The sequence below is a fragment of the Dyadobacter sp. CY323 genome (genome assembly GCF_021390245.1).
Taxonomy (GTDB): Bacteria; Bacteroidota; Bacteroidia; order Cytophagales; family Spirosomataceae; genus Dyadobacter.
On the sequence record NZ_JAJUXH010000010.1, the window covers coordinates 115,343 to 321,331 of the forward strand.

Annotated in this window: 173 protein-coding genes, 1 tRNA gene and 1 riboswitch (1 of these 175 running past the window's edge); of the genes, 80 read left to right on the forward strand and 94 right to left on the reverse strand. The window is 44.5% G+C overall.

The genetic code is table 11. The features are described 5' to 3' along the window. Together LZG72_RS15865 and LZG72_RS15870 are read right to left on the reverse strand one after the other, a co-directional pair. Positions 1–422: the 5' portion of a DUF255 domain-containing protein gene (locus LZG72_RS15865; protein ID WP_233874295.1), read on the reverse strand. Its footprint begins 133 nt before the window's first position; 422 of the gene's 555 nt are visible here — the first part of the coding sequence; its start codon is at positions 420–422; its stop codon lies off the left edge, out of view. A gap of 88 nt (positions 423–510) precedes the next feature. Then, on the reverse strand, positions 511–1,428 hold the full coding sequence (locus LZG72_RS15870; protein ID WP_233874297.1) for a DMT family transporter: 918 nt from the start codon (positions 1,426–1,428) through the stop codon (positions 511–513). A 60-nt stretch (positions 1,429–1,488) separates the two neighbouring features. Further along, positions 1,489–1,691, forward strand: a riboswitch (cobalamin riboswitch). Positions 1,692–1,759: 68 nt separating this feature from the next. Here LZG72_RS15870 and LZG72_RS15875 point away from each other — a divergent pair. Both LZG72_RS15875 and LZG72_RS15880 read left to right on the forward strand, forming a co-directional pair. Further along, a complete protein-coding gene (locus LZG72_RS15875; protein ID WP_233874300.1) occupies positions 1,760–3,679 on the forward strand; it encodes a TonB-dependent siderophore receptor in 1,920 nt (639 codons plus the stop codon). A 12-nt stretch (positions 3,680–3,691) separates the two neighbouring features. Continuing rightward, the gene (locus tag LZG72_RS15880) at positions 3,692–4,774 is read left to right on the forward strand and encodes a YncE family protein (protein WP_233874303.1); all 1,083 of its coding nucleotides are present in this window, start codon (positions 3,692–3,694) and stop codon (positions 4,772–4,774) included. Between the two features lie 69 nt (positions 4,775–4,843). On the opposite strand, the gene LZG72_RS15885 is transcribed toward LZG72_RS15880, so the two are convergent. The 5 genes from LZG72_RS15885 to LZG72_RS15905 all read right to left on the reverse strand — a co-directional run bounded on the left by LZG72_RS15885 (position 4,844) and on the right by LZG72_RS15905 (position 12,827). Continuing rightward, positions 4,844–5,584 (reverse strand): M48 family metallopeptidase, encoded by a 741-nt coding sequence (locus LZG72_RS15885; protein ID WP_233874306.1) that lies wholly within the window; start codon positions 5,582–5,584, stop codon positions 4,844–4,846. Positions 5,585–5,653: 69 nt separating this feature from the next. Then, positions 5,654–6,991, reverse strand: a complete 1,338-nt coding sequence (locus tag LZG72_RS15890) for a DEAD/DEAH box helicase (RefSeq protein WP_233874309.1) — start codon at positions 6,989–6,991, stop codon at positions 5,654–5,656. 37 nt (positions 6,992–7,028) lie between these two features. Next, positions 7,029–8,024, reverse strand: a complete 996-nt coding sequence (fbp, locus tag LZG72_RS15895) for a class 1 fructose-bisphosphatase (RefSeq protein WP_233874312.1) — start codon at positions 8,022–8,024, stop codon at positions 7,029–7,031. 261 nt (positions 8,025–8,285) lie between these two features. Continuing rightward, positions 8,286–10,937, reverse strand: a complete 2,652-nt coding sequence (locus tag LZG72_RS15900; RefSeq protein WP_233874315.1) for a valine--tRNA ligase — start codon at positions 10,935–10,937, stop codon at positions 8,286–8,288. A gap of 84 nt (positions 10,938–11,021) precedes the next feature. After that, positions 11,022–12,827 carry a sensor histidine kinase KdpD gene (locus tag LZG72_RS15905; protein ID WP_233874318.1) on the reverse strand — a complete coding sequence of 602 codons (1,806 nt, stop codon included), beginning with the start codon at positions 12,825–12,827 and terminating at the stop codon, positions 11,022–11,024. Between the two features lie 171 nt (positions 12,828–12,998). On the opposite strand from LZG72_RS15905, the gene LZG72_RS15910 reads away from it, so the two are divergent. From LZG72_RS15910 to LZG72_RS15980, 15 genes are all read left to right on the forward strand, one after another. After that, positions 12,999–13,808: a T9SS type A sorting domain-containing protein gene (locus tag LZG72_RS15910; protein WP_233874321.1), complete on the forward strand. Its 810-nt coding sequence runs from the start codon at positions 12,999–13,001 to the stop codon at positions 13,806–13,808. A 153-nt stretch (positions 13,809–13,961) separates the two neighbouring features. Further along, entirely contained in the window at positions 13,962–14,531 is a 570-nt protein-coding gene (locus LZG72_RS15915; protein ID WP_233874324.1) for an adenylate kinase, read from the forward strand. Between the two features lie 36 nt (positions 14,532–14,567). After that, positions 14,568–15,575, forward strand: coding sequence for a GTPase ObgE (gene obgE / locus LZG72_RS15920; protein WP_233874327.1), 1,008 nt, complete (start codon positions 14,568–14,570; stop codon positions 15,573–15,575). Between the two features lie 95 nt (positions 15,576–15,670). Beyond that, the gene (locus tag LZG72_RS15925) at positions 15,671–18,841 is read left to right on the forward strand and encodes a T9SS type A sorting domain-containing protein (protein ID WP_233874330.1); all 3,171 of its coding nucleotides are present in this window, start codon (positions 15,671–15,673) and stop codon (positions 18,839–18,841) included. A gap of 154 nt (positions 18,842–18,995) precedes the next feature. Then, the gene (locus tag LZG72_RS15930) at positions 18,996–21,164 is read left to right on the forward strand and encodes a sialate O-acetylesterase (protein ID WP_233874333.1); all 2,169 of its coding nucleotides are present in this window, start codon (positions 18,996–18,998) and stop codon (positions 21,162–21,164) included. Positions 21,165–21,359: 195 nt separating this feature from the next. Continuing rightward, positions 21,360–21,734: an NADH-quinone oxidoreductase subunit A gene (locus tag LZG72_RS15935; RefSeq protein WP_233874337.1), complete on the forward strand. Its 375-nt coding sequence runs from the start codon at positions 21,360–21,362 to the stop codon at positions 21,732–21,734. A gap of 27 nt (positions 21,735–21,761) precedes the next feature. Further along, complete coding sequence (locus LZG72_RS15940) at positions 21,762–22,304, forward strand: NADH-quinone oxidoreductase subunit B (protein WP_233874340.1); 543 nt, start codon at positions 21,762–21,764, stop codon at positions 22,302–22,304. 5 nt (positions 22,305–22,309) lie between these two features. After that, positions 22,310–22,810, forward strand: coding sequence for an NADH-quinone oxidoreductase subunit C (locus LZG72_RS15945; protein WP_233874343.1), 501 nt, complete (start codon positions 22,310–22,312; stop codon positions 22,808–22,810). 17 nt (positions 22,811–22,827) lie between these two features. After that, positions 22,828–24,054: an NADH dehydrogenase (quinone) subunit D gene (gene nuoD / locus LZG72_RS15950; protein ID WP_233874346.1), complete on the forward strand. Its 1,227-nt coding sequence runs from the start codon at positions 22,828–22,830 to the stop codon at positions 24,052–24,054. 27 nt (positions 24,055–24,081) lie between these two features. Beyond that, entirely contained in the window at positions 24,082–24,579 is a 498-nt protein-coding gene (gene nuoE, locus LZG72_RS15955; protein WP_233874349.1) for an NAD(P)H-dependent oxidoreductase subunit E, read from the forward strand. A 30-nt stretch (positions 24,580–24,609) separates the two neighbouring features. Further along, positions 24,610–25,950: an NADH-quinone oxidoreductase subunit NuoF gene (gene nuoF, locus LZG72_RS15960; RefSeq protein WP_233874352.1), complete on the forward strand. Its 1,341-nt coding sequence runs from the start codon at positions 24,610–24,612 to the stop codon at positions 25,948–25,950. 29 nt (positions 25,951–25,979) lie between these two features. Next, positions 25,980–27,095, forward strand: a complete 1,116-nt coding sequence (locus tag LZG72_RS15965; protein ID WP_233874355.1) for a 2Fe-2S iron-sulfur cluster-binding protein — start codon at positions 25,980–25,982, stop codon at positions 27,093–27,095. A 36-nt stretch (positions 27,096–27,131) separates the two neighbouring features. Continuing rightward, the gene (gene nuoH / locus LZG72_RS15970; protein WP_233874358.1) at positions 27,132–28,211 is read left to right on the forward strand and encodes an NADH-quinone oxidoreductase subunit NuoH; all 1,080 of its coding nucleotides are present in this window, start codon (positions 27,132–27,134) and stop codon (positions 28,209–28,211) included. 21 nt (positions 28,212–28,232) lie between these two features. Then, on the forward strand, positions 28,233–28,826 hold the full coding sequence (locus LZG72_RS15975; RefSeq protein ID WP_233874361.1) for an NADH-quinone oxidoreductase subunit I: 594 nt from the start codon (positions 28,233–28,235) through the stop codon (positions 28,824–28,826). Between the two features lie 36 nt (positions 28,827–28,862). Beyond that, the gene (locus tag LZG72_RS15980) at positions 28,863–29,381 is read left to right on the forward strand and encodes an NADH-quinone oxidoreductase subunit J (protein ID WP_233874364.1); all 519 of its coding nucleotides are present in this window, start codon (positions 28,863–28,865) and stop codon (positions 29,379–29,381) included. 80 nt (positions 29,382–29,461) lie between these two features. On the opposite strand, the gene gcvP is transcribed toward LZG72_RS15980, so the two are convergent. The 3 genes from gcvP to LZG72_RS15995 form a co-directional block, all read right to left on the reverse strand. Then, positions 29,462–32,356 (reverse strand): aminomethyl-transferring glycine dehydrogenase, encoded by a 2,895-nt coding sequence (gene gcvP, locus LZG72_RS15985; RefSeq protein ID WP_233874367.1) that lies wholly within the window; start codon positions 32,354–32,356, stop codon positions 29,462–29,464. A gap of 132 nt (positions 32,357–32,488) precedes the next feature. Continuing rightward, positions 32,489–32,695: a hypothetical protein gene (locus LZG72_RS15990; RefSeq protein ID WP_233874370.1), complete on the reverse strand. Its 207-nt coding sequence runs from the start codon at positions 32,693–32,695 to the stop codon at positions 32,489–32,491. 95 nt (positions 32,696–32,790) lie between these two features. Continuing rightward, a complete protein-coding gene (locus LZG72_RS15995; RefSeq protein WP_233874373.1) occupies positions 32,791–34,047 on the reverse strand; it encodes a metallophosphoesterase in 1,257 nt (418 codons plus the stop codon). Positions 34,048–34,216: 169 nt separating this feature from the next. Between LZG72_RS15995 and LZG72_RS16000 the strand changes: the two genes are divergently transcribed. After that, the gene (locus LZG72_RS16000) at positions 34,217–34,438 is read left to right on the forward strand and encodes a hypothetical protein (RefSeq protein ID WP_233874376.1); all 222 of its coding nucleotides are present in this window, start codon (positions 34,217–34,219) and stop codon (positions 34,436–34,438) included. 20 nt (positions 34,439–34,458) lie between these two features. On the opposite strand, the gene LZG72_RS16005 is transcribed toward LZG72_RS16000, so the two are convergent. Beyond that, a complete protein-coding gene (locus tag LZG72_RS16005) occupies positions 34,459–35,019 on the reverse strand; it encodes a YqgE/AlgH family protein (protein ID WP_233874378.1) in 561 nt (186 codons plus the stop codon). Positions 35,020–35,164: 145 nt separating this feature from the next. Here LZG72_RS16005 and LZG72_RS16010 point away from each other — a divergent pair, with 145 nt between their 5' ends. Further along, the gene (locus LZG72_RS16010) at positions 35,165–35,686 is read left to right on the forward strand and encodes a gamma carbonic anhydrase family protein (RefSeq protein ID WP_233874381.1); all 522 of its coding nucleotides are present in this window, start codon (positions 35,165–35,167) and stop codon (positions 35,684–35,686) included. Positions 35,687–36,104: 418 nt separating this feature from the next. On the opposite strand, the gene LZG72_RS16015 is transcribed toward LZG72_RS16010, so the two are convergent. The 5 genes from LZG72_RS16015 to LZG72_RS16035 form a co-directional block, all read right to left on the reverse strand. Beyond that, positions 36,105–36,701 carry a hypothetical protein gene (locus LZG72_RS16015; RefSeq protein ID WP_233874384.1) on the reverse strand — a complete coding sequence of 199 codons (597 nt, stop codon included), beginning with the start codon at positions 36,699–36,701 and terminating at the stop codon, positions 36,105–36,107. Between the two features lie 84 nt (positions 36,702–36,785). Further along, entirely contained in the window at positions 36,786–37,292 is a 507-nt protein-coding gene (locus tag LZG72_RS16020; RefSeq protein WP_233874387.1) for a hypothetical protein, read from the reverse strand. 51 nt (positions 37,293–37,343) lie between these two features. Next, on the reverse strand, positions 37,344–37,934 hold the full coding sequence (locus LZG72_RS16025; RefSeq protein WP_233874390.1) for a hypothetical protein: 591 nt from the start codon (positions 37,932–37,934) through the stop codon (positions 37,344–37,346). Between the two features lie 3 nt (positions 37,935–37,937). Continuing rightward, positions 37,938–38,672: a T9SS type A sorting domain-containing protein gene (locus LZG72_RS16030; protein ID WP_233874393.1), complete on the reverse strand. Its 735-nt coding sequence runs from the start codon at positions 38,670–38,672 to the stop codon at positions 37,938–37,940. Then, complete coding sequence (locus LZG72_RS16035; protein ID WP_233874396.1) at positions 38,608–39,783, reverse strand: zinc-dependent metalloprotease; 1,176 nt, start codon at positions 39,781–39,783, stop codon at positions 38,608–38,610. Before LZG72_RS16035 ends, LZG72_RS16030 begins: the two co-directional genes overlap by 65 nt. A 250-nt stretch (positions 39,784–40,033) precedes the next feature. Between LZG72_RS16035 and LZG72_RS16040 the strand changes: the two genes are divergently transcribed. Continuing rightward, positions 40,034–40,378: a helix-turn-helix domain-containing protein gene (locus LZG72_RS16040; RefSeq protein WP_233874399.1), complete on the forward strand. Its 345-nt coding sequence runs from the start codon at positions 40,034–40,036 to the stop codon at positions 40,376–40,378. Here the strand turns inward: LZG72_RS16040 and LZG72_RS16045 are convergent. After that, positions 40,375–41,004, reverse strand: coding sequence for a DedA family protein (locus LZG72_RS16045; RefSeq protein ID WP_233874402.1), 630 nt, complete (start codon positions 41,002–41,004; stop codon positions 40,375–40,377). The genes LZG72_RS16040 and LZG72_RS16045 overlap by 4 nt on opposite strands. Before the next feature lie 40 nt (positions 41,005–41,044). Further along, complete coding sequence (locus tag LZG72_RS16050) at positions 41,045–42,934, reverse strand: ABC-F family ATP-binding cassette domain-containing protein (protein WP_233874406.1); 1,890 nt, start codon at positions 42,932–42,934, stop codon at positions 41,045–41,047. Between the two features lie 139 nt (positions 42,935–43,073). On the opposite strand from LZG72_RS16050, the gene LZG72_RS16055 reads away from it, so the two are divergent. Next, complete coding sequence (locus tag LZG72_RS16055; RefSeq protein ID WP_233874409.1) at positions 43,074–44,060, forward strand: formylglycine-generating enzyme family protein; 987 nt, start codon at positions 43,074–43,076, stop codon at positions 44,058–44,060. Positions 44,061–44,087: 27 nt separating this feature from the next. Then, a complete protein-coding gene (locus tag LZG72_RS16060) occupies positions 44,088–45,431 on the forward strand; it encodes a Gfo/Idh/MocA family protein (RefSeq protein WP_233874412.1) in 1,344 nt (447 codons plus the stop codon). A gap of 366 nt (positions 45,432–45,797) precedes the next feature. On the opposite strand, the gene aroC is transcribed toward LZG72_RS16060, so the two are convergent. After that, entirely contained in the window at positions 45,798–46,877 is a 1,080-nt protein-coding gene (gene aroC, locus LZG72_RS16065) for a chorismate synthase (RefSeq protein ID WP_233874415.1), read from the reverse strand. Between the two features lie 6 nt (positions 46,878–46,883). Continuing rightward, on the reverse strand, positions 46,884–48,284 hold the full coding sequence (locus LZG72_RS16070; protein ID WP_233874418.1) for a BatD family protein: 1,401 nt from the start codon (positions 48,282–48,284) through the stop codon (positions 46,884–46,886). A gap of 105 nt (positions 48,285–48,389) precedes the next feature. Between LZG72_RS16070 and LZG72_RS16075 the strand changes: the two genes are divergently transcribed. Further along, complete coding sequence (locus LZG72_RS16075; protein ID WP_233874421.1) at positions 48,390–48,593, forward strand: hypothetical protein; 204 nt, start codon at positions 48,390–48,392, stop codon at positions 48,591–48,593. An 82-nt stretch (positions 48,594–48,675) separates the two neighbouring features. On the opposite strand, the gene LZG72_RS16080 is transcribed toward LZG72_RS16075, so the two are convergent. The 6 genes from LZG72_RS16080 to LZG72_RS16105 form a co-directional block, all read right to left on the reverse strand. Next, positions 48,676–50,439 (reverse strand): tetratricopeptide repeat protein, encoded by a 1,764-nt coding sequence (locus LZG72_RS16080; RefSeq protein WP_233874424.1) that lies wholly within the window; start codon positions 50,437–50,439, stop codon positions 48,676–48,678. A 75-nt stretch (positions 50,440–50,514) separates the two neighbouring features. Further along, entirely contained in the window at positions 50,515–51,462 is a 948-nt protein-coding gene (locus LZG72_RS16085; protein ID WP_233874427.1) for a substrate-binding domain-containing protein, read from the reverse strand. Positions 51,463–51,683: 221 nt separating this feature from the next. Further along, the gene (locus tag LZG72_RS16090) at positions 51,684–52,508 is read right to left on the reverse strand and encodes an energy transducer TonB (RefSeq protein ID WP_233874430.1); all 825 of its coding nucleotides are present in this window, start codon (positions 52,506–52,508) and stop codon (positions 51,684–51,686) included. Positions 52,509–52,535: 27 nt separating this feature from the next. Next, positions 52,536–53,114: a biopolymer transporter ExbD gene (locus LZG72_RS16095; protein ID WP_233874433.1), complete on the reverse strand. Its 579-nt coding sequence runs from the start codon at positions 53,112–53,114 to the stop codon at positions 52,536–52,538. Between the two features lie 34 nt (positions 53,115–53,148). Then, a complete protein-coding gene (locus tag LZG72_RS16100) occupies positions 53,149–53,763 on the reverse strand; it encodes a biopolymer transporter ExbD (RefSeq protein WP_233874436.1) in 615 nt (204 codons plus the stop codon). 61 nt (positions 53,764–53,824) lie between these two features. Beyond that, positions 53,825–54,664, reverse strand: coding sequence for a MotA/TolQ/ExbB proton channel family protein (locus tag LZG72_RS16105; RefSeq protein WP_233874439.1), 840 nt, complete (start codon positions 54,662–54,664; stop codon positions 53,825–53,827). A 623-nt stretch (positions 54,665–55,287) separates the two neighbouring features. Here LZG72_RS16105 and gatC point away from each other — a divergent pair. Then, complete coding sequence (gene gatC / locus LZG72_RS16110; RefSeq protein ID WP_233874442.1) at positions 55,288–55,575, forward strand: Asp-tRNA(Asn)/Glu-tRNA(Gln) amidotransferase subunit GatC; 288 nt, start codon at positions 55,288–55,290, stop codon at positions 55,573–55,575. A 24-nt stretch (positions 55,576–55,599) separates the two neighbouring features. Here gatC and LZG72_RS16115 read toward each other — a convergent pair whose 3' ends face one another. From LZG72_RS16115 to ruvX, 3 genes are read right to left on the reverse strand one after another with little or no spacing between them, the layout of a single operon-like run. Continuing rightward, positions 55,600–56,379, reverse strand: coding sequence for an amidohydrolase (locus LZG72_RS16115; protein WP_233874445.1), 780 nt, complete (start codon positions 56,377–56,379; stop codon positions 55,600–55,602). Between the two features lie 42 nt (positions 56,380–56,421). After that, positions 56,422–57,003 (reverse strand): peptide deformylase, encoded by a 582-nt coding sequence (gene def, locus LZG72_RS16120; RefSeq protein ID WP_233874448.1) that lies wholly within the window; start codon positions 57,001–57,003, stop codon positions 56,422–56,424. Between the two features lie 44 nt (positions 57,004–57,047). Next, positions 57,048–57,461, reverse strand: a complete 414-nt coding sequence (ruvX, locus tag LZG72_RS16125; RefSeq protein ID WP_233874450.1) for a Holliday junction resolvase RuvX — start codon at positions 57,459–57,461, stop codon at positions 57,048–57,050. Between the two features lie 121 nt (positions 57,462–57,582). On the opposite strand from ruvX, the gene recJ reads away from it, so the two are divergent. Continuing rightward, on the forward strand, positions 57,583–59,295 hold the full coding sequence (gene recJ, locus LZG72_RS16130) for a single-stranded-DNA-specific exonuclease RecJ (RefSeq protein ID WP_233874453.1): 1,713 nt from the start codon (positions 57,583–57,585) through the stop codon (positions 59,293–59,295). Between the two features lie 30 nt (positions 59,296–59,325). Further along, complete coding sequence (lptB, locus tag LZG72_RS16135) at positions 59,326–60,057, forward strand: LPS export ABC transporter ATP-binding protein (protein WP_233874471.1); 732 nt, start codon at positions 59,326–59,328, stop codon at positions 60,055–60,057. A 345-nt stretch (positions 60,058–60,402) separates the two neighbouring features. Here the strand turns inward: lptB and LZG72_RS16140 are convergent, their stop codons facing one another. Together LZG72_RS16140 and recO are read right to left on the reverse strand one after the other, a co-directional pair. Continuing rightward, positions 60,403–61,122: a hypothetical protein gene (locus LZG72_RS16140; RefSeq protein WP_233874474.1), complete on the reverse strand. Its 720-nt coding sequence runs from the start codon at positions 61,120–61,122 to the stop codon at positions 60,403–60,405. A gap of 89 nt (positions 61,123–61,211) precedes the next feature. Next, positions 61,212–61,907 (reverse strand): DNA repair protein RecO, encoded by a 696-nt coding sequence (gene recO / locus LZG72_RS16145; RefSeq protein ID WP_233874477.1) that lies wholly within the window; start codon positions 61,905–61,907, stop codon positions 61,212–61,214. A 253-nt stretch (positions 61,908–62,160) separates the two neighbouring features. On the opposite strand from recO, the gene LZG72_RS16150 reads away from it, so the two are divergent. After that, entirely contained in the window at positions 62,161–64,053 is a 1,893-nt protein-coding gene (locus tag LZG72_RS16150; protein ID WP_233874480.1) for an amidophosphoribosyltransferase, read from the forward strand. A gap of 140 nt (positions 64,054–64,193) precedes the next feature. Then, positions 64,194–64,709, forward strand: coding sequence for a DUF6265 family protein (locus LZG72_RS16155; protein WP_233874483.1), 516 nt, complete (start codon positions 64,194–64,196; stop codon positions 64,707–64,709). A gap of 70 nt (positions 64,710–64,779) precedes the next feature. Here the strand turns inward: LZG72_RS16155 and LZG72_RS16160 are convergent, their stop codons facing one another. The 4 genes from LZG72_RS16160 to LZG72_RS16175 all read right to left on the reverse strand — a co-directional run bounded on the left by LZG72_RS16160 (position 64,780) and on the right by LZG72_RS16175 (position 69,637). After that, positions 64,780–66,960, reverse strand: coding sequence for a DPP IV N-terminal domain-containing protein (locus LZG72_RS16160; RefSeq protein WP_233874486.1), 2,181 nt, complete (start codon positions 66,958–66,960; stop codon positions 64,780–64,782). Positions 66,961–67,012: 52 nt separating this feature from the next. Further along, a complete protein-coding gene (locus LZG72_RS16165; protein WP_233874489.1) occupies positions 67,013–67,198 on the reverse strand; it encodes an Arc family DNA-binding protein in 186 nt (61 codons plus the stop codon). A gap of 1 nt (position 67,199) precedes the next feature. After that, positions 67,200–68,063, reverse strand: a complete 864-nt coding sequence (locus tag LZG72_RS16170; protein ID WP_233874492.1) for an SPFH domain-containing protein — start codon at positions 68,061–68,063, stop codon at positions 67,200–67,202. A 125-nt stretch (positions 68,064–68,188) separates the two neighbouring features. Then, entirely contained in the window at positions 68,189–69,637 is a 1,449-nt protein-coding gene (locus LZG72_RS16175; protein WP_233874508.1) for an energy transducer TonB, read from the reverse strand. Positions 69,638–69,809: 172 nt separating this feature from the next. On the opposite strand from LZG72_RS16175, the gene LZG72_RS16180 reads away from it, so the two are divergent. Together LZG72_RS16180 and LZG72_RS16185 are read left to right on the forward strand one after the other, a co-directional pair. Next, entirely contained in the window at positions 69,810–70,673 is an 864-nt protein-coding gene (locus tag LZG72_RS16180) for a UDP-2,3-diacylglucosamine diphosphatase (protein WP_233874511.1), read from the forward strand. A 1-nt stretch (position 70,674) separates the two neighbouring features. Then, entirely contained in the window at positions 70,675–71,805 is a 1,131-nt protein-coding gene (locus LZG72_RS16185) for a glycosyltransferase family protein (RefSeq protein ID WP_233874514.1), read from the forward strand. On the opposite strand, the gene LZG72_RS16190 is transcribed toward LZG72_RS16185, so the two are convergent. The 6 genes from LZG72_RS16190 to LZG72_RS16215 form a co-directional block, all read right to left on the reverse strand. After that, a complete protein-coding gene (locus LZG72_RS16190) occupies positions 71,789–72,247 on the reverse strand; it encodes an META domain-containing protein (RefSeq protein ID WP_233874515.1) in 459 nt (152 codons plus the stop codon). The genes LZG72_RS16185 and LZG72_RS16190 overlap by 17 nt on opposite strands. A 5-nt stretch (positions 72,248–72,252) precedes the next feature. Then, on the reverse strand, positions 72,253–72,837 hold the full coding sequence (locus tag LZG72_RS16195) for a hypothetical protein (protein ID WP_233874520.1): 585 nt from the start codon (positions 72,835–72,837) through the stop codon (positions 72,253–72,255). A gap of 1 nt (position 72,838) precedes the next feature. Beyond that, positions 72,839–74,146 carry an LVIVD repeat-containing protein gene (locus tag LZG72_RS16200; protein ID WP_233874522.1) on the reverse strand — a complete coding sequence of 436 codons (1,308 nt, stop codon included), beginning with the start codon at positions 74,144–74,146 and terminating at the stop codon, positions 72,839–72,841. Positions 74,147–74,329: 183 nt separating this feature from the next. After that, positions 74,330–75,562 (reverse strand): serpin family protein, encoded by a 1,233-nt coding sequence (locus LZG72_RS16205; RefSeq protein WP_233874524.1) that lies wholly within the window; start codon positions 75,560–75,562, stop codon positions 74,330–74,332. Between the two features lie 71 nt (positions 75,563–75,633). Further along, positions 75,634–77,160 carry an MSCRAMM family adhesin SdrC gene (locus tag LZG72_RS16210; protein ID WP_233874527.1) on the reverse strand — a complete coding sequence of 509 codons (1,527 nt, stop codon included), beginning with the start codon at positions 77,158–77,160 and terminating at the stop codon, positions 75,634–75,636. Next, positions 77,132–77,701: an RNA polymerase sigma factor gene (locus LZG72_RS16215; RefSeq protein WP_233874529.1), complete on the reverse strand. Its 570-nt coding sequence runs from the start codon at positions 77,699–77,701 to the stop codon at positions 77,132–77,134. Before LZG72_RS16215 ends, LZG72_RS16210 begins: the two co-directional genes overlap by 29 nt. A 257-nt stretch (positions 77,702–77,958) precedes the next feature. On the opposite strand from LZG72_RS16215, the gene LZG72_RS16220 reads away from it, so the two are divergent. Further along, positions 77,959–78,255 (forward strand): muconolactone Delta-isomerase family protein, encoded by a 297-nt coding sequence (locus LZG72_RS16220; protein WP_233874532.1) that lies wholly within the window; start codon positions 77,959–77,961, stop codon positions 78,253–78,255. Between the two features lie 58 nt (positions 78,256–78,313). Here the strand turns inward: LZG72_RS16220 and LZG72_RS16225 are convergent, their stop codons facing one another. Next, complete coding sequence (locus LZG72_RS16225; protein ID WP_233874535.1) at positions 78,314–78,799, reverse strand: GAF domain-containing protein; 486 nt, start codon at positions 78,797–78,799, stop codon at positions 78,314–78,316. 158 nt (positions 78,800–78,957) lie between these two features. On the opposite strand from LZG72_RS16225, the gene purU reads away from it, so the two are divergent. Then, positions 78,958–79,767, forward strand: a complete 810-nt coding sequence (gene purU, locus LZG72_RS16230; RefSeq protein WP_233875063.1) for a formyltetrahydrofolate deformylase — start codon at positions 78,958–78,960, stop codon at positions 79,765–79,767. 140 nt (positions 79,768–79,907) lie between these two features. Here the strand turns inward: purU and LZG72_RS16235 are convergent, their stop codons facing one another. The 13 genes from LZG72_RS16235 to ilvD all read right to left on the reverse strand — a co-directional run bounded on the left by LZG72_RS16235 (position 79,908) and on the right by ilvD (position 94,128). Beyond that, positions 79,908–81,062, reverse strand: coding sequence for a 2-isopropylmalate synthase (locus tag LZG72_RS16235; RefSeq protein WP_233874538.1), 1,155 nt, complete (start codon positions 81,060–81,062; stop codon positions 79,908–79,910). A gap of 260 nt (positions 81,063–81,322) precedes the next feature. Then, the gene (leuB, locus tag LZG72_RS16240; RefSeq protein ID WP_233874541.1) at positions 81,323–82,393 is read right to left on the reverse strand and encodes a 3-isopropylmalate dehydrogenase; all 1,071 of its coding nucleotides are present in this window, start codon (positions 82,391–82,393) and stop codon (positions 81,323–81,325) included. Positions 82,394–82,441: 48 nt separating this feature from the next. After that, on the reverse strand, positions 82,442–84,013 hold the full coding sequence (locus tag LZG72_RS16245) for an alpha-isopropylmalate synthase regulatory domain-containing protein (RefSeq protein ID WP_233874544.1): 1,572 nt from the start codon (positions 84,011–84,013) through the stop codon (positions 82,442–82,444). A gap of 81 nt (positions 84,014–84,094) precedes the next feature. Then, positions 84,095–84,691 (reverse strand): 3-isopropylmalate dehydratase small subunit, encoded by a 597-nt coding sequence (gene leuD, locus LZG72_RS16250; protein WP_233874547.1) that lies wholly within the window; start codon positions 84,689–84,691, stop codon positions 84,095–84,097. A gap of 42 nt (positions 84,692–84,733) precedes the next feature. Beyond that, a complete protein-coding gene (gene leuC / locus LZG72_RS16255; RefSeq protein ID WP_233874549.1) occupies positions 84,734–86,137 on the reverse strand; it encodes a 3-isopropylmalate dehydratase large subunit in 1,404 nt (467 codons plus the stop codon). A gap of 181 nt (positions 86,138–86,318) precedes the next feature. Beyond that, positions 86,319–86,456, reverse strand: a complete 138-nt coding sequence (locus LZG72_RS16260; RefSeq protein WP_233874552.1) for a hypothetical protein — start codon at positions 86,454–86,456, stop codon at positions 86,319–86,321. Then, positions 86,449–86,736, reverse strand: coding sequence for a nucleotidyltransferase family protein (locus LZG72_RS16265; RefSeq protein ID WP_255701041.1), 288 nt, complete (start codon positions 86,734–86,736; stop codon positions 86,449–86,451). Before LZG72_RS16265 ends, LZG72_RS16260 begins: the two co-directional genes overlap by 8 nt. 51 nt (positions 86,737–86,787) lie before the next feature. Further along, positions 86,788–87,636 carry a response regulator transcription factor gene (locus tag LZG72_RS16270; protein ID WP_233874559.1) on the reverse strand — a complete coding sequence of 283 codons (849 nt, stop codon included), beginning with the start codon at positions 87,634–87,636 and terminating at the stop codon, positions 86,788–86,790. Positions 87,637–87,638: 2 nt separating this feature from the next. After that, on the reverse strand, positions 87,639–88,895 hold the full coding sequence (gene ilvA / locus LZG72_RS16275) for a threonine ammonia-lyase IlvA (RefSeq protein WP_233874573.1): 1,257 nt from the start codon (positions 88,893–88,895) through the stop codon (positions 87,639–87,641). An 83-nt stretch (positions 88,896–88,978) separates the two neighbouring features. Then, on the reverse strand, positions 88,979–90,025 hold the full coding sequence (gene ilvC / locus LZG72_RS16280) for a ketol-acid reductoisomerase (RefSeq protein ID WP_233874575.1): 1,047 nt from the start codon (positions 90,023–90,025) through the stop codon (positions 88,979–88,981). A gap of 57 nt (positions 90,026–90,082) precedes the next feature. Continuing rightward, a complete protein-coding gene (gene ilvN, locus LZG72_RS16285; protein WP_233874578.1) occupies positions 90,083–90,616 on the reverse strand; it encodes an acetolactate synthase small subunit in 534 nt (177 codons plus the stop codon). An 18-nt stretch (positions 90,617–90,634) separates the two neighbouring features. Next, the gene (gene ilvB / locus LZG72_RS16290) at positions 90,635–92,395 is read right to left on the reverse strand and encodes a biosynthetic-type acetolactate synthase large subunit (protein WP_233874580.1); all 1,761 of its coding nucleotides are present in this window, start codon (positions 92,393–92,395) and stop codon (positions 90,635–90,637) included. Positions 92,396–92,445: 50 nt separating this feature from the next. Further along, positions 92,446–94,128: a dihydroxy-acid dehydratase gene (gene ilvD / locus LZG72_RS16295; RefSeq protein ID WP_233874582.1), complete on the reverse strand. Its 1,683-nt coding sequence runs from the start codon at positions 94,126–94,128 to the stop codon at positions 92,446–92,448. A 224-nt stretch (positions 94,129–94,352) separates the two neighbouring features. On the opposite strand from ilvD, the gene murQ reads away from it, so the two are divergent. Continuing rightward, on the forward strand, positions 94,353–95,156 hold the full coding sequence (gene murQ / locus LZG72_RS16300; protein ID WP_233874596.1) for an N-acetylmuramic acid 6-phosphate etherase: 804 nt from the start codon (positions 94,353–94,355) through the stop codon (positions 95,154–95,156). 67 nt (positions 95,157–95,223) lie between these two features. Here the strand turns inward: murQ and LZG72_RS16305 are convergent, their stop codons facing one another. Continuing rightward, positions 95,224–96,015, reverse strand: a complete 792-nt coding sequence (locus LZG72_RS16305; RefSeq protein WP_233874599.1) for an NIPSNAP family protein — start codon at positions 96,013–96,015, stop codon at positions 95,224–95,226. A 72-nt stretch (positions 96,016–96,087) separates the two neighbouring features. Further along, entirely contained in the window at positions 96,088–97,119 is a 1,032-nt protein-coding gene (locus LZG72_RS16310; RefSeq protein WP_233874602.1) for a type IX secretion system membrane protein PorP/SprF, read from the reverse strand. Positions 97,120–97,458: 339 nt separating this feature from the next. Between LZG72_RS16310 and LZG72_RS16315 the strand changes: the two genes are divergently transcribed. The 3 genes from LZG72_RS16315 to LZG72_RS16325 all read left to right on the forward strand — a co-directional run bounded on the left by LZG72_RS16315 (position 97,459) and on the right by LZG72_RS16325 (position 101,822). Continuing rightward, complete coding sequence (locus LZG72_RS16315; protein ID WP_233874612.1) at positions 97,459–100,221, forward strand: PKD domain-containing protein; 2,763 nt, start codon at positions 97,459–97,461, stop codon at positions 100,219–100,221. 63 nt (positions 100,222–100,284) lie between these two features. Beyond that, complete coding sequence (gene ruvB, locus LZG72_RS16320; RefSeq protein WP_233874615.1) at positions 100,285–101,310, forward strand: Holliday junction branch migration DNA helicase RuvB; 1,026 nt, start codon at positions 100,285–100,287, stop codon at positions 101,308–101,310. Positions 101,311–101,396: 86 nt separating this feature from the next. Then, positions 101,397–101,822 (forward strand): (deoxy)nucleoside triphosphate pyrophosphohydrolase, encoded by a 426-nt coding sequence (locus LZG72_RS16325; RefSeq protein WP_233874619.1) that lies wholly within the window; start codon positions 101,397–101,399, stop codon positions 101,820–101,822. Here LZG72_RS16325 and LZG72_RS16330 read toward each other — a convergent pair. Beyond that, a complete protein-coding gene (locus LZG72_RS16330) occupies positions 101,805–103,166 on the reverse strand; it encodes a dihydroorotase (protein ID WP_233874621.1) in 1,362 nt (453 codons plus the stop codon). The two genes, LZG72_RS16325 and LZG72_RS16330, sit on opposite strands and share 18 nt — an antisense overlap. Positions 103,167–103,236: 70 nt before the next feature. Between LZG72_RS16330 and LZG72_RS16335 the strand changes: the two genes are divergently transcribed. Next, positions 103,237–103,929, forward strand: a complete 693-nt coding sequence (locus LZG72_RS16335; RefSeq protein WP_233874623.1) for a ComF family protein — start codon at positions 103,237–103,239, stop codon at positions 103,927–103,929. A 51-nt stretch (positions 103,930–103,980) separates the two neighbouring features. Here the strand turns inward: LZG72_RS16335 and gldJ are convergent, their stop codons facing one another. Continuing rightward, positions 103,981–105,240, reverse strand: a complete 1,260-nt coding sequence (gene gldJ / locus LZG72_RS16340) for a gliding motility lipoprotein GldJ (protein ID WP_233874633.1) — start codon at positions 105,238–105,240, stop codon at positions 103,981–103,983. A gap of 103 nt (positions 105,241–105,343) precedes the next feature. Next, positions 105,344–108,697, reverse strand: coding sequence for a transcription-repair coupling factor (gene mfd, locus LZG72_RS16345; protein ID WP_233874636.1), 3,354 nt, complete (start codon positions 108,695–108,697; stop codon positions 105,344–105,346). 194 nt (positions 108,698–108,891) lie between these two features. On the opposite strand from mfd, the gene pnuC reads away from it, so the two are divergent. After that, the gene (pnuC, locus tag LZG72_RS16350) at positions 108,892–109,509 is read left to right on the forward strand and encodes a nicotinamide riboside transporter PnuC (RefSeq protein ID WP_233874639.1); all 618 of its coding nucleotides are present in this window, start codon (positions 108,892–108,894) and stop codon (positions 109,507–109,509) included. Positions 109,510–109,605: 96 nt separating this feature from the next. Here pnuC and LZG72_RS16355 read toward each other — a convergent pair whose 3' ends face one another. From LZG72_RS16355 to LZG72_RS16395, 9 genes are all read right to left on the reverse strand, one after another. Continuing rightward, positions 109,606–110,049 carry a barstar family protein gene (locus LZG72_RS16355; RefSeq protein WP_233874642.1) on the reverse strand — a complete coding sequence of 148 codons (444 nt, stop codon included), beginning with the start codon at positions 110,047–110,049 and terminating at the stop codon, positions 109,606–109,608. Between the two features lie 2 nt (positions 110,050–110,051). Further along, the gene (locus tag LZG72_RS16360; RefSeq protein ID WP_233874645.1) at positions 110,052–110,978 is read right to left on the reverse strand and encodes a sugar phosphate isomerase/epimerase; all 927 of its coding nucleotides are present in this window, start codon (positions 110,976–110,978) and stop codon (positions 110,052–110,054) included. 34 nt (positions 110,979–111,012) lie between these two features. Beyond that, the gene (locus LZG72_RS16365) at positions 111,013–112,509 is read right to left on the reverse strand and encodes a c-type cytochrome domain-containing protein (RefSeq protein ID WP_233874649.1); all 1,497 of its coding nucleotides are present in this window, start codon (positions 112,507–112,509) and stop codon (positions 111,013–111,015) included. 44 nt (positions 112,510–112,553) lie between these two features. Beyond that, positions 112,554–112,874, reverse strand: coding sequence for an L-rhamnose mutarotase (locus LZG72_RS16370; RefSeq protein ID WP_233874652.1), 321 nt, complete (start codon positions 112,872–112,874; stop codon positions 112,554–112,556). Positions 112,875–112,887: 13 nt separating this feature from the next. After that, a complete protein-coding gene (locus LZG72_RS16375; RefSeq protein ID WP_233874655.1) occupies positions 112,888–114,363 on the reverse strand; it encodes a DUF1501 domain-containing protein in 1,476 nt (491 codons plus the stop codon). A 218-nt stretch (positions 114,364–114,581) separates the two neighbouring features. Next, a complete protein-coding gene (locus LZG72_RS16380; RefSeq protein ID WP_233874662.1) occupies positions 114,582–117,335 on the reverse strand; it encodes a DUF1553 domain-containing protein in 2,754 nt (917 codons plus the stop codon). Between the two features lie 28 nt (positions 117,336–117,363). Next, the gene (locus LZG72_RS16385; RefSeq protein WP_233874671.1) at positions 117,364–120,270 is read right to left on the reverse strand and encodes a PVC-type heme-binding CxxCH protein; all 2,907 of its coding nucleotides are present in this window, start codon (positions 120,268–120,270) and stop codon (positions 117,364–117,366) included. 1 nt (position 120,271) lies between these two features. After that, positions 120,272–121,138 (reverse strand): sugar phosphate isomerase/epimerase, encoded by an 867-nt coding sequence (locus LZG72_RS16390; RefSeq protein ID WP_233874684.1) that lies wholly within the window; start codon positions 121,136–121,138, stop codon positions 120,272–120,274. Positions 121,139–121,217: 79 nt separating this feature from the next. Further along, positions 121,218–121,577 (reverse strand): YraN family protein, encoded by a 360-nt coding sequence (locus tag LZG72_RS16395; protein ID WP_233874687.1) that lies wholly within the window; start codon positions 121,575–121,577, stop codon positions 121,218–121,220. A gap of 160 nt (positions 121,578–121,737) precedes the next feature. On the opposite strand from LZG72_RS16395, the gene lipB reads away from it, so the two are divergent. From lipB to LZG72_RS16450, 11 genes are all read left to right on the forward strand, one after another. Further along, positions 121,738–122,463, forward strand: coding sequence for a lipoyl(octanoyl) transferase LipB (lipB, locus tag LZG72_RS16400; RefSeq protein WP_233874689.1), 726 nt, complete (start codon positions 121,738–121,740; stop codon positions 122,461–122,463). Further along, positions 122,463–122,876, forward strand: coding sequence for a hypothetical protein (locus tag LZG72_RS16405; protein WP_233874693.1), 414 nt, complete (start codon positions 122,463–122,465; stop codon positions 122,874–122,876). Before lipB ends, LZG72_RS16405 begins: the two co-directional genes overlap by 1 nt. A gap of 273 nt (positions 122,877–123,149) precedes the next feature. After that, complete coding sequence (locus tag LZG72_RS16410; protein WP_233874696.1) at positions 123,150–123,929, forward strand: 3'-5' exonuclease; 780 nt, start codon at positions 123,150–123,152, stop codon at positions 123,927–123,929. An 11-nt stretch (positions 123,930–123,940) separates the two neighbouring features. After that, positions 123,941–126,310: a ribonuclease R gene (gene rnr, locus LZG72_RS16415; RefSeq protein ID WP_233874706.1), complete on the forward strand. Its 2,370-nt coding sequence runs from the start codon at positions 123,941–123,943 to the stop codon at positions 126,308–126,310. Between the two features lie 55 nt (positions 126,311–126,365). Further along, positions 126,366–126,737 (forward strand): GxxExxY protein, encoded by a 372-nt coding sequence (locus LZG72_RS16420; protein ID WP_233874709.1) that lies wholly within the window; start codon positions 126,366–126,368, stop codon positions 126,735–126,737. 80 nt (positions 126,738–126,817) lie between these two features. Beyond that, positions 126,818–127,711 (forward strand): DUF1080 domain-containing protein, encoded by an 894-nt coding sequence (locus LZG72_RS16425; protein ID WP_233874724.1) that lies wholly within the window; start codon positions 126,818–126,820, stop codon positions 127,709–127,711. 84 nt (positions 127,712–127,795) lie between these two features. Continuing rightward, on the forward strand, positions 127,796–128,803 hold the full coding sequence (locus tag LZG72_RS16430) for a phytanoyl-CoA dioxygenase family protein (protein ID WP_233874727.1): 1,008 nt from the start codon (positions 127,796–127,798) through the stop codon (positions 128,801–128,803). 107 nt (positions 128,804–128,910) lie between these two features. Continuing rightward, positions 128,911–130,563 carry a gliding motility-associated ABC transporter substrate-binding protein GldG gene (gene gldG / locus LZG72_RS16435; protein ID WP_233874730.1) on the forward strand — a complete coding sequence of 551 codons (1,653 nt, stop codon included), beginning with the start codon at positions 128,911–128,913 and terminating at the stop codon, positions 130,561–130,563. A 106-nt stretch (positions 130,564–130,669) separates the two neighbouring features. Beyond that, positions 130,670–131,794: a DNA polymerase III subunit beta gene (gene dnaN, locus LZG72_RS16440; RefSeq protein WP_233874733.1), complete on the forward strand. Its 1,125-nt coding sequence runs from the start codon at positions 130,670–130,672 to the stop codon at positions 131,792–131,794. 186 nt (positions 131,795–131,980) lie between these two features. Further along, complete coding sequence (locus LZG72_RS16445; protein ID WP_233874736.1) at positions 131,981–132,355, forward strand: BlaI/MecI/CopY family transcriptional regulator; 375 nt, start codon at positions 131,981–131,983, stop codon at positions 132,353–132,355. Positions 132,356–132,357: 2 nt separating this feature from the next. Further along, positions 132,358–134,223: a M56 family metallopeptidase gene (locus LZG72_RS16450; RefSeq protein ID WP_233874739.1), complete on the forward strand. Its 1,866-nt coding sequence runs from the start codon at positions 132,358–132,360 to the stop codon at positions 134,221–134,223. A 63-nt stretch (positions 134,224–134,286) separates the two neighbouring features. On the opposite strand, the gene LZG72_RS16455 is transcribed toward LZG72_RS16450, so the two are convergent. Next, positions 134,287–135,351 carry a ferredoxin--NADP reductase gene (locus LZG72_RS16455; RefSeq protein ID WP_233874742.1) on the reverse strand — a complete coding sequence of 355 codons (1,065 nt, stop codon included), beginning with the start codon at positions 135,349–135,351 and terminating at the stop codon, positions 134,287–134,289. 95 nt (positions 135,352–135,446) lie between these two features. Further along, positions 135,447–136,676 carry a pyridoxal phosphate-dependent aminotransferase gene (locus LZG72_RS16460; RefSeq protein WP_233874745.1) on the reverse strand — a complete coding sequence of 410 codons (1,230 nt, stop codon included), beginning with the start codon at positions 136,674–136,676 and terminating at the stop codon, positions 135,447–135,449. 181 nt (positions 136,677–136,857) lie between these two features. Between LZG72_RS16460 and LZG72_RS16465 the strand changes: the two genes are divergently transcribed. Further along, positions 136,858–138,384 (forward strand): RtcB family protein, encoded by a 1,527-nt coding sequence (locus tag LZG72_RS16465; protein WP_233874751.1) that lies wholly within the window; start codon positions 136,858–136,860, stop codon positions 138,382–138,384. A 9-nt stretch (positions 138,385–138,393) separates the two neighbouring features. Here the strand turns inward: LZG72_RS16465 and LZG72_RS16470 are convergent, their stop codons facing one another. Together LZG72_RS16470 and LZG72_RS16475 are read right to left on the reverse strand one after the other, a co-directional pair. Beyond that, positions 138,394–139,557 carry a hypothetical protein gene (locus tag LZG72_RS16470; RefSeq protein WP_233874754.1) on the reverse strand — a complete coding sequence of 388 codons (1,164 nt, stop codon included), beginning with the start codon at positions 139,555–139,557 and terminating at the stop codon, positions 138,394–138,396. A gap of 196 nt (positions 139,558–139,753) precedes the next feature. Next, entirely contained in the window at positions 139,754–140,965 is a 1,212-nt protein-coding gene (locus LZG72_RS16475; RefSeq protein ID WP_233874757.1) for an NADP-dependent isocitrate dehydrogenase, read from the reverse strand. Between the two features lie 229 nt (positions 140,966–141,194). Here LZG72_RS16475 and LZG72_RS16480 point away from each other — a divergent pair, with 229 nt between their 5' ends. The 3 genes from LZG72_RS16480 (at position 141,195) to LZG72_RS16490 (ending at position 143,583) form a co-directional block, all read left to right on the forward strand. Beyond that, positions 141,195–141,905: a hypothetical protein gene (locus tag LZG72_RS16480; RefSeq protein WP_233874758.1), complete on the forward strand. Its 711-nt coding sequence runs from the start codon at positions 141,195–141,197 to the stop codon at positions 141,903–141,905. Positions 141,906–141,908: 3 nt separating this feature from the next. Further along, positions 141,909–142,490: a 5-formyltetrahydrofolate cyclo-ligase gene (locus LZG72_RS16485; protein WP_233874761.1), complete on the forward strand. Its 582-nt coding sequence runs from the start codon at positions 141,909–141,911 to the stop codon at positions 142,488–142,490. Positions 142,491–142,572: 82 nt separating this feature from the next. Further along, the gene (locus LZG72_RS16490) at positions 142,573–143,583 is read left to right on the forward strand and encodes an aspartate-semialdehyde dehydrogenase (RefSeq protein ID WP_233874764.1); all 1,011 of its coding nucleotides are present in this window, start codon (positions 142,573–142,575) and stop codon (positions 143,581–143,583) included. A gap of 156 nt (positions 143,584–143,739) precedes the next feature. Here the strand turns inward: LZG72_RS16490 and LZG72_RS16495 are convergent, their stop codons facing one another. Beyond that, the gene (locus tag LZG72_RS16495) at positions 143,740–144,957 is read right to left on the reverse strand and encodes an NADH-quinone oxidoreductase subunit D (RefSeq protein ID WP_233874767.1); all 1,218 of its coding nucleotides are present in this window, start codon (positions 144,955–144,957) and stop codon (positions 143,740–143,742) included. Positions 144,958–144,959: 2 nt separating this feature from the next. Then, positions 144,960–146,528: a family 10 glycosylhydrolase gene (locus LZG72_RS16500; protein WP_233874769.1), complete on the reverse strand. Its 1,569-nt coding sequence runs from the start codon at positions 146,526–146,528 to the stop codon at positions 144,960–144,962. A gap of 329 nt (positions 146,529–146,857) precedes the next feature. On the opposite strand from LZG72_RS16500, the gene LZG72_RS16505 reads away from it, so the two are divergent. Further along, on the forward strand, positions 146,858–148,672 hold the full coding sequence (locus LZG72_RS16505) for a glycogen synthase (protein ID WP_233874772.1): 1,815 nt from the start codon (positions 146,858–146,860) through the stop codon (positions 148,670–148,672). 52 nt (positions 148,673–148,724) lie between these two features. Here the strand turns inward: LZG72_RS16505 and LZG72_RS16510 are convergent, their stop codons facing one another. Continuing rightward, a complete protein-coding gene (locus LZG72_RS16510; RefSeq protein ID WP_233874775.1) occupies positions 148,725–149,888 on the reverse strand; it encodes an ATP-binding protein in 1,164 nt (387 codons plus the stop codon). Between the two features lie 151 nt (positions 149,889–150,039). On the opposite strand from LZG72_RS16510, the gene prmA reads away from it, so the two are divergent. The 4 genes from prmA to LZG72_RS16530 all read left to right on the forward strand — a co-directional run bounded on the left by prmA (position 150,040) and on the right by LZG72_RS16530 (position 157,909). Further along, the gene (prmA, locus tag LZG72_RS16515) at positions 150,040–150,873 is read left to right on the forward strand and encodes a 50S ribosomal protein L11 methyltransferase (protein WP_233874798.1); all 834 of its coding nucleotides are present in this window, start codon (positions 150,040–150,042) and stop codon (positions 150,871–150,873) included. 70 nt (positions 150,874–150,943) lie between these two features. Continuing rightward, complete coding sequence (locus LZG72_RS16520; RefSeq protein ID WP_233874800.1) at positions 150,944–155,635, forward strand: hypothetical protein; 4,692 nt, start codon at positions 150,944–150,946, stop codon at positions 155,633–155,635. Between the two features lie 153 nt (positions 155,636–155,788). Then, positions 155,789–156,448 (forward strand): glycerol-3-phosphate 1-O-acyltransferase PlsY, encoded by a 660-nt coding sequence (plsY, locus tag LZG72_RS16525; protein WP_233874816.1) that lies wholly within the window; start codon positions 155,789–155,791, stop codon positions 156,446–156,448. Positions 156,449–156,547: 99 nt separating this feature from the next. Beyond that, entirely contained in the window at positions 156,548–157,909 is a 1,362-nt protein-coding gene (locus LZG72_RS16530; protein WP_233874825.1) for a dipeptidase, read from the forward strand. Positions 157,910–157,965: 56 nt separating this feature from the next. On the opposite strand, the gene LZG72_RS16535 is transcribed toward LZG72_RS16530, so the two are convergent. Next, positions 157,966–159,180: a lipopolysaccharide assembly protein LapB gene (locus LZG72_RS16535; RefSeq protein WP_233874828.1), complete on the reverse strand. Its 1,215-nt coding sequence runs from the start codon at positions 159,178–159,180 to the stop codon at positions 157,966–157,968. 110 nt (positions 159,181–159,290) lie between these two features. Between LZG72_RS16535 and hpt the strand changes: the two genes are divergently transcribed. From hpt to LZG72_RS16550, 3 genes are all read left to right on the forward strand, one after another. Next, positions 159,291–159,818, forward strand: coding sequence for a hypoxanthine phosphoribosyltransferase (hpt, locus tag LZG72_RS16540; protein WP_233874836.1), 528 nt, complete (start codon positions 159,291–159,293; stop codon positions 159,816–159,818). Between the two features lie 39 nt (positions 159,819–159,857). After that, a complete protein-coding gene (locus LZG72_RS16545) occupies positions 159,858–161,258 on the forward strand; it encodes an MBL fold metallo-hydrolase RNA specificity domain-containing protein (RefSeq protein ID WP_233874838.1) in 1,401 nt (466 codons plus the stop codon). Between the two features lie 57 nt (positions 161,259–161,315). Further along, positions 161,316–161,399 (forward strand) — tRNA-Leu (locus LZG72_RS16550). A 68-nt stretch (positions 161,400–161,467) separates the two neighbouring features. Here the strand turns inward: LZG72_RS16550 and LZG72_RS16555 are convergent. Further along, on the reverse strand, positions 161,468–162,133 hold the full coding sequence (locus tag LZG72_RS16555) for a tetratricopeptide repeat protein (protein ID WP_233874848.1): 666 nt from the start codon (positions 162,131–162,133) through the stop codon (positions 161,468–161,470). Positions 162,134–162,195: 62 nt separating this feature from the next. Next, entirely contained in the window at positions 162,196–162,732 is a 537-nt protein-coding gene (hemJ, locus tag LZG72_RS16560) for a protoporphyrinogen oxidase HemJ (protein ID WP_233874851.1), read from the reverse strand. A 116-nt stretch (positions 162,733–162,848) separates the two neighbouring features. Here hemJ and msrA point away from each other — a divergent pair, with 116 nt between their 5' ends. Beyond that, positions 162,849–163,538: a peptide-methionine (S)-S-oxide reductase MsrA gene (gene msrA / locus LZG72_RS16565; protein ID WP_233874855.1), complete on the forward strand. Its 690-nt coding sequence runs from the start codon at positions 162,849–162,851 to the stop codon at positions 163,536–163,538. A 141-nt stretch (positions 163,539–163,679) separates the two neighbouring features. Next, positions 163,680–164,204 carry a porin family protein gene (locus tag LZG72_RS16570; protein ID WP_233874858.1) on the forward strand — a complete coding sequence of 175 codons (525 nt, stop codon included), beginning with the start codon at positions 163,680–163,682 and terminating at the stop codon, positions 164,202–164,204. Positions 164,205–164,275: 71 nt separating this feature from the next. On the opposite strand, the gene LZG72_RS16575 is transcribed toward LZG72_RS16570, so the two are convergent. From LZG72_RS16575 to LZG72_RS16610, 8 genes are all read right to left on the reverse strand, one after another. After that, a complete protein-coding gene (locus LZG72_RS16575; RefSeq protein WP_233874872.1) occupies positions 164,276–165,052 on the reverse strand; it encodes a hypothetical protein in 777 nt (258 codons plus the stop codon). Between the two features lie 57 nt (positions 165,053–165,109). Next, positions 165,110–165,844 carry a hypothetical protein gene (locus tag LZG72_RS16580; protein ID WP_233874880.1) on the reverse strand — a complete coding sequence of 245 codons (735 nt, stop codon included), beginning with the start codon at positions 165,842–165,844 and terminating at the stop codon, positions 165,110–165,112. A gap of 77 nt (positions 165,845–165,921) precedes the next feature. After that, positions 165,922–166,644: an RluA family pseudouridine synthase gene (locus LZG72_RS16585; RefSeq protein WP_233874883.1), complete on the reverse strand. Its 723-nt coding sequence runs from the start codon at positions 166,642–166,644 to the stop codon at positions 165,922–165,924. 101 nt (positions 166,645–166,745) lie between these two features. After that, complete coding sequence (locus LZG72_RS16590; RefSeq protein WP_233874887.1) at positions 166,746–167,456, reverse strand: ABC transporter ATP-binding protein; 711 nt, start codon at positions 167,454–167,456, stop codon at positions 166,746–166,748. Positions 167,457–167,502: 46 nt separating this feature from the next. Next, a complete protein-coding gene (locus LZG72_RS16595; RefSeq protein WP_233874890.1) occupies positions 167,503–167,955 on the reverse strand; it encodes a hypothetical protein in 453 nt (150 codons plus the stop codon). A gap of 41 nt (positions 167,956–167,996) precedes the next feature. Beyond that, positions 167,997–170,657, reverse strand: a complete 2,661-nt coding sequence (locus tag LZG72_RS16600) for a hypothetical protein (protein ID WP_233874893.1) — start codon at positions 170,655–170,657, stop codon at positions 167,997–167,999. 18 nt (positions 170,658–170,675) lie between these two features. Then, complete coding sequence (locus LZG72_RS16605) at positions 170,676–171,008, reverse strand: DUF5615 family PIN-like protein (protein ID WP_233874896.1); 333 nt, start codon at positions 171,006–171,008, stop codon at positions 170,676–170,678. Further along, complete coding sequence (locus LZG72_RS16610) at positions 171,009–171,242, reverse strand: DUF433 domain-containing protein (RefSeq protein WP_233874900.1); 234 nt, start codon at positions 171,240–171,242, stop codon at positions 171,009–171,011. Positions 171,243–171,506: 264 nt separating this feature from the next. Here LZG72_RS16610 and atpD point away from each other — a divergent pair, with 264 nt between their 5' ends. From atpD to LZG72_RS16670, 12 genes are all read left to right on the forward strand, one after another. After that, the gene (gene atpD, locus LZG72_RS16615) at positions 171,507–173,021 is read left to right on the forward strand and encodes a F0F1 ATP synthase subunit beta (protein ID WP_233874903.1); all 1,515 of its coding nucleotides are present in this window, start codon (positions 171,507–171,509) and stop codon (positions 173,019–173,021) included. Positions 173,022–173,097: 76 nt separating this feature from the next. Further along, positions 173,098–173,340, forward strand: a complete 243-nt coding sequence (gene atpC / locus LZG72_RS16620; RefSeq protein ID WP_233874906.1) for an ATP synthase F1 subunit epsilon — start codon at positions 173,098–173,100, stop codon at positions 173,338–173,340. Positions 173,341–173,508: 168 nt separating this feature from the next. Next, positions 173,509–174,396, forward strand: coding sequence for an ABC transporter ATP-binding protein (locus LZG72_RS16625; protein WP_233874909.1), 888 nt, complete (start codon positions 173,509–173,511; stop codon positions 174,394–174,396). A 24-nt stretch (positions 174,397–174,420) separates the two neighbouring features. Next, complete coding sequence (locus LZG72_RS16630; protein WP_233874911.1) at positions 174,421–178,068, forward strand: M1 family aminopeptidase; 3,648 nt, start codon at positions 174,421–174,423, stop codon at positions 178,066–178,068. Between the two features lie 157 nt (positions 178,069–178,225). Further along, entirely contained in the window at positions 178,226–179,560 is a 1,335-nt protein-coding gene (locus tag LZG72_RS16635) for an APC family permease (RefSeq protein WP_233874913.1), read from the forward strand. A gap of 47 nt (positions 179,561–179,607) precedes the next feature. Beyond that, positions 179,608–182,040: a TonB-dependent receptor plug domain-containing protein gene (locus tag LZG72_RS16640; RefSeq protein WP_233874923.1), complete on the forward strand. Its 2,433-nt coding sequence runs from the start codon at positions 179,608–179,610 to the stop codon at positions 182,038–182,040. 148 nt (positions 182,041–182,188) lie between these two features. Then, the gene (locus LZG72_RS16645) at positions 182,189–183,940 is read left to right on the forward strand and encodes a tetratricopeptide repeat protein (RefSeq protein ID WP_233874926.1); all 1,752 of its coding nucleotides are present in this window, start codon (positions 182,189–182,191) and stop codon (positions 183,938–183,940) included. Next, on the forward strand, positions 183,930–184,772 hold the full coding sequence (locus tag LZG72_RS16650; protein WP_233874928.1) for a DUF4292 domain-containing protein: 843 nt from the start codon (positions 183,930–183,932) through the stop codon (positions 184,770–184,772). Before LZG72_RS16645 ends, LZG72_RS16650 begins: the two co-directional genes overlap by 11 nt. Positions 184,773–184,836: 64 nt before the next feature. Continuing rightward, positions 184,837–186,177, forward strand: a complete 1,341-nt coding sequence (locus LZG72_RS16655) for a murein hydrolase activator EnvC (RefSeq protein WP_233874931.1) — start codon at positions 184,837–184,839, stop codon at positions 186,175–186,177. A gap of 140 nt (positions 186,178–186,317) precedes the next feature. Then, positions 186,318–187,136 (forward strand): 3-methyl-2-oxobutanoate hydroxymethyltransferase, encoded by an 819-nt coding sequence (gene panB, locus LZG72_RS16660; RefSeq protein WP_233874932.1) that lies wholly within the window; start codon positions 186,318–186,320, stop codon positions 187,134–187,136. A 27-nt stretch (positions 187,137–187,163) separates the two neighbouring features. Next, positions 187,164–187,895: an RluA family pseudouridine synthase gene (locus LZG72_RS16665; RefSeq protein ID WP_233874934.1), complete on the forward strand. Its 732-nt coding sequence runs from the start codon at positions 187,164–187,166 to the stop codon at positions 187,893–187,895. A gap of 5 nt (positions 187,896–187,900) precedes the next feature. Further along, entirely contained in the window at positions 187,901–188,212 is a 312-nt protein-coding gene (locus tag LZG72_RS16670) for a DUF6787 family protein (RefSeq protein ID WP_233874943.1), read from the forward strand. Here LZG72_RS16670 and LZG72_RS16675 read toward each other — a convergent pair. Genes LZG72_RS16675 through LZG72_RS16685 form a run of 3 tightly spaced genes read right to left on the reverse strand, consistent with a single transcriptional unit; the run spans position 188,209 to position 193,884 of the window. After that, positions 188,209–190,536, reverse strand: coding sequence for a CehA/McbA family metallohydrolase (locus LZG72_RS16675; RefSeq protein ID WP_233874956.1), 2,328 nt, complete (start codon positions 190,534–190,536; stop codon positions 188,209–188,211). The genes LZG72_RS16670 and LZG72_RS16675 overlap by 4 nt on opposite strands. A 1-nt stretch (position 190,537) precedes the next feature. After that, positions 190,538–191,968, reverse strand: a complete 1,431-nt coding sequence (locus LZG72_RS16680) for a DUF5723 family protein (protein WP_233874974.1) — start codon at positions 191,966–191,968, stop codon at positions 190,538–190,540. Then, positions 191,965–193,884 (reverse strand): ATP-dependent DNA helicase RecQ, encoded by a 1,920-nt coding sequence (locus tag LZG72_RS16685; protein WP_233874983.1) that lies wholly within the window; start codon positions 193,882–193,884, stop codon positions 191,965–191,967. Before LZG72_RS16685 ends, LZG72_RS16680 begins: the two co-directional genes overlap by 4 nt. Positions 193,885–194,041: 157 nt before the next feature. Between LZG72_RS16685 and LZG72_RS16690 the strand changes: the two genes are divergently transcribed. Together LZG72_RS16690 and LZG72_RS16695 are read left to right on the forward strand one after the other, a co-directional pair. Continuing rightward, the gene (locus LZG72_RS16690; protein ID WP_233874991.1) at positions 194,042–195,544 is read left to right on the forward strand and encodes a glycosyltransferase family 39 protein; all 1,503 of its coding nucleotides are present in this window, start codon (positions 194,042–194,044) and stop codon (positions 195,542–195,544) included. A gap of 85 nt (positions 195,545–195,629) precedes the next feature. Next, positions 195,630–196,904 (forward strand): D-alanyl-D-alanine carboxypeptidase/D-alanyl-D-alanine-endopeptidase, encoded by a 1,275-nt coding sequence (locus tag LZG72_RS16695; protein WP_233874994.1) that lies wholly within the window; start codon positions 195,630–195,632, stop codon positions 196,902–196,904. A 2-nt stretch (positions 196,905–196,906) separates the two neighbouring features. Here the strand turns inward: LZG72_RS16695 and LZG72_RS16700 are convergent, their stop codons facing one another. Continuing rightward, entirely contained in the window at positions 196,907–198,604 is a 1,698-nt protein-coding gene (locus tag LZG72_RS16700; protein ID WP_233874998.1) for a hypothetical protein, read from the reverse strand. 3 nt (positions 198,605–198,607) lie between these two features. After that, positions 198,608–199,585: a toxin-antitoxin system YwqK family antitoxin gene (locus LZG72_RS16705; protein WP_233875004.1), complete on the reverse strand. Its 978-nt coding sequence runs from the start codon at positions 199,583–199,585 to the stop codon at positions 198,608–198,610. A gap of 131 nt (positions 199,586–199,716) precedes the next feature. Between LZG72_RS16705 and LZG72_RS16710 the strand changes: the two genes are divergently transcribed. Together LZG72_RS16710 and LZG72_RS16715 are read left to right on the forward strand one after the other, a co-directional pair. Beyond that, complete coding sequence (locus tag LZG72_RS16710; protein WP_310590561.1) at positions 199,717–200,658, forward strand: GDP-L-fucose synthase; 942 nt, start codon at positions 199,717–199,719, stop codon at positions 200,656–200,658. A gap of 184 nt (positions 200,659–200,842) precedes the next feature. Beyond that, positions 200,843–201,316, forward strand: coding sequence for an Lrp/AsnC family transcriptional regulator (locus tag LZG72_RS16715; RefSeq protein ID WP_015813234.1), 474 nt, complete (start codon positions 200,843–200,845; stop codon positions 201,314–201,316). A gap of 81 nt (positions 201,317–201,397) precedes the next feature. Here the strand turns inward: LZG72_RS16715 and LZG72_RS16720 are convergent, their stop codons facing one another. Both LZG72_RS16720 and LZG72_RS16725 read right to left on the reverse strand, forming a co-directional pair. Next, positions 201,398–202,888: a DUF4301 family protein gene (locus tag LZG72_RS16720; protein WP_233875007.1), complete on the reverse strand. Its 1,491-nt coding sequence runs from the start codon at positions 202,886–202,888 to the stop codon at positions 201,398–201,400. Between the two features lie 87 nt (positions 202,889–202,975). Then, the gene (locus tag LZG72_RS16725) at positions 202,976–205,261 is read right to left on the reverse strand and encodes an ATP-dependent helicase (RefSeq protein ID WP_233875009.1); all 2,286 of its coding nucleotides are present in this window, start codon (positions 205,259–205,261) and stop codon (positions 202,976–202,978) included. A 206-nt stretch (positions 205,262–205,467) separates the two neighbouring features. Here LZG72_RS16725 and LZG72_RS16730 point away from each other — a divergent pair, with 206 nt between their 5' ends. Beyond that, complete coding sequence (locus tag LZG72_RS16730; RefSeq protein ID WP_409017710.1) at positions 205,468–205,806, forward strand: hypothetical protein; 339 nt, start codon at positions 205,468–205,470, stop codon at positions 205,804–205,806. The last annotated feature ends 183 nt before the right edge of the window (positions 205,807–205,989 follow it).

A 205,989-nucleotide genomic window follows, 5' to 3' on the forward strand; every position in this document is an offset into this window, starting at 1 on the left:
ATATTGAATTTGTCGTCCAGAAAAACAGTAGTAGGGTAACTCGGCTGATTATTGGTTAGCGCCAATGCAATTTCATTGATTCCACGTCCGCCCTGAGCCAGATATTTGAATTTTTTGTCCCCCAATGTAATGGCTTCTTTTTGCTCCGCATCGAGCTTTACGGCATAATATTTCTTATTAACATACTCGACAACCGCCTTATTTTTGAACGTTTCGCGGTCCATTACCTTGCACCATCCGCACCAGTCGGTATATAAATCGATCATCACTTTTCTGGGCTCTTTCTGGATTTTCGTAAAAGCTTCTTCAATCGTAAGCCATTGAATTCCTTCTGCCGGGCGGCTCTCAGAATCCGAGCGAAATCCCGTCGACACGGTCAAAATGACCAGTATCAAGAGAAATGTAGTTTTGAAAGTTTTCATCTTGTTTTGGATTACTTCAAATAAACAGAATGTATCGACAGAAAATTGCTTGGCCACGGGTTGCTTACAATGCTAAATGAATGCCAATTTATGCTTTTGTTTTGGCTAATGAAACCAGGATCCCGCCAGCGACGATCAACACCATCCCCGTAAGCATGGAAACCGAGGGCATGGCTTCGCCCATGAAAAATCCGATGAGTACCGAGAACAAAATGTTGGAATAACCGATGGCTGCCACGCGTCCCGCTTTGTCAAACGTAAATGACTGCGTGAGCATTCTCTGCCCCATTAACGCCGTTAACCCAAGTGCCAAAAATCCCGCCCATTGAAGGGAATCGTCCGGCCATTTGAAAGTCCCGATCAGAAAATCGAGGTGCTCCATTGGGTAGTACGTGCCGACCAACATCGAAACGATTGGCATTACAATACCACTTAACATAAACGAAAGAATGATAGACCGGGTGTCGTAAACCACGCCGAGCTGCCGGATCGACAGATAGGAAATTGCAGTTAATAATGCATTTCCGAGTCCCAATGCATTATCGCGGAGTGATATGGAAAGGTCGGGGCGAAAGACAAACAGAATGCCGGCGAAACCGATAAATATCGCAGTCCATTCTTTTGGGTTCAATGTTTCGCCGATCAGCAGCCAGGAAAACAAGGCAAGAAATATCGGGTACGTGTATTGATAAGTAGAAGCACGTCCCAACCCGAGCGTTTGGATCGCGTAGAAAAGCATATAAAGTGACAATGTGCCCACTACACCCCTGAAAATCAGCAATCCAAGCCTGCCACCTTCCTGCTTGACCGGCCTCCGCCAAATGCTGCTGAGCACGAAGACAACCCCAACGATATTGCGAAAAAATACCAGTTGCACAATATGAAATTCCTTGCCAAGCCACTTGGAGATCGCAGATGTGAGGGAAAAGAAGAAAGCAGCTCCCAGCATCAGGTAAATGCCTTTTTGGGAAGATTTAGATGCAAGAAAATCTGGTGTCGCAGCCAATAAATTAGATTTTGGTCAAAGATAACGCATCTGTCAAATAGTCGAAAATCAATTCAATTATCTACCTTTGCAGCGTTTGGTGCCAACCGCTGATTCAATGCAGCCATTAGGCTTAATAGGGAATTCCGTTGATCCGGAAGCTGTCCCCGCAACTGTAAGTCTGTTTCATTTGACCCGATCTTCTTAGCCACTGTTTCACGCAAACGGGAAGGCGCGGGATCAAAAGACGAGCCAGGAGACCTGCCAGAACATTCTGACTTTTCCGTTTTCGGAGGAAAAATAAAAGTCAACGACAAATCCATTCAGTTCGCAGGTGATCATTAACCGGATCTTGGTTATTCTATTTTCGATTACAACAGGCATTCTTTTGTCCGGGAAAACGTATGCGCAAAAAGACAGCATTCGTCTGGAACCGGTTATCGTTCAGGGATTTGTTCCTGTAAAATTCATGAGCGGGCTGAAAGTGCAGAAATTCGATTCGACCACATTAAGTCAGTTTAAATTCCGCAATATCTCCGATCTGCTTTCATTATATACGCCCATCGCATTTAAAAACTACGGCCCCGGACAACTGAACACTGCGTCGTTTCGGGGCACTTCATCCAATCACACGGCGGTATTATGGAATGGGCTCAACATCAATTCCCCGTCATTAGGCCAAACTGATTTTTCTACCATTCCCGTCGCAGGTTTTGATCAGCTTTCCGTTCAGTATGGTTCTGCTGCCAGCATTGTAGGCACCGATGCAGTCGGGGGAAGCATTTTACTGGGGAGTTCTCCAGTAAATGCGGGTTTTAATGCATCCGTCGGACATCAGCATGAAAGCTTTGATAATTACCAGTCACAGGTTTCGGCAAATTATGGGGTGAAACTCAATGACATCTGGAAAATTTCAGGAAAGACAAATGCATATTATGGAATGACTAATAACCACTTTCCATATTCGCAGAGAAGAGGTTACTCGATCTTACCTTCTGAAACTTTTCAAAAAGGTCTGGTTCAGGATCTGTTTTTGCAATCGAAGAATGATCAGGAATTATCGGCACATATCTGGCTGACAAACAATAAACTAACCATCGCGCCAAACGAGCTGGCCGGCCGGGAACTGACTCTCACCGAAGCCTATCGGACGATGTTACGTTACCGTTTTAAAGATCTGGCATTGCGGACTTCCTGGGTCCGGGATATCATTGATTATGCCAAAAGTGATTTCAAAAATCCCGATCATGCGGTGACCGATAAATTCTCGAACCGCATTGAAAAAGATTTTCAATGGAATATCGGAACAAATGGGAATGCCGTTCAAGTAAAAGCAGGCGCTGAATGGACTCATTTTCGGGCGAAACTTTCGGGTTATAAAAACCCTCTGATCACTGAAAACCGCGGAGATCTGTTTCTGCTAACCCGTTTTCAGGTTACACAGCGTGTGCTGCTTTCTTTGAACCTCCGGCAGGCGTTGATCACGCGTTTCAACCCGCCAGTGACACCTTCTTTCGGAGGAGAATATATATTAATTCAAAAGCACTTTTACCATTTGAAACTGAAAGGTTCGATCGCCAGAAGCTACCGGGTTCCTACTTTGAATGAACGCTACTGGAAAGAACTGGGAAATCCGGAAATCAGGCCGGAGAGTGGGTGGAACCGGGAAATCGGCCTCGATCAAACGTATCAAATCACAGCCAACCAGCATCTGACCACGTCCATTACCGGATATTATAACCGGATCAAAGATTGGACCTACTGGAATCCTGCCAGGAACTACCGCGTCGAGAATTTAAAGCAGGTTTTAGCCAAAGGCATTGAATTTCAATTGGGCTGGAAAAGTAACTATGGCGTATTGCGATCAGGTGCAAACCTGGGTTATGCATTCAATAATAGCACCCAGGAAAAGTCTTACGATGCCTATTCAGCGGAAATCGTAGGAAAACAACTGGTTTTTGTTCCCATGCATTCCGGAAATGGAAATGTGTACGTTCTGTACAAAAAGTGGAAGGTTACCGGGCAGCTTCAGGCATTCAGCAAACGGTACAGTACATTCGACAATTCCCAGTTTTTGCCAGGATACACCCTGGTAAATATGCTCACCGAAACGACTTTGAACCTGAACAGAATCAGGCTGCTGATCCAGGGCCGCGTCGACAATCTTGCTAATACTTTTTACCTGAATGTAAGGAACAATGCAATGCCGGGACGGAGCTTTGCATTAAGTTTGGTAGTGAATTACCGGTCAACGAAGAATAATTTTTATTAATAAATGAACAACATGAAAAAACAATTAACCAGAGTAGCTGCCCTAGTAGCATTCTCCCTCGTTTTCTGGTCTTGCAACCAGAGTGATCCGGCACCAAAAGGCGATTACGTAAAAGGCGTTTTTGTGCTGAATGAAGGCAATTTCTTCCAGAATAATGGCGCGATTTCGTTTTTCACCAGAGAAGAAACTACTTCGCAAGACGATATCTTTTCCAGAGTGAACGGGAAAGTGCTGGGTGGCGGCGTGCAAGGTTACGCAGTGGCTGGAGAAAAAGGTCTGATACTCGTCGATAACTCCGCCGCGGGACTGGATAAAGTTGAAATTATAAATAGCAACACTTTTCAGGATCTGACGAGCATTGGTGCGCCGGACATCGAAAACCCACGTGAGATTGTGATCGGTAACAATAATAAAGCCTATGTTTCCTGCTGGGGGGCAAACGCGGATTACAAATATACGACAGGCTACATTGCAGTAATCGATCTCGGCTCACACAAGGTTACCAAGAAAATCGCCATTACCGGCGGCCCTGAAAATCTGGTGTATAACAATGGAAAATTGTTTGTGGGTACCAATTCCGATGGCGGCGGTAAAACACTTACTGTCATTAACACTACGAGTGACGACGTCGTCAAAACCATCACAGTTCCAGGCAGCGCAACTCCCATCGGCATTGATGCGAACGGTAAGCTTTGGGCCGGTGCCGGAACCAATGCGTTGAAAATCAATGTAGATAGCTATGCTATTGAAAGTACACTTCCGATCGGTTCTGATTCCAAAAAGTCAGCCCGGAATTTTGCATTGAGTGCTGATCTTAAAAGCATCTTTTTCGTGCTTTCTTACTTTGATGCGAACTATGTCAGCCACGGCGAAACATACAAATTTGGAGTAACCGACACACAAATCAATGTAGCAACCCCATTGATCAAGCGAGTATTTAGCGGGTTATCGGTAGATCCTTCGCAGGGTTTGATCTACGCCGGAGTAACTCCTTCTTACGCACAAGCTGGATATGCAGTACGATACAGGGGCGATGGAAGTCTGGTAGATTCTATCAAAGTGGGAGTGGCGCCAACCGGCTTCTTTTTCAAATAAAATCCTTACATGCAAAAGAGCCTCTGAACGCAAATTCAGAGGCTCTTGTATGTCCCAACGGTTTTATAGCTACTTAAAAAAGCCCTGCGGATCAGGCATTTTTGCTTTTAGGAGCTCGACAAATTCGAAATTCATCTGACTCAGATCAAGGGTGCGGCCTTTGTGCAAATGTTCCCACGACTTATCCAGTTCATTGAGATTATAATGCACCAATGCCAGATTATATTGTCCCAGCGCGTAAGTTGAATCGAGTGCCATCGCGTGTTTCAGCAATTCTCCGGCTTCATCGAGTTCTTCTTTTCGGCTTGTGATCGCATATAATTTGAGATTCACGGTCGAAAGATCCACCAGCAACGGAACATTATCACCTTGCAGGTTGATGCCTCTGCTCAACATTTTCTTGGCATCCACCCAGTTTTCTCTCTGGTACGAAACTACTCCCAGGCCCCAGTAAGCCTCTACGTTTTTATCGTTCAGCAATTGCGCCAGATTGAAACGGTAGCAGGCTGTGTCCAGCGAACCTTCCTGAAGATATTCCCAGGCACGGGTTGCAAAAAAACTGCTTGCTTCGGTACGGCTCGAAAATGATTTATCGCATTCACTCAGAAACTTGATTTCTTCATCGATCTGTTCCGAGGTTTTACTGATTTCTCCGAATAATGGAAGAATCCTGCGTTCCTTTAATTCAAGCGGTTTCTTTGAGGCAACGTTCGTGTCTGAACTTGGAGCAGCGCTCGCGAGATGCGTATTTTGAGCAAAGCCCAATGCCGGTGTTAAGATAGCAAGCCAAACAACAACAAATCCTTTCATAGGTAACTTAAATAGAGAAACAGGTTTTCTATTGTCCAAGTTAAACGGTTTTATTCTAATTGTATTGCATTATTTACGTTTACTTCTTCCGGGTAAACCCCGACGCTTATGTCCTCCATTTGAAGACGTTTTGGACGGTGGTCTGTGAGAATGTTTCTTCTCATGGAATGCACCCAGAAAGGTTGGATCTTCTTTTCGTTTTTGGTTGTCAATCTCCCTCAGCATATCCTGCCGCTCGGGAATGGGCGTTGGTTCCGTCTCTACGTCTGCCGGCAGCTCAGCGCGCGGAATCGGTTTCCGGATCATATTTTCGATTTTTTTGATGTGGTATTCATCAGCAATCGTCATAAAAGTGATCGCCTCGCCCGACTGATTTGCCCGGCCCGTGCGACCGATCCGATGAACATAATCCTCATAAATCAGCGGTACGTCAAAGTTGATCACGTGGCTCACTTCCGTAATGTCAATTCCCCGCGCAACCACATCCGTCGCAACCATCACCCGCACAGATCCGGACCTGAATGCATCCATCGCATTGATCCGGGTATTCTGCCCTTTATTAGCATGTATTACTCTCAATTCATCCTCCCTGACCACTTTATCCAACAGATTCTGATGCACCAAACCTGCCACCTCGCGGCTCCTGGTAAAAATGAGAACCCGGTTGAAGGTTTCCTTATCCCTTAACAACGAGGTAAGTAAGTTAATCTTCGTCCTGAAATTGGGGACTTCGTATAAGCGTTGCGTGACCATTTCGGCCGTTGTAGCCTGCGGGGTAACTTCAATGCGGGTTGGGAATTCTAAAAATTCGTGGGATAACCTCTCTACTTTTTCGGAAAATGTTGCCGAAAAGAGCATGTTCTGTCTTTTGGTAGGAATGATCTCCAGAAGCTTCCGGATCTGCGGCATGAAACCCATATCCATCATTTTATCCGCCTCATCGAGGACCATCACATTCAGGTTTTTGACGATCACCTCTTCCTGAAAATAGAGGTCCATGAATCGGCCGGGTGTCGCCACAATAATATCAACTCCGGCACGCACATTTTCAATCTGCGTTTTTGGCCCTACCCCACCATATAAAACTACTATCCGAATATCCGTGTATTTGGCGAACTGTGTAATGGCTTCTGAAATCTGCATCGCAAGCTCGCGTGTCGGCGCCAAGATCAGTGCCCGCGGGTGCTGTCCCTGCGCGAATTTAATGCGCATGAGCAGGGGTAACGAATAAGCTGCTGTTTTGCCAGTACCGGTTTGCGCGATACCCAAAATGTCCTGTCCGGCTAATGCAAGCGGGATCGCTTGTTCCTGAATGGGTGTGGGAGTTTCGTAACCTGCTTCTTCAATTGCGTTGAGTAACTGACGGTTAAGCTTAAATTGTTCAAAGGTATTTTGCGTAGTCTGCATGCCGCAAAGGTACGAAAACTAAAACAGTAGCCGGTTATCAACCTGTAACAACGTCGTCGACGAGATCTGCTGAACCAATGTAGATCGGCGACCGCTGGTGGAACGATTGCGGAACAATGTCCAGAATGCTCCCGAACCCGTCGTGCGCCTTGCCGCCGGACTTCTCGGCTATAAATGCCAGCGGGTAGCATTCATAAAGCAGCCGCAATTTGCCTTTTGGGTCTTTGTTGGTAGATGGATACAGGTAAATGCCGCCTTTCAGCATGTTTCGGTGAAAATCGCCCACGAGCGAGCCTATGTAACGGGCACTAAAACTTTTTGACTTACATTGCTCAATATACTTTTGCACAAATTTCGGGTAGCTGTGATAATGGCCCTCATTCACCGAGTAGATTGAGCCGTGGGAAGGAGTACCTATATTTTTGTGTGATAAAATGAATTCGCCGAGCGAATGGTCGAACGTAAACCCATTCACGCCATCGCCTGTGGAATAAACGAGCATCGTCGATGAGCCGTAAATAATGTAACCTGCCGCAATCTGCTTCCGCCCGCCCTGTAAAAAGTCTGAAATGGAAGCCGGGCCATTAATGGGGGTAACACGTCGGTAAATTGAGAAAATGCTGCCAATGGAGACATTTACATCGATGTTCGAAGAGCCGTCCAGCGGATCCATGGCCACTACATATTTGCCGTGGTTGTTGCCGGTATGGATAATGTCTTCCTCTTCCTCAGAAAGAATGGCGCAAACCTCTCCTCCATTTTTTAAAGCCCGGATAAAACGGATATTGGCGATGATATCGAGCTTTTGCTGATTCTCACCCTGCACGTTCTCCGTCCCGTTCCCGCCGACAATATCGATGAGCCCGGCCCGGTTGATTTCCCGGTTAATGATCTTTCCCGCGAGTGCGATGTCCCGTAGCAACTGCGATAACTCTCCGGTTGCGTACGGAAACGCGCTTTGACTGTGCATGATAAAACGGTCGAGTGTGACGCCCACCGGCACCGCTAGCTCCTGTTCTGTTTTCGTCGCCATAGTATGAGTTTACATAATATTGGCAGGAAATTACACCCCGATTTTTCCTATTTCCAAACAGTTTGACCTAATAAAATATTTTAAAAATTAATATGACTTTATCTCCATTAAAACATTGATTAATTCTAATAATGAGCGCATTAAATTTATTTAGCTTGTACTTTTTAAATGTCATGGTGACATAAAACAGACGGATGACTAACAAAAAAAGCACAAGGTACTTCCACCCTGTGCTTAATATATGACTTGCTTTTCTGACGCTTATTTAAGCCTTGCCAGCGCCTCGGTCAAGGTTGCGATTTTCGCTTCGGCATCCGCCTGCTTCTGACGTTCCTTTTCGACGACGTCGCCTTTTGCATTCTGTACAAAACGTTCGTTCGAGAGTTTCTTTACCACCGAATCGAGGAAGCCCTGCGTGTATTCCAGTTCTTTTTGCAGATTTTCCTTTTCCGATTCAATATCCAGTTCGTCAGCCAGGTTTACAAAAAACTCATCCGATTTCACACGGAATGACGTTCCTTCTGATTCTCCGGAAACATACTGAATGCTATCTACATGGGCCAGTTTGAGGATCAATGTCTCCAGGGTTTGGTAGCGGGCCGGAGAATCCGTGCGGATTGCCAGCGGCAATGCAACTTTCGGACTGATATTTTTTGAATTGCGCAGATTCCGGATCGCCGAAACCAGCTCAAAAAGTATTTCAAAGTCATTCAGCAAAGTTTGATCAAATTCCTTTGCCTGAGGAAACTGGGCAATGCAAATGGAGTCGTTAGCCGGACGTTCGATGATGCTCTGCCAGATTTCTTCGGTTATAAAAGGCATAAACGGATGCAACAAACGCATTAACTGATCAAAGAAATCTAATGTCGAATCGTATATTTCCAGATCGATCGGCTGCTCAAAACCAGGCTTGATCATTTCCAGATATTGCGCACAGAAATCGTCCCAGATCAGTTTATAAACCGAATTCAATGCGTCCGAAATCCGGAATTTGGAGAAATGATCCTCGACTTCCGCCAATGTCTGGTTCAGTTTGCTTTCAAACCATTGAACGGCCAGTTTGGAACCTGCGGGAACCCGCAGACTTTCCCGGTTTTCGGAAACCTGGAAAGTCTTAACCAATCGAAACGCATTCCAGATCTTATTCCCAAAGTTCCTGCCCTGCTCCACCAGCTTATCGTCATACGGAAGATCATTCCCTGCCTGAGAGCTAAAAAGCATACCGGTACGAATGCTATCCGCGCCAAATTGTTCGATCAAATCAATCGGATCGGGAGAATTACCGAGCGACTTGGACATTTTACGTCCCTGTTTATCCCGCACAATACCCGTGAGATATACATTTTTGAATGGATAGGTTCCCCGATATTCATATCCCGCAATGATCATCCGCGCCACCCAGAAGAACAGGATTTCAGGAGCGGTAACCAGGTCATTGGTTGGATAATAGTAGTTTACTTCCTCATTATCCGGCTCTTTTATCCCATTAAAAACAGAAATCGGCCAGAGCCACGACGAAAACCAGGTATCCAGTACATCCGGGTCTTGCTCAATATCCTCCTCAGTTAATGCAAAAAGCTGGTACTCATGCTGCGCTTTCCGTAATGCTTCTTTTTTCGTTTTTGCAATGATGATCGTGCCGTCTTTGAGGTAGAAGGCCGGAATGCGATGTCCCCACCAAAGCTGCCGGCTAATGTTCCAATCCCGGACATTTTCCATCCAGTGACGGTACGTATTCTTGAATTTGGCAGGAATCAGCTGAACCGTATCGTTCATGACATTGTCAAATGCCGGTTTGCTGATCTTCTCCATTTTCAAAAACCATTGCTCCGAAAGTCGCGGCTCAATTACAGAATTGGTCCTCTCTGAATGTCCCACATTGGATTTGTATTCCTCTGTTTTAACCAGATTTCCTGATTCTTCGAGCAGCTTAATGATCTTTTTTCGGGCTGTAAACCGGTCTTCACCTACGAGGATCTGCGCTTTCTCATTTAAAGTACCATCCTCGTTAAGCAAATCGATTATCGGCAAATTATGCCTTTTACCAAGCTCATAATCATTGGTATCGTGGGCAGGGGTAACTTTCAGGCAGCCGGTACCAAATTCCATTTCAACATATTCATCCGCAATAATGGGAATCGCGCGATTGATTAATGGGATCAAAACCTTTTGACCGATTAAATGTTGATAACGCTCATCCCCAGGATTCACACAAATAGCCACATCCGCCATAATAGTCTCCGGCCGCGTAGTAGCAATCACCACCCCTTCCTCCATACTCCCTCCTCCATTCTCCCCAACCAACGGATATTTAAGATAAACCAATTTCTGATTTACCTCTTTCATAATTACTTCCTCATCCGATACTGTGGTCCTCGCCTGCGGGTCCCAGTTCACCATCCGGTGCCCGCGATAGATATCGCCTTTATTATACAGGTCAATAAAGACGTCGATCACCGAATCGTACAGATCCGGCTCCATGGTAAAACGCGTCCGGTCCCAGTCGCAGGAAGCTCCCAGTTTGCGCAATTGTTTCAGGATAATGCCGCCGTATTTGTGCGTCCATTCCCAGCAATATTCGAGAAATTCGTCGCGAGTAAGGTCGCGTTTACTGATGCCGCGTTCTTTTAGCATCGCCACCACCTTGGCTTCTGTAGCAATGGAGGCATGGTCCGTACCAGGCACCCAGCAGGCTTCTTTTCCTTCCATCCTGGCTTTACGGACCAGAATGTCCTGAATGGTATTATTGAGCATATGCCCCATGTGCAGCACGCCGGTGACGTTTGGAGGCGGAATCACGATCGTGTACGGTTCCTTGTCCGGATTGGGCTTCGATTGGAAGTACTTGTTGTCCAGCCAGTACGAATACCATTTATCCTCTATCTCCTGAGGGGCATATGTTTTGGAAATCATTGTGTAGTCAGAAATTTACCTTCACCTGGCGGTTTGCCATCTTAAAAAGAAGGCAAGTTATGATTTGCAGCTGAAATTTCTAAACTATACTTCCTCTTTGCCGAGCGGCAGCCAGACAATAAATGTGCTTCCTTCCCCAGGCTTGCTTGTGACCTGAACCGTGCCCGCATGCGCCTCGACCATCTTTTTGACATAACTTAATCCAAGTCCGAAGCCTTTCACATCGTGCACATTTCCAGTCGGTACGCGGTAGAATGTATCGAAAATGCGCTGCTGCTGGTCCCGGTTCATGCCAATACCTCTATCGGTAATCGAAACGGAAATACCATTGTTCTCATTCCAGGTTCGGATGCTCAGATCCAGCTTTTCCGGCGAATATTTGATCGCATTATCAACGAGGTTGTTTAGTACATTCGAAATGTGAACTTCATCCGCGAAAACAATTTCATTTTCGGCTTCAAATTCCAATGCTACCTCACCTTCCTTTTGCTCGATCTGAACACTTTGCCCATTTAATGCCTTGGTAATCAGATCATGAATGTTTGTTTCGCCCAATGTTAATTTTACGTGACCTTTGTCCAGAAGTGCCATTTGCAACACTTTTTCGACATGCGTGCCCAGCCTTTTATTTTCCTCACGTATAATGCCGAGGTAACGGTCAAGACGTGTGGTATTCTTTGTCTCTATAAATGTCGCCGAATTTTCCTGCGCCATTTCCGCCGCCAGTGCAATGGTCGAAATAGGTGTTTTAAACTCGTGCGTCATATTGTTAATGAAGTCATTCTTAATTTCCGACAGTTTTTTCTGACGTAAAATCGTAGTGACCGCCATATAAAAACAAGCCATTATAACTACGATTAAGATGCCCGAGCCACCAAACATCACGCCCATGTTGCTCAGAATGTATTTTTGCTGATCCGGAAAAAATACGTAGAGTGCGTTTTTTGCATTCACCTCCTCATTTGGAAAAAGTGACGCTTTATACGATCGTTCCTCCCAATCATTCGGTTTCAGGCTTACTGTCGAGAAAATCAGACTGTCTTCCGATTGACCTCTCACCGCGAACTCATAAGGAATCGAGACGCCATTCTGAATAAGCTCCTTTTTGAGCAGTGTATCCAGTAAAAACCGGTTAACTCGCTGTTCAATAGGTCTTTTTGTATAAATAAAATCCTTCATAACTTCTTTCAGAAGCTCCGCTTTATCCGTTTCCCCTACCGTGATCATAGCTTTGGAATTGAGCCTGCCATTCTTTGTTTTGTCAGAAATCGCCACCTTCCGATTTGCTAGACTACTTCTCACCGAATCTGTGCGCGATCTGCCATTTTCCCCATTATGAACACCTCTCAATACATTTCCGAGACGTTCTTCTTCTTCGAGTCTTCGTCGCATAAACTCATCGATCCCGGCAATTCCATACTGTTGCGCCTGGAAAAATTCTTCCATAATCCGCTGCTGATGATCGACCATCACCCTGAAATTAGGACTTAGCACGTCACTAGGAACTGCCTCAGTAATAATCTGATAATGAACTTCTTCACCATTGGGGCCAATGGCAATTTCTAGCTTCGGCTTCACGTGCACCACTTGTTCCGCTGGTGCCTGAGGTTTTTTCGGCGTTACCCTTTTCATCGGCATATTCCGCAGCTGGGCGATCCGGTCCAGCTTGCTTTTTTGCTGCTCCGTCTCGATCCGTCTTTGCAGCAGATACATCATTTCCTGCTTTTCAAGCCTGTGCACCACTTCCTGAACGGATTCAGATACTTTTTGATTGAACTGATCATTACGTATCGCGATCGCTTCACGGATCCAATACCATTGAAATCCGATCAGGCCGATCAACGCCAGGCACATTAATCCAACGATGACCTGTATTTTCCTTTTAGACATATATTTCTGTTTCAATGATGCAACGCCTCCTCCCTTTTCCCCGACATTTTAGCTGATAACAAATTTAACGTTTCGCATTCGTCGCCATTTGTTTTTAACATTATTTAACAGCGACACAAAGGCACGTTCGATAATTTTATAAATCGTTCATAATCATAACCAAATGCACCTATGAAAGCTGTTTTCCTTCAAAAATTAATGTTGCCGCTGTCACTTTCGGCTGTGTTGTTTGTCTCAAATCAGGCATCGGCGCAGGCGGATAAAAAAACAAAGCCCGGAGATAAATCAGAATCTGTTATCCGCATTCAGATAACGGAAGATGAAGGCGGGAAAACCACAAATAAAGAACGGAGTTATCGCGTGGGCGCGATGTCCGACGATGAGCGTGACAAGTTTGTGGAGAAAGTACTTGATTCACTGGGAGTTGATAAAAAGAAAAAGCAATCGATATCCATTACGGTAGATGACGGCGACACCGACATGATCGCAGCAAAAAAACGTAGAAAAGTGATCATCGACCACCGGGACGATCGGGAACCACTTGCCTATCACTGGAAAAACGACCATTCTTTTGATTTTGAATGGGATTCCGACAAGTTCCGCAGCAATCTGAGAGAATTTGAAAGAGACATCAGACCAAAAACGAAGATGCTCCTGAAAGATATGGAACATCTCGGTACACAAATGGGCGATATCTGGGAAAAGGATTTTGTAAAACCTGCGAATGTGCGCGCGCTCAGCGCTTATTCCAATAATCCCGACAACGGAATGCTGAACCTTCGTTTCAGTGTCCCCGAGAAAGGTGATGTGACAGTAACTGTTACGGATACCAAAGGCAAAGAAGTCGGCAAAAAGGAAATTAAGGACTTCGAAGGTGAGTTTGTGGGTCAGATTGAACTTAAAAAGAGCACGAAAGGCACCTTGTTTGTAACTGTTGTCCAGAATGAAGACGGCACTGTAAAGCGGGTTGTTATCCCATAATCTGACATTTTCTGTTCCTGAAAATCCCCTTATTTAGAAATAATGAGGGGATTTTTATTTTAAAAATAATGGAACAATTAGGCTGACATTTGGTAAGAATTGTAAATTTGCCAAAATCACCATCTAACTGCGACATCAATTTCCTAAGCTATTATGCTGAATCTTATACTGTTTGGCCCTCCGGGTGCGGGGAAAGGCACCCAAAGTGAAAAAATTATTGCCAAGTACAATCTGATCCATTTGTCGACAGGAGATTTGCTCCGTAATGAAATTCAGGCGGGTTCTGAACTGGGCCTGAAAGCAAAAACACTCATGGATCAGGGCATATTAGTACCGGATGAAGTGGTGATCGGGATGATTGATAATAAGCTGAAAGAACACAGAAATGCCGCCGGGTTCATTTTTGACGGGTTTCCAAGAACAGTTAAGCAATCTGAGGCACTAGATCAGCTGTTAGCTTCTTACAATGAGAGCATTACAATCATGATTGCTCTGGTCGTAGATGACAACGAATTGCTGGCGCGCCTGCTAAACCGTGGAAAAACATCGGGCAGACCAGACGATCAGAATGAAGAGCTGATCAGCAAACGCATTCAGGAGTACAACAATAAAACCAGGCCCGTAGCGGACTATTATCAGCAGCAGGGAAAATTTGTCGCAATTGACGGGATTGGTGAGATCGATTTTATTTTTGAAGAGATTACACAGGCAATATCCAGGTAATTTTTACCTGAGAATTAACTTATCGCTATACAACACATGGCTTCGTCAAATTTTATAGATTACGTTAAAATCAATGTGCGTTCCGGCGCGGGGGGAGCAGGTTCTCTCCATTTCAGGCGTGAAAAGCATGTTGAAAAAGGAGGGCCCGACGGTGGTGACGGAGGAAGAGGTGGCCACGTGATCCTGAAAGGAAACAGCCAGCTATGGACGTTGCTTCATTTGAAATACACCAAGCATATCAAGGCATTTGATGGCAAAGGCGGCGAAGGTGGACGAAGAAGTGGCTCCATCGGAAAAGACATTATCCTCGAAGTTCCGCTCGGAACAATTGCCAGAAATGCCGAAACCGGTGAACAGCTATTCGAAATAACCGAAGACGGGCAGGAAATCATTTTGCTGAAAGGCGGTCGGGGTGGAATGGGAAATGACCATTTCAAGTCGGCAACCAACCAGACACCCCAACACGCCCAACCGGGCGAGCCAGGTCTGGAAGAATGGGTGATCCTCGAACTAAAAGTACTCGCAGATGTAGGTTTGGTCGGTTTTCCCAATGCCGGTAAATCGACATTGCTTTCTGTAGTCTCGGCTGCGCGACCCGAAATTGCGGATTATCCGTTTACAACTCTGGTGCCAAATCTGGGTGTAGTATCGTACCGCGACTACAAATCTTTCGTGATGGCCGACATTCCGGGAATCATTGAAGGAGCATCTCAGGGCAAAGGATTGGGGCTCCGTTTCCTCAGACATATCGAACGAAACTCCATTTTATTATTTATGGTCCCCGCCGACAGCGAGGACATTCAAGCTGCATATCAAACCCTTCTGCAGGAGCTAAAAGTCTACAATCCTGCACTCTTAGATAAGAATCGTCTCCTCGCGATTTCAAAAATCGATGTCCTCTCTGACTCGGAACGTAGTATATTAGAAAAACAACTACCTGATAATGTTGCTAGTATATTCATTTCTGCAGTTACTCAAGAAGGAATTGAACAATTGAAAGACAAAATATGGGAGTCGATCAATTCCCCGTTTACAGTAAACTAATTTCAGTTTCCCGTAAAATAATATTTTCTTGAAACAGGCAACCATTCGGTGCATATTGTGTGTCCGAGAAGTTACGTTAAAGAATTGTACTCACTATGAAACACTATCTACCGTACTTGCTTCGGGTAGCCTTAATAATTCTCTCGACAGCGTCATTTGGACAAGTTAGCATCGATTATCCGACTGACCGCGCCGTTTTTCAACGTGATAAAAACAACTCTGCTACCCTCTATATTGCAGGGGGTTACACCAAGGTTACCGACCGGATCGAAGCAAAATTAACTGCGATCAACGGTGGTGAAAATATCGACTGGACTACTATCCAACTAAATCCATCAGGAGGTCTATATCAGGGAAGCCTGCAGGCACGCGGCGGCTGGTATCGCCTTGAGGTTCGCGCCAGGCGGGGCGGCGACGTAGTTGGCTCCACAGAAGTTTCACACGTAGGCATCGGCGAAGTTTTTATGGTCGCGGGCCAGTCGAACGGTCAGGGTTACACTGACAAGGGTGCCCAGGGCGCTCAGGATGACCGGGTAAGCTGCATTGGTTTTAATTCAACGGATGGCCCACCGATTTTTCAGGATCTGCCTTATCCATCTTTTCAACATATAGAGTCATTTTCTGACATTGCTCCCAGGGGTAAAGGCGCATGGTGCTGGGGCAAGCTGGGAGACATTCTTGCTCAGCGGCTGGGTGTTCCAATCCTGTTTTTCAATGTTGCGTGGTATGGGACATCGGCCATCGCATGGCGCCAAAGCATCAATGGTACCGGTTATTCGGTTTACACAGGGGGGCCAATCGAACCAAGCGGAATGCCCTATGGAAATATCAGGATGGTAATCCAGCGATACACTCCCATCACTGGAATGAGAGGCGTGCTGTGGATTCAGGGCGAAGCAGATAACGATTTCAATACCAGTACGGATACTTATTTCAATAGTTTGAAAACGGTAATCGAAACTTCTAGAAACGAATCCGGAAAAAATATCTCCTGGATGGTATCGCTTACTTCCTACAACAATAAAAATGGAAGTGATCAAAACATTGTGAATGGACAGCGGCGCGTGATCAATAATGTGCTGAACGTATTCGAAGGCCCAAACACAGATGCGATTCAGATCCCACGCCAGGATGGCCCCGATGGCGTCCATTTCATGAATGAGGGATTGACGCAGCTCGCCGAAGCCTGGGCGGATAAACTGAATGACGGTTATTTCAATTCATCTGACCCATATCAAGGTGTCCGGCCAATGTCCGTGAACGCATTCTGCGCCGGAAACGGAAATCTGAATCTGAGTGCGAACAATGCAGGCTTGTCGTCGGTTAGCTGGACAAACGGGCAGTCGTCCAACAGCATTCAGGTAGGGAATGGAAATTACCGGGCATATGCCCGTGACGACCGTGGCAATTACATTTTTTCTCCGGAAATCAGGATAAACGAAAATATACAACCTCCACAGCCTACGATCCGGCTCGAAGGGAGCAATCCGGTCTGTCTTGGGAATACCGCGACATTGATATCCAGCACTTCTGAAAATGTCCGGTGGAATACCGGCTCAACCAGTGATCGGCTTGATGTGACCACTGGTGGGGACTATTTTGTTTCTACCAGGAATGTATACGGTTGCGAAGCGACTTCTGAAAAGATCACGATGAAAGTTTCCAATGCGCCGTTACCCGCCACCCCAAAGGTGACTGCTTCCGGCGTGCTCACTTTTTGTGATGGGGGTGAAGTAAGTCTTACTTCCGACTCCAAGCTTACTAATATCTGGTCAAATGGAGCGAATGCGGGCAGTATTGTTGTAAAAAACTCCGGCGAATTCAAGGTACGTGCACTGGATTCGGAGGGATGCTATTCTCTCGAATCGGAAGCAGTGAATGTCAAAGTAAATCCATTGCCTGCCAGACCGATTATTGGTTTGAGTGGCGAAACGACATTTTGTGCGGGCGGAAATGTGACATTGACTTCCAGTTACGACACGGGCAATATCTGGAGCACAACTGCCACGACCAAAGCTATTTCTGTTACGGCTACGGGCAATTTTACTTTAATGCAACGCGACGCAAATGGATGTGAGTCAACCTCCGACCAGGTATCTGTAAAAGTGAATCCATTACCCCAAACTCCGGCGATCACTGCCTTGCGCCCAACTACTTTTTGTTTGCGGGATTATACCACTCTTCAGAGTAGCGAAGCTTTTTCTTATGTATGGAGCAATGGAGAGACCGGCCGGCAGATTGAAATCAGAAACTCGGGTAATTTCACTATTTCGTCAAAAGATGAAAATGGCTGCATTTCGCCCGTGTCGCCGGTAGTTGCAGTCGTGGCTAATCCATTGCCTGTCACACCAACCATAGCGGCTGATGGCCCCATTGTTTTTTGTGCGGATTTAAGTGTTAATCTTCAATCATCTACCGCAGTAGGATTTTTATGGAGTAACGGAGCATCTACGCAGACTCTGAAAGTGACTACGGCCGGCATATTTTCAGTGCAGACGATCAATGAATTTCAGTGCTATTCCGACCCGAGTAACAAAATCACAACACAAACTCTCGCATTACCCGCAGCTCCAAATGTTCGTGCATTAAGTGCGACGACCATTTGCGATGGTGATACGGTGATTTTGCAGGCTTCACAAGGAAATTCATTTTTCTGGAATAATGGTGAAGAAGGAAGTGATATTAAGGTCATAGAAGCTGGGGATTATGCTGCGCGGGTACAAGATAGCAAGGGTTGCTACTCGCCTTATTCTGCGCTAATCCCCATCGATGTAAAACCCTCTCCAAGTGCGCCCGTTATCCGTCAAACTGGTACTTATACTTTGTTGGCAGAAAATAATCTCAATTCGGGAGATCATGTCTGGAAGTTTAATGATTTGGTTTTAACTGAAAATACGGCGACCCTGAAAGCTGTCCGGAGCGGATCATATGTGGTCAACAATACAATCGTTTACAGCCCCACACTCACTTGCTACTCTGAATTTTCGGAACCATTTATGTTCAGGTTGGACCCGACCGTTCCCGGTTTTGTGGTTTACCCTAATCCAAATGCAACTGGAAAAATGACGGTGGAAACACTCCTTAATGTGATTAATGCGGAGATCCAGATTGTAGATAGTCGTGGTGTGATTCATAAAACGTTTACTGTTAAAAGGTTCGACAGTCAAAAAGTTTTCAACTTGTCCGGTTTATCGAGCGGGACCTATTTTGTCCGTATTCTTTCCGCAGGTTTTAATGCGACTCAAAAACTTCTGATTGTACAGTAAATAAACGACTGGGCACCTGTCTGATCAAAATATTGAAATGGTGATATTTTCGCAAAATAATCATTTACATTTGTAACCGTTTTGCTTTAGAAACATCCAATCGGAACCATAATCGTACAGAATATACAAAACTTTACCTGTATCAGAATTCCCAATGCGTAATAGATTTTTTCTTCCGGTAGTGGCAAAGGCGCTGCTGTTGATCGTGATGATTTCATCAACAGTATTTGCACAAATCAAAATTACTTCTCCTACCTTCCAGGCTGTATATCAACGAGATATAACCGGCCAGCGAACCCTTACCGTTACCGGGACATTTACTGTCACCATGGATAAGGTTGAAATCCGGGCGGTACCGGTAGTCCAGGGACAGGGTATACCAACGGCCTGGGAAACCTTGCAGGATGCACCAAAAGGAGGTGTTTTTTCAGGAAATATTACACTTTTCGGAGGTTGGTATACACTTGAAGTCAGGGCGATTGCGGGCGGAAAAGTAGTAGGACGTGACGTGCTTGCCCGGGTAGGTATTGGCGAAGTCTTTATCATTGCGGGCCAATCAAATGCCCAAGGTTTAAAGGGATACAACTGGGGGCCTTCAGCTCAGGATGACCGGGTTCAATATGTATCAAACTATGAAAATGATGAATTAGGGCAATACAAGGATTTATTGACTGACCCTGTTCCACCGACGTTTTCAAAGATAACAAGAGACCTGAAAACCATGTCGCCACGTGGCCAGACAGCCTGGTGCTGGGGTATATTAGGAGATCTCCTGGTAACCAAATTGAATGTTCCGGTATTATTTATAAACACCGCCTGGGAAGGAACGGCGATCGAAAACTGGTCCTACAGCGCCCAGGGATTAGCTACCGTAAACAAATATGGTAATTTCACTTATGTTCCTGGTATGCCTTATGCAAACCTGCGAATTGCTGCCAGGAATTACGGAAATCAATACGGAGTGCGGGCGATTTTGTGGATGCAGGGGGAGGCAGACGCATTATTCAAGACACCGGCTGCTTTTTACAGAGACAACCTTCAGTTTCTGATCAATAGATTAACTTCGGAGACTAACAAACGCATTACCTGGGTTATTGCAAGAACAAGCAGAACATCGCCTAATCCCCAAACTCCGTCATTTACAAACCCTGCAATCATTGCAGCACAGAACGCGGTTTTAGACACAAAATTCAATCCAACTTATCCTGGCCCGGAAACCGATCCTCTTGTCACAGATCGGGGTGATGGTACGCACTTTGTCGGTAAAAGACCTGATGATGAGGAAGGCACCGTAAATGCACTCCGGATTCTTGCAAATGCATGGAATGAAAGTCTGGATGCGAATTTCTTTTCGACTGTTCCTCCTGCGGCGCCTGCTGAAATTCCTGCGATGACAGCAGCCTGTGTAACTGCGAACAATGCGGTTACCATAACGTTACCAACCGGATACAAATCCTATGAATGGAGCAACGGATCAAAGGGCAGCTCAATTACGGTTTCCGACGCCGGTACATATCGCGCCACCGTGAAAGATGATGCTGGCAACTCAATCCTCACTTCGGTAGTGGTTCTTGACAATGGTGCAAAACCGGTTCAGCCGAGCATTTTGCAACAAGGTCAGCAGCAGGCCTGCGCCGATTCATCATTTCAGTTTTCGGTTGCGGAAGGCAATGACATTTACAGCTGGTATAAACAAGGTTCAAACTCCATTATTGCTACCGGCCCAACCGCGAAAATCGCAGAGAGTGGAAACTATTTTGTGAAATCACAGAACGTATTTGGATGTGTTTCCGAAAATTCAGCCAACTCTTCACTGGTTATCCGGCCAAAAATTTCCAAGCCGGTCATTGAAGCATCGGGACCTTTCAGCATTACCGCCAAAATCTCAGAAACGGGGCTCAATGAGCAGTTTTTATGGAGACGGCCGGGGACCGAGTCAGATACTACGGCCAATATTGTGAAAATTCTCAAAACAGGTAACTACTCTACGAAAGCCAAGGTAAATTTCACAATTGGAGATAACAATGTGCTGACATGCTATTCGGATACAACTTCGCAGGAATTTAAGACCATTGAACAAAACGATGTGGTTATCTACCCAAATCCAAGTCAGGATAGTTATGTTTACATCGAGTCCCGTGACAACATTTCAAATGCGGTTATAACGCTTTTTGACATCTACGGACGTGTTGTGAAGTCCACGCCACCTCAAATGCTTGATAGCCGCCTGCGAATCAGTGTCGGGCATTTGCCAACCGGCAAATACATTATCCGCGTTACGGGGCAGGGACAGAGCCTTACGAAGCAAATTATCATCCGATAACTAATTTTTCTTTGTTTGTTTACAAATAAGCCCCGGGAGACCGGGGCTTATTTAGTATGATCCTAATTAAACAAAAGAAAAAGTAAAGAATTTGATTGATAAATTTGCAAAGGCTAATTTTGAGATATAGGAAAACAGTACCCTTTATACATTTTGACAAGCCTGACGACCTGAGATTATCATAGCGTTCTTTCAATGAAAAACACATATCTTCCTTCCGATTACCTACCTATTTTAGTTCAATTTCTACTTGCTGCGGCTTTCATTGGCGGAACGATGATCGTAACGCATTTGATTGGGCCAAGCCGGAAGAGCAAATTAAAGGATGACCCATTTGAATGCGGCATCGAATCGGTGGGTGATGCCCGGACACCAATTTCCGTTAAGTACTTTTTAGTTGCAATCCTGTTCGTTCTTTTTGACGTTGAAGTGATATTTATGTATCCCTGGGCTGTAAACTTTAAAGGCCTCGGAATGTTTGGGTTCATTGAGATGTTATTGTTTATGGCGCTCCTGTTATCCGGTTTTTATTATGTCATCCGCAAGGGTGTATTGAACTGGGAAGAGTAAGCCACAAACCTTGAATTGGGAAAAATTATGAAAGAAGTAACGATTGTGGAGGCTCCGCAAGGACATAGCGGATCTGGTTTTTTTGCAACTTCATTTGACGAGGCCATCGGACTGGCACGCAGCTATTCACTTTGGCCTTTGCCTTTTGCCACCTCTTGTTGCGGAATTGAATTTATGGCAACCATGGGTGCGCATTATGATATTTCACGCTTTGGGTCTGAACGTCCAAGCTTTTCGCCACGTCAGGCCGATCTGCTCATGGTAATGGGTACCATTGCGAAAAAGATGGCGCCGGTTGTAAAGCAGGTATACCTTCAAATGGCTGAACCCCGCTGGGTTATGGCGGTTGGAGCTTGTGCATCCAGTGGAGGTATTTTCGATACTTACAGCGTTTTGCAGGGTATCGACAGGATTATCCCGGTTGATGTGTATGTGCCCGGATGCCCGCCACGACCAGAACAGATCATTGATGGCCTTATGCAAATACAGTATTTGGCACAGAATGAAAAACTTCGCCGGAGAAATACCGATGAATACCAGCAATTATTGTCTTCTTATAACATTCAGTAACCGATATGCTGACGAATCAGGAGGTAGCGGAAGCACTTTTGGAAAAATTTGGTGATCAAGCTTTTGATTTTGAAGAGCCTTACGGACTTTTAACGCTTTCAACCACCCGCGAGCAGATTATACCAATGCTCGAATTTTTGCGTGATCATAAAACCTACCAGGTCATTTTTCTGACCGACTTGTGCGGAATACATTATCCGGACAATGCGTCGAAGGAATTTATGGTGGTGTACCACATGCATAGCTTTATCCATAATTTCAGGATACGGATCAAGGTTTCCATTGCAGAAGAAGATATTCATATTCCGACGGCAACGGGCCTCTTTGCAAGTGCCAACTGGATGGAACGCGAAACCTATGACTTTTTTGGAATCCTGTTTGACGGGCACCCTAACCTCATCCGGATTCTGAATATCGAAGAGATGGACTACTTTCCCATGCGCAGACAATATGCATTGGAAGATGCCACACGTGAAGATAAAACTGATGCCCTTTTTGGCCGCTGATCTTATATTGAGTTATTATGGCAGATATTGAATTATTACCGCATAACGTTCCCTCAAAGTCCGATTTGCCCGAACTGGTTGAGGAATTAACCACACTCAATCTTGGCCCGACCCACCCTGCAACGCACGGAATTTTCCAGAATATCCTGAAAATGGATGGGGAAAAGATCGTTTCGGGTGAGCAGACGATTGGGTATATACACCGTGCTTTTGAAAAAATAGCGGAAAGAAGGGCTTTTTACCAAATTACCACGCTTACAGACCGCATGAATTATTGCTCCTCCCCGATCAATAATATGGGCTGGCATATGACTGTGGAAAAGCTGCTGGGTGTTGAAGTTCCGAAACGCGCGCAATATATCCGCGTAATCATGATGGAGCTGGCCCGCATTACCGATCATATTATTTGCAATAGCATTCTTGGTGTGGATACCGGGGCCTTTACGGGCTTTTTGTATGTTATGCAAAAAAGGGAAGAGGTTTACGAGATTTACGAAGAGGTTTGCGGCGCACGTCTGACTACGAATATGGGCCGGGTGGGCGGCATGGAAAGAGATCTTTCAAATACCGCAATCCGCAAGATCCATGAATTTATAAAATCATTCCCACCTGTTTTACGCGAGCTTGAAAAGCTTTTGAACCGCAACCGGATCTTCATGGACCGTACCATTAACGTAGGTCCAATCTCAATGGAGAGAGCGATCTCATACGGTTTCACAGGCCCTAACCTGCGCGCAGCCGGACTGGACTATGACGTCAGGGTTATGAATCCTTATTCTTCGTATGAGGATTTTGACTTTACCATTCCGATTGGTCAAAATGGTGATACGTACGATCGTTATATGGTGCGTAACGAGGAAATGTGGCAAAGTTTAAAAATCGTAGAACAAGCGATTAACAATCTTCCGGAAGGACCTTTTTATGCCGATGCTCCTGAATATTATTTGCCTCCTAAACAAGAGGTTTACAGAAGCATGGAGGCACTTATCTACCATTTCAAGATCGTAATGGGGGAAATTGATGCTCCGATCGGTGAAGTTTATCATGCTGTCGAGGGCGGAAACGGAGAACTTGGTTTTTACCTGATCAGCGATGGCGGACGTGCCCCGTACCGTTTGCATTTCCGCAGGCCAAGTTTCATTTATTATCAGGCTTATCCTGAAATGTGCAAAGGAAGTACATTGTCGGATGCCATTCTGACGATGAGTAGCCTCAATGTAATTGCGGGCGAACTCGACGCTTAAAGTTTGTTTAAAGATCGTATCTAAGAAATGACTGAAACACCTAATCTGGTTGCATTTACGCCGGAAAGACTGGAGAAAGTAAAAGACATTATTGCAAGATATCCGGAGGGCCGCCAAAAGTCGGCTCTCTTACCTGTTTTGCACGTAGCCCAGGAACAGTGGGGCTGGCTCAGCAGTGAGGTAATGGACTATGTGGCAGGTATTTTAAGTCTCGAGCCGGTTGAAGTGTACGAAGTGGCTACATTCTACACCATGTACCATCTCGATCCCGTAGGCAAACATGTGATCGAATATTGCAGAACCGGACCTTGCTGCCTCATGGGTGGAGAAGATGTGTATGGTTATTTGAAACAAAAACTCGGAGTGGAAGCCGGGCAAACTACCGCAGACGGACTTTTTACATTAAAAGAAGTCGAGTGTCTTGCTGCCTGCGGATGGGGTCCGGTTTTTCAGATCAGAGAAAAATATTATATGAATCTGACCAATGAAAAAGTAGATCAGATTATTGAAGATTTAAGTAAATAAGCATTTAAAGGCTGAAAACAGTATCCTCAAATGGCTAAAAAAATATTAACGGAACATATCAACGTCCCTGGCATTGAAACTTTCGATGTGTATCGCAGACAGGGAGGTTATACAGCCGTTGAAAAGGCTTTGAAAACCATGACTCCGGATGAGATCGTGGAAGAAACTAAGAAATCAGGAGTGAGAGGAAGAGGTGGCGCAGGATTTCCGATGGGTATGAAATGGGGCTTTTTGGCTAAACCTGAGGGTGTTCCAAGATATCTTGTTTGCAACGCGGACGAATCGGAACCAGGAACCTTCAAGGATCATTACCTGATGAAGTCGATCCCGCATTTATTAATCGAGGGGATGATTATTGGCAGTTTTGCATTAGGTGCCAAAAAATCATTCATCTATGTTCGGGGTGAACTGATGTACGTGATCCACATCCTTGAAAAAGCGATTGCAGAAGCAAAAGCGGCTGGATTTTTAGGTCAGAACATTTTGGGTACCGGATACGATCTTGAACTGATCGTACAATCCGGAGGTGGTGCATATATATGTGGCGAAGAAACTGCCCTGCTCGAATCGCTTGAAGGTAAAAGAGGAAACCCGAGAAATAAACCTCCATTCCCGGCGGTAAAAGGATTATATCAAAGTCCAACGGTTGTGAATAATGTAGAATCCATTGCTAATATGCCATGGATCATCAATAATGGAGCGGATGCTTATGCGGGAATTGGAATTGGAAGAAGCACAGGTACCAAATTGATTTCTGCTTCCGGGCATATTAAAAAGCCAGGGGTTTATGAAATTGAACTCGGTGTAAGTGTTGAAGAATTTTTGAATTCGGATGAATACTGCGGCGGCATTAGAGACGGTCATCATTTGAAAGCTTTGGTTGCCGGCGGATCATCCGTACCCATTCTGCCAGCTCATCTGATCATGAAAACAGCAAATGGCGAAGATCGTCTGATGTCTTATGAATCTCTTTCGGACGGTGGATTTGCGACAGGTACCATGCTCGGGTCAGGTGGATTTATCGTTTTTGATGAAACAGCCTGCATTGTAAGAAATACCTGGAATTTCGCACGTTTTTATCACCACGAATCTTGCGGACAATGCAGCCCGTGCCGTGAAGGAACCGGCTGGATGGAAAAAGTCCTGCATCGCATAGAGCACGGACATGGAAGTATGCATGATGTCGACCTTTTGGTTGATATATCAAAAAAAATAGAAGGAAACACCATTTGTCCACTAGGTGACGCTGCTGCCTGGCCGGTTGCCAGTGCGATACGCCACTTCAGGGATGAATTTATGTGGCATATTACCAATCCTCACGAAGCTTCACAACCAGGAGCTGTATATCAGGGAGAAATGGCGCTGGTATAACAACCAGGGCATAATGTACATTATTTGGCATGGAAGAAACGAAACCGCAGTTAATAAAAATCACATTCGACGGCATTGAAGTTGAAGTGGAACCTGGTACTACCATCATGCAAGCTGCACGGAAAATTGCAGAAGCGGATGAAAGCCAGGGCCACCTTGTTCCGCCGGCAATGTGCTACTATAAACCACTTCCGACTTCGGGTGGGAAGTGCAGGGCATGTCTGGTAAAAGTGGCGCAGGGATCCGCAAAAGATCCTCGCCCAATGCCGAAACTCGTTCCGTCCTGCATTACACAGGTTCAGGAGGGTATGGTTGTGGAAAACACTACCAATCAGGGAGTTCTGGACACGCGCAAAAGTATAGTTGAATTTTTACTGATCAACCACCCGCTCGACTGTCCGATTTGCGACCAGGCTGGTGAGTGTCATTTGCAGGATTTTGCATTTGAGCATGGATCGGTAAAAACCCGTTACGAGGAAGACAGACGTACTTTTGACAAAATAGACATTGGCCCATTCGTGCAGTTGCACATGACGCGCTGCATACTTTGCTACCGTTGTGTATACACTGCGGATCAGATCACAGATAAGCGTGTTCACGGTGTAATGAACCGCGGGGATGCGTCCGAGATCAGTACATACATCGAAAAGGCGATCGATAACGATTTCTCAGGCAATGTGATCGACGTTTGTCCGGTAGGAGCTTTAACCGACAAAACATACCGCTTTAAAAACAGGGTATGGTTCTCGAAACCGGAAGATGCGCATTGTGATTGTTCTAAATGCAGCGGAAAAGTAACCTTATGGTATCGGGGCGATGAAGTGATCCGAGTTACCGCACGCAAAAATACCTGGGGAGAAGTGAACGAGTTCATTTGCAATACCTGCCGTTTTGAAAGGAAAAAAACCAGCGACTGGGTATTGGAAGGGCCGACAAAAGTGAAGCGCAGCTCGGTGATCTCAGCCAACAAGTACCGTGCAGATCTCATCAAAAAGCCTGATTTCGCTCTAAAACTAGCTGCCACTCAGTTCAAACCGATTGATGATACCAGAGAATTTGTGACTGACGGGGAGACGATCCGTCAGCAAAGCATTGAAAATAACGACAAGGCAAATCACCGTTCTTTGTTAGCAAAAAATAATTAGTAGCAGCAGAAATGCTGCCGATAACCCGGCTTTAAAATGGATTTAATTGAGTTTTTAGTAAAAACAGCAACCATCTTCGTCGTTTTCGTCCTCACCCTGGTCATCGCCATGTATTCGACCTGGGCCGAGCGCAAAGTAGCTGGTTTTATTCAGGACCGTGAGGGACCCAACCGCGCGGGATGGGGTGGATTGTTACAGCCGCTGGCTGATGCAGGTAAAATGTTTTTCAAGGAAGACTTTATTCCTGCATTAGCCAACAAATGGCTTTTTATAGCCGGCCCGAGTTTAGCGATGCTCACTGCATTGCTTGCCAGCGCCGTGATCCCGTTTGGAAGCACATTCAAAATCAATGGCCATGAAGTGGTGCTGCAAGGTGTTGAGTCCAACATTGGTATCTTGTACGTTTTTGGCGTTGTAGCACTTGGTGTTTATGGAATTATGATCGGAGGCTGGGCTTCCAATAATAAATTTTCATTGCTTGGTGCAATCCGGGCGGCTTCTCAGAATATTAGCTATGAAGTGGCGATGGGTTTGTCCCTGATTGCCATTTTGATGATGAGCAGTTCACTTTCATTGGGCGAGATCGTTGCACAGCAGCACGGAGCTAACTGGAATATTTTTTACCAGCCACTGGGCTTCATAATCTTTATAACCTGCTCATTTGCTGAATGTAACCGTGTCCCATTTGACCTTCCTGAATGCGAAACCGAGCTCGTGGGAGGCTATCACACCGAATATGGAAGTATGAAGCTGGGTTTTTACCTGTTTGCAGAATACATCAACATGTTCATTTCCTCGGCGATCATTTCGGTCTTGTATTTTGGCGGATATAACTACCCGGGCATGGATTGGGTTTACAGCCAGCTTACTCAGGCGTTGGGATCTGAAACAGGTCATAATATAGCTACATTGATCGGCACCGCCGTCTTCTTTGGCAAGGCTATATTCTTTATATTCTTTTACATGTGGGTTCGCTGGACAATCCCGCGTTTCCGTTATGACCAATTGATGAACCTTGGCTGGAAGAAACTCATTCCGCTGGCCATTTTTAATATCATAATCACTGGTGCCGCTGTGCTTTTCTTGAAGCCTGTTATCACCGCGTGGTTAAACTAAAATTTTCAAAAACGCATTGCTATGCAATTGACCAACCGCTCTAAGCAAGTCAGCAATAAAGAAATGACGTTGATGGAACGCGCATACCTGCCGGCGATTGCAACAGGTCTGGCCATCACCATCAAACATTTTTTCTCCAAGAAAGTTACGATTCAATATCCTGAGGTAAAACGTTATCTGGGCCCTGTTTTCAGGGGAAGGCATATTCTTAAACGTGATGAAGATGGTCGGGAACGCTGCACAGCCTGTGGCCTTTGTGCCGTAGCTTGTCCTGCAGAAGCCATTCAGATCGTTGCGGCTGAACGTGAAAAGGGAGAAGAAAAGTTGTACCGGGAAGAAAAATACGCAGCTGTTTACGAAGTAAATATGTTGCGGTGCATATTCTGCGGTTTATGCGAAGAAGCTTGTCCAAAACAAGCTGTCTACCTTCGTCACGACGAGTTTATTCCTGTTTTTACGGAACGCGATCAGGTGATCTGGGGGAAAGATTTGCTGGTAGAAGATATGACTAACCGCTACACCCGTGAAGCCTGGACCAAAGAAGAAGCTCATGCGCTCGATGCAAAAAGAGCCAGCGGAGAAGTTACCAACGTTGTTCCAAGAGCTATCCCGTGAGCGGATTAACCCATACTTTCAGAAGTAATTAATGTCATGAATTCAACCGTATCTTTTTTCTATTTCCTTTCTTTCCTCACCATTCTCAGTGCAGTAATGGTGGTTGTCTCGCGTAACCCGATCCACAGCGTACTTTATCTGATCCTGACATTCTTTACTTTGTCCGGCCATTATATTCTGCTAAATGCTCAGTTTCTGGCGGCAGTGAACATCATCGTTTATGCGGGGGCCATTATGGTATTGTTTCTCTTCGTGATCATGTTTTTGAATATGAAACAAGATAATGAAGAGTCAAAAACGAACCTGACCAAAATCGCCGCTACAATTGTCGGAGGAACAGTTTTTGTGATTCTTTTCGGTGCATATCGTAAAAGCATTGTCCCATCGTACAGCCCGGAAACATTCGATTCTCAGATTGGTATGATAGAAAACCTCGGTCATTTGCTGTTCCGTGAATATCTTTTACCGTTTGAGCTTGTATCCATTTTGCTTTTAGTGGCTATGGTAGGAGCTGTTATGTTGGGTAAAAGAGAAATTGGAGAGCGGCATTTCTAAAATAGCCAATTACCTTCATACGAATACAAAAAAAGGAGACGATCGGGCGATTGTCTCCTTTTTTAATGCCTTGTTTCAGATCAATTAGCCGCCTCTTCCGCGTAAGCTTCCACCGGAATGCATGAGCAGATCAGGTTGCGATCACCATAGGCGCTATCAACACGGCTGACACTTGGCCAGAATTTATTGAAACGCAAATATGGAAGTGGAAATGCCGCCTTTTCACGACTGTAAGATCTATTCCAGGATTCGCTCAATAGAACTCTTGAAGTATGCGGCGCATGTTTCAAGACATTGTCAGAGCGATCTGCGGTACCTTCTTCAATTTCTCTGACCTCATTACGGATTGAAATCATGGCGTCACAAAAACGGTCGAGTTCCGCTTTTGATTCTGATTCCGTCGGTTCGATCATCAATGTACCCGCAACTGGGAATGACAGTGTTGGTGCATGAAATCCGTAATCCATCAAACGTTTTGCGAGATCCTCGGCTTCTACGCCAGCGGATTTAAATGAACGACAATCCAGAATCATTTCATGCGCGCAACGTCCATTTGTACCTGTGTAAAGTACGTCATAATGTCCGCTCAAACGCTCTTTAATGTAATTCGCATTGAGAATCGCATATTTCGTAGCATTTATAAGCCCCTCACTGCCCATCATCGCGATGTACGCATATGAAATAGTAAGGATGCTGGCGCTGCCATAAGGTGCCGCAGAAACTGCTCCTGCTTCGCCTGCCGGCAAATGTTCCGGCTGGGTACTGAAATTAATGTGTCCCGGTAAGAATGGCATCAAATGTTCCGCAACCCCAATCGGTCCAACCCCGGGTCCGCCGCCGCCATGAGGGATACAAAAAGTCTTATGCAGGTTCAAGTGGCAAACATCCGCACCAATGCTGGCCGGACTTGTTAACCCTACCTGCGCATTCATATTTGCGCCATCCATATACACCTGTCCGCCATGCGAATGGATCATTTCACATATCTCAATGATACTTTCCTCGTACACTCCGTGAGTGGACGGGTAGGTGACCATCAGGCAAGACAGATCGCTGCCGTATTGTTCTGCTTTTGCTTTCAGATCGGCCACATCGATATTTCCTCTCTCATCAGTTTTTGTAACTACAACCCTCATTCCGGCCATCACGGCAGAAGCGGGATTGGTTCCATGCGCTGATTGCGGTATGAGGGCCACATTGCGGTGATGTTCCCCGCGGCTCTCATGATATGCCCGGATCGCCATTAAACCTGCATATTCTCCTTGTGCACCTGAATTTGGTTGAAACGACATTGCCGCAAATCCAGTGATCTCGCAAAGCCAAACATTTAGCTCACTCACCAACTGAGCATACCCGCCCACCTGGTTTGTCGGAGCGAATGGGTGAATTCCACCAAATTCCGGCCAGGTCAACGGAATCATTTCCGCAGTCGCATTCAGTTTCATGGTGCAACTTCCTAGCGAAATCATCGAATGAACCAATGATAAATCCTTATTTTCCAGTGATTTCAAATACCGAAGCATCTCGTGCTCAGTATGATGGGTATTAAAAACCGGATGAGTCAGAAAATCAGATTTGCGTTCGAGATTTTCCGGGAAAGCAAATTCAAGGTCTTCATCAATTACCATTTCACCTTGAAAGCCAGACACTTCTGCAAATACATTCAGCAATGCGATGACGTCGTCGAAAGTCTTAGCTTCGTCAAATGCAACCGTGACGCTTTCTTCTTTATTATACTTCAAATTGATGCCATATTTCAAAGACGTTTCTCTGAGTTTCCTGCCCAGCGTCGTCTGAATGGTGACTGTGTCAAAGTAATTTTCTGTAACAACTTCATAATGAAACTTCCTGATCGTCTCAACAAACAATTTTGTTAGTCCGTGAACCCGTGAAGCAATCACTTTTATGCCCTCGGGACCATGGTAAACGGAATATGCTCCGGCTATCACTGCCAACAGTACCTGGGCAGTACAAATGTTAGACGTAGCCTTTTCTCTCCGGATATGCTGCTCGCGCGTCTGAAGTGCCATCCGTAATGCACGATTCCCTTCGCCATCCACGGAAACTCCGATGATACGTCCCGGAATATTACGCTTGAATGAGTCTTTGGTTGCAAAAAATGCTGCGTGAGGACCACCATAGCCCATCGGAACACCAAAACGCTGCGAAGATCCAACTACCACATCAGCGCCCATTTCTCCCGGAGATTTCAGAAGTACTAATGCCAGGAGGTCAGCGGCTACCGCAACAGTTACGTGCAGATTATGCGCGGATGCGATGAAATCCGTATAATCGATTACCTCTCCATTCGTCGCCGGATACTGAACAAGTACGCCATAAACGTTTTCATTAGTCAGGTCAAAAGTGGCATGATTTCCTACAATCACCTCAATACCAATTGGTTTGGCACGAGTATGGATCAAATCGATGGTTTGGGGATGGCAAAGTTCTGAAACGAAAAACGTATTTGCCTTTTTCTTCGCGGCTGGCCTCAGACTGTGCAGCATCGTCATCGCTTCGGCGGCGGCAGTAGCCTCATCCAGCAGCGACGCATTTGCGATCTCCATGCCAGTCAGGTCTGTAATAACCGTCTGAAAATTCAGAAGCATTTCCAGCCTGCCTTGGGCGATTTCCGCCTGATATGGCGTATATGCGGTATACCAGGCCGGATTTTCGAGGATGTTCCTCAAAATGACATTTGGGGTAATGGTGTCATAATAACCCGTACCAATGTAAGATTTGAGCACTGCATTTTTAGAGGCAATTTTTTTAATGCCCTGCAAAAACTCCTGCTCACTCTTTGGTTTTGGAAGATATAGTGGCTTTGCCAAACGTATGGCTTGGGGAAGTGTCTGATCTATCAGTTCATCCAGAGATGCGGCTCCGATCGTATTCAGCATTTCCTGCAGCTCCTGCGCATCTTTGCCGTGGTGACGGCTTTCAAATGTATCCTGGTTTCGAAGATTAATTTTCATTCAACGTGGCCCGAGAGTGCCGTTAATAGGTTGGTTTTTAAAATACAAAAGTAAGCAAAACCCTCCAGATCTTTTTGAAATGCAGGCAATGCTTACTCTTGAATATGTACAAAATTGTATGCGCTGATACGATTACTTATTCGGACAGCCGCAGTCACTTTTTCGCTTGAAAATTCCGAGGATTTTTTTGGACTTAGGCTTTTTGTAACCCTTATATTTCTTCTTCTTCCCAAACAGCTCCATTTTAGAAGCGGCCGGTTTTGCGTTTAAAGGTTCTATACCTGAAACCCCGCAAACCAATGCGAAAATCAGAAGCCAGGGAGCAATTTTTCTCATCATCTTAATGAATTTTTTTGAGCAGTGATCAATTAATAAACGTTGCGAAAATGGAATAACGTATGAATGAATTAGGCAGAACTACCCAATTTTAACTTTCAGGCCTTCACCAGTTCAAGAATCGTTATTTCAGGCAAAATTCCAACCCTACCTGGATAACCAAGATAACCAAAACCCCGATTGACATACAGATACTGATCATTCTCCTCGTATAGCCCCGCCCATTGTTTATAACGATATTGCACCGGGCTCCATTTCAGCTTACCAATTTCAACCCCGAACTGCATTCCATGAGTATGGCCTGCCAGCGCCAGGTCAATGTCTTTGTATTTGGGCAAAACCTGCGCTCCCCAATGGCTTGGATCATGTGATAACAGAATTTTTACCGGATAATCCTCTGTATGCTGATACGCTTTTTGAAGATTACCATACTTGGCAAAATTGCCAGCGCCCCAGTTCTGAATCCCGATTAATCCAATTTCCTCTCCGTCCACCCGGATCGCCCGGTTTTCATCGAGCATCAAATTCCAGTCAAGCAACTGATGCGCTTTTCTTAAGTCAGATAGGTTATTATTTTTGGCGTTCACGTCGGGCCATTGAAAATAATCACCGTAATCATGGTTTCCTAAAACCGAATGTACACCCAATGGCGCCTTCACTTTGTCAAATATATTGATGTAATCTCTCACTTCAACTGCGCGGTCGTTTACAAGGTCACCCGTAAAAAATGCAATATCCGGTTTTTCTCTCATCAGCATTTCCACCCCTCCTTTTACAGCTGTTTTGTTAAAAAAACTGCCTGAATGGATGTCTGAAAGTTGGGCGATTTTCATTCCGTGAAATGCGCGGGGAAGATTTTTGAGTGGAACCTTTACGCGCCTAATGCGATAATCATGTGCACCCGACAGGATCCCGAATGCGAAAGTCCCCATTAAACCCGTACCTGCCACCACGGCTGTTGTCGCAAGAAACTGCGATCTTGGAATGACATGCTCACCTGTCTCCGGAGAAATAGTTGCCGCAGAAGGCATAAAGAAACTAACGATCAATTGGAAAAAACGTCGGATGTCATCGATCAGCAAAATCAGTACCGCAAGTAACTTTGACAAATACGGTATCGCAATGAAAGCAATAACGAACGTTCGGGTAGAGCTTTTGAAATAATCCGCGGGGAGCAACTGCATTCCGATGTATGAAAGTAGCGTCAGAAAGGTGAGCCCCCAATACGCACCACCAACCAGGCGCTGGGTGAAGGGTGACAAATTCCGGATGGCCAGCCTCAAACCCTGCCAAACGTACCAGTCAATTGCAACGAGAATGAAGGTTAATATTAAAAAAAAGAAGGTCCGATTCATTAGTATAAAAACGTAATCATATTGACTTTAAACGCAATGCCTGGTTTTCTCGTTCGGCATCCCCCGCAGATTGTGAATATTATGTACGACCTGAATCAACGACCGCATCAAAGGCGGATTTTACGAGCTCAATGGTTTTTGATAATTTTGAAACCTCAATTAAAGAAATATGGCAAAGTTTGATTTTAAAAGATTTCACATCCGCTCAATGAACGCAGGGTCGGATTCAGAACGGGCGGAGATTAACCGGGAGTTGAAAGATTTGTATGCAGGTCTGTCTGAGGATGATCAGAAATTATTTAATGAAGAATTACAACATTTTCTGACGAGTGCTGTCTCGAGAATAAAGTCGGATTATGAATCGGTAAAAGGCCTGGATCGCCCAAATTGAAGTTATACCTGCAATACAATTTAGTTAAGACGCGGGTCAATCGGGTAATGCGCGATCGATCGGTACTCTCCACCCATATTGCGAAGAATTTCGCGCCAGAAGTTACCCGGGGGCGTTGTAAACAAAAAGTCAGAGGTCGTATTGGATACAATCCATGAATCCTGGCTTAACTCCTCGTCCAGCTGCCCCCCGCTCCATCCCGAATAGCCGATAAAGAAACGGACATCGTCCTGTTGTAGCGTATTCAGGTTCAGTAACGTTTTCACACTTGTGAAATCGCCGCCCCAATATACATTCTTCATAATCTCAGCACCTCCGGAAATGAGGTCGGGTCTGCGGTGGATAAAGTGTAGCGTGTTCTTCTCGACCGGCCCGCCCAGGTGCAGGGTAATATCCTGATAGATAGTTTCTTCTAAGACGTCTCCCAAAAATAAATCAGTCGTTTGGTTCAATACAAACCCAAAACTTCCCTGATCATTGTGCTCACACATCACAATCACACCCCTCTCAAAATTCGGGTCACCAAGAAAAGGCTTGGCAATTAACAGACTTCCTTTTGAAACATTCATAACTGAAGACATAACCTGCAGATAAAATTAGTTCACTCGAATATATTCACTTTTTTGGTAACATTTTTAACGCCTATGGGAAAGGTATCGCTGGTTTTGGCTATTTTCCACAAAACTGTAATTATAAACGCATCCGAAATAAAAACAGCTACACATTATGGCACTTATAAAATCCGTGCGAGGACATCTGCCCCAGTATCCCGAAAGTTGCTGGTTTGCCGAAAATGCGACCATTGTTGGTGATGTTATTCTGGGAGAGAACTGCACTGTCTGGTTCAATGCGGTGATCAGGGGGGATGTGAACAGCATCCGGATCGGCCATCATTCAAATGTCCAGGATGGGGCTGTGATACATTGTACCTATCAACGTTTTTCTACAACGGTGGGCAATTACGTATCCATTGCACACAATGCAATTGTCCACGGCTGTACAATTGAAGACCATGTTCTGATTGGAATGGGGGCAATCGTTATGGATGGGGCAGTTGTGGGAGAAGGGTCGATTGTGGCGGCTGGAGCGATTGTAACGCAGGGGACGAAAATTCCGCCGGGCACCATCTATGCAGGCAATCCGGCAAAATATCTCAAAGATGTTTCCCAAGAGTTGAATGCGGCTATTGACCGAACAGCCAATAATTATATTGTGTACTCTGGTTGGTTTAAGGAAGAAGAAAGGTGATGAAAAATTCCTAAGTATTTGGCTGCCGAATCGACTGCATAAAGACCAGCACATGACGTCTTACCACTCGATTAGTAGCACCAAAATAAATAATTACAGATAACGCGATCCAAATCAGGCGTCTGGTCATGCTTCTATTCATCGGCTGTCCATTAACCCAATTCACAATCAGGATAACAAGCACACAGAATAGTAACGCACAATTAAATAACCAGGTCAGTTTACTGCTGTATGCATCTACACTAAAGAATATTATGGTAATGAATTGAACTAGCAGTATGATATAAATGAAAATTCTCGAGAGAATAATGGCTCTTTTTATGTTCATCCCTTGTATTAACAAACTAATGATATTTACAGAGTACTACTTTTGGTGCAGTTACTTCCATTATAAAAATAAATAATATACCTCCGTTCTTCACTTTCTGCGTAAATCCATTATTTTGGTATGAAATTTACCTTCCCTAAATCGTAACGTATCTGGTAAGGTATGGTCAGAACCTTCCCGCTCTAGCACAAAGGTTAATTGGAAAGTTCCTTTTATTTCTTTTGACTTTTCATTATAACTTTCTATTTGCAAAAAGTTATTCTCGCTCTCTAGAATCTTGTATTCATCACCGATAACACAGCCATCGTCAATCCAAGTATATAAAATGCCATAAACCGGATCGCTTTCATTACAGTGATCCATGATATAAGGTATTACTTTGTATTTACCTTTCACAATCGGCACTTTTTTTAAATAAAGATTCTGCCTAATATATCCTTCACTCGTATACAACTCCGCATTAATAATGTAATACTCCCGCTTGCAAGGCATTGCACTTCCCGCCGCTCCCGATGCTGTTAATCCTTGAACGACTTGATACCCATTCCGATACGTCTTATTCCACTCCTGCCCGTTCATTTTTGTAGTAAAAAAACCCCAGGAAGGATTTCTTGGCCTGGCGTCGTATTGTAGATTACAACTCATACTAGCTACCAGAAGGACAATAAAACAAATGATTCGGCTCATAGCTATTTGATCAAAGAATTCTAACTAAACCTACTTTTTACCTCATCGCTAGTAACTAAGAATAACCGATTAATTAACAATCACTTAAAAATGAACCGGCCAGAAAAAAGGAATAAAGTCAACACCAGCTAATTTTAGCGAATCAACTTTAAAAATGTACTTTTCTTTCAAATACTGCTCAATTAGTTTCAGGTCATTTGGTAAAATTTTTGTGTCTCGACTCAAAACAAAATTTATTTCCTTTATTACTCCATGCTTATCTATATAATATTGAATACGTAGTTTTTCATTGCCAAGTTTTTCCATCCTATCGCCAATAGCGGCAGTAATAATTCCTTTCACTTTAACTTTTTCAGTATCGTCGGTATGTACAAATTTTAGGTACTCTCCCTTGATTGCCTGTGGCATGACTACCCGTCTTTTAAATAATCTGTTATTAATATTTCGGACAACAAATCGCTGTTCAATTTCACTAGGTTTAGTTACCAGGAAAGTTGTGTTACCTGAAATAATCTTGTCTCTAGAATAAATTGATTGACCATTTACTAAAAAAGGAAATATTAATGTCAGAAATATGGTTACCGTTTTCATGTAATTCTGATCTTTTGCGCCTTGCTCGACCCATTGCGTGTAAGGCTCTTCTCACTTCCTGCGTAAATCCATTATTTTGGTATGAAATTTACCTTCTCTAAATCGTATCGTGTCTGGTAAGGTTTGGCCAGAACCTGCTCGTTCCAGTACAAAAGTTAATTGGAAAGTTCCCTTAATTTCTTTCGACTTATCATCATAACTGTCTATTTGCAAGAAATTGCTCTCGCTAGTCAAAATGTTGTATTGATCATCCATTACGTCGCCAAATTGAGTATATAAAATACCATACACCGGATCGCTATCACTACAATGACCATTGATATAGGGTGTCACTTTATATTTGCCTTTCACAATCGGCACTTTTATCAAACTTAGATGCTGCCGGACTTCTCCCCGGTCCGTATACAACTCAGAATTAATATAATAAAATTCTCCCTTACAAGGCATTGCACTCCCAACCGCTCCCGTTGAGATTAACCCTTGCACGACCTGATATCCATTCCGATACGTTTTATTCCAATCTTGCCCATTCATTTTTGTAGTTAGAAAACCCCAAGAAGGATTTTTTGGTCTGGCGTCGTACTGTAAATTACAACCTATATTGACTACCAGAAGGATAATAAAAAGTACGATCCGATTCATAGCTTATTTGATTACAGTGATACGATTTATTCTGGTTTCGTTATTGGCCCGCAATCTGCACAAATATAGACCTGCTTGCACGTCCCGAGTGTTCCATTCTCTGGTATAGTTACACACTTCTAAAAACCCTGGACTACCACTTATTGATTTGATGATCTTCCCAGTTTGATCCAGAATATCGAGCTCTACCTTTGTTGACTTTTCAATGCTGAACTTAATTTTCACGACATCTAATGGCGGATTAGGAAAAGTTTTGAGGTTTTGACCCTCAATTGCAATAGGTTCGAAAACTCCGAAACGACCAGAATTAGGTATTTGAGCATCGACAGTCGTGAATGAGGTATAGGACTGTCCGTTCGTCGTAATGGTGCCTCTCAGAAACAAGGTTCGACTCTCATAAAAATACCAGGTAAGGATTTCACTATTAGATCCTGTTGCGTAATAATTTACCCCGTCTGAGCTGTATTCCCAGCTAAAACTATATGGGCCGAAACCGCATTTATAAACCATCTCATACGTCCGTGATCCTTCCGATGCGACATAAGTCGGTCCTTCCAGATAAACATTAAACGTCCCAGCCGGGTTAGGCCGGAAATTACCAACAATGGAACATGTCTCATTAATCCATTTTGCATTATTATGATCTGCCGTGCCTGTTGCTCTGCCTCCAACGTTAATACTCGGGTTTGAGAAATTCAGCAGCCTGTTGCTGCCGTTCGAAGTATGGGTGCTCATCATGGTGCGGTCCACATCCATAAGCCATCGACATATTATGTCCCTGAGCATAGTTGGGTATGTCTACATGGCCGTCATGGCGACAGCCAAATAAATAACCTACTTCATGTGGGAAAGTTTTATTTGCGGTCGCCGCCCATATCTCGACAATAGAAAATGATCGCTCATTTTGCAATTTGACTGACCCTGAGATTCCTCTCACATCCCCTTCAGAATAATACCCATCAGTAAAAAGCACAACCAAATCGGCCGAAAAAATATTTCTTAGTGTACTGGCTGAACCATTAGCGATCAGCTTTTCTAGGTCAGCGCCCATACCTTCATCTTCTATTAACCCAAAAGGTGCAACTCCTGCCAATGATAATATAGCGCCGCTTTGCACACCACTGTTATTAACAGTAGAATTGAATTGTGCAATGCCCATCGCCGCTATACTTTCTACTACGGCTATGCTACCGCCCGCAGCGTCCAATGCACTAGGTGTATACAGAACGAGGACTCTCGGATTTGTCTGGGAATTACATGGGTCCATCCTTTGTCCCGACAGATGGAAATCTTCCGCCGGAGGTTCAGCCGAAGATTCTTCCTTTTTTACTTTTATAGGAACGTCTCCACAGCCTACATAGTCGATTTGTGTGCTTTCAACTTCCTGTAACGTATAAAGCCCATTAGTTGGGGCTGGTACTATTTCGTAAACACCATCCGGCGTAGAAATATGCCCTTGAATTACCCCTTTATTTGCTAATAGAATAACAGTCTCGCGATCGTCATCCGTTTTACCAATCCACTCATCATCCTTTTCAGAGAAATACCTTATGCTTTTCCCTTTTGCTGTTATTACTTTGTTGCTGCCAGGTAAGTGCAAGGTGAGATAGCCATCTTTTTGAGCCTCGGCCAAGTTGCCCACTTTCACATAAGTAAGACTTTTAATATTTCTGTGTCGCTTTATAATTTGTTCATATTTTATTAGTGAATCGCTTTTTACAGCCTCTCCAATGGGAATTTCAGTGATGAAGTCATCTGTTTGCGCATAAGAAATCATTGTTGACAGACAAAAAATACTTACCATCAAAAAGCATCTGGAATAAAAACCAAAGAATGTTTTAGGGCTCATATTAATATTCGATTTAGGGTTAATTACCTCACAAATCAAATGAATTAATTCGGATACCCTTTTGCGGAAATCGCATGATATTTTGCGGTTTTCGCAAAACATTTTTAAAGGTTTATTTAACGGTAGTTTTTTACTGTGACCGTAAATCAGAAAATAGTTTCTATTTAAAAACAAGCTAATAGTACCTGAACAAATCAAAAAATTACATATAGATTTGTTGATCAGTTACACCTTTCCAACACACGCTCAAATGAATGATTTTGGCAGAAATTTTAGAAAGCTCAGAGAATCGGCCGGATTGTCGCAGGAAGGTCTGGCGGCAGTTTTGAAAATTTCAACTTCTGTCGTAAACCGGATTGAGAATAATAAAAGGAAATTGGATATTGGGTTGATTTACAAACTACCTGAGGCCCTCAATATGAATATTGGACAGGTTGTAACAGCAATTTGCTTCGGAGAAAGTTTGAAAAACAGGAATGGAGAAATCAACAATCCTTTATCCATGCATTATGAGAAAATAATCGAGGAGAAAAATCAAATAATCCGCGAGAAGAACCGGTATATCGATCAGCTTCAAGGTAATAAAATAAGCTAGCTCATTTCCTTCCGCGCATTTAAATATCCTTTTATAACTGTAAACGTTGTTATCGCCAGAAAGAACAGGATAATGTACTGGACGTAGTCAACGATCCAGGGAAAGCGTTCGCCGAAAAGAAAGCCGCCACCGGTTAATGTGCCGATCCAGATAGCGCCGCCTGCTACATTATTAATAAGAAATGCAGGAAAAGGCATTTTCACCAACCCGGCTAAAATCGGGGCAAAAGTACGCACAACCGGAAGGAATCGACTGATGATCAATGTCCTGCTCCCATACTTTTCGAAATAACTACGGGTAGTATCGATGTGCTTCTTCTTGAAAAAGAAGGAATCTTTCCTGTTTTCAAATATCCCACCAAAATATTTACCAAAAATGTAACCAACGAGCGAGCCCAAAACCGCAGCAGTGAACATGCAGATCAGTAATATCCCGATCGGTACGTTCAGAATGCCCGTGCCACAAAAGACGCCGGCAAGAAAAACGAGGTAATCGCCAGGAAGAAAAAAAGCAAAAAACAACCCGTTTTCCGCGAATACGATGAATGTAATAACAAGAAGCCCACCTGTACGTATCAATTCCTCAGAATTAAGAATGTATTGGAAGAACTCTATAATGGAATCCATATCGCACTTTTTAAGTCAAAAACAGGTCATTTTTTCAAAACTATGCATTTTCTGATAGTTCCAGCCATCTCATTTCTTTGTTAGCCTGGCTATCCGTCATTTCTTCAATTTGTGTTGCCCATTTGGCCAGCTCTTCATGGGTGCCGCCATTGTTTAGTTTTTCGACGAGTCTGGTCTTTTTCTTTTCCAGCTCGGCAATGTCAGATTCCAGCTGCTGCATTTCCTTTTGTTCTTTATAACTCAGCTTTCTTTTAGGTGCCGTGCCCGCCGGTACAATCTCTTTTGCAACAGGTGCGGTAACTGGTTCTACTGCTTTTGCCGGCGCCGACGGGGTGTTCTTTTTCAATACCTCCTGCTCATCCTGGTAATCTCGAAGCTCTGTGTAATTGCCGGGGAAATCGCTGATCTTACCTTCACCTTCAAAAACAAATATATGCTGCACCAGTCTGTCCAGGAAGTACCGGTCGTGGGATACGATAACCAGACAGCCCGGAAAGTTCAAAAGAAATTCTTCCAATACATTCAGACTGGCAATATCCAGATCGTTGGTCGGCTCATCCAGAATGAGGAAATTCGGCTGCTTGATCAGGATGAGCAGAAGTTGCAATCTTCTCTTTTCTCCGCCACTCAGTTTGGAAATGAAATCGTATTGTTTGGAGGGAGAAAACAGGAATGCCTGTAACAAATGTCCGACCGTTACCGTCTCGCCGGTTCCCAGTTGTACCACTTCCGCAACATCTTTTACGATATCAATAACCCTTTGATTTTCATTGAAGACCAGGTCTGATTGTTTGTAGTACCCAAATTGAACGGTTTCTCCTTTTACAATCTCGCCACTATCCGGAAGCAGCTCGCCGGTGATCATGTTAAGTAATGTCGATTTGCCCATCCCATTCTGGCCGACAATGCCTATCCGGTCCCCTTTCCGGAATGTATATTCAAATTTCTTGATCAACTGGCGATCGCCAAAACCTTTGCTTACATCGTTCAGTTCGATGATCTTGCTTCCAAGTCTTGATGTCCGCACATTTAATTCCATTTGCGTATCGAACTTCTTCTGACTTGCCTTTTCTTTCAGTTCCTCGAAAGCATCCACACGGTATTTGGCTTTGGTACCCCGGGCTTTCGGCTGTCTCCTGATCCAATCCAGTTCCTTGCGCATGAGGTTACGTGCCTTATCAATGCCCGCAGCCTCCATTTCCTCCCGCTCTGCCTTTTTTTCGAGAAAGTACGTGTAGTTTCCTTTATAAGAATAAGCCGAACCATGATCGAGTTCCAGCATTTGATTACAAACCGTATCGAGAAAATACCGGTCGTGGGTCACCACCAAAAGTGTCGTGTTTGAGGTATTCAGATATTCTTCCAGCCATTCGACGGTATCCAGGTCCAAATGGTTGGTTGGTTCATCGAGGATCAGAAGATCTGGATCTTCCAGAAGTACTTTTGCAAGTGCCACCCGTTTCCGCTGGCCACCCGACAAGGTGCCAAACAGATTCTCAGTATTATGGATACCTAGTCTCCCCAAAATTTCCTTGGTCCGGTATTCAAAATCCCACGCATTGAACTTGTCCATATCCTCCATAACCTCGGAGAGTTCATCATGGTTATCGGTTTCAATGGCGTGTTCATACCGTTTCACAACTTGCGCAACCGGATTATTTGAAGAAAAGATCACTTCAAGTACCGGCAGGGTTTCGTCAAAAGCGGGACTTTGATCGAGATAGCCGACACGAATGTCTTTCCGAATGCTTACTTCGCCCTCATCCGATGGAATTTTTCCAGTGAGGATGTTTAGGAATGTGGTTTTCCCGGTTCCATTCGTTCCGATCAACGCAACCTTATCTCCTCTGCTGATCCCGAAATTTATATTTCTAAAAAGCCATTGGTCACCGAACGACTTTGCAATATTTTCTGCTGACAGGTAATTCATAAATAAAAGTAAAATTCAATCACTACAAAGTTAGGATAGATATCAAACAACGAAGAAAAAATTCGTTTTAGTAGGGTAAATAGGCTAATATTGCCGCTTATATTCAGTTAGATGGTTCCATTGAACACATTACATTATCATGTACAAAAGATTTTTTTTCCTAATCTCAACGGTTTTCTTTTTTTCGAACACGCAGGCGCAGAACGCTAATTTTAAAAGTTACACACAAAAAATCGGAGGAAGTCCGCAGGTTTATGACATGGTCGCAGTACCTGGCGGTGAGTTTACGATGGGCAGCCCAGCTAATGAAAAGGGCCGCAGGGCAGATGAAGGTCCGCAGCACAAAGTAAAGATTGAGCCTTTTTGGATGGGCAAGCACGAAGTAGTTTGGGACATATATGATTTGTATGCTTTCAAAAATATGGAGAAGGAAATGGCTGCAAGACATCCGGATCCTGACAAAAGCGTTCAAAAAACAGATGCGAGCACACGTCCCAGCCCACCTTATGTAGATATGTCATTCGGAATGGGGCGATCAGGATATCCCGCAATTAATATGACACAGTACGCGGCGATATTATTCTGTAAATGGCTTTATGAAAAAACCGGGATTTTTTACCGGTTACCAACAGAAGCGGAATGGGAATATGCTTGCCGCGCGGGTTCTAAAACGGCCTATTCGTTCGGAAGCGACGAAGCAACGCTCGATCAGTATGCCTGGTATAGAAAAAACAGCGATGCGGCATATAAAAAGATTGGTACCAAAAAGCCGAATGCATTTGGTTTGCACGATATGCATGGAAATGTGATGGAATGGACATTAGATCAGTACATTCCTGATTATTATTCCAAAAAACCTGCGAACGAGGCATTTGCACCGGTAAGCGAATTGTACCCGACGGCTGTTCGCGGCGGTTCATGGGACGACGAGCCTGCGGATTTAAGAAGTGCAGCCAGAACCGCTTCTAAACCGGAATGGAAAATTCTCGACCCGCAATTGCCAAAAAGCGAATGGTGGATGACCAGCGCATCTTTTGTAGGTTTTCGCGTAGTAAGGCCATTAAAAGTACCTTCTGCCGAAGAAATCAAAGCGTATTACAGCCCGAAATTGATTGAAGATTATTGATTTTAATAAACTCTTATATTAAGTAGAATGGAACAAGATAGACGTAATTTTCTGAAAGCATCCGGCTTAATAGCAGGAGGTGCTTTGCTGAATCCATTGACAGGTTATGGATTCAACAGCGCGGTGGGAGAAACGATAAAAGTTGCTTTGATCGGCTGCGGCGGACGAGGAACTGGTGCTGCTGCGCAAGCTCTGAGTACATCTCAAAATGTACAGATCGTTGCAATGGCAGATGCATTTAAGGATCGACTGGATGAATCTTACAAAAATCTGACGGCCAAAAAATATAAGAATGCAGCTGGCGCTCCAGCGGACATCAAAACGAAAGTAGATGTTCCTGAAGACCGCAAATTTGTTGGATTTGATGCATTCAAAAAAGCGATCGCGTTGAAAGACGTAGATGTTGTAATTCTTGCAACTCCTCCGGGTTTCAGACCATCGCATTTTGAAGAGGCGGTTAAAAATAACAAGCACATTTTCATGGAAAAACCGGTTGCTACCGATGCTCCGGGAATCCGCAAAGTGCTCGAAGTTGCCGAAGAAGCAAAAAAGAAAAAATTGAATGTGGTTGTTGGTCTGCAACGCCATTACCAGGCGAACTACCGTGAAGCGATCAAGAGGATTCACGACGGCGCCATTGGAGATATCGTTGGCGGCCAGGTGTATTGGGTAGGAAGCAGCCCGTGGGTGAAGGAACGTCAGCCCAGCCAAACAGAGATGGAATACCAAATGAGAAACTGGTATTACTTCAACTGGCTTTGCGGTGACCATATTTCCGAGCAACACGTTCACAATATTGACGTTGCAAACTGGGTGAAAAAAGGATATCCGGTGACAATCCAAGGCTCCGGTGGACGCCAGGTTCGTACCGGTAAAGCATACGGTGAGATTTTTGACCACCATACATTAGACCTTGTCTATGCAGACGGAACTGTAATATCAAGCCAGTGCCGCCAGTTCGAAGGAACCTGGAATCGGGTTGACGAAGCGTTCGTCGGAACAAAAGGTCGCATTGATAGCTTTGAAGGCAAGAAAACTGCTTTAAAAGACTATAAAGGTGGCGTGATTTATCAACATGATGACAAAGGTGACAAAAACCCATATCAGGTTGAGCACGACGAATTGTTTGCTGCGGTTGCAAAAGGGGAATACAAATTCGCTGATGCAGAAAATGGCGCGAAAAGTACAATGACATCCATCATGGGACGTATGGCAACCTATTCGGGAAAAATGATCAAATGGGATGAGGCTTTGAACTCAGACATTAACTTATTCCCTGACAAGCTGGCCTGGGACGCATCTCCTAAGATTTTGCCTGGCCCGGATGGATTGTATCCTGTGGCAGTTCCTGGTAAAACTCAGGTTATATAAATCTTACAATGACTGAATAAAAAATGGCTCCGAAAGAGCCATTTTTTATTTGTAGGTAAAATATTAAAACAATCACTCCTGATACATAGCATTTTAAAAAAGGAGTTTTTATATTAGATAAGCAGATTTCAGTAACTGCATTTTTGTTGAACGAACTTATAGTAAGTGAAACTTGGTCTGAGAAACGCTGTACTTATTTTATTGGCTGGTCTGCTCGTCGTCGCTACCGGTTCATTTTTAAATGCCTCACGGGAGCATCTGTCTCACCCGGTTATTTTGAGTGGCCTTGCAGTTGAATTCATTGGTACTATCTGGCTTGTACTCAGTCTGAACCAAAGACGCAATAAACACAAGTTATAAGTATCGTCAGGCCTTACTTGATTTGTTTCTCAAATAAAAATCCGCCAGAACAAGTGCCGCCATTGCTTCTACAATTGGAACCGCTCTCGGCACAACGCAAGGATCATGTCGTCCTTTACCCTGTACAATAGCGATATTCCCATCCTGATCAATGCTTTCCTGATCTTGCATGATGGTCGCTACCGGCTTAAAAGCTACTTTAAAATAAATATCCTCGCCATTTGAAATACCTCCCTGTATGCCTCCGGAATGGTTGGTTCTTGTATGTACCTGGCCGGATTCATCCGTGAAGAAAGCGTCATTGTGCTGAGATCCCAGAAGCTCCACACCCGCAAATCCGCTGCCATATTCGAATCCTTTTACTGCATTAATACTGAGCATCGCCTTTCCGAGTTCCGCGTGAAGCTTATCGAACACTGGCTCTCCCCAGCCAGCAGGTACTCCTTTGATGACACAGCTCACGACACCTCCGACAGAGTCGCCGGATTTACGGACACTGTCGATATAGTCAAACATCTGTTGTGCCATTTCCAGATCGGGGCAGCGAACATCATTGGTTTCGGTTAATGCAAGGTTTAACGCGCCGTATTCCTTTTCCAGCTTCATAGTACCAACCTGCGATACATAAGCGGATACAGTTACTTTCTGATCATTCAAAAGCGTTTTAGCAACCGCGCCAGCCGCCACTCTTGCCGCAGTTTCACGTGCTGAACTTCTACCTCCTCCACGGTAGTCGCGGACACCATATTTGGCCTGATAAGTATAATCGGCGTGAGACGGCCTGTACTGGGCAGCAATATGGGAATAATCCTTACTGCGTTGGTCTTCATTCCGAATGAGCATGGCAATGGGTGTCCCGGTTGTTTTACCCTCAAACACACCTGATAACACTTCAAATTCGTCTGCCTCTTTACGCTGCGTTGTAATGCGCGACTGGCCCGGTTTACGCCTTGTGAGTTCGCTTTGTATAAACTCATTATTAAACGTGACTCCCGCCGGACACCCCTCTATAATCACTCCAATCCCTGATCCATGCGACTCACCAAATGTGGCAATCTTGAATATTTTACCGTATGTACTTCCCATTAACTATTATTTTCTGAGCACCCAAAACATTGTTATCAGCAAAACGACAACAATCGCATTGGTTACCTCTTTTAAAATTTGTTTAAAATCAAACCGCTCGCTGGTGCTATCGAGACTCTCTAAATTATCATAAAGGCCGGATGACCCACTAAATGCCAGATTTGCAAGCTTATAGTCCTCACCTCGGACCTGCAAAGATTTAGCAGACCTGAGCGTATCATACCGGGCTTTCGCCGAATTGAAGTACACCCATTGAAAATACCTTCCCAATGGAAAAGATCCGTCTTTTCTGGGTACAACAAAATAGTCAAACGTTTTTTCACCAATCACACTCTGGTTACTGCGTTTGATGATCTGGCTGACCTCAGGCGGATAAATATCGAATGAGGAATTCGGCTGCATTGTCGGGGCTGGGATGGCAGCGATGTTGCCAACACCTTCAACTTTAAACATATACCTCACACTCTCGCCAGGATAAACCAACTCAGCCGAAAGCTTCTCGTTCAAACTATATTGACCTACCGCAACCTGGTCGCGCAGCGGATGGTCAGGTAATTGTTCCACTTTGACCCAATTTGCCTTTGATCGGAACGCTTTCAGAACTTTCTTGTCCACATTCACGGCACTACTGTTGTCTTTCACGAGCATTTCCAGTTTTACCGACGGAAACTGAATGTCCTCAGTAGTGATCGGGAAAAGCCTTGCCTGGTACATGTTGTATTCGGTATACTTCCGCCCGCGAATCGTAACTTTCCTTTTAATAATTTCTTCAATTCCTACATTCTCTTCCCAGCAGGTAGTCGGTTTAACCGCTTTTAAAATCGTTTGCAGCTGTTCGTTAAAGCGGTAGAACTCCATTTCAACGGGTGTATTCTCAGCGATATAAAGTGAAATTCGCAACGCGAATCCCTGGCGAATGAACACTTGCTTTTTATCTGTCTGGACCGATAGAAATATATCTTCCTTATTAGGTTCGAAATCACTTTCTAAATTAGGTGTTTCCGCGGCCACAGGATTTTCAGTATCCTTACGGGCAGAGAATACCACCAATGTCTCTTCCGCATGCAGTCTTTGCCCGTTAACCGTAAGAAAAAATTGCGGAACAAGATAGCTTCCAGGCTTAGAAGCGTAATATTCCTGTGTGATAGTTTGTATCACCACCTTCTGCCCATCTACAATACTTATTGAACTTGTGGCCGATTTGCTCCTTTTCTCAAGATTCTTTATTTCCGGAAAAATAACGGATGGACGATTTTCCGCATCTCTCAAAACTACCGAAATAAGAAGTGGTTCTTCCAACGAAAGATTTTTGGAGCCAAATTCAATTGTAGAAGCATTATTAACTACCTGCGCACAAATTGTACTCGAAAAACACAAAATAATATTTAATAACGCATATAATTTCATGAATTATTTTCGTTAATTTTATTAGGATTTGCTGTGATCTTCCTGTTTCAGGAGATACTTTGTTCTGGTAAATAACGTCCCTAAACCACAAAACTACATAATACTATGGCCTCGATGCTTGAATACATAAAAATTATTCTGCAAAAAGTCAGCTTCGACAGAAGATTGTTTGAAAAAGAGTTGAGGAAAGCGATTCGTATGTTAATGCCGGCCGAAGTAAAACGTTTGAGACAGTGGTGTTATGACCATTATGCGACAATTCATTTACCCGTGTTAAATACATGCTTTGCACGTATATCATCTCTCTGATTCGATTTATTATTCCTGTGGTTTATAAAAGTGAAAAGGCCCTCGGAGTTCCGAGGGCCTTTTCAACTTATGGTCTTGTAAGTTATTGCTTTTTCTTTGGAGCCGCTTTTGGTTTAGCTGTGGTAGCAGCAGCTGGCTGAGCAGCAGGAGCTACCGCCAATCCTAACGCCTCCTTGGCAGAAGCGTTATCCGGATCAACCTTTAATAATTTCTCCCAATACTCCTTCGCCTTAGCTTCATCCTTCAAAGTCGTTTGACTATAAAAAGCCAGGTATCCGTAAGCCAGTTTCAAGTAAGATTTATATTTACTTGGATCCGGATCTTTTTCGGCAAGTTCAGTCAGCTTTTGATAATGTGGTGCTGAAATACCTTTGTCCACGTTCTCCTGACGATCGTAAGCATTGTACAGCGTACTTGCTCTCCAATAGTATCCATAAGGCCATTCAGGCAGTTTCTGCGTTACCGTCGCAAAAATCGAATCCGCCTTTAAGAATAACTCTCTTCTGGTAGCAGCAATCTTGGCGCTATCCGCATAGTTTGAATCCGCAGCCGTCGGCAGCACATAGCTTGTGGCAGTCTGGAAGTTAGCAAGACCGGTATAGTAATAATCGTTCGCCGTAGCCTTAGCGGTATCCAAAGCAATTCCTTTGGAATAAGTAGCCGCTGCATTCGGGAAGTCTTTCGCAGCATAGTATAGAGCAGCTACTTCTTTGTATGTTGTAGCAGCCTCTGCTTTGCTGGTATCCATGTCAGCTCCTTTCAGGATATAACGAACACCCGTTGAGTCGTACTTCTTTTCGTCAGTTACCTTTTGATTATACGCGCGACCCAGATATTTATAGTCATCACCGATAACCTTATCAGGGGCAATTTTAATGAACTCATTCAAATTTTCAATTGCCTTGTCAGGATCATTTTGTTTGAAGTAAGACCATCCATACATACGAAGTGTGATCGGGTTGTTGATCTTTCCTTTTATCTCTTCCAGCAATTGAAGTGATTTTGCATAATCATCGGCGGTAAACGCAAACTGAGCAGCGCGAAGCTTCATTTCTGGGTCAGTCGTTCCGCTTTTCTGGATATACAAATCAAAATTTTCAGCGGCTTGCTTATATTTCTGAGCGAAGAAATACAACTCTGCAAGGTCTTTATATGCGGGTGCAAAGTTTTGATCCGCCTCAATCGCCTTTTTATAATGTTCAAGAGCCAGATTGTAATTTTTACCGCGAAGGAAAATCTGACCAATTGCGTTGTGAGCAACAGCATAGTTTGGTTTTGCTGTTAATGCATACTCATAAGCAGTTGCCGCGTTACCACCTTCATTGCGAAGCATTAAAGCATCCCCTTTCGCCAGGTAAGCATCAGCAAGATTTTTGTCTCTCTTAACAGCCAAATCTAAAAGTCTGATCGCCTCAGCAGGATCATTATTCTTTTCGAAAAGTGTATAAGCTTCACCGATTCTGAAAAGTACCTCCGCATCTTTTCCTTTTTTCTTCTCCGCCGTGTCAAACAATTCCTTGGCTTTGGCGCGATCTCCTTTTGAAAGCGCAATGGTTCCAAGTCCCACCTGGTTCAGATATGACTTATCATCAATCGTCAGGCCTTTTTCGAAAGCTTTCTGCGCTTCATCCAGTTGATTAGTTTTAATATAATAGTATCCTAAATAATACTGATTATCAGCAGAAGGTGTACCTTCAGCAAGTTTTTTAAATAATGCCCCTGCGTCATTGTAACGTTCTCCGTGTATCAATGCAAGACCATCCTGCACCGTCTGCGCTTGTAAGTTCGCAAACGATAATAAACTAATTAACAGTGCTACTAACTTCATTTTCATGTTTCTGTTCATTTTTTATCCGGTTAAAATAATGATAAAAAATTTGGCTTTTCAATAACAAATCCAAATCTATTAAATTGTACTAGGTCAAAAGTCTTTACCAGTCGTTATTTCCAACTCGCGCGGGTAGGGTACCGTCGGCAATAAACCCATTTTCTGAATTATCAAACCTCCGACATCCCTCGCAATGTAAGTCATTAATCCTCCTCCAAGTCCCGAATAACCTTCACGACTAATTATGTAAAGATCTCTGAACAGGGGATACCGTTTGAACTCCAATCCACCCTGAAAAGGTTGAATGTAATCTGAAAGAGAATCCGGGTTTGCTTTCTTAGAAACGCCCATCACGTTGATTCCTTTGGACAATTCCTCAGATGCCAGAGAGTGTCCGTCGCTAATCCAATTAACCCCGATAAAACCCAGGTGTAGTGGATTTTCCCGAACATTCTTTATAACACTTTCATTTGATCCCGCGGAAATGATCCGCAATCCCTGTATGTCTTTTATTCCAAATTTATTTAGAATAAAATTCAAATTACTGGCATTGGCATTATCAAATACCAAAGTGATAGCTCCTTTCTGGTTTCCATCCTTCAACTGGGACCAATCCGTAATCCGGCTCTCCATTATACCCTTGATCTCCGACATGGTGATCAGACTATCGGAATTAGCCTTACCTGTAACCAGCGCCAGTCCATCAGTCGCGATATGCTGAAATTTCTGTGTTCCCTTTTGTTTTCGAATGATCTCTAACTCCTTCTCATTAAGCTGTCGCGTCGAAAAAATAATCCTTGCACTATCATTCAACAATTGCCTGATCGCTTCTTGCTCGGGCTTGTAATCAATTTCAAAATGTGCATTTGGATAAATACCTTCGTAGGCATTCGTTAGTGCATGAACCAACGGCTTAAAAGACTCATCTGAAGCAATGGTAATGGTTCCTTGTCTGGGGTTATCCAGGCTATCACTAGACTTGTCACAGCCTATAAGACCTACTCCTAAAACTAGCAAATAGCTGACAGACCTGAATTTCATGGCTCTTCCTGATTTCTTTTTCTCCAAACCCTATAGCCTCTGTAAGCACCGTATAAAATAAGTGTGCCAGCGAAGGCATATCTTGGAACACTTCCAATCGGTAACAATCTAAAAGACAAGGAGGAGAGAATCAAAAAGATCCCTCCTCCTATGTATGTCAGAGCCATTACGATAGAGGTTAGATCACTGATCTTCTCATGCAATGGTTTTTCCCTCATGAGTTACTCCAACTGGAAATTAATTGGCAAGTTATACTTCACACGTACCGCACGTCCTGACTGCTTACCTGGTTTCCATTTCGGCATTGCTTTCACAACACGAATGGCTTCCTCATCACAGCCAAATCCCAAACCTTTTAACACTGCCACATCCTGGATACTTCCATCGATATTAACAACGAAGGACATGAAAACCCTTCCTGAAACGTTGGCACGTGAAGCTGCACTTGGATACTTGATGTTCTTACTCAAATACTTGTACATCTCCGCAGTACCACCTGGAAACTCAGGCTGTTGCTCAACGACCGTAAAAACCTTTTCAGGTTCGGGAGCGGCCTCTACTACTGTACCTTTACTAGGTGCAGCTACTGCCTCGGGAGCAACGATGATTTCATTCGCATTCGGATCACCTTCTACCGTTTTATCAGCAACAACAGCTTCTTTAATTTCTTCAACTGTTGGTGGCGGAACTTCCTCAGGAACTTCTTCATCTTTCTTAACTTCCGGCGGTAAGAACTTCACCGTGTTCACCTTAGGTTGTTCAACCGGTGGCGGCGGTGGCGGTGGCGGTTCTGCCGGGTCAATTGGCGGCGGTGGTATCTTCATTAAATCCACCTCAATCATGGGCGCTTCTTCTTCCTGTCCGGCCGTCAATTTATTGATAATCGACGGGGTAAACATCGCCAGGATAAACAAGGCAGCACCGATCAAAGTAGCCTTCGTAACATCGGCACGATAGCCTCTGCGAAGTTCAAATGCACCGTACGCCTTATTACGATCAGCAAACACTATATCATCAAGCGTTGCATTCGGGCCTATTTCTGCCATGGCGCTTTAATTAGTTTTGATTAGTGATTAATTTTTATCTTTTATTTTATCACCAAGTAGCTTCTTCTCCGAATCGGTAAGATTGTCTACCAGCGCATAACGTTTCGACTTAGTAATGGCCATTTCATCCAATACGTCTACCATATTCTTATAAGTAGACACCGGTGTCGGCTTGATTACCACTACAAAAGCTTCGTTCCCTTTTTCATCCTTTGGGTTAGCTGCGTTGATACGTTTCTGGGAAGCAAAAATCACACTTCTGAGATCAAACCCATAGCGGGTTGTTTTCAAAGAAGCTTCTGCTTTGTCGTCATCCGCAGCAACACCGTCCAGATAATATACATCATCGTTTGCTCCCATAAAAAGGGTCAAAACTTTGGATGCTTTTAAAGGTTCGGTCTCTTTCTCTTTATCCTCTGTTTTATCAGGTACAGCGAGTGACATGGATGTCGGCTTGGACATCGTCGTCGCAAGCATGAAAAACGTGATAAGCAAGAAGCCCAAATCCACCATGGGTGTCATGTCCACTCGCGTGGACATTTTCTTGGCCCGAACCTTACCATCACCTTTGCCGTGCCCACCACCTGATTCTTCAATTGCTGCCATTTCTCTTCTTAATTAAAATGATACCTTTTAAGTACTATTCGTTTGTATAGCCAGCTGGTGCTTGTTCGCTACCTGTTATCAGGTTGAACTTGTTAATGTTCTGCGATTGCAGGTTAGCAAGTACATCTTTAAAAACAGGGAACTTAGACAAATTATCACCTTTCAAAGCAATCCGCAATTGGTTATTCGCTTTACGAGCTGCATAAACCCAATCAGCCAATTCACTTGCTCCTGTGGAATCAACCGGAATACCAGGCTGTTTCACATTCGGCATTTGCTCTTTTGTCATGTTCAGCCAGGGCTTCAATTGATTCAGAGGAAATCCAAAGCTGCTTTGTAATGCAAATTTAGCTTTCTCAGTTTCAGTGAATGTAATCCCCTTTGACTGACCTATATTTTCAAGCATTGCCGCACGAACTGGTTTCGCATCCACTCCAAAGAACACTTTACCCGCTTTGTCGATACTAATGACCATAATGTCATCATCCGGAACTTTGATCTGAGAAATCGAAGAAGGAGTGGTAATCTCAGCTTCGTTCGACTTAAAAGTCGCCGTCATAATGAAGAATGTCAGTAGTAAGAACGCCACGTCAGTCATCGCCGTCATATCTGTATGCGGGGCGTGCTTCTTAGGTCTTACTTTTGCCATAACAAATATATAAGTTTTTTGTATATTAACGTAACTTCACTATTAAATAGTTTCTCAACTATCAATAATGTGCAGCAAAATTTGATTGAAGGCTCATGCCGATCTCATCAATGCTGTAAGTAAGGTCGTCAACACGGCTGTTCAGGTAAGCGTAAGAAATAGTCGCGATAGCCGATGTACCAATACCAAGTGCGGTATTGATAAGGGCCTCGGAGATACCAGTTGCAAGAGCAGCTGAGTCAGGAGAACCTGATGTACCAAGTGCCGCGAACGCTTTAATCATACCAATTACCGTTCCAAGAAGTGCAAGAAGTGTAGATGCACCGGCAAGAGTTGCGATAATTGTAAGGTTTTTCTGAAGCATTGGAAGTTCAAGCGTAGTCGCTTCTTCGATTTCTTTCTGAAGAGCCGCCAGTTTTTGTTCTTTATCAAGCGCAGTTTCCGTAGTTAACTGCTTATATTTCAAAAGGCCTGCTTTAACAACATTACCAACAGATCCTTTTTGTCTGTCACATTCTTTGATTGCTTCGTCGATTTGATTTTTGTCGAGAAGGCTTCTCAACTTACGTACAAATGCATCGATGCTGCCTGATCCTGATGCTTTGTTCAAAGTGATCAGACGTTCGATTGTAAATGTTAACACGATGAGGAAACAAGTCATCAAAATTGGTACGATAGGACCTCCTTTGTAAACGATTCCGTAGTAATCACCATCGATTGGGCCTTTTGCGTGATCGCCATCCTTAAAGTGTTCCGGAGCTCCCAGAACGAAAATGTAAACAACTAATGCAATCGCGAATAGTAGAGGGATTACCAATGCCGGGTTCAAACCGCCTTTGCCTTTTGTTGCTGCCGCAGCAGGCTTTGGAGCTGGTGCCGGACTTGTAGCTTTCTTTTCCATCAGACTTACTTTTAAAGGTTAAATTGAGATTTTGGTTGTGAATTAAATAAAACTTTTGGTTAAAACTGGTTTTGGTAAAATATAATTTCGATTGCCTTTTAAATTATCGACTTCTACAAAAGTATGAGTTTTCCTTTTAAAAAAAAGCAAGCTTTTTGTCAGATTTTTTGTCGTTTTTTTGATCAGATTTTCTAAAAATTGCATAATTTGAAGAATGAACTGTTCAATATTTTGGCCTAAAATCCCGGTTCAATGCTGATTAAGAACCGTCTATCACATAATTGCAAATCTATATATAATTGTACTCTTTACTTCAAACTCTACTAACATGTTTTTCAAAGCCTACCTTTGTATTTCAAAATATTTCAAGATTAACTTAGAAAAGCAAATATTATTTTTCTCCTACTAAGTGTCTAGACAACAATTTTAAATTTCGCATAACTCTTTTTCCCTGGCACGCTGTCATTTTGTTCAAAATCGAGATGCGGAAAAGTTAACAATGTTGCTGTTTGCTGCTTCCACAGACATCTTTATCCAGGTGCGTCGGCGACGAATTGACAAAAATCCGGTAATTTTAGTTTTTGAATTACAAAGGCCCGCTAACTTAACAAATTCATAATACGATGAAAATAGATCAGGAATCACTTAAAAAAATTGCAAACCTCGCCCGGCTTGAAATCAAACCCGGAGAAGAGGAAGCTCTCCTGAAAAGTATGGATTCGGTGTTGACGTGGATGGACCAGCTGAATGAAATTGATACAGAAGGCGTGGAGCCGCTCACTCACATCATGGATGAAGTTAATAACTGGCGGGAAGATCAGGGCTCGAATACACTTAGCAGAACGGAAGCATTAGGCAATGCGCCTTCCAAAAATGATACCTATATAATGGTACCAAAAGTCATTGAGTAACAATGGGACAATTTGACCAATGTGTCAACAATGCAATGTAAAGTCATCCGAATCCGCCAGTGCGGGGAATTTTTGTCGGTAATCGGCCAGTTCACTTTTTGAAAAACGAACGGTTTTTTCTACTTCCGCCGATCCCAGCATACACACGGGTTCTCCAAGGTAATCGAGCGCAACCGAATCTCCGCGATACTCAAGATCGCTCCCATCCCTGCCAATCCGGTTCACACCCACTACATAAGTTTGATTTTCGATCGCACGCGCTTTAAGCAATGTATTCCAGGCGTTTGCTCGTTTTGCCGGCCAGTTTGCTACATATATTAAGAGATCATACGGATTGGATCCGACATTTCGGCTCCAAACGGGAAACCGAAGATCATAGCAAACCAACGGACAGATATTCCATCCCCTCCATTCGAATGTCAAACGGCTGCTTCCGGGCGTGTAGGTCAAATGCTCTTGCCCCATACTGAAAAGATGCCTCTTGTCATTTTGAAGATACGCCCCATCAGGTTTACAGCAAATGAGACGGTTGTAGTAGTTGCCGCCTTCTTTCACAGCAAAACTTCCGATAAGCAATGAACCTGTTTGTGCAGCCATTTGCTTCATCCACTTTGTGGTCGTCAGGTTCATCGGCTCTGCAATGGATTTGTTCATTGTAAACCCGGAATTAAACATTTCCGGAAGTACAATAATGTCCGACGATTCGGGAAGCGCTGCTATTTTTTCTTCAAGCGACGAGAGGTTTGCAGTTGGATTCTCCCAAAACAAATCTGTCTGGATCAAAGTCACCGATAGTGTTTGCATTTGTCCGGACATTTAGCAGCTGGTTTCAGGAAATTTCATCACTTATTTACGGCCCGGGAACCGCATGCGGTAATCCGCATCAACAGATCCTTTGGAAATATCGGTGAGTTTCTTTTTAATAAACTGCTTTTTTAAAGTTGGCAGATAATCGACAAACAACTTTCCGAGCAGGTGATCATACTCGTGCTGGATAATCCTGGCGGCCATTCCCGAGTACTCTTCTTCATATTCATTCCATTCAATATCGCGGTACCGGATCCGGAGAGTTTCTGGTCGATACACGTCGCCTCTGATTCCGGGAATGCTCAAACAACCTTCTTCAAACGCCCATTCTTCTCCTTTTTCTTCCAGAATTTCCGGGTTAATAAAGGTTTTTTTGAAATCGACCAGCGAAAGATCCGGCTCGTCGTCGTCATCGTCCTTTTCACTGAAAGGTGTACCATCCACGACAAACACTCTGATATTCATCCCGATCTGCGGGGCGGCAAGTCCCACACCATTTGCATTGTGCATGGTTTCGAACATGTCATCGGATAGCTTTTTAAGATCAAGCTCCTCTTTTTCGATAAATCGGGTAGGTTTTCTAAGAATCGGGTCGCCGTAAGCGACAATTGGATAAATCATTTTACTAAAACTTTATATGCGTATAAAACCGTTCTGACTGGCGGCTACCTGCTGCTTTCCATATAAGACTGCAGAATAATGGTAGCGCTAATCTTGTCAATATTACCTTTTTCTCTACGGTCACTTTTTTTTGTGCCTGCCGTGATCATAGATTGCAGTGCCATGGAAGAAGTAAAACGTTCGTCGTGTGTGTAAACCGGAATATCCGGAAATCCCTTTTTCAACACTTTGATAAAGGCGACTACCCTGGCAGCGTTTTCACTTGCCGTATTGTCCAGCCGTTTCGGCATTCCTACGATGAAAGCTTCCAGTTGTTCCTGGCCTGCGTATTTTTTTAAGAAGTCCAAAAGCGTGTGCGTAGGAACCGTTTCCAGCGCGGTAGCAATGATCTGAAGTGGATCAGTAACTGCGATCCCGCTTCGTTTTGAACCATAATCGATTGCAAGGAGACGCGGCATTTATCTTAAAGAATGTTAATAAGTTGTAAAGATAAGACCTTTCAATTAGCTTTTTCTGATTGCAACCGCCGGCTGACAGATTTTGATGTGCTCATGACTTAATCCCATTATCTTTGTCTTTATGATTGAAAAGCGTTGGATACACTATCCCGAATTTACCCTCGACCAACAAAAGATTGTCAATGAACTCGCGGGATCACTTAATGTGGGACCATCACTGGCCACTTTGCTAGTCCAGCGTGGCATTGTTGATTTTGAACAATCCCGAAATTTTTTCCGTCCCGATATAAGCCATTTGCACGATCCATTTCTGATGAAGGGTATGGACGCTGCCGTGGAACGCATTATTAAAGCCATTCATTCCGGAGAGAAAATTCTTGTTTATGGAGACTACGATGTCGACGGTACCACTTCGGTCGCATTGTTTTATGGCTTTTTGAAAAAAAAATACAACAACCTCGACTACTACATTCCCGACCGTTATGAGGAAGGATATGGAGTATCCTGGCAAAGTATTGAATGGGCTAAGCAAAATGGTTTTAATCTGATCGTTACGCTGGACTGCGGTGTAAAATCGGTGGATAAGGTTACCGCTGCGGCTGAAAAAGGGATCGATTTTATCATTTGTGATCATCACCGCCCCGGGGACGAACTTCCGCCGGCTGTGGCAGTATTAGATCCGAAGCGTAACGATTGCGAATATCCCTATAAAGAACTGACTGGCTGCGGGGTCGGGTTTAAATTATTGCAAGCCTATTGCATAAAAACCGGGATTGACCAGGAAATCCTTTTTGACTACCTGGATCTGGTTGTCGTAAGTATAGCATCCGATATTGTTCCCATCACCGGCGAAAACAGAGTTCTTGCATTTTATGGATTAAAAAAACTAAATGCTTCTCCCCGGACCGGAATTAAAGCACTTATTCAAATATCCGGTATCAATGGAGCATTGGACATCACAAATGTCGTTTTCGGAATCGGGCCGAGGATTAATGCTGCCGGACGCATTAAACACGCAAAAGAAGCTGTAAAACTGCTACTTTCCGAACTTGATGAGGAAGCCGAGGAATTTGCGCAGGAAATCAATAAACACAACAGCGAGCGCAGAACTTTTGACACGAGCATTACCGAGCAGGCACTTTTGATGATTGAAAACGACGAATGGTTTTCAACCGCAAAAAGTACGGTACTATATAAGGAAGACTGGCACAAAGGCGTGATCGGAATTGTGGCGAGCAGGTGTATTGAAAAATACCATCGCCCGACCATTATTTTGACACAGTCTCACGGAAAAGCCGCAGGATCAGCCCGCTCGGTTCCTGGTTTCGACGTGTATGAAGCAATCGAAGAATGCGCAGATCTATTGGAACAATATGGGGGGCACACATTCGCTGCCGGATTAACCTTACCGCTGGATAATGTCGAGGCATTCAAGTCGAGATTCGACCAAATTGTAAGCAATCGCATTCATCCGGATCAATTGATCCCGATGGTTAATATCGATATGCTGCTGGAACTGGAATCCATTACGCCTCGATTTTATAATATCCTTCGGCAAATGGGCCCATTCGGACCTGGTAACATGACCCCAATGTTTGAATCCAGAAATGTTACACTGGCTGGGAGGCCATCGATGATGAAGGAAAAGCATATCAAATTTGATGTAAAACAAAACGGGTCCGCCGTTTTCACAGCAGTCGGTTTTGGTATGGCCCACTTTTATCCGGATATCGCCAACGGAAGGTCATTTTCGATTTGCTATTGCATCGAAGAAAATAACTTTCGGGATAAAAAAACGTTACAACTGTCTTTAAAAGACATTAAGCTGCATTGAGACACGTCTCGGCAATGAATACAATCAAAAATGATACTGAGAACTGAAAACCTTGTTAAAAAATACGGGGTACGTCTTGTCAACAACAATGTAAGCTACCAGGTGGAGCAAGGAGAAATTGTTGGTTTGCTAGGACCTAATGGCGCCGGAAAAACCACTTCCTTCTATATGGCGGTCGGTTTGGTGAAACCCAACAGTGGCAAGGTGTTTCTCGACGACAAGGATATAACAAGTTTGCCGATGTACAAGCGGGCACGACTTGGCCTCGGCTACCTCGCCCAGGAAGCTTCGGTGTTCCGCACGTTGACGGTTGAAGAAAATATCAGGGCTGTGTTGGAAATGACAGATTTACCGAGGCAGGCCCAAAGAGAAAAGGTCGAAGAATTGCTGGAAGAATTCCATTTGACACATGTGCGTAAAAGCAAAGGGATGGTACTCTCAGGCGGCGAAAGAAGGCGGACTGAAATTGCCCGTTCCCTGGCCGTCGATCCAAAATTCATTCTCCTCGACGAACCTTTCGCGGGGGTTGACCCCATTGCAGTAGAAGATATCCAGAGCATTGTCGCCAAACTGAAACATAAAAACATCGGCATTCTTATTACCGATCACAATGTAAACGAGACATTATCCATTACAGACCGGGCCTATTTATTATTTGAAGGTAAAATCCTGAAACAGGGATCTGCCGAGGAACTGGCAGAAGATGAGGTAGTGAGAAGAGTGTACTTAGGTCAGAATTTCGAGCTGAAAAGAAAGATCTAGCTCTTTGAAATAGAAAAGGGAACGCTACCTGGCATTCCCCCTCTTACAATTATTCACCATGAACTGTATTGCGACTTGAATGAGTCGAACAGCACTATTTTTTGGGACATTTTTTGCAATGTTTTCCCTTCTTTTTATATTTTTCACAACACTTTTTGAAGACACATTCCGTGTTGTCAGCAATTGATTTCATCCAGAAATCCTCACGCTCAGAAGTAACATTGCATTCACTCAAAATAGAAAAACTCATCCCATTGCTGTTAAACCCAAACAAATGTAGCAGCTATTTAGAATGATTCAAATTTTGTCACTAATTATTTTGAACTAATCTAAATAGTTGAGCAATCATGGGATTTTTTCCCAGATCTCATGTATCGGCTTACCATCACTGCTTTTGCCACTATGGTCCCACCTTCCGTTTTCGAGCTTGTAATTGAACTTTAATGATGAGCCCACACGATTATTATCTTTCGAAAAAAACTGGATGTTTTCTGTGTATTTACCATCTTTTGCAGTGTAAGTCCCTCCACCAGTTGCATAAAATCCTTTCACTACCGGATCAATTGCAAACCATTGAAATCGTGTACCTGAGAGCATTTTGATGGTTTTCCGTGTTCCTTCCTGGTGGATTTTCACCAATTCACCTTGCCCGTTCGCGGCTCGCTCGGTAATATGCCACGCCCCAGCCATTGGAACGTTGGTTGCGTTGTCCACCCGCATCCACACCATTGCCTCTTCATAACGAAGTGTAAGAATATCATCTTTCACAGTAACGGTGAAGACAATTGGAATGCCCACTTTGCTTGTATCCGCAGAATTGAACTCCGGGGTGTAGGTCAGTTGATCCCCGCTCATTGTAAACGGTCCGCCTTCACTCCGCTCAAAATATTTATTGTTGATACTATAAGATGCGATCGACAGATAATTATCCGCGACGATTAAAGTCGAAGCACTTCCTGTGGGTTCCTGCGATTTCCATGCACCTTTAGGAACTTGCGGCAGGCGTTCCTGTGCAATGGTCAGCACTGAAATAAGCATCAATGAGATTGTAAGTAGTTGTTTCATATTGTACTGTATTTTAGATTAGACTATACGTTATCAAAACTATGCCAATATGCCAACGGTCATTAGCTAAGGATACCCGCGTTTGGCTTTCACCTCAAAACCTCCTTCAAAACTTCCAGCGATTTGATTTCGCCCAGGCTGTCCATGTGGATCTTGTAGAAAAAAATCAGTTTTTCGAGAATCCGTGTGCGTCTGGCCCTATCTAATGCGATGCGGATACCGTAATTATGCCGCAATAATTGTTCAGTGGCCTGATGTTCAATCACATCCGGCAGCTGAGGATAATTGCTGTTTTTCAGCTCATTCTCAAAATCCTCCGCATTCTCCACTCCGAAACCAAGGTAATGCGCTAATTGGGCCAGAAACTGAATGTGAAAATTCTCGAAATCCCGTTCTGCATCATCCAGATAAAGAATCGAGGTTTCGATGAACCGGAATAATGCTTCATTCTGCTCTTCTTCCTTTAACGTCTTCCCCAGAATTTCGGTAATAAACATGCCCAGACTCGATTTGATGACATCATAGGGTAGCGTCTTCAACGGAGTATGGCATTTCAATTCCGAAATTCGATGAACCGTATCTTCTTTATTTTTATGATACACAACCATTTCAAGCAAAGTGAGCGGCTGAAATAACGCAATACGGTTGTTTCTGGATTTACCGCTCCTTACCCCATTCACAATGTAAGTCTGTATCCCAAACACATCCGTATAAACCCGGGCGATAATGGACGATTCACGATAGCGGATGTAACTCAGTGCGATACCATTGGTTTTATGGAGCATTTTATTTTTTTAATCCGTTTTGGTCAAATTTAGTTATCTTTCTGTTAGCTAGACTTCCGGTAGTGGATTCATGAATTTATCGCTGCTGAAAGTGCCTGGAAAAATCGGAGAATTTGAAGTTTTTTAAGCCAAAGGATGTTTACCTTTGTATCTGCAACGAACTAAACAAGATGACAAATTCGTTAAGCTACTATCCAGGGAATACGGTTTGCAAACTGCAGACAAAAATATTTTCTAACGCATTACTCTTCTTATGAGCGACGCCATTAAGCATGAGTGCGGCATAGCACTTATCCGTCTTAGAAAGCCCTATCAATATTACATCGACAAGTACGAGACACCGTTATACGCGGTACACAAGCTTTCGGTAATGATGGAAAAACAGGTAAACCGGGGACAAGATGGAGCCGGAGTAGCCAACATAAAAATCGACGTTCCGCCCGGAAAACGATACATCAGCAGATACAGATCCGTAGAACCTCAGCCACTTACGGACATTTTTTCCAAAATCCATAAGAAATTCCGAAAAGGTCTCAAAAACAACAGAGACCGAGCCACCGACGGGAAATGGTTGCAGGAAAACCTTGCATTCACCGGGGAAGTCTGGCTGGGGCACCTTCGGTACGGGACACATGGTTCCAATGAAGTTGAAAACTGTCATCCGATGCTTCGTCAAAGTAACTGGAGAAGCCGTAATCTGGTAATGGCGGGGAACTTCAACATGACCAACGTGGATGAACTTTTCGGTAAACTGGTCTCGCTCGGACAGCATCCAAAGGAGAAAGTCGACACCGTAACCGTAATGGAAAAAATTGGACATTTCCTGGATGAAGAAAACCAGCGCGTGTTCGATCGTTTCAAGGGAATTTATGAAAATCCGACACTTTCTGACGTCATCGAAGACAACATCGATATGCAGAGAGTTCTTCACAGATCCTGCCGTGATTTCGACGGCGGCTATGCAATGTGCGGACTAACAGGCTATGGAGCGTCATTTGTAATCCGTGATCCGGCCGGTATCAGGCCCGCATTCTATTACGCGGATGACGAAGTAGTAGTAGTTGCGTCTGAAAAGCAAGCAATTAAAGCAGCGTTTAATGTTGATTATAACCAGATCCTCGAGATTACTCCCGGTTCGGCATTAATTGTTGATAAAAATGGTGAATTCAACGAATTCCCGATCCTGCCGCGTCTTGAAAAACGTTCTTGCAGCTTTGAAAGGATTTACTTTTCAAGAGGAACAGATCCCGATATCTATAATGAGCGCAAGCAACTCGGGAAGCTTTTAATTCCTCAAATATTAAAAGAGGTTAATTACGATCTCGAAAACACGATATTCTCGTACATTCCGAATACGGCTGAAACCGCATTTTTGGGGATGATCGAAGGTCTGGAAGAATACCTTGCCAAAAAACGCAAACAGGCGATCATGGAAGGAATTCTTTTTGAGGCTGACCTTGAAAAGGTACTTTCTTTCCGTCCGCGCATTGAAAAGCTGGTTACGAAGGATGTGAAATCCAGGACATTCATTACCGCCGACGCATTGCGCGACGATATGGTTTCGAGTGTGTATGATACTACATTCGAAGTTGTTCGAAAAAATGTGGATACCGTTGTGATCATCGACGATTCCATTGTGAGAGGTACTACTCTGGAAAAGAGCATTTTAACAATGCTTGATCGTCTTAACCCAAAGAAAATCGTCGTTGCTTCTTCTGCTCCGCAAATTCGTTTCCCAGACTGTTACGGAATCGATATGTCGAAAATGAAGGATTTTGTGGCTTTCCGCGCGGTGCTGAAATTATTGGAAGAACGTGACCTGGAATATTTGCTGGAAGACGTATATATGCAAAGTGTTACGTCGATCGCCACTAAAAATCCGTATCATACCAATTATGTGAAAGCATTGTATGATCCATTCACCGATGAGGAGATTTCACAAAAAATTGCTGATATCATTAGGCCGAAGGATTTGAATGCAGAACTTTCAGTAGTTTTTCAAACCGTTGAAAACCTTCACAAAGCTTGTCCGCAACATTTGGGAGACTGGTATTTTACAGGAAATTACCCAACACTTGGCGGAAATAAAGTAGTAAATAAAGCATTTTCAAACTCGCACGAGGGAAAATTGGAAAGAGCATATTAACAACCAAGCATACAAAAAATAGCTGTCTTGCAATCCAGGGCAGCTTTTTTTTGTCTATATAAAAAACGATTCCGGCCACTTTGATCCGACAAAGCAACATTTACCTTAAATTGCCTTTTTTAATAAAACCTGGATCCCAGATGACTCATTCTAACACAACCCAATTAATCAAAAAACTATCTTTTCTCTTTGCATTCGTGCTTCTTGGTTTTGCAGGAAAAGCGCAAACTGCTGTCGGGACACTAAATGACATCAGCTTTCTGGAAGGCCACTGGCTCGGCACGTACAATGGCGGACCGATCGAGGCAGGCTGGACTGCACCGGCAGGCAATAACATCATGGGCTACATCCGGATGATCAAGGACGATAAGCCTTCACTTTATGAAGTGTTCGCATTTGAGCAGACAGAGAAAGGTCCGGTAGCACTAGTAAAGCACTTCAAACCCGGCCTGATCGCTGTGGAAGAAAAAGCGGTTTCCGACCGTTACAATTTTATTGAAGCCAAGAAAAACCAGGCTCTATTTGAAAAGGATGACGTTTCAGTACGCATTATCTACGAAAGAAGGACACAAAATCAGCTGGTAATCCAGCGCGGAAAAATGGAGAATAATAAGTGGGTTTTTGTAGACCTTTTTGTTTTCAATCGCATTCCTTAATAAGTTACCGTCTACAAAGAAAAAAGACCGCCTCAGTATCCGGAGCGGTCTTTTCTAGTTTATAACAATGTCATTTTCCTCCGGGAGGGCAATTCTTTCTCAGATAATCTGTGAATAAACTCCGAAGATGCTGCGAGGTACCAGTTCCCTCACTAATACTATGCGATCTGTTTGGGTAAGGCATAAACTGGAAAACCTTATTTGCTTTAATTAATTCATTCACAAGCATTTCGGCATTTTGATAATGCACATTGTCATCACCGGTACCATGAATGTAAAGCAAATTTCCACGCAGGTTTTTAGCATAGGTAATGGGTGATCCCTTCACAAAATCGTCGCGATTTTCCTGTGGAAGCCCCATATAGCGTTCCTGGTAAATGTTATCATACGTAAGCTGATTCGCTACTGCTGCCACTGCAATGCCGGTTTTGAAATGCTCCGGATATTGAAAAAGCAGATTCAATGTAGATGATCCGCCGCCACTCCAGCCGTGAACAGCCACGCGCGAAGTATCGATAAACGAATACTTTTTGAAAATCTCCGTAGCTGCACCATCCATATCCTTAATATTGATCGTCCCGATATTCTTGTGGATCGCTTTACGCCACGCAGCACCTTTTGGAGAAGGTGTGCCCCGGTTATCCATCGATGCATAGATGTAGCCATCATCCGCCATACTTCCATTGTACAAGCGATTCCGACCGGTTCCATAGGTGTCTTTTACTGTACTTCCGGCAGGTTCGCCGTAGACCGTAAAGACGATCGGGTACTTTTTAGTTGCATCAAAATTGGTCGGTTTTACAATCCACGCATCAATTTCAACTCCTTCGGAAGTCTTTACTTTAAAAAACTCAATGTCAAGCTTACCGGAATTGATCTTGCTTGCTGACTGTGCAATGGAATTGTTCGGGTCAATTGAGGTATGTTTTGGAAAAGAAATCCACTCGGTTAATGGCACTGTTTTCGCATTTGAAAAACGGTGCATTCCAAATTTTGCTTCCGGTGAAATCTCGTAATTATGAGTTCCCTGCTGATCAGCAGGCGTTACACGCACTGGTTTGCCTTTTCCATCCAATGTCGTTTTGTATAAATAACTTTGCGTTGCATTATCGGGGGAAGCCATGAAATAATATGCATTGCTCTTCTCATCAATGCGTACCGGATTAATCATGTCAAAATTTCCGACCGTGATCAGTGTCTCCTTTTTACCGTCGCGGCTTACCCGATACGTATGTCTCCATCCATCTTTTTCACTCACCCACAAAAATTCCTTACCTCCATTAATCCAGTCCCAACCCATCGGATCGTTTTCCCAGCGGCTCTTTATATCAATCCAGGCCGCGTCTTTTTCAACATAAAAAGATTTAGAACTCCCGTTGGTTGTGTTGATGTAAAGCAACGTACTCTCATTCTGTTTTCTGTTTAATTGCTGCACTACCAGCTCATTGGGCATCCCGGACCATTCCATTCTCGGTAAGTATGTGTTCTGCGGATCGCCGGGGATGTTCATCCATTTCGTTTCCGCATTTGCAATACTTACTACACCGATTTTGTATGGTGAGGGAGTTTCACCCACTTTCGGATATTCAACCGGTACATTAAAAGAGTAGATCGAATCTGTCGTATTGATCATCAAGAAGTTACGGATCTTTCGTGCATCCAGCTGCCAGTATGCAATGGACTTACTGTCGTCACTCCACCGGAACCCGTCACGACAATCGAACTCTTCTTCATAGGCCCAGTCGAAAGTCCCATTGATAATGCGGTCTGTTCCGTCCTTGGTAAGCTGCTTCACTTCCCCGGATTGAAGGTCTTCCGAGTAAACATTGTGTTGGCTCACATACCCTACATATTTTCCATCTGGCGAAAATTTTGCAAACATTAAGGAAGATGCAGGCAGGCCTTTTCCGAGTTGTTTGAGTGATTTGGAAGTCACATCGTAAACCCAGTAATCTCCGCGGGTTTCGTAACGCCAAACTCTTTTTGAATTGGTATAAACTAAAAACTTGTCGCCCGCCTTGCTTATCGTGTAACTTTTGATCTGTAACGCCGCACCTCCCGCAGGTGTGAGCTGGGCTTTCGATACAAGTACTTTTTGCTGGTTAGACGGCAACGTCACCTGAACGATCTCGTTCTCTTCTACATCCCGATACCCGCTACCGTCAGGCAGCCACTGAAAGGTATCCGGAATCTGCGCAAAGAGCTGAGTTGTGAGAAGTGTGAGGAATAAGATCCTGATAATATGCTTCATTTGGTTTCAGAAAATTGGTAAGACAACTAATGGTTACGCAATTTTAACATTTTTAATTATTCTTTTCATCTCCTTGTTCCCCACCCTTTGTCTTCGACCTTTTCTGTTTTTTCAATGCCTCACTCAACAAATACTCGATCTGACCATTCAGACTGCGAAAATCCTGCTGTGCCCAGGTTTCCAGTTCCTTGAGCATATCAGGATTGACACGTAAAACAAATGCTTTTTTTTCTGCCATATCAGGGATACAAAGTGCCGGCGTTCAAGATGGGTGTCGCTGCTTTTTCACCGCATAAAACGACGAGCAAGTTGCTTACCATGGCCGCTTTTCTTTCTTCATCCAGTTGCACAATGCCTTTTTCCGAAAGCATCGCGAGCGCCATATCCACCATCCCCACAGCTCCGTTAACAATCTGGCGGCGAGCTGCGACCACTGCGGAAGCTTGTTGCCTTTGAAGCATTGCACCGGCGATTTCAGGGGCGTAGGCCAGGTGGCTGATCCTGGCTTCCAGGACATCAATGCCTGCGCGGCTCAGACGTTCGGTCAACTCAGCTTCCAGCATTTCATTGATCTTTCCACTTCCGTCCCGCAATGTAACTTCTTGTATTTGAAGATCTTCATCTTCCATTGTATCGTATGCATAAATCCCCGCCAAATGCCGCACGGCTGCCTCCGACTGGATTTCTACATATTTTACATAATCATCTACTTCAAAAGACGACTTGGCTGTATCCCCCACGCGCCATACTACAACGGCTGCAATTTCAATGGGATTACCCAGCTTGTCGTTTACCTTCAGCTTCTGGCCATTCAGGTTCCGCGCACGCAGACTGATCTTCTTCCGACGGAACAATGGGTTTACCCAGCGCAGTCCGCTTTGTTTCATAGTACCCATGTAATCACCAAAGAATGTAGTGACAACAGCCTCATTCGGATTGATTACCGTTAAGCCGATCAGAATAACAAAGCCTGTAATTGAGATAAAGATTCCCTCGAACGGGCTGCCGGTGTTGATAACATAAATAATGCCTCCAAAAAGCATTACCAGGCCTATTGCAAAAAGCAAATATCCTGAGATCGAGCGTAATTCTTTTTCATTCATAGTTCGGATTGTGATAGTAAATTGATATCACAATATCATCAAAACAAAATCAATAACCCAAAGAATAAGGATAAAAAAAATCCCAAAGCCATTGACCGGCTTTGGGATAGGATGAGTGGTTTTAATCAGCGCACCTCAAAATTGATCGGCACAAAATATCGGACACGTACCGGTTTCCCCCTCAGTACGCCAGGCTCCCAATGTCCTTCCATTTTCTTCACTACCCGCAAAGCTTCCTCGTCCAAACCGAAACCCACACGATTTTCGACTTGATAATCACACATGCTTCCATCTTCGCATACCACAAAAGATAACTTCACCCGGGCCGAAACTCCATTTCGTGAAGCATTTACCGGGTATTGGATATTCTGTGCAAGAAATTTATAGAATGCATTCAAACCTCCCTTAAACTGCGGATTTGTCATGGCTACTGTATATTCTGTGGTCTTACCGCCCTCATAAGACAATCCTTTATTTAAAACACCCAGCTCGTATTGCTCGGTATAATGCAAGGTACTGTCAAGCCATTTTCCCGTCCATTTGCCGTTTTTAACACCCGATACTACCTTACCTTCTTCAATCAGATATTTGCCATTAAAAGTTTTTTCAACGGATCTCAAAAAACCGTCTCCATCCTTTATCGTTTGCTGGCCCTCCTTATTCCACGCGTTGACATATACTTTTTCCTCAGGCTCAGTCGATTTGGGCACATTCACTTCTATAACACTTTTGATTTGCCCATTTTCATACCACGATACTTCGGTAACGACACTATCCGAAAACACCTGAAGTTTTCGGACCATACCATTCAGATCGAACGATTTCTGGAGTGATTTCTTGGTGAGCAATCCATATTCAATATGGCTTAGCAGCTTACCGTCCGGTTGAAATACCGATTCCGATGAATGGCTGGCCATGTTCTGATCACGGGCTGCGATTTGAAAAGCCTTCACGGAATCCGGGGCATCGGGAGAATAATCCAGGTGAAACCAGATCTCCTTTTTTTCAAACGAGGCCGATCCGGTTTGTTTCCATTTAGCCCCTTTTTCTTCCTCATACACCACGTCATCTTTTACATAACCATTCTCATCGACTGGAATTATCATGCGGTACCTGATTTTTGCAGGATCGGTAGTCGGCACATATTTGCTGTCATAGTAATCGATTAACGCAGATCTCGTGCTATCGTAATTGCTTCGGGGAGGACTTTTGAATGTAACGGGGTATGAGATCGACTGCTTAACCGCTTTTCCTTTAATAAGTGCCGGCTTCCAGGCTTTAAATAAGCTCATTACCCTCACAGCCTCAGCATTACATAGTGCGTCAATTCCTCTGGCTATCTCCACATTGCTCATACTGCCATCCGGCTCCACGACCCCGCGAACATAGACGCGGCCATTAAGACCTTTGATCGAACTTTTGAAAGGGATTTGAAGATTAGCGTTCAGGAATTGATTCAGATAAGTTACTCCTCCCACCGGCCCGGCCTGCGTTTCGACTTCATGAGGAAGGTAAACTTGTTGCGCAAATGCATTTAGCTGGACCAGAATTAACAGTGCAAAAATTCCTTTCATATCGGTGAGTTGGTTTAAACAAATATAAATTAAAGAGGTCATTTCTTAATTAACTAATAGTTACTGTTTGAATAATCCCTCATTGAAATTCTTAAAAAATACCGCAGGAAAGTTAACTTACTGGTAATCTGACAGTAACATCCAGGTAACATAAAATGATAAAATTTGTAACATGGGAGATACAACTCACTTTCGCACGATTATCATTTCAGATCTGCATTTAGGAGCCGGAGGCTCGAAAGCGGAGGAAGTCACCAGTTTCTTGAAAAGCTACACCTGCAAAAAGCTTATCCTGAACGGTGACATCATTGATGCGTGGCAACTGAAAAAGTACGGAGCCTGGAAACGCAAGCACACGATGTTTTTCAAACGCGTGCTGAAAATGATTGAAGAGAACAAAACAAAAGTCATTTACATCCGCGGTAACCACGATGATTTTCTGGATCAGATCATTCCATTACGGCTCGGTAAACACTTCCAGATCCGCAAAGACTACATCCTGAATTCCGGCACACAGAGGTTTTACATTACCCACGGAGATGTGTTTGATTCCATCACAACACATCTCAAATGGCTTGCTTACCTGGGAGATGTAGGTTATACTTTTCTTTTATGGGTAAATAAATTTTATAACAAATACCGCGAATGGCGCGGGCTTTCCTATTATTCCCTTTCTCAGCGGATCAAACAATCGGTAAAAATGGCTGTCAATTACATGACCGATTTCGAAGAAAAGCTGACCGAGCTCGCTAAATCCCGCGACTGCGACGGCGTGATTTGCGGACACATTCACCACCCGGCGATCCGGGAAATCAAGGGCATTACTTACATGAATTCCGGGGACTGGGTGGAAACGCTCAGCGCATTGGTGGAGGATTTTGACGGAAACTGGAGCCTGCTATACTACGATCAACAAGCGATTTCTGAAAAACCTGTGAAAAAAGCTGCAAAAACGCGGATTGACAGCTTCCCTACCATTGAGAAACAGGTCGCATTCACCGGTGTTTTACCAAATCAAAACCAGCGCTACTTATAATATGCGGATCTTATTTATGGTGCAGGGGGAAGGTCGTGGACACCTCACGCAGGCTATTTCGTTAGGTCAAATCCTGCGTTCGGCAGGTCATGAAATTGTCGGCGCCATAGTTGGATCTTCACCGGGAAGGCAGATCCCGAAATTTTTTGATGAGCAAATCCTGGCCCCTGTACATCATTTCGATGCTCCAAATCTCATTTATAATGCGCAAAGTGGCGGAATGGACCTACAGAAAACAATATATACTCACCTTTCCAATTTACCAAAATACCTGAAAAGCCTCCGCAGCATTCACGCATCCATTCTGGAAATCCAGCCCGATCTCATCATCAGCTTTTATGACACCTATGGCGGCTTGTACAATGTGATTTACCGCTCGAAAATCCCGATGGTATGTGTTGCACATCAATTTCTGTTGCTTCACCCGCGGTTTATATTTCCGGAGAAAAGCGCATTCAATCAATTTCTGATCAATCTTAATTCCAGGTTTACGTCCTGGTTTTCGGAGAAAAAGCTTGCATTATCATTTCGTTCAATGCATTCGGAAACCCATTCGAACATCACAGTCGTTCCGCCACTTCTCCGGCAGGAGGTGATCGATCTTAATGCGACAAACGGTGACTATTTTCTCGTTTACATGACACACCACAGTTTGAGCCAGCAAATTGTCTCCTGGCATCGGCAACATCCTGAAATAAAGCTGCATTGCTTTTGGGATAATGCGGATGCGGCAGAAGAATTCGCATTCGACCAAACACTCACATTCCACCGGATTAACAGCGAGAAATATCTCCATATGCTGGCGAACTCACGCGCATTGGTGACAACCGCAGGATTCGAATCGGTTTGTGAAGCCATGTATCTTGGAAAACCGGTTATGATGGTACCCGTTCCGAATCACTTTGAGCAGGAATGCAATGCGATCGACGGCGTAATTTCGGGTGCCGGTATCACGTCCAAAACTTTTGATCTTTCGGTTTTGCTGAATTATTTATCAAAACACATTGACCAGTCTCAGAAATTCAGAGACTGGTACAATCAGGGAAGGGTGACATTTATAAAGGAAATTGAAGCTTTTGACAAGAAATCGGCAGACATATCACACCGGAAAGGCCTCACTTCACTCTCGTAAAGACCAGACCTGTTTCACGATCATTGAGAAAAAGGGTCAGCTTGTCGCCTGCGAGCTGGTACGAACCTTTACCCGAAGCAAGCCAGGCTCTGCCGCTCCACTTAGGTTCCCCTACTTTCGTACCACCAAACTCTTTGATCACGATCGCGCATTCCGCCGCAAGTGAATAGCTTCCATCTACCTGGTTGACAAATGTATGTCCTGTAATCGCACCTTCCTTTTCATCGTCGGTAAACGTAAATATCACGCCTTTCCCATTCGGATCGGGATCGGGTTCGGACGTGCCGGAAGCCAGGTTTTCAATCGCAGATAATCGCCAGGTACCCGTTAATGTCGACTTTTCACTGCAGGGAGGAACACAACAATCCTGGGCTTCCCTGCATTGAAATGCGGAAAATGCCAGCAAAATTGTAACAATAAGGTAATACCCGATTTTTCTCATTGCATTTAAAAACTTAATCCTAATCTCAGTGCAAGTCTGTTATATACCCGGTGCTCCGATCGCTCGGTTTGGCCCCATAGAGGTGGCTTATCAACCTCGGCTTCCTGTCTTTTGTAGGTAAATGCAAGGGTAAAACCTGGGCCGCCGTCTTTCCCGAACCTTAGTCCCACTCCCGGATTGAGCATCAGCCCACCGCTCGTGTCAAATCCCTCGGCGTCATCATGGAACCACGCGAAGCCATAACCTGCGTCGACGGTCCCATACAATTTAACCCCTCCGTTTTTGGTAAGATCATACCTCAGTCCTGCGGCAATCGGGGTTAACAAAGCTGCGCGATACCAATCCATCCCGACAGTTACACCGGTAGCCAGCCTTTTGTTGACCTGGATTCCATTAAACGTCTGCGCAGTCATACTGTTCCGGTTTTCGACTTGTTCGAGATTTCCGTTGTATTGGTTATCAAACTTCACCCGCCCAAACAATCCGCCTACTTCGGTATGGTTCACATATTTTATTCTGGCCGCGTTTTGTGCATTTACCGCTGATGTAAACAGCAGCAATGCGAAAAGGATGTAAGTGCTCTTTTTCATATCAGATCGCTTTTCCAACAGGAATTTTACTCAACATCCGGATGTCTTTCGGATTGGAAGCGTCATATTGGTAAAATCCATCCTTGCCGATCAGCAGCAATGTCTTGCCTAACGAAATGACATCATATGCATCCATGTTTTTGAAATGCGCGATCTGATGTTTGTCTACTGCAAACTTGTCCGCAACATCAAAAACTTTTAAACCATGCTCGCCTTCGCAGAGATACAGGGTCGGAAAGTCAATACTTAATCCATGCGGATTTTCCATTTGATAACTTTTGATCAGCTGCGGCGATGACGGATTGCTTACATCGACCAGGTCGAGCTGATTCTGCGCCCCGGCACACGCATTTCCGGTGCGAAGAGTCACATAAGCAATGTCATCCTGAACTACAACCGGGTCGCAAGCCCTGCCGTGCTGGAACGTTGAAAGTTGTTTTGGTTCAGCCGGGTTGCTATTATCATAAATAAACATTCCGGTTGTGGAACCGATAAAAAGCTTGTTCTCATATGGAAAAATCGTTTCAATACCCCATCCGATATTCACGGTTGTAAACGATTTCGGCTTCGCTGCATTGGAAATATCGAACAAGTTCAGTTCATTCTGGCCAACGGTATACAAAAACTGTTGATGCAGTGCAAAACGTGACATGGAGCCTGCCTGGCCATTGGAGTTACCCGAGGATTGTGGAGATGCTGAAGACTTTGCGGCTCCGGCACCAAAAAAAGCGCGGTCTGCAACAGCCCAGATCTCACCGCCCCACCAGGAGCCAGGATTAACATTTTCTTCACAGTTCACAGTCACCGTTTCCGTAACGTACTCCACATTCTGGTCGTTAATGGCACCGATCGACTCGTTCAGGTTCCATGAACCGCCATCGAAAAGCCCGTTTTTAAATACATTTTTAACCCTTTCAACCTCCACTGCTTTGGAAGGGTTACTGATATCGAGTGCAACGAGGTCAGAGTAGCTGTCGGCATAAAGAATGTTATTCCGGACCGCGATGTCGCCGTTTCCGGGAATAGTAATAAATGCCACAAATTTGGGGGAGGCTGGATTGCTGTTATCAATGATATGAATACCTTCTTTGACTTCATTCACAAAAAGGTAATCGCCTTTGACATACATTTTCCCAGGCTTTTCCATTGCCCGGGGGGATTCTGATTTTACCTGTGTCCGCAGCTCCATCAGGGAACGGGTTACATTGGTGAACTGACGTGTAACACGGGTTTCTTTGCATTGATCGTTGCACGACCAGAATGCAGGTGCCAGGAAAATCAGCAAGAGTTGTAGAAGTCTGGGATTCATTGTCTGTTAAGGTTAAGGATGTGAGTAAGTAACTTTTAAAAACAAATGACACGATCGATTTTTAATTGGTTGTAACTCAAAACAAAATCGTCCGAAAGCAAAGCCTCCGGACGATAACGCACCCCGAAAATGCCGGCGGACCGGCATTTTTTTCTTTAATGTTTTATGGCTAACAGATCATGCTTATTTGCTGTCCGGGTTTTTAATTCTCCCAAGGAACAGAAGGGTATTCGATGTACTCTCGCTGATGATCAAGCCAAACGGACGGTCACAGATAAATCTCGGTTCCTGCGGCCCAGCCGATGTTAAACCGATTCCAATGGTAGTTACAGCCGCTGCCTCAGTTCCCTGTTCATCGATCCCGAGATAAGTATCTTGCTTTACAAAATCCACAAAAAGCCCTGGCGACTTGCTGATTCTGCCCAAGTCTGCGGCATCGCTGAACGCTTTTTGGATTCCCATCTTTTTCAGCGTCTCATTCAGCTTTATTGAATAATCGAGTTTGAAACGCGGCAACCCAACGGTTACGGTTTTTTCGGACAATCGGCCGGTCAATTCATTCCATTTTGCAGCCGTCAGGGTTGACAATGCTTCGTCGATAGTCGCGCCGTCGTGAGGAATAATCAGGGTCATGTTGAACTGGCCGCTCGAATAAGGAAGCTGAACGATACTGAACTTGTTGTCTGCCGCGATCTTGAATACAGACTTGACATTCATCATTTTAACTGTTTTACTTCCGCCTTTCTCAAGAGTAAATGGAGTATCAACAGTCAGTTTCGAATCAAATTTTGCTTTCCAGTCACCCTTAAAATAAAGTGCATTCAAAAGGAACATCACCTGGTCGGGTGAAATTTTATCCAGCACTTTTTGGATCTTCCCGCTGGTTTTATCACTTGCCCACTGGTTAATTCGATCTTTCGCGGCATTGTCAAACGGCAGGCCGGTAATCTCGGAATTGAATGAATTTTTGAGCACACCCTGAAAGTTATTTTCAACCTGAAAGCCCGTTCTGTACCACATTGAATTCGCCAAACCCAGGCTCACCTTCGAGTCTGCAACGGGCAAGTCGTTGATGAGGGTTTGATAAGCACTGTTCAAATCCGCCATTGTGATCCCTTCCATTTGAAGCGTTTTCAGGATTTCAGCTTCGGTTTCTTTTTCAGCACCGTTCAAAAGCATTCCGAGCGCGATGTGAAGACTTAATGGGGATACGAACAGGTTTTCCTCCGAAGGTTGTGTTTGCTGTAAGTTGTGCAGTAAATTAAAAGCAAATGAAGTAGTGCCACTGGATACATTGGCCGGTATCTCCACCGGATTGACTTCGATATCCGGACCTACATTTTTATCATCCGTACAACTCCAGAAAACAAGTGTCGCTATCAGTGGCAGGAAGAAAGATTGTTTCAAAATTTTCATGGCTAATAAATTTAAGAATGGCTAATTCTCAGATTCAAAAACGAGATCAATGGTTGGAATATCGCTGGCTTTTAAAAAGAATATCGAACGCCCCAGGCCACCCCATACAGGTAAGGATGTGAATCCAGGCTCTGATTCGACCTGAAACCGGACGAAACTGCCTTTTGATACGAACCCGTCAGACTGGCTTTCCATTTAGACGAAAGCCTGTAATTAAACCTCAGACCAGTCGTAGCAGCCCAGTTTACGGTACGATAAATTTCATCGCTCGCTTTCGTGGTGATAATCTCCCCGGATGCCGATTCAAGATCATTGGTAAGGAAGAAATTCGCCGCCATTCCGCCTAAAACCGAATAACTGAGCTTCTTATCCGGATTCAGTGTGAAACCGGCCTGCACCGGCAATTGCAGGTATTGATAATTGTTACTTACCTTTTTCGTCACATCAATGTAAATGGACTGATTATTGGCGAAACCGGCCCCTTTGTCCATTCCGGTCGGACCTGCAATTGGGGCAGATGCAAGACCTGAGAGTGCATTCTCCAATGCATTGGCGGATTTGCTGTTATAGGCACTCAGTACATAACCTCCGCCCTGATAATCCGAATTTCCTTTCAGATAACTTAGTCCAAACTCGACCGTCCAATGCTTGGAAACCCTCACACCGCCCTGAGTCTGGACCGAGTAAGACGCGCCTGCCTCGCTGGTACCAGATACTGACTTTTTGTTCGACAAGGTCTGATTAGAAAAAGCAAGCGGCGCTTCCTTGATTTTCACATCGGGATTAAATGACGCCGGCATTACCCCCAAAGCAGCCCAGTATTCTTTATTCTTCGCAGGTTTTATAACTTCTTCTTCCTCCCTGATTTCAGGCCTGAAAAACACAAATCGCTTCTGAAAATGCACATCCAGCTGATCATAAGGCAAAGAATTGAGAAGCTCCGCTGAAATGCCCGATTGAGCATTGTTTTCGACTACATTAGCAGCAACTCGATTGTCTTCTGATTGAAAAATCATAGTTGGAGCCTGCTTTTCGATATCCGTGCCGCTGTTATTCGGCAGCCGGGGCGCTTCTTTTATTGCAAGAGATTCTTTTACTGGATCACCTGATTGGTTTTTACTGTTTTCAGTTGCAATCGACACCTCTTTTCCACTCGACAAACCTGAACCTGTAACCTTATTCTTTGTTCTATTCTCCCTAATTGTCTCTGTTTTAGCAAGTAATGGCTGCTTCTCAATCTCGTTTTGAGTGTTGTTTGATACTTCAGATGAATCTTTCTTACTTATATCCGCCACATCGTTAGCTGCATTCTTGTCATTTCCCGACTTGTTAAATGCCACATTCGTTTCGGCTTTCTTATCGTTTATTCCACCTCCCGAGTACCATAAACCCACACCTACGAGCAGTAATGCGACCACGGAAGCAGCTGCATACCAAATCTTAGGAGATTGCCCCCAAAGCGGAATTATTCCCTTGTCATTTCCTTCATCAAGACGCGCCTCTATTCCCTCCCATACCGATGGCGGCGGAGTTTCAGAAGCTTCTCTCAATGCCTTGCGCCACTGATCTTCAAAACTGTTTGTTGCGGACGGATCCATCGTCAAATCTCTTTTCTTTATTTAATTTTTGTTGAAGTAATGTCCTGGCCCGTGAATACTGTGACTTTGACGTTCCTTCTGAAATGCCCAGCTTTTGAGCTATTTCATTGTGTTGATACCCTTCAATCGCATAGAGATTGAAGATGGTCTGGCAGCCTGTCGGTAGTTCCTGAATGAGCTCCATCAATTGCTGTAACTGAAAATTGCCCAGCGTAAATTCTCGATCGGCAATTCCATTATGATGAATGTCAATATCATCCAGATCCTTCAGGTACTTTTGCTGCCGCAAATGATTCAATGCGGTGTTAACTACCACAGAACGAAGCCAGTATTCCAGCGGACTATCGTTCCGGAATGAATCTATATTCTGATATATTTTTATAAAAGCATCTTGTAAAACATCCTCGGCATCCGCCCGGTTTTTGGTATAACGGAGACAAATAGCGAACAACTTACCCCCAAAAACATCGTATAGTTGTTTCTGGGCGAGCCGGTTGCGCTGTTTACAGCCTGTCACCAATTCCTGTTCGTTAAAGGTCATCCGAAGTTTAGGGTGCTTCGTTCGGTTATATGTTATAAATCAGCACCTCTATCCCAAAGATAGGTGAATACTGTTCTCTGTTTACGCCCGGGTTCATGGTCATAGCCACCGCAATCCGTATAGATTACGACTCATTTGTAAACCGAATGGTTGGAAGGGGATAAAAGGTTTTATAGAATTTAAGTATATTACTTTCAGGAACTAATCAAGGAAGCATATCCTTTATTGAAAGTAAAGTAAACCAAACGTCTATCACCATGAGTCAATATATGGTTGAAATTCAGCTTCCGGCTGTGATGTCGGAAGATTTCACAGCAAAAATACCCGCTCAGAGAAAGAAAATCAATGAGATGATGGAGCAGGGCCGGTTGATGTCATATGCACTTTCCGAAGATTATTCGAAACTATGGTGCGTTGTGAGAGCGGACACTGAGTTTGAGGTGATGTCACTTGTTTCGGAGTTTCCATTAATCGACTATATGGATCCAAAAATTTCGAAACTGATGTTCAATAATGTAGTAGCATTGAGGTTGCCAATGTTTTCATTGAACTAATAAGCAATAACCCATAAAAACGCCTCATTGTCTGTGCGACAGTGAGGCGTTTTACTTTTTACAATGTCCGTTCTATCAATTTAATAATCCTTCCAAGTTCCCTGGCATCTGTCTCGCTAAAATCATCGGGCCGATCACTATCCACATCGAGAACCATCGCAACGGTACCATTCCGATGAAAAACAGGCAATACAATTTCAGATTTGGAAGCTGAATTGCAGGCGATATGGCCTGGAAATTGCTCGACATCAGGGACTATAAGTATTTCTTTTCTGGTATAGCTCGCCCCGCAAACTCCTTTATTGAATGCGATCCTGGTACAGGCAATCGGCCCTTGAAAGGGCCCGAGAACCAGCTGACCTTCTTTTACAATGTAAAAACCGACCCAAAAAAACCCAAAAGCTTCTTTCAATGCAGCCGTCACATTGGCCAGGTTAGCAATGAGGTCACTTTCCGACTCAACCAGCGCCTGAATCTGAGGATATAGAGCTTCGTAAATTTCCGAGCGATCGGTCGAGATTGGTATAATCAGTTCTTCTGCCATTTTTGTCAATAATTTATACTCGGAAACAGAAATCTGACCTTATAAGTTACAGGAACGACAAAACATTGAACTGAAGATTGCAGTACTGTCTCAACGCATTATATTTAACCTCTTTCCAGATTATTTTACCAAGAATGGCACAAAGAAATATCTTATTAATGGACGGACCTGATCACAAAGGTCTTATTTATCACGTAACCCGCATTCTTTACGCTCATAATCAAAACATTATCCGAAACGATGAATACGTGAGCCCGTCCAGCTATTTCTTTATGCGGACCGAATTCGAGGGAGAGACAGAAATTGACAATCTTTTACAAGTACTTCAAACTGAGTTACCTGCCGGCTTGAACCTGCGCATTAATCCAAAAAGTAAAAAGGATATCGTATTATTTGTTACCAAAGAACATCACTGCCTGGGCGAACTTCTGATCCGATATGCATTTGATGAGCTGGATGCGAATATTCTGGCGGTTGTGAGCAACTATAACACCTTGCAGCCATTTGTAGGGAAATTTGGGATTCCGTTCCACTTCATTTCCCACGAAAATAAAACCCGCGAACAACATGAAGAAATGATCCTGAAAACGCTGGATCTATATAAACCGGAATATCTGGTGCTGGCGAAATACATGCGGATCATTACATCGGATTTTGTTGACCATTATCCTAATAAGATCATCAATATCCACCACTCATTTCTTCCCGCATTCATTGGGGCAAACCCTTACCGGCAAGCTTATGATCGCGGGGTGAAAATTATTGGAGCGACCGCGCATTTCGTAAATAATGATTTGGATGAAGGTCCAATCATTGCTCAAGACGTGAAATCAGTGGATCACCGGCAAACGGCTTCGGATATGGCAACGCTGGGGAGAGATACGGAAAAAGCCGTTTTATCAAAAGCTTTGAAGCTTGTCCTGAACGACCGGGTCTTTATTCACAATAACCGAACGATTATTCTCTAGGCAAGAAAAAAGCCCTTAGTCAGAATCACCGAGGGCTTTTTGCAATCTGATGGATGTTATTGAATATGTAATGTTACAAAAAAATCTTTAAAACATCAAATTCAGATTCAAGGAGTTATCCAATTCTAATGATATTCTAATCAAACCGGAATGGTAGTCCGCGCGAGATCAACCAGGTCGGCATCGTTCACTTCTTTCTTCAAATCTGCGACTTCCAGGAACCTTGTGTAAAGTTCATCCAATGCCGATTTATCGAAACTAAAACCCAGAAGTTCGAACCGGTGCTTCAATGCATGGCGGCCGCTTCTTGCGGTCAAAAGGATATCCGATTTATCGACGCCCACATCCTGCGGGTTCATGATCTCATAGTTCAATGTGTTCTTCAAAAATCCATCCTGATGAATTCCGGATGAATGTGCGAATGCATTGCGGCCAACAATCGCTTTATTAGCCTGCACCGGCATACGCATCATTTTAGAGACAAGCTGGCTGGTTGGATAAATAAATTGGGTATTAATCCCCGTTTCCAAGCCCAGTTCCTTATGTACATTTAAAGCCATCACAACTTCCTCCAAAGATGTGTTCCCTGCGCGCTCGCCAATTCCATTGATCGTAACCTCAACCTGCCGCGCACCCTGATTTATACCTGCAATGGAGTTGGCAGTGGCAAGTCCCAGATCATTGTGACAGTGAATGGAAATTGTGGCTTTATGAATGTTTGAAACGTGTTCGAAAATGTATTTGATCTTATTACCATACTCGTCGGGCAGGCAATATCCTGTTGTGTCGGGAATATTTACCACCGTCGCTCCCGCACCAATTACCGCCTCTACAAGTTGTGAAAGAAACACAAGATCTGCGCGGCCTGCATCTTCGCAGTAAAACTCCACATCCTCCACCTTCGACTTGGCATATTTCGTAGCAGCAATCGCACGCTCGATGATCTTCTCTCTGGTCGTATTAAATTTATGCTGAATATGAATATCGGACGAACCGATTCCGGTGTGAATGCGTCCGCGTTCCGCATATTGCAATGCATCGGCTGCAGCATCGATATCGCCCTGAACCGCTCTGGACAATGCGCAAATAACCGATTCGCGTACCACTTTGGAAATTTCTACTACTGATCTGAAATCCCCCGGGCTGGATACCGGAAACCCCGCTTCGATGATATCAACACCTAGTTTTTCGAGTTGCTTGGCTACAACAATCTTTTCCTCCGTAGTTAATTGGCTGCCAGGTACCTGCTCGCCGTCTCGTAAAGTTGTGTCGAAGATCTGAACTCGATTACTCATTGATGGGAATTATAATTTAATGGGACACTAATTTAATAATATTTACACAATATAAAACCCTTTCCGTAGTGGGGAAAGGGTCTAAAATAAATCAAAACGTAAGCTTTCCCGATCTTACGGAATGGTCAGAATGAGAATGTCCAGGCTTTGATTCAGTGTGTTCATCTAAATTGGCGAAAATTCGCTAACGCGAGATTCTTCTGCAAATAAAGTATAAGTTTTGTGTTTGACAAATATTCTTTGGCAAAACTTCCCATTATTTATATTCTTTTTAACAACTCTATTCCAGCAGCTTCGGTGTTCAGAAGCTTATCAGCCGGCGTGGTCGCATCAGCGATATCCTTCGTTCTGAAACCATCTTTCAAGAGTTTGTCAACTGCCGAAATAATGGTGTCCGATTCTTCTTTTAAGCCAAATGAAATATCAAGAAGCAATGCAGCTGAAAGTACAGACGCCAATGGATTTGCAATGCCTTTTCCGGTAATGTCATGTGCTGAACCGTGGATCGGTTCGTAAACTCCGGTGCTGTCACCAACAGATGCAGAAGCAAGCATTCCCATTGAACCCGCGATCTGGCTCGCCTCGTCAGTAAGAATGTCACCAAAAAGGTTCGCAGTAACTACGACGTCAAACCTGCGCGGATCTTTGATCAGCATCATCGCAGCTGAATCTACAAACTGATGTTCAACCGTAATATCCGGATACTCAGGAGCAAGCGCCTGGATTACCTCACGCCAAAGACGGCTGGTTTCCAGAACGTTCGCTTTATCAACCGAACAAAGTCTTTTGCTACGTGTACGTGCAGCCTCAAATGCTTTACGGCCAATGCGTTCCACTTCATACCTGCTGTATTCAGCGATGTCGTAAGCCGTGTTATTATCATTTTTACGACCTTTTTCTCCGAAATAAATGTCGCCCGTCAATTCGCGGAAAAACAAAATATCAGACCCTTTCAAAATTTCAGGCTTAATGGAAGATGCGCCGAGAAGCTCATCAAAAAGCTTGATCGGGCGCAGGTTTGCATATAACCCGAGTTCTTTACGCATTTTGAGAAGACCTTGTTCCGGACGGACTTTTGCAGTCGGATCGTTGTCATATTTGGGATGACCTACTGCGCCGAAAAGGATAGCGTCGGAAGCCCGCATTTTAGCGAGTGTTTCATCAGGAAGCGGATTTCCGGTTGCTTCAATCGCCACGTGGCCCATTAAAGCTTCATCGTAAATGAACTCGTGACCGAATTTTTCGGCGATTTTTATCAATACATTCTTCCCAACTTCAGTTACTTCCTGCCCGATTCCATCACCTGGAACGATTAATATGTTCTTCTTCATTAAAGGTTTGATTGGATACTTGATAAATAATTAATTCAAAAAAAAGTATTAAAAAGTCTTCACCATCGGAATTTCCGGTGTGAGCTTTGCATCATTTGGGATACCGATCAGGTTAAGCATTTTTTGTGTGGCCATAATCGCAGAAACCGTTTGATCTGAATCCAAACCCCTGGTCTTCACCTCCTTACCAGCAATTTCCCAGGTTATAATCGTTTCACAAAGGGCATCTGTTTTACCACCGGGCGGAATGCGTACCGTATAGTCCGTCAACATGGGCAGATTAATACCTTTCAGGTAATAAATTCTTTTGAGTGCATTCATGAATGCATCATACTGCCCGTCACCTTGTGCACTTTCTTCAAAAACTTCATCCACGAATTTGATCTGTAAAGTCGCAGAGGGTTTGAGGTTTTTTGAATGCGTAAGCACATAATTGACAATTACTACCTTTTCCTCAATGGCACTGCTCGCAAGCACATCCGAAATAATGTAGGGAAGATCGTCAGGTGTAACTGACTCTTTTCGATCACCGAGCTCTATAATTCGTTGCGTTACTTTTTTGAGATCGGCATCGGAAAGTGTTATCCCAAGATCTCTCAGATTATTTTCAATATTAGCTTTCCCGGACGTTTTACCCAAAGCATACAACCTTTGTCGGCCAAATCTCTCAGGCATCAACTTGCTGAAATACAGGTTGTTTTTCTTGTCTCCATCGGCGTGAATTCCAGCCGTTTGGGTAAAAACACTTTCTCCGACAATCGGTTTATTCGCAGGGATCCTGATTCCTGAAAAAGTTTCTACCAGCTTGCTCACCGAGTATAATGATCGCTCATTAACGGAAGTTTTATACTCCGGCATCATGTCGTTCAAAACCGCGATCGTACTCGCCAATGGCGCATTACCAGTTCGCTCACCCATCCCATTTACGGTAAGATGAAGTCCACGCGCACCAGCCCGCAATGCTTCCATTACATTCGCGATGCTCAGATCGTAGTCGTTATGTGCGTGAAACTCGAAATGATGGTTCGGGTAACGATCGACAATTGCTTTTACAAATGAATAGGATTCGGATGGTGTGAGAATTCCAAGTGTATCAGGCAGCAAAATGCGTTTTACAGGCTGCGTTACAAGAAAATCGAGTGACGCAAAAACGTAATCCGGTGAATTTCGCATTCCATTACTCCAGTCTTCAAGATACACATTGCAGTCAATTCCTTTCGACTCCGCCAGCTCGATGACATTCCGGATGTCTTCAAAATGCTCCTGCGGCGACTTTTTCAGCTGATGTTTCAAATGATTGAGAGAGCCTTTTGTCAAAAGATTCATCACTCTCGCGCCACTTTGCAACATCCAGTCGATGGATGCGTCGCCGTCGACAAATGTCAGAACTTCGATTTTATCTAAAAAACCATTACTCTTCGCCCAATTCGTAATTTTTTTAACTGCCTGAAATTCACCTTCGGAGACGCGGGCGGAAGCAACCTCAATGCGGTCCACCTTTACTTCCTGAAGAAGGATCTGGGCGATTGTTAGTTTCTCGGACGCAGAAAAAGACACTCCGCTGGTTTGTTCACCATCACGCAGTGTCGTATCCATTATTTCAATGTATCGACTAGTCATATGCGGCTGTCGGCATTCAGCTGTCGGCTTTCGGCAATTCAGTTTAAACCGATAGCCGAAAGCCGATAACCGATTGCCTCATTAATATAATCTCTCTAATTCGAATTGATTAATCTCGCTTTTCATCGCCTGCAAATAATCGATATCGTCAAAGCCATTCATCATGTTGTGCTTCTTGTACCCATTAATGTCAAACGAATGATTTTCGCCAGTCGCTAGAATTGTGATCGTTTGTTCGGCCAGATTTACTTCGAACTCTGCATGCGGATCCCCTTCGATCGTCTGGAAAATCTTATCTAAAAATTCCGGGCTAACCTGAACTGGCAGAATGCCGATATTCAACGAGTTACCTTTAAAAATGTCCGCGAAAAAGCTGGACACCACGCAGCGAAAACCGTAATCGTAAATGGCCCACGCAGCATGCTCGCGGCTCGATCCGCTTCCAAAATTGTGTCCGCCTACCAGGATTTTTCCCGAGTAAATCGGATTGTTCAGAACGAAATCCTGCTTGGGAGTATCGTCTCCATTGTAACACCAGTCACGGAACAGGTTATCCCCAAATCCTTCCCTTTTAGTCGCTTTCAAAAACCGCGCAGGAATAATCTGATCGGTATCAACATTCTCAATCGGCAAAGGAACCGCCGTGCTTTTTAGTACTGTGAATTTATCGTAAGCCATGTTTTGGAGCTATCAGCTTTTAGCGATTAGCATTTAAGTCTTTTATAATAATTCTCTTGGGTCTGTAACAACTCCGGTAACAGCCGCTGCCGCTGCTACCAACGGACTTGCCAGCAATGTTCTCGCGCCCGGGCCCTGGCGGCCTTCGAAATTGCGGTTTGAAGTACTTACTGCGTATTTGCCGGCTGGGATTTTGTCGTCATTCATTGCAAGACAAGCCGAGCAGCCCGGTTGGCGGAGCTCGAAACCTGCTTCGTGCAGAATATCCAGAATTCCTTCTTCTTTAATCTGAGCCTCAACGATATGCGACCCGGGAACAACCCATGCAGTTACATTATCCGCCTTTTTGCGACCTTTCACGATCGACGCAAATGCACGGAAATCTTCAATACGTCCATTTGTGCAACTTCCGATAAATACGTAATCGATTTTCTTGCCTAACATGGATTCATTTTCATGAAAGCCCATGTAATTCAATGACTTATCGTATGTTGACTTACCACCTTCAACCTGGTCCGAAGTCGGGATCGCTCTCGAAATACCCTGACCCATTCCCGGGTTCGTACCATAAGTGATCATTGGTTCGATATCGGCGGCGTCAAAATGATATTCCTTATCAAAAACAGCACCTTCGTCTGTTTTCAATGTCTTCCAATAAGCTAATGCCTTATCCCATTTCTCTCCCTTTGGAGCCTGGTCTCGACCATTGATATATGCATAAGTTGTGTGGTCCGGAGCGATCATGCCGCCACGTGCACCCATTTCGATGCTCATATTGCAAACCGTCATGCGACCTTCCATACTCATGTTTTCAAAAACATCCCCCGCATATTCCACGAAATATCCTGTGGCACCGGCAGTTGTCAATTTTGAAATGATGTATAAAGTAACGTCTTTCGGAGTTACAGCTTTGCCCAGTTTGCCATTTACGTTCACACGCATTTTCTTGGGCTTCGGTTGCATGATACACTGGGAAGAAAGTACCATTTCAACTTCGGAAGTACCTATACCAAAGGCAATTGCACCAAATGCGCCATGCGTAGAAGTATGTGAGTCACCGCAAACGATCGTCATTCCGGGAAGTGTAATCCCATTCTCCGGGCCTACGACGTGCACAATACCATTTTGCGCGTGACCTAATCCCCAGTGAGAAATTCCGTATTTGTTGGAGTTCGTTTCCAGCGCTTTCAGCTGATTGGCAGAAAGAGGATCCTGAACCGGAAGATGCTGATTAATTGTCGGAGTGTTGTGATCCGCAGTGGCGAAAGTACGTTCAGGGTACATGACACCAATATTTCTGCTTTCGAGCCCGAGAAAAGCTACCGGACTGGTTACTTCGTGGATAAAATGACGATCGATGAAAAACACATCGGGACCATCTTCAATTTTACGGACAACATGCGCGTCCCAAACCTTGTCAAAAAGGGTACTAGCTTGATTACTCATCTTTTACATTATTAAAATTTCGCCAACTCAATACGACGATTTCAAGAAAGATCAGGAATAAACCTTTGCATGAAACCGGGATCGAGAATACAAATTACCACAAAAACAAATTGATATAGATAACGTTAAAGGCTCAAAAAATAGTGATTTTGGTTTGAAGCGACGGTTTGAGCGGAAATCTTTATTTGGAGTCTACCGCATCCCTTGTTTTCCGATCTTCCAGAAAAGCTTGATAATTCATTCCTGCCGTGTATTCAAATACCGTATTAACAGAATCCAACATGTCTGAGAAAAGAATGGAGGGAATTCGTTCAGACATAAATCAGATTTTTTTCGATTATAGGAAGCAGTGCAGCTTTAAGTCCTTTTCTGCTAACCAAATCTACTTTTTGATGAAGCACATTTTCCAGGTCAATGGCGAGATCAATAAACTCAAAACCCACAGGTGTCGAAAATTCAACCAGAATGTCAACATCACTTTTTTCCGTAGCTTCGTTTTTGGCATATGAGCCAAACAAAGCCATTGATTTTAAGGGATATTTGTTAAATAAATACCCTTTCGACTGATGGAGTTTATCTAAGATCTGAGATGTATTCATAGCAATTCTAATAATTAATGAAGCTATGGTTTTTGAAGATATTTCCCAAAATTATAACTGCTTCTTCGGAGTCACCCTAAACTTCTCTTTATACGTCTTAATAAAATGCGAAACACTCTCATAGCCGATCTCAGTGCTAATCTCCGACACATTCTTAGTGCTATTCCTCAACAAAAAGTCCGCATAATCCAGGCGCTTGTTTTTAAGCCACAATGCGGGTGAAGTCTTGAATTCATCCTGAAAATCTCTTTTAAATGCGGATAAACTTCGACCGGAAAGCCTGGCTAACTCATTTAGTGTTAATGGTTTGAGATAGTAACTATTCATCAAAAATGACAGATCCACTTTTTCTCCTTTGTGCAAACTGTAAAGGATTGCGCGAAGCTGCCGCGAATTATCAAGCTCCAGTAAATGCAAAAGCAATTCCTGAAATTTCAACCTGAGAAAGTGATTTTTCAAATCCGTCCGCGATCTGAAATAAGGAAACACGGACTGAATGAACTTCTCAAAATTATCATCCGATTTAAGCAGCAGGATTGGGTTTTCAAGAATTGTGACTGACTCCTCCCGAGCGAAAAGCTCAGGATGCAAACTCACGAATTCTTTCAACAATTTTTCATCGAAAAAGAAAACCAGACTTTTATAAGATTCATTAATGGACTCGGACATCAGGTAAAATCCGCGCTGAATGAACAGAATATCACCTTTTTCAACATGCACCTCCTGCGTCGGACTAGTGAACTTTTTCTCTCCCTCCAAAACCACAATCACCGCATGTTCTTCAAAAAAAACATCGTATTTAGACGGATATACTTCATTGCGGTAAGCAACAAAGGTCATATCCTGAATTTTCAGGGATTCGAATTCGGAGGAGCTTATATCGGAAGGGACGCGGAGCATAATCAAACCATAAACTGAAACAAATCCGGCTGATCATTCAAATACTCGTAAACCACTTTATTTTCATCCATTCGCTCGATTAATGGGGCGAAGTCTTCGCGGTTTTTTAGCTCGATACCAACTAATGCAGGTCCCTGCTCGCGGTTCGTTTTCTTCACGTATTCGAATCTGGCGATATCGTCATTTGGCCCCAATACATTTAGGAATTCCCGAAAGGCGCCGGAACGTTGCGGGAAACGGATGATAAAATAATGCTTTAAACCTTCGTAAAGCAGCGATCGCTCTTTAATTTCCTCCGTTCTTGTAATGTCATTATTGCCGCCGCTGATCAATGCGACCACATTTTTACCTTTGATCTCATCTTTTATCAATTCCAGTGCCGCTACCGTTAATGCGCCTGCGGGCTCTGCAACAATTGCCTCTTCATTGTAAAGCTGTAAAATGGTAGAACAAACTTTTCCCTCCGGAACCAGCAAAACTTTGCTCAGACTTTTACTGCAGATCTCAAACGTAATGTCGCCAGCCCGGCGGACCGCCGCGCCATCTACAAACTTGTCAATATTTTCGAGGGTAACGACGTGACCTTCTTCAATGGATTTGTGCATGGTCGGAGAGCCTTCCGGTTCCACGCCGATCAGTTGCGTTTTAGGAGAAAGTTGTTTGAAAACAGTAGAAATACCCGATGCCAACCCGCCGCCGCCAATGGCCATAAACAGGTAATCGACCTTAAAATCAGCATCTTTGAAAATTTCCAAACCTACCGTTCCCTGACCTTCAATTACCTGCAAATCGTCAAATGGATGTACAAAAACTGCATTTGTAACGGTTTGATATTCTTTTGAAGCATAATATGCATCATCATATGTATCGCCCACCAAATGGATCTCGATCCATTCCTTTCCAAATAATCTTACCTGCTTGATCTTCTGCGCCGGCGTGGTGGTAGGCATGAAAATCGCGCCTTTAACCTCCATTTTCCGGCAGGCATAGGCAACTCCCTGGGCATGGTTTCCGGCACTCGCACACACGACTCCGCCCGACAAAGCTTCCGGCGTCATGCTCGCCATTTTGTTATACGCGCCACGAATTTTGTATGAACGTACCGTTTGCAAATCCTCTCTTTTCAGGTAAATATTTGCCTGGTATTGTTCCGACAAATGTGCATTATATAAAATCGGCGTGTGATTGATCACGCCCCGCAGCCTTTCGGCAGCCAGGAAAATGTTATCGAGTGTCGGGAGTGAATGCAGATTATCCATGTCTTGCAAAGAAAAGAGCTTCGCGAATTCTCGCAAAGCCCAAATTGCCCCAGGCTTAAGCCCGGGGATTATTAAATCAAAAATTAGTTATTTTCTGGGCGCAGGCTGCGAACAGTTTTGCCAGCTTTCCACATTTCAGACTCGCGAAGTTCAGCAAGTTCTTCTTCCAGTTTCACGCGATAGTCAGGTTGTGAGTTACGTGTGATCGAGATTTTAGCTTGCTCGCCGCTTTTTACTGAGTTGTAAAGTTGTTCGAAAACAGGTTTGGTAGCGTCGCGGAAAGGTTTCCACCAATCCAATGCGCCGCGTTGTGCCGTAGTCGAGCAGTTTGCGTACATCCAGTCCATTCCGTTTTCAGCAACCAATGGCATTAGTGATTGTGTCAATTCTTCAACGGTTTCGTTGAATGCTTCTGATGGCGAGTGGCCATTTGAGCGAAGTACTTCATACTGAGCCGCGAAAATTCCCTGGATCGCGCCCATTAGTGTTCCACGTTCGCCAGTTAAGTCAGACGTTACCTCACGGTAAAAATCGGTTTCAAATAAATATCCTGAACCAACGCCGATTCCCATTGCAATGCATTTTTCACGGGCTTTGCCGGTTGCATCCTGGAATACCGCGAAAGATGAGTTAAGACCTTTTCCTTCTACGAACATGCGGCGAAGTGAAGTTCCAGATCCTTTCGGAGCTACCAGATACACATCTACATCAGCAGGAGGGATGATACCAGTCTGGTCTTTATAAGTCACCCCAAAACCGTGTGAGAAATAAAGTGATTTTCCAGCAGTAAGATTTGCTTTTACAGTTGGCCAAAGTTCAATCTGAGCAGCGTCAGAAAGCAGGTAACAAATGATCGTTCCTTTTGCCAAAGCTTCTTCCAGTTCGAAAAGTGTTTCTCCCGGAACCCATCCGTCAGAAACTGCCTTGTCCCATGATTTACCACCTTTACGCTGACCAACGATTACATTAAATCCGTTGTCGCGCATGTTCAGGCTTTGGCCCGGACCTTGTACGCCGTAACCGATTACAGCTATAGTTTCAGTGGAAAGTACTTCACGTGCTTTTTCAAGAGGAAATTCTTCACGGGTTACTACTTCTTCTTCGACCCCGCCGAAATTTAATTTTGCCATTGTTATTGTTTAAATTGATTTATTACGATTAAAGAGATTCTTATTAAAGCTGCCGGATTATTGATAATACTCCCATTCTGCCTCCGGAAGATAATCCACAAGTGTTTGCGGCGATTTACTAACTGCAACCCGACCGGATCTCACAAATTCCAGAATTTCGTGCGGTTTGATGTAGTCAAAAAATTCAAAGATTTCCTCCTCGGTCCCCGTTTTCTGAATGATCACGTAGGTGAGGTGCCAGTACACTACCCAGGCTTTATAAACCTTGTTAATGGTCTCTATGTCAATGGGTTTTGCGCCGATCGGTGTCGAAACTTTGAACAATGCAATTTCATTGTAGGCGATGTCATCGTTCAGGTACCCGAATACTGCCAGTACTTCAATGACCTTACGGATCTGACGAACCAGCTTTTCAACCGCTTCCCGCGAATCATGACGAATGACGATGGTAAAACGGGATATACCCTTACGTTCTGTTTCAGAAACGGTCAGACTATCGATGTTGATCCGGCGGCGTGTGAGGATTGTGGTAATCTTATTAAGAATACCAATCGTATTTTCAGTAAAAACACAAATGGTGTAAGTTGTCATAATGCAATTTTTAGCCGTTTATTCTAATCTGATATCTGCCACGCAAGCTCCGGTTGGAACCATAGGGAATACATTTTCTTCTTTTTCTACGATCACTTCCAGCAGGTAAGGTTTGCCCGAAGCCAGCATTTTATCAAGCGATGCATTCAAATCCTCGCGTGCCGAGCAGGTATGTCCATCAATTCCAAAACCTTTTCCAATTGTTATAAAATCAGGGTTTTGAAGCTCAACAAACGAGTAGCGTTTCTGATGGAAAAGCTGCTGCCACTGACGCACCATTCCGAGGAAATTGTTATTCAGAATGATGATTTTGACAGGTAATCCACTTTGCGCAATTGTCCCCAGCTCCTGAATCGTCATCTGGAAACACCCATCGCCGATGAACGCGACAACTTCACGGTCAGGCGCTCCCACTTTCGCTCCAAATGCAGCTGGCAATGCATAACCCATTGTACCCAGTCCGCCGGATGTAATGAACGAATTCGGTTTTTTAAACTGATAATAACGAGCTGTCATCATCTGATGCTGGCCTACGTCTGCCAGGATCACAGCCTCACCTTTGGTTTTATCTGACAATGTGCGGATTACCTCCGCCATTTTGATTTTTTCGGTCGTTGGCGCAAGTTCAGGCTGCGTAATCTTTTCATCCTCAATCGCATCAAATTTCTTGAACTCCGCAATCCATTCTTTATGGTTATTTTCTTTGACCAATGGAAGAAGCATTTCAAGCGCAATCTTGGCATCTCCTACCACGGGTGCGTCCGCCTTTACTATTTTGCCTATCTCAGCCGGGTCAATTTCAATGTGAACAACCTTCGCCTGCTTCGCATAGCGGCTTACGTCACCGGTAACCCGGTCGTCGAACCGCATGCCGACAGCGATGATCAGGTCACATTGGTTTGTGAGCACATTGGTGCCATAATTTCCATGCATTCCCAGCCAGCCCACGTAATTCGGGTGATCTACTGAAACACAAGAAAGTCCGAGTAATGTAGAGGCGGCGGGAATATCCGTTTTCTCAATAAATTTGATCAGCTCATTTTCAGCATGCGAGATCCGAACACCGTGGCCTACAAATAGAAAAGGCTTTTTAGCTTCATTGATCAACTTTGCAGCCGCTTCGACCTGATCTACTTTTGGTGCCAGACGAGGGCGGTAACTAATCAGGTTTTCACATTTTTTGTAAGAAAACTCCTTGGACATCAACTCATTCTGAGCATTCTTGGTAATGTCGATCAAAACCGGTCCCGGGCGACCGGATTTGGCAATGTAAAATGCCTTTGCCATCACTTCCGGTATTTCATCAGCCCGCGTGATCTGGTAATTCCATTTGGTAATGGGAATTGTGATCCCTATCACATCCGTTTCCTGAAATGCATCCGTACCCAGCAAATGTGCAGCAACCTGACCAACCACGCAAACCAGCGGCGTTGAATCGATGATTGCGTCGGCTATTCCGGTTACAAGATTTGTAGCGCCAGGACCAGAAGTAACCAGGCAAACGCCTACCTCGCCGGTAACCCGCGCAAAACCTTCGGCCGCATGTGCCGCACCCTGCTCATGACGCACCAGAATGTGATTTATATCCTCCTGATAATCATAAATGGCATCGTACACGGGCATAATCGCGCCGCCGGGATATCCGAAAATAGTTTCTACACCTTCCTCAATCAGCGAGCGGATCAGGGCATGCGATCCATTAATTAGTTCCGGTTTGGCAACAGATACCGCAGGATCTGCGATCTGTACGGTCTGCGTTTGATTCTCATTAAATTCCATGACCCTTAAATTTTAGTCCGATGAATTTCTTATTCTTTAATGCTCAATGACTAGGCTTCGTCCGTAACGCAACCTTCACTGGCTGATTTTACTGTACGGATATATCTTCCAAGCATTCCTTTTGTAAAAAGTGGAGCGGGCTGAACCCATTGGGCTGCGCGGGCTGCCATTTCTTCGTCCGAAATGTGAAGTGTCAACTGGCGTGTATTTGCGTCAATAGTAATACGGTCGCCGTCTTTTACCAATGCAATCGGCCCGCCGTCGAATGCTTCGGGAGTAATGTGACCTACCACAAAACCGTGCGTTCCGCCCGAAAAACGGCCGTCTGTGATCAATGCAATCTTGTCTCCTAAACCGGCTCCCATTACAGCCGAAGTGGGTTTAAGCATTTCCGACATGCCAGGTCCGCCTTTTGGTCCCGCATTGCGGATTACAACTACATGACCAGCCTTAATTTCACCTTTTGAAAGCATGGTAATGATCTCCGATTCGTGCTCGCACACTTTGGCTTCGCCATCGAACGTCATACCTTCTTTTCCAGTGATTTTTGCAACTGCCCCCGTTGGACAAAGGTTTCCATACATAATTTGAATATGTCCGGAAGACTTGATTGCTTTTTCAAGAGGAAACACCATTTTTTGGGTTTCAAAATCAAGATCAGGAGCTTCTGCAAGGTTTTCGGCTACTGTTTTACCCGTTACGGTAATACATTCTCCGTGAATCAACCCTTTGGAATACAAATACTTGGTAATCGCAGGAACGCCGCCGATTGCCAGAATATCTTCCATATAATACTTACCACTTGGTTTAAGATCCGCGATAAATGGCGTGCGATCTGAAATAGCCTGAATATCATCTAATGTCAACGAAAGCCCCGCGGAGCGTGCAATTGCCAGGTAATGCAAAGCTGCATTGGTTGAACCACCCAACGCCATTACTACCGTTAATGCGTTTTCAAGCGATTTTGTCGTGATAATTTCTTTGGGGGTAATGTTCAGTTCCAGCAATTTTTTCATCGCCACACCTATCTTCTTGCATTCTTCCTGCTTCCCCTCGTGGGTTGCAGGGTACGAACTGCTAAATGGCAGGCTCATTCCCATTGCTTCGATAGACGCCGCCATCGTATTGGCAGTGTACATACCACCGCAAGCACCCTGACCCGGGATAGAATTTTGAATAACTCCTTTAAAATCTTCGTCTGAAATGTTGTTGGCAAACTTCTTACCCAATGCCTCAAACGCAGAAACGATATCCAGTTTTTGTCCTTTATAATGTCCTGAACGAATGGTACCACCATAAACCATGATCGCGGGACGGTCCAGGCGAGCCATCGCCATTACCGCGCCCGGCATATTTTTGTCGCAACCCACCACTGCAATTACACCATCATACCACTGCGCCGAAACAACTGTTTCAATGGAATCTGCGATAATGTCGCGGCTAGGCAATGAGTAACGCATTCCGTCATTTCCATTCGTCATCCCATCCGAAACGCCGATTGTATTGAAGATCAGACCAACCATATTATTGGCAGTAACTCCTTGTTTTACATAAACAGACAGGCCATTTAAATGCATATTACAGGGATTGCCTTCGTAACCCGTGCTGGCAATGCCTATTTGCGGCTTTTCGAGATCAGCTTCGGTTAAGCCAATGCCATAAAGCATGGCCTGCGCTGCCGGGTTGGTAACTTCCTGGGTAAGGGTTTTTGAAAATTTGTTCAGTTCTGCCATTGGTGAATTTGTATCGGATAATTATCTCTTTTCAGCGTAAGAATAACTTGTAGCGAAAATTCGCTAAATTGATCTTTGTCTTACAAATTAGCCGGGTATCTTTTTATTTTCCAAACATTCACGAGTTTTTTTGTTATTTTTCTGAGATTAATACCAAATTAAAAGAAGGTTAATGCCTATATACGGAAAACATTTAATTTTGAGTTTGACCAACCGAATTTAAAATGCAGACTACCGAATCGTCTTCTTACTATAATGATCTTGAAAAAATGAGTGTCGCAGCTATTTTGACAGCCATTAATAACGAAGATCAGACTGTCCCAAATGCTGTTCAAAAATCAATTCCGCAGATCGAGGCGTTGGTGGAGCAGGTTGTACCGCGAATGCAAAAAGGTGGAAGGTTATTCTATATCGGCGCTGGTACCAGTGGCCGGTTGGGTGTGGTCGATGCATCGGAGTGTCCGCCTACCTTCGGCGTCCCCTTTGATCTGGTCGTCGGCATTATTGCCGGCGGAGATAAAGCGATCAGAAAAGCAGTGGAAAATGCGGAAGATGATGCGGAGCAGGCATGGATTGATCTGGCAGAATATGCGCCGAATGAAAATGATACATTGATCGGCATTGCTGCTTCCGGGCGCACGCCTTACGTGATCGGCGGATTGAACGAGGCTCAAAAAGCAGGGTTACTCACCGGATGTGTGGTCTGCAATAGTGGCTCAGCCGTAGCTGCTGCGGCAGAATTCCCGGTGGAAGTGGTAGTTGGTCCCGAATTTTTGACCGGCAGTACCCGAATGAAGTCAGGAACGGCTCAAAAGCTGGTTTTAAATATGATCTCTACGGCAGTGATGATCCGGCTGGGAAAAGTGAAGGGCAATAAAATGGTCGACATGCAGATGACCAATGAAAAGCTGGTAAACCGCGCAATTCGCATGATCATCGAAGAACTGAATATCTCACCGGACGAAGCTGAATCCCTTTTAAAAGAATATGGAAGTGTACGGGGCGCAATTGAATCGATTAAAAAATAGCAGGTATTTTAAGCAAAAGACCGGACCTGAAATGATTTCAGGTCCGGTCTTTTTTATCTTAAAAATCTTAGTAATCTGAATAATCAGTCGGGTAAAGGAACAATGTGATGTTTTTAGATACATTATTCTGATACTCAGGCATCGACTTCACTTTTCCCCATTCTGCATCGTCGCTGAACGATTTCCAGTGTGCATCGCGGGACGCTTTGTCCGAGAATGTAGTCAGGTACATTAGATTCGGCATCGTTGCACCGGAAATTACTTCGCCATAAAAAACCGCATTGAAGCCCAGGCGATCAAAAATACCGATTTCGTTTCCGGCATTAAATTGTTTTACCTTATTCACGTGGATCTTTTCGGTATGCCCCTCGTAACTTCTCAACTCATAGATGCGCTCGCTTTTCGGTGTTGAAAATGTTGGCGTTTTCAACATTGGGCTGTTTTCAAAAGCTCTCAACACCGTGGATTGGATCCTCGCGTAAGGTGCGTTTTTGTATTCCGCATCAATGTAATCTTTGCCTGCCGCGAGATATGCAGCATCTTTATTCAAAGTCTGAGGAATGGAAACAAGCTGGTCAAGCGATTTAATCGGGATCAAAACATAGATCAGCTTTCCGGCAGATGTATCAGTAGCGACAGGCTTGAAAACACCTATATTTTTGATACCTGCTTTATGCAAAGCCGGAATGTACGCGTCTTTCAAATAAGCATCGACACGGTTTTCCTGGTCTTTGTTCTTCAAATGGTAGAGCTTAATCTGATAAAATTCTCTTTTCGGTGGTGCAGCCTGTGTACTGAGTGTGATGAGGCACAGCAGGAGAGAAAGAAGTGTTGTTTTCTTTTTTAGAATGTTACGCATAAGTAAATAAGTAATGATGTTCCGTTGCAATCAGTAAGACTTCCGAATCCCGGATTTACCCTAATAAGATCATTAGAATTTCGGGCAGGAAAGTTGCTTCTTACTGGATTTTGATCTTCTGAGCTTCGGTTCTAATGGAGGGAAAATATAAGAAAGTGAGATCTCATGCGCGCCGCCGCTGCTGGCACCAAGCGTAGAAACCGTCAGGTCATAACTGTAACCGATTGAAAATTTATCCTGGCGAAAACCGGCAAGAAAGATCAGAGATTCGTGATTATTGATATTCTCTGCATACTTTTTAAATGGGATTCCACGGTACCACGCGCCAAGTACGAGCGGCTCAATGGTCACATATAATCCTGCGTCGAACTGATCGTATTTTCCCTGTTTTTTATACATAATGGCAGGTGAAATGGTTTTTTCCTTGTCAATTTCATTCCCCAAAAATGTGTACCCTGCAAAAGGAATACGCAAACCCGCCTGCAAGCTGGCTTTTACCGGGAGCCTGGCCTGCGATAAATCGGAAAATGCCTGGTTCGGTTTGTTTAGATGGTGAGCCGAAACACCTGCCCAATACCAATCTGAATACAGCATTGCACCTGCGCCAAAATCAGCATAAAAGACATTCGGGCCACCTTTTGCAAACGGATCCTCCGAAGGTTGGCCGGTAAGTCCGCCATTATTATACTGATCCCCGAAAGTCAATCCAAAATAGTCCAATGTACGGGAAGCAAATCCTCCCTGAACTCCCAGCCTGAGCGAAGTAACCTCATTAAACTGGATCTGATACGAATATTGTAATGCTGCTTCTGTTGATTTGAGGTTACCCAAACCCTGACTGTCCATGGTTACCAATACACCTACACCACTATTGAAATTCGAAAAGAAAGCATCTGCGCCAAATGAGGTTGTAACAAAATTCGCAGATAGCGACGGCCACTGGTTGCGGTAATTAACGGTAGCTCTCGGCGCCAATGCACCTCCCGCGAGCGCCGGATTCAGGTAAAGTGGATTTGCATAAAACTGAGAAAATTGCGGATCCTGGCTCCAACCATCCAGGCAGCAAAGTGTCAGTAAAAAAAGGCAAAGTATACGCTTCGTCATATAAATAATAAATCACCGCCGGATAAATGGCGATAAGGTTACGGGCTCTCAAAAATTACCCAGATTAATTTCACAAAATATATTCAAATTGCGTATTAATATTCAAATAAGAGTGGTTTTACCGACATTCCCGCACAAAATTTTAACATTTTATTTTCGTTAGTATTGTCGGGTAATTTGAATATCAAATGTGGTGGCTAGGGGTGTTTGAACAAGTAACGAAACATGGGGCGATTTTATAATAAGTACCAACAAATATTTTGCGCATTTTTCTTTCTCATCCTGTTAACCACAGGATACGCAAAAGCACAAGCTCCGTTTTTGATAGATGGTCAGTGTATGCAAAACCCGGACTGTGCAGCCGATTCGACTTCATTCAGGGATACGCTGAGTACTGCCATTGCGTGGCGATGGAGTTTCGGCGAAGGCGGCGCTACCGACACTAGGCGCAATGCGCAACATTCCTATATGGCTCCGGGCTCCTATAATGTGACGCTCGTACGCACGATCAGAGGCGGCGCTACGCAGACTGTTTCTCAGGTTATTCAGATCGGTGAATTACCGCCGCAATTTCAGGAGTGGAAAACAGATACCACCATCTGCCCTGGCGATACATTAATTCTTGATCCCTACCCAAATGGCGCTCCGGATGGTGCAAAGTTCGTCTGGTACCCGAAAGGAGATACGACTCAAACATTGAATGTGGACAGTTCAGGCTGTTACTCCGTAGAGGTTATTCTGCCGAATGGCTGTAAAATCCAGGATCGGATCAATGTGAAGATCTGTATGGAACCTTCTGCCCAGGAAGGTGCAAAATGGTATTTTGGGGGAAATGCAGGTCTTGATTTTTCTAATACCCCGCCCACGCCTATCACCGATGGAAAGGTAAATACGCCCGAGGGTACTTCCTCAATCGCCAATTCGAAAGGCCAGCTTCTGTTTTATTCAGATGGTATAACCGTCTGGAATAAGAATGGGGACGTCATGCCCTGTTTTGCGCCGGGGAACTGTGCGCCCCTCAAAGGAAGTCCGAATTCCACGCAATCCGTATTGATTGTCCCGCAGCCGACCTGTAAAGGCTGTGAATATTTGTTCAATGTTTTTACAACCTCCGACATCAATGGCGAAAAGCTTTTGACCGTGAGTGTTGTCGATATGAGAAGGAATAATGGGCTTGGCGCAATCATTGAACAAAATACAACACTCCAACAGCCTACAACAGAACGTATAGTGTCTGCCCGTAATGACCGCGATAGTACTTACTGGGTTATTTCACACGATTACGGAACAAATAAATTCCGAATTTTTCATGCAACAACCGGAGGCTTGGTGGAAAGCAGCGCACCGGAGCTGGGTATGGCGCATGACAGTCTGAATAAAGCGGAAGGTTACATGAAGTTTTCCAATGCCGACAGTACAACCGGCCAGCGGAGATTAGCCGTCATTATCCCTGGGCCACCTAGAAATTACGTCGAACTATTCAGTTTCAACGATTCTACCGGGACATTAACCTATGATAAAACCATCGATCTCGGGCCTGCGCCACCTACCGCATATGGTATTGAGTTTTCGCCCAGCGCCGAGAAAATGTATATCTCTTTTTCAGGAGAAAACGGGACGAATTCGTATTTGAAACAATACGATTTGACCCTACCTGATAGTCTTTTGGAAGAAACCGCGATTACAATTGACAGCTCAGCTACACGTAAATTCGGTGCATTGCAATTCGGCCCGGATGGAAGGATTTATATGGCGATCCAGGGCAGCGAATACCTTGCTACCATTGGCGAACCGGAAGGAAATTCGATCACAGGCGTGGAATATGAACGTGACGACGTGAACCTGGGAGGTAAAAACAGTCAGCTCGGATTACCTAACATGGTCCAGGACTTTACGCAGGAAGCATCCGGGCCCGGATTTGAAGCCAGCGGGTTTTGTACCAATGAGCCTACCACTTTTCAGGCCAGCCCGATCTGCGATCCGATCGAAGACAGTTATCAATGGGATTTCCTAGGTGACGGAAGTTTCACAGCCCCATCCAAAGAAACTCAGGCGACTTACACGTACACGCAGCCAGGTACTTACATGGTACGGATGCGCGCCACGAATAAATGCAAGGATACAACCATCATTCAAGAAGTTACCATTTACGAAACGCCGCCACAGATCAACCTCGGCGCCGACAAAGATACCTGCGGTAATTTTGTACCTCTGGACATGAATGTGCAGGCCGAAGTGTATGCCTGGATTCACCGGGGCAGGGTAGTGGGACGCCAGAAAACCTATAATGCGATTGCTACCGGACGTTACATTGCTGTGGCATTTAACGGTCCGCAAGGAGAATGTTATTCCGCAGATACGATTGAAATTACATTACGCCGCCCGCCCGCCTTTTCGATCGGGCCGGATACGACACTTTGCCGCGATAGCTCCATTGTGCTGACGGTTCAAAGCGAAAGATGGATTGAATTCAACTGGAGTACCGGAGAAAAAACCCGTGATGTAACGGTAGGCCAGGCAGGGACGTATTTTGTGATTGTAAAAGACAGAAACGATTGTTTTAACTCGGATACCATTCAGGTTGGGGAACTTCCGTCACCGATCCTTGGTCTCGCGCCCGAAAATTCGATCTGTATTCCGGATGGTCAATCCGTCATACTCGATGCAAATGGTCAGGGTCAACTCTCTTATCTGTGGCCGGCTTCCGGGGATACCACGCGAACGATCACAGTGAATCAGGAGGGCCAATATGTAGTGAGGGCGACGAATTCGGTGGGATGTGTTACAGAACAAGTAACGAATGTAATCGACCGATGTGAACCGCGTTTCTTCATTCCCGATGCATTTACTCCTGATGGAGAAGGCCATAATGAAATATTAGAGATTTTCGGGGCCTATTATACCAATTTTCAGATCCGCATTTACAACCGCTGGGGAGAAGTAATCTACGCAACAACTAACCTTGAAGAACGCTGGGACGGAACCTATAAAGGCCAGAAAGTCCAGCCGGGAGCATACCCGTATGTACTTTCCTACGAAGCTCTCTACTTCCCTGAGCGGGCCCCGATCGTAAAACGCGGATCGGTCATGGTGATCAGATAATCCTTCTTTTTGCAGATTAAAACGGTTATTTTTGATTAAATAATTTGACTTACTGCACCGAATATGCGCCAGGATTACCTGTCCGGAGATAAAGAAAATCTATCCAATACTGAAAAAGAGATTGAGCGGGCATTACGTCCGCTTACTTTTGACGATTTTACCGGGCAAGATAAAATTCTCGAAAACCTGAAAGTTTTTGTGCAGGCTGCTCGCCAGCGAGGCGATGCATTGGACCACGTTTTGCTTCACGGGCCTCCGGGTTTAGGTAAAACGACCTTGTCCAACATCGTTGCGAACGAGTTGGGGGCAGGTATCAAAATTACCTCCGGTCCCGTTCTCGATAAACCAAGTGATCTGGCAGGTTTGCTCACTAATTTGCAGGAGCATGATGTACTTTTTATCGACGAAATCCACCGGTTAAACCCCATTGTGGAAGAGTATCTGTATTCCGCCATGGAGGATTACAAAATTGACATTATGCTCGACAGCGGGCCAAATGCAAGAAGCATTCAAATTGGTCTGAACCCTTTTACATTAATCGGGGCTACTACCCGGGCCGGTATGCTCACTTCTCCGCTGCGTGCCCGGTTTGGTATCAATGCGCGTCTTGAATATTATGATGCACAGTTATTGAAATCTATTTTGCAACGTTCAGCTGCAATCCTGGGAACTCCTCTGGAAGATGATGCCGCTTTTGAGATAGCCCGGCGCAGCCGCGGAACTCCGAGGATTGCGAATAATCTGTTGCGCAGAACGCGGGATTTTGCACAGGTAAAAGGGAATGGCCGGGTAACTGTTGCGATCGCTGAAATGGCATTAAAAGCACTAGATGTGGATCAGAATGGTTTGGATGAAATGGATAACCGCATTCTAAATACCATTATCCACAAATTCAAAGGCGGGCCGGTTGGTCTGTCAACCATTGCCACCGCTTGCGGGGAAGAAGCGGAGACGATCGAGGAAGTGTATGAGCCTTTTCTGATCCAGGAAGGGTATATGAAACGTACTTCACGCGGACGCGAGGTTACGGAGAAAGCATTCAGGCATCTTGGAATATTACCACGCAACCGATCCGGCGAATTATTCTGATATGATCAGAATATGAACTTTTTAGAATAGCGTGCAAATTAGGAATAGAAGTAGTAAATTCGCGGTAAATTACTACGACCGCCTCTATGAATGAAGTACTTGTTTCCGAAAAGTTGGTTGTGAGGGTGCCATGTGCTGTGATCGAATACAACGGAAAGGTACTGGCGGGACAACGCAGCGCTGCATTATCTTTTCCTTTAAAATGGGAGTTTCCCGGAGGAAAGGCTGAAAAAAATGAATCGGACGAAGATGCATTGTATCGCGAAATCAAAGAAGAACTGGATGTCGATATTGAAATTATCCAGAAACTTCCGGTTACTTCCAAAGATCAGGGCTGGCGTGAGATTATACTGGTACCCTTCATTTGCCGCCTCAAAACTCTGCAAATTACATTGACCGAGCATGAGCAAATTCTCTGGCTGGGTCCCGAAGAACTCAGTTCTCTCGACTGGACGGAGGCTGATTTGAATGTAATCGAGAATTACTACGAGTACTTATCGGTTAAAAAGTAGTCGCTGCCCTTTTACGCTTTCATTGAAATTTCCATTCTCATACACCAAATGCCCTGAAACAAAGGTATGCGTAACCTTTGAGCCAAAAGTTGTTCCTTCAAACGGTGACCAGCCACACTTGGAATAAAGGTTTGACTGCTCCACATGCGTGATGTCACCGGTATCTACGAGGATCAAATCAGCGTGATAGCCTTCACGAATATAGCCCCGGTCTTTGATATCAAAACAGTCCGCAACGGCGTGGCTCATTTTTTCAACTACTTTGTCGATTGAGATTTTCCCTTCCTTGCTTAACTCCAGCATCACATTCAGAGTGTGTTGTACGAGCGGCAATCCGGATGGCGCCTGCCAGTAAGGCTGCGCTTTTTCCTCGATGGTGTGCGGCGCATGGTCTGTGGCAATCACATCGATGCGATTGTCCAGCACAGCCTGCAGGATCTTTTCTTTATGATGCGGTGCTTTAATGGCCGGGTTGCATTTAATTTTATTACCAAGTGTATGATAATCCTCCGCGTCGAACCAGAGATGGTGTACACAAGCTTCTGCCGTAACTAATTTTTTCTGACCGTCCGCCAGGAGAATTGTTCCGTCTTTCCGGATCCCCGGTTCAAATAAGATCACTTCGTCGCCCGTGGAAATATGCAGAATATGTAGCCTTGTATTATGCTTGTGCGCAAGAGAAGCAGCAAAAGACGAAGATTTAAGACAAGCCTCCTCGTTCCGGATGAGCGCGTGAATGTTGTAAGGCACATTTTCGCCGTAAAGCTCTTTAAAATGCTCCATGCGCTGGCGAACCGTCGGCTCATCCTCGCAATGCGTTGCGATAATGCAGGGTGCATTTGTAAAAATCTTCTCCAAAACATCCGGAGCGTCCACCAGCATATTTCCGGTTGATGACCCCATAAATATCTTAATCCCGCAAACCTGTGACGGATTTGTCTTCATTACTTCTTCATAATTGTCATTGGAAGCGCCCATGAAGAAGGAATAATTAGCAAGTGAAGTTCTTGCGCCGATCTCGTATTTATCTGCCAGTAATTCCTGCGTCAAGGTATTCGGGACCGTGTTTGGCATTTCCATGAACGAAGTAACCCCACCTGCCACTGCCGCCTTTGATTCTGTATAGATATTGGCTTTGTGGGTCAGTCCCGGTTCGCGAAAATGCACCTGATCGTCAATTATTCCAGGCATGAGATACTGGCCTTTCGCGTCGATAATTCGGTCCGCCGGCGTACTTTGTAAATCCTTCCCGATTTTTTTAATGTGACCATTTTCAATTAATACGTCTAAATGTTGGACGGTATTTTCATTTACTACACGTGCATTAATGATCAGCGTTGTCATATCCGGATAAAGATTTGGTAGCGCAAAGGTATTCAGTCAGGTCAAATTCACCCACTATAATTTTTCAAAAATGACATTACAGATTGTCTTCAATGATTTCATCGATCTCATTTTCCCCCGTTGCTGCGAAGGCTGCGAAAAGCCATTGATAGGAAATGAAGAAACGATATGCACCGTTTGCAGGATTTCACTACCCCGGCTTAACAGTGAGGGCATGAACAAGGATACCCTGCAGTATAAATTTGTGAATGTCCCGGAAATCATTTCTACGCATTCATTTTTACTTTTTACCAAAAAAAGCAAAGTTCAAAAACTGCTTCATGTCCTCAAATACCGTGGGAATAAGGAAGTAGGGATTTTAATGGGTTTTATGTTTGGTCAGGAAATGCTGGCAGCGGGCGAACTGCCAAATGCAGAACTGATCATCAGCGTACCTTTGCATCGTAAAAAGAAGAAGAACAGGGGTTATAATCAGAGTGACTTGCTTGCTGAAGGATTTTCGTCTGCTACCGGCATTCCCTGGTCTGGAACCGCTTTGGAACGGGTAAAATACACGGAAACGCAAACCGGAAAAAGTAAAACGGAGCGTCGCGAAAATGTCCGCGGCGTGTTCGAAGTGAGAGAAAAAAGCCTACCTGAAAGCGTCATCATTATGGATGATGTACTCACAACCGGCGCGACATTGGAAGAATGTGTTGAGACTTTAAAAACAGCTGGCTGCACCCAGTTTTACATTCTGACCATTGCTTTGGCACAGCATTAAAATAAAAAAGCCGCGATCCTAAAATCGCGGCTAACAAAATATCCGGTTTTCTTATTCCTTATGACTTCCGGTCGCAATCATCGCACAACGGAAACCTACCATTGCAGTTGCTGAATCCTGATCCATATAGCGACGTGTTCCTGGAGACAACCAGTAAGCTACATCTGACCACGAACCGCCTTTGTAAACTCTCAGCTTATCATCCACCAAAGAGTTGCTGTTTTTAGTATCGTAGTTTTTAGACTCATCCTGGTACCCATCGCGACGGAATGAGTTAAGGTCGTTCACATCACTATTGGAAAGTGGGCGATACACGTCATAAACCCACTCGCTCACGTTTCCTGCCATATCGTACAATCCATTGTCGTTAGCCGGATACGAGCGAATTTCTTGCGTAATAATCGCGCCGTCATTCGATTTACCTGCGATACCAGCGTAATCACCAGGACCACGTTTGAAGTTTGCAAGCATTGTACCTTGTTTCCGTCCGCGGGGCTGACGCATGGTCGAACCATCCCAGGGATAAATTCTTGAATTGGCCTGATTTTCATCTGAATATTGTGTTCCGATCATCGCCATCGCCGCATATTCAAATTCTGCTTCCGTTGGAAGACGGTATGGCGGCATTACGTAGCCACTTTCAATTCTAAGTTGTGGCGCTGGTCCGGCTGCTTCCGCAACTGCAGCATCAGCAGCTTTCTTTTTCTTGCCGAAAGAAAACCCTTTTTTCTTGCCGCTTGCAGCAGCTGCACCGGCCGTATTATTAGCCTGACTAACCGCGGCTGTACGCCACGCACAATAGTCATTTGCCTGAACCCATGAAACGCCCACTACCGGATATAGACGGAAGCCAGGGTGACGCAAATACATCGTTACATAAGAATCATTGAAAGACAATTCGTTGAACCAGACATTGGTATCAGGCAACGCTTTGGCATAAAATTCTTCAGATGAATCGCGTTGTACCGCATTCAGGTATTCCAGATAATGGACATTCGCGACTTCCGTCTGGTCCATATAAAAAGACTGGATACTGACCGTTCTCTTTGGGTTATCCCTCCTGCTCATTACCTCCTCTTCCAAAGATCCCATTGTAAAGCGACCTCCCTCGATGTAAACAAGGTCAGGGCCTGCTGGAAGTGCTTTGTACTGTTTTACCTCAAAGCCGTCTTTACCATTGTACGCCAAACCTGTTTTGGAGCTCGTTTTACCAGGTTTCAAACTGGTAGGCCTTTTGTTTTTACTACATGAAGTAGCCGCTAATATCACAATTAACATCAACGCGATCGACCGGGTACCCATCTTTTGCATGCAAATCATTGCTTAAAGTGACGTTATAGTTTGGTATTTTATAGTATGCGAAACCGCAAATGTAAGAAATGAATGTAAAATAATATTAAAATCGATTAGCTGGTCAATTTGAGCCCGACATCTCTCGTAAAATATTTCTCGCCTCATCAATATTCCGGACATCTTCACAGATCAGTATCAGTTTCCCCTTTTGGTCTTTAAATGAGATCTGTTTCGGGTGTTTTTTGATGTAATCAATGACCTGTCCGAACTTGGCTGACTGGAAAAATTCGTCATTCTGCGAAGTAACGAAGTATCCTTTCATTGTATTGCTCTTCAAAGTTAGTTTTTCGAAGTGCAAAATCTCTGCTTCCCAGCGCAAACGAACCGTTTTCAATAAATCCTGAACCTCAGAAGGAACCGGCCCGAAACGGTCCAGAATTTCCTTTTCAAATTTCGCCAGTTCTTCCTCCGTCTCGATATTGTCAAGGCGGGTATATAACGACAGTCTTTCCGAAATATTTTTAACATAATTGTCCGGAATCAAAGTCGCGAAATCGGTCTCGATCTGCGTGTCGGGAACCAGCTTGGCAGGGAGTCCCAATGCAGATGAAAACAGGTCTTTAAACTCATTATTTTTCAACTCCTGAACTGCCTCATCGAGCATTTTGTGATACAACTCATATCCCAGATCATTCACAAAACCACTTTGTTCTGCCCCGAGCAAATTACCCGCACCACGGATATCCAAATCCCGCATCGCTACCTTAAAGCCATCGCCAAGCTCCGAAAACTCTTCCAGCGTCTGTAAACGTTTCCGCGAATCACTAGCCAGAGTCGATGCGGATGGTGTCAAAAGATAACAGAATGCCTTCCGGTTCGAACGGCCGACCCTGCCCCGCATCTGGTGCAGATCAGATAACCCGAACATGTGCGCTGAATTGATAATAATGGTATTCGCATTCGCAATGTCAATTCCCGACTCAATGATGTTGGTGGAAACCAGCACGTCATATTCTCCCTCAATGAAACTGACCATTACCTTTTCCAGCTTATCACCTTCCATTTGTCCGTGGGCGACGCCGATCCGCACATCCGGAACAAGTCTCAAAATGATATTGGCAATCGACTCGATGTCATTCACCCGGTTATGCACAAAGAAAACCTGCCCGCCGCGCTGAACTTCAAAGCTGATCGCGTCGCGGATAAATTCTTCACTGAATGTATGAACTTCGGTAGTGACCGGCTGGCGGTTTGGCGGTGGTGTCGCGATAACCGAAAGGTCACGTGCGCCCATTAATGAGAAATGCAAGGTTCTTGGAATCGGCGTCGCAGTCAATGTAAGAACATCCACATTCACCCGCATTTCCTTCAACCGGTCCTTCGCTTTTACGCCAAATTTTTGTTCCTCATCGATCACCAGCAAACCCAGGTCTTTGAATTTCACATCTTTATTCAGAATCCGATGGGTACCTATTAAAATATCCACTTTGCCTTCCTCCGCTTCCTTCAACGTTTCCTTAATATCCTTTGTCGATTTGAAACGGTTGATATAACCCACTTTTACAGGAAAATCGGCAAGTCGTTCGCTGAACGTTTTGAAATGCTGCATTGCAAGAATGGTGGTAGGAACAAGTACTGCCACTTGTTTACTGTCACAAACCGCTTTAAATGCCGCCCGGATCGCAATTTCTGTTTTACCAAAACCTACATCGCCGCAAACCAGTCTGTCCATTGGGTTTGGCTTTTCCATATCGTCTTTCACATTGCTCGTCGCTGTCGCCTGATCGGGAGTATCCTCATATATGAAAGAAGATTCCAGCTCTGCTTGCATGTAATTGTCCGGTGAAAATGGGAAACCGGGTGCCTGGCGGCGTTGCGCATAAAGTGCGATGAGCTCGTGAGCAATGTCTTTAAGCTGCTTCTTAACCTTCGATTTCTTAGCATCCCAATCGCCGGAACCGAGCTTGCTCATGGCCGGTGGCGTCCCTTCCTTGCCCGTATACTTGGCGATTTTATGAAGGTTGTGCACACTCACATACAACAAATCATTGTCGCGGTAAATCAACCGGATTGCTTCCTGCTCTTTCCCATTCACATCCTTCCGTTCCAAACCTGCAAATCGTCCGATGCCGTAATCGACGTGCGTTACAAAGTCACCCGGCTGCAAGGTTTTGAGCTCTTTTAGCGTGATGGCTTTGGATTTAGTAAACTTTTCTTTCAGCCTGTATTTGTAAAAACGGGCAAAAATCTGGTGATCCGTGTAGCAGGCAACCTTCACATTGTCATCCACAAAACCTTCCCGCAACGAAATATGCATCGGCCGGAACTTCACAAAAGGATCGAGGTCTTCGAAAATGCGTTCCAATCGGTCGAGCTGCTTGGGTTGCTCGGACGCAATGATATTTACATATCCTTTTGATTGATTCTCAGACAGATCGTCCAACAATCGTTTGAAATCCTTATTAAATGAAGGCTGCGGTTTGGAAGAATACGGAAGCTTAACCTCCGTTTTGAAATAGGATTTTTTACCAAACTCCACTGTTTTAAACTGCTTCACCTGGTTCAAAAACCCTCGTCTCGTTTCAAACAGGTCCTGCGGGTTCGACACGATCTGAATGCCGCCACTTGTCACTTCCTGCAATGCTTTTTCGGCCCGTTCAAAACAGTTTTCAATCACTTCCAATGTCAGTTCCACATCTTTAAACCAGATGGTTGTATCCGACGGAAGAAAGTTCAGAAACGATTCCCGCGTTTCCTGGGAAAGCTTCTGCTGGATATTCGGGACAATGTTGATTTGCTTCGCCGATTCTATGGAAAGCTGCGTATCCGGATCAAAAGAGCGGATACTTTCAACTTCATCTCCAAACAATTCGATACGAAAAGGATGCTCGTTTGCAAACGAGAAAACGTCCACTATTCCCCCGCGAATGGAAAACTGTCCTGCCTCGAAAACGAAGTCAGTGATCTCAAACCCGTAGTTCCCAAGAAATTCCGAGAGAAATGCCGGATCCAGTTTCTCCCCCACTTTTACAGAAAACGTGTTGGCCTTGAGTGATCTTTTGTTAATAACCTTCTCAAATAATGCTTCCGGATACGTCACAAGCTGAATCGGCGTCGAGCGGCCCACATTAAGCTTGTTCAGGATCTCCCCGCGCATCAAAACGTTCGCATTATCGACTTCTTCGTAGTGATAGGGACGTTTGTAGGAAGTCGGGTAAAACAGAACTTCCGTTTTTCCGAGCAGATTTTGAAAATCATTCTGGAAATAAGCCGCTTCCTCGCGATCGCTCAAAATATATAATGCCGGACCTTTTTTGCGCTGTTGAATGGATGCAGTGATGACTGCATCCAGGCTTCCAACCAATCCTTTAATCTGAATATGTTCCGCCTCGGCATTTTTGGAGGCAATTTGGGAGACGAGCAAGTCAAGGTAACTGTCGCCTCCGTATAGTGTCAATAAGTCTTTAACTTCCAATTAATTCAAAAGTAAATGGGCTGATCCATCGGCAGCCCCGTAGTGAATGTAAACGCAAAAAGCCGTTCCGGGAAAATTTCCCGACCGGCAAAAAAAAGATAACAACAGTTTTGAGACTTTTGTTTTCCTGCTGCAAAAATAGGCCTGAAATCCGGTTAATCATTTAGTTTTACAAATTACGATTTCATTAATTCATGATCGACTGGCTGAACAAAACCCTCACTTTTGGCGCATTTACCAGTTCACCGTTAGAAATTCTGGGTTTCATAACCGGCGCGGGCTATGTTTATCTCAACACGCGCCAGAATGTATGGGCATGGTTTGTCGGGATCCTTAATGCTATTTTATATGCTGCGGTTTTCTGGCAGGTAAGGCTTTATGCCGATATGGGATTGCAGGGTTATTATTTCGTAACAAGCATTTACGGCTGGTGGATGTGGAAATTTGGCGGACAAAATCACGATGGTATCCGCGTTACCAGTACACCTTTGAAATTATACCCCATTTTTGGGTTCATTTTTATCACCGTAACGATTCTGTGGGGATTTCTGCTAAATCGTTTTACGGACGCCAGCTTATCATACGCTGATTCCGCATTAACAATCGCCAGCCTGATCGGCCAATGGATGCTGGCACGGAAGTATCTCGAAAACTGGATCATCTGGATCGTCGCCGACGCTTGCTACGCAGCCATGTATTTTTACAAATCCCTGCATTTAACCGCCATTTTATACGCCGTATTCACCTTACTCGCCGTGATTGGGTACCTGCGGTGGAAAAGGGATGTGGGAAATGTCGCTAGGGGTTATTAGGAGTCATTGGGTCATTAATTGTCACTTGTTGTTTAAATAAAAAAACTACAAATGACCTAATGACTATCAATGACTACAAATGACAAATCTCCTCCTTCACCCAAGATTTGCAAACGGAATCTCCTGACTTTCGAGCAGTGATTTGATGCGTGCGGAGTCCTGAAAAACGATTTTGAGATCTTTTCTAACGATATCCTCGTCGTCTTCCACCCATTTCCAGTCTTCAGCCGTCGCGTCGAGCACGTCGATAATAGCCAGTATTTTTTCTTCTGATTTTTCTTTGGAAAGCCATTCGGCAGAGTTACTAATGTAAACAATAACCTGCTCTTCCTCGATCCATTGAAGATCATTCAGTACTGCATCAAACACTTCCAAATTTTTGACAGGCTCCTCCTCGAAATGCATAGCATTCGGAATCTCATCATAGAATTCCTTGATGGTTGCCGTTTTTTTCCCGTCCACCCAGGCAATGAATGCATTTGGGAAATTTTTCTTGATATCTGATCCGTCTGCCGCAATCAGGAAATGTGCGATTTTCATAGCTATGATTTGATATAACGCTTTCTTAATAAATGCATCATGTGCACATTAATCGCCCATTGGTCGGCGAGAGGCTGGTGCGTGAATGGTACCGTCGGCAAATAGTTGGGCGGCCCGAATTCGGTTAATACCGTCAATGTTTCACCACTTTTGACTTTGTGCGCGACTACTTCATCCCACCAGGCCAGATGCGCCTTTACCGCCGCTTCCCATTCCGGCGCTCGCGGATCGTTCACCTGCGGACCTTCCTCGTGGCCAATCCGTGAATGAATGTGCCCGACTCTCGATAATGCCAATTTCACCGTTTCCTGCTGGTCAGCGAGCAAAGTTTCGTGCACATTGCACCAATGCGAAATGTCTAAGGTAAGTCGCAGCTGAGGATTTTTTTCGATAAAATTTCTTGTAATGTGAGCGGCAAAAAGCATTCTCCCGCGATGTGTTTCGTGGTAAATCGGAATGCCGGTTTTAGCCGAAACTTCGGAAGTATGATCTATAAAAGCCTTGTTTTGCTCATAAGTAAAATAATCCCGCCCGCTATGACAATTCACATACAACGGTTTCATCGGAAATTCGGTGGTCGCGGCATTGATCTGTTTCTTAAACCCGTCCAGATGTGCTGCATAATCCGGGGCGGCGGAGCCACACAAAAACCCGACTTCCAGGTCATACTTTTTCAAAGCAGCCAGTAATTCATTTCGCTTTTCCGGGTTGCCCTGCCACCAGATTTCCATGCCATCATAACCTTCCTTTTTCAGAGCTGCGCAAAAGGCATCGGTATTTCCCACAAAGCCCCAGTTTGTTCCCAACACCTTCAAAGACAATTTGTCTGCAAACTGCACAGGTGCTGCATTCGCATCAGCAAATGTTTCAAAACCCGTTAAAACACCCGCCGTCGCGAGAGCAGTATTCATAAAATTCCGCCGATCCATTTCGTATCTGGTAACTCTTGATGTTGATTACTTATTAAAGCTTTTTGGTTTCCGGTTTGATCGCAGTAGTATCTCCGGCTTTTAAAAACGCCGCCACCGCAGCCTCAGTAAATCCATTAACCACCGACAAACCAGGATTTTGCCTGCTTACCTGACTTACCGCGCTATCCGTTACGGCCGATTGCCAAACGTACACAGATCTTAATCCTTTAATGCCTGCGATTCCTCTCAATCCTTCGTCCCCCACTTTTGTGTCTACTACATTCAGATATTCCAGGAGTTTGACGCCTTTTAATGCATGTACACCCTTATCTGAAATACCAGTATGTTCCAAATGCAGCTTATTGAGGTTAGGGAATTTTGCGATCTGTTCCAGAGCCGCGTCGGTAATTTTGGTATCCCCCAGTTTGAGCCACGCAATCTGTGTTGAAACCGGTTTGAGTAACTCCATTTGCTTATCGTCAAAATTCGGCGCATTCACCGCACTCACTTCAATGAGATTCTGATCCTGAGATAACGTATTCACAATGAGCCCAGCTTTCCTCAATGATGCAATTGCCTGCTCGCTCGCTGGCTCTACCTTCACATTTGCGATGGCCGATTCCTGTTTGACCGGTTTGCCGGGAGCGGCACCTTTGCTCAAAGAAGCCAATGCAGGCGTTACGGCCTCATTCGTTTTCAGTTCCGAAACTTTTTTATCAGCCGGCGCACCCTGGTCGATCCACCACGAAAGTAATGTGATCTGGTCTGGGGTTAACTGCGGTTTGCCTTTCGGAGGCATATGGTCGTCGTCACTTTCGTCGAGCAGGCACCGTTTGATCAGGTCACTTTCGGAACCTTTACCCGGAAGTAAAGCGGGTCCGCCTTCGCCGCCTTTTAATAGTAATGCAAGCTGATCTACCCGCAAATCCCCTTTTTGCTTGTTTGCATTGTGGCATTGCGCGCATCGCGCCTGCAAAATCGGCTGCACAATGTCATCGTAAACCAATGCCTGCTGCACATTGGCGATTGGCTTAATTTCGTCCGCTTTCTCCTGAATGGGAGGCATTCCAGCCAGTCCGCGGAACGGTTCCGGTGTATATTGTGTGAGGTATCCCTGCCCGTGCGTCAGTGAGCCACCATCGTGACCCGCGGTTAAAGTAAGTACTGTCGCCAGTAAAAATGCGGGGAGATAAATGACCGAGCTAAACGGAATTTTCGCCCCCAAACGCTCCGATTTGATCAACCACGCAATCCAGGCGAAAACAGCGACACCGATGCCCTGCCACATGTGGTTATCCAACAATTCGATATCATAACCTCCACCCAGAGATAAAAGATACCCGCAAATGCAGGCAATCGTAGCGCCTACCGCAGACACAAACAGGATAAACCGGATGGTACTTTCCTGCACCGGGACTTTACCAGTCCGCCGCCCGATTTCCAGCAAAGCCGCAAGCAATAGAAAGCCGATTGGAAAATGCACCAGTGCCGGGTGGAACCTGCCAATAAAAATGGTCCAGGAAGATGCCTGAAGAAGGGTATAAAACATTCTGATGATCAGGGTTTAATCTAAAATCGAATAGGTAGCATCTTCTATAACCTGAAAACCTCGCGGCAGCTGATTGCTTTGGGGGAGTTATCCTCATTTACTTCCATGATGTCCGCCATATGGTCCCACCATTTTTTCATGATCGGCAGGCCGGACAAGGTCGAAGTTGTTTCACCTTCACCAAGTTTTTGAAATGCAAAAAGTGCAAGACTTACCGGGTCAAGAAAAATATAATACTCCTTTATCCCGGCATTAATAAGTAGTTCGGAAAGCTCCGGCCAGATTTCGTCGTGACGCTTTTGATATTCTGTCTCAAAACCCGGTTTTAGTTGCATCCGGAATGCCTTCACAAAATTGTTATCCATTTAAAATCAATGATTACGCAACTATTTCTTTAACTACTTTTCCTTCGGTATCAGTCAGCCGGAAGTTTCTTCCCTGGAATGGATAGGTAAATTTTTCATGATTGAAACCCATTAAATGCAGGATCGTTGCCTGCAAATCATGCACATGAACCCGGTTTTTTACCCCATAATAACCCAACTCATCAGTTTCTCCGTGAGAATACCCTTGTTTCACTCCTCCGCCGGCCATCCACATCGTGAATGCATCCAAATGGTGGTCGCGGCCCATAAATGGCATTACCAACCCATTCCGGTTTTCCTGCATCGGCGTTCTTCCAAATTCCGCTCCCCAGATAATCAGGGTTTCTTCCAACAATCCGCGCATTTTAAGGTCTTTGATCAACGCAGCAACCGGCTGATCCGATTCACGGCATTTCTTGCGCAAACCACCTTCTACATTGTGATCCTTCGAGGTACCATGACCATCCCAGCCCCAGTCGAAAAGCTGCACAAAACGCACGTCATTTTCAACCAGTTTCCGCGCTAAAAGGCAGTTCATGGCAAACGTACCTTCGCCTGGTTTAACCCCATACATATCCAAAATAAACTGCGGCTCCTTCGAAACATCCATCACTTCCGGCACCGACATTTGCATCCGGAAAGCCATTTCGTACTGACTAATGCGGGTCAGGATTTCCGGATCCTGCACCTCCTCGTAAGTCTGCCGGTTGATTTCATTGATGGCATCGATGGTTTGCTTGCGCATATCACGGTTCATTCCATTCGGATCGCTCACATACAACACCGGATCGCCACCTGTCCTGCATTGAACTCCCTGATATACAGACGGTAAAAAACCACTCCCATAAACACTTTTCCCGGCATCGGGCTGCTGGCCGCCGGAAGCGAGTACTATAAACCCGGGCAGATTCTGATTCTCCGATCCTAATCCATAAACAGACCATGCTCCCAAACTCGGACGTCCCAGTCTCGCACTTCCCGTATGCATCAGCAACTGCGCAGGCGCGTGGTTGAACTGATCGGTATGCATGGCTTTCAGAAAAGTGATTTCGTCCGCCACAGTTTGCAGATAAGGCACATAGTCAGACATCCAGGCACCGGATTGTCCATACTGGGCAAACTTACTCTGCGGTCCGAGCATTTTCGGAACACCCTGAATGAATGCAAATTTTTTACCTTCCAAAAACTCCGCCGGACAATCCTGTCCATGGTATTTCAGAAGTTCAGGCTTGTAATCAAACAATTCCAGTTGTGACGGAGCGCCGGCCATGTGAATGTAAATCACCCGTTTGGCTTTTGGTAAAAACTGAGGAATGCGGGCATTTGCTGCATCAGAGGCCCCGACGGATTCCGCAGAAGATGAACTGCACGAGCCCAAAAGAGATCCCAGCCCAAGCGCCCCCAATCCAAATCCGGCCGATTGCAGGAAATGCCGCCTGGTCTGGCGCTGCAAATCCGCATGTTGAAGTTCTTTTAGTAGCTTTTCCATATTTCTTTGACTAAAATCCCAGGCTAATGATTATCTTTTTCTCTCTTTCTCTTTCTCTTTTTATCCCCGGGCTTAAGCCCGGGACAATTGAAAGTGTTGTCACACTTTTGGCTTTGCTGCCTCCGGGCAATCGAAATCACTAATAGCTAAAAATCATTTGCCCCGGCCTTCAGGCCGGGGATTCCTGATTGAGAAAGATTTATAATGAAATTTTCAAATTATTCTTTTGTCACAACATTGTCCAGATTGAGCATTACATTGGCTGATATTGTTAATGCGGCCAGCTCGGGCGATCGCTCTTTTCCATATACGAGAATGCTGTCTGCATCCACTGGCCTTTTTTTGTAAGCAGTGAGCGCCTCTTTATAGACTTTCACTAATACATTTAAATTCTTTTGCTCAATGGGCTGGAATGTCAGCATTCGATACCCTTCGGTCAGCTGTTGCTCGGGTGTTTTACCCCTTTTCTGCATTTTCGCCGCCAACTTTTCCGCTGCTTCCAGGTACACCGGATCATTCAATGTAACCAATGCCTGCAAAGGTGTGTTGGTCAAAATCCTCCTGGATTGACAAAACTCCCGGCTCGGCGCATCGAATGTAACCATTGAAGGATAAGGTGCGGTACGTTTCCAGTACGTGTAAACTCCGCGTCGATATCTGTCTTCTCCCTCACTTAAAACCCACTTTTCGCCACTATATGGCGACTGCCAGATCTTGTCCGGCTGTGGCGGCATTACGCCCGGGCCATACATTTTATTGGAAATCAATCCGCTACAAGCCAATGCCTGATCGCGAACCTGTTCCGCACTGAGCCTCACCCTTGGGCCACGGGATATCCAGATGTTATAGGGGTCTTTTTCAAGTTTGTCTTTATCCGTTTTCGAAGCCTGGCGGTAAGTTGCGGACATGGTAATGGTTTTTAAAAGCTTTTTCACGCTCCAATGATCGTCCTCCATGAACTTTACTGCCAACCAATCCAGTAACTCAGGATGCGTAGGTTCACTACCCTGCGACCCGAAATCTTCGACCGTTTCCACAATCCCTTTTCCAAAAAGCTGCTCCCAGAAACGGTTCACTACAACCCTGCCAGTCAATGCATTATCCCGGTTCACGATCCATTTCGCCAGGGCTAGCCTGTCTTTTTGCTGATTAGCCGGTAGTGGCGCCAACAATTTGGGTACATCGGGTTTTACTTCGGCGCCTTTCACCATCCAGTTGCCTCTTACGAAAACATTCGTTTTTCTTGCAAAATCACCTTTTCCTTCCCACACCACCGGCATAGCCTCGGCTGGGCGAGTGAGAATGGTTGCGTAGTCGGAAACGATTTTGTCGTAATCCGGCTTCCCTGCTCCGGGTAATGCTTTTTGAAAGGACATCCACGTAATGCGGACCCATTCTTCGGGAGCCTTGGGACTGCTCAATGAAAGATATATGTCGTGCTTTCCGGACGTCTTAATAATGGGTGCGATAATGACAGAATCGCGCATCGGAATTTTGATTTCAGAAATAACGGGACCATCCAGCTTATCCAAATGCAAAGTTAAAACCGCATTCTCAGCCTTAGTCGACACATTCATTACCACATTATCCGCGCCTGAGAGATTGACCTGCGAAATCCGAGCATTTCCTTTGTTTTTTACCCCATAATAGGAAATCAGCAGTACCGTAGATTGGTCGCCTTTTACAAAATTATGCGCATTGATTTTGGGCTCCATGACCTTCATAAACTGCGTCACTTCCGGTAATTGCTTCGGATCATTTTGCCTGATCCAGTCTTTCACTTTCTCAACCCGGGCCGAATCTTCTCCTTTATAAAACCGCAACTTTGGCCACTCATCCCACACATCTTCATCCCTGGCATTGTTGAAAAACGCCATGTATTTGTAATAATCTTCGTGCGGAATGGGGTCATATGGATGGCTGTGGCATTGAATGCAGCCAAATGTAGTACCCTGCCAAACTTCCCAGGTTGTGTTCACGCGGTCGATCAATGCAGCAGTACGAAACTCTTCGTCGTCCGTTCCACCTTCATTATTCGTCATCGTATTGCGGTGAAAACCAGTCGCAATGATATTTTCCTCCTTTGGAAATCCATCTTTGTCTTTCGAGAGCAAATCACCGGCAAGCTGCTCAATTGTAAATTGGTCGAAAGGTTTGTCGTCATTGAACGACTTCACGACATAATCACGATAACGCCACATGGTGCGGCCGCCGTCACTTTCGTAACCTTTGGTATCTGCATATCTCGCTAGATCCATCCACATCGATGTCCACCGTTCGCCATAAGATGGAGATTTCAGCAGCCGGTCAACGACTTTCTCGTATGCATTTTCTGATTTGTCATTTGTAAAATCGGCGACCTCCTTTTCGGTAGGTGGAAGTCCGGTGAGGTCGAGGCTTACCCGCCTGATTAATGTAGCGCGGTCTGCTTCGGGCGATACTTTTAGACCTTTGTCCTTTATTTTATCCAGAACAAAATGATCTATTTCATTCTTCGCCCATTTTTTGTCACCTGTATTCAGCAGCCCAAAAAGATTACCAATGTTATTTAAAGAAGGAACATCCGGCCTTTCGACGCGTTTGTAAGACCAATGCGTTTCCCATTCTGCACCTTCATTGATCCATTTGCGAAGAATATCCACCTCATCATCGTTCAGCGGGGTACCTTTTTTCGGCATCCTTTCTTCCGGATCGTGACTGAGAATGCGCCTCATCATTTCACTCGCATCTGCATCGCCGCGGACAACCGGGATTTTACCGGACTTCCCGGGTTCCAGCATTTCATGTTCGAAAAGAAAACTTACGTCGCCCGCCTTTTTTACACCTCCATGGCAACCCATGCAATGCTTGTTCAGGATCGGTTTAACCTGACTATTATAGTCAATCCCTGAATCCCGGCCACCTTTCCACCACGACCACAAACCAAAAGCAAGGCCCAAAATGCCGGTTAATATGACAATCCTTTTAAGCATGAATGATTAAGTATTTAGGAGTTTTAATTTACTTAAAATTCAGGAGATAACCGGTAAGATCCGCCAAATCCTGTTCGTTGAGATTCAGCGCGGTAGGCTCCGGCATTAAGGATAATGGCATTTTTTCCCTGCTTTTTATCTGATCACTTTTAATGGAATGTTGCTGGCCGGCGGCATCTTTCAAAACTACATTCGCGCCGTCGCTCAGTAAAAATCCGAAATACGTCTCGCCGGATTTTGTGACGATTGTATAGCTTTCATACCCAAACACCATCGCAGCCGAGGGATTAATAATGGCGTCTAAAAGTGCCGTTTTATCGAATTTCTTATGAATCTCTGTGAGGTCCGGGCCAATTTCCGCACCCGTTTTGCCATGTTTATGACAAGCCGCGCAGGTATTTGAAAATATTTTTTCGCCATTAGAAGGTACCGCGGACATTCTTGCAATAAAATCCGTTTTCATCACCTTCCCGTTTCTTGGAAAAAACTGGCTGGCGACAACGCGCACATTCTGATCGGGATGTTTGAAAATGATCTCGCTGACGGATCTTGCGATGGTATCCTGCAATTGTCCCTGAACCCGCATATCGAGCAGTATATTCCCTCCGTCCGGGTCGGCAGCCATTTTTTTAGCCAGATCAATGCGGGTAGTCAAGTTCTGGCTTTTGTCGGCCACCGTCTTTTTCATTTCCAGCATTTGCCGGTAGGCCGGGGTCATGGCCACCGCATTGGTTTCTTCCCAATTGGCGAGGTCAGCCCAGTCATTGGTTTTCCGGAAGTTGAGCCAGTACGATGCCTGTCCGGCGACATCAGGCAATGTTGATTTGGATAAAACAGTCATTGCATCAACCGCCTTTTTATCATTTATAAAACCAATGGCCGTGATGGCTTTGCGACGCTGGGGAATGGCTACTTTTTCCGACAATGCCCTCATTTTCACATCATCAACGGCCGAAACAGGATGTAGCCGCCATATCAGATTTGCTTTTGCATTTCCCCATTTATCCGGAGCGGCAGGAAATTTCTCATTTACATACGCATATACTTCATTTTCCTTGCCAAAAGCAGCGGTACCAATCGCCTCCAACATCCACGGATCTTCGCCATCGTAGCGGTTTACCAATTCCTTAATCACCGGCAAAGATTGCTGCGCCTTCAAATCCCGCAATGCAATGCCCACTTCCCGCCTGATCGCAACATCCGGATCTTTTGACATTTGTAACAAATACGGATCGGTAGCCCCGATCGCTTTCAATGCACGAAAAGCCGCAAGCCGGTGCGAAGCATTTCCAGACATTAATAACTTCCCAGTTTCCTTTTTCCCTTCCTCTCCCAACTGCGCCATTAGCCAAATCGCCCGTGCCTGATGAAATGGATTTTCAATAGTCAGAAGCTTTTTAATGTCCCCTAAAACGGCATCCCCCTTTTTTTTAAGCCCTTCAAAACCCAATGCACGGACATTGATCGCAGGGTTTTTCAATGCCTCGATAAGTCCGGCAGTTGATGATAAATCCAGTTTTGGCGTGACCAGTTTCTTGCCTTTCGGGGTAATGCGGTAAATGCGGCCGTAGCCTTTTTTATCCTTCATCGCATGGCCCCCCACAACCGGATCGTACCAATCGGCAACGTAAATGGCACCATCCGGCCCGACTGCCACATCCGACGGGCGAAACCATTTCCGATAATCATTGTCCGTCTCGTACCATTCATATCGTTCATTAGCTTGCGGAAATGAGCTGATCAGGTTTTTTCGGTCCAGTTCAAATCCCGCGCCTTTCTTCACAGGCTGATAGGCGAAAATCACATTTCGGCCTGCTTCGCAGCTAAGTAGCATTCCGCGATAATTTTTCCCCAATGCATCCCCCTCGTAAAAAACAATCCCGGTCGGCGAACCCGCGCCGGTATTGTCGCCCGCAGGCATGACGCCCGGATCTTCCTGGTGCCAGTGGGTAGTGAAAATATCTTGTCCTGGCCGACGGTCTGCCTGCCAGAAACGATTTCCATCTGCGGAAAAATAACCTGCATTCCCACCTTCCTGCAAAAATGAAACGCGGCACGTAATCACCTGATCATCATTGTCATTCTGCCACATATTGCCATAACTATCAAGACAAACTTCATAACTGTTCCTGAAATTATGTCCGAGTACTTTCAGCCCGGTACCGTCGGGGTTAATGCGAAGTGCGAGCCCGCCAACCCAGACTTTGCCGTCGTCCGATTTTTGGTTTCCCTGATTTGATTTGTTATAAGGTGTACCGCCCGCGTACAAGCTTCCACTCCTCAAAGTCCAGCCGCTTTTATCCGTAACCTTATGAGGACCAGCGTTTCCGGTATTGAAATAATACTTCCCATCGGGGCCTGCGATCAATGAATGCAGGGAATGATCGTGGTCAAAACCTCCAAAACCGGTTAAGAAAACTTCGCGGCTATCGGGTTTATCATCCCCATCTTTATCCGTATAAATGATCAGGTTTGGGGCACAGGAAACGATGGTTTTGTTGCCAATCACCGCAATGCCCAATGGGGAAGTCAATAAAGTATCTTCTACAAAAACTTTGGATGATTCCGCTTTTCCGTCTCCATCCTTATCTTCCAGGATCATTACCCGGTCGCCTTTTTGTCTGTGACTGAGGCGCTCCGCAGGTTTTGTGTTAAAATCGCGGTAATTCACGGCTTCCGTGATCCATACCCGGCCTTTTGCGTCGATATCCATATTTGTCGGATTGTAAAACATCGGCGCCTCCGCCCAGAGTGTCGCTGCCAGATCGTCGGGAACATATAAACGCGACGAATCGTCGGCAATAGCAACAGGGTTTTCAGATTGCTTTGGAATAAATGGCTGTTTGTTTCCAAACTGCAATGCGGCAAAAAACAGGAATGCGGTACCTGCGAAGAAAACCGCAGTTCTGGGTTGGCTGAAAGTCACTGAATTCATATTAATTAAAAGAGAAAAGGCCTTCGAGATATTTGCGGTTTTGCTGGTAGCATTCAATGATGTCGGCACCTTTCGGCGTGGCACCTTCGATCTGCATCCATCCCTGATAATCCATGTCTTTCACCATTCCTGCGATTTTTGGCCAATCCATCGTGCCTTCGCCCAATTTGAAGCCATTTTCCTTAATATGCAGCTCGCAGATCAGATCTTTACCGATCATCGGTACTTCCTTAAAAACATCGTTTCCGGCATCGGCAGCATTGCGAAAATCGTAGTATACCTTCACCGCTTTCGAGCCCACTGCGTGAATGATATCGAGATGTTCCCGGGCAGTCAGATAGGACTCAATTCCTAATGTTACTCCTTGCTTTTCAGCATGGGGTGCTACTTTTTTTAATCTTTCGATTACTACTTTTTTCCCGGCATCGTCATTTCTGAGATCTCCGTCGGAGAAGAACGCAAGCAATATCACTTTGACACCCAATGCTTTGGCTGCATCCACACTGTTCCAAACCCATTGTTCAGTCTTCGGATCCGATTTATAGGGTACGCTGTTCAATATACCCAGCGCGAGGCTGGATACTTCTACACCTGTGCGCGCTGACGCATCCTGAATGGATTTTAATGTAGCCGGAATGGAAAGTCCGGCGTGGTCGTTGCCGGTATTATAACTCACCTGAATTCCCTGCAAGCCAATGGCTTTGGCGCGATCAAATGCCTCGGGATTCAGCATTTTCCCTACCGACCAGTCGCATGCGCCGAGCTGAATTTTGGGTGGTGCCTCAAACAAAACACCGCTGGAAGCTGCCGCCAGCAAAAGCGCGCTGCTTCTGATCATCGTGCGGCGAGTAAGGTTTTCCTGGTTCATGATGATGGATTTAGGAAGACTAGGTTATCTTCTAAATTGCTGAACCATCGGATTCTACTTATCGCGGGGTTTGGCGGATTTACCTGCAGAATGCATCTTCGATATGTCGGATTTCCACCTTTCCATTCGTAAAAATTAAGATGGAAATGATATCGAACCTGACGTCAAAAAACCAGTTCTTGTCAAAAATGTAGTTCTCTGCGGCACGCATGATGTTCCTGGCTTTTGTCACATTCACAAATTCCTCAGGCATTCCAAATGCGACGCCGCTTCTGGTTTTTACCTCGATAAAAATCAGCATTTTGTCTTTTTTGACGATCAAGTCAATTTCTACATGCCTGCTTCTGAAATTTTTTTCAATGATCTCAAATCCATTTTGAATGAGAAACTCCGCCGCTTTCGCTTCGCCCCAATTTCCGGTATCGTTGTGTGCTGCCATTTGTGTTGATTAATGCATTCGATCGTTTACAAACACTATCACGAACATTTCAGCGTGCAAATAGCGTTGTAGGTAACAAAGGTTTTAATCATTGTATGATTACCTTTCTTTTAGACGTCACATTTGCAAAAAGTATCGGCTCGCCCGAAAAGAAATTAAAATGAATACCCTCATAAACAGACAAGTGCAATTCCGGGATTTGGGCCTCATTGATTATCAGGAGGCCTGGGATTTTCAGGAGAAGGTTTTTGCGGAAACGCTTTCGATTAAAACCCGAAACCGGACTTTGCCTGACCATGAAAAGGTAGCAACGCCCAATTTTCTGTTTTTCTGTCAGCATCCGCATGTTTTTACCTTGGGTAAAAGTGGCAAACCGGATCATTTGCTGCTTTCTGACCAAGATTTGACTCAAAGAGAGGCTAAATACTACCGGATCAATCGCGGCGGTGACATTACCTATCATGGCCCCGGGCAACTGGTGGGCTATCCGATATTAGACCTGGATAATTTCTTCACGGATATTCATTTATATATGAGGACTTTGGAAGAAGCAATCATTCTGACGCTGGCAGATTATGGTTTGGCGGCCGGCAGGATTCAAGGGTTAACAGGGGTGTGGCTGGATTTTGAGGCGCAAATTAATCCCCGCAAAATATGTGCGCTGGGAGTAAAAGCCAGCAGGTGGGTTACCATGCACGGATTTGCATTAAATGTGAATACGGACTTATCCTATTTTGAAAATATTGTCCCGTGCGGTATTGAAGATAAAGCAGTTACATCGCTGTCGAAAGAATTGGGACGCGAGATCGATCTAAAAGAAGTATCATTAAAATTAAAAACCCATCTGACCGAATTGTTTCAGATGGAAATGGAGAAAGCATTATAATGAAAAAGGATATCATATTTCACCCGGTGACGGGAGTACAGGTAGCGATTGTCAGAAACCATAGCGAGGCAGATCATGAAGAATGGAGCGTGGTTGTAATCAATCGAAATGATCAGCCGGTCAGCAATGTATTTGTTACCTCAAAAGGCTACGGAAACAGCGAGTCGGGCGACAATTCGGAACAGAAAACTTCAACATTAAGACATTTTTTTGCAGAGATCGGAACGGGAGGACACGTGGTAGTCGAGCCGATCATGCCGGAGGTTTTTCACCTGTATAATGAATACTGGGTCAGCTATTTCATTGGAAGTCAGATCTACGATAAAAAGTTTATCTTCGTGCCCGACAGCATTGTGGAAGCGAATCTGATTCCAATCGAACCGCTGGGATTGAAGGGCGTTTTGCATGAATAGGAGCGTTCGTTATGATTGTCATTTGTGGTCATTTTTGGTCAGGGATTGTCATTTTTTGTTTGGAATTGTTCGGGATTGTTCGGGATTGTATATCGGGATGACAATGACATATCCGGCAATAATAAGATGCAAAGTCACTTCGAGCAACCGAACAATCACTGACTATAAATGACAATTCCGAACAACCCCGAACCATATCGAACAATATCAAACAACCAATGACAATCCCTGACCATCAGTAACATTCCATTAAACAACCACAAACGCCACACTATGACAGAAGATTTTAAAAGAAAAGCCAAGAATTTCCTTCTTCTAGACATTGAAACAGTATCTTCTTATGGTTCTTACGACCAGCTTCCCGAGCGGATGCAGAAGCTTTGGGACAAAAAAGCATTAATCCTTAAAAAAGGCGATGAATCTGTAAGTAATGCCGATCTTTTTTATGATCGCGGTGCGATTTATTCCGAATTTGGAAAGATAGTCTGCATTGCCTTCGGTGCATTTTACTGGAATGAAAAGGATGAGCTGGCCTTTAAAACGAGCAGCTTCTCCAGCGATGACGAAGTGCAGTTATTGTTACAGTTTAAAGCATTAATCGAGAAATATCCGGCCGATCAGCTTGTACTTTGTGCCCATAATGGCAAAGAATTCGACTTCCCATTCCTCTGCCGCCGCATGTTGGTCCACTGCATTGAAATCCCAAAAGCTTTACAGATTACAGGCAAGAAACCGTGGGAAGTTTTGCATCAGGATACCATGGATCTATGGAAATTCGGTGATTATAAAAGTTACACTTCGCTCGATCTGCTTGCTGCGGTATTAGACGTGCCGGGAAGTAAAAATGAAATGAGCGGGGACCAGGTAACCAAGGTTTATTATGAAGAAAATGATCTGGCCAAAATTTCGCGATATTGCAGGGAGGATGTCGTTGTGCTGGCACAACTTTATCTTCGGTTGAACTGCTTCAAACAAGTGGCGGCAGAAAATATAACTAAGAGTAGAGAGCTAGCTGTCGGCTGTCAGACATCGGCTATCGGCGCTACGCAATGATTTAAAGAATAATGAGAGATAACAAGAATAAAAATAAGACAAATCAAGAAAGCAGGCCTGTAAATGGACCTCACGATATCGTTTCCTACATTGATAATCTGAAAGCTGACATTGCGGCTTTTTTTGATCTGAATAGTGAGCATTCGTTCCGGACGTTTGATGTTCATGATCATTTCGGTGTGCAGGATAAAAAGGTAAGACAGCTATTTAATGAAATACTTCATGAGCTGGAAGAAGCCGGGAGGCTGGTTTATAATAATGGATCTTACACAGCATCCGTAGATAAACCTGTAAATAAAGGACTTACCGGCCGGGTTGACCGCGTCAACAAATCGTTTGGTTTTGTCATTGTCGAAGGATTAGATGATGACATTTATGTAGAGGCTGATTTTTTAAATGGAGCCTGGGACGGCGATATTGTAACAGTTCAGCCATTATCAAAAGGATCCCGCGGATCGAGAGGCGGGCGTGATGGTGGTAAAAACCGGGTCGAGGGAAAGGTTACCGACATCGTTCAGCGTTCGAGTGCCGAAATTGTGGGTATCATCGAGATTAACGAGCGTTTCGCGGTTGTTCAACCGGACAACAAAAAGCTATTTGATCCCATTTTTCTGGAAATCGACGAAACCGACGAAGCCGCAGATGGCGACAAGGTGATCGTAAAAGTAACCGAATGGCCAACCCGGAGAAGCCAGGCCGCAGGTAAGATCGTTACTGTGCTGGGTAAGGCCGGCAACAACGATGTTGAAATGCACGCAATCCTGGCCGAATTTGGTCTGCCGTATCATTTCCCCGAAATCGTAGAGGCAGAGGCACAAAAAATCCCTGATAAGATTGCTGCGAAGGATATTAAAAAAAGACGCGACATTCGTAATGTCCTCACATTCACCATTGATCCGGTAGATGCAAAAGATTTTGATGATGCATTATCCGTACAATATCTGGATGACGGAAATGTGGAAGTCGGCGTGCATATCGCAGACGTTTCGCATTACGTACTCCCCGGAACAGAACTTGAAAAAGAAGCATTCAGACGCGCAACGTCCGTGTATCTGGTAGACCGGACTGTGCCGATGCTTCCTGAAAAGCTGTCTAACAATCTTTGTTCGCTACGTCCGAATGAAGACCGGCTTGCATTCTCCGCGATTTTCGAAATGACCCCGAAAGGGAAGGTAACGAAACAATGGTTTGGCCGGACTGTGATCCATTCCGACAGACGGTTTAGTTATGAAGAAGCTCAACAAGTTCTTGATTCGGGTGAAGGTGACCATGTGCAGGAATTGAATACCCTGAACACACTCGCAAAAATTCTAAGAAAAGAACGTTTCAAAAACGGGGCAATCAATTTCGAAACCCCGGAAGTTCGTTTTCGTCTCGATCCGGATGGAAAACCACTCGGTATTTATCAAAAGGAACGGCATGATTCGAATAAGCTGATCGAGGAGTTTATGCTTCTTGCCAATAAACAAGTGGCTGAATATGTGTATTCGCTCTCAAAAGGAGAAGTGAAAAATACCATGGTATATCGGGTCCACGAAGCTCCCGATCCGGACCGGCTAAAAACGTTTGCCACCTTCATCGCAAAGCTTGGCCTCAAACTGGAACTGGAAGAAGAGAACAAAATCGCCAAGTCGATGAACTCGATGCTCGCCAAAGTAGAGGGTAGACCGGAGCAAAATCTGATCGAATCGCTGGCTGTGAGGACAATGGCCAAGGCACGTTACAGTACGGCAGATCTTGGACATTTTGGTCTTGCATTTAAACGGTATTCGCATTTTACATCTCCGATTCGTCGCTACCCCGATGTAATGGCGCATCGGTTGCTGCAACATTATCTGGATGGCGGAGCATCCGTGGATGACGAAGAGTACGAAGCTGCTTCGAAGCATTCATCTGAAAGAGAGCGCCTTGCAGCAGAAGCCGAAAGGGCATCGATCAAATACAAACAAGTTGAGTTCATGAGTATGATGGACAAAGACCTGGAATTTGACGGGATTATTACCGGGGTAACCGAATTCGGCATTTTTGTAGAAATCACAGCAACGGCGTCAGAAGGGTTAATCCGGATGACGGATTTGGGAGATGATTATTACGAGCTGGAAAAAGAGAATTACCGGATCGTTGGTCAGCGGACGAAGAAGATTTATACGTTTGGTGATACTGTCAAGGTAAAAGTGAAGGATACCAACCTGGCCCGCAGAAGTATGGATTTGTACCTTGCCGGCACGATTCCATCCCCAATGCGCAGCAACGGTTCTTCCGGAAGGTCTAGCGATCGTAAATCGTCGGGCCGCGAATCGAGGCCGCCTCGGTCGTCGAGAGGAAATAAAAAATCGGCAGGCCCGACTTCGTCTGCGAAGCCTAGGAGAAAGAGGAAATAATTTTAATGTGACCTAATCAGCAGTTGTCCGTCTAAAAGGAAATTAACCTTTGAACATGGAGCTGGTTTATAAAGAAGAATCTTATCAGATTATTGGCAAATGCATGGAAGTGCATAAGGAACTCGGACATGGGTTCGCCGAGATTGTTTATAAAGATGCATTAGAACTGCTCTTTGGCTTGGATAAGATCTACTTCGAGCGAGAAAAAGAGTATTTGGTTTACTTTAGAGGCGTATTGCTACGCCATAAATTTTATGCGGATTTCGTGGTGTTCGATAAAATAATCCTTGAATTGAAATGCCTTTCGATGCTTACGGAAGAACATACGGCGCAGACGATTAATTATCTGAAAGTTTCGGGGAATAAACTTGGATTGTTGGTCAATTTTGGGCGTGGCAGGTTAGAATATAAGAGGTTGGTGCTTTAAATTTTGTTGCCACGGATGCACGAATAATCACGAATGCATCCGTGGCAATTCGTGTATTCGTGGCTAAAATCAATTCGCTCATGCCAAAAAATCAATTCATTCTCATTCTTTTCACTTTAATCTCCTTCTCAACTTTCGCCCAAAAAGCCTCTGATAAAGAAGAATGGCAATCGTTATTCAATGGCCAGGATCTCACTGGCTGGGACATCAAAATTGCCGGGCATAAGGTGAATGATAATTATAAGAACACATTCATCGTCGAGGACAACATGATCCGTGTTAACTACAAAGAATACGACCGGTTTACCACGGAATATGGGCATATGTATTACAACAAGCCGTATTCACATTATAAAATCCGTCTGCAGTACCGGTTCACCGGAAACCAGGTACCCGGCGGTGCTTCGTGGAATGTGAGAAACAGCGGCATTATGCTCCATTCTCAATCTGCGGCCAGCCTGGGGCTGGATCAGGACTTCCCGATCTCACTTGAAATGCAATACCTTGGTGGACTTAATGCCGGAGAACGAAACACCGGAAACCTCTGCACGCCGGGCACGATCGTCGATATTGACGGAAAACTTGCAGAAGCCCATTGCATTAACTCCACTTCAAAAACATATAACGGAGACCAATGGGTCACTGCCGAAGCAATTGTCCTCGGCGACTCCATCGTTTACCATTTGATCGAAGGAGATACAGTACTGGTTTTTACAAATCCAAAAATCGGTGGTGGTTATGTTGGTAAAAACCACACATTTAAAGATGGAAAAGTGGGCGGTGAAGATGATTGGAAAAAGAAGGACGGAACGCCATTAGGAAGCGGCTATATTGCTTTACAGGCAGAAAGCCACCCGATCGACTTCCGGAATATTGAGCTGCTGAACCTCAAAGGCTGTATGAACCCGAAGGCGAAGAATTATAAATCGTACTACAAAGTTGCCGACAATGCTACCTGCACGTTTACTAAATAATTGTTAAGCTCTCCCGGGAGACTTTTGCGTCTTCAAGTTTTTAGTCTATTTTGAATCAACTTTCGAACAAAACATTTACACTTGATGAGCATCCTCGGGCGTGTGATACGCAAAGCAGAAACGATCAAAGACAAGTATTTTCCGTTAACTGAGTTTGACAAAGCCACGCTCCCCTGGATCGATAAGCCGAATCCGGACATTACGGGGTTTCTGAAAGAAAATCCGCCACGTTACGATGTTCCTTATGATATGGCCGATAAGCTGAGAAACTGGGAACAAAACGGGTATGTCGTGCTGGAAAAAATCATCTCGGAAGAAATGATCGATAAATTCTGGGGGGATTTCCAGGAACTTGTGCATCATCCTGAAAAATACGACTTGTCTGTCCGCATTGATCTTGATGAATTCAAGCCGAATCAGGAAAGAAATATTAAAGAATTTCCAAAACGGGCTTTGCAAGGTAAGTATGTGAAGATCAATGATTTCCATAACTCATCAGTCGCCGGCAAAAAACTGATGACCCACCCATACATTGTTTCATTCCTCGAAGCGATTTTCCATCAGAAAGTGGTGGTCATGCAGAGCCTCGTATTTTTATATGGCAGCCAGCAGCCCTCTCACCAGGATTATCCTTGGGTTACCGCCAAAATTCCAAGCCACCTGGCTGCTGCGTGGATTGCATTAGAAGACATAAAAATCGATTCCGGACCTTTGTACTACTACATTGGCTCTCATAAAATGCCAAAATTCAATTTTGGATCCGGGATTTTATTCAAACCTGATTCCACCAAATCGCCGCTTGAATTTGCAGAGTATCTCGATAAAACGAGTGCCGAGCTGAATTATCCAAAAGAAACATTGCTGATCAAGAAAGGCGACGTTCTGATCTGGCATGCTGCGCTGGCTCATGGTGGTTCCATGATTACTAATCCCGACCAGACACGCAAATCGTTTGTCTGCCATTATTCCACACTGGAGGCACTTCCCTACCATCGCAATTTTGTTACGCAGGTACCGGTCAAACAGGAATACAATGGCGTTTACATTTACAATAATCCCATTTTCCCACAATCTGAAGATGTGTTGAAATAACTATTCGGACGCTCGTTCCGCGTTTTTTATATTTTTGCAAAAAGATGGACGTTATGCTGCGGTAACAGATTCGTCCATTTTTCATTTCCATACCCCGGGATTCTCCAATGAAAAAAACAATACTTCGGTTTTTGCTGCTTATTGGCGTTTTTGCCGGAGTCAACTGGCTTGCTTCACAGTTTTTTGTCAGGCTCGATCTTACTCAGGACAAAAGGTATAGCATTTCCGAGGCGACGAAACAGCTTTTAAGTGAACTTGACAAAGACATTACAGTCAATGTATACTTATCCGGAGATTTTCCGCCAGGATTTGAACGTCTTGAAAGTGCTACGCGGAAAACTCTTGAAGAATTAAGAACCTATTCTAATGGCCATTTAAGCGTCTATTATTCAGATCCCTCCGAGGCTGCAAGTGAAGAGCAGCGCCAAAAACAATATTTAAATCTTGTCAACCGCGGGTTAACGCCAACAAACGTATTTGCCAACGAAGACGGTAAACGGACTGAAAAAATCATTTTCCCAGGCGTATTGGTGCAATACGATACTCTGTCGGTTCCTGTTCAGCTCTTGAAGGGAAATAAGGCAAGTTCGCCGGAAGAACAACTTAATCAGTCTTATGAAGGTGTTGAATTTGAAATTGCTTCGGCAATCCGGATGCTGGATAATAAGGAACGGAAAAAAGTAGGTCTGGTAGTTAGTCATACCAAAATTTCCCCCGCCAGGCTCAGCGATCTGATCGCATCGATTCAGCAGAATTACGATGTGTTTCTGGACATGAACAATCCCGAATCGTATGATGGGCTGGATGCATTACTGATTTTAAAACCCGACAGCACGTTTTCAGAAGATGAGAAATTCAAACTGGACCAGTATGTAGTGGGGGGTGGAAAAGCGATTTTCTTCGTCGATGGCGCTCGCGTGGATAGTGTGAGTTTGGATGGAAGTTACGCGCAACCACTGGACCTCAATCTTAATGATCTGTTTTTTAAATGGGGCACGCGCGTCAATACTGATCTTGTAAAAGATATGAATTGTGCCGAAATCCTGCTGAATGTCGGTAACATCGGCGACGAACCTGAAATACGTCCGTTGCCCTGGCGATTTTTTCCTTTACTGAATAATTTTGGACAACATCCGGTTACCCGCAATTTGAATGCTATTTATACCCGGTTTTTAAGCTCGATCGATACGGTCGGCGGTGCCAGTGGAATTCACAAAACTCCGTTATTAATGACTTCACCATACACAAAACTCTTAAATGCCCCGGCATTGGTTGGATATAATGAAGCCAGAAAGCAGCCTGAACCAACGGAATACCGGTCCGGTGTAAAATTCAGTGCAGTTCTTCTCGAAGGTTCTTTCAGTTCGTTATTTGAAAACAGGATCCTGCCCGGAGATCCGAGAGCCGCGAAATTCAGGGCGACAGGGAATGAGGGAAAAGTGATCATTTGTTCCGATGGGGACATTGCAGTCAACGATTATGATTATAAAAGGAATGCACCTCTCCCGCTCGGTTACGACCGGGTAACGAAGCAAACTTTCGGAAACAAGGACTTCATCATGAATGCGCTTGATTTCATGACAAACGCGAACGGTTTGATTAATGCAAGAAGCAAACAGATTGAAATTCGCGCATTGGACAAAATCCAGATTCAGGAAAGCCGCAAATTCTGGCAGGCTTTCAACCTGCTTCTTCCAGTCGTGCTGATTGCGATTTTGGGTGCATTAAGGTATTATTTTCGCCTTCGAAAATTCGGTTGAAACGACAAGTTCGTCGCTAAAATTTCATACTTTTGTCCCCTACAAAATGATTTTCAGGAATCTCCTTGGCTATATATTTATCATCTAAACACTTACGTCACGAATTATGAAGTTTGTCGTTTCGTCATCAGTTCTTCTCAAACAGCTTTCAGCTATAAACGGTGTCGTTTCAACGAACCCAATCGTACCCATATTAGAAAATTTCCTTCTGACGCTTGAAGGAAATTCGCTGACGGTGACTGCTTCTGATCTGCAAACCGTAATGATTACGGAGATCGAAGTAGAATCTTCTGAAAAAGGCGCCATCGCTATTCCTGCAAAATTGTTGCTGGATACACTTCGTGGTTTGCCAGAGCAGCCAATCACCTTACAGGTTAACAGTGAGACATTTGGCACTGAAATTATTTCGGATAACGGTCGCTATAAATTGTCCGGGGAAAATCCAATCGATTTCCCCAAAACACCTGCTGTAAACCGCGGACAGTCTGTTGATTTCTCCTCTTCCGCATTAGGGGCAGCGATTGCAAACACGCTTTTCGCAACCAGTACCGACGATCTGAGACCTGCGATGACGGGGGTTTTTGTTCAAATGGGAACAGAAAATGCAACGTTTGTTGCGACGGATGGACACAGACTCGTTCGCTACCGTCGTACTGACATCAAATCGGATGTGGACACTTCGATGATCATTCAGCGGAAAGCTCTGAATCTCTTGAAATCCTGTTTACCGTCCGAAGACGTTGCGGTGAAAGCCGAATTTACTTCATCCAATGCATTTTTCAGCTTCGGAAATATCCGGATGATCTGCCGGTTGATTGACGAGCGGTTCCCGGATTATGAAAATGCAATCCCGACCAACAATCAAAATACACTTACCATTAACAGAATGGAAATCCTCAGCTCACTGAGACGGATTTCTATTTATTCCAACCGGACTACCCATCAGGTTCGTTTGAAAATGTCTCTAAATGATCTGGTTATTTCTGCAGAAGATTTAGATTATTCGAACGAAGCGAATGAGAGATTGATGTGTGAATATAATGGAGACGATATGGAGATCGGCTTCAATGCAAAGTTCCTGATCGAAGTGTTAGGTAACCTTTCCAGCAAAACAATCACATTCGAACTTTCAGCGCCAAATCGCGCAGGACTAATTATCCCGGTTGATCAGGAAGAAAATGAGGACATTTTAATGCTGGTTATGCCGGTAATGCTAAATACCTACGTTTAGTCACCTAGAAATTTTACAATACTTAAAGTCCGGTAATTCCCGGACTTTTTTGCGTTACAACAATCACATTTCAAGTCATTTAACAAATTTTAACGCATTAGTACGAAAAAAATCGTAGCCAGGCCTTGCATGTACGATTTTTTTCGTAGACATTTGATACGAAGAAAATCGTACAACGAATAAGACATGTATATTAAACCCACAGATTCCGAACTAGAAATTTTAAACTATCTCTGGCAGGCTGGGCCAAGTACCGTACGGGCAGTGCATGATGCATTATCAGCTACCAAAGATGTTGGCTATACAACGACATTAAAACTTATGCAGATCATGCATGACAAAGGGTTGCTGTATCGCACAGAAAACGGCCGCTCCCACATTTACGTCGCATTATTAGGGCAGGAAGAAACACAACAAAATCTTCTGGGAAAAATGGTCGAAACGTTATTTCAGGGTTCTGCTGCTCAAATGGTCATGCAGGCACTTGGGAACCATTCGACGTCGAAAGAAGAACTGGATGAAATACGTGAGTTATTAAACAACCTCGAAAACAATCGCTAGCCATGAAAATTTTCTTTGATCTATTCACCAGCGCCTCCGTTTCAGCCTTAGGCTGGACATTGATCCATTCCGTTTGGCAGGCTGCTTTGCTCATGCTTCTGGCCATCGCGACATTTTATATATTAAAAAAGAAAACCGCAAATGTCCGATACCTGGCAGCGGTCGCATTTCTTTCCACCCAGCTTTTTACTTCCATTGCGACATTTTTCTACTACTATACCAAATCAACCCCTGCATTATCGGTACCAAAAACCTTTGCAAATTCCCTCACCTTTACCAATGTCAGGCAAGTCAGTTTCTCAGCGACGGAATTACCATTCAGCATGAAGCTACAAGGTTGGTTATCCATGCATTTGCACGAACTGGTAATCTGCTGGATGATTGGAGCGGCAGTGCTTTTGCTGCGGTTTCTGGGCGGCTGGCTGTTTACAGAAAAGCTTCGTTACGATGCAAAAGTCGTAATGGACCGGGAGTGGCGTGCACGATTCGGGGTGATTGTAGCAAAAATGAATATCTCGCAATCCATCGAATTCAAAGAAACGGCCAAAATCCTGACACCGATGGTGATCGGAGCATTCAGTCCGGTGATCCTGATTCCCATTGGGCTGCTATCCGGGTTTTCGACGTCTCAGGTGGAAGCGATCCTGGCGCACGAACTCGCCCACATCAGAAGAAACGATTACCTCGTTAATATGCTTCAATCCTTCGTTGAAGTGGTATTTTTCTTCCACCCCGCCATTTGGTGGCTTTCGGAACGCATCCGCACAGAGCGGGAACATTGCTGCGACGACATTGCATTAAGTGTTTGTGGGGACAAAATGTCTTTGGCACACGCGTTGGTCAAAGTCGCTGAATGGCAAACCGCTCCGAGAATGGCTATGGCATTTGCATCCAAAAAACCACTCTTGCTTCGTCGCGTCCAACGCGTACTCGGCCTCACACCAAAATCAACCCGGACGTTAGGGAATCTGCCGCTGATGCTGGTTGCATTCGGTTTGGTGATAGGATTGTCGGTGTATGCAGTGGCTCAGAAGACTGAGAAAAAGAAGGATAAGAAAGTCAGTCAGTCCGCGGGTAAAAAACAAAAATCCGTTTCCGGCTTTCACGCCGTCGAAAATGAGATTGCCGAGGTACCTGAACTTGCGGAACTTTCCGCAATCGAAATCCCTGATGTCGAAATCGCAGAATTTCCGGCAATGCATTTTGATGATGATTCGCTTAATAAAAAAAGAAATGAGATCCATAAAAGAATGCAGGCGCTGCAAACCGAAATGGAACCGCTGAATCAGCGAATGGAGGAAATACAACTCGAAATGGAAAAACAAAACTTTGAAGTGGAACGCTTTCAGAGAGAATTGGAAAAGATTGAATGGAAAAAGCAAGCTGCATTGGAGTTGAGAAATGATCTGACAGAGAAAAGATCAACATTGCTCGACAGATCAAGATCGAACGAATCGAAAACAAATGACTCGGAACTTGACAAGCAGCTTGCGGATTTCGAGCAGCAGATTAAAGTGCAGGAAGAAACCATTTCACAACTGAATTCTCAAATCGCCTCCACCCGAAAAGATGCTTTCAAAGCAGAAGAGCCTATTCGGAGGTTTAATACCGAGACACAGGAAATCAATGAGAAGATTGAGGAGATTAGTGGCAAAATTGGTGTGGAAGCTCTTGGTTTTGAAAAGATTGAAGGCAACCCACGTGTCCGGGAAGCAAGAACTTCGCGGGTAAGAAATGTTACGGGGCATGGCCGCGTTGCTCCGCCCCCACCGCCTCCGGCGCCAGCGCGGGCAGTACCGGCTCCGGCACCCAAAGCTCCAAAATCGGTTGCGCCTCCAAAACCTCCCGTTCCGCCAGCAAAAAAGTGATTATAAAAAAAGAGGGCAGTGCATATCACATTGTCCTCTTTTTTTATACCCTGAATGGAGATATTACTCCACTTCAATAATCACGTCGTCGCTCATTGGATGCGTTACGCAGGTCAGTACAAAACCTTCGTCGATCTCTGCCTGGGATAATGCGTCTTCTTCGTCCATCTGCACTTTCCCGGAAACACATCGCCCCAGGCAGGCCGTACACATTCCGGCCTGACAGGAATACGGAAGATCTATATCCATATTCAAAGCAGCTTCGAGAACCGTCTCGTGCGGTTTAACGGGAACTTTATATTCCGCGCCTTCGTAAAAAAGCGTAATCTCCCTGGCTATTAATGCATTTTCTTCCTCCATCACAATTTCCCCGGGCTGGGCTGCGGTGGCTGTAAGAAAGCTTTCGTGCCTCACTTTATTTGTCGGTACACCCAGGATATCCAACGCCCGTTGCGCCTCCACCATCATATCCTCCGGACCACACAGAAAATATTCTGCTTCCTTCTTGTCCAGGGTAGGTATTCCTTCTACGATTTTCAGGAGATGAGATTTATTCAATCTTCCGGTTTCACCTTGCCAATTTTCAGAAGGCTGGCTCAATGTGTGTACTACTTTGAAACGATCGCCATACTTAGCTTCTAATTTCTCGATCTTATTCCTGAAAATAATGCTTTCTTCATTGCGGCTGCCGTAAATCAGAAACACCTCACTCTCAGGCTCAACCATTAATATGGACTTTAAAATCGAAAACAAGGGAGTTATTCCGCTTCCCGCACCAATAAATACCACTTGCCTTGTTTGATCGTCTTCCTGCTTCGGGAAAAACACGCCCATTGGTTCCATTGCTTCAAGCACATCCCCTTCCTTAATGGAATCCAAAAGCATGTTTGACGCAAATCCGCCGGGGACACGCTTGATGGTAATGGCCAGCGAAACATCGGTATATGGTGAGCTCGACATCGAGTAAGACCTCCTTACCTTTTTGTCGTCCTGTTCGATCAGTAAGGTGAGAAACTGGCCGGGCCGGTACGAAATTACTTCATTTAAAGGATGCCAGAAGTGTATCGTGGATGCTTCTTCCGTTTCCTTTTCGACTTCTTTAACTTTTAAGAAATAATATTTGCTCATTGGATGTAGCTATTGGCTCCTAGCTTTTAGTGTGATATTCAATGCAAAAGCCTCACAGGTAACACCTATGAGGCTTTTTTCATTTCAATTTTATCTTAATTCAAAGTTGCAACAGCTGTTCTGATTCGCTCGACTGCTTCCACCAACGCTTCGTCGGCAGCGGCGGTTGAAATACGGATGCAGTTTGGCGCTCCGAAACCTGAACCCGCTACGGTAGATACGAAAGATTTATTTAACAACCAGTTGGAGAAATCGTCGGAGTTATTGATCACCGACTCTCCGTCCGTTTTTCCAAAATAATAACTTACATCCGGGAATGCGTAGAATGCTCCCTGAGGTACATTCACCTTAAATCCAGGAATCGCTTTCAACAAGCCAACAACCAGGTCACGACGACGCTGATATGCTTTTGCCATCTCGATTGAAGGCTCCATTGGCCCATTAAATGCGGCAACGGATGCTTTTTGCGCGATGGAATTTGTGCCGGAAGTAACTTGCCCCTGCAATTTTTCAACACCTTCGGAAATCCATTTAGCAGCGGCGATGAAGCCGATCCGCCAGCCCGTCATAGCATATCCTTTCGCAACACCATTTACGGTAATTACGCGTTCCTTCAATTCAGGAATGGAACCGATACTGAAATGTCCTTCTTCCGTGAAGTTGATATATTCATAAATTTCGTCCGCGAGGACGTAGATATCTTCGTGTTTTTCCAAAACCGCCGCGATCTCTCTCAATTCTTTTTCTGAGTAAACGGCTCCCGTTGGATTGTTTGGGGAAGCATACATTACGATTTTCGTACGAGGCGTAATGGCAGCTTCAAGTTGCTCCGCTGTCACTTTGAAATCATTTTCAAAAGCACCATCGACAATTACCGACTTTCCTTCTGCCAGTTTCACCATTTCGGAATAACTAACCCAGTAAGGTGCAAAAATTACAACCTCATCGCCCGGATTGATCAAAACCTGGATCACGTTTGCCAGGGAATGCTTGGCTCCGGTGGAAACCACAATGTTTTCCGGTTTCCAATCTATATTGTTATCTCGTTTCAATTTGTCAGCAATAGCCTTTCGCAGGTCCGGATAACCTGCAACCGGAGAGTATCCATGAAAACCATCATCGATGGCTTTTTTGGCCGCCTCGCAAATGTGCGCGGGCGTCTTGAAATCAGGCTCTCCAACACTAAGACTAATTACTTTGTGGCCTTGGGCTGCCAACTCGCGTGCCATTTTTGTCATTGCCAGCGTCGAAGATTCTTCGAGGGCGTTGATACGGTCGGCTAACAACCGTGATCCCGTTTGGGTTTGCTCTGCTACTGCGGACATTGCAACGATTAAATTTAGTTAAAGTAGGTACTGCTATCTGTATCAACAAATTGCCCGCAAAGGTACAGGTTTTTGAATGCTGTTTGAGGAATGTTGGTAAAGATTTGGTAAAACTTAGCATACTATTTTATTAATCCGGCGTCTTAAGAATAAAAAAAAGCCTTCATTAAAATGCATCCGAATGGACTCAACCATCACAATCGAAGAACTGCTGTTTTTGGCTAACATCCCAGAAAATTTGCACGCAGCATTCCTGCGCGTAACCAATGGACTACATCAACGGGCCAAATACCCAAAGGAGAAAGTTTTTCTGCTTTTGGTCAAAATGTTACACAGTCCGAAGAAGTATGCCTTTTCGAAAAACAAGATTACCAATCTTGCCAAAACCATTTACGAAGAAATAAAAAACGGCGTCGAGATTTCACTGACCGATGACGGAAAGGAATTGTTATATAATGAAGAAGCTGTGCTCACATTGGAAGATCGGGAGACGCAGCCAAAAAATGCATTTAACCTGCGTGAAGACAAGCTCGACTATGCGGTTTTTGGAAAAGAATACATCGAAGAAGGCGCATTGCAGCAAATGGAAACTGCTACCAGCCTGCCGATTTCGGTTGCGGGCGCATTAATGCCCGACGCGCATCAGGGATATGGTTTGCCGATCGGCGGCGTGCTGGCGACGGAGGCGGATAAGGTCATTCCATTTGCAGTGGGCGTGGACATTGCCTGCCGCATGTGCCTTTCCATTTTCGACATTTCACCGGACTACCTGAAACGGGAGTCGCATTCATTGAAAAAGATACTGCTTGAAAATACCAAATTCGGAATGGGTGGTGAAATTGGTCGTAAATATGATGATAGCGTCATGGATCTTCCACAATGGGGAGCAACAAAACTGATCAAAAACCTGAAAGACAAGGCTTACCGCCAGCTCGGTACTTCCGGAACCGGTAATCATTTTGTTGAATGGGGTATTTTGGATGTCCTGGAAAATGATGCTTTGCTCGATCTGCAAGTGGGACAATATCTTGCGTTGCTGTCACATTCCGGTTCCCGGGGTTTTGGAGGAAATGTAGCCAATCACTATTCCAAGATGGCCATGCAGAAAACGGTCCTCCCCAAACCGGCAGCACATCTCGCCTGGCTCGACCTGAACTCGGAAGAGGGCCAGGAATACTGGATCGGGATGAATTTGGCCGGAGAATACGCTTCTGCAAATCACCATGAAATCCATAACAAGATCGCCCGAGACTTACATGAAAAACCATTACGGATGATCGAGAACCACCACAATTTCGCCTGGAAAGAAAAACTTGCCGATGGTCGCGAGGTGCTCGTTCATAGAAAAGGAGCCACACCTGCGGGACTAAACGAGCTGGGCATTATCCCCGGCTCCATGAGCCAGCCTGGATATGTGATCCGTGGAAAGGGGAATGCGGATTCGCTGGCTTCTGCATCTCACGGCGCGGGCCGACTTATGTCCCGAACGAAAGCATTTACTTCGACAACCTGGAGCGAAATGAATAAAGTCCTGGAAGATTCTGGTATTCAACTCATTGGCGGAGATCTGGATGAGTCGCCGATGGTTTATAAAAACATTGAAGATGTGATTTCCGCACAAACGGACCTGGTTTCGGTTCTTGCGCGGTTTTCGCCCAAAATAGTGAGAATGGCCGATCCAAACCGAAAAGAAGGAAGAGAAGATTAATGCTTTTTCTCAAAACACTTCGCCTAGATTTACAAATAGTCCACGCGAACCTTTCATCCCAAAACCGTAATCAATGGCGATATTGGCCCTGGATTTTTTATTGACCTTTATCCTCAATCCTACTCCGCCAGCCGGTGCAATTTTGGTGAAATTATTTGAAGGCCAATTTGATACACTTTGCGCATTTCCGAAAACGACGGCTCCCAGCAGGCCATTTCGGGTGAGTGACATTCGGTATTCTGTTTCAAAGTAGAGCAATTTCGGACTACGAAACCGACCCTGAATATAGCCTCGCCCCATACTCGTCGACGGATCCCAGCCGGTACTGGGAAGGTCGAGATACGGCGACTTGCCGCTTACGATCAGCCAGTTGTAATTCCAGAATGCCAGTGTATTCCGACTTCCCTGAGGTAGGTTGAAGTATTTGCGGATATCCACAACGATCGAGTTCCAGTTGCTTGTGCTATTCATTTTTTTTAAACTCGATCGGTATTGCACGCTGGTGTAGAATCCTTTTTCAGGATTAATGGAATTGGTGCGGCTGTCGTAGACCAGTGTAGCAACCGGCCCGGCAGATATTGATTTTGGTGTCAGTCCGTATTTAAGAACGTCGTCATTCCGATCTTCCTGACGAATATTCCACCGGTAATCGTAGAAAAACCCGATTCCGGCGTAAAATGAATTGGTGACTTTCTTCAGTACCGTCTGATGCAGCCGGATGTGCGAATAGTCTATTTTAGAAGCGTCGCCGAGTTCGCTGTTTGGTCCAAGCCCGTACGTATCCTGAGGATATTTGAAATACCGCCAGTCTGTAAGGATATTAAAATCATTGTTCCGCGTCCAGATGCTGGCTTGCAGCGGAACGGTGATTTGTTTGTACTCGGTGTAAATGAAGTTGGCGGTAATGCTCGATATTCTCGTTTTATGCGGATTACTCGAATAAAATGCGGAATTCACATTCATCGAACCAATAAAACCGGAGGTTAATGTGTAGCCGAAAGCAGGAACAATGGAAAACAGCACTTTCCCCGTTTTCAGAACTGTATCCACTTTGACAGAGTCCTGACGGTGCTTTTTTCGAAGGTTTTTAAGCACATCAATAATATCCTTCTGCAAAACGATCTTCTCAATCGAGTCTGCTTTTGCGACGGGTTGGCTGTCCGATATTTGCATAGGCCGGCTATGGGATTCCACACCTGTGAACGTCAGGTACAAAAACAGCGCCAATATGCGTATATAATTTCGTTTCAATTCGCGTCCGGGGGTAACTTTGGTAATATCCAAATGCTATACCAAAATGATACCGGGAACAAAAAAGCCACCAGGTTCAATGTGAACCTGGTGGCTTTTAAACGTCAGACACTATTTATTAAGCCAAAGCAGCTTTCAAATTTTCGTCAATTGCATCAAGGAACTCTTCTGTGTAAAGGTAATGCTCGCCATGCTTGACGTCATTCCCGTGAATATTCACAGCCAGATCTTTTGTCATTTTACCACTTTCAACTGTTTCAATACACACTTTTTCAAGTGCAAGGCTGAAGTCGATCAGAGGCTGGTTGCCGTCCAGTTTACCACGGAATGCAAGACCACGTGTCCACGCAAAAATGGAAGCGATCGGGTTCGTTGATGTCGGCTTTCCTTTCTGGTGCTCGCGGTAATGGCGTGTAACCGTTCCGTGCGCCGCTTCCGCTTCCATGGTTTTGCCATCAGGCGTAACCAATACAGAAGTCATAAGTCCCAGCGAACCAAATCCTTGTGCAACGGTATCAGACTGAACGTCACCGTCATAGTTTTTACAAGCCCAAACAAAGTTACCTTCCCATTTAAGAGCAGAAGCAACCATGTCGTCGATCAAACGGTGCTCGTAATGTACTTTGCCAGCATATTCCTGCTCGTACACTTCCTGGAAAATATCCTTGAAACGTCCGTCGTATTTTTTCAGGATCGTATTTTTTGTCGAAAGATATAATGGCCAGCCTTTATCCATGGCAACATTGAAACACGCCCGAGCAAATCCGTAGATCGACTCGTCGATGTTGTACATTCCCATTGCAACACCAGCACCTTTGAACTCATACACTTCGTGCTCGATCACTTGTCCATCTTCGCCTTCAAACTTGATGGTCAGTTTTCCTTTTCCAGGAACTACAAAATCGGTTGCTTTATACTGATCACCAAATGCGTGACGACCAACAATGATAGGTGCAGTCCAGTTTGTAACCAGACGCGGCACATTGCTCATAACGATCGGCTCGCGGAAAACGGTACCATCCAGGATATTCCGGATCGTTCCGTTTGGCGATTTCCACATTTGTTTCAGATTAAATTCTTTAACGCGGTCTTCGTCAGGAGTGATCGTAGCGCATTTGATCCCAACGCCGTATTCTTTAATCGCATTTGCCGCATCGATCGTAACCTGGTCATTGGTTTCGTCGCGATACTCAACGCCGAGGTCATAGTACTTAATATCAACATCCAGATACGGTAAAATGAGTTTTTCTTTGATAAACTTCCAGATAATCCGGGTCATTTCATCGCCATCCAGTTCTACAACGGGATTGTCAACTTTAATTTTGCTCATGTCCTAAATTCTATACTAGTTAAAGATTTGAAACCGATCGTGAAAGTACAAACAATCGGCTAAAAGCTGAAAAATAGGCGACTAAATTGGTTTTAAACTTTCCTATTGCGCTTTTATGGCCTGCATTTACAGCATTTAATCCGCACATCGCATTACTGCCTGGCACAGGTTTTTAACTGTAATATGAAAATGTTAAGAATTTTTATAACTGTTTTAAACTTAATGGTTAATGAAATCGCTACACGCATGCGCCGCACTACTTACATTAATTGCCGTATCCATCACATCCTGTCGAACTGTATATGCGCCAAATGCGGTTAATGCCCCGCTTTTGCAGGAAAAGGGAGAGTTTAAAGCAACCGTTGCAACAAATAATATTCAGCTCGCCGGCGCCGTCACCGAACATGTAGGAGTAATGGTGAATGGATACCTTAATGCCTATACAAGTGACGACAAAAGCTTCAAAAACAATGGAAAAGGTGGGGAAATCGGGATCGGCTACTTCGGCCATACCGACCAGCGTCTTTCCTATGAAGCGTATGCCGGCGCTGGGTTTTATAACGTAAGCATAAAGGAATCCAACAATACGAAACGATTTGATTCAGACGCAATGAAGTATTTTGTACAACCGTCTATCGGCTGGGTTAATCCATATTTTGAAGTTGCATTGACGCCCCGGCTTTCGATGATTAAGTATAAAATGCCCGATATTGCCGGATATTCAAGTGAGGAAAGTGCTGCCAATTATTTCAATATCATCGACCAGAAAATGTATGCGTTTTTTGAACCTGCACTCACTCTTCGCGGTGGCTATAAGTTTGTAAAACTGCAATTACAATACGGCCATTCGTTTAAACTTTCGAAAAACAACATCAATAACGATTCAGATATTGGCAGCATTGGGTTAATTTTTGATATTGCTTCCTGGTACAAAAACTAGCGAATGATCAACAAAGCCATTCTCAGACAGCAATTTCTACAAAGGCGAATTTCATTGTTCGAAGAAGAAAGCCAGAAAAAAAACGACGCCATTTATCGTCTGACAAAAAATGTTTTCAAGGTTTATTCAAAAAAAACCGTACATGTATTTCTCCCGCAGCCTGAAAAAAATGAGGTGGATACCTGGAAGCTGGTCAGATGGTTTTGGGCGAATTTGCCTAAATCACAGATCGTCGCACCTTATGTCATTCCCGGAACATTTGAAATGGAGCATTATGAGCTGAATAAAAACACACCACTTATTCTCAACCGTTGGAAAATCCCTGAGCCCGACCCTGTTAAGTCGAAAAAGATCCATGAAGATCAGATTGATGCTGTGCTGGTCCCACTTTTGATTTTTGATAAAAAAGGATATCGCGTCGGCTACGGAGGCGGATATTATGATCGTTTTCTGAAAAAGTGCCGCCCGGATACGGTCAAAATAGGTGTATCATTTTTTGAGCCTGTGGATGAAATCGGGGACCTTGATGCGCACGATGTACCGTTAAATATGTGTATTACACCGGAATATGTGTACCGATTCTAAATTTCCTTGTAAATTTGCGGCACTTTTCGCCTTTTCTGACGAAGTGTAAAATCAATTTTATCCATTTAATCTCAATGCAAGAATGAAAATCGCAGTAGTAGGCGCTACCGGTTTGGTGGGCGGCGAAATCCTCAAAGTGCTCGAAGAGCGTAATTTCCCGGTGACGGAATTGTTAGCCGTTGCATCAGAAAGATCTGTTGGTAAGGAAGTTACATTCAAGGGTAAACAGATAAAGGTGATCGGATTTGAGGACGCGATTGCTGCCAAACCTGAAATAGCGATATTTTCGGCCGGCGGCGGTACATCTCTTGCACTTGCACCGAAATTTGCGGAGGCCGGTATTACCGTAATTGACAACTCATCAGCTTGGAGAATGGACCCTACGAAGAAACTCGTAGTACCAGAAATCAATGCCGGCGAATTGACCAAAGAAGATAAGATCATTGCAAATCCAAACTGCTCCACCATTCAAATGGTGGTGGTTCTTAATCCTTTGCACAAAAAATATAAAGTCAAACGCGTTGTTGTCTCAACTTACCAGTCGGTAACCGGCACAGGAAAAGCGGCAGTTGACCAACTTTTCTCAGAACGTTCGGGCGACCACAGCAAAAGTAAAGTATACCCACATCAGATCGACCTGAATGTGCTGCCTCATATCGATGTATTCCTGGATAACGGTTACACCAAGGAGGAAATGAAAATGACGAATGAAACGAAGAAAATCATGGGCGACGACAGCATTGCTGTTACCGCCACTACCGTTCGCATTCCAACCATTGGCGGTCACTCTGAGGCAGTTAACATCGAATTTGAAAATGAATTTGACCTGGACGAAGTTCGCCAGATCCTCAGCGAGGCGGAAGGTGTAATCTTGCAGGATGATCCTAAAAACGCATTGTACCCAATGCCTTTAACGGCTCACGGAAAAGACGAAACTTTTGTAGGCCGCATCCGTCGCGACGAATCACAACCTAAGACATTGAATTTGTGGATCGTAGCTGATAACCTAAGAAAAGGTGCAGCGACCAATACCGTTCAGATCGCCGAGTTTTTAGCAAAACACGATTTGGTTGGTGTTGCGCAGGAAGTGTAGGAATTGAAAAAAAATATATTAGATGAAAGAGCTGCCTAAAAGTGGCTCTTTTTTCTTTTTCCCTCTTCTCCTTTCTTCCCCTAAATCCCCTGAAGGGAACTTTTCTTTACTCCATATTATGCCCTTTTAGGGGTTTAGGGGTTTAAGGCTTTGGGATCACCTATCCACCTCCCCCATTACCACATCAATCGATCCGATAACGGCTACCAGATCAGCTAGTAATGCGCCTTTTGTAATTTCGCCGATCACCGAAAGGTTATGGAAACAACATGAGCGGGCTTTGCATCGTACCGGAATGTCCGAACGGCCGTCGGTTCTGAAATAAAAGCCAAGTTCACCTTTCGGGCTTTCGCCTCTGACGTAAAAATCCATGGCTTTCGGACGTATCTTTTTAGGAACTAATGCCTGAGGATTAAAGTCTCTTGTTCTTTTGTAGTCACCTGTAAGTTGTGCAATGCTCTGTTCGATCAGCTTTACCGATTCCTGACATTCCACCACCCGCACCCAGGTCCGGTCCCAGCAATCGCCGGTGGTGCCCATCTTCCCTTCTCCGATCGGTATCTCAAAATCAAGTTCCGGATAAACAGAATAGCCATCCACCTTTCGGAGGTCATACCTCAATCCCGAGCCCCGTAACATGGGGCCCGTGCAGCCGTAGTTAACCGCCACAGGCAATGGGAGCACTCCGACGTTAGCCGTACGCTGAATGAAAATCTTATTATCGATTACAAGCTGTTGTAATTCAACAAGTTTCGGTTTTAAATATTTAATAAACTCTAAACACCTTTCTTCAAAACCAACCGGTAAATCATAGAAAAGCCCGCCGATCCAGATGTAATTGTAAAGCATTCTGGCCCCGCAGGTCCATTCGAGCAAACGCAGGATCTGTTCCCGGTCGCGCATCATCCAAAGAAACGGCGTATATGCTCCAATATCCATGGCATAGGTACCCAGCGCTACGAAATGCGAAGCCAGTCGGTTCAGTTCGGCGACTACTACCCGGATGTACTCAATGCGTTTCGGAATATCATTTTCGATGCCTAGCATTCTCTCCACGCCCATTACATATGCGTGTTCGGAATTCATCGCCGCAACATAGTCCAGCCGGTCTACGTAAGGAATGATCTGGTTGTATGGAAGGGATTCGGCGTGTTTTTCAAAACAGCGGTGTAAGTATCCGAGATGTGGGACGACGTCTACCACCACTTCACCGTCTGTCACTACCTCCAATCTCAAAACCCCGTGAGTAGAAGGGTGTTGCGGCCCCATATTCAACACCATCTCTTCGGTACGAAGATTTTCGGAGTTGTATTTTGTAGGCACGGAAACCGTCAGATATTCCGGTTTATACTCGTATTGGATCGTGTTGCTCATAACTAAAATCTCACCAGTTTCTGATCGTGAACTTCCACCCGCAATGGCCCGATCGGCCGGCTTTCATTATGCAGCCGATCCACTGCAGTTACATAGTAAACATATCGCGAACCGGATTCAGCAGTCTGATCGATAAATTTTTCACCTTCGTGGCACATTCCCAAAATCCGGCGCGGGTCATGAGCGGTCGCCTTTTCTTCTGCCGAGAACCGGTAGATCACATAGTACCAGGCTCTGTCGCCGTCGGACGCTTCATCCGGCCTATCCCAGGTTAGTTCCAAACCTTTCGAAAGTAAGGTTGCTTTCAGGCTTTTCGGTGCCAGCGGCGGAGTGCGGTCTTTCCAGGGCATCGTCGGGACTAATGCAGGGTAGCGGAAAAAATCCCGGCGAAGAGAATCAACAAATCCCAAACTATTTCCTCGCAGCGACCGGGAGCTGAAAAAGATAGCCCCGTCCGTTTCGCTATCCCGCAGATAACGGATCTGATTCGGTACTTCCACGGGGTTGGACCAATGCGTATCTCTGTCTTTATACCCGACACGATAGGCCCCTATCCCTATATATAAATGCCTTTCGAACGAATTTTCGGTCCACCAGTCAACCAGGTTTCTATACGGTACGCGATTGAATCCGGAAGAAAAATACACTTGCGGCGCAATGTAATCCACCCAGCCTTCTTTCACCCATTTTCTGCTATCCGCAAAAAGATCGTCGTAAGATGCCAATGCGCCAAAGGTTTTTGATCCCTCGGCTTCGCGGTCCTTATTTCTCCAAACCCCGAAAGGACTGATACCGAATTTAAGTTTTGGCTTTACTGCAGCTAATGCATCATGGATCTGTTTCACCAGAAGATCGACATTATGCCGACGCCAATCCGCTTTGTTGGTATGACCGTCCGCATATTTCCGGAATGTAGCCTCATCCTGGATCACCTGTCCGGGAGAAGCGTATGGATAGAAATAATCATCAAAATGGATTCCGTCGACATCGTAATTTCTGGCGACGTTCACGGTCATGTCGGTGATAAACTGGCGCACTTCCGGGAGACCAAAGTCGAACAATTTATATCCGTCATAAGTCAAAATCCATTCCGGATGTATTTTGCTGATGTTTTCTGAAGAAACGCTGGTAGAAGATTTGTGGACTAACCGATTGAGATTAAGCCAGGCATGAAATTCCAGTCCGCGGCGGTGCGCCTCAACGATCATGAAATCCAGCGGGTCCCACATGGGCTCCGGCCGCCTGCCTTGTCGGCCAGTTAGCCATTCCGACCACGGTTCCGGGCTTTTGGCATAAAATGCATCCCCGGCTGCCCGCACCTGCACGAATACCGCATTCATGCCTACTTTTTTGTGAAAATCGAGAAGATTGGAAAACTCTTGCTGCTGTTCTTCTGGCAAGAGATTTTTACTGCTTGGCCAGTCGATGTTATCAACAGTGGCTATCCAAACTGCTCTGAACTCTCTTTTGGGGGGCAAAATCTCGTCAGTCTCGGCAGATTGGGCAATGCAGCTTTCCATTAAAAACATCACTATCGCAAAGGAAAGCGCAACAATTTTAATTTTTTTCACTATATAACCAATGCAAAATGTTAATCCAGTCAAAGTAACGTAATTTGAAACAAAGTTAGCCGAGAAGCGCCTTAAATTCATTCGATCATGGGCTCCCCGTGCTTGAAACGGCTTATACACCTTGTTTACCACTTTCTTGACTTTTTTATATTTTGTGGTAAAAAAGGCTCTGATTTAGAAATATCGGACACTAGAAACAAAAGGTTTATTATTGTAATTGTGAATAATTTTTCTGCATATTTATTGTGTAATTACAAGGATTTTTGTGACTTAAAGTAAACAGGAAATGTTGTGAATGCAGCCAGTAACGTTTAAACATACATCCCATATTGGAACCTTTTGTTAAAACCACTAAGAAAAACGTCCTGTTTGAAATTGCATGGGAGGTTTGTAATCAAGTTGGAGGAATATACACAGTTATAAGAACCAAAGTCCCTGCTATGGTAGAAAAGTGGGACGAAAACTACTTTCTGCTGGGGCCTTATTTCGAGAAAAAAGCATCATCGGAATTTGAAGAAATAACAGATCTGGAAGACTCTCCCGCAGGCAGGGTAGTGAGGAGAATGCGTGACATGGGCTACATTGTGCACTATGGCTACTGGCTGGTTACCGGCAAGCCGCGCGTAATCCTTTTCGACCTTGATAGCATCTCAAAGGAATTGGACCAGATCAAATTCAACCTGTGGGAACGCAGCAGGATCCCGACCATTAATGCAGAGCCACTGGTAAACCAGACACTTTGCTTTGGCGAAATGACCCGGATATTTTTAAAAGAATATGCCGAGGAAAATGCTAAACGTGAGGACATTACGGCTCAATTTCATGAGTGGATGGCCAGTAGCGGATTACCAGACCTGAAACGCGACAATGTGAAAGTCGCTATGACCTTCACTACCCACGCGACCATGCTGGGACGTTATCTGGCGCAGAATGTCACTGGATTTTACAATAAGCTCCCGTTTTTCGACTGGGAGCAGGAAGCCAAAAATTATGGGATATTAACCCAATGTTCCATCGAGAGACAATCCGCATTGAGCGCGCATGTGCTTACCACGGTGAGTGATGTTACGGCGCGTGAATGCGAAGTCTTCCTCGGCAGAATGCCTGATCTGGTAACACCAAACGGACTGAACGTCGTCCGTTTCCAGGCAGTACACGAATTTCAAAACCTGCATTTAAAACATAAGGAACGGATCCACGAGTTTGTTCTGGGGCATTTCTTCCCGAGCTATTCGTTTGATCTGGATAAAACACTTTACTTCTTCACTTCCGGACGTTATGAATATAGTAACAAAGGTTACGACCTCACGCTGGAAGCTTTGGCACGTCTGAACTGGAAAATGGTGCAGGCGAATATGGATATGACCGTCGTGATGTTCATTGTGACCAAACAACCTTACTATTCCGTCAACCCCGACGTGCTGCAGTCGCGGGCGGTTTTGAATGAGTTGCAGGAAACGTGTACGGCGATTGAGAAAGAGGTTGGGGAAAAACTTTTCCTGGCTACGGCGTCCGGCGCTGATCACAAAATGCCCGATCTCAATAATTTCGTCGATGAATATTGGCGGCTGCGGCTGCGGAGAACCATTCAAAGCTGGAAAACGGATAAACTTCCTGCATTCGTTACGCACGATCTGAAAGAAGAAGATGGTATTACCGAATTCTGTAAACGGGCCAATCTGGTCAACAATGAGCGTGACCGCGTTAAAATCGTTTACCATCCGGATTTCATTTCTTCGACCAATCCATTATTCGGGCTCGATTATGGCCAGTTTGTCCGCGGCTGCCATTTGGGTGTCTTTCCTAGCTATTATGAGCCCTGGGGTTACACGCCGCTCGAATGCGTGGTTCGCGGGGTCCCGACTGTGACGAGCGACTTGTCGGGTTTTGGGGATTACATCATGCAAATCATGCGGGATTATGAAAACAGGGGCATTTATGTCATCAATAGAAAGTCACAAACATTCACGCAGGCGGCAGACCAGCTTGCTGACATTCTTTTCAAATTTGTGAGAATGCAGCGCCGCGACCGCATTATGCAACGAAACCGTGTTGAAAATATCTCGGACGTTTTCGACTGGACCAATCTGCGGTCGTATTACGATACCGCGCATGATCTGGCGACGAAACGGAAGAAGCCGTAAAAACGAAAAGACCCGCAAAAATGGCGGGTCTTTTCGTTTTATATTCATACCCTTACAAAGCCGCATTCAGATAATTTTTTACAGTAGCAATACTGCATACCTGAATATTTTCCCGTAGAAGGTAATCTTCGGCCGAAGGCGTAACAACAAGTAGTAACGGATTTCCTAAATCCTGCTGTGCAAGTGTATTTCCGCGACTAAGGCTCGGACTATTTGTATATTTTATTTCAATCGCAATTTTCACACTTGTTCCTTTAACCAAAATCAGATCAAGTTCGGCTCCATCGTGCGTCCGGTAAAAGAAAGGTTGCACATTAAACGGTAATGCCGCAATGATTTGCTGAATAACATATCCCTCCCAGGAATTACCGATGATAATATTCCCAGCCAGATCTTCTGAACTTGTTATTCCTGCCAAAGAATGCAACATGCCGGAATCACGGATATAAATCTTTGGTGTTTTAACGAGACGCTTATTCACATTTATATGCCAAGGTAACAAGCGCCGGATCAAGAATGCATTTTCCAGATAATCCAGGTACGTTTGAATCGTCGGCACAGTCATTTTTAATGAATTTGCCAATTGCGAGATATTCAGCAAGCCTCCATGCACACTTACAAGCATGTTTAACAACAATCTTACATTACTCGGATTTCCAGGCAGCCCCAGCAATGGCAGATCTCTTTCGATGTAAGTATTAACAAAATCACTCATTTTTCTGAATGAAGATCTGTCAGAAACCGCCAGCAACATAGCAGGATAACCGCCTCGTAACCAATGTACTGAATAGGCAACTTCATTGTGAACCTCATCAAATTGCAGAGGATGAAGTTCAAGATAGGAAATGCGCCCTGCCAAAGTTTCTGAACTGTTCTTTAGCATATCGGGCGAAGCTGAGCCCAGCAGAAGAAATCTACCTGGCTCTCGCTGACGATCTATCAACGAGCGCATTAACGGAAACAGTGATGGCATACGTTGAATTTCATCCAGGATAATCATGCTTTCACGCCTTTCGTCCAGATAGAGTTCGGCATCTCTCAAGCGTGCGAGATCCGCATTTGATTCCAGATCCAGGTAAATGGATGGCTTTTCAAATCGTTGTTGCAGATTTTTCACTAATGTAGTTTTGCCAACTTGTCTTGGACCAACCAACGCGACCGCAGGATTATCCGAAATCTGCTCAAAAAGCTCATTTTCAATGATTCGATCAAACATATTTGAAAAATTAATCCCGTAAATTTAAAATTAAATTTTAAAATATCGGTATTAATTTTGGGATTTAAAGCATAAATCAGGAAGCAAACCTCTCCTAATGAGAGATTCTTAGTACCTTTTACCACATTTAAAAAGGCTTTAAAGAAACCAAATGAATTACATTGAAGTTGAAATCCACGTCGAGGCCGATTTTTCGGAAATCATCGTGGCAGAGTTGGGTGAGGCTGGATATGAGTCTTTTGTTGAGACAGAAGATGGGTTGCTGGCCTACATTCAGGAAGAGGGTTTTGACCAAAAAATATTAGATGAACTGACTGCCAAATACCAGGATTTAACGACAATAGCGACCTCCTGGAAATCGTTAGAAAGGAGAAATTGGAACGAGGAGTGGGAAAAAAGCTACGAACCGATTGTAGTCGGTACTAAAATCCGGGTTAGAGCAACCTTTCATGAACCGGACCCTTCTTTTACATATGATTTACTGATTCAACCCAAAATGTCATTTGGTACCGGCCACCACGAAACCACCTGGCTGGTGATGAATGAGCAATTGAACCTACCTCACGACGGCTTTTCTGTTATGGATGTGGGATGTGGAACGGGCATTCTGTCCATTTTAGCCGCCAAACTTGGTGCAACGAGTTTGCTTGGGTTTGATATCGATGAATGGGCAGTCGAGAATACCGTGGAGAATTTTGAAATGAATGAATTGTCTGCGGAAACCGAGGTTTTTCAGGGTACCATTGACAAAGTTGAGGGTGGAAAAATGTTCGGAGGGATTTTGGCGAATATCAACCGGAATATCCTTCTCGCAGAAATACCGAAATATCTTCAGCATTTGAAACCAGGCGGCTGGCTTGTGACAAGTGGCTTTTACGAGGTGGATCAGGCTGATATAGAGCAATGTGCATTTAATAATGGTTTGAAGAAATTAAGATCAAATACACGAAATCAATGGGCTTGCGTTGTATTTGAAAAGATTTGAATCCGGCAACAAGCGCGAAGGTCAAAAGAAGCTAATAGCTGATCGCTAAAAGCCAATAGCTAATTACCACATGAAACTAATTCGTTTTACTATACTCCTGTTCATTTTAGGTTTTATTGGAAGAACTGCGTCTGCGCAAAGCGTGAAATTATCGGACGAGCCGACGCAGTTTATGACCCAGTTCCGGAAACTGATGGACGGCAGCCGCAATCCGCAATACATCCGGTCCGCGGCGCAACTCGACAGTATCTGGATGTCCTCGTTCAATACGGGACAACAAATGAAGTTTACGGCTATGGTAAAAACGCAGGTTGCCAAAGGTCAGAAAGCGGGGCCGCTGCTTTTTCTTTTGACAAAAAATGCAACCTTTCTCGCCAAACAATCCCCCGAAAATCTGGATGGCTTTCTGAATGTTGCCTCAGTAGCAGGTGAAAAATCGGATGCAAAATCATTCATAAAAGTGCTCGAGACCGTCCGGACTTTGAGCGAAACCAATAAACTTTACTCCTCCAACTACAATTCACTTTATCTCCTTGGCGGGACTTACAAATATCGTTTCGATACGACTAATGCGGCAAAAGCGAACATCGAAGCAACTGCGGCAGCTATAAACGACAGCTGGGACACGCCGGTTGATTCGAATTTTGTAATTGCTCCGAAATCCAATCCATTACCGGCTATCACCGGCGCAATCCTCGATTTGCAAAATGCGACTTTCGCGATGGTTACCGCCGGAGACTCCGTCGTTTTTGGGCCAGCGAATGGTAGTGTTTCTTTGCAAAACGGTGTTTTTGTAGGTAAAAACGGGAAATTCAACTGGCAGGCTGCGGGGGATTCGACGATTTATGCGGATCTGGATAGTTACTCTTTTAATATCAGTCAGCCAAAGTTGCTGGCGGAGAATGTGACACTGCATCACGATCAAAAACTTGCGGCGCCCATTAAAGGAACATTGGAGTATCGGGGCGTAAAGAAAATCAAAGGCCAGCCCACAGCGTATCCTCGTTTTGTTTCAAATGGCATTGACGCCCGATTGAAAGAAGACCGTAAAAACATCGATTATAAAGGTGGTTTCGCATTGATCGGTACTGAAATGTACAGTTCGTCGCTTAGCGATCTGCCGTCGACTGTGAAGGTGAAATACAAGGATAAGCTTGCATTTACGGCTTTGAGCAAGAAATTCATTCTCAAAGATTCCGTCATTTCTTCGTCTTTTGCGCAGTATTCCATGCCTCTGGGTACTGACTCTTTGTATCATCAGGGAGTTACATTTAAATACAATGACGATGAAGGTTTGGTAAAACTGGGACGGGCAGAAAAAACGGATTATGCGCCGCTGCCCTATCAGGACAGTTATCACAAAATGAATATCTGGTCCCAGGCTATGCGCTGGCGTTTCCCGACCGAGAAAGTCGAGTTTCTGCGCATTGACGGAAAAACAGTAGTGCCGGTACGGCTTGAATCTCAGGATTTTTTCAAAAAAGAAAGGTTCAGGGAAATTGCCAAGGAATACGGTTCCCAGCCATTGAATATGGCGGCCAATTACGTTCAGACTACCAAAAAATCAGCGTTTCTGGCCGAGGAACTTGCCAAACATTTTAAACAAAATCCAACCATTCTGCGCAATGCATTGCAGCGTCTGGCACTGGAAGGTTATTTCATTTACAACAAATCCACAGACGAATTCGCATTAAGCAAAAAAGGCGTTTTGTATGTACTGGCTAATCTGGATAAAGCGGATTATGACAACTTTCAGGTTTCGTCTCAATACACTGCAAATGAAGAAGTTGCAAATGCGACCATTTACCTGCCTGACACGATGCTCACCGTTTTGGGCGTTTCGCGTTTCATTGTCAGCGACTCACTGAAGATCTACGCGATCCCGTCCGATAAAAAATTGATCATCGGCAAAAACAGGAATTTCACTTTGAATGGCCAAATGGTGGCGTCTAACTACCAGTTCCGTGGTCAAAACATCAAATTTGACTATAATCAGTTCTTTGTCAACGTTGCTCCATCCGATTCGATCACATTTACCCCCAGAGAAAAATTTGCAAAAGGACAGAAAGGAGAAGTCGGCGGGCACGTGAAATATGACAAAGGCGGTACCTTCTATTTAAGCGATCCTAAAAACAAGTCCGGGCTCCAAAAAGGTATTAAGAAGTCGCCGCGTTTGGTGGTGGAAAGTGGTATGACGGTGTATTTCGACCAGCCCGAACGCGGTACCGTTATTTATCCAAAAGAGGTGTTTTTCAAAATACCGAAGATCGATATGGGCGGGCTTGATGAACGTGACGTGATTTTTGAAGGTGCATTTAATTCGAATGGCATTATTCCACCTATCAACACGATCCTGAAAAGTATGCCGGATAACTCGCTCGGTTTTGAATACAAGCCGCCGGTTACGGATATGAAGATCTATGATGGCAAAGCATTGGCACGGTTCACGGATACGCTCACCATGGATAACAGTGGTTTGCATTCAAAGGCCGTTTTGAAATACTTATCTGCCTCAATGACCGCTAAAAACGTGCTGCTCACCTCCGATTCCCTGATGGCGTCTGGCGAAGTGGCGAGCATTAAGGAAGCAACCATCGGTAAAGGTTATTTCCCGGCTGTTGACTTAAAAGATTATGCATTGAAATGGTATCCAAATGCGGATAGTATGTTCATTAACACTACTGGAAAGTCATTTTCTTTTTATAAAGGAACTACGAACCTGGAAGGAAGCTTGCTGTTGCGCTCGTCTGGACTATACGGAAGTGGTAAGTTGAAAAGAACGGATTCCGAGCTTTCCTCGCCGGATATTAAGTTTAATAAGGATGGTTTCCTCGCAAACCGGTCGCAGTTCGCGATCAATAGCGGTGACGCAAAATCGACAAAAAAGCTGCTCACAGGTAATAATGTCAATATCGATTTTAATTTCAAAACGGGTATCGCCAATTTCCTGACGGACGAAACAGGCTTTGGAAACGATTCTTCGGGCATGCAAATCCCGACTGCTTCTTACCAGACTTTAATCGGCAGTGCGAAGTGGGATATGACCAAAAAGACGATCTTAATGAAAGGAATCGGCGAAACGTCGTCTTATACTTCCACCGACCCAAGCCAGGAGGGGCTTACATTCAATGGCGCTGAGGCACTTTATGACATTGAAAAAGTTTCACTGAATATCAAAGGCGTTCCATTTATTCAAACCGCCGATGTTAAGATCATCCCCGATAAAGGTTATGTCAGCGTGGATAGTAAAGGAAAGATTGCTCCATTAAAGAAAGCCCGCATTGAAATTGATACGTTAAATGTCTCCCACAGATTGCGTGATGCAGACATTCGGATTGATTCGCGTAATCATTTTGAAGGCTCGGCTACTTACCAATATATCACGGCCCGCAAAGACACATTCAACATCAAGATGCAGAATTTTGAGTTGCGGGAAATGGGTGTGGCGGATACCGGTAAAAGATCCAGAAACAATACTAATCAGGCAAATGCTGCTGTGAAGTATTACACGACGGCGCGTGCAGATGTGAAAGAAGCTGAAAACCTGATCCTTTCTCCACGCATTCAATTCAAAGGAGGCATTAACCTTATTGCTTACGAACCTTCTTTACAACTGGATGGATTTGTAAAACCGGTGATTAAATTCAGGAAAGATTTTCAAAGTTCTTGGATCGTTTACAAGGAATCTCCGGGCGAAACCGTCGCCATTAAGATCAATAAAGACCTTAAAAATGAGCACGAAATCCCGCTTTCGGTGGGCTTGCATTACAACGAGGCGAGAGGCATGTACATGAGTTTCCTTTCGCCAAAAGAGTCGGATGGGGACGAAGATATCTACCTCGCGCAAGGTGCATTGAACTATGATGAGGACGCAAAGGCATTCAAGGTGAACCCGCCGCCCGGGGCAGACGGATTGATCGACGAAGCTAATGCATTGCGTTTTGATGATAAAACCGGACTTGCCAGCTTTTCGGGTGCATTTAAAATGATTGGCGCTGACTGGCTTCAGAGTGTGGGAAGTGCGGAGGTGCAGGTGGATAGCTCCAAATTCAGCTTTAACACTATGCTTTTGATGAAGCTGCCCGCATTGGAACCGATTTCTCAACCATTGGTAGCAAAAATTGTTGAAACCAATCTGGAAGAACAAAACAGTACGGCGGCGGACGATGATTTTGAACAACTGAATAACAAATTGTCTGCATTGATCGGCTCGAAAGCAACCGATGCCTATGCGAAACTGACCGCTGCGGGTTACAAACCGTTGTTTGAAGCATCACCGGCGTTAGATGTTCCTATGGTTTTGTCGAATGTAAATCTGCACTGGTCGGCTGCGCATCAGGCATATTATTCGCAGGGGCCGATCGGCGTGGCGCATTTCGGACGGAATAACGTGAATGCGCAAATGGAAGGTGTGCTGGAAATTCGGCGGGGAGTTGAGGGGGACGAATTCAGTTTGTACTTACAGGCTTCCCCGGATATCTGGTACTATTTTGACTTGAAACAAGGTGAGCTCGGCGTAGTTTCGTCGCAAGTCGATTTCAATGATCAGATTACTGCAAAATCCAAAAACGTGAAGTCGAAAGACATGTCGCTGGTTTCGATCGGGCCGGAGGAAAAAGATATGTTTGTGAACCGGTTTGACGATTTTTATCAACCCGCAATCAAAAAGGCGAAGCTCGTAAAAGCTACCACCAAGAAGAAAGCAGTAACGACTCCAGCAGCAGAAAAAAAGAAAAAAGTAGAGCCTACCGAAGGATTTTAATCTCATTTTAAGAAATGCAATACTTTATGCTACTTTTTGAAAAATAGCATACATAATCGTAGTTTTACAGTCCAATTTCTTGCAAAATCGCTTAACTGTCGTATTTTTGAACAAAACTTATTGTAATTTAAAATAATCATTGAATAGTACAAGATGAGTATTGTCTTAATAATAATTTCAGTTGTTGCTGCATATTTGTTGGGGTCGATCCCAAGTTCAGTCTGGTACGGAATAGGATACTTTGGGATTGATGTTCGCAAACAAGGAAGTGGAAATGCAGGTGCAACCAATACGTTCAGGGTTTTAGGAAAGCGTGCAGGAACGGTTGTAATGCTGATTGACGTGATGAAAGGCTGGACAGCGACCTGCCTTGCGTCGATGCTTTTTTATATGAATGAAATTGGCGAGACTGAGTTGCTTGTCTACAAAATACTCTTCGGGATCGTTGCTATCATCGGTCACATTTTCCCTGTTTTCGTAAACTTCAAAGGTGGCAAAGGAATCGCGACGCTACTTGGAATGGTTCTCGCAATCCACCCGGAACTTGCATCGGTTTGCATTACTATCTTTATCCTGACACTCGTTGCGTCTCAATACGTTTCGCTGAGTTCTATCCTGGCGACGTTAGCGTTTCCGGTTCTTTCCTGGCTTGGCCTGTTCGGGCATCCGGAGCCGCTGCTGATCGTTTTCGGGTTTACGATGTTCATTCTGGTTGTACTCACGCATCAGAAAAATATCGTGAGGCTACTCAATGGAAACGAAAGCCGCGTCAAGATTTTCGGCAGGTCAAAATCGCAACCCAGTCATTCGTAATCACGATTTTAAAAGAAATACCAACCCCTGAGGCCAGACCTTAGGGGTTATTTTTTTATCTTGGCTTTCCTTTCCACGTGATCGAACTAACATTAACAAATGAAAAAATACATTGAAACTAACCGCGACCGATTTTTGAATGAGCTTTTGGATTTGCTAAGAATTCCGTCGGTTAGTGCGGATTCCAAGTTCAAAGACGATATGAGAAAGGCAGCCGAATTTGTAAAGAATAGCATTTTGGATGCTGGCGCAGATAAGGCGGAGATTTACGAAACGGCGGGACATCCGGTAGTTTATGGTGAGAAAATGGTAGATCCGGCATTGCCGACTGTATTGATTTATGGACATTATGACGTTCAGCCGGCAGATCCGTATGAACTTTGGAACTCCCCCCCATTTGAACCCGTAATTAAAAACGAACGGATTTATGCGCGAGGTTCCTGTGATGATAAAGGCCAGTTTTATATGCATATCAAAGCGTTGGAAACGATGCTGGCTACCAATTCGCTCACTTGCAATGTGAAAATCATGATCGAAGGTGAGGAAGAGATAGGCTCGTCCAATCTTGGCGCTTTTGTAAGAGAATATAAGGAAATGCTGAAATGCGATACGATCCTGATTTCAGATACCAGCATTATCGCGAACGATGTTCCATCCATCGAAACCGGCCTTCGGGGATTGACATACGTGGAAGTGGAAGTAGTTGGTGCAAACCGTGACCTGCATTCGGGCGTTTACGGCGGCGGCGTAGCCAACCCGATCAATGTACTTTGTGAAATGATCGCCTCGCTGAAAGATGAAAACGGGCACATTACCATTCCCGGTTTTTATGATACCGTCGAGGATCTTACGACTGAGCAACGCGATGCATTAAACGCAGCTCCATTTGATCTCGAGGAATATAAAAAGGATTTGGATATCAATGATGTTTTGGGGGAAAAGGGTTATTCGACTATTGAGCGAACTTCCGTACGCCCGACGCTGGATGTAAATGGGATCTGGGGCGGATATATTGGTGAAGGTGCCAAAACGGTTTTGCCTTCCAAAGCGAATGCTAAGATTTCAATGCGATTAGTCCCGAACCAGAACGACGATGCGATTTGTGAGTTATTTACCAAACACTTCGAATCTATTGCGCCTGCATCTGTAAAAGTAAAAGTTATCCCGCATCACGGCGGCTTACCTTATGTTACTCCAACTGATTCGGTTGAGTACAAAGCGGCTGAAATGGCAATGGAAGAATCATTTGGCAAAAAACCGATTCCAACGCGTGGTGGCGGAAGTATCCCAATCGTCGCGCTGTTTGAGCAGGAATTGGGCCGGAAAAGTATTTTAATGGGTTTCGGGCTGGATATTGATGCATTGCATTCCCCGAATGAAAGTTACGGTTTGTTCAATTATTATAAAGGAATTGAAACGATACCGCTGTTTTTCAAGCATTATGCGGCGTTGAAGAAATAAGCGGCCGGAGGAGAGACTTGCCAAGTCTTAGTAGACTTGGTAAGTCTGGCGCGCCGCTACCGTTTCCGTCGCTGCTCCCGCTTCATTTTTTTCAGATTAGCGATTGCAGTTTTCGCTTCTCTATCCTGGCTCGATTTCTTATCCGCCTTATCATCGGCGGTTTTATAGTATTTCAAAGCCTCGTCATAATCTTTTCGGATCTCGGCAATTTTACCCAAACCAATGAGAGATGAAATATAATAGCCTGCATTGGTCGAGTTAGTCTGAGTAGAATACTCGATTGCTTTTTTATAAAAGCCACTCGCAGCCTCATAGTTACGGTGGTAATTCATATTGTAATACGCTAAAACATAAGCCGCATTTCGGCCACTAACGCCCTCGTAGCCAGGCATTCCCTGAGTAATTTTATCAATGATGTTCTGAGCGGCCGTTTCAGCCTCGGCCATTTTTCCGGTTACAAATGCAGTCCGGCAGAAATACCTTTCGAAATAAGGATTGTTTGGGAAGGTCTGCCACATGTATTTTGCCATTTCATAGGCTTTACTGTGCTCATTTTCCATGCTGTAAATCTGCAATAAAAAGTACCTCGCCTCCACCCTCGTGTAGAATGCATTATTTCCTACTTTTTCAAGCTGCTGCTCCCCGAGCTTCTTGTTGCCTTTTGGAAAAAGCGCCAAAATCGGTTTCAGGATCGGATATTCTTTCGGGACCCATTCAGCGTAGTAATTATAAAGTCCATCCCCAAAAAGCAGCTCAGGAGTCAGATCGCCATTTCCTTTACATTGCTCGAAATATTTCAGAGACTTTTTTCCCGCAAAAGCTGCTTTCGTCCAACTCTCGCGCTCCGCGTACAACCTTCCTTTAAATGCATATGCAGCCGCCAGGAAAAATGCCGGCTCAACTTTATTTTTCTCCTTATCGTAAAGTTCTTCTGCAAGATTAATGGTCGAATCCATCTGAGCCAGAAAAGCTTTGTCGTGCGACTCATTTTCCGTATTTGGTACAATCTTCCACCACTCTGCGAGGCCCATTAAGAAATGTGGCATCGGATGTTTCGGATAACGGTATTTGAGCCACCGGAACTCTGCATCTGCCTCTGCAAACTTGTAATTATAGAGCATATTAATCGCTTCGGTCGACTCAATCTGCACGCTCGGGTTGTTGAGGACCATATCATAATTCTTGTCCAGCTCGGCCGAAGAATACAGCTGAGCAGATACAGTATGCGCTGTTAAATAGCAGAATATGATGGTGTTAATGAGCCTTTTCATAGCTTGGGTAAATCTGTCCTTTAAACGCGGGATTTTTATTTTACGTTTGTCATCGACCCGGTTTTTGAAAAAAGAGTTAATATTGATCAGCTTAAGATGACACCGCCAATATGATTAACATTCTTGACAAAACATTTGTCCCTTTTATTTCCAAAGAAGAAATTGAAACCCGCATAACCGAGCTGGCCGCGTCGATCAGCAGAGATTACAAGGACAGTTGCCCGGTTTTCCTGGTGGTTTTGAATGGGGCATTTCTATTTGCAAGTGAGCTTGTCAAGAGAATCCCATTATCCTGCGAAATTACGTTTATTCGGGTTTCATCCTATTCCAAAACAGAATCTACCGGGGAAGTAAAAGAGATTATCGGAATAGATAAGAATCTGGCAAACCGGGACATTATCATCATTGAAGACATTGTAGATACTGGCCTCACAATGAGTCAATTAATATCGAAAGTTTGGGAAAAATCTCCAAAGTCGGTGGAAGTCGCTACATTACTGCACAAACCAGAATCGCTAAAAACACCGATCGAGTTACGTTATACCGGCTTTAAAATTGGTAACAAATTTGTGGTTGGTTATGGGCTTGATTATGATGAAATTGGCAGAAACCTGGACTCGATTTACGCTTTGGAATAAACTTACACGCCTCAAAATTCAACGACCAAACCTCTAAATATGCATATTCAATTTTTTGGGGCTGCAAGAGCCGTCACCGGAAGCAAGCATTTGATTACCACCGAAAAAGGCACTAAAATATTACTCGACTGCGGGCTTTTTCAAGGGATTCAAACAGATGAATTCAATAACACATTTGGTTTCAAACCTTCCGAAGTCGATTATCTGATCTTATCTCACGCCCATATCGACCATTCGGGGTTGATCCCCCGGCTGGTCAAAAAAGGTTTTAACGGACCGATTTATTGTACTTCCGCCACCGCTGATCTGTGCCGGGTTATGTTAATGGACAGCGCCCATATTCAGGAACAAGATGTTGAACGGATCAACCGGAGGCGTCAAAAGCAAGGTCGGCCTTTGCTGGAAGAATTATACAGCTCAGAAGATGCTGCGCAAGCATTGACGTTGTTCAAACCGGTAAAGTATGGCCAGACTTTCTATGTCGGAAAGGAAAACGAAGTGGCGGTGGTACTTACAGACGCAGCGCATTTACTCGGTAGCGCAGCCGTTCACTTAACAATACCAGACAAAGGGACATTTACGCAGCTCACATTCACCGGAGATATTGGCAGGCCGGAAGATCGTATTCTGAAAAAACCAGACGTTTTCCCCCAGGCCGACATTATTATTTGTGAGTCTACCTACGGCGACCGTCTGCACGAAAAAGAAGGCGATATGCACGCGCATCTCTTGAAAATTGTACAGGAAACGTGCGTTCAAAACCGCGGCAAACTCATCATTCCTGCGTTTGCAATTGACCGTACACAGGAATTGATTTACGCTCTCGACCAACTATATAGCTCGGGTAAACTGCCCCGCATCCCGGTTTACATTGACAGTCCGCTCGCGATCCGTGCTACCAAGATCATGAAGGATCATGAAGAATGCTTCAATCCGGAAATTCTCGCGTACATTGAAAAAGATGGCGACGCATTCGCATTTCCCTATCTCCATTACATCTCAGATGTGCAGGACTCCATTGCCTTGAATGAAAAGAAAGAACCTTGCATTATCATTTCGGCATCCGGAATGGCGGAGGCCGGGAGGATCAAGCATCATATTAAAAACAACATTGGAAATCCGACGGCGACAATTTTACTGGTCGGTTATGCTTCCGCAAATACATTAGCCGGAGTTTTAAAACGGGGCGACAAGCAGGTTAACATTTTTGGGGAACAATTTGAAGTCCGCTGCAATGTGACCTCGATGGAGTCATTTTCCGGTCATGGAGACTACAATGAAATGCTGGATTTTCTTTCGTGCCAGAATCCCGAACGTGTAAAAAAGGTTTTCCTGGTCCATGGTGAGTATGAAACGCAGGTTTCGTTTAAATTAAAACTGCAAAATGCTGGGTTTAAGAATATTGAAATTCCCGCTCTTTACGAAAATGTAGAAATTTGAACGGTCTGCTTTAAAACCTGCCAAGTCTTTACTACTTTCGCAAACCCAATTTCAAATGCCGAAGTGGTGAAACTGGTAGACACGCACGTTTCAGAGGCGTGTGGGGGTTGCCCCATGCGGGTTCGAGTCCCGCCTTCGGCACAAAACGCTGTTCCTGCTATCAGGAATGGCGTTTTTGATTTAGGCCAAATTAGTGCCAAATGCTTACCCTATTTGATAGACTGAATCATCCGCCGGATTTCGTCAGGCACTGAACCTGGATCTATTTGTTCTGCCAACTTCAAATATTTGGTCGCGCTATCCTTTTTCATTGCATACAAATAAGCCATCGTCAGTTTGGATATGGTACCACTGTTTTTTGGATCCAGTCTGAAGGAGTGCCTCAGGTAATAAATGCTGCTATCCAGATCTTTTTGGCTACGGGTATCCGCATAAATGTTGCCGTAGCTCTGGGCTGCTGCTTCCCAAACAATAGGATTTTCGGGATTGAGCCGGAGCGACTTTTTAAAGAACGGTATGGATTCTCTAAACCTCTCCTGACCTCCTAACAAGTTTCCGAAACCCCAATAAACTTCTGCATTGCTGCTATCGAGCAACCAGGCCTGGTTGAACCGCATCATTGCCGTATCCTGGACATTTGCATCGAAGTATTCCCAGGCTCTCGCAACCCGGTCTTCTGCCGCCCGTTTTCTATCGCCCTGAAATAATCCGTCAGTCTCTTGCAAAAACCTTCGGTCTGCCTCAATTTGCTCCGGACATTTTTTGGCATTGCCATACATGGGAAGCAGATTAATTTTTTCAGGACAATCCCGGATCAACGAACAGCAGATATATGTGATCGACAGAAAAAAGCAGCGGTGCAAAAAGTTCTCCATTACCTAGATTGAATTACGGTTACGCTCGGTATTCGGCGGAACACATATACAAAAAGCGAACCTTAATTTTTGTCCCGGACCCGCTTTACGATTTTTACGGCCGTCATAATCAATACAGCAAAGATGATCAGCCCGAGTACTCCCCACAGCCAGTCGACTGTATTTTTCAAAACGACCAGGAATACAATGGAGAATAGAAATATGGTGGCGACTTCATTAAATAACCGCAGCTGGGAAGATGAAAACCGAAACTTTCCTTGGCTTAACTCCTTAAGGATCTTGCCGGTAAAAAAATGGTATCCCAAAAGTCCCAGGACAAAAAGCAATTTCAGCTGCATCCAACCCTGCTCCAGCCACGCCGGCGTAATGTAAAGCATGATCGATCCGAACAATAATGCCAGCCAGCTTGCAGGTGTCATGATCGCGTTCCAGAGCAATTTTTCCATTTTGGTAAACTGCGCAAAAAGTATTTCACGCTCGGGATTCGGCTTGTCTTTTGCTTCGGTGTGGTACACAAATAACCGGGGCATATAAAACAGCCCGGCGAACCAGCTAACAACGAAAATAATATGCAGAGCCTTAAAATGAAGGTAGGTCATAGAGGAATTGTACCGATCTTTTTGTACTCAAATTTCGTAAATTATACATCAATAAGCCGATAAAACTTTATTTGTCTGCGTTTCGTTACCAATTTGAAAAAATCAACACTATTAACATGATTAGAACCACCATCCCCATTTTCACATTTCTATTTATGTGTTGCATGGTCATTATTTCGTGCGCGCAATCTGATAAAAAACAGAAGAAAAATATGGATAAAGCAACTGCGTCCGCCGCATTGGACGAGAATAATGTAAATACCGCGAATACTGAAATCGCAACTTTCGGCACGGGTTGCTTTTGGTGCACCGAAGCTGTACTGGAGTCTTTAGACGGCGTCAAAAAGGTAATTTCAGGTTACTCCGGAGGCCACGACCCGAATCCTAATTACAAAGATGTTTGTACAGGAACCACCGGACATGCCGAATGTGTAGAAGTCACCTATGACCCGAAAGTGATTAGCTATGCCGACTTACTTGAAGCGTTTTTCCGCAGCCACGACCCTACAAGCCTGAACCGTCAGGGCAATGACGTGGGAACTCAGTATCGGTCCGTGATTTTTTATCACAACGATGAGCAGAAAAATCTGGCGGAAAAAGCGAAGGCTGAGCTTGATAAATCCGGAGCATACTCGAATCCGATCGTCACTGAAATTACTAAAGCTCCGAAGTTCTATCCCGCAGAGGACTATCATCAAAACTATTTCGCAAACAACCCCGACCAGGGATATTGCGCGTTTGTCATTGCCCCAAAACTGGACAAGTTCAAAAAAGTTTTCAAAGAGAAATTACGGAAACAAATCTGATTTCAACCTTTAAAATTGGATAAAGGCCAGTTATAAGGTGAGAGTATCCGCATAATAAGTATAAATGGCACAAGTTTTGAAGCGTTCAAATAAAGGCTTTAATTTGTGCCATTATTTTTTAACAATAACTAATCTATTACGATGAAAAAGATTCTATTTATGTTTCTGGTTGCCGCCGCTTTCAGCGCAACTTCCGAAAAGGCTTTCGCCCAGTTTGAAAAAGGAGATAAATTACTGAATGTTGGTATCAACTTAGGCGGCACGTACGGTGGTGGCGGGATCGGTGCAGGTGCATCGTTCGAAGGTGGTGTGCATGACTTCATCAGCGTAGGTGGTCAATTCGACTTTGTGCATTGGGGGTATGGTGGAGGAATTTACAGTTACGGCTGGAGCTACAATTTTATTAATATCGCAGCCAGAGGTTCATATCACTACGGAAAGCATTTCCTGAAAATGGATAATCTTGACCTTTACGCTGGCCCTGCATTGGGCTATCGTATTGCGAGCTCATCATATGACGGCATTGGTTATGACGCGTATGGTAGCGGTGTTTTCTTCGGTGCATTTGCAGGAGCACGCTACTATTTTAAACCGAATATGGGCGTGTTTGCTGAGGTTGGTTATAATGCCTCTCCATTAAAAGCTGGTATCGCTTTCAAATTCTAAGACAAGTCGAATAAATAAAAAAAAGGTCGCCGGAAATGTTTCCAGCGACCTTTTTCATTTCACCATGTCTATTAAAAATTCAAACTCACTCTGACATATCCTGATTGAGTTACCGGATTGAACCCTGGGTTGATCCTCCATGCAAGGGGCTCACCCCGGTGAATCAACTCCCTTCTAATCCTGTTGGCTTTTGAACCGTTTTTGCCAAATTTGATAAAACCGACTGTTCCAAACGTAGTAGCTCCGGCAAAGCCGCCGATCATCATCCAGGCACCCCTCAACGCCCTGCGTTCATCGGCATAAGTAGCAAAATTCCCATTTGCATCTGTTGCACTGGCTAAAATACCTGTTCCGATCCCTGCAACAAGAACCCCAGCGGAGGTTCCGGCTATCCCCATGATCAGCCCGCCTTTCGACTTGGCTTTATAGAATTTGTAGGTAGCACGAAGTTGATCTGAGGGAGAAGCTCTTATTTCCTCCATTAACTTATTTCCGTTTCTGGGAGGTGCTGCCGCAGGTTTAACCGAATTTGGCTGTGCCGATGAGGGTGTATAGTAGCTTGGTACTTCCAGAACTGCCTCAAACGTCTCGACTTCACCATTACCGTATTTAATGGAGGTGATCTCGCTCTTTTTGACCGTAAATAACGGGCCTTCCGGATCTGTTAATTTCTTGTATTTAACGACGCTCTCATCCACTTCCTGAATGAATACTTCTAATTTAGAGTCGCCCCGAAGCATAATGATATCGGGTTTTCTTTGCGTTTGAGCAGAGCAAAATGTCGCAATTGCGCATAAAAACAGCATCGCACACAGGATTGGCGCTACTTTAGGTAAACTTACTTTCATTCTGAAAAAGCTTGATGAGTAGAATTTTAAACTAATGAAGTAAAAAATTTACCTGGATCAAAACGACATTCTCAAAGTAAGGTAGCCAGATTTATTTAACGGGTCGAAACCCGGGCTGATCCTGAATGATGTCAATGGCTGATTTCTGCGTTCGAGCTCCGCTTTCACTTTCCCGGCTTTCTTTTTATTCACCTTATGATTACGGAAAGTGATCAGCCCGAGAACGCCCCCGAAAACCGGACCCGCGATGGCCAGAGACGTACCGATCGTTTTGTTGTCAGGGCTATCCCCGGTTGAAGAGACGATTATCCCGGAAACCAGCGTCGCAACGGCAATCGAAGTAAAGACAATCGCCCCGGTTCTACCATCGATCGCTTTGTTGTTATAATATTCGTATTTATCCCTCAACTGATCTGAGTTCGCCATGACCACACTTTTGTCAAATGCATTGGTCGGCAAATTATTCATGTCTGCATATTGGCCTACGCTATCCGGTGGGACCTTACCGACTAAAACGGAATCTTTCACATTGATGATTTTCCCGTTTTTTAGCAAAACCCTAGCGACCTGATCGAGATATATGTAGGTTTTGGCACTATCGGCTGTTCCCAGGTCGCGGTAGTTGATTTTCTCGTAGCTCATTTGGGTAATCAAAGCCTGAATCCGAGAACTGTCACGCTTAACAATCACATCATTTTTTGCGGGCGTTTGAGCGGCGGCAGATTGGACAAGAAGGAAGGCGAAGAAAGCAACTTTCGTAATAAGCAACTTTTTAAATGTGTGTAAATGCATATTGGTGAAGTTAAAATGAAAGATAGATTTTTTAAACCTACATAAACTTTCTTCACCTATCCTAAAAAAGTGTGCTATTACATTCCGAATTTATTTAATTGCTTCACAAGCACCTCAAAATCTTTGGGATACGGAGCTTCGATACGTATGGGGTCTCCGTTCATTACAGCAAAGGAAAGAGAATGCGCATGTAGTGCAACACGTTGAATAAGAGGTTGTTCCTCTGTCTCTTTTTTCAAATTGAATTTGCGTTTCAGGCTCGACAAAAAGATAGGCTCACCTCCATATTGAGGATCGCATACAATAGGAGCTTTCAGGCAGGATAAATGGATGCGTATCTGATGCATACGTCCGGTTATGGGGATACATTCTACTAATGTGTATCCGCGATAAACCTGCAATGTGTTGAAAATGGTTTCAGCAACCTTGCCTTCCGCCCGGTCAATTTTTACGGCAGTGCCGTTCTTTAAGGGGAGAATTGGCAGGTAAACGGAAATACTATCGAGATTATGAATGCCATTTGCAACTGCATGATAGCGTTTCGTCACTTCACGATGCTCAAACTGCATTGCCAGATGGCGGTAAGCTGCCGGGTTTTTCGCGAATGCGAGGACTCCCGATGTTTCCTTATCTAATCTATGTGCAGCCTGTAAATCAGGATTATATTCTTTGGCAAGCCGCAATACGCTTCCTCCTCTGTCTGCTGTCCGTTCATCCAGTGTTGCCAGGTGTGGCGGTTTGTTAACCAACAGAAAATCCTCATCTTCAAATACTATGAGGTCTTTAAAATTCAATTTCATAATTGTTCAATAAAAATAATCCGAATGAATTACCACATAACGATAATTCATTCGGATTCGCTCACTTTAAAAAATTTAAGCAGTCTCTGGTGTAAATATAATCATACCAATGCAGTAACCCTCGTAGGATTCGGATTTATGGTGTCGGATTCGACTAATCCATCTCGGAGGCGGACAATGCGGTGCGCGTAATGCGCGATATCTTCTTCGTGCGTCACCATAACAATCGTATTTCCTTTACTATAAAGCTGATCGAACAAATCCATGATCTCGTATGAAGTTTTTGAATCCAGGTTTCCGGTAGGTTCATCTGCCAGCAGGATACTCGGATCATTCACCAAAGCCCGGGCGATAGCAACCCGCTGACGCTGACCACCTGACAATTCATTCGGTTTGTGCCCGGCCCGGTTTTCGAGGCCCACGTTTTTAAGGGAGAGCATTGCCTTTTCAGTTCTGTCCGATTTGTTTAGACCTGCATAGATCAGCGGCAATGCAACATTATCCAGCGAGGACATTCTTGGCAAAAGGTTGAAAGTCTGAAATACAAACCCGATTTCCTTATTGCGAATTTCAGCGAGTTCGCTTTCAGTCATGTCACTCACGTCTTTATTATTCAAAACATAGCGGCCTGTCGATGGTGTGTCAAGACATCCGATGATGTTCATCAGGGTTGATTTCCCAGAACCGGAAGGCCCCATAAATGCAACATATTCTCCTTTATTGACCGAAATAGTCACGGATTTCAATGCCTGGATAATTTCCGTACCCATTACATATCGTTTTGAAATCTCCGTAGTTTCTATGATTTTCATGTATGGGATTTTTCTTTTAAATAACTAAAACAGGCTAAAACGTATGTCAGACCGCAGCTGATGTCTTTTGAAAATAAATGAATGTGTACAAAGATGCGAGCAAAACCGCCGCTGGAATATCTTCGTTCTGGACCTCCCCTGTTTTCTGCCAAAACCCCGACAGCTTGAAATCAGCCCGGGTGCCATTGTTGGCAACAAACCATTTCCTGCGGCTCCACGGCTCAAACTTCCATTCGTAGCTTATGTCGTTGTACGTAATGGTTGCGGCGCTTTTCAGAAAATGAAATTCGATGTTGCCGAGAATTTTATCTCCGTCAATGCTTTGGATATCTGTTTTCTTTTGCAAAAACCCTTTGGTTTTAAACCGGACCAGATGTCCGTTAAGTTCTCCGTATCCTTCGTTTTTCCAGGTACTGGTTTTCAGCAACCCGGCTATTATTTTGCCCCTGAAAATCCGGTGCTCCGTTCCGCTAAAATTCGATTTCCAGGTTAAAGACATTTGTTGATGAAGTGCAGATTATGAATCTCTAAAATATTAAATCATTGAAATTCCGCCCGTTGTTTTTCGATAAGTGCCCGCATAGGCTGATAGCGCGTCAAAAAATGCTGATAATCGGCAGGCTCGGCATATTGCCTCACTTTTTCGTCTCCTTCTGCCGCCTGGGTTAATAAACCCTGATCTAAGCTCAGATAGGCATATTGCTCCCAGATCTCCGGCGCATATTCATTGTACCGCAATGCGTCGATCACCAGCTTGTAGGCTTTGGTAGGTTGCTTTTTATTTCGGAAATAGGATGAGGCGGCAGCCACTGCTTTTGCATTAAATGGGTTAGCTCGAACAAGTTGCGACATTGTTACGTCAGAAGGATTTTTTGTAGCTACTAGCAAAAGCGAATCGGATGCAGTTTTCAAACTTACCCCAGAAAGTAATGTTTGTTTCAACTGTTCGACGGCAGGATTACTCTCCTTTTCCTGCAATTTATCCAGCAAGATCACCGCGATCTCCTTTTTGTTTGAAAGTGCATTGGCGACCGCCATTCCAATCGTCCCCTCAATTCCCTCAACCACCGAAAGTGGCTCCATTGCTTTGTCGTATAAGCCCAACTGTAATAGCCAGTGTCCCAAAATCTTATGATACAGATCGCTTTTCTGATCGTCTTCGGCAGCCCAGGCCGAAAGCGTTTCTAATGCCCTTAACTTATCGCCACTGTAAAATTCAGAGTATAATGCTGCAAAGCTGAGATCCTGAGAAAGTACCGGATTTTTTGCGGCAAGTTTAGGCAAAAGTCTTGCAGGAAAACTGTCCAGCTTCGCCTGATTTGTAGCGTAATTAATCAAATATGCAAATGACGACGCGCTCAAAAGTGAGTCCGGCTGAACAACGTTTTGGTTGTAAGTTTCTTTCGAAAACCGTTGCCTCAAATTCTTTACAGCCAGCCAGTTTGCCTGCCAGGAATTGTAATCCTGCTTTTCACTGCCCTGAGAAAGTGAATCAAGCAGCTGTGAATCGGTGCTTTTTGCCAGAATAGCTAACAAATTGGTAGCAGGAATTTCTGGACGCTGCGAGTACGATTTCGATTTATCTACATAATAATATGCCGAATCCGCCACATTCGTCTTTGCATAAAGCATTCCCAGGTTATTCAGCAACTCGCCACTTTTTGGAAACTTTTGAATGCCTTCTTTTAAGCTGTAAACCGCATCAAAAAAAAGATTCTCCTGGGTAAGAATTCCGCTGAGTCCCGCATAAGCCTGGGGAGAAGGGTTTTTTAAAAGAGCTTGTCTGAAATAGTACGCTCCAGCATTCTGGTCGCCTTGTTTTAGCGCCAGCGAAGCCAGTGCATAATTGGATTTATGATTCTGAAATTCCTGTTGCAATGCGAGCTTATAGTATTGCTCGGCCAAAGTAAACTGTTGCAAAGTCGCATGAAGATCCCCCAACCCATTAAAATAACCCGCAATTGCCTGATTGACCGGAAGTAACTTTTGAGTGGAAAATAAGACGAATACTGCAGCAACCCCAAACAGACGTGTCTGAGTCAAACCGAAACGGAGTGGTTTGTAAAGAACTTTGTAAACGGCCAGTCTTTGTTGAAAAAGAGGATAAAAATTGATCAACACATAAAAAAGAAATAGCACACTCATCGCTAATTGACCCTGCACAACCACATCTTCCAACGTTTCCAAAACCGGGTCGTTTGCAGTGCCAGCCATCAATGCCGAAAATGCGACGGCAATCAGGAACATTCCTAGATAAAGCCAGAAACCGGTACTCCGAAAGGGGATCAAGCCACCCGTCGAATCGGCACGCCGCCGGAAACCCCACAAACCTAAAATTGCCGAAATTAATGCAAGAATAATCGGACTAATCAATGTGACGTTCCAATCGATCTGCTTCGTGTTTCTAAGAAAGATCAGAACAAGTACTAACAAATAAAGCACGCTGATCACCAGAAAGTTAACCAATCCGGATTTTCCTTTATTGACTGATCCGCTCGTGCTCAGCCAAACCAGCCCCGCCATAATTTCCGTGGAACTCACCAGCAGGAAAAGCACCGTGATGACCAGCCAAAGTGGAAATGAGTAAACCGCTGCATTTAAAGCCGGGTGGGAAGATGTCGTTGATATAAAGACAATTAGAGCGATTAATGTAGAAATCCCAAGAAAACTTATGATCCGGGCACTTATTCCAAAGTCCTGCCGAAAGGCGTGAAAGTAATAGCTCACGCCACCATATAAAATCACTGTCAGGATAAATAGAAGCCGACTTTCTCCCAAAACACCTAGCGATTCAAGTCTGGAAAAACCGAGAAATAAAATAAAAATAATCATTCCGGCCAGGTACCAGAATCGCGGCATTGTTGTAAGTGCCGCCAGGATCAGGGAAAGACCCGCGAATGCAAAAACCCAAAAGATCCTGATCGTCAGCAAATCAACCTCCATGACAGACGCGATGAAGCTTTCGGTTACCAAATGCGAAAGGGACGAAACGCCATATTGCCACTGCCCGAGCTGAAGAATATCTACCGAGGTACTGATATCCGAAAGCTCACTCAACACATTCCAGCGAACGACATTATCCAGTGGATCTATCGTTTTAACAATAAAAAAAAGCACGGCTAAAACGATCAGAACCAAGCCGGCAATCACCATCCTGCGTTCCGACGAAGACCATACTTTCCAGAAAAAGAATTCCTTCATATAATTATTTAAGTGCGATCAAAACCCGGTAATCTCAACGAGATCACTCGTTTCCAGCAAATCAAAAGCCTGGATCAATTGTGAATTAAAAATTTGCATTAACCTGACCTTCGACGTATTTCCACAAGTCAGCCAGATTACTTTTGGGGGACTGCCATTTCGGTTTAACAGTGTCACGAAATCATCATCTTTTGTTATAACGATCGCGTCTTTCTTTCTCGCATCAAAAAAGATCTCTTTATCGTCTGCCTCAGCAAGGCCCAGGAATTGAGCAGAGTAACATTCAATTTTGAAAGTTGAAGTGATCCAGGGAGCAAGACTGGGTGGGAGCTGGGCGTCAAGAATGATCATTTAAGCAGCCTGTAAAACCGGATGGTTAAGCTTTACCGCCGCATACATAAGGCTTGCAGTAATGTCTTCCGGTTCAAGGTCAGGCAACTCATCGATCAGAATCTGTTCCGGAGTCAGTCCATTTGCCAGTAGTTCAAGAATGTCGGTCACACGTACACGCATATTGCGTATACAAGGCTTGCCCCCACATTGGTTTGGGTTAAAAGTGATGCGTTCAAGAAGTTGTTTATCCATTGTGTTCCTATCAACCTTGTCAAATTTAACCTTTTTTGCTACTGATTAAAATAGTCAACTACTTCGAAACTCCCGTTGCTTGGACAACGCTCCACTGTTTACAGGTAACAATGCAGGAATCAAGAGCCTATTAATTGCCAAAAAACAGGCCGATTTTCTAAAAAATATCCTATTAATCAAGTGGCTTGCTATTGGTACTAACCAAATTATCTCCTACTTTTGCGGTCTGAAAAAAACCTCATCTGAGATAATCAAAATCATATAATGGCAAACGCGACAAACATAGGAAAAATTACGCAGGTAATTGGCCCGGTTGTAGACGTATCATTTGAAGATGCCACAAGCATTCCTTCGATCCTGGATGCGCTTGAAGTCATCAAACCTAATGGTCAGAAAGTTGTACTGGAATGCCAGCAACATTTGGGCGAAGACCGCGTCCGTACCATCGCGATGGATAGTACCGAAGGTATGCAGCGCGGTATGAAGGTGACTCCACTGGGATCACCGATCAGAATGCCAATCGGCGAAGGTATCAAAGGTCGCCTTTTCAATGTAATCGGTGAAGCGATCGATGGTCTTACTCCTTTGGATTCTACAAATGGTATTTCGATTCACCGCTCGGCTCCTAAGTTTGAGGACCTTGCTACTGCTACTGAAGTACTTTTTACAGGTATCAAAGTAATTGACCTGCTTGCACCTTACGTAAAAGGAGGTAAAATCGGTTTGTTCGGTGGTGCCGGTGTAGGTAAAACGGTATTGATCCAGGAATTGATCAACAATATTGCAAAAGCATACGCAGGTCTTTCCGTTTTCGCTGGCGTTGGAGAACGTACACGTGAAGGAAATGACTTAATGCGTGAAATGATCGAAGCCGGTATCATTAAATACGGCGACGAGTTCAAACATAGCATGGAAGAAGGTGGATGGGATATTTCAAAAGTTGATTACAACGAATTGAAAGATTCACAGGCTACTTTCGTTTTCGGACAAATGAACGAACCTCCTGGCGCACGTGCACGTGTGGCGCTTTCAGGGTTAACAATGGCTGAGTATTTCCGTGACGGAGATGGCGAAGGTCAGGGTCGTGATATTCTTTTCTTTATCGACAATATCTTCCGTTTTACGCAGGCAGGTTCTGAGGTATCAGCCCTTTTGGGACGTATGCCATCAGCCGTAGGTTACCAGCCAACGCTGGCAACCGAAATGGGCCAGATGCAGGAACGCATTACATCTACAAAACGAGGTTCAATCACTTCCGTACAAGCAGTTTACGTACCTGCGGATGACTTGACTGACCCTGCTCCTGCGACGACATTTGCCCACTTGGACGCTACTACGGTACTTAGCCGTAAAGTTTCTGAAAAAGGTATTTACCCAGCTGTGGATCCACTGGATTCGGCTTCACGTATTTTGAATGCTGAAACTCTGGGTGCCGAGCATTACGATTGCGCACAACGCGTCAAAAGCATTCTTCAGCGTTACAAAGAATTGCAGGATATCATTGCGATCCTTGGTATGGAAGAACTTTCCGACGAAGATAAGCTGGTTGTATCCCGCGCCCGTCGTGTGGAACGTTTCTTGTCACAACCATTCTTTGTTGCTGAGCAGTTCACCGGTCTAAAAGGAACTTTGGTTGATATCAACGATACCATTAAAGGTTTCAACCTGATTATGGACGGAGCTTACGATCACCTTCCTGAAATGGCTTTCAACCTGGTTGGGACCATTGAAGATGCGCAGGCAAAAGGAGAAAAAATGCTAGCGGAAGCAACCCGTTAATCGGAGAATCCGCTGCTGAGCCGTTAGCCTATACTATTTTGCTAACAGCCAATCGCTAACAGCTAAAAGCTAAAAAATGCATTTAGAAATAATTACGCCAGATAAAAAAGTTTTCGCGGGAGAGGCCAACTCCGTTACTTTACCAGGAACCGAGGGACAATTTCAGGTACTGAACCGTCACGCACCGTTGGTGAGCGCACTTGCCAAAGGGGACGTTGTGGTAGATACCGGAGTTACCAAGCAAACTTACCTGATCGACGGCGGCGTTGTGGAGGTACTTAATAATAAGGTGCTGGTTCTCGCAGAAGCTATTTTATAGAAATACAAGATTGAAGGAAAAGCAGAGGCTGGAAACGGTCTCTGCTTTTTTGTTTTTATTTACTCAAAATATAAAAAATACATTTAGTAACCGGAGGACGTAAAGTTCCTATAATTTACTATAATTGAGTACCTTACCAAACGTACCTCAACTAATAGATTCCTGCCGGTGAAACTATCTATCCAAAACCTTCAAAAAACTTATCCCAATGGGGTAAGAGCCTTAAAAGGCATTGACCTCGTTATTGAAACCGGAATGTTTGGCCTTCTCGGGCCAAATGGCGCGGGAAAATCCTCGCTCATGCGTACCATTGCCACGTTGCAGGAAGCGGATGCCGGCAGCATTTTTCTCGACGATCTGGATGTTTTGAATGATAAACCTGCCGTTAGACGGATATTGGGCTACTTACCTCAGGAATTTGGGGTTTATCCGAAAATCAGCTCGGAAGTTATGCTTGACCACATTGCGCAGTTAAAAGGAATTCTTGATGCCAAGGAACGAAAACAGACCGTAGCGGCTTTGCTGGCGCGGGTTAACCTTTACAATGACCGCAAAAAACACCTCGGCACGTTCTCTGGCGGGATGAAACAACGGTTCGGTATCGCGCAGGCACTTCTCGCAAATCCAAAACTCATCATTGTGGACGAACCAACCGCCGGACTGGACCCGGCGGAAAGAAACCGCTTTTACAATCTCCTCAGTGAGTTAGGCGAAAATACGATCGTCATTCTCTCCACGCATATTGTGGAAGATGTACGGACATTATGCAGCGACTTTGCCATTATATGTAAAGGTGAAGTACTCCGAAACGGAAATCCCGATGAAGCCGTCAAAGAGTTGGAAGGCTACATTTACAGTATCACGATCGAAAAATCAGACATAGAAGAGTATAAAGCGAAATACCAGGTGATCTCGGCGCAAATGAAAAGCGGCAAACTAAGTATCAGGATTTTTTCAGAAACCGATCCTGGAATCGGATTTCTTCCGGTTGAACCGATCCTGGAAGACATTTACTTCCACCAGATTGCTTCCAAAATGGACGTAATCGCTTTGTAATCCCTCACTTCTAATGTCTCTGCTATGTTCTCTCAAATATTTACGTTTGAACTGAAATACCGTTTCAACCGCCCGGCCACCTGGATCTATTTTGGCGTTTACGTACTTGTGGGTTTCCTTTCCGTCGCAACCGGCTGGACTCCCGCATCTGAAAAAGTAATGCATAATGCCCCATGGACAATGGCGGAGGGAAACATTTTTTTCAGCTTCACCATGATGCTGGTTTGCTCGGCGGTAATGGGTGTTCCACTTTATCGTGACATTGAGTACCAAACCCGTAACTACCTTTTCGCCGCCCCGATCACCAAAGCCGGCTATTTCTGGGGCAGGTTTTTGGGTTCATTTATTTATGTGCTGCTGATCGGCACCGGTTTTAGCGTGGGCAGTTACATCGGTTCATTTATTGGCCCGCCTCTCGGCTGGGTACCTGCGGAAAGAGTGGGCGATTACAACCTCTGGAATTACTTTTATCCGTATTTCGTATTTTCCATCGGCAACCTGATCTTGTCGTCAACCATTTTCTTTGCGCTTGTATCATTTACCCGAAATGTCAAAGTCATTTACTCCGCAAGTATCCTGCTTTTCATTGCTTATCTGCTGGGTAATTTTCTTGCCAAAGACATTGAGAATCACGAACTCGTAAAACTTCTTGACCCGTTTGCGATCAATACTTTTACACTGGAAACGCGCTTTACAACACCATATGAGAAAAACCACGTACTCACGCCCATTTCGACCATTTACCTATTAAATCGGCTTATATGGGTCGGAATGGCGATCTTACTTATCCTTTTTACCTATTACAAATTCAGCTTCTCCAAATTTTTACAACCTGAAATAACCGGAAATAAAAAAGCAAAAAAAGGCGAGAAAGACGAAGCTGCACCAACATTTATTCCAAAAGTTCATCAGCATTTCGGGAATGTCTATAACCAAAGGATTTTCTGGAACCTTACCAAAATTGAATTCCTGAACGTTATCCGGGATAATTATTTCAGAGCAATCGTGCTCGGAGCATTGATATTTCTGGTGCTGGATATCTGGATCGGGGACACCATCTACAGCGTGAGCAACCTGCCGCTCACCATTTTTATCATGGATTATAAAGGCTATGACTATAATGTATTCATTTTCATCATCCTTCTTTTCTACACCGGAGAAGCAGTACACCGCGAAAAAGCCACACGTTACAACATCCTGAACGACGCATTGCCCGTCTCCAATCTCATTCTCTACTTTTCCAAATTGTCTGGATTGATCGGAATTGCAGCCATCATGGCGACTATTCCAATAGTAATTGGGATGATCATCCAGATCATTAAAGGTTTTACCGATTTCAATCTGCCGGTTTATTTCATTGATTCCTACCTGCTTACATTACCCGGTTTCATTCAAATGCTGCTGCTCTCTTTCGCAGTGCATATTCTGGTCAATAATAAGTTCGCAGGCCACGGTGTTGCCATGCTGATCTGGATTGCGATGTTCCTGCTCCGGAATTTTGCCGAAATGAACTACAATCTGTTCTTTTACTTTTTCACACCCGATTTCAGATGGTCTGATATGAATGGGCTGGGGCACTTTGCGAAGCCGCTTTTCTGGTTCAATTTCTACTGGTTGTTTCTTGGAATGCTACTGGCTTCGCTTGCTTATTTGTTTTTTCAGCGAGGCGTCGTGGGGGGTTTCAAGGAAAGGTGGAGAGTGGCATTGCAGCGTTTCAATGGCGTTCCCAGAATACTCGTCCCGCTATTTTTCATTTGCTGGATCGGCAGCGGCGCATTCATTTATTACAATGTGAGTTATCTGAACAACTATTATAGCGCTTCCGAAAACCGTGAGAATCAGGCGTTATATGAGAAAAAGCTGAAAAAGTACGAAAACCTGCCAATGCCCAAGATTACCAGCCTGATCGTTAATGCAGACATTTTCCCTGAGGAACGCAAAGTTTCTATTTATGGCAAAATGATCATTAAAAATAAAACCGATGAACCCATTAAAACCCTGCATTTAATGAGTGCGGACGAGGATCTGGAATACAAAATGCTTTATAATGGGAAGAACCTTCCTTTCAGTTATCCTGCCAAACATCCCTATTCCAAATTCTCCTTTTTGAAAAAAGGCGAGCAAAACTTCAATTACCGGATCTATAATTTGCCCGCGACCATGCAGCCCGGAGATTCCGCCTTACTGGAAATTTACTCGGTGAAGGCGAATAAAGGTTTTCTCAACAATGGGTTTAGCCGGGAAGTGTTGAATAACGGCACGTTTTACAGCGGAGGTCTGCCCAGTTTCGGCTATTCTGCGGAAGCTGAGCTGGAAAGCGATGAATACCGGAAAAAACTCGGCCTAAAACCAAAAAAAGACGACCTGCCCGACCACAACGATCCCAAAGGAATCCGGACGATGCTGTTTAATGACGATGCGGATATGGTTCACTTTGAAGCAACCGTGAGCACAACAGCCGACCAGCTTGCCATTGCGCCAGGTTATCTGTTGAAAACCTGGGAGAAAGGAGGTCGCAAATACTATCATTATGTCCAGGATACGCCGATTGATCTCTTTTTCACCCTCGTATCTGCAAAGTATGACGTGCTGAAAGACGTACAAAAATTACCGGACGGAAGAAGCATCAACATCGAGATATTTCATGATAAAAGCCATCCATATAACCTTCAGCGTTTTAACACTGCTTATAAAGATGGGCTGAAATATTTCTCCGAAACCTACGGGCCCTTTCAATTCCGGCAAATGCGGCTGATGGAATTCCCTCGTTATGAGAGCTTTGCTCAAAGCTTTGCAAACACGGTACCATATTCCGAAAATTTTGGCTGGGTAGCGGATTTCCAAAGTCCGGATGATTTTGACTATACCTACTTCGTAACTGCTCATGAACTGGCGCATCAATGGTGGGGGCATCAGGTTACCCCAAATAAAACTCGTGGATCCAACCTGGTTTCCGAAGCATTAGCAGAATACACTGCTTTGATTTTGACCGAGCGCAAATATGGAAAAGACAATATGAAACGGTTCCTGAAAGACGAGCTCGACAAATACCTGCGCGGACGGGCGAATGAAGCAAAAAAAGAAAACACCTTTATAAACTGCAACCGGCCATATGAATGGTATTACAAAGGCAGCCTGATCATGTATGGATTGCGCGATCTGGTCGGAGATACCGCGGTAAATCAGGCATTGCGGGAATTCAGGGACGAATATGCATTACGTGAGAATCCGCCATTCGCCGGAAGTAACAACCTCTTTGCCTACCTTGATAAGCACACGCCGGATTCATTAAGATACTACCTCAACGATACCTGGAAAAAGATCACTTTGTACGAAAATAAATTCGAAAAAGCCTCATCAAAAGCAGCTGGAAAGGATATGTATGATGTATCATTTACGTTTTCTTCCAAGAAGTTTTATGCCGATAGCAGCGGAAAAGAAACAGTAGCGCCCATGAACGACTACATCGACCTGGGTGTCTTCGCGGCCGAAACAACAAACAAGGGAGGCCAAAAACAAACTAACCCATTATTTATCAAAAAATACAAGCTGAAACCCGGCACTCAAACTGTGACCATGCGGGTGAAAGGCAAACCGGTGAAAGCGGGCATTGATCCTTATAACAAGCTGATCGATCGGATACCAGATGATAATTCCGGGGACGTTGAGTAAACCAGCTGCACAGTAACAGAAGTTTAAGCTCCAAAGATTCTTTGCCTGAAACATAATTATGCCTTTATTTTATTCTTCAAAACCTAACCCCCGACGAATATAGAGGTTGCAAAAAGAAAAAGTTTTCCTATTTTCGAAAACTACTTTTCACTCCTGCATGGAACAATCCTCTTCCAAAAACGAACTCCTTAAAATCCTTGGCGTTGGCTTCGGGATTGCGGTAACCATCGGCGGTACCATCGGAACGGGCATTCTTCGCAAGCCCGGCCCCATCGCAGCCCAGCTTGGTGAGCCATGGCTGATTATGACACTATGGGTCGCAGTGAGCATATATGCATTTCTCGGCACACTTTGCACCATTGAATTGGGAACTTCCATGCCAAAAGCCGGGGCCTGGTACATTTACGCCCAGAGAGCATTTGGTAATTATGCCGGTTTTGTGGTTGGTATTAACAGCTGGCTCGGTACCTGTTCCGCCCTGGGTTTCGGAGTGTATACCATGAGCGAATACCTTGCGCTGCTCATCCCTGCATTTACCGGCTACGAACCTTATGTTGCTGCGTCTATTCTGCTCATTCTCACGTGCATTCACTGGATCGGTCTGGCATTAGCCAGCAGTTTTCAAAACATCATGAGTGTTTTGAAAGGCATTGGACTTTTAATCTTCGTGATAGTCTGTTACATCTATGGCGACGAAGTAACCGGAGAACAAATGGTACAAACGACCAGCAAAATCGCCGAAACCGGAAGCTGGATCGCGCCGGTGATCTTTTCGCTGCAAGCCATTTTTTACACCTATGACGGCTGGCATACGGCCGCCTATTTTTCCGAAGAAGACCGCAACCCGACTAAAAATCTCCCGAAATCGATGATCGGGGGCGTTTTGCTGATCATAGCAATTTACCTTCTTTGCAATCTCGCTATCCTGCACGTTCTGCCAATGGATGCATTGTCCCAGTCGAAGCTGGCTGCTGCTGATGCGATTACGCTGATTTTCGGCGAAGGTTCGGGCAAGATTGTGACCTTGTTTCTGATGATCTCCATTCTCGGGATCGTTAATGCGCAGCTGCTTTTCAATCCGCGTGTTTTATATTCCATGAGTCGCGATGGACTTTTCCTGCGTGCGGGTACCCTTGTGAATAACGGAGGTACGCCGGCTGTCGCGATGCTGATCACCTCGGGAGTTGCGGTTACATTAATATTACTAGGTAAAGATGCCTGCGAAAAGTTGTCCGACATTGCGACATTCTTTTTTGTACTAGGTTACACCTCCGGATTCGCGTCGCTTTTGGCATTACGAAAAAAAGAACCCACCCTGCCACGTCCCTGGAAAGTGCCCGCCTACCCGTTTTTGCCGATGCTGATGCTCATCGTGTCAATCGCATTCCTGATCGGCGCCATCATTCAGGATCTTCCCGGAAGCCAGTTTGCATTGCTTTTCATGATCATTAGTTATCCGGCCTTTTTGCTGGTCCGGCGGCTCAATCAGTAAAAAGTAACCGCAAGTTTGTTTAATAGAAATCTCACCTAAAACAATCTATGCTACACACTAAGACATTTATCCGATCAACGCTGATCTCGCTGATTGTTCTTTCCGCATTCGCTTTTCAGGCGATCGAAGAAGATTTTACGCAATTTCTGTCAAGAAAACTGATGAAATACCGGCACGCTTTTCCACCCGAGAAAGCATTTCTTCACCTCGATAAACCGTATTATGTGACCGGCGATACATTATGGTTTAAGGCCTACCTGGTGGAAGGCGCACTTCACGCCATGGATAGCGCAAGTAATCTGCTATATGTGGACCTGATCGAGCACCGAACCGGCAAAAATTCGGCATTAAAACGTGTGAACCTGAATGGCGGCATTGGTCACGGTGACATTGTACTTGCCGACTCCATTCCGGCCGGATCGTATACGGTACGCGCATACACAAACTGGATGCGCAATGCTTCGGATGATTTCTTTTTTCAAAAAGACATCCGGGTGTTTGCTGAGAATGAACAACTTACTATCGACAAGCCCTCGAAGATCGACTTCCAGTTTTTTCCGGAAGGAGGTCAGCTTGTGGCGGGCGTGAGTACGCGTATTTCGTTCAAAGCGGTAAATGGTGCTGGCCTGGGGCAGGATGTAAAAGGTTTTGTTTTAAATCAAAATAAAGATACCGTTGCTTCATTTGCGAGTGCGCATCTGGGAATGGGCAGGTTTCAGTTCGAGGCGGCGGCTGATCAAACTTATTCTGCATTTCTGAAAGACAAAGACGGTAAATTAATGCCGGTAACCTTTCCTACTGTGGACCCGAGCGGCTATACCATGATCGTAGACAATTTGTCCAATCCACTTAAAATGAGAATTATAGCCTACGCGAAAATCCCGGGCAAGAGTGAAATACCCGTTCATGTCGTGGGACATTCGAGAGGAATTGTGGCATTCATAGCAAAAGGTAAAATTGGCGCCCGGGGATTAATGATGAACCTCTTCACTACCGAACTTCCGGACGGTATCACGCACCTGACGCTTTTTGATGATGAAAATAAGCCGGTTTGCGAGCGGATCGTTTTCATTGATCATAACCGAAACCTGAATGTAAAACTCAGTCCTGCAAAAACGGCATTTAAGCCCCGTGAAAAATCGGAAGTGGAAGTAACCGTTACGGATTCGGCCGGCAAACCTGTCGAGGCTAACCTTTCCGTTTCCGTGACGGATGGCTCACAAATTTTGCAGCAACCTTACGATCAGAACATCGTCTCCTACCTTCTCCTATCGTCTGATCTGAAAGGATTTATCGAACAGCCGGGATATTATTTCGATCGTCAGAAGTCTGACCGGAAGGTTAACCTCGATTACCTGATGACGACCCAGGGCTGGACCAGGTTTAAATGGAATGAAGTACTTCGGGATTCACTCGACCTGCCTAAATACTTTGTCGAGCAAGGTGTAACCCTCTCGGGCGAGGTTCGCCGCAATAACAAAAAGGTTACGGATAAGCTGGTGCTATCGTTGTACCTCAGCAACGATAGTCTGAACACATTTATGACAGCCGAAACGCAGGCCGACAGCCGGTTCGCGGTCTACAATCTTGTATTTGAAGATTCTTTGAAGGTCCGTTTGCAGGGAATGAACAAAAAAGGCAATCAAAGTCTCTCTTTTAAACTCGATCCATTTCTCAGCCCGAAGGTTTCTTTGGTTAAAATCCCATATAATCCTGTCACAGTAGACGCCCAGCGGCTCAATGATTATCTCAAAAAAGCTGCCCAGGACCAGGAGATTACGAGAAAGATCCGGGAAAGCAGAGAACGACTATTGCAGGAGGTGACTATTAAAGCAAAAAAGGAAGTACCCCGGGATTCCAGGAAAATATACGGTTCTGCGGATGCATCAATTAAAATTACCCCTCAGATGGCATCGGGAAGCATGAGCATTCTCGATATGCTCGCCGGGCGCGTGGCCGGTGTGCGAGTGACCGGTTCGGGGATGAATGCATCCGTTTTTATTCGTGGAAATACGTCTGAGCCACAGTTCGTACTGGACGGAATGCCGGTCGACAAGGAAATGGTGATTTCGATGAACGTGCATGACGTCGAATCCATTGACGTGCTAAAAGGTGCCGGCGCAGCTATTTTTGGGAGTCGGGGCGGAAACGGAGTGATTTCGATCCTGACGAAACGCGGCAATGAAAACTACGATTACTCGCAGGATATCGTGCCGGGTGTTTTAGTAAGCCAGATTGCGGGTTTCAATGTTCCGAGAGCGTTTTATTCACCGGTTTACAATGCGGGCAATGCGCAAAACGCAATTCCTGATTACAGGTCAACTATTTTTTGGGCACCGATGTTAAAAACAGACAAGAATGGAAAAGCGCGGTTTTCCTACTTCAATTCGGATGCGGTTTCTAATGTAGATATCAGCGCTGAGGTACTTAGTTTTGCCGGCGTTCCGGGCTACGGTAAAGCCTCTTATTCTGTGAATTAAGACGGATGTAAGATTACTTCAATTTACACGTTACTATTCTTATTTGCGTAAGTAGTTGGACAAGTCATACACACATAAAAATTGTAACTTTGTTATTTACGCCGCAATACCGGACATGAATCAGGATGTGAAGGCATAACTTGAAATTATGAGGACCGAATATTTAAAACTGACCCTTCTGATTTGTCTTCTGGCGAGCGCGTTCATTGCGCCGTCGGCAAATGCACAGCGCCGGGGTAAGGATAAAGAAAAAGATCCAGCAAAGGCAGAATCGGCCAGTTTCAAGCTTGTCGAAGAATCGATGGCGGCTGAGGGTATGAAGTTTATGATGAAGGATGAACCGGCCCGCGCACTTCCCATTTTTGAAAATCTCGCCAAAACAAACTCAGAAGATGCCGCTACCCATTACCTTGTAGCAACAGCGCTCATTAAGCTCGAAAAATTTGATGATGCCATTGTTTCTTCCAAAAAGGCCTACGAACTCAATAAAGAGAATATTTTTTACGCCCAGCAGCTTGCAGAGCTTTGCGCAAAACGCCGGAAATACACCGAAGCCGCACAGATCTACCAAACCTTAGTTACGAAAAACCCGGAGAACATCCAGTATGGTGTGGAACTGGCGGCGGTTTATGTTTTCAACGAACAATTTGACAAAGCCATTGAAACGTACACCGGTCTGGAAAAGGCAATTGGGGTTACCGAAGAAATAACACATCAGAAACAGCAGCTTTATTTAAGACAAAACAATCTGGATAAGGCAGTTGAAGAAGCCAAAAAGCTAATCGCCGCCGAGCCGACAGAAGTAAGTTACCGGGTGGAGTTAGCAGAACTTCTGATTGCGAACGATCGGGTAAAAGATGCTGTAATTCCTTTGGAAGAGGCTCTGAAAATCAATCCCGACGAGGCTCAGGCCCACGTACTGCTGGCCGACATTTACCGCAGAAATGGCGATATAGAAAAATGCAACCAGGAATTGCGACTGGTTTTCGCGAACCCAAACCTCGATGCAGATCCGAAAGTACGTGTGCTGACCGGATATCTGAGCATGTTAAAAACAGACACTGAACTCAATGAGGCTACAAGTCTGGCGAAACAGCTTGCAGAAACCCACCCGACCGAAGCTCGCGCCATTGTCATTTACGCAGACCTGCTGACGCGTCAGAACAAAAAGGCGGATGCCAGAGATATGTATGTAAAAGCTTCGCAACTGGATGGTTCGGTATTTCAGGTTTGGGGCGCCATTTTACAGCTGGATATCGATCTTAATCAGATAGATAGCGTGATGGTCCATTCGGAAAAAGCACTTGAAATATTTCCTAATCAGGGATTGTTATGGTATTTCAATGGGATCGCGCATTTGATGAAAAAGAATTTCAAAGAGGCGATTTCATCCTTTGAGGAAGGCCTGAAACTGGTTGGTGACAAACCTGATCTCATACCGCACATTCATGCGCAGCTTGGGGATGCATACAATGGCATCGGTGATCACCAGAAGTCCGACGCAGCATACGATCTCGCACTTAAAGGCAATCCGGATAATGACCATGTACTGAATAATTACAGTTACTTTTTATCGCTGCGAAAAGAAAAACTGGACCTGGCACTGAAGATGTCCGAAAAGTTGGTCCAGCAACATCAGAATAACCCTACTTACCTGGATACATACGCGTGGGTACTTTACATTCGGAAAGACTATAAGAAAGCAAAGGAGTTTCTCGAAAAAGCAATGGTCGACAGTGCCGGCGTGAGTGGCACGATTGTTGAGCATTATGGAGATGTTCTGTTCAAATTAGGTGAACGGGATAACGCAGTGGCGCAATGGAAAAAGGCAAAGAGAATGGGCGAAACCACTGAACTTCTGGACAAAAAAATAGCAACGGGTGCACTACATGAGCAATAAAATTACGGTCGGGCTGGTAACCATTTCATTAATCTGGTTTACAGCTTGTCATAAACAACGTTCTTCAAAAAGTTTAGCCAAAAATCCGGTCGCAGATTCTACTATCGTTACAAATGCCCCGGTCGAAACGGATTCTTCGGTTGCAGAAGTAACTGAAAAAGTAGAGCCCATCGCCATTAAAAAGGTCGAATTTGAATATCTGACCGCCAAATCCAAAGTCTCATTTAAAAGCAAATCGCAGGATTTTGATAATACAAATGTCAACATCCGCATGAAGAAAGACAGTATTATCTGGATTTCGGTCACGGGCGTGGGGCTTGAAGTGGCGCGGGGCATTATTACGCCTGACTCCATTATTTTTATGGATAAAATTCACCGCGACTATTTTGTATTCGATTACGCGCAGCTAAGCAAACAATATAATTTTGACCTGAACTTCGCACTTCTCCAATCCGTGATCATTGGCAACCTGCCGTTTGAACAACAACCTGATGGGCGTTTCGTAAAAGAAAATGACTTTTATATTCTTAAACAGGAGATTGAAAGGCTCCAAGTCGATAACTACATTGCCGAAAGCAATTTAAAATTGTCGCGTCTCAAAGCGACAGAAATACCAACTCAGAACACCTTTACGTTGGATTATGAGGACTTTAAAGAAGTAAGCAGCTTCCTGTTCCCATTCATGAGTACCATCAACCTGAATGTAAAATCGGCGAAAGATCAGCAGGTCAGAGAGACCAATATGCGGATCAAACACAGTAAGGTAGAACTGGTTGCCAACAGTCCCGGTTTTCCTTTTAAAGTGCCGTCTGGCTACAAGCGCAAAAGGTAAAATACAGAAAGTCTGCTTAACTTTGCCCGCCTGGAATTGTATTTTGGCCGCAAGAATCAATCATATGCCCTTTCTTACCCCCGGCTGCCGCCGTTTATTCTTATTACTGACGTTTCTGATCTGTGCGTGTACAGGCGCCTTCGCGCAAAAAACACGCGAGCAACTCGAACGCGAAAAAAATGAGAACCAGAGCAAAATCCGCGAGATCCAGAGCATTCTGAAACAGACTTCTTCTCAGAAAAATGTGAACCTGGGTCAGCTAAAAGCGTTAAACCAACAAATTAACACTTATAAAAGACAGATCGACCTGCTTTCGGATGATCTTGCGTTACTCGACAAAGAGTTAAAAATCCTCGAAAAAAAGCGTCAGGCACTCGACAGCAGTTTGAATGTACTGAAAAAGGAATACGGCAGGATGATCTACGAGGCGTCCAAACGAAATGTGTATTTCAATCAACTCGTTTTCCTTTTTTCCGCAGGTACATTCAATCAGTTTGTCTTAAGGTATAAATATCTCAAACAATATACGGATGCGCGCGAAGATCAGGTGGAGGAAATAGAGGTTCTGCAAAACAAATTAGCTGCTGAACGTCGGCGCATTACCAGCAAAAAGAATCAGCAAAAAACAGTACTTGATACGCGGGTTACCGAGAACACCAAACTGGAAGGTCTGAAAACCAAGCAAAACGAGGTGATCCAGGAGCTTTCACAAAAGGAAGTTGAATTGCGGAAGCAGATCGCCGAAAATAAACGTGCAACCGACTTACTGGAAGCGAACATCCGGCGGATCGCCGAGCGTGAACGCCGCGAGCGTCTGGAACGTGAGAAAAGAGAACGCGAAGAACGTGAAGCCAGAAGAAAGGCCGAACGCGAAAGATTAGCACGCGAAAACGCGGAAAGGGAGAAAAAGGGAGAAGCTGCCGTGGTAGCCGCCCCTGAAAAAGAAGAAGAACCGGTGATTTCGAGTGGGATGAGCGAGGAAGAAACGACATTAGCTTCCTCATTTACAGCTTCTCAGGCGCGTTTACCATGGCCGGTGAAAGGGTTCGTGTCGGGACATTTCGGACAAAGGCCTCATGCCGTTTTAAAAGGTGTAATGGTTGATAACCTGGGTGTTGATATCCAAACCACCGCCGGCGAGCCGGTACGATCCGTTTACGATGGCGTAGTGTTAGATGTGACTGAAATGCCGGGAATGGGTAACGTAGTCGCGATCCAGCATGGAAATTACATGACGATTTATGCCAAAATGAATGGAGTAACTGTTCGCGCGGGCCAAAAAGTGAAAGCAAGAGAAAATATAGGGAGGGTTGCTACGGATAGTGACGGTACATCCGAGTTACAATTCCAGATCTGGAAAAATACATCCCGCCTCAATCCCGAAACCTGGCTGATGCGGCGGTAACTCCTGAAACCCAGTTTTTTTTGTCATTCGTAGTCATTAATAGTCATGTATTGTTTTGTATAAGTGCGAGGAGACAACAAATGACCTTTTGACAATAAATGACTAATTAGATTTTCACATTAAATTTGACTTGTAACGATATGTCCGTCCATACACCTGATATTAAACGTGTTACCACCCACATCATTCAGGAAATGAAGACGCGTGGTGAAAAAATATCTTGTCTTACAGCCTATGATTATTCGATGGCCGGCATTGTGGATGCCGCAGGTGTCGAGCTGATCCTGGTTGGAGATTCGGCATCAAACGTGATGGCCGGCCACGAAACGACGCTACCTATTACCATTGACCAGATGATCTACCACGCGACTTCGGTAGTACGGGCTGTAAAAAGGGCATTGGTGGTAGTGGACTTACCTTTCGGATCGTATCAGGGGAACTCCCGGGAAGCGCTTAACTCGGCGATACGCATTATGAAGGAATCGGGCGCGCATGCGGTGAAGCTGGAAGGCGGGCTTGAAATCAAAGATTCCATTACCAGGATATTAAGCGCAGGAGTTCCGGTAATGGGCCATTTGGGGCTAACGCCACAGTCGATCTATAAATTTGGAACGTATACCGTCCGTGCAAAGCAGGAAGATGAAGCCAGAAAGTTATTGGAAGACGCTAAAATGCTTGAAGAGATCGGTTGTTTTTCAATGGTTTTGGAGAAAATCCCTTCCACTTTAACAAAAAAAGTTTCCGAAAACGTGGGCATTCCAACGATCGGAATCGGGGCGGGACCTCATGCTGACGGGCAAATTTTGGTATTGCACGATTTACTAGGCATTAATAAGGCATTCAAGCCCAGATTCTTACGCCGCTACGCAGATTTGAACGGCGTAATGACAGACGCCATTTCCAATTACATTAAAGACGTAAAAGGAAAATCGTTTCCTAATGAACAGGAATCGTATTGACCTTTTAAAAAGTAAAGAACTAATAAAATGGCTAAAAAACCACTCCACGTTATATACGAGGACAATCACCTCATTATTGTCAACAAAGAAGCCGGCGTCCTTGTCCAGGGAGACATTACCCGCGACAAATGCCTGCTGGACATTGTGAAGGACTATATTAAAGATACGTATCAGAAACCGGGCGCCGTTTTTCTCGGTACCGTCCATCGTCTCGATCGCCCGGTGAGCGGGCTTGTTGTTTTTGCCCGTACCTCAAAAGCGCTGGAACGGATGAATGAGATCTTCCGCAAACGCGATGTCCAGAAAACCTATTGGGCCGTAGTTAAAAACAGGCCCGCTGAAAAGAAGGGAAAGCTCGTCCATTGGCTTTCCAAGGATGAAACCAGGAATGTGACCACTGCCTATGATTACGAAAAAGAGGGAACGCAGCGCGCGGAACTATCGTACCGGTGGCTGGGTGAGGTGAACAAATTCCATCTGCTGGAAGTAATGCCCGTTACCGGGAGGCCACACCAGATCCGGGTACAGCTTGCATCGATGAATTGCCCGATCCGCGGTGATGTGAAATATGGTTATCCGAAAGGCAATCCGGACGGAAGCATCAATCTGCACGCTCGGAGACTTTATTTCGAGCATCCGGTTAAAAAAGAACCGTTGATCTGCAAAGCCGGACTTCCAAACGATCCGTTTTGGGAAGAATTCTTAAGCCTGGATACAGACATTGTTAAACCAGAACATCTTGATTTCCTGCACGAATAGATGAAATGATCGAGAAATTGAAACAACGGTGGAATGTGAAAAACGGGTGGGATGTCCTCATTATCCTGGTCGTTTTCGCGTGTACCGGTTTTTCAGTTTTGTACGTCAAACGACTCCTTTTTGAATGGATCGGATTGAATGAAAATTCATCCGGCTGGATACGCTGGACCGTCAACATCCTGATCATTCTGCCCCTTTACCAGGCTATTTTATTGGCCTGGGGCTGGATTTGGGGGAAATTCACTTTTTTCTGGGAGTTTGAGAAACGGATGTTCAGCAGAATTGGCGCAATATTTCGAAAGAAAAGTCAGGCTTAATACTTTATGTCAATCAGACCCTGATAAACTTTTTCCGCACTTTCATACGCGGCCTTCGCTGCTTCTTTTTCCTCGGTCCTGATATTCGGCTCTTTCATTTTCCAGCATTGCTTTAATGCTGTCAGACACCATTCTGCACTTTTCTTCTCCACAATCGGCTTATTATCAATTATTACAAAAACAGGATTGGAATGCGAGCTGGGGTAAACCCGAAGTGCTACCCAGGCAGATTTTTGCAGCTGATAATTGAACTTCACGTTGCTCACTTCCCCATTTGCGGTAATTTCTGTGGTATCCACGGGTTCTCCATTCACGATCAATTCCACTCTTACTTTCCGGCTTTTCTCAATCCGGGCGCGTTCAATATCCCAGTAAGGCATGAAAATGATCGGAGTTTTCGCAATTCGCTCACCAACCGTATCCTGCTGAGCCGGAAGATATGCAGCTACGTTTGCCGATACATTCAGCTTTTGCGCACTTTTTAGCGAAAGCTCACTTGTTCCTACTCCGGCTTCCTGGTTGTTGACTGTGAAATTCATGATGTGCGACTTTCCATCCGAAACATAGCTCCGGCCTTTTTGAATTGCCTGAACATAATTGTCGTACGTCATTTCACCCTCAGGCTTGAAGTAGCTCCTCGCCTGCCCTACCCGCGCATCGGTAATGCATGGAAAATCGGTTTCTCCGCTCAGCCTCGGCCTGAACCCGCAATTGAGCGTGTGGTAATACATATTGAGTTCCCACGGCGCAGGAGTGTCTCCGGCACTAAAAAAGTCAACCAGATTTTGCGTCACCGTCACAATGTATTCATTCGCCCCGATTCCGTCCATTTTAGGAACAATGTAATTCGGGATCTTATCAACCGGCGTCAAGGGTTGCAAACCCCAGGCCGAATGCGCGTAGCCCACAACGCCACCTTGCGACTTCGCCCAGCTTAGCACGGGCGCCGTCCAGCTTGGCCATTGTTCTATCTGAGTTGTTCCCGGGTAATCATCTTCTTTTATTCTCAACAAAACAATATGACCTGCGTGAGACGAAGGAAATCCTGAAACCTCCACGTCGTTCCGCATGACATTCTTTTTGTTTGAAAGCGCCAGGTCTTTTCCTGTAAAAAAAGTCTTTTGATGATACCAGCTTGGCCCCCAGGCCAGGTTAGCGGCCATATTCAGGTCTTCGCCTAATGCTTGCCGCCACATATCTTTCGGGTCTACTCCCTCTGTCGGACTATCGTAATGGCTGCAACCTGCTGCGTGAATGTGGTGGTCCGCGCTGAACCAGCCCAGTTTCGACAATTGGATCCAGCGTTTTAATTGAAATGAAATGTCAAATGAGGCAACGTTTTCAGGAATTGTAATTTCTTTGGTTTGACTAATGTATTCGGGGCCGCGAGAAAAAATGATCTTGTATTTTCCTGCCGGCAATTGTACATGTTCACCATCTGCGCGATAAATCTGAGGCTGAAAGAAAAAGTCGGGATACTCGTCTGTTGCGGCTACGCGACGGGATGGTAATGGGTAAATCCTTTTAAATTTTCCAGCCGTTTGCTCGTGCTCGTCGGTGATCACAAACGACGCCATAACCGGTGAACCGTCCTGATCCTTTACCTGGAAATTAACCTTAACCGCTGGTTTTACATTGAAAAGAATATGTGTTGAGTTCCTAAAACCGATGTCCTGAGATCCCTGACCCACATTATAGGCGATCTCTGCTTCCCGCTGACCAGCATCTTTGGAGTAAATCTGCACGATCGCATATTCCAGCCTGCCGCCGGTCAGATTTGGCTGTAATGGTTTGTTGGCATACATCCGGATATCCAGAAAACGATTGGCGACTTGTCCGGGAGTCAGCTCATGTTCCTTTTTTACTTTTGGATCAAAAGACGGGGAATGGTACGGTTTGGCTGCATTGGGGCTTTCAGCTTCCAGCTTGGCGGTAATGCCGGATTCATTATTTATTTTAACCAAAAAACTTGTCCAACCTCCCTGAATAAGAACTGCCTTCGCTGCTCCCCGCTCCACTTTTACCCTGCCTTCGGGATTGATATCAACGATATTCAGACAATATGGATCAAGAATTTCCTGAATGCCGGTTACCATTTCTTTCGAAAATGGCCTGTTACTCCACGCTTTTAACTTTTCAGAATCCTGAACGGAAAGACTGTTTCCCGAAAAAGAAAGTGCCTCCTGCAGACGCAAAGCCTGCGCCATTAACGGCTGTGGTTCGATTCCCGCCGTTTCGTGCGCCACAGTATGGTGCTCATGTTGAGCAAACAGAGTCAGAGGCAAAAGAATGCAAATAAGAAGCTTGGTAGACCATTTTTTCATATTATTCCTTTTCTTTTTTTCGGTTTAATTTCCAGGCGGTAAAACCCAGATAAACCATGCTGCCTCTCGCCCCGCCTTTTTTCATTAAACCATTTACACTACTGAATCCCAGAAAGATAGGACCAAAATGGCCCACTGCACCGATCGACGGACGATTGTTTCCCGGGATAAATGTAATCGGGAATGCAAAATCAGAATCTTCGTCTTCGAAACGTGGGGTAATGGTAAAAGTATTGGGAATGTAAATATCTAATGGTTGCCCACTCCTGCTTTTATAGCGTTTGGTTTGAGATAAATTCACGAAAAAACCTTTGACCAATTGAATGTCGGCTTCCAGATGCAATGCCTGCGGCAACTGTACATCTCTTCGGAAAACGCTATCCGTTTCAGCCGGAAAAAGAGTCATAAAACCTTCGGCTCCGTTATCGGCAATCGTCTCAAGCTGAGCTTGCCCGATTACCGACTCTGACTGGCGCCCGCTGACTACCCTGGAATTGCTCGTCCGATATTTAATCGACCCCACATCAGTCAATGAACCTGCCAGCCGGATCAGATATTCGGGACTTTCATCGAATACTTCTTTGTTTTTACGCCAGTATTTACCCAATTCATAAGAAAAACCCAGATCATAACCCCATCCGGAGCCGTAACGATCGGAGTTAAAAAGACTTGAAATACTTCTTTTCTGCGTCGGAGCACTATAACCGCTTTCGTAAGACAGGTCGGAAACGACCAGTTCGCTGGATTCGGGATTGCTGGTTAACGGACGGATTGTGTAGCTGTCGGCATTACCGGAAAGATATGCTACCCTGGCGCCATAAACCCGCTTGATGGTCGCACCGATCCTGAATTTGTGAGCTTCTAAATCCAGCAATTGAGCTCCATATGTCAGGCTGACGTCTGAAAAACTTTGCTGGATCATACTGAAATTGCCCCATGCCGCATTAGTAAGCGGTGGCGTACTTTCCGTGTCCAGTCTATGGAAATAGACATTCTGGAGTAATTCGGGAATGTTGGCTGCTTTTACAAAACCACGGTTCCGGAACTGTAATGCGAGTCCCTGATATTTACCTAATGCGATCATCGCCGACGGCCAGCGGATTTCACTCACGAGGTAAATGGGATCTTTGTACGTGAGCGAGCCCATTGTCCGGGAACGGCCGTAAAGTTCTTTGGTTGAATGCGAGGTAAGCAGCGGGTAAAGCAGTGAATTTTCCCCCACAAACCTGAAATACCTGTAATTGATACTTCCACCGATGGTACCGATGTTGATCTGCCATTTATGTTTTGGGCCCCCAATCACCGACGGATTGTAGGTCGACCGGTATAAACCTCCATAATTACTGAATTCCAGCCCGGGAATTTGTTGTGAAAATGCGACCGAAAAGGCCAGTGAAAATAAAAATACGAAGGCAAGTGCAGCTTTTTTCAATGTTGAGTTTTGTTAGTCAGGGACAATTTTCCATTCACGTCGTAATGGATCAGTTCGTCTTCAATTAAATCCTGTAATGTCTTCAGAAATACGGCTTCATGGATGTTCTCAAAAGCCCGGGCCATTTCTTTGGGCGTAATCCCGCCGTTTTTGCCCAAAAATTGAATAATCTGCCCGGCTGCATTTGCATCGTTTTGAATCTCATTCCGTTTGTTTTTCAGACAATTATCGCAAACACCGCACGCATGGGCGTCAAATTCATTGAAATATTCCAGTAACAACAACGTCCGGCAGATGTGCGTATGCGTTGCATAATGAACCACTGCTTTTGCTTTTTTTAAATCCCGGTCTTTCTTTTTTCCAATTTCAAAAACATTCAGTGGCAGTAATGTTGCATCGTATCGTGGCGTGAGGAAGGTTAGTTGCGGTTTGTCTTTTCTGGGTTCGTATTCGATAATGTCTCGCTCAGCCAGAAAATTAAGCTTTTGAATGATTTCTCGCTCCGGCGCAAAATAGGTCTGAGCGATTTCAACCTCCGAAATCCGGACATATTCTGTAAAGAGCTCCCCTCCATACATCCGCAGAATCACTTTGATAAACGAATCCATTTCCTGGTAGCGTATCTGAAAGTCGTACAATTGGCGGTTATCGACCAGAAAATGGACCTTGGATGGATCGTTGAAGTTTTCACTAAGCTGGATAAAGCCTTCTTCTTCAAGAAGTTTAAGTGCATAATGCGTTTCATTCACTGCCAGCCCAAAAATTCCGGTAAATTCCTGGATATCGAAACTAAATCCGCTGAACTCGCCGCTGCCGACCGCGATCCTGTAATAATTGGCGAGAGACTGGTAAACTCTTCTTAACACCTCAATCGGTGGATATTTTCGCTCAACGCTCTCTGTCAGTTCGTCCAGGTCGATGTTATTAAAAAGTGCCACCGCAAATGCTTTCTTTTCATCGCGGCCAGCTCGTCCCGCTTCCTGATAATACGCTTCCAGACTGTCAGGAAGGTCAAAATGAATAACCGCACGCACATCCGGCTTATCGATCCCCATCCCAAATGCATTGGTCGCGACCACGACTCTCGTCTGATTTTTGATCCACGCCGACTGCCTGTCGGAACGTTCCTTGAATGGTAATCCTGCATGGTAACTTTGCGCAGAGATCCCTTGCCTCACCAGTGAATCGGCCAGATCTTTCGTACGTTTCCGGGTACGGACATAAATGATCGCCGATCCCGGCACATTTTTAAGCACCTGCAAAAGTTTTCGTTCTTTATTTTCTTCGGCAAATGCAGAATAAGATAAATTGGCACGGGCGAAAGACTGTTTGTAAACCCGTGCATTCCGCATTTCCAGCCTGTCGAGAATGTCCGCACGAACCTCCTCGGTCGCCGTTGCGGTCAGCGCCATCACCGGAACTTTCGGTATTTGCTTTCTAAAATCAGAAATCAAAAGGTAGGAAGGTCTGAAATCGTATCCCCAGGCAGAAATACAATGCGCCTCATCGATCGCGAGCAGGCAAATTTGCATTTGTTTCGCACGGGCGAGCAAAATGTCCGTTCGCAACCTTTCGGGAGAAACATACAGAAATTTGGTGTTTCCGTGAATGCAATTATCGAGCGTAATGTCAATTTCATTCCGGCTCATTCCGGAGTGGATCGCCGCCGCCGGGATCGACCGTTTTTTCAGCTGCTCCACCTGATCTTTCATCAACGCAATGAGCGGCGTTACCACAATGCACACGCCTTCCGACGCCATAACGGGCACCTGAAAACAAATGGACTTACCTCCACCTGTGGGAAGCAAAACCAGCACGTCGTTGCCATTAAGAACCGTTTTTATCGCTTCTTCCTGAAAAGGCCGAAACGTTTCGTAACCCCAATAGCGCCGCAGCACGGATTGAAGATCAATCATCAGAGTTATGTTTTCAGTGTGTTCAAATACCCCACAAAGTAATGCGATTACACGCGCTATGAAAACTGTTTTTTGTAATAACGGTAAATAAAACTCGGGATCCGGGGCCATCTTCCTGAGAATAAATGCTTAATTTGTTCAAAACTCACTCCGACTAATGCCTCTACAAGAGAACAGTAGCGACAGACTTATCCGATTGCTTTCCTGGACTTTCACATTGAGTTTTGTACTCATTACTTTTTTGCCAAGGTCCCTCGACGACACCATGTTTATGGATGGCGTTACCTATGCTTCCATCTCGCGCAATATGTCGTTAGGCATCGGCTCATTCTGGCGGCCGTATTTTGCGGAATCGTTTTGGCTGCCTTATGATAATGCCTCCTATTTCTCTGGACATCCTCCGCTCATGTTTGGTCTCCAATCTCTGCTTTTCAGGATGATGGGTGACACCACGGCAGTAGAAAATGTTTATGATCTCCTCATTCTGATCTGCTCGATCCTGCTCATTGTTAAAATCTGGAATAAACTTTTTGCTGAAAACCCAGCTTTCAAATCGTTTTCGTGGCTTGCCATACTTTGCTGGTATGGAATGACAATCGTCTATTACAGTATGCCGAACAACTTTTTGGACAGTACAATGGGCGTTTTTTGTCTGTTGTCTTGCTACTTCCAGCTGATCTTTTTAGAAGAGACCGATCCGGGTTTCAAAAAATACATCTGGGCAGTCGCCGCTGGATTGTTTGTTTTATGTGCTTTTTTGACAAAAGGCCCCGTCGGGCTGTTTCCGCTGGCTTTTTCAGTACTTTATGCATTTACTTTTTTGAGTGGTGCAAGCTTTTTTTCAGCGATAAAAGCGGCCGCAGTAGTGACGGGAACATTCCTAGTTTGCCTGGCTGCTGTGCTTACTTTCAAGCCCGCATATGAGTTTATGAGCACCTATTTTCAGGGGCAGGTCATTCAGGCCGTATTTCAGAAAAGGGAACAAACCGGAGTCGGGCTTGCCGGGCATTTTCAATTAATGAAAGATTTGTTCCGAAACGTATATCCGCATCTGTTTGCATTAATCGGGCTCAATCTGATCGCATTGTTATACCGTTTAAAGCTTGCAATGTCTAGTGAAGTGCTGCGGATCACGCTGTTTTCGGGAATTGTCGGTCTTTCGGGAATTTTACCGATGCTGGTCAGCATTAAACAATATCCGCACTATCTTTTACCTGCATTGCCATTTATCGCATTTTTTGCGGCTGGTCTTCTTGTGGAAAAGGTACGTGCGTTAATGTCTTTAAAACCCACTTATGCGACGATTGCTCTGGTTATCGCCACGCTGGTTAGCTGGGGTGTTACGGTAAAAAAAATGAACTCGCCTGAGAAGAATGTATTTGCTTCCAATGCCAGAGAAATGCGGCATTATGTCGCCAAATCGTCGACTATCGGGGTTTGCCATGATCTCTATCACAATGCTGACATACATTCTAATTTTCAACGGTATCATTTTTTATCACTCACTACCAATATTGATTCCGTAAAATACATTCTGGCAAACACCGATTGCCTGCCTCAGTTTGATCCAAAAAAATGCGCATTTGTAGACCTTGACGGTGGATTTGCGCTGGTAATCCGTAATACTTCAAGTGTACGCAACGTTACCCGCAAACGCTGACAAACGAGCGCATTCACCTGCAACGACCATTTTTTGAATGCCTGAAAATAGTAACTTTGATTTTTGAGAACTTATAATCACCTCTATGCGCACGCTGATTTTCTTTCTTAGTATCCTTTCGTTATCCAGCTGTTCCGTTTCGCATTATTTAAATCGTGAACTAAAAAATTCAGCCATCTTAGGCCAGCAGCATACGGGTGTTTCCATTTCAAATCTCGGTGACAAAAAGGCGCTGGCCTCCTACCAGGACAACAAATATTTTACACCTGCTTCCAATACCAAGTTATTCAGTTTTTACGCTGGTCTGTGCGCCCTCGGCGATTCCATTCCGGGTCTCGAATACCTCGAATGGGGCGAGCTGCTCATTATACGGGGAACCGGCGATCCCTCGTTACTGCATCCAGATCTTCCGAATAGCAAGGTTTTGAGTTTTTTAAAAAGTAGAAAAGAACCTATTTTTTTTACGCCATATAATTTCGAGAACAAGCGTTTTGGTCCGGGCTGGGCATGGAGCGACTATAATGATTATTATCAGCCGGAAGTTTCGCCGATGCCGATCTACGGAAACATCGCAAGATTTACCGGGGGCCCATCGCAGAACTTCCAGGTTAGTCCGCCGAGCTGGAAAAAAGCAATGTTATTTGACACAAATGCGAGCGGAATCGAGCGGGAAGAATTGCAGAATGTATTTCACCATTCAAAACTTGCTGTACCTCAGGGACTTATTCAGGATGTTCCAATTCGGATGACGGATCAATTGACTGTGCAGCTTTTGAGCGATACATTAAAAAAGGAGATCAAGCTGATCAACATTCCGCTGGAAATTGAACTTCAAAAAGTGTATAGTATTCCCTCCGACTCGCTATATACGAGGATGATGCAGACGAGTGATAATATGCTCGCAGAACAACTCATGCTGCTTTACGCCTCTGCCAACAAGCTTCCATTGAATACTGAAAAAGCAATTGCACACATGATCGGGCATCAGCTTACAGACTTACCTGATAAGCCCGTTTGGAAGGATGGTTCGGGTTTGAGCCGCTATAATCTCTTTACGCCACGCAGCATTGTTGCTTTACTTCAAAAGATTTATGTGAAGGTACCGAGGGAAAGGCTTTTCCAGATACTTCCATCAGGCGGGAAAAATGGCACATTAAGTAATCTGTTTAAAGGTGATGCTCCTTTTATCTTTGCCAAAACAGGAAGCCTCAGCAACAATTTCAGTCTGAGCGGTTATTTAATCACCAAAAAAGGTAAAACTCTGGTATTCAGTTTCATGAATAGCAATTTTACCCGGCCGAGCTCAGAAGTACGAAAGGAAGTGGAGCGGATTTTGACCGGCATTCACAACAAATACTAAGGTTATTTTTCCTCCCAGGTTTTGCCGGTACAATACAAACGGTTTTTGCCATTTTTGCGAATAAGCAGATAAATGGTGTATATACCTGGCTCCACATTTCCTTCATGAAAACTTGCGGTGGCGCCTTTTGAAAAATACATCAGTCGGCGAACAGTCGTTTTCAAAGGTACTTCACTCTGGTTCGGCGGCGATGCGTATACATGCCCGGCCGATTTCAGGATGACATAGGCTGCGTCCGAATAGTCCTTTTCTGCGTAAAAAAACTCATTTGGAAAGTTTACCATGATGTAACTTCCAAATTTAGTGACCGTCTCCGGCTGGTATATGCTGTCGCATTTGACATCTGAGGGGATTGAACGCGGATTCCAGCCTTCCGCAAGGGGGTCGGCTGATTTGTAATAACTTCTGATTTTTTCGAAGTGATCCTGGTCCATTGAAAACATCCTGATTCCAGACCAATCCGCATTGTAACGTGCATTAAATTCCTGCACAATGGCCGCGCGCCTGTTATTCACCGCGTCGGCGAAATTACTCTGTAGTAAAACGAGGTTGAGAATAATGGCTGCACAAACGAAAACCGGGGATACGCGCGACCTGACTTTATCGGTTACTATGGCCAAAAACCCAAAATAAAGCGCAATGCACCAAAGCGTGGAATACATCCGGTAGCGGCCTTTGAACATTCCCTCGAAGGTGTCGGTAGGAATGCGTTTGTAAGTAAGCGCCAATGCGGTAATCAGTACAAAAATGGCTATTGCAGCCGCAAAAAGTGCTGTTTGGTTTGTATAGCGTGATTTTAACCAAACTGAATTCCAGAGCCTGATGTATTGATTTTTGTACAATACAACGAACAAAAGAATCATTAACATACCGATAACCGATGCCTGATACATCATGTAACTGGGCATTCCATACGCTGTTAATGTCGCGATTGAGCCTATAAAACCAAAGAACCCGAAAAAGCCTTCTTTAACTTGTATGGGGTTGGAAAAGTCGAGGTTTTGCGTAATTGGGGTAAAGTCAAGGAAGTAAATGAATGCAATGATCAGCGTGGTTAATACGGTGATCACAAATTGTTTTCGGTAACCTGCCAGCAAAAATACCAGGCCGATCACAGGAAAAACCATCAAACCATTTCCATAGCTAAATGTGGCTGCAATGGCGAGAATCAATGCATATGCGATTTTCTCTGGTCGGTAAACAGCTGAATAAAGTGCCCCCAGAACAAACAGGATCACTCCAAAATTACATAGCGAGCTCACACCCCAGAAAATATTCTCAAAGGATTGAATGTTAAACCACAACCAGGCGATCGGCACAAAATACCAGATTGAAAGTTTGAGGCGGTTGAATGCACGATAGAATACAAACGCACAAAGTACCCAGCATATATTGGCTACGATCATCGGCCAGACCAGGTTGACCTTACCGAAAAACGTATGTAAAAGCAGGATTACCGATCGGGAAAAAACGAGGCGATGTTCAGGAAAAAGTTCTGTAAGAAGCTTCCAGCGTTTTAAAAAAGTAGCATTATCGAATTCAGGAATGATTCCAAGAATGCTGATGTCATCAAATGCAATGTAATTTACATTCAGGGCTACTGCTTTGAAAACCCATATATAAATGGCAATCGGGATGATACACAATAAAATTGCAGGCCAGCTTTTTTTTCTGACGGATCGGAGGAAAGGTATATGCATAGATTAATTTTCGGTTTCTTCCTCTACGGAAGCGCGGGGATCTTTGGTATAGTCGTAAAGCAATTTGCCTTTGTCATCCCACTCCCTCAATACAAAAGGCTCAAATTCTTCGTCCCAACCCGTTTTCGGATACTGGATTTCCTTTTTGCGCTGACGGCGAAACTGGTAATATTCCACCCAGCGGCCAATTTTCTTTCCATCATCATATTTGCCATTTGTCATCAGCTGGCCTTCTTTATAAAACGCCAGATACTCGCCTTCCACCTCTCCAAAAGCAACGGGTGTCACCTCTTTGATCTGCGTATGTGCTGAATCATAATAGGTTACGCGCGATTCTGCCGGGAAGCCGCGATTCCAGACCGACTTATCAATGAGATTGTATTTGGTGTCGTATTTAACCCAGCGGCCATCTTTTACACCCATATAGTAAAAACCTTCCTCGATCAGGTTCTCTCCATTGTATTTTTTATAAGATCCATGGAGAGGTAATGCCTGCTGAGTCTCTTTCACTAATGCAGAACTGAGCTTTTTACCTTTCTTGTCGTACCAGCGGGTTTCGGTGGCGCGAACATATGCATTGATCGGTTTATACTCTTTTAGAACATGAAACGACTCCACAGTAGCCCGGTCGCCGCTCCCGTATTTGACCGACATACTAACCATTGGAATTCCTTCATATTGCACTTTTGCGAGTTTGGCCTTTTCCTTTTTTGCCTTGCGGTCCTTTTTCTGACTCTTGTATTCTTTTACTTTCAAGCCCAGATCGGGGATCGTTTCACCAAAGAGTGTCGACAAGCTGGCAGACTTACCATTTGCGCCAGGCAACGATGTACCGACAACAGGATCAAGGCCTGATACGAAGGATTTTAAGTCTTTGGATCGGGAAACAGTGTCCTTTTTCACCGTCTCCTTGGGAAGCCAGGCTGGCGGTGGTGTTTCCTTGTTTTCCGACTGTGCGTGTGTGTCGATTGTCAAAATCAAGGAACAAAAGATTAATGCCGGAATAATACTTTGCATTATAATTGGATTTTTCTTCAGAGCAAGATTGTTACTTTTGTAACGAATGGATTTTTCCTATATTGATATACGAAGCATAAAATTAAACAAACGCAGTGGAAAAAAGTTCTAAAATTTACATCGCCGGACACCGGGGAATGGTAGGCTCAGCAATCCTCAGAAAATTAAAGCAGGAAGGTTTTAACAATTTTATTTTAAAAACGTCTTCCGAACTGGATCTTCGTAATCAACATGATGTGAGGGCCTTTTTTGAATCTGAACGTCCTGAATATATTTTTCTTGCTGCGGCGAAGGTTGGGGGCATTATGGCCAACAATATATATCGTGCAGAATTTTTAAATGACAATTTATTAATCCAGAATAACGTCATTGACAGCGCCTATAGAACAGAAGCTAAAAAACTTATGTTCCTGGGTTCCAGCTGCATATATCCAAAACTGGCACCTCAGCCGCTTAAAGAGGATTCGTTACTTACCGGGCTTTTGGAACAAACCAATGAACCATATGCCATTGCGAAAATTGCCGGTATTAAAATGTGTGAGGCTTATCGGGCACAGTACGGTTGCAATTTTATTTCAGTAATGCCTACCAATCTGTATGGACCGAATGACAATTACGACCTCAACAATTCGCACGTTTTGCCAGCGATGATGCGTAAGTTTCATGAGGCAAAAGAAGAAAATAAGCCATTTGTGGAGCTGTGGGGTACTGGTTCACCAATGCGCGAATTTTTACATGCCGATGACCTTGCCGATGCCTGCTACTTTTTAATGCAGAATTACAATGAGCCTGAGTTTCTGAATATCGGAGTCGGAGCGGATGTGTCCATTAAAAATCTGGCCGAAATGATCCAAAATATTGTCGGCTACGAAGGAGAAATCCATTGGAATACAGAAAAACCGGACGGTACTCCCCGGAAACTGATGGATGTTGGCAAGCTACATGGGCTGGGTTGGAAACACCGGATCGAGTTAGAAGATGGAATCAGGATTACATACCAGGATTTTTTACAAAAAATCGAAACTTACGCCGTATAATGTGATGGTTCATAATGCGTTCCAAGACTTCCAAACCTAATATTTAGACACTAAAATCATTTTTGGCCTACTATAATTCTTTTTTTTGACAAATTTCCAGTATAAAATTATATGATTCTTCGGGAATCTAATTAGTTTTGCAGCGTCCAAAAAAGGACTTGATATAAACCATAGTCATAGAAAAATGTCGGCCATTATTAAGTTAGACCAGATTGACCGTAAAGTACTGGAGATCCTACAAACGAATGCAAAAATAACCAACGCACAACTATCGAAAGAAATAGGGCTGTCTCCCGCACCCACGTTGGAACGTGTAAAAAAGCTGGAACAGTCCGGCATAATTAAAAGTTATCATGCGCAACTCGAGCCCGAAAAAGTTGGTTTGGGTGTGAGCACTTTCGTTCAGATCTCATTGGTAGGTCATCGGAAAGCGGTTACTGAATCTTTTGTTGAAAAAATCCACGCGATCCCAGAAGTTATTGAATGTCACCATATTACAGGAACAGGTGATTTTCTTTTAAGAGTTATTTCGAAAGATATCAGTACATATCAGAAATTGATGCTCGAAAAAATCAATGAAATTGAGGAAGTCGCGAGTACCCAGACGATGGTTATCTTGTCTACTTTTAAAGAAAGCAAAGTACTTCCGATACCATGATATTGGGTTAAGAAATTGCAAGTAAAAAACCGCTGGAAAGAGATTTCCAGCGGTTTTTTATTTGGTCACACCTACGGTTTCTTATTGATGCTGTTCGCGCAAAAGGTCATTCACTGTTTTCACAGGATTGAATGTTAGTAGGGGAACCTCAACAAATAATGTATTCCAATCAGCCATTGAACCATTCCACAAACCGGGCAGCTCCTGAGCTTTTAAGTCTTTTCCATCTTTTGACTTCGCAGTAATGAATCCGGTTAGAGGATCTCTGAACTTTTTGAGCTCAAATAATTCTCCATTATGGTTTTTTACCGCGCACACCAGATCCACCGGATTAAAGTGCGTAGAATTCTTGAAGATGCTGTTCTGATCCTCATTATCCACGTCAACCTGAGCCGATTCAACGATTTGAAGAGATGAAGAACCATCTGCGTTCTCGGCCCAAAAAGGTCCGCCGCCAGGTTCGCCCTGATTTTTCACCATTCCACACGCGCGCAATGGGCGATCCAGCTTTTGAACAAAATATTCCTTTTTCTTTTCGTCAGTCCAGCTATCAAAACCATTCGGAGGTACTACACAGAGTTCAGTTTTGAAAAAACCATCCAGTTCCTGCAAAATAGAGGAATCGGTATTTTCTTCAAGTTTTGCCAAATAACCAAAAATGCGTTTTTGATATTGAAGAACAATCCCCGCTAGTGCTTTTTTGTATGTAATTGTATCACCCTTGATGCGGTCAGGAACAACATTGTCAATGTTTTTAATAAAAATAATATCCGCGTCCAGCTGGCTCAGGTTTTCCAATAATGCGCCATGACCCGCCGGACGGAAAAGCAATGTGCCATCTTTTTCCCGGAAAGGAGTATTGTCAAGGTTGACCGCAATCGTGTCGGTAGCGCTGCTTTGCTCCGAAAAAGATACAATATAACGGACCCCAAATTCGCTCTGATAACTCGGAAGTACTTCAACCACAAGCTTTTCGAACTTATCCCGGTGCTCGGGGGACACGGTGAAATGAATTTGCACGCTACTGCCCGCATTTGCATATTTTGCACCTTCCACCAGATGTTCTTCCAGCGGTGTCCGCGAACGATCCTGATAATTATGGAATTTTAGAAGTCCTTTCGGCAGCTCACCGTAACCCAATCCTTTTGTAGTAAGAAAGTAAGATGCTATTGTTTTTTCATCGGCAACGTTAATGTCATTTCCATCCATTGCGGTCCTCAAATCCTCGAAAAAAGCAAATTCAGGTAATCTGGAAAAGAATTCATCAACCGATTTGTCCTTTTTTCCGTCCTGCAAAAAGCCAAACAGTGATTTGAACATGCGCGTTGCGGCTCCGGACGCAGGGACAAATTTTAATAGTGATATGTCACCTTCGGATGCTTTTTTATCAAACTCGGCAATGACATCCGAAATCTGGTCGTCGGTGAGCCTGATAATCCCATCTCCAACTGTTGCGGCCTTGGAAAGTTGCAAAAACGGGAACCCGTTTTTAAAGTAGCTCACCTGCTCGTTCACTGTATTAATGTCACTTCCTCGTTCTTTTATTTGAGTTAAATCGTTATCGATAAACATAAGGGAATTGTTTTGTCTGTGAAGTTTTAGGGTAATATCCACTCTAGTAAAGCGGACTGCTAACTTCCTATAATCATACCAGATGATTTATTTAAGAATTCTCAGTTTCGCAAAACTGAGCAGGAGCGTTTTTTCACCCACTAAATCGAATTTGACCGTTGCTTTGCGATCCGTTCCATTAATGTCCATTTTAACAACTTTCCCGAATCCGAATTTCGAATGCTCGACTTTATCACCTTCCGCAAGGTCAAAAGTGTCGCTTGGTACGAAATCAGGAGATGGTGTGTGATTAGAGGTAGCGGCATTTGGTTTTGGTGTGGCAGCTTTATTCTGCGCAAGATTCCGCACGAATGAGGTGACCGGTGGGGTAGTATCTCTTTCTAACGTAGTTTGTACCATTTTTGAAACATTCAGAAAACGGTTGTCAACTTCCAACAAAAACCGGCTGGGTTCGCACATTTTAAGCCGTCCCCATTGATATCTGCTCTCTGCGTAGGAAAATGAAAGTTTTTTTTCCGCCCGGGTTATCGCAACATAAAACAGCCTGCGTTCTTCTTCCAGGTCCTGCCTGCTTTCCAGCATCATCTGGCTGGGAAATAAGTCTTCTTCCAGACCGACAATGAATACATTTCTGAATTCCAGGCCTTTTGCGGAGTGAATGGTCATCATCGTTACCCGGTCATGATCATTACTGTCATCCGGTTCATCGGCATTTGTTAGAAGCGAAACGGATTGTAAAAATGCACCCAGCGATTTGTCTTCATTGTCAGCACTATCAACGAATTCTTTGATCCCATTCAACAGTTCCTGAACGTTTTCGTAGCGCGACAAACCTTCAACCGTTTTGTCTTCGTACAATTCTCTCAAAATACCCGAAGTTTTTGCGATATGAGCGGAAATTTCATACGCATCTTTGCCTTCTTCTATTTGTATTTTGAAGCTTTTAATCAAAGTGCCGAACTGTTCAATCGGCGCAATGGTACGGCCAGTGGCATACTTTCCGATATTGGCGACTACCTCCCAGATTGCGATGCCATTTTCAGATGCGGTGACCGCGATTTTAGCTACTGTCGTGTCTCCAATTCCTCTTTTGGGAAGATTGATGATTCGTTTAAATGCTTCTTCATCACGCTGGTTCACTGTAAACCTCAAATAGGCCAGCAGATCCTTTATTTCTTTTCTTTGATAAAACGATTGCCCGCCGATGATACGGTATTTAATACCTAGTTTTCGGAGAGCTTCTTCAAACGAGCGGGATTGGGCATTGGTACGATAAAGAATGGCGAAATTCTCATTCCTAAGTGCTTTTTGCATCTTTTCTTCGAAAATTGCAGTAGCAACCAGTCTCCCTTCTTCATTATCCGAACCTGCTTTAATAACATCTATTAGCGATCCTTCTTCATTGTCGGTAAATGTATGTTTTTCCAGCTGCGCCTTATTTCTTGCAATCACCGAATTAGCCGCATTCACGATAGTACTGGTCGAGCGATAATTCTGCTCAAGTTTTACAGTTCTTACATCCGGGAAATCCTTTGAAAAGTTCAGAATATTCTCAATGTTCGCACCACGGAATGCATAGATACTTTGTGCGTCATCACCAACCACGACAATATTACGGTGCACTGCCGAAAGTTTGCGAGTAATAAGGTACTGCGAGACGTTCGTATCCTGAAACTCATCGACCATTACATGCTGAAACTTGTGCTGGTACTTATATAGTACATCTGGAAAGTCGCGGAAAAGGATATTAGTGTTAAAAAGCAAATCATCGAAGTCCATCGCATTCGCCTGGAAGCAGCGGGTTACATAGGTTTTGTACAACCTGCCAATCTCTTTCATCTTCGCAGCATCATCATCCGCCTGTATTACTGCATTGTTGAGATAGTCATCAGCCGATATAAGCCGGTTTTTAGCTCCCGAAATGCGATTAAATACAACATTGGCCTTGTATGTTTTGTCATCCAGATTGAATTCCTTAATGATACTTCTCAATAATGATTTAGAATCGTCGGTATCATAAATAGAAAAGTCGCTCGTATATCCCAGATATCTGGCTTCTATCCTAAGTATTTTCGCAAACACCGAGTGAAAAGTCCCCATCCAGATATTTCGAGCCTCTGTTCCCACAGCCCCCTCGATCCTGTGACGCATTTCCCCAGACGCTTTATTTGTAAAAGTCAAAGACAAAATGCGGAAAGGGTCAACCCCATTTTCGATCAGGTGCGCAATACGGTATGTCAAAACACGCGTTTTTCCTGAGCCAGCTCCTGCAATAATCATTAATGGGCCTTCTCCATGCAGCACAGCCTCTCGCTGAGGCTCATTCAAGGTCGCCAGATAGTCTTTATGATTAGAAATGATATTCTTTTCCAAATTTCTTGTTCTTATATAGTCAATGCCAAAGTTAGAAAAAAGCATTCAAGGCGTCTTGGAAATAAGATGTGAAAGCGTTCAAGTTTGTTGTTCTTATTTATAGAATGTCATAAATCGAGCCTGCGATCATAGGCTTATCCATTATTATCAACAATTTTACCGATCTATAACACTACTGCAAAAACTTAATGATGATAACGGAAGATATGGAGAATCAACCCCTGGACATCCAGTGGGAACATCTGCTAAATGGCCTTGAACAATTAATCGGTAAAAGACCAGCAGACTTGAATGGCGTGCTATTTCTTGTTGGAGTGCAGGAATTGGGACAAGGCGCCAAACATTTTACGAAGGAGCAGAAGCAGGATTTAATGCACATTGGGATATGTAAGGTTCTGAGTTTATCCTCTTACTACTCGTTGGAGTATATAGATAAAGATGGGTGGCCTCATTATAAACTTGAACGGGCGTTGCCCCAGGGAGATGTTCTCAAACAGGAAGTGCTACTCAAAATGCACGTAATCGAATATTTTAAGTTTTTTTAAAATTTCTTTCGAGCCTTATGTTATCACTTTCAGAGGCTTATGTCAATAAGCACTTATTTGGTCAAAAATATTTTCCATCAATACTTGCGTGTTAAGAATTAATGCTGCACTTTTGCACTCCCAATCGGGGACAACGGTTTAGCAGACGGCTAAACGACGAGTTCTGAGAGTATCAGAGCAACG

Excerpts from the sequence above, each read along its gene's own strand:
- LZG72_RS15890 (WP_233874309.1), bottom strand. The coding sequence starts at position 6,991 with ATGCAGACTACGCAAAATACCTTTGAACAATTTAAGCTTAACCGTCAG.
- LZG72_RS16235 (WP_233874538.1), bottom strand. The coding sequence starts at position 81,062 with ATGAGTAATCGAGTTCAGATCTTCGACACAACTTTACGAGACGGCGAG.
- LZG72_RS16060 (WP_233874412.1), top strand. The coding sequence starts at position 44,088 with ATGGAACAAGATAGACGTAATTTTCTGAAAGCATCCGGCTTAATAGCA.
- LZG72_RS15975 (WP_233874361.1), top strand. The coding sequence starts at position 28,233 with ATGCAATTGACCAACCGCTCTAAGCAAGTCAGCAATAAAGAAATGACG.
- LZG72_RS16335 (WP_233874623.1), top strand. The coding sequence starts at position 103,237 with ATGACATTACAGATTGTCTTCAATGATTTCATCGATCTCATTTTCCCC.
- LZG72_RS16410 (WP_233874696.1), top strand. The coding sequence starts at position 123,150 with ATGACAGAAGATTTTAAAAGAAAAGCCAAGAATTTCCTTCTTCTAGAC.
- gldG (WP_233874730.1), top strand. The coding sequence starts at position 128,911 with ATGAAAAAAACAATACTTCGGTTTTTGCTGCTTATTGGCGTTTTTGCC.
- LZG72_RS16195 (WP_233874520.1), bottom strand. The coding sequence starts at position 72,837 with ATGAAAAAGAGCACTTACATCCTTTTCGCATTGCTGCTGTTTACATCA.
- lptB (WP_233874471.1), top strand. The coding sequence starts at position 59,326 with ATGATACTGAGAACTGAAAACCTTGTTAAAAAATACGGGGTACGTCTT.
- nuoF (WP_233874352.1), top strand. The coding sequence starts at position 24,610 with ATGGCTAAAAAAATATTAACGGAACATATCAACGTCCCTGGCATTGAA.
- LZG72_RS16585 (WP_233874883.1), bottom strand. The coding sequence starts at position 166,644 with ATGAAATTGAATTTTAAAGACCTCATAGTATTTGAAGATGAGGATTTT.
- LZG72_RS16050 (WP_233874406.1), bottom strand. The coding sequence starts at position 42,934 with ATGAATTACCTGTCAGCAGAAAATATTGCAAAGTCGTTCGGTGACCAA.
- LZG72_RS16720 (WP_233875007.1), bottom strand. The coding sequence starts at position 202,888 with ATGTTTATCGATAACGATTTAACTCAAATAAAAGAACGAGGAAGTGAC.
- def (WP_233874448.1), bottom strand. The coding sequence starts at position 57,003 with ATGATTTATCCAATTGTCGCTTACGGCGACCCGATTCTTAGAAAACCT.
- LZG72_RS16555 (WP_233874848.1), bottom strand. The coding sequence starts at position 162,133 with ATGGAGAACTTTTTGCACCGCTGCTTTTTTCTGTCGATCACATATATC.
- atpC (WP_233874906.1), top strand. The coding sequence starts at position 173,098 with ATGCATTTAGAAATAATTACGCCAGATAAAAAAGTTTTCGCGGGAGAG.
- LZG72_RS16420 (WP_233874709.1), top strand. The coding sequence starts at position 126,366 with ATGGAGCTGGTTTATAAAGAAGAATCTTATCAGATTATTGGCAAATGC.
- LZG72_RS16655 (WP_233874931.1), top strand. The coding sequence starts at position 184,837 with ATGCCCTTTCTTACCCCCGGCTGCCGCCGTTTATTCTTATTACTGACG.
- LZG72_RS16695 (WP_233874994.1), top strand. The coding sequence starts at position 195,630 with ATGCGCACGCTGATTTTCTTTCTTAGTATCCTTTCGTTATCCAGCTGT.
- LZG72_RS15880 (WP_233874303.1), top strand. The coding sequence starts at position 3,692 with ATGAAAAAACAATTAACCAGAGTAGCTGCCCTAGTAGCATTCTCCCTC.
- LZG72_RS16090 (WP_233874430.1), bottom strand. The coding sequence starts at position 52,508 with ATGGCAGAAATAGGCCCGAATGCAACGCTTGATGATATAGTGTTTGCT.
- LZG72_RS16545 (WP_233874838.1), top strand. The coding sequence starts at position 159,858 with ATGCATATTCAATTTTTTGGGGCTGCAAGAGCCGTCACCGGAAGCAAG.
- LZG72_RS16690 (WP_233874991.1), top strand. The coding sequence starts at position 194,042 with ATGCCTCTACAAGAGAACAGTAGCGACAGACTTATCCGATTGCTTTCC.
- ruvX (WP_233874450.1), bottom strand. The coding sequence starts at position 57,461 with ATGCCGCGTCTCCTTGCAATCGATTATGGTTCAAAACGAAGCGGGATC.
- LZG72_RS16635 (WP_233874913.1), top strand. The coding sequence starts at position 178,226 with ATGGAACAATCCTCTTCCAAAAACGAACTCCTTAAAATCCTTGGCGTT.
- LZG72_RS16315 (WP_233874612.1), top strand. The coding sequence starts at position 97,459 with ATGCAAAACCCGGACTGTGCAGCCGATTCGACTTCATTCAGGGATACG.
- LZG72_RS16685 (WP_233874983.1), bottom strand. The coding sequence starts at position 193,884 with ATGATTGATCTTCAATCCGTGCTGCGGCGCTATTGGGGTTACGAAACG.
- LZG72_RS16020 (WP_233874387.1), bottom strand. The coding sequence starts at position 37,292 with ATGAAAACGGTAACCATATTTCTGACATTAATATTTCCTTTTTTAGTA.
- LZG72_RS16450 (WP_233874739.1), top strand. The coding sequence starts at position 132,358 with ATGAAAATTTTCTTTGATCTATTCACCAGCGCCTCCGTTTCAGCCTTA.
- LZG72_RS16520 (WP_233874800.1), top strand. The coding sequence starts at position 150,944 with ATGAAACTAATTCGTTTTACTATACTCCTGTTCATTTTAGGTTTTATT.
- LZG72_RS16310 (WP_233874602.1), bottom strand. The coding sequence starts at position 97,119 with ATGACGAAGCGTATACTTTGCCTTTTTTTACTGACACTTTGCTGCCTG.
- LZG72_RS16495 (WP_233874767.1), bottom strand. The coding sequence starts at position 144,957 with ATGAGCAACACGATCCAATACGAGTATAAACCGGAATATCTGACGGTT.
- LZG72_RS16485 (WP_233874761.1), top strand. The coding sequence starts at position 141,909 with ATGATCAACAAAGCCATTCTCAGACAGCAATTTCTACAAAGGCGAATT.
- LZG72_RS16190 (WP_233874515.1), bottom strand. The coding sequence starts at position 72,247 with ATGAGAAAAATCGGGTATTACCTTATTGTTACAATTTTGCTGGCATTT.
- LZG72_RS16475 (WP_233874757.1), bottom strand. The coding sequence starts at position 140,965 with ATGAGCAAAATTAAAGTTGACAATCCCGTTGTAGAACTGGATGGCGAT.
- LZG72_RS16445 (WP_233874736.1), top strand. The coding sequence starts at position 131,981 with ATGTATATTAAACCCACAGATTCCGAACTAGAAATTTTAAACTATCTC.
- LZG72_RS16155 (WP_233874483.1), top strand. The coding sequence starts at position 64,194 with ATGACTCATTCTAACACAACCCAATTAATCAAAAAACTATCTTTTCTC.
- murQ (WP_233874596.1), top strand. The coding sequence starts at position 94,353 with ATGCAGACTACCGAATCGTCTTCTTACTATAATGATCTTGAAAAAATG.
- LZG72_RS16600 (WP_233874893.1), bottom strand. The coding sequence starts at position 170,657 with ATGAAGGAATTCTTTTTCTGGAAAGTATGGTCTTCGTCGGAACGCAGG.
- LZG72_RS16025 (WP_233874390.1), bottom strand. The coding sequence starts at position 37,934 with ATGAATCGGATCGTACTTTTTATTATCCTTCTGGTAGTCAATATAGGT.
- purU (WP_233875063.1), top strand. The coding sequence starts at position 78,958 with ATGGACGGACCTGATCACAAAGGTCTTATTTATCACGTAACCCGCATT.
- LZG72_RS16425 (WP_233874724.1), top strand. The coding sequence starts at position 126,818 with ATGCCAAAAAATCAATTCATTCTCATTCTTTTCACTTTAATCTCCTTC.
- LZG72_RS16395 (WP_233874687.1), bottom strand. The coding sequence starts at position 121,577 with ATGGCAGCACACAACGATACCGGAAATTGGGGCGAAGCGAAAGCGGCG.
- LZG72_RS16175 (WP_233874508.1), bottom strand. The coding sequence starts at position 69,637 with ATGAAAGGAATTTTTGCACTGTTAATTCTGGTCCAGCTAAATGCATTT.
- msrA (WP_233874855.1), top strand. The coding sequence starts at position 162,849 with ATGATTAGAACCACCATCCCCATTTTCACATTTCTATTTATGTGTTGC.
- LZG72_RS15935 (WP_233874337.1), top strand. The coding sequence starts at position 21,360 with ATGAAAAACACATATCTTCCTTCCGATTACCTACCTATTTTAGTTCAA.
- LZG72_RS16245 (WP_233874544.1), bottom strand. The coding sequence starts at position 84,013 with ATGACTAGTCGATACATTGAAATAATGGATACGACACTGCGTGATGGT.
- LZG72_RS16455 (WP_233874742.1), bottom strand. The coding sequence starts at position 135,351 with ATGAGCAAATATTATTTCTTAAAAGTTAAAGAAGTCGAAAAGGAAACG.
- panB (WP_233874932.1), top strand. The coding sequence starts at position 186,318 with ATGTCCGTCCATACACCTGATATTAAACGTGTTACCACCCACATCATT.
- lipB (WP_233874689.1), top strand. The coding sequence starts at position 121,738 with ATGAATACCCTCATAAACAGACAAGTGCAATTCCGGGATTTGGGCCTC.
- LZG72_RS16115 (WP_233874445.1), bottom strand. The coding sequence starts at position 56,379 with ATGCAAACACTATCGGTGACTTTGATCCAGACAGATTTGTTTTGGGAG.
- LZG72_RS16140 (WP_233874474.1), bottom strand. The coding sequence starts at position 61,122 with ATGAAACAACTACTTACAATCTCATTGATGCTTATTTCAGTGCTGACC.
- ilvA (WP_233874573.1), bottom strand. The coding sequence starts at position 88,895 with ATGGATAATCTGCATTCACTCCCGACACTCGATAACATTTTCCTGGCT.
- LZG72_RS16260 (WP_233874552.1), bottom strand. The coding sequence starts at position 86,456 with ATGTCTGAACGAATTCCCTCCATTCTTTTCTCAGACATGTTGGATTCT.
- gatC (WP_233874442.1), top strand. The coding sequence starts at position 55,288 with ATGAAAATAGATCAGGAATCACTTAAAAAAATTGCAAACCTCGCCCGG.
- LZG72_RS15940 (WP_233874340.1), top strand. The coding sequence starts at position 21,762 with ATGAAAGAAGTAACGATTGTGGAGGCTCCGCAAGGACATAGCGGATCT.
- LZG72_RS16640 (WP_233874923.1), top strand. The coding sequence starts at position 179,608 with ATGCTACACACTAAGACATTTATCCGATCAACGCTGATCTCGCTGATT.
- LZG72_RS16095 (WP_233874433.1), bottom strand. The coding sequence starts at position 53,114 with ATGGCAGCAATTGAAGAATCAGGTGGTGGGCACGGCAAAGGTGATGGT.
- nuoD (WP_233874346.1), top strand. The coding sequence starts at position 22,828 with ATGGCAGATATTGAATTATTACCGCATAACGTTCCCTCAAAGTCCGAT.
- LZG72_RS16605 (WP_233874896.1), bottom strand. The coding sequence starts at position 171,008 with ATGATCATTCTTGACGCCCAGCTCCCACCCAGTCTTGCTCCCTGGATC.
- ilvC (WP_233874575.1), bottom strand. The coding sequence starts at position 90,025 with ATGGCAAAATTAAATTTCGGCGGGGTCGAAGAAGAAGTAGTAACCCGT.
- LZG72_RS15900 (WP_233874315.1), bottom strand. The coding sequence starts at position 10,937 with ATGATTTCCAAAACATATGCCCCTCAGGAGATAGAGGATAAATGGTAT.
- LZG72_RS16185 (WP_233874514.1), top strand. The coding sequence starts at position 70,675 with ATGCGGATCTTATTTATGGTGCAGGGGGAAGGTCGTGGACACCTCACG.
- nuoE (WP_233874349.1), top strand. The coding sequence starts at position 24,082 with ATGACTGAAACACCTAATCTGGTTGCATTTACGCCGGAAAGACTGGAG.
- LZG72_RS16730 (WP_409017710.1), top strand. The coding sequence starts at position 205,468 with ATGGAGAATCAACCCCTGGACATCCAGTGGGAACATCTGCTAAATGGC.
- plsY (WP_233874816.1), top strand. The coding sequence starts at position 155,789 with ATGAGTATTGTCTTAATAATAATTTCAGTTGTTGCTGCATATTTGTTG.
- LZG72_RS16035 (WP_233874396.1), bottom strand. The coding sequence starts at position 39,783 with ATGAGCCCTAAAACATTCTTTGGTTTTTATTCCAGATGCTTTTTGATG.
- ilvN (WP_233874578.1), bottom strand. The coding sequence starts at position 90,616 with ATGACAACTTACACCATTTGTGTTTTTACTGAAAATACGATTGGTATT.
- gcvP (WP_233874367.1), bottom strand. The coding sequence starts at position 32,356 with ATGAAAATTAATCTTCGAAACCAGGATACATTTGAAAGCCGTCACCAC.
- atpD (WP_233874903.1), top strand. The coding sequence starts at position 171,507 with ATGGCAAACGCGACAAACATAGGAAAAATTACGCAGGTAATTGGCCCG.
- LZG72_RS16225 (WP_233874535.1), bottom strand. The coding sequence starts at position 78,799 with ATGGCAGAAGAACTGATTATACCAATCTCGACCGATCGCTCGGAAATT.
- LZG72_RS16000 (WP_233874376.1), top strand. The coding sequence starts at position 34,217 with ATGGCAAAGTTTGATTTTAAAAGATTTCACATCCGCTCAATGAACGCA.
- LZG72_RS16700 (WP_233874998.1), bottom strand. The coding sequence starts at position 198,604 with ATGCATATACCTTTCCTCCGATCCGTCAGAAAAAAAAGCTGGCCTGCA.
- hpt (WP_233874836.1), top strand. The coding sequence starts at position 159,291 with ATGATTAACATTCTTGACAAAACATTTGTCCCTTTTATTTCCAAAGAA.
- leuD (WP_233874547.1), bottom strand. The coding sequence starts at position 84,691 with ATGGCTTACGATAAATTCACAGTACTAAAAAGCACGGCGGTTCCTTTG.
- LZG72_RS16070 (WP_233874418.1), bottom strand. The coding sequence starts at position 48,284 with ATGAAATTATATGCGTTATTAAATATTATTTTGTGTTTTTCGAGTACA.
- nuoH (WP_233874358.1), top strand. The coding sequence starts at position 27,132 with ATGGATTTAATTGAGTTTTTAGTAAAAACAGCAACCATCTTCGTCGTT.
- LZG72_RS16160 (WP_233874486.1), bottom strand. The coding sequence starts at position 66,960 with ATGAAGCATATTATCAGGATCTTATTCCTCACACTTCTCACAACTCAG.
- LZG72_RS16005 (WP_233874378.1), bottom strand. The coding sequence starts at position 35,019 with ATGTCTTCAGTTATGAATGTTTCAAAAGGAAGTCTGTTAATTGCCAAG.
- LZG72_RS16460 (WP_233874745.1), bottom strand. The coding sequence starts at position 136,676 with ATGTCCGCAGTAGCAGAGCAAACCCAAACGGGATCACGGTTGTTAGCC.
- pnuC (WP_233874639.1), top strand. The coding sequence starts at position 108,892 with ATGATCGACTGGCTGAACAAAACCCTCACTTTTGGCGCATTTACCAGT.
- LZG72_RS16630 (WP_233874911.1), top strand. The coding sequence starts at position 174,421 with ATGTTCTCTCAAATATTTACGTTTGAACTGAAATACCGTTTCAACCGC.
- LZG72_RS15930 (WP_233874333.1), top strand. The coding sequence starts at position 18,996 with ATGCGTAATAGATTTTTTCTTCCGGTAGTGGCAAAGGCGCTGCTGTTG.
- LZG72_RS16205 (WP_233874524.1), bottom strand. The coding sequence starts at position 75,562 with ATGAAAATTTTGAAACAATCTTTCTTCCTGCCACTGATAGCGACACTT.
- LZG72_RS16595 (WP_233874890.1), bottom strand. The coding sequence starts at position 167,955 with ATGTCTTTAACCTGGAAATCGAATTTTAGCGGAACGGAGCACCGGATT.
- recO (WP_233874477.1), bottom strand. The coding sequence starts at position 61,907 with ATGCTCCATAAAACCAATGGTATCGCACTGAGTTACATCCGCTATCGT.
- leuC (WP_233874549.1), bottom strand. The coding sequence starts at position 86,137 with ATGAGTAATCAAGCTAGTACCCTTTTTGACAAGGTTTGGGACGCGCAT.
- LZG72_RS16355 (WP_233874642.1), bottom strand. The coding sequence starts at position 110,049 with ATGAAAATCGCACATTTCCTGATTGCGGCAGACGGATCAGATATCAAG.
- LZG72_RS16325 (WP_233874619.1), top strand. The coding sequence starts at position 101,397 with ATGAATGAAGTACTTGTTTCCGAAAAGTTGGTTGTGAGGGTGCCATGT.
- LZG72_RS16055 (WP_233874409.1), top strand. The coding sequence starts at position 43,074 with ATGTACAAAAGATTTTTTTTCCTAATCTCAACGGTTTTCTTTTTTTCG.
- LZG72_RS15885 (WP_233874306.1), bottom strand. The coding sequence starts at position 5,584 with ATGAAAGGATTTGTTGTTGTTTGGCTTGCTATCTTAACACCGGCATTG.
- LZG72_RS16165 (WP_233874489.1), bottom strand. The coding sequence starts at position 67,198 with ATGGCAGAAAAAAAAGCATTTGTTTTACGTGTCAATCCTGATATGCTC.
- LZG72_RS16530 (WP_233874825.1), top strand. The coding sequence starts at position 156,548 with ATGAAAAAATACATTGAAACTAACCGCGACCGATTTTTGAATGAGCTT.
- LZG72_RS16105 (WP_233874439.1), bottom strand. The coding sequence starts at position 54,664 with ATGGAAAAGAAAGCTACAAGTCCGGCACCAGCTCCAAAGCCTGCTGCG.
- recJ (WP_233874453.1), top strand. The coding sequence starts at position 57,583 with ATGATTGAAAAGCGTTGGATACACTATCCCGAATTTACCCTCGACCAA.
- prmA (WP_233874798.1), top strand. The coding sequence starts at position 150,040 with ATGAATTACATTGAAGTTGAAATCCACGTCGAGGCCGATTTTTCGGAA.
- LZG72_RS16535 (WP_233874828.1), bottom strand. The coding sequence starts at position 159,180 with ATGAAAAGGCTCATTAACACCATCATATTCTGCTATTTAACAGCGCAT.
- LZG72_RS16650 (WP_233874928.1), top strand. The coding sequence starts at position 183,930 with ATGAGCAATAAAATTACGGTCGGGCTGGTAACCATTTCATTAATCTGG.
- LZG72_RS16040 (WP_233874399.1), top strand. The coding sequence starts at position 40,034 with ATGAATGATTTTGGCAGAAATTTTAGAAAGCTCAGAGAATCGGCCGGA.
- LZG72_RS16670 (WP_233874943.1), top strand. The coding sequence starts at position 187,901 with ATGATCGAGAAATTGAAACAACGGTGGAATGTGAAAAACGGGTGGGAT.
- LZG72_RS15945 (WP_233874343.1), top strand. The coding sequence starts at position 22,310 with ATGCTGACGAATCAGGAGGTAGCGGAAGCACTTTTGGAAAAATTTGGT.
- LZG72_RS16465 (WP_233874751.1), top strand. The coding sequence starts at position 136,858 with ATGGACTCAACCATCACAATCGAAGAACTGCTGTTTTTGGCTAACATC.
- LZG72_RS16490 (WP_233874764.1), top strand. The coding sequence starts at position 142,573 with ATGAAAATCGCAGTAGTAGGCGCTACCGGTTTGGTGGGCGGCGAAATC.
- aroC (WP_233874415.1), bottom strand. The coding sequence starts at position 46,877 with ATGGGAAGTACATACGGTAAAATATTCAAGATTGCCACATTTGGTGAG.
- LZG72_RS16045 (WP_233874402.1), bottom strand. The coding sequence starts at position 41,004 with ATGGATTCCATTATAGAGTTCTTCCAATACATTCTTAATTCTGAGGAA.
- LZG72_RS16590 (WP_233874887.1), bottom strand. The coding sequence starts at position 167,456 with ATGAAAATCATAGAAACTACGGAGATTTCAAAACGATATGTAATGGGT.
- rnr (WP_233874706.1), top strand. The coding sequence starts at position 123,941 with ATGAGAGATAACAAGAATAAAAATAAGACAAATCAAGAAAGCAGGCCT.
- LZG72_RS15980 (WP_233874364.1), top strand. The coding sequence starts at position 28,863 with ATGAATTCAACCGTATCTTTTTTCTATTTCCTTTCTTTCCTCACCATT.
- LZG72_RS16570 (WP_233874858.1), top strand. The coding sequence starts at position 163,680 with ATGAAAAAGATTCTATTTATGTTTCTGGTTGCCGCCGCTTTCAGCGCA.
- LZG72_RS15925 (WP_233874330.1), top strand. The coding sequence starts at position 15,671 with ATGAAACACTATCTACCGTACTTGCTTCGGGTAGCCTTAATAATTCTC.
- LZG72_RS16265 (WP_255701041.1), bottom strand. The coding sequence starts at position 86,736 with ATGAATACATCTCAGATCTTAGATAAACTCCATCAGTCGAAAGGGTAT.
- LZG72_RS16215 (WP_233874529.1), bottom strand. The coding sequence starts at position 77,701 with ATGACCTTTAACGAACAGGAATTGGTGACAGGCTGTAAACAGCGCAAC.
- LZG72_RS16080 (WP_233874424.1), bottom strand. The coding sequence starts at position 50,439 with ATGAACAGAAACATGAAAATGAAGTTAGTAGCACTGTTAATTAGTTTA.
- LZG72_RS16360 (WP_233874645.1), bottom strand. The coding sequence starts at position 110,978 with ATGGATCGGCGGAATTTTATGAATACTGCTCTCGCGACGGCGGGTGTT.
- LZG72_RS16380 (WP_233874662.1), bottom strand. The coding sequence starts at position 117,335 with ATGCTTAAAAGGATTGTCATATTAACCGGCATTTTGGGCCTTGCTTTT.
- LZG72_RS16715 (WP_015813234.1), top strand. The coding sequence starts at position 200,843 with ATGTCGGCCATTATTAAGTTAGACCAGATTGACCGTAAAGTACTGGAG.
- LZG72_RS16150 (WP_233874480.1), top strand. The coding sequence starts at position 62,161 with ATGAGCGACGCCATTAAGCATGAGTGCGGCATAGCACTTATCCGTCTT.
- LZG72_RS16330 (WP_233874621.1), bottom strand. The coding sequence starts at position 103,166 with ATGACAACGCTGATCATTAATGCACGTGTAGTAAATGAAAATACCGTC.
- LZG72_RS16100 (WP_233874436.1), bottom strand. The coding sequence starts at position 53,763 with ATGGCAAAAGTAAGACCTAAGAAGCACGCCCCGCATACAGATATGACG.
- LZG72_RS16305 (WP_233874599.1), bottom strand. The coding sequence starts at position 96,015 with ATGCGTAACATTCTAAAAAAGAAAACAACACTTCTTTCTCTCCTGCTG.
- ilvD (WP_233874582.1), bottom strand. The coding sequence starts at position 94,128 with ATGGCAGAACTGAACAAATTTTCAAAAACCCTTACCCAGGAAGTTACC.
- LZG72_RS15990 (WP_233874370.1), bottom strand. The coding sequence starts at position 32,695 with ATGATGAGAAAAATTGCTCCCTGGCTTCTGATTTTCGCATTGGTTTGC.
- LZG72_RS16645 (WP_233874926.1), top strand. The coding sequence starts at position 182,189 with ATGAGGACCGAATATTTAAAACTGACCCTTCTGATTTGTCTTCTGGCG.
- LZG72_RS16405 (WP_233874693.1), top strand. The coding sequence starts at position 122,463 with ATGAAAAAGGATATCATATTTCACCCGGTGACGGGAGTACAGGTAGCG.
- LZG72_RS16075 (WP_233874421.1), top strand. The coding sequence starts at position 48,390 with ATGGCCTCGATGCTTGAATACATAAAAATTATTCTGCAAAAAGTCAGC.
- LZG72_RS16580 (WP_233874880.1), bottom strand. The coding sequence starts at position 165,844 with ATGCATTTACACACATTTAAAAAGTTGCTTATTACGAAAGTTGCTTTC.
- LZG72_RS16510 (WP_233874775.1), bottom strand. The coding sequence starts at position 149,888 with ATGTTTGATCGAATCATTGAAAATGAGCTTTTTGAGCAGATTTCGGAT.
- gldJ (WP_233874633.1), bottom strand. The coding sequence starts at position 105,240 with ATGCAAAAGATGGGTACCCGGTCGATCGCGTTGATGTTAATTGTGATA.
- LZG72_RS16470 (WP_233874754.1), bottom strand. The coding sequence starts at position 139,557 with ATGCAAATATCGGACAGCCAACCCGTCGCAAAAGCAGACTCGATTGAG.
- ruvB (WP_233874615.1), top strand. The coding sequence starts at position 100,285 with ATGCGCCAGGATTACCTGTCCGGAGATAAAGAAAATCTATCCAATACT.
- ilvB (WP_233874580.1), bottom strand. The coding sequence starts at position 92,395 with ATGGAATTTAATGAGAATCAAACGCAGACCGTACAGATCGCAGATCCT.
- LZG72_RS16385 (WP_233874671.1), bottom strand. The coding sequence starts at position 120,270 with ATGAATTCAGTGACTTTCAGCCAACCCAGAACTGCGGTTTTCTTCGCA.
- fbp (WP_233874312.1), bottom strand. The coding sequence starts at position 8,024 with ATGGCGACGAAAACAGAACAGGAGCTAGCGGTGCCGGTGGGCGTCACA.
- LZG72_RS16370 (WP_233874652.1), bottom strand. The coding sequence starts at position 112,874 with ATGGATAACAATTTTGTGAAGGCATTCCGGATGCAACTAAAACCGGGT.
- hemJ (WP_233874851.1), bottom strand. The coding sequence starts at position 162,732 with ATGACCTACCTTCATTTTAAGGCTCTGCATATTATTTTCGTTGTTAGC.
- LZG72_RS16015 (WP_233874384.1), bottom strand. The coding sequence starts at position 36,701 with ATGAGCCGAATCATTTGTTTTATTGTCCTTCTGGTAGCTAGTATGAGT.
- LZG72_RS16200 (WP_233874522.1), bottom strand. The coding sequence starts at position 74,146 with ATGAATCCCAGACTTCTACAACTCTTGCTGATTTTCCTGGCACCTGCA.
- leuB (WP_233874541.1), bottom strand. The coding sequence starts at position 82,393 with ATGAAGAAGAACATATTAATCGTTCCAGGTGATGGAATCGGGCAGGAA.
- LZG72_RS16575 (WP_233874872.1), bottom strand. The coding sequence starts at position 165,052 with ATGAAAGTAAGTTTACCTAAAGTAGCGCCAATCCTGTGTGCGATGCTG.
- LZG72_RS16430 (WP_233874727.1), top strand. The coding sequence starts at position 127,796 with ATGAGCATCCTCGGGCGTGTGATACGCAAAGCAGAAACGATCAAAGAC.
- LZG72_RS16365 (WP_233874649.1), bottom strand. The coding sequence starts at position 112,509 with ATGTTTTATACCCTTCTTCAGGCATCTTCCTGGACCATTTTTATTGGC.
- obgE (WP_233874327.1), top strand. The coding sequence starts at position 14,568 with ATGGCTTCGTCAAATTTTATAGATTACGTTAAAATCAATGTGCGTTCC.
- LZG72_RS16030 (WP_233874393.1), bottom strand. The coding sequence starts at position 38,672 with ATGATGAGCACCCATACTTCGAACGGCAGCAACAGGCTGCTGAATTTC.
- LZG72_RS16375 (WP_233874655.1), bottom strand. The coding sequence starts at position 114,363 with ATGGAAAAGCTACTAAAAGAACTTCAACATGCGGATTTGCAGCGCCAG.
- LZG72_RS16480 (WP_233874758.1), top strand. The coding sequence starts at position 141,195 with ATGAAATCGCTACACGCATGCGCCGCACTACTTACATTAATTGCCGTA.
- LZG72_RS16610 (WP_233874900.1), bottom strand. The coding sequence starts at position 171,242 with ATGGATAAACAACTTCTTGAACGCATCACTTTTAACCCAAACCAATGT.
- LZG72_RS16675 (WP_233874956.1), bottom strand. The coding sequence starts at position 190,536 with ATGAAAAAATGGTCTACCAAGCTTCTTATTTGCATTCTTTTGCCTCTG.
- LZG72_RS16210 (WP_233874527.1), bottom strand. The coding sequence starts at position 77,160 with ATGGATCCGTCCGCAACAAACAGTTTTGAAGATCAGTGGCGCAAGGCA.
- LZG72_RS15915 (WP_233874324.1), top strand. The coding sequence starts at position 13,962 with ATGCTGAATCTTATACTGTTTGGCCCTCCGGGTGCGGGGAAAGGCACC.
- LZG72_RS16390 (WP_233874684.1), bottom strand. The coding sequence starts at position 121,138 with ATGAACCAGGAAAACCTTACTCGCCGCACGATGATCAGAAGCAGCGCG.
- LZG72_RS15910 (WP_233874321.1), top strand. The coding sequence starts at position 12,999 with ATGAAAGCTGTTTTCCTTCAAAAATTAATGTTGCCGCTGTCACTTTCG.
- LZG72_RS16180 (WP_233874511.1), top strand. The coding sequence starts at position 69,810 with ATGGGAGATACAACTCACTTTCGCACGATTATCATTTCAGATCTGCAT.
- LZG72_RS15965 (WP_233874355.1), top strand. The coding sequence starts at position 25,980 with ATGGAAGAAACGAAACCGCAGTTAATAAAAATCACATTCGACGGCATT.
- LZG72_RS16085 (WP_233874427.1), bottom strand. The coding sequence starts at position 51,462 with ATGAAATTCAGGTCTGTCAGCTATTTGCTAGTTTTAGGAGTAGGTCTT.
- LZG72_RS15995 (WP_233874373.1), bottom strand. The coding sequence starts at position 34,047 with ATGAATCGGACCTTCTTTTTTTTAATATTAACCTTCATTCTCGTTGCA.
- dnaN (WP_233874733.1), top strand. The coding sequence starts at position 130,670 with ATGAAGTTTGTCGTTTCGTCATCAGTTCTTCTCAAACAGCTTTCAGCT.
- LZG72_RS15905 (WP_233874318.1), bottom strand. The coding sequence starts at position 12,827 with ATGTCTAAAAGGAAAATACAGGTCATCGTTGGATTAATGTGCCTGGCG.
- LZG72_RS16170 (WP_233874492.1), bottom strand. The coding sequence starts at position 68,063 with ATGAATGAAAAAGAATTACGCTCGATCTCAGGATATTTGCTTTTTGCA.
- LZG72_RS16010 (WP_233874381.1), top strand. The coding sequence starts at position 35,165 with ATGGCACTTATAAAATCCGTGCGAGGACATCTGCCCCAGTATCCCGAA.
- LZG72_RS16270 (WP_233874559.1), bottom strand. The coding sequence starts at position 87,636 with ATGCTCCGCGTCCCTTCCGATATAAGCTCCTCCGAATTCGAATCCCTG.
- LZG72_RS16665 (WP_233874934.1), top strand. The coding sequence starts at position 187,164 with ATGGCTAAAAAACCACTCCACGTTATATACGAGGACAATCACCTCATT.
- LZG72_RS16220 (WP_233874532.1), top strand. The coding sequence starts at position 77,959 with ATGAGTCAATATATGGTTGAAATTCAGCTTCCGGCTGTGATGTCGGAA.